Origin of the sequence: Sphingobium lactosutens DS20 (assembly GCF_000445105.1) — a bacterium.
GTDB lineage: Bacteria > Pseudomonadota > Alphaproteobacteria > Sphingomonadales > Sphingomonadaceae > Sphingobium > Sphingobium lactosutens.
Window position 1 is genome coordinate 57672 of sequence record NZ_ATDP01000109.1, and the last position, 200483, is coordinate 258154.

Consider the following 200483-nt stretch of genomic DNA (forward strand, 5'->3'; position numbering starts at 1 on the left):
GCCTTTAGCTTCGCAAAACCTGCCTCATCACGGAGAAACAGGGTTTGATTGTCATCGAAGACATCGACTGAAATTTCACTGCCGTCATCACAGCGGTATCGATTTGTTCTGGCGACCGAAGGCGGAATATAGTGAGACAGACTTTCATGATCGCTGCCTTCGTCCTGCCGTTCCCCTTCATCGATGTTATGACATGCAACAAGGGCGAAAGCCCCTAATGCCAGCGCGAAGGAAAGAAGCGGCTTCCCAAAAGGCAAGGGCTCGCCTTTTGACCAAGCGTCGTGCGTACATGCGGTCTCGCCATTGCCCTGAGGGAGGCGACCACATGAACGAGAGCCCGAAAGCGTGCCTCTCGCGACAATCGACCGTGATAAACCGTGCGGCGCGGCCTTAGTCCGTGCTATCCGGTCCAACGACCGGCCCGCCTTTCGTCTTCCCTGCCGGGACGACATATTCTCTGCCGCGGCACTCATAACGCAAACGATCCTGTCAGGTAAACTTGCTCTCGGCGGTCGTCCGAAGGAGTCTGCCAGCCGACATTATGGGGCGACCCGAAGGGCTCACGACGGGAGGGAGGAAAAACCCGTCAGGCGATGTCGACTGGCAGACTAAGCACGGTAACGCCGCGCATTCGTGCAATGCGAGAAGCTCCCGGCCATTCGTGAACGCTCGCCTGCTCAAAAAGCGTGCAATCGGATCTTGCGCCCGACCGACGGCGTTTTAAGTATGAGCGAGCGCTCACTCCCTGCTTATGATGCGGTGTACACGGATGGTCAAGAGGCAAATATGCAAGCGTGCACCTCCAGCCTCTGGGCGACCAATTGGGGATGGGAAAGATTGCACAGCCAGAGCTGCGCCTATAGGCAGGTTGATCAGACAGGACTACGGTATGAACCAGACTTCGAAGAAATATGCCACCGGCCAGTCGCCGCGGGAGAGAATCATCAACGCGGCGAGGGCCCTGTTCGGCGCAAAGGGCTTCCATGCGACGACCACGGCGGAGTTGGCGGCCGACGCATCCGTCAGCATGGGACAAATCTATCGCCACTTCACGGCCAAGGACGAGATTGTACTGGCGATCGTGGAGGAGAATGCACAGCATCGGGTGGCAGAGATGCATGCAATCTTCGACGCCGTCGAACGCGGTGAACAGACCATGTTCGACGCGATCAAAGCCATAACGGAAATCGCTCTGCACAATGAAGGGGGCGGGCTGCTTTTCGAAATTCTGGCCGAAGCGTGGCGCAACCCGTCGGTGGCCGAACGCCTCGACACGCTGACCGCATTTTACCGAACCGGTGTGCGCAGGCTCGCCGAGCTTGCGCGACCCGACCTGCCAGCCTCAGAACTGGACGGCTATGCCGATATAATGATGGCCTGCTTCATCGGCTTGGGGCATCGTCCCGCCATAGAACCTTGCGCGGACATCGAAAAAGCCAGTCGGACGACCGCCACATTGATGATGAGGTCACTTGGACTAACGGAGTCGCCACCCAACACCAGAAGATGACGTCACCGGCCACATTCATCTGACGGTGGAGTATCCGGAAACCATGTCACGGTTCCGCCGGATGATAGTTTGTCGAACAAACACAGACGTTGGTTCGCAAAAAGGCGGGCTATCTCCTTTTGTGGATGGATAGTCTGCTAAAATGCCCACGCAAGACATTCGGGAGCGCGAATTCGATTCATCAGCGATACCATCAATATGGTGATCCGAAACGTCACATCTCGGCTGGCGTTTTCGTTGATTCCTCAGCAGCAGAATTAGCAGTCACGGCTTTTTTTTCATTTCGTTCCAACCTTGGCTTTTGAAAATCTCTCATTGAAATCCGCCAAGTTCAGGGTGAAGTTTTCCTCGGTACGGAACGCGCCATCACTCTCGCTCGGCTTCTCATGCTGCTTGTAAAGAGTGGGGTAGTTTGTCATGCGATCCGACGAAGTATGGAAGTAGGTCGAGTAGGTCTGGACGCTGACCGTCGGATTGGAGGTCGAGAAATCGAACGTCATGAGACGCAGCCACCCGTCGCCCAAAGCCGCTTTCGGCGCTTCGGGCGCGATCATCGGCAAAAGCTGACCGCGATCCTGATAGTCGGCCAGTATCTGATGGACGTCGTGGCCAAATGCGTTCTTATCCGTCGCATGCGATTGACCGTGCTGATGTCCACTCAACACCATGAATATCTGATCGCTCCTCAAGATGAGCTTTTGCCAGAGTTCCTCTGGTGAATTGTGTTCACCATGGACAGCGTCGAAATCCACCGCCGCGATCGGCTTGCGCTCCCCTTCAGTGTTGAGGTGATCGTGGATCGAGATGATGGTCGGAATGCCTGGATATTTCTCTAAAAGGGCCTGCGCCCACTCGATGACATCATCTTCCGGCGCCATTTCCAGTCCGATATGAAGGAACCGGTAGCCTCCTGCCTCGAAGACCTGAGCGCTGTCGGCGCCGCCGTTGAAAGAAGCGACGTACCACGGCTTTCCTTTGAAAAACTGAGAGTTGCTGCCGAAAACCGCGCGGAAATTGTCCAATCCTCCGTAGTGCAGCATCCCATAACTGCGCGGATCGCCAGTTTTCATCGTTGCCGGCCAACGCGAGTCTGACCACACGGCGTCATAGTCGTGATTGCCGGGGACAACCGAGAAAGGCAATTTGCTGGCCAGGATTTCATAGCCGGCACGCGCGATAGGCATCTCCACGGTCAAGGTTCGCGGTTCAGGGCTCAGATAATTGCCGAACACCGGGTTCGGTATGGCCTTCAGTCCCTTCGCCACATGCTCAACGTCCATCGATCTGCTGCCGTGTTGCCAGATATCGCCCACGGACGTTGCAAATACGATGTCGCCCCCGGCGGATCGGGCGTTGCGGGCTATATATTCCATCTGATCGATGAAGATGTCCTTGGCGTCGATCGGAAATCCGGCCTCCCGCTGATGGCTGTAGTCCAGATAATTCTGCGTATCGGGTATGACCGCGATGGTGAAACGCTGTTCCGCACCCTGTGCCATGGAGGTCGAGGGCACTAGCGCCGCCCCAAGCAGTGAGGACACGAAGAAGCGAGATAGATGGTGCAATTTCATTAGCAAAGCCTCCGGCTTTTGGGATTGATTACCAGGCGAGCCGTGCACCCGCACCGAACGTTCGCGGCTGCCCGACAAGTCTCGACGGACCGGCAATATCAACAAAATAACGTTCGTCCGTGACGTTTCTGGCGTAGCCGTAGACCGAGATACCGCTGGCGATATTCTGCAGTTCCACGCGCAGATTCAGGAGCGCATAAGATTCCGTTTTGGAAGAGAGCGAATTGTCCAGGCGTTTATACTCGCTTCCCTTGTAGGTGACATCCGCGCTTGAACGCAGTCGCCACTCGGGCGTGAGAGTGATGCTGTGAACGAGACGGGCGTGGCCAGACGCGTTCGGCGCGGCAGGAAGATCATTGCCCAGATTGAGCGTCACGAGAACCGGGTTGCTCGATTCAAACTTTGTAATTTCGCTATCGAGGAAGGTGGCGCCCACATCGATGGAGAGTTGTTGCGCTTCGGTCCGCACTAGATTGAGCGTTGCGGTCACATCCACACCCTTCAGCTTGGCGGCGGCAATATTGGTCCTGACATTGCCGTTCGGCGTGGCCGTGCTCGATTGCAAATTCTTGAAAGAATAATGGAAGCCGTCAACCGCGAGGTTGAAGCGGTTCGATGCCGGAAACCATTTGATACCACCTTCGAACGAATCGACGGTTTCAGATTTGAATGAAAACGCTTCAGGCGCGGAGAAAATGCTCGTTCCATCGAACCCTCCGGCCTTGTAGCCTCGCCCGTAGGCGCCGTAGATCGATAGCGAGCCGGTCAAGTCGAACTTGGCGGATACGCGGCCCGAGAGATTGTCATCATCGAAGTCATTGTCAAAGGACACGGGCAATGGCAGGCCGATACCGGTGGTGATGCCGTAGGGGTTGGCGTCGATCGTCGATCCGAAATAATTGGACGATTCTGTGGTGTAGCGCAGCCCGCCCGTCAGCGTCAGGCGATCGACGGGCCGCCAGTCGATCTGGCCGAACACCGCGAAGCTCTCGCGCCTCTGATGGTAGTCGGTTTCGATCTGGGTGAAACGGCTGTCCTCATAGAAAAGCGTCGTGCCAAAGTCGGTCTTGTCCTTCAGATAATAGGCTCCGATCACCCAATCGAACGAACCTTTCCGGGCGTTGGAAAGACGCGCCTCGAATGAGGTCTGCTTGACTTGATCGGTGAAGATGAATTGATTGACGCGCAAAGGCGCTCCGGGGGCGCCGTCGAGCGTGCGATCCGATTCCTCGTGACCCGCGACCAGATCAAGATGGAGCGTATCGCCAAGGCTCTGGGTAAGCGTGCCGCTCACGCCGAAAAGATCCGTTTTTCGGCGGGGGTAGCGGTTGGAGTAGAAGGTGAACGGATCATTGTCGGGCTCGAGCCAGCCACCGTTGCTGACTCCGCGCACAGAGTCCTGCGGCTGGCTTTCCGAACGGTCGCGGCTGCCCCACAGCTTCAGGGTGAGGTCGCCGCCGCCCGTGTCCGCCCGCACGGTGGCGCGAGCGGCCCAGAGGTCGCGGTCGCCATAATCGCTGCGTGCGCCCGGATCGGGCAGCGCCGGCAGTTGCGGCCGCAATCGCGTGCCGGCGGCGGACCCCGCACCCTTGCCGTCCATGAAGCCTCCGCCTTGATCGGTCATGACGGCGAGGCGCAAGCCGATCCGGTCGTTCAAAGGTACGCCGATTGCTCCTTCGGCTCGGAAGCGGGCATAGCTCGCATAGTCCGCCTGAACATAGCCGCCGAACTTGTCATCCGGGCCGCGCGTGATGAGATTGACGACGCCGGCCGTGCTGTTGCGGCCGTAAAGCGTGCCCTGCGGTCCTTTCAGGACCTCGACCCGCTCGATGTCGAAGAACGGTACTGACAGAAAGACGTTCGAGCTTTGATAAATGTTGTCCACATGGAACGCGACCGAAGGGCTTCCATTGGGCCGATAGTCATCCTGTCCCCCTACACCTCGAATGCTGATGGTGGTGGACGCGACGCCGCCGAAGTTCGATGTGATGCTCATGCCCGCTACCTGGGATGTCAGGTCTTCGAAATTGGACACGCCATTGTCGGTGATCTGGGCGCCCGTCACGACATTGATTGCCGCGGGAATGTCGGCGAGACGGGTTTCGCGTTTTTGGGCAGTGACAATGATTTCGCCCCCGCCCAAATCCTGGACCTGTGCGGCAGCCGCCCCCGGCGCCAGAAGCGCGATTGCGCCCCCGACCTTGAATATGACCTTCATGAGTCTAGAATCCCTGCCCTGAGAAGAATTAGACTTGTGTCTATAAACGGGTTATTACGCCCGTGTAACAAGAGGAGAGCTAGTGCAGAAAATGGCGACAGCGGGTGGGAAGCGCGAGCGAACGCGGCGGCACATTTATGAATGCGCCCTCAGACTGTTCCGCGAAAAGGGTTACTCAGGGACAAGCGTCGGCGATATCTGCGCTGAAGCATCAATCTCGCGCGCCACGTTCTTCATCCATTTTTCGGAGAAGGCGGCTTTGGTCGGTGAGGCGAGCCGGTACTTGGGAGAGGCGTGGGCAAGCTTCGAGCGTGCGCTCGGCGTCCTTCCGGCAATAAGTCTGCTGCGGCATTACATCGAATTTCTCTTCGACAACATGGTCGCGCCGGAGATATCTGCGCCGATGCTTGACGACTTCCGCCAGACCTTCAGTGGCAATATGGCGCCGGGCACCGGCCCTGGGACGATGCATTATCATGCAACCGAAATCATCATACGCGCACAGGACGAAGGCGACGTGACGTCACTCACTTCTGCCGACATGCTGGCCCATCATGCGATCCGTCTCGTCATTCTTTATCGTACCTCACCCATCGGAACGCCTAACGAAACGAAGGCCTTGCTTTGGCGACTATTTTACTTGGGGGCACAGTCGACGGATTAGGGAAGAGTCCTGATCGGTCTCGACTTGACTGGCATGATCCAAGTCCCCGCCGAGGATGACGTCAAACCAATCGTACGAAACGATCTGGCACCTCAGCAACACGCGGTCGAGGCTGTGTGCCGATGATTCTGTAGGAACGCCAACTCCCTGACAGTATGATGTCGCTTTGGCGAATTGGATGATGTTCGTCCGTCGCGCGAGCATGCTGCTTTCATACAGCCAGCGCCTGGCTTTTGAGCCAAATCCATGCTTCTCCGTACGGCACCGACCGGAGAGCAGGCGCGTTACGTGATGAGCGTGTCGGTAGCCGCGACAGCCGCGCCCATGCACGGAAAAGAGCGTGATACAGGTCGTTGGGACGGTATCGATCATCGATCGATTTTGAACCGGCGCGGATCCGAGCCTCCGCACGGGCGCAACAAGCGCCGCCTGGCAACCCCTCCATGGGGGTTCTCCAGCATGCAGGCCAGGACTTCCTCGCGACAGTGGCAACCCGCCCTTTGGGCGATCGACGTTCACTGCAAGCGGATGGCGAAGCACGGCCATGCGAGCGACACCGCAGAAAGCAATGCAGGCATCCGGTTGCGATGCCAATCTTGTTTGCCGACGATCTACCGAGCTGTAGTCGATGAGCTACAGGTCAGCGGAACTGTTCGCCCCGATAGACGCAACAAGTCGCACTCTCAAAGCCGCGGCCGGCACCAGCCCGAAAAGTCAGACCAATGGATTTGCCCATTGCACTGCATCGAAAAACGGTTATTGCAGCGCACCATGAGAATGAGCGCTCACTCCTACATGTGCTGACAGGAAATCCGATGGTCCCTCACAAAAGAACCACCCTCCCCCTCCTTTCTTTCGTCATCCTGCTGGCAGGCTGCGGGGCGCAGGAGCCTGAGAAGACTACACCGCCTGAAGTCGGCGTGGTTACGCTCAAGAGCGAGCCGGCGGTCTTGATGAGTGAGTTGCCCGGCCGCGTCACGGCGGTGGAGACGTCCGAGGTGCGCCCTCAGATCAGCGGAGTGATTCGCAGGCGCCTCTTTGAGGAAGGTGCCATCGTCCATGCTGGACAAGTTCTCTATGCGATCGAAGATGCGCCCTACAGAGCCGCTTTAGGTGCGGCCCAGGGTAGCCTTGCTCGCGCGCAGGCCGCAATCGACGCGACCCGTCTTCAAGCCGAACGATATCGCGGATTGGTCAATATCAATGCTGTCAGTCGCCAGGAGGCCGATAATGCGGACGCTGCGGCGCGGCAGGCCCGAGCTGACGTTTCAGCGCAGCGGGCCGCTGTTGACGCAGCACAAGTCAATCTTGGTTTCACACAGATCCGGGCGCCTATCTCGGGACGGATCGGACGCTCGCGCTTCACCCCAGGCGCACTTGTCCAAGCGGGTCAGCCAGACCCTCTCGCGATAATTCAGCAAACCGATCGTGTTTATGTCGACGTCACCCAGTCTGCCGCCGAAATTCTCGAACTCAAGGAGGCGATGAAGGCTGGCGGGGTCGTGCGGGACGACGGCAGCGCCCGCGTCGCACTGGTGCTGCCTAACGGCAAGACCTACCCTGTCGAGGGACGACTGCAGTTTTCCGAAGTCACCGTCGATCAGACTACTGGCGCTGTGACGTTACGAGCCTCCTTCCCCAACGCCGACGGCATGCTGCTCCCCGGGATGTACGTGCGGGCACGCCTTATCGACGGTGTGCGCCAGAACGCGATCCTTGCGCCACAACGCGGCATTGCCCGCAACGAGCGCGGCGAGCCGACAGCGCTGATCGTAAACAGGGAAAACAAGGTCGAGCAGCGGATCGTCGCAACCGACCGTGCGCTTGGCGACCGGTGGGTGATCACGAGCGGACTTAAGCCGGGCGACCGGCTGATCGTCGATGGCCTCCTCAAGGCCAAACCGGGAAGCTCGGTCACGCCCCGGGCACCGGCACCTGGCACCTCCAAGTTTGCGGGGAAATAAGCGATGTCCCGCTTTTTCATCGACCGCCCCATCTTTGCATGGGTCATCGCCATCATCCTGATGCTAACCGGCGTGCTCGCAATCCGCACGCTCCCGATATCGCAATTTCCGGAGATCGCGCCGCCTGCCATCGCCATTCAAACCATTTATCCCGGCGCTGACGCCACCACGCTGGAGAAGACCACCACAACGGTCATCGAGCAGCAGCTCAAGGGCATCGACAATCTGCGCTACTTCTCGTCGAATAGCGATTCGGCAGGCAATCTCACCATCACCCTGACCTTCGAACAGGGCACCGACTCCGACATCGCCCAGGTACAGGTGCAGAACAAGCTCCAGCAGGCGATGCCGCTGCTGCCGCAGGAAGTGCAGCAACAGGGTGTTCGCGTTCAAAAATCCTCAGCGAACTTCCTGCTCATCGTCGGTCTATATTCGGAGGATGGAAGCCACAACCGCGAGGACATTGGCGATTATCTGGCGTCAGAACTCCAGGATCCACTGAGCCGGATCAGCGGCGTGGGCGACACGCTGCTGATGGGCGCGCAATATGCAATGCGCGTCTGGGTCGATCCGATCAAGCTCGCTAACCTCAATCTCACCTTCGCTGACGTCAAGACTGCAATCAGAGCGCAGAATGCCCAGATCTCGGCCGGCCAGATCGGCAATCTGCCGGCCAAGGCGGGACAGGCGCTCAACGTCACCGTTTCGGCACAATCGCGGCTCGAGACCCCGGATCAGTTTCGAAATATCCTGCTCCGGACAAATCCCGACGGCTCCACGATCACGCTGAAGGATGTCGCCCGGATCGAAGTCGGCACAGAAAATTATAGCTTTGAGACGCTTTACAACGACAAGCCTTCTGCCGGGCTCGCGATCAAGCTCGCCCCGGGCGCCAACGCGCTCGACACGGTCGAAGCCGTCAAGGCCGAGGTTGCCGAACTCTCCAAGCAGTTCCCGCCCGACATCAAGGTCGTCTATCCCTACGATACGACGCCGTTCGTCGAACTATCGATCGAGCAGGTCATCCACACTCTCGTCGAAGCGGTCGTCCTTGTCTTCTTTGTAATGCTGCTCTTCCTGCAGAATTGGCGGGCGACACTGATACCGACAATCGCTGTGCCGGTGGTTTTGCTGGGCACCTTTGCCGTGCTGCTGGCGTTGGGCTACTCGATCAACACGCTCACGCTGTTCGGCATGGTGCTCGCCATCGGCCTTCTCGTCGACGATGCGATCGTCGTCGTGGAGAATGTCGAGCGCCTCATCCAGGAAGAAGGACTTTCGCCTAGGGAAGCTGCCCGCAAATCGATGGACGAGCTCAGCGGCGCACTGGTCGGGATCGGCGTGGTGCTCTCGGCGGTGTTCCTGCCCATGGCCTTCTTCGGTGGATCGACCGGGATCATCTATCGGCAGTTCTCGATCACTATCGTCACGTCCATGGCCCTTTCGGTGATGGTCGCACTGATCCTGACGCCTGCCCTGTGTGCAACCATCCTCAAGCCCGCTGCCCATGGCCACCATGAGAAGAAAGGCTTCTTCGGCTGGTTCAATCGGACCTTCGATCGCGCCACCGCGCGCTACGGCGATGGCGTGCAGCGTATGAACCGAAGCTGGAAGCGCTCGCTTCTCCTCTATGGCTTGGTGGTGGTCGGCATGGGTGCAATCTTCGCGCAATTGCCGAGCGGCTTCCTGCCTGATGAGGACCAGGGCATCATGGCCGCGCAAGTCACATTACCGACTGGCGCGACGATGGAACAGACGCTCGCGACCATTGGGGAGGTCCGCAAACATTTCCAGACGAATGAAAAAGACAATGTGTCGATGGTCTTCAGTGTCGGTGGATTTAGCTTCAACGGCCAGGGCCAGAATGTCGGCCTCGTCTTCATTCGCCTGAAGGACTGGAAGGACCGGCCAGGCGCACAGAACAAGGCGATGGCTATTGCCGAACGCGCGAACAAGGCGCTCGCCGGGCTGCGGGCCGGCCAGGCGATCGCCTTCATTCCACCCGCCATCGTAGAGCTGGGCAACGCTACCGGCTTTGACATGCAGCTCGTCGATGTCGGACGCGTCGGCCACGATCGACTGATCGCCGCCCGTAACAAGCTTCTGGAACTGGCAACCAAGGACAAGATGCTCGTGCAAGTGCGACCCAACGGCCTAGACGACGTGCCGCTGCTCAAGGTGAACGTCGATCAGCCGCGCGCAGGCGCGCTCGGCCTCAATCTGGCCGATGTCAACGACACGCTCTCAACCGCGCTCGGTGGCGCCTATGTCAACGACTTCCTTGATCGCGGACGCATCAAGAAGGTATTTGTCCAGGCTGACGAAAGCGCACGCAGCAGTCCAGAAGACATCGGCAGGCTTTACGCCCGCAGCGCCAACGGCGCCATGGCCCCCTTCTCGGCCTTCTCCGATAGCAATTGGTCCTACGGCGCGGCGCGACTTGAACGCTATAATGGACGCAGCTCGGTCGAGATACTCGGCGCCCCGGCTCCGGGCTACAGCACCGGCGCGGCAATGGCGCGCATGGAGGAACTGGGCAAGCAGCTTCCCGAAGGTGTTGCGATCCAGTGGACCGGCATCTCCTACGAGGAGAAGCTTTCGGGCGGCCAGGCGCCAGCGCTCTATGCGCTTTCGATCCTCATCGTCTTCCTTTCGCTCGCCGCCTTGTATGAAAGCTGGTCGGTTCCGATCGCTGTGATCCTGGTCGTCCCGCTTGGCGTGGTCGGCGCGCTTATCGCTGCCTGGCTGACCGGTCTCAACAACGACATCTACCTTCAGGTCGGGCTGATCACGACCGTGGGCGTCGCTGCCAAGAACGCGATCCTCATCGTAGAGTTCGCGGAAGAGAAGATGCGCGAAGGGCTTGGCGCTGCGCAAGCGGCGTACGAGGCAGCAAAGCTGAGGTTGCGGCCTATTCTGATGACCTCGCTCGCCTTCACCTTCGGCGTGCTGCCGCTCGCCGTCTCTAATGGCGCGGGCGCCGGCGGGCAAAATGCGATCGGGCGAAGCGTGGTCGGCGGGATGATGACCGCGACATTCCTCGCCATCTTCTTCGTGCCGGTATTCTTCCTCGTGGTGAAGAAGCTCTTCCGGCAGGAAGGCGGATCGCAGGAAAATGCGCCGCCTTCCCTTCCCTCCAGCTTTGAGCCGCAGGAGGCCTAAAGATGACCAAGCTTCGCATCGCCGCCGCCTCGATCGCGGCCATGACCCTGGGCGCCTGCAGCATGGCGCCTGAGTACACCCGACCAAGCCTGCCGGTGCCGGCCGCATTGCCATCCGCCGCGCAAGACGACCCGTCTGCCTCTGCAATCCCGGCAGATCTGGCGTGGAAGGATTTCTTCACTGACACCAGACTGCACAGCGTCATCCAGGCGGCTCTTGAGAACAATCGTGACCTGCGGATCGCACTTGCCAACGTCGAACAGGCACGCGCACTCTATCGGGTGCAACGGGCAGATCTCCTGCCGACCATCGGCGCCAATGGCAGCGCCACCTATCAGGATATACCGGCGGGCACCGCCATCTTCGGCGGGCGCGTCGATATCTATTCCGCCAATATCGGCACGTCGGCTTGGGAAATAGACCTGTTCGGCCGGATCCGGGATATGAACAAGGCGGCTCTGGAGCAATATTTTGCAACCGTCGAGGCTCGTAATGCCGCGCAAACGAGCCTAATCGCCGAAACGGCATCAGCCTGGCTCACGCTTGCGGCGGACCGCGATCGCTTGAGGATAGCGCAGGAAACCGTTCAGGCGTTCGGGCAGACCCTCGAACTCACAAAAGCGCGGTTTGCCGGAGGCGTCGCTTCGGAACTCGAAGTCCGCCAAGCGCAAACCAGCTATGATCAGGCGCGCTCGGACATTGCGCAAAATACGAGTCTGATCGCACAGGACCGCAACGCTCTTGAACTGTTGGCTGGCACCAGCCTCAGTGAGGGTTTCCTGCCCGAAGGGCTCGGTTCGCAAAGCGCGACGATAGCAAACCTTCCGGAGGGCCTGTCGTCACAGTTGCTGCTGCGGCGACCCGACATTGCCGCGGCCGAGCACCAACTGCGCGCAGCCAATGCCAATATCGGTGCCGCCAGGGCCGCGTTCTTTCCTCGCATATCGCTGACCGCGGCTTTCGGCACGATCAGTGCCGGCCTCTCCAACCTGTTCGGCGACGGCAGCGACTACTGGTCTGTCGCTCCGTCCGCATCGCTGCCAATCTTCGACTATGGCCGAAATCAGGGCAACCTGCGCTATGCCAAGGCAACGCACGATGTCATGGTCTCGCAGTATGAACGGTCGATTCAGCGCGCTTTCAGGGAAGCCGCCGACGCGCTCGCCAGGAAAGATACGATTCAAGGCCAGGTCGAGGCGCAGACTTCGCTGCACAGTGCCGCAGCACGCGCTTACCAACTGGCCGAAGCGCGGTATCGGGCGGGAACCGATCCTTTCCTCGCAACGCTAGACGCTCAGCGTGCCCTATACGCGGCGGAGCAAAGTCTGCTTGCCACAAGGCTGGTTCGGGAGGCAAATTCGATAGAACTGTATCGCGCCTTTGGTGGAGGTCTCAAATGAGGCTGCTGTGCCCTCACTCATGCGATGGTCTGCCTCGCCCGGCTGTCGCTCAACGTCGGATAGCATTCTTAGCCTGAGGCGGACCGACCAGGGCTTACAGACACGAAGCCTCTGGGAGCGGCGTCGCCCTTCCCGCCCGCGCATTGCCAGGTCCGGAAGGCAGAATAAGCCGGACCGTTATTCGTCGGCTGCGACGGGTGGCAGGCTGGCGCTATTAAACGAAAGCAGACGGAGATGGGGATCAACAAATGCGCAGGGCAGCCGAGCCGAGCGGACTCCAATCGGAAGATCATCGAAGCCGCCCGCCATCTTTTCACCAACCGCGGCTTTCATCAGGCAGCGATGTCCGATCTAGCACAGCAGGCGGGCATAAGTGTCGGACAAATCTATCGCTCGTTCAGCGGCAAGGAGGAAATTATCGTCAAGCTGGTCGAGGATGAAATTGGGTCCTGGAAAAACGAGATTCGGTGCCTACGCCGACGTGAGGACTTCGGACAGCTGGCGGCCGCCGATCAACTGACGTCGCTCCTGCTCAGCTGCATCGCCGAAGACCGCGAGGCCATTTCAAGCGAAATCATGGCTGAAGCGTATCGCAATCCAGAGGTAGCCGCTGCGATACAAAGTTTTTGCCTTTTCCTTCAAAGGTATCTTGAAAACCTGATCCTCGCGGCAAGGCCTGGCGCCACGCCAGCGCAATTATCCTGCGCCAGGTTCCTCATACTCTATATATTTGCACTCAGACATAAGAGCATGGTCGCTCCTGGGCTGACGATCCAGAAGATCAGGACGCAGATCCGACATGCCGTGGCGGAAATTTTGGACGATCTGGCGGAGAGTGACCAAAGGTAGCGGGCCTTTCTCAATAATGGTCAGACGGGGCGTCGCGCCAGATCGCACGACGCCCTCGTTGCGTTTCTCAATTCAGAAATTGTAAGCGACGCCTACCAGGACCTTATGGCGATCAAAGGTCTCGCCACTGCCGCCCAGGTCAGCGTAGCGATATTCGAGCCGTGCCGACACCTTGTCGGTGAGGCTCCTTTCGACACCGCCGCCCACGCTCCAGCCATCGAAGTTGTCGCGGTCCCGAATTGTGCCGTCGATGCCCGATGTCCGGATCTTGGCCCGGCTGTTTTCATATCCACCGCGCACGTACAGAAGGGTCTGGTCGGTCACCAGATATCCAGCGCGCGCCGACACGTCGAAGGTGTAGCTGGGATCAATGCTGGACGGGCCGCGGCGCACGGCATCATCGGCGCCGATCGCAAAGCCGCCCTCGACGCCCAGCACGACCTTGGGCGCGACCTTGTGATTGTAACCGGCAAAGACACCGCCAACGAAGCTGTCCCGCGAGTCCCGGATCTCGACAGTGCCGATATCGGTATTGGCACGTCCGATCTTGTCGTGATTCCAGCCGACCTGGCCGCCAAGATAGGGACCATCGAAAACCTCGGCCGAAGCCGGGGCACATGCCAGCGCCGCTACAATGGCGAGGCTTCCTGCAAACAATGTCTTCATAAAAACGCTCCTGCAAAGGAAACTATGATAGGAGTGAGCGCTCGCTCCCATCGCGTAGATATGGATCGCATCTGGCTTGTCAAGTGATCGCAGGCATTTCGAAAGGCGTCGCGTCCGCTATGAGATCGTCCGGCACAATCCGAGGCGCGAAAGCGTAAGAAGGCGCCTTACCAGGCCGTGATGGAGCCCGCAGCGGCATCTCGCCACCAAAGGTCCTCGCTCCGCCTAGTCCGGGTTGGAAATCATTTATCGGAAAGGGATGCACGCAATATGCGCAATCTGTTGCAGAACTGCGCGCGTCTCACCACCCTTGGCCCGGATGGCTATTCCTGCCGATACCGACAGCAGATACCCAGCCGCCGCTTCGGGTAGCAAACTGCCCTTCAAGTCACCGGTGCGGCGTGCCTCTGCAAACCGGGTGGTCAATGCCTGCTCATGTCTTTCCCGCCATCCCGCGAGAATCTTCTCACAACCAGGCGCGCAAGCAATTCCGGCGTTGAGATCGAGCGCGCCGCGAGGCATTTCGCTCTGGGTCACAGTTTCAATCAATCCCTCAAGGAAGCGCCGTACGACTTCGCAAACTGTCGGCGCTGCCAGCGCATGGGCGACAAAGCGCAGATGGCATTCATCATATCGCTCGACCACGCGTCGAAACAAATCGTCTTTATTCCCGAAGAACCGATAAAGGCTCGGCCTTTCTATGCCCATGGCTGCGGTCAGATCGGAAAGGCTTGTTCCTTCATAGCCCTTTTCCCAAAACTCACGCATAGCGGCGTCAAGCGCCGCATCCATGTCAAACAGCCTTTTGCGACCCATCTTCCATCTCGCCAGTGATTGCCGAGCGATCACGGGAAAGGCAGCAGAGCGTACGCACCGCCCGCAATATCGCCTCCCTCAACATCGGCCGCCGGCTCTCCGCGTCGGGCGTGATGGATATTCCGAATGGATTGGCCGCTGTCCATGCCGAAGCGACGGTAATGATGAGCGTGAGCAGGAAGTCGGCCGGATAGTCGGAACCGACATGTCCGGCCGACTGCGCGGCCTGGATCCTTCGCACCTGAGCGGGAAGACTTAGAGTATCTTCCAACGGCCAGTTCCTTCTTTGTTCAAGTCCGTTCCACATGACGAGCCGCATAAGATGGGGATGGTCCATGGCGAAATCAAAGAGCATGCCAGCATAACCGGGAAGGTCATCAGGGTCGAACAGAACGGTCTGGTACACATCCCTCAAATGTCTTTCGAGAACGATCTCGAAGAGCTGCTCCTTATTGCCAAAATATTCATAAATCTGGCTTTTGTTTGCCTTCGCAGTCCGGGCGATGCGATCTACGCGCCCGCCTGCAATACCAAATGCAGCAAATTCTGCGGTCGCTGCGACCATGATACGTTCACGCGTCCGCTCGGACTTGCTCGGTTCGTTGACGGCCATGGTTCCTACATTTTCGTTGACAGATTCCTGCCGCGATGACATGCCACGCATAATAAACCAAATAGTTGGTTTTAACAATCTCGGCACGGAGGTGCAGCATGTTCACATCTCTCTATGCGCAGCCGTCAACCAGGTGGGCATGGTTGGCGTTTGCACTGATTGCGGGCTTCATGACCTGCACCATCTGGCCCGACATGGCATATGCGCAAAATGCGACCGCCCATGTCACGCTCGATCCGACTTTTCGTACCCCCGCCCCGCCCAATGATGCGTTCCCGCAAAATGCGGACCATGTTTTCTGGGGTACGCTCGCCATGTTGATCGCCGGGCTTGTGGCGACCGCGATTGCAGCGTTCGACTCATTCCGCCTGAAAACGACGGTTCCGATCGCCATCATCGTCGGAGCCGCCCTCTGCGTATATCCCGAGAGCGTCGACAACTATCTTGCAGGCTGCTTCTGGTCGACGTCGCACGATCCCGACAAGCTTCTCTATTTCCTCATGGGGCGGGAATTCGACTATTATGTCGCGATCATGTGGTGGACCTTCGGAGCGATCCTCGGGTACATCTTCTACAGCGCCCTGCAGCGCAATGTAACGACGGGCGGCCTTTGGATAGCCTTTGCCCTGTCCGGCATGGCTGACATCGTGATCGAGGAGCTGTTGCTGCGCTACGGCGGCATCTACACTTATTTCGGCCACCAGCCGCTGGTCCTTTTGGGCTACTTCCCGTGGTGGTGGCTGTTCGTGAACGTGTCGGCGCTTTATCTCAGCATAGCAGTCACCTATCGCTTCCGTGACTGGCTCAACGGCTGGAGGAGCATCTTCATCCTTCCGCTGATGCCGCTCTGCTACATCGGTGGCTTCTCCTTCGCCGCATTGCCGACCATCTATGTTATCCAGGGTGACTACTCGCCGATGGTGACCCAATTTGCCGGCATCCTCTCCTGCATTCTCGCTCTGATCCAGACTGGCGGCATCTTCTACTTCATTCTTGGTCGTAACCCGCTCGCCTTTGGCGAACGGGAGAAGCCGGCGGCTGATCGCGCTTCGAGACCGATAGCGGGCTTCGGCTCCGCGGTTGCGCAGCTCTGACCAGCACTCGCCAGACGAGCTCAATACCGGTGCCTCTGCCTCACGGCGGGGGCACCATTTCCAAAAAAACCAGGAGACGGCGATGACGAACGAGGCTCACGACGCGCAGATCATGCCCTTCAAAATCTCTATACCCGAAGATGAAATTCGCGACCTGCATGAACGGCTCGATCGCATCCGCTGGCCGGAACCCGAGACGGTAGCCGACTGGTCGCAAGGCGTGCCCATCGCCGATATGCGCGCCCTGGTGGATTACTGGCGCCATCACTATGACTGGCGCCGCTGCGAGAAGACGTTCAACGCCCTGCCCCAGTTCAAGACGACGCTTGACGGTCTCGATATATATTTCCTGCATATTCGCTCGTCGAACGCCGACGCTTTGCCTCTCATCCTCACCCATGGCTGGCCGGGATCGGTGCTCGAGTTTCTCAAGACGATCGGCCCCTTGAGCGAGCCGCAGGATTTCGGCGGCGATGCCGCGGACGCATTCCATCTCGTGATCCCGGCTTTGCCTGGTTATGGGTTCTCCGACAAACCAACAGGGACAGGTTGGGGACTCGAGCGGATCGCCTCAAACTGGCACCTGCTGATGCAGCGACTGGGCTATCATGAATATGTGGCGCAGGGCGGGGACTGGGGCTCGGCGGTCACACACACGCTGGCGCGGCAAAAACCGGACGGATTGAAGGCCATCCACACGAATTTGCCCGTCGTAATGCCCCCGCCGCCCTATGAAAATCTCAATGCCGAGGAAGCGGCGATGCTGGCAGCCATGGGGCACTATCAGCGCTGGGAAAGTGGCTATTCCACGCAGCAGATGAGCCGCCCCCAGACCCTGGGATATGGGCTGGCCGACTCGCCTGTCGGTCAGGCGGCGTGGATATTCGAGAAGCTCCAGAGCTGGGCCGATTGTGCAGGTAACCCGCTCAATATCTTTAGCTATGACGAAATTCTCGACAGCATCATGATGTACTGGTTGCCCAATTGCGGTGCCTCTTCTGCGCGGCTCTACTGGGAGAGTTTCGACGGCGCCTTCGTCGTAAACGAGCCTGTCGCCGTACCTTGCGGATATAGTGTTTTCCCCAAGGAGATATACAAGGCACCGCGTAGCTGGGCGGAACGGTGCACGCCTCAGCTCATCCATTGGAACGAGCTTGAGAAAGGTGGCCATTTCGCAGCGTTCGAACAACCTGAACTTTTCGTCGAGGAAGTGCGGATCTGCTTCCGCCAAATCCGTTAAAGGATGATCACTTTCGCTTTCCCGCCGCCGGGTCTGTGCCGTTCGGCGGCGGGAAGTAAACGGGCTTTACAAACGCTTAGCGCGAAGTCGTAGCGCATTGCCGATGACGCTCACGGACGACAACGCCATGGCCGCCGCTGCCACGATCGGTGAAAGGAGAACGCCGAGAACCGGGTAGAGCGCACCTGCGGCGATCGGCACACCGGCCACATTATAGGCAAAGGCGAACAGCAGATTCTGGCGGATGTTTCGCATGGTGGCTTGGGAGAGTCGTCGCGCCCGTACTATCCCCATGAGATCGCCTTTGAGCAAGGTTATGCCAGCGCTCTCGATCGCCACGTCAGTGCCGGTGCCCATGGCGATGCCGACATCCGCCGCCGCCAGCGCCGGCGCATCGTTGACGCCGTCTCCGGCCATCGCGACAACCCGCCCTTCCCCCTTGAGCCGCGCGACCACGGCGCTCTTCTGGTCGGGCAGGACATCGGCCTCCACCTCATCGATGCCGAGCGCGCGAGCCACGGCCTGGGCAGTAGTCTTGTTGTCGCCTGTCAGCATCACGACGCGAATGCCCTCGCCGCGAAGCGCCTCGAGCGCCTGGGCCGTGGTCGGCTTGACCGGATCGGCGATCGCGAAAATGCCGGCCACCCTATCGTCGATCCCCACATAGATGGCGGTGGCACCGTCTCGGCGCATCTCATCCGCCCGGGACGTGAGACTGGAGACATCGATGCCCAGCTCACCGAGGAACGCCGCATTGCCGAGCGCAACCTTCTTGCCATCCACGACACCGCGCGCACCCTTGCCCGTCGGTGAATCGAAGGCGGAAACGTCCGGCAGCGCCATACCGCGGACCTGGGCGTGCGCGACGATCGCCTGCGCCAGGGGGTGCTCCGAAGCGCGTTCGATGCCCGCAGACAGGCGCACTATCTCGTCCTCGGCATATCCTGGCGCGGCTACCACGGACGTGACCGCAGGCTTTCCCTGGGTCAGGGTGCCGGTCTTGTCGACGACCAGCGTATCGACTTTCTCCATGCGCTCGAGCGCTTCGGCATTCTTAATAAGGACGCCCAGACCCGCCCCCTTCCCTACCCCCACCATGATCGACATCGGGGTCGCCAGTCCCAGGGCGCAGGGACAGGCAATGATCAGCACCGACACCGCCGCGACGAGACCATAGGAAAAGCGGGGCTCCGGCCCGAACAGCACCCAGGCGGCGAACGCGAGCAAGGCGATGCCGATCACGCCGGGCACGAACCAGCCCGAAACAATGTCGGCCATGCGCTGGATCGGCGCCCGCGATCGCTGCGCGTCCGCCACCATCTGGACGATACGCGCGAGCATCGTATCCTCTCCGATCCGCTCGGCGCGGATCACCAGCGCGCCGCTCTGGTTGAGCGTGCCGCCGATCACCCGCTCGCCGATACTGCGCGTGACCGGCATGGACTCGCCGGTTATCATCGCTTCATCGAGCGAGGATCGACCGTCTTCGACGATTCCGTCGACCGGAACCGCTTCGCCCGGTCGCACTCGCAGCCGGTCTCCGGGAAGGACATCCTCGACGGCGACGTCCGCTTCAGTACCATCCGGGGCGATGCGCCGCGCGGTCTTGGGCGCGAGATCAAGGAGCGCCTTGATGGCGTCGGAGGTCTGCTCCCGCGCGCGCAGTTCAAGGACCTGTCCCAGGAGAACAAGCACCGTGATCACGGCCGCTGCCTCGAAATAGACCGCGACCGTTCGGTCTGCCCCGCGAAACGCCGCCGGAAAGATGCCGGGAACGAGTGTGGCAACGACACTGTAGGTCCAGGCGACCCCGGTCCCCATGCCGATCAACGTGAACATGTTGAGATGGCCGGTCCGCAGCGACACGCCTGCGCGCTCAAAGAATGGCCAACCGGCCCATAGCACCACGGGCGTAGCCAGCACGAACTGTACCCAGGTCGAGATATGAGGTGGCACCAGATGATGGATCGCCGGGACGAGATGTCCTCCCATTTCAAGCACGAACACCGGCAGAGCGAGAAGGAGCGCGATCCAGAAGCGCCGCGTCATATTCAGGAGTTCAGGATTGGGTGCCTGCGCAGCCGCCCGTTCCGGCTCGAGCGCCATGCCGCAGATCGGACAGGCGCCCGGCCCGTCACGCCGAACCTGGGGATGCATCGGGCAGGTGTAGACGCTCCCGGCCGGCGCCGGTGCCACTTCAGGCCGATTTCCCGCCGCAAGGCCACGACCATGCGCCGCACCGTGGTGCACATGGTCGTGGTTGCGGTCCTGATGCGGAGGATGATTCATGGGTTCATCGCCTTGCCTTCATGGGACGACGCATATCGGCAGTCGCCGAGCATGCCGGCGTGTCCAGGTGCCGCAACGCCCTAACCCTTGCCTGGCCGATAGTGGACGACGAGCAGATCACCCTCCAGGCTTTCGATCAGGCTCTGGGCGGTGCTGCCGATCAGCGCGTCGAACAGCACGCCGCGGCCGTGGCTACCAATCACGGTGAGGTCAGCATGCTCGTTCTCGACATAATCGGCGAGCAGTCGCCCGGGCGTACCATGCTCGATCACGACATCGGCGCCGGCCCTCACGCCTGCATCCACACGCTCGTCGCTCAGGAATTTTGTCCCAAGGTCCTTTTCCATCGTGCGCAGGTTGCGGACATAGTCTCTTTCATCGAGCATGCCCGAGAACGGCACGTCATAAGCATGGAACAGCGTCAGGTCGCGCGCGGGAAACAGCGCAGAGGTCGTCAGCAGCGCCTGCAGCGAGGCTTCGGAGAAATCCGTCGCCACGACGATGCTCCTGTAGGACCGAAGCGCGCGATCGTGAACGACGAGGACGGGCACCGGCGACCCGCGCACGAGCCGGTTGACGGTACTGCCCAGGATCATCCGACCCAGCGTCTCATCACGCGCGATCCCCGTCACGATTAGATCGCAGCCTTCGCGCGCGGCGATCGCGAGGAGCGTCTCGCCAGGCTCCCCCTCCTCGACGATGACCCGGATGAACTCGGCCGCGGCGCCAAGATCACGCTTAAGGCGCCAGCGCATCCTTTCGACCGGGCTCGGCAACCGCCGCCAGGACGCGGGCGTCCGATCGAATCGGTACTGGCGGTTTTGCGCAGGATCGACGACATAGGCCGCGATCAGCTCCGCCTGCCACTCCTGGGAGAGCTGGACCGCACGGTCGAGCGCCCGGTCACAGCGACAGCTGAGATCCGTGGCGAGCAGGATCTTTCGGGGCGGCGTCTGGCCAGGCTGGGTCATCGGATGTCCTTTCACATTTTCGGGGATCGGGTCGGCGCCGGTCACGCGAGTTCCTCGAACCAGCCCAGGCGCCGCATCAGCAGCTTTTCCGCTTCGAGGCACAGGAAGAGGAGGACGCCCAGGCCGACGATCAGCATGGCGTCCGCAGGGGTGAGCGGCCGGCTCTCGAAGATCACATGCATGACGGGCGCGTAGGTGTAGAAAAGCTGCGCACCGACGACGACCACGATGGCGGCTAGCACTGCCGGTGTCCCTAGCACGCCACGCCAAGTGAGCGAGCGCATGTGCAGATAGCGCACGTTGAAGAGATAGAAGATCTCGGCGACAACCAGCATGTTGACGACCAGGGTACGCGCTGTCTCCAGATCACGCCCCTGTCCGTTGGCGTGGAAGAATATCCCGAGCGCCAGCGCGGCCATGAGCCCGGACACCAGGAATACGCGCCACAGCAGGAACGGTGATAGCAGCGGCGCATCGGCATGCCGCGGCCGCCGCGCCATGGTTCCCGGTTCGCTTGGCTCGAAAGCCAGAACGAGACCCAGTGTGACGGCGAGGACGAGATTGATCCAGAGGATCTGCGTCGCCGTCATTGGCAGGGTGAAACCAACCAGGATTGCCAGAACGACCGCGACCGTCTCGCCACCATTGGTCGGCAGGGTCCAGGCGATCACCTTGCGGATATTATCGTAAACCGTGCGCCCTTCGCGCACCGCCGCCACGATCGACGCGAAATTGTCGTCCAGCAGCACCATCTCGGCGGCTTCCTTGGCCGCCTCGGTGCCCTTGTGTCCCATGGCTGTTCCGACGTCGGCCTGCTTGAGCGATGGGGCGTCATTGACCCCGTCACCGGTCATGGCGACGATCAGGCGATGGGCCTGCAGCGCGCGGACGATCCGAAGCTTGTGCTCCGGACTGGAGCGGGCAAACACATCGATCTCCAGCACCTTGTCGATCAGCGCTTCGTCAGAGAGGTTTTCGAGCTCGGCTCCCGTCATGCCACGAGGCGCCTCGCTCAGCCCGAGCTGGCGCGCGATGCTGAGCGCGGTGGCCAGATGGTCTCCCGTGATCATCTTGACCGAAATTCCGGCCGAGCGACATTCCGCGATCGCGGCCTTCGCCTCCTCGCGCGGCGGGTCGATGAACCCCATCAGTCCAAGAAACTCTATTCCGCTCTCCAGATCAGCGAAGGTCAGCCGATCGTCACGAGCCTGGAGCCGCTTGATGGCGAACCCCAGCAGCCGTTCGCCCTGATCGGCGGCACCCGCGAGGCGCGGCTCCCACATCCGGGGATCGGCGCCTGCCATTGCGATGACGGCCTCCGGCGCGCCCTTGATGAAGATCACCCCCTTCCCGCCCGGGCCATGGTGGAGGGTCGCCATGAAGCGATAGGCGGCATCGAACGGTATCTCGTCGATCCGCTTCCATTCGCCGCGCAGATGGTCGGGATTGAGGCCCGATTTCATTGCCAGCGCGACCAGCGCGCCTTCCATCGGGTCTCCGTCTACATGCCAACGGCCGGCATCGCCGCGCAGCGCCGCATCGTTGCAGAGCAATCCGCATCGGATGATCGCTGCCGACGCCGCGATAGCGGCCGCGTCGTCGTCCGCGCCCTCGCTGGTGAGCCCTCCCTCCGGCGCGTATCCCGATCCCCCGACCATCACTTCTTCGCTCGGCAGAAGTATCCTGCGCACCATCATCTCGTTGCGGGTAAGCGTGCCGGTCTTGTCCGAACAGATGACCGAGGTCACGCCGAGCGTCTCGACGGCCGGCAGGCGGCGGATGACGGCATTGCGCGCCGCCATGCGCTGGACGCCGATCGCCAGCGTGATCGTGATGACGGCGGGGAGCCCTTCGGGAATGATGCCCACAGCAAGCGCCACCACCGCGATCAACGCGTCGATCCAGTGGAATTCGCGCGCGACCACGGCAAAAGTGAAGAGCGCGATCGCGCCGACCAGCACAAAGCCGGTGAAGCGCGTGCCGAAGGCGTTGATCTGGCGCAGCAACGGCGTGCTGACCGTTTCCACAGCCTGCATGAGCTTGCTGATCCGGCCGATCTGGGTGCGGGTTCCGGTTTCCACGACTACGCCGCTGGCTTGACCCGACGCGACCAGCGTTCCGGAGAAGAGCATGCACTGGCGATCCGCGATGGCCGCGTCTTCACCGACCGCCGCTTCTTGCTTTTCCGCTGCGACAGATTCCCCGGTCAGCGCAGCCTCATCGACAAGCAGGCCGCGGGCGCGCAGGAGGCGCAGATCCGCGGGCACGCGGTCCCCCGCCTCGATCAGCACGATATCGCCGGGGACGATGTCCGCAACCGCGATGGTGCGCCGCGCTCCATCGCGTAGGACCGTTGCATGGGGCGCTATCATATCGCGAATGGCACCCAGCGCTCTCTCCGCCTTGCCCTCCTGGAGAAATCCTACGATGGCGTTGATGAGGACGACGACGACGATGACCGAGGCATCGACAAGATGCCCGAGCAGCGCGGCGGCGAAAGCAGCGGCAAGCAGGAAATAGATCAGCGCACTGTTGAACTGCCTCAGAAACCGGAGAACCGGATGGACTGTCTTGCCGACCGGCAGGGCATTGGCGCCATATGCAGCGAGACGATGCTCCGCTTCCACCTGGCTCAGGCCGGCACTGGAGCATTGAAGCGCCCGAAGCACTTCTTCGACAGGCATCGCGTGCCACTCGAGCACGACCGGTGTCTCCGCCATTACTACTCCTCATAGTTGCATCGCTCGAGCCTAGGTGGCGAGCGGCCGGACCTGTATAAGGGATGCTACTAGGTCGAGCGGTGGGTCATCGTGGCGGGCGGCCGGACTGATATCGCTTCGCGGTGCAGCCCGAACAAGGGTGCGAACATTTGAAGCCGCGGCGACGACTGCAGGAGCCAGACACCGCTACGGGACATCCCGTAGAGCAGTTCTCACCTACCAACGATATTTGCCCCCCAACCGTCGTGAAATACTGAGAGAGAGGACGCATGGCCCAGAAAATGAAGGCCGCAATTTTCATCGAGCCGGAGCGGATCATCCTGGGCGAAAAGCCGGTGCCCGAAATCGGCCCGCTCGATGCGCTGATCCGGGTGACCCTGACGACGATCTGCGGCACCGACGTCCATATTCTCAAGGGCGAATATCCCGTCGCGGCCGGGCTCACCATCGGTCATGAGCCGGTGGGAATCATCGAGAAGCTGGGTTCGGCCGTTCAGGGGTATCACGAAGGCCAGCGCGTCGTCGCGGGCGCGATCACGCCGTCGGGCACGTCCTATGCCTGCCTGGCCGGCCTGCATTCCCAATGCGGCGGCGCCCATGGCCATGGCTGGAAGCCGATGGGGGGATGGCGGTTCGGCAACACGATCGATGGCGCGCAGGCCGAATATCTGCTTGTGCCCGATGCGATGGCCAATCTCGCACCCGTCCCCGACGGCCTCACCGACGAGCAGGTTCTCATGTGCCCCGACATTCTTTCGACCGGGATCGGCGGCGCGGAAGCGGGCAAAGTGAAGATCGGCGATACCGTCGCCATCTTCGCGCAGGGGCCAATCGGCCTGTGCGCGACCATCGGCGCGCGAATGATGGGCGCAACCTCGATCATCGCGGTCGATGCCCTTCCTGAACGGCTCGAGATCGCGCAGCGCATGGGCGCCGATCATCTGGTCGATATCGGCAAGGTCGATCCGGTGGACGAGATCCGCCGAATCACGGGCGGTCGCGGCGTCGATGTCGCGATCGAGGCCCTGGGTCGACAGGCGACCTTCGAGGCGGCGCTTCGCGTGTTGCGCCCCGGCGGCACGCTATCGTCGCTTGGCGTCTATTCCGAAGACCTCAGGATCCCGCTGGACGCGTTCGCCGCCGGGCTCGGCGATCATCGTATCGTCACGACGCTGTGTCCCGGCGGCAAGGAGCGCATGCGGCGATTGATGGAGGTGATCGGGTCAGGACGCGCCGATACTACTTCGCTCGTCACGCAGAGGTTCGGTCTCGACGATATCGAGACCGCCTACGAGCTTTTCGCGCATCAGCGCGACGGCGTGCTCAAGGTCGCGATCCGGCCGTAAGGCGCACTCCGCTGAAAGCCGCCGCCCGCCATGCGCGCGCTGCGGATTTCAGTGCGCGAACAGGATCGGAACCGCCGCACCCTCGAGCAGGTCATGGGTAACGCCGCCCAGGAACAGCTCGCGCAATTTCGAATGCGCCGACGCACCCAGGACAAGAATGTCGGCCAGTTGCCGGCGCGCCATGCCCTCGAGCACTTCGGCCTCGCTGTTGCCATCGGAGGCCAGCGCGTGAACCGTCACGGCAAAGCCATGTCGAGACAGATTTCGCGCGATGTCCGCACCGGGATCAGAACCATGACCTTTGGTCGAGGGGTCGCCATCGACGATCATGATGTCTATCCGCGCACCGGGCGAGGTGAGCATTTGCGCCTCGCTCACCGCCCGGGTCGCTTCGCGGGTCGCGTTCCAGCCGACCACCAGATGCTTGAAGGTTCGCGGCTTCCAGGCCTGTGGCAGGATCAGCAGGGGCCGTCCCGAGGACAGCGCCACATTTTCAACAAGCCGGCGGCGAAGCCGCTGATTGGCGTAAGCAGCAGCCGGTCCAAACAGCACCAGATCGGCATATCGGGCCTGGACCGGTGCCTTATCGAGCAGGACCGCCGGATCGTCGCTCAATATACGGACTTCGACGCCCTCGCTCGCGACGAGCTTTTCCACGCGCGCCTGCTTCTCTTCCGACGCCTTCAGGAAATCGGCGAGAACGATATAGGGTGGCCCAAAGGCGACGGCGTAATCGGGCGTCGGGATAGCAGACAGAACCGCGATCGAAAGATGGGCTTCATGGAACCGCGCGAAGGCGAGCACATCCTTGAGAAACCGTTCGTCGGCTTCGCCTGTGTCTACGATCGCAAGAATATCCTTGAGCATGTCCAACGTCCTCCCAATAGCAGGAAGGTCGCTGAAAGTGCCGCACCAGGCATTTCGGGAATATACGTAGCTGTCGCCTCAGGCACGGCCAGTTGCCCGATCGACGGACGCGATCAGGCGTCGCTCGATCGCCGGCTTCTCGAGAATGTCGACGAATATCGCCTCGCCGTTCGCCGCGGCGAGATAGTCCGCGCGATAGGCCGTGACGAGGATCGCCGGGCGCGACCAGCCGGTCGCGCGCAGGCCGCGCACCAGCGCGATTCCGTCCATGCCCTGCATGAGAAATTCCGTGACCAGGCACAGGGCATCCCCGACGGCGGGATCCCTGAGCGCCTGGATAGGGCTCGAATGCGCACGCACCTCATAGCCGCATGCCTCGAGCGCCAGCAAGCTGGCGCGGCGCACCGCCGCATCGTCATCGACCACGCATATCCTGGGACGCACGGGCGGCGCCGGATCAACCATATCGTGCATCCTCGCACCGGCCGGATCATACCGACCTGTTTCCGCTATGTGTCTTTGTAAGGACGCGCGTCGCTACGTAAGTTCCCGCAGCCACGAGAAACCACGTTTGTCGGGGCGCCATCCCTTGCCATGGCGAGAGGCAGGACTCATGGAGGGTTCGCGACGTGGAAAAGTTCTTGCGCTTATCGCTGTCTAGCCGTCGCGCGATAGCTTTTCCCGTCTCTCGTGGCGCTCCTGCGCCTCGACGGTCATCGTGGCGACCGGCCGCGCCTCAAGGCGCCGCAACGAAATCTGTTCGCCGGTAATCTCGCAATAGCCGTACTCGCCGTCCTCGATCCTGCGAAGGGCGGCGTCGATCTTCGCGATGAGCTTGCGCTGGCGATCGCGCGTGCGCAGTTCGACCGACCAGTCCGCCTCATGCGACGCACGATCGTTGGGGTCAGGCTCGCGAAGTTGCTCCATTTGCAGCACGTTGAGGGTGGCCTCGGCCTCGCCGAGTATCTGCTTCTTCCAGGCCAGTAGCCGCGAGCGAAAATACTCCATCTGCAAGGGGTTCATGAACGCCTCGTCGTCAGACGGACGATAGTCGACCGGAAGTTCGACCGATGCGTTGGTCATGACAGCTCCCTTGCCCGCTTTTGCGCTTCGTTGATCGCGGTGCGCCGTTCGGTTTCTTCGGCCGCACGGGCCATCTCTTCCCAGCGCTCGGCTGACCGCTCGCGCTGCTGGCGGCGCTTTGGGAGGCTCTCCTGTCGCGCCGCGCTCCGTTCGGCGATGGCGTTCTGATTATAAAAGCTGGCGGCGCTCAATTCTCATCTCACACTGTACCGACCGGGCTGACGATCCTCGGACTCGTGTCGCCTCCTAGCATGAAATTGCTGAGATTGCGTCCCTTTGCTGCAACGGCCCTGCGATGTGCTGCCCAGCCTCGGATCGGTGCGCACCGAACATCCGTATATCGAGCCGTTTTCCGGCTCCACAGCGGCTGAGAAGCGTCGTTGCCATCGCGCTCATGGCAAATGAGCGCGTCTAAATGTCGCCCCCCTCAGGAAAAACTTGCCGCCTTCCAGCTCTCCGACAACGATAGCGACATGACCTATCTGGAGGAACATTGGGGCGCGTTTTATCTGGTGACCGAGTGGATCATTCGGCTGACGATGGTCGTGCTCGTTCCGCTCCGCCGGTCTCCCGAAGCGGCCCGAAGCTGGTTGCTGCTTCTCTTCTTCCTGCCCATCCCCGGCCTCATCCTCTATCTCGCTATCGGCCGCCCCCGATTTCCCAAATGGCGAAGGCAGCGGTTTGCCGGCAACCCAAGGTCCGGACAAACCGACGCTGCGCTCACCGCGGCTGGGGCGGATTTTCCCGCCGACATCGAAATGGCGCGTCAACCTGTCGCACGGCTCGTCGCGAACTTGGGCGGTATGACAGCGGTCGGCGGCAATGATCTTCGTCTGCTCTACGAATATGATGACACGGTCGAAAGCCTCTGCAGTGATATCGACGGCGCGCGCGATCATGTCCATCTGCTGGTCTATATCTTTGCCGACGACGATGTCGGAATGCAGGTCGTCGAAGCGCTGGGCCGGGCGGCCCGGCGCGGCGTGTCGTGCAGGGTGATGATCGATGCGCTGGGCTCGCGGCCCTGGCGGTCACGCGTGATCGCAGCCATGCAGGCACGGGGTGTCGATGCACGTGAGGTCCTGCCGGTCCGGCCATTGCGATGGCGGCCGGCGCGGGCCGACCTGCGCAATCACCGCAAGCTCACCATCATTGATGGTGAGATCGGTTACATCGGCTCCCAGAACATCGTCGCCGCCGATTTCCGGCCCGGTATCCGCAACCAGGAGTTGGTGGCGCGCACGACCGGCCCGATCGTGGCGCAATTGCAGTCCGTATTCCTGTCGGACTGGTACCTTGAAACAGAGCAGCAAGTGACAGCCGATGCGCTCTTCCCCGCTACTGAGCCGCGCGGATCCGTGTCCCTACAGTTGCTGCCCAGCGGACCGGATTATCCGGTGTCCGGAAGCGAACGCCTCACTGTCGAGTTGATCTATGCCGCGCGCGAGCGCGTCGTCATCACCACACCCTATTTCATTCCCGACGAGGGATTGATCGAGGCCATTCAGTCCGCCGTCCTGCGCGGCGTGGATGTCCGGCTCGTCGTCTCGCTCGTGCAGGACCAGCTACTGGTCGGCCTCGCCCAGCGCTCCTTCTACGCTGAAATGCTGCGCGCGGGTGTGCGCCTGTTTCTTTACGAGGACAGGCTGCTCCATGCCAAGCACATCACCGTCGATGACGACCTCGCCACTATCGGCTCGAGCAACGTCGACATTCGGTCGTTCACCCTCAATGCGGAGGCCAATCTCGTCATATACACGCCCGGCGAGGTTCGCCGCGTCCGCGCCGTGGAAGAGCGCTATTTCGAGGGCAGCCGGGAACTGACATACCAGGATTGGGCGCGCCGACCGTTCATGCGGAAGATCGCGGAGAATCTGGCTCGTCTCATCAGTCCCCTCCTCTGATGCGGCTGCGAAGGCATGCGAAGCATACAGATCAGGGCATTTGCGTAGTGCGCTCGGAACGCATTACCGTCACAGCACTTGCTTCATGGCTAATGGCTCTTGCCCCCTCATCGGAAGGTGGCGGCACAAGCGGCCGATACAACCGACTGGGACCTGTCATGACGTTCAATGCGAAGCCCGTTCAACTGACCACCCGCTCAGGCCTGGAACTTCAGGTCAGACTTGCAACGCCGGAAGACGCATCGACGCTGACGGACCTGTTCCGCTCAATCACACAGGAAGATCTCCGCTTCCGGTTCCTCACCGGGTTGAACGCGATCGGCGCCGATCAGATCAAGGCCATGACTTCGGGCGATGACAGCAATACCGAGAACTATCTGGTATTTCTGGCGAACGGGACGGTCGTCGCGACCGGCATGCTCGTCTGCGACGCGACGGGCAAGCGCGGAGAAGTCGCGATTTCGGTTCACGGCGAACATCATGATGAAGGGATCGGCTGGACCCTGCTTGCCTTCCTTGCCGATCGCGCGACGGCTCGGGGACTTTCGGTGATCGAATCCATTGAGAACCGTGGCAACCGCGCCGCGATCCAGGTCGAGCGGGATTCAGGATTCGTGGTGGAGCCACTCCCCGGTGATGCCACCTTGGTTCTGGTGCGCAAGACGCTCACGCCGGCTTAGGCGAGCGGCTTCACCGGGCTTGCATCCGCCATAATTGCGCTGCTCACTTGCAGTACGGATAGCAGCTTCACCAGCATTACGATCGGCTCGCGAAGTCAGATCCTATTCCCGCTGATTTGGCGATATTGATCGCTTTTTCCACTATCTGAGACGGATAATGATCGTTTCCTTCGCTTAACCGAAAACGTTAGCCACTGGCTCCCATTTGAACGGCTGTCGACGAGCGGACGTCGGCAAAAAACAGGAGCCTCACCATGCCGAACCCTTCGACTTCAGCTACGCGTTTTCGTAGCCTGAGCCTTGTCGCCGTCAGTTCATTTGCCCTTTGCGGCACGCAATTGCTCGCTCAAGGACACGACGCCCAGGTCGCGCCGCGCATGGTGAGCGTGACGCTTCCGACCGACGCCGGACAGACCATGGTCGTGCCGACTGAACCCGCCCCAGTCGTCGCGCCCAACATGACCCGCGACAACGGCGCGCCGATTGGCGCCAACCGCAACAGCAAGGCCGCGGGCGATTTTGGGCCAGTTCTGCTGGAAGACACGACGCTGATCGAGAAGCTGGCGCGCTTCGATCGCGAGCGGGTGCCCGAGCGCGTCGTGCATGCGCGCGGAACCGGCGCCCACGGCGTCTTTCGTGCGACAGCAGACATCAGCGACATCACCAAGGCCTCGTTATTCGCGGCAGGCAAGGAGACCCCGGTGTTCGTGCGCTTCTCAAGCGTCATCCACCCGTCGGGCAGCCCGGAGGGCCTGCGCGATCCGCGCGGCTTCGCGACCAAATTCTACACGGATCAGGGCAATTGGGATCTCGTCGGAAACAACCTCCCGATCTTCTTCATCCGCGACGCCATGCAGTTTCCCGACATGGTCCATTCGCTCAAGCCCTCGCCGGTGACCAACAAGCAAGATCCTAATCGCTTCTTCGAATTCTTCTCGGCTACGCCTGAATCCACCAACATGCTGACCCATCTGTTTTCCAATCTGGGCACGCCTTCTTCCTATCGGACGATGGACGGCAATGGCGTCCATGCCTTCAAACTGGTCAGCAAGGACGGCAAGGTCACCTTCGCCAAGTTCCGCTGGGTCAGCCGGCAGGGCGTGAAGAACCTCACCGCGAAGGATGCGGGTGCCGCGCAGTTCAATTTCATGACCGACGATCTTTATCGCGAGGTCGGCAAGGGCAATCACCCGACCTGGGACCTCATGATCCAGACGATGACGCCCGATCAATTCGGAGGTCTGAACTATAATCCGTTCGACGATACCAAGGAGTGGCTTGGCGTGCCGTTCCGCAAGATCGGCGAGATGACGCTCGACCGCATGCCCTCCAATTATTTCGAGTTCACCGAGCAATCGGCATTCGCTCCGGCGAACCTCGTGCCAGGTATCGAGGCGTCGCCCGACCGGATGCTGCAGGGACGGTTGTTCAGCTATTCCGACACGCAGCGCTACCGGGTGGGCGCCAATGTCATGCAGTTGCCCGTCAACAAGCCGCTGGCGCCAGTCGTGAACAACTATCAGGACGGCTTGCTCGACCAGTCGGGCAGCACGTCCAACGTCAACTACTTCCCCGCCGCATCGGCACCCAGGCAGGTCGCGCCGGAATTCGCACAATCCACCTATGAAGTGAATGCGACGGTGGACGCCAGGCCGATCGAGACGACCAACAATTTCGAGCAAGCTGGGATCTTCTATCGCTCACTGTCGGCCAGGGACAAGGCAGACCTCATCGCCAACCTGGCGATCGATCTCGGACAGGTTCGCTCGGACCGGGTCCGCACCATGATGGTCAGCTATTTCTACCAGGCCGACAAGGACTATGGCTCGCGTCTCGCGCGCGCCGTGAACGTGCCCATGGCCGAAGTGGCCAAGGCGGTCGCCGAGTATGATACGGCCTATCCGCAGCAGCGTCTGGCGGTCCGCTGAGATCGTGCCCTCCTCCCTTTTCACGGGATGCGAGGGCTTCAGGCCGTCGCGCCCTGTCTTTTTCAAGGATTATTTCGATGCTGACCCTTTTCGTCGCCTCGCTTCTGGCGGCAGCGACCGCCGCGCCCGCCTCTTCGCCTACCCCAGTCGAGCTGCCATCGCCCGCACGGCGGCAGGAACTGCTTTACGAGGCCGCCAGGCTGGGCCGTGCCGACATGATCGAGCCGCTGGCGAAGGCGGGCGTCAATCTCGACGGCTATGATGCTCGCGGTTTCACCGCTTTGATCCTGGCGGCGTATAATGGCCATGACGAGACTGTAGATGCACTGATCAAAGCTGGAGCAGACGCATGCAGACCCGACGAAACCAGAGGGAACACCGCGCAGATGGGCGTGGCCTTCAAAGGGGATGATGTTCTCGCGGCGCGCCTGCTAAGGACACCATGCGGTGTGGACGTAAGCAACAAGGCCGGTCAGACCGCATTGATGATGGCGGCGATGTTTGGGCGGGAAGCGCAAATCGACATGTTGCTCGCCGCAGGCGCAAGCCCGGACCTTACTGACCTGGAAGGACGAGGCGCCAAATCCATCGCCGCGATGCAAGGTCATACCGCCATTGTGAATAAACTCGCTCGCCGGTAGGTGGACCGACTGGCCATCGCGAAAATGAACCGGGTTGAACCAGCTAGTTTCACACTCCGGGCGCCGATTTGCAAGGTCACAGGGTTTCACCGCTGATCCGCCCGCATCAAATTCGAAATACTCGCCCATGACGATTAGGTTTTCCTTACGCTCTCGATCCGGGTGGGTCTTACGACGTCTATGATAATCCCAAATCCATCGATCAAATCGTTGGGCTGAAGAAGTTCTACCGCCGAAACCTCTCAATGCGGTTTCGGCTTGGACGGGACGTGCGGGAAGCTATTTGTTCCGCTCTGCGGCCATCTTGGGGGCCACCCTTGCTCGCGGTCCTGATCCGTCTCTTGACGCAGGGATGCAGATGCTTTGAGCTTAGCGACGCGAACTGCTGTGATGCGCCGCGCAGTGCGAGATCGAACCCGATTCGATGTCGATCAGGACCATCCGAATGATTGGGGGTTTCATGAATGATATAGCCGGACGAGTCATGAAGATCGTTGTCGAGCACATGGGCGTCTATGACGATAAGGTGACGCCGGAAGCGAGCTTTCTGGACGACCTGGGCGGCGACAGCCTTGATGTCGTGGAATTGGTAATGGCGCTTGAGGACGAATTCGGGATCACCATTCCCGACTCCGACGTCGAAGGCATCGCTACCGTGCAGGACGCGATCACCTATGTGGAAGCGGCCGGGAAGGCAGGGTGACCGCCCCCCTTACATATGCCGACCTCCCACTTGGGCTCCCGGCGGCCGTTTGACGGGCCGCCGGGAGTGGGGTGCCCTATGTGAGGGCGACCGCGCTCTAGCGGGGCGTGCAGCGGCCCGCACATGAAAGTAGTCGGATCGCACGCAGGGCGCGCCGAGTTGCATTCGTGACAGCTATGCAATGAATGCTCAGCCCCGGCTCGATATTGGAACCCGACCTCCCCTAGCCCAAGGCAATGTCATAGGTTAGAAATGCTCAACGAGATCCACTCTTACTTGCAGAGCACTCCGCTATGCTCATGTGGTGCGCAAGCGTTGGCTAGATACATGGGGCGCGCGCGCCTCTCATGGCAGAGGACGTGATAGTCGCTTTATTGCCATAGCATTTTATATCATTGCCAGTGGCTGCGAATATGGCGCCTCACTGCTCCACAAACTAGCGTGAATGCTGGGGGGACAATGAGAGACGTAGAAATTGACCGAAAGAACCCTGCGCAAGATCCTCCTCGCAACCGATCTGAACGCACGCTGCGACCGTGCACTGGATCGCGCCGTCCAGCTGGCCGACGAGTCCGGCGCGGAACTGCTAGCCGCCTACATCGCCGATCCAGCCGACACGCCGCGTCATTATCTCGACCGCGCCCGGCGCTCCTGGCGCAGATTGCCCGATCCCATCGAGCGCGTGAGATGGCGTCTGCGGCGCGATCTCTCCAGCCTCTCCGAACATATCCGCGTTATCGTCGAGGAAGGAAACCCAGCCGAGAAGCTCGTGGATATCGCGTCGCGCGAAGGGTGCGATCTTATCGTTACCGGGACAGCCAGCGCGGAATCGCTGGGCCGCATGATCCTTGGCAGCACCGTCAACCGGATCCTGCGAGGCTCTGAAGTTCCCGTGCTCATGGTCCACGACCGTTCGCGTGGGCCCTATCGCAATCTCGCGGTCGCAACCGACTTTTCCGCGGCTTCGGTGGCGGCGCTCGATGTCGTTACCACGCTCTTTCCCTCGGCTGATGTGACGCTTTTCCATGGCTATGACATGCCGTTTGGCGGAGTTGTCGCCGATCGCGATATGATGAGCGAACTCAGCGCGATTCAGAAGGACATGACCACCAAGTTTCGTAGCGACGAGCGCGTCGATTCAACACTTCGGCAAAGGGCGCGCGTGGTCGTCGAACATGGTGCGCCCGAAGCGCTGCTGAGCGACTTTATCGAGAATGAGGATATCGACCTGGCCGTGATCGGCAGTCATGGCCGCGGCGCGGTCTTCGACGCGCTGATCGGCAGCACCGCAAAGCGCCTCGTCGAAAGTCTGGAAAGCGACCTGCTGATAGTCCATCATCTCGGCGGCGATTGATATCTGAAAGCCGCTGCGTTTGAAGACGGTCGGCTGCAAGCATTTCGCAACGCGCCATCCTATCCGGGCCTTGCCCTTTCCCGCCCCTTTCACCCATTAAGGGAGAAACTGCTCAAGAGGCGATCAGCCAGCCAGGGAATATACGTTACGCATGACTGACGCGGGATCCTTGTTTTTCATTCTCGCGCTTCCCTATCTCGGCGCTCTCATCGCGGGCTTCCTGCCGCCCGGCGGGCGCAACTGGGCATCCGTCCTGACCGGCTTCGTGACGCTGCTGGCGCTGGGCCTTCTTGTGCGGCTCTATCCAACCGTCTCGCATGGCGTACCCCTCCGCGAAACCGTCCCATGGCTGCCCTCATTGGGCCTCGACCTGACGATGCGTCTCGACGGTTTCTCCTGGCTCTTTTCCATGCTCGTTCTCGGGATCGGCGCGCTCGTCATCCTCTATGCGCGATACTATATGTCGCCGGAGGACCCAGTTCCGCGCTTCTTCAGCTTCTTCCAGGCTTTCATGGGCTCGATGCTCGGCCTCGTCCTGTCCGGCAACCTTGTCCAGATCGTCTTTTTCTGGGAGCTGACGAGCCTCTTCTCCTTCCTGCTGATCGGCTACTGGCACCACAATCAAGCTGCCCGCGATGGCGCGCGGATGGCTTTGATCATGACGGCCACCGGAGGTGTTTGCCTATTGGTAGGCCTTCTTCTCCTCGGACAGATTGCGGGTAGTTACGACGTCGACATGGTGCTCGCGAGGGGCGCGTTGATCCGCGGCCATGAGCTCTACCTGCCGACCCTGGTCCTTATCCTGATCGGCGCCTTCACCAAGAGCGCGCAGTTCCCTTTCCACTTCTGGCTGCCGCACGCCATGGCGGCCCCTACCCCGGTTTCCGCCTATCTTCATTCGGCAACGATGGTGAAGGCCGGCATCTATCTGCTGATCCTGCTCTGGCCGGTACTGTCGGGCACGGAAGCCTGGTATCTGATCGTCGCCACCACCGGCCTCGCCACGCTGCTCGTGGGCGCATGGTCGGCCATTTTCCAGCACGACCTCAAAGGCTTGCTAGCCTATTCGACGATCAGCCATCTCGGCCTCATTACCCTGCTGCTGGGACTAGGCAGTCCGCTGGCGGCGGTCGCGGCGATCTTCCACACCGTCAATCACGCGACATTCAAGGCGTCCCTCTTCATGGCGGCCGGCATCATCGACCATGAGACGGGCACCCGCGATCTGCGCAAGCTCAGCGGCCTGATCCGCTTCATGCCGATCACTGCGACGCTGGCCATGGTCGCCGCCGCGGCGATGGCAGGCGTTCCGCTTCTCAACGGCTTCCTCTCGAAAGAGATGTTCCTCGCCGAGGCGCTGGAAGCGCACAGCGGTACAATCCTCGACCGTGTCCTTCCTGTGCTGGCGACGCTCGCCAGCATGTTCAGCGTCCTCTATTCGGTGCGCTTCATCCATCAGACCTTCTTCGGCCCGCCGCCCACTGATCTTCCCCATACCCCCCATGAGGCGCCGCATTGGATGCGCTTGCCGATCGAGATACTCGTTCTGCTCTGTTTGCTCGTCGGCATCATGCCCGCGTTGACCATCGCGCCTTTTCTGCACAGCGCCGTGCTCTCGGTCCTGGGTGAAAGGACACCCGTCTACAGCTTGGCGATCTGGCATGGTTTCAATACGCCGCTGCTTATGAGCATGATCGCGCTGATCGGTGGCGCGCTTCTATACCGCCTGTTCCGGCACCGGCTCAACGCCGCGGCGCAGTCGCCCGTCATCGGACGGCTCAAGGGAAGGCGCAGCTTCGAGGCCGTCCTTGCCGCCCTGATCGACGGCGCACGGGTCGCCTATCGTGCGCTGAGCACCGGGCGGCAACAGGTCATGCTACGGCTGATCATCGTGACGGCACTCATCGCCGGCGCTCTTCCTGTTGTGAGGCTCGGATACAGCGCAGGGAACCGCTCACAAATCCTCATCGATCCCGTGTTCGCTCTCCTATGGCTTTTGGGCGGCGTCGCGGCGGTCGGCGCGGCGATGCTCGCGAAATTCCACCGCTTGGCGGCATTGACGCTGGTCGGTGTCGCCGGCCTCTCGACCTGCATAAGCTTCGTCTGGCTGTCGGCGCCCGATCTCGGGCTCACCCAGCTGCTCGTCGAGATCGTGACGCTCGTGCTGCTGCTGCTCGGCCTGCGCTGGCTGCCCATGCGCATGCCTGATACCTGGTCAGGTGAGCGCACGCCTTTCGCCGTCCGCTTTAGGCGCGGCGGCGATCTCCTGCTCGCGAGCGTGGGGGGCACCGGCGCCGCAGCACTTGCCTATGCCGTCATGACGCGCCCAGCGCCGGTCGGAATATCGCGCTATTTCATGCAGCAGGCCTATCCGGGCGGCGGCGGCACCAACGTCGTCAATGTCATCCTCGTCGACTTCCGCGGCTTCGATACGCTGGGGGAGATCACTGTCCTCTCGATCGTTGCGCTCACGGTGTTCACCCTGTTGCGGCGGTTCCGCCCCGCGGCCGAAAGCGTGGTGCAGCCCGATCAGCAACAGGTCCAGAATGCGTCCGACGATGCGCGCGAAGGCCGGGAACGTGGTGATACAGCACTCCACTATCTGCTGGTCCCCAGGATCATCATGGAATGGCTGTTCCCGGTCATTCTGACCTGTGCTCTTTACCTCCTGGCGCGCGGTCACGACCTGCCCGGCGGCGGCTTTGCCGGCGGCGTCGCCGCCTCGATCGCCATCCTGCTCCTCTACATGGCGAGCGGCACGCGTTCGGTCGAGGCGCGGCTCAATATCCAGCCGGTGCGCTGGATCAGCGCAGGCCTGCTGCTGGCGGGCCTGACGGGCGCGGCGGCAACGCTGTTCGGCTTCCCTTTTCTCTCAACTCATTTTCAGTATGTCGATCTGCCGATCATAGGTCCGGTGCCGGTCGCCAGCGCCTTGCTGTTTGATATCGGCGTGTTCGCCGTGGTCGTCGGCACGACCGTGCTGATCCTGATTGCCCTCGCCCACCAGTCGATCAGGACGCCCCGCGCTCCTCGCGCGGCTGAGGAAGTCGGGGAGACCGGCTGATGGAAACGGCGCTCGCGATTGCGATCGGCATATTGACGGCGTCGGGGCTATGGTTGCTTTTCCGGCCGCGCACCTTTCAGGTTGTTCTGGGCCTCTCGCTGCTATCCTATGCCGTCAACCTGTTCATCCTCGCGGCAGGCAGACTGCGCACGGACGCGCCGCCGATCGTCGGCAAGGGCGACGTGGACCCGGCCCTCTATGTCGATCCGGTGCCGCAGGCGCTGGTGCTCACCGCGATCGTCATTTCTTTCGCCACGACGGCGCTGTTGCTGGTCGTTCTGCTGGCGTCTCGCGGCCTGACCGGGACCGATCATGTCGACGGCGAGGATGACGAACCATGACCGGTTGGCAACAGCATCTCATCATCGCCCCGGTCATCCTGCCTATCCTCGTGGGGGCCTTGCTGCTCGCGTTCGACGAGCGGCGTCGGTCGGTCAAGCGTGCGCTGAGCTTCGGCACGACCGCCGCCCTCATCGGGATCGCCGCCCTGCTGCTCGCGCAGGTGGATGGCCGCTTCGGCGCGGACGGCACTCCTCAGGCCTATCTGCTGGGCAACTGGCCGGCGCCGTTCGGCATCGTGCTCGTCGCTGACCGGCTGTCCGCGCTGATGTTGCTGCTCACGGCGGTGCTGGGCTTCACGGCGCTGTTCTATGCGATGGCACGCTGGGACCGCTCCGGCCCGCGGTTCCATGTGCGGTTCCTGCTGTTGCTCGCTGGCGTCAACGGTGCGTTCCTGACCGGCGACATCTTCAATCTCTTTGTTTTCTTCGAGGTGCTGCTGGCCGCCTCCTACGGTCTTATCCTGCACGGAGCGGGGGCGGAGCGAACCAAGGCCAGCCTCCACTACATCACGATCAATATTGCCACTTCGCTCCTGTTCCTAATCGGGATCGCGCTGATCTACGGAGTCACAGGCACGCTCAACATGGCGGACCTTGCCGCACGCGTTCCGCTTGTGCCTCCGCAGGACCTGGGCTTGCTCGAGGCAGGCACCGCGATCCTCGGCGTGGCTTTCCTGGTCAAATCAGGCATCTGGCCCTTGAGCTTCTGGCTGCCTCGCACCTATGCTGCGGCGGCGCCGCCGGTGGCGGCGATCTTCGCGATCATGACCAAGGTCGGCGTCTATATCATCCTGCGCCTTACATCGCTTCTGTTCGGTGAAGCATCCGGCATGGCCGCGGGCTTCGCCGGGGAGTGGCTCATATGGTCCGGTTTCGCGACGATGCTGTTCGGCACGCTCGGCATCCTGGCGACGCGCACGCTCACTCGAGTCGCGGGTCATTATGTGCTGGTGTCATCAGGGACTTTGCTCGCTGCGATCGGCATTGGCGGCGAGGCGCTGACGGCTGCCCTGCTCTTCTATCTCGTCAGCTCTACCCTCGCTGTCGGCGCGCTCTATCTCATCATCGAGCCGGTCGAACGCAATGCCGATGAGGAAGACATGATCATGGGCGTGGCCGAGCCCGTGTTCGACGACGAGTACACCGGCGCGGTTGTGGAGGAAGAGTCCGAGGCGGGCGTGGTCATTCCCGGCACCATCGCGATCCTGGGCGGCGGCTTCATTTTCTGCACGCTTCTGCTTGCGGGTCTGCCGCCGCTTTCCGGCTTCATCGCCAAGTTCGCCATCATCGATGCCCTGTTCGACGGGCGCATCACTGCCACGACCTGGATCCTGATCGCTCTCATCATCCTCTCGGGCCTGTCCACTCTGGTTGCGATGACCCGCGCCGGGATCGACCTGCTCTGGACACCTGGGGAGGATGCCCCGTCGCGCCTCAGCGTGGTCGAAGTCGTGCCGATCGGGTTCCTCCTTGCGGCCTGCCTCGCGCTGATGGTCGGAGCAGGCCCGCTTTTCCGCTACATGGAAGCTACTGCTGGAGGTCTTGCTCAACCCTCATCGTACATCGAGGCTGTCCGCTTTGCGCCGCGCGCCCGGGAGACGGAACCTTGAGGCGGTTGCTTCCCCATCCCCTCCTCTCACTGGCCCTATTCGGCATGTGGGCGCTTCTAACCGGCTTTTCGCCTGGTCATGCCGTCGTGGGCGCACTGGTTGCCTTCTTTGGCGGACAGGTCATGCGCAGGCTGTCTCCGGAACAGCCTCGCATCCGCTTCGGCCGGGCGATGGTCAAGCTGACCGCGCTCGTTGTCGCGGATATCATCCGCTCGAACATTGCCGTCGGCCGGATCGTCCTGTTCGGGCGCACCGACCGCCGGTCGGGCTTCATCGAGTTGCCGATCACGCTGCGCAGTCCCTACGCTCTTGCGGCGCTGGCGATCATCATCACTGCCACGCCGGGCACATTGTGGCTCCAGCACGACGCGCGGAACAATAGCGTCCTCATCCACGTGCTTGACCTCGTCGATGAGGACGAATGGAAGGCGCTCATCAAGACGCGCTACGAGGCCCTGTTGAGAGAGATTTTCGAATGAGCACGCTCATCCTCGCATTCGCAATAACGCTCGCGCAGATCCTGCTTGGGCTGGCCATGGCCTGCGCCACCTTTCGCGTGCTGCGGGGACCGCGCGCGCAGGATCGGGTGCTGGGTGTCGATGCGCTCTACCTCGCAGGCATGTTGCTGCTTTTGACCTATGGCATCCAGACCGGGCGGACGCTGTTCTTCGAAGAGGCGCTGGTCATCGCGCTGCTGGGTTTCGCCGGCACCGTCGCACTCGCCAAATTCCTGATGCGTGGCGAGGTGATCGAATGATCCAGGCCCCCGACCTTCCGCTATGGGCGGCGATCATCGTCGGTGTGTTCGTGCTGCTCGGCGCAACGATCACGCTGATCGGCGCGGTCGGTCTCTTGCGGCTGAAGAGCTTCTACGATCGGGTTCATGCGCCGACGCTGGGACCAACGCTCGGGACCGCTTCTATCCTGGTCGCATCGATCACCTGCTTTTCCGTGCTGCAATCGAGACCCGTGATTCACGAAATCCTGATTGCGATCTTTGTCACAGTGACGACACCGGCCACACTCATGCTGCTGGGTCGCGCCGCCCTGTATCGCGATCGACGTGCGGGCAGCGCCGATGTTCCGAAGGACTGATGTGAGCCGGTAGATCCTGTGCGCTCCGCACAGCTTCCGTTTCGAAAACGCAGATCATCAACCTCAATTCTTCCTCTCGAACGGCGTCGGCGATGTGATGACCGGACGCCGCGTGCGAGCCATTTAGCAAGATGGAGGATTCCAGGAGCAGGAAGTCACACGCACGATCAATCCGTCGTCGGGGTCGATTTCTCGAGTACAGAAGAAGTCAGTGCTTCCGACATGCGCCGGAGCGCCATCTCGCGACCATGCGCAGTCGGAATTTTCCGGAGTTCGGCCTGAAGATTAGCGAGGAGATCGGCGCAGCTGTTGCGCCAATCCGAGCCGGTCGCCGCACTCGCCTCAGGATTGGCAGCCCCCTCGAGGTTCGCCTTGACACCCGGAGCCAAGGCATAGCATTCGCCCATCTGCGGCACGATGATCGATTGCGCCAGGCTTCGCTCGGTAATCTCGGCGCTGAGCATATCGACCGCATCCGCTTCCCCATGGGTTAGGAACAGGCTTCCCTCAATCGGCGCCCGATCCGCGAGCCAGGCGATAAGCCCATCCCGATCCGCATGGGCAGCATAGCTTTCAAGCCGCCGGATCGAGGCCCGGACCGGTATCGTGCGCCCCCACATCCGCACGCGCCTGGCACCCTCCAGGATTGCGCGGCCGAGTGTGCCTGCAGACTGGAACCCCACGAACAGTATCGTAGAGTCCGGGCGGGGCAGATTATGCCGAAGATGATGACGAATGCGCCCGCCCTCGCACATTCCGGACGCAGCAAGGATGATCGCACCCGACACGTCGTTGAGCGCCATCGACTTATCGGCGGTCTCGACAAAATGAAAGGCGGGATGATCGAAAATCCTGCCCCGCCCCAGATCCTCCAGCGCATCGGCATGGCTAGCGAATATCCGTGTTGCCTGACCCGCCAGTGGTGAATCGATATAGACCGGTACTCTAGCGATCCGGCCGGCATTGATCAGGCTTGCGATGTCGAGCAACAGCTCCTGCGTGCGTTCGAGTGCGAACACCGGGACGACGAGATTGCCACCCCGTGCGAGCGCCAGTTTGATCTCCTGTTGAAGCAGCGTGCGGCGCTGCCGGATCGTGGGCTGGGCAAATGTCCGATCGCCATAAGTGCTTTCACACACCACATGGTCGAACCCGGCCGGCGCTTCGGGATCGGGATAGAAAGCCTTGTTCTCCGGTCCGAGGTCGCCGGAGAAGAGCAGCCGCAGATCGCCGATCGAGAGCTCGATCGAGGCGGATCCGAGAATATGCGCCGCGTTCCAGAGCCGTGCCTGGATGCCTGGCGCCGGTTCGAACCATTGCCGCAAGGCCATGCCGCGCGCCAGGCGTACTGCACGCTCACCGTCGTTACCGGTGTATATCGGCTGTAACGGCAGCTCGCTCGCCCGGTCGGCACGCCGATTGCGCCGCGCTGTATCGCTCTCCTGAAGCCGGCCCGCGTCAGGCAGCACGACATCGAGAAGGTCCCGGGTCTGCGGCGTACACCAGACCGGACCGTCATAGCCGGCTGCAACGAGCCGGGGCAGCAAGCCGCAGTGATCGATATGCGCATGGGTTAAAAGAACCGCATCAATCTTCTTCAGGTCGAAAGCAAAGGCGCGATAGTTCAATGCCTCCAGGCTTCGCGATCCCTGGAAGAGCCCGCAATCTATTAGGATGCGGCTTTCGCCGGCGGAGATTTCCATGCAGGAGCCGGTTACTGTGCGGCCGGCGCCGTGGAACGTTATCGTGACCGGCGGCTGTTCGTCCATACCTGTCCTTTTCGACTCCTCGCGAAGACCCTTCCCGACAGCGTAGCCATCATGGCATCGACATTGAAGGCCATGGCCGGACGAGTTCAAGTGATGCGGTCATCGACCGGCTTCACGGCAGGGGAACGGGACGTCTTCCACCGTTGCCGATGAGCCGTGAAACGGTCTCGCTGAGAAAGTGCTCTCGCAGCGGCTTTTCCATGACACTGGCAAATCCCTGCCGCTGCGCCCGCTCAAGGAGCCGCGGCGAACAATAGGCGGAGACCAGAATAGCAGGCCCCTTCCAGCCGCGTTCGCGCAGTGCATCCAGCACCGCGATCCCGTCGAGCTCGGGCATGAGATAATCGGTGACCAGACAGGCGGCATCGAGCACATGCGCATCGGCCAGCATGGCCGTGCTCGAGGCGTAGGAGCGGACGTCATAGCCACGGGAGCGGAGAAGGAGTTGAACCGAGCGTCGGACGCCCGGATCGTCGTCCACAAGGGTGATGACCGGGTGAGGCGCCGGGTCTGCTACAATGTGCGTGTTCATATCCATCCTGAAATACCAGCCAATGGGGCCGGGTCGGACAGATGACACGCACGCGAGACAATTGTCCTTACGTATTGGTCCGCGGTCGCGCGAGCCTGCGACGCGGTGGATATCCCATCATTGGGCGGCGGTTCGTTCAGTCGAGCGGAACTTGCAAGTCGGGGTCGGCTTTCGCCCTCGCGATTTGAAAAGCCGGGCGCTCCGCCACGCGCCGCAGATAAGCGCGGAGATTGGGGTAGGGAGACAAATCGAGCGTAATGAACGCCCTCATCGTGGTGAGCGGAAACATCGTCATGATGTCGGCGACGGTGAAATCTTCACCGGCCAGCCATTGGTGACCCTCAGCGAAATGCGCCTCCAAGGCCGCCAGGCTGCGTCCGGCGCGATCCTGCATGATTGCCGCCATGCCGCCCCCGTCCATAAGCATCATCATGCAGGGCATGAGCGAACCGTTGGCGAAATGATACCAATAGAGAAACCGCGCGAAATCGGGATGGTCGGCCTTGAGGGTCAGCCGCCCGTCGCCGTATCTGGCCACGATATAGTCGATGATCGCGCCGGATTCGGCGAGCGTCAGCGCGCCGTCGGTGATGACCGGAGCGGTGCCGGATGGATGCAGCGCCTTGTAAGCGGACGGCGCGAGCCGCGTGACGGGATCTCGATCGTAGCGCGCCAGTTCGAAGGGGATGGCCAGTTCCTCGCAGAGCCAGACAATCCGGTCCGACTGCGATATGCCAAGATGATGTACGGTCAGCATGAGGCTCTTCCGATCATTCAGGATTTCCGGGGGACGCTCTGCGAAGCACCGAGACGAGTCCCCGAACCTGTTCCCGCAGCGCCGCGATGGCCGCTTCGTCTATTGCCAAGCCCTCCGACAACATCGCCGGGATCTTCTCGGCATCCGAACGAAGGCCGCGGCCCTTGCCCGTCAGGCCGATCAGCACGCGCCGTTCATCTTCGGCGTCGCGGGTACGGCTGATCAGCCCGGCGAGTTCCATCCGCTTGAGGAGCGGCGTCAACGTTCCGCTATCCAGGTGAAGCATGTCCCCGAGGGATCCGACCGTCTGGGGCGTATGCTTCCAGAGCACCAGCATCACCAGATATTGTGGATAGGTGAGGCCGAGTTCGCCGAGGATGGGACGGTACAGCCGGCTGAGCAGGTTGGAGGCTGCATAGAGCGGAAAGCAGACCTGCCGATCGAGGTCCAACGGATCTTCATCATTCGGCAGGTCCACCATTCTCATCCTCAGTTGACCGACACCGCGATGGCGACGTCGATATTGCTCTTCACCGCGTTCGAATAAGGGCAGACTGCATGGGCCTTGGCAACGATCTCTTCCGCTGCGGCCTGATCGAGACCCGTGATCGTGACGTCGAGCGCCACCGTCAGCGCAAAACCGCCCGCGCCGTTCGGCAGCATCCCGACATCGGCCACGACGACGATATCGTCGTCCCTCACCTTCTCGGAAGCGGTCCTGGTCACATGGATAACGGCATTCTCGAAGCAGGCGGCATAGCCGGCGGCGAAAAGCTGCTCCGGATTGGTAGCGCCACCCTTTCCGCCGAGGGCCTTGGGAAGCGCCAGCGGCAGTTCGAGCAGACCGTCATCGCTCTTGACCGTTCCGGCGCGGCCGCCGACCGCTGTGACCTTCGTGCTGTATAGTGCGCTCATCGTTAGCTCCATTTAATAAATGTGACACAATTATATTGTGCGCAATCTTTCTTGTCAAGGCGTTCACTTTCGGATTGAGCGTGGGGCGAAAAATGAGCGCAATGTCGCCGGAACGAGCCCGCTTCGGCGCGACATCGCAATTGGTTAATCCGCCAGCAACGGCAAAGAACCGGCTCGAGACCGGCGATACCCGCCAGAAACCCAAGGCTCTGGAGAAGCCACAACCTGGAAAGAAGGAGCAGTAGAGGGACGACGAGCGCTCCGAGCCACTGGCAGATCCCGGCTTCCACCCAAACGTTCGTGCGCAACATGAGCATCACACTCAGCGGGGCGACGATTGCGATCGGGTACGTATCCCAAGATTTGGCTTCGCCCTGATTCTGAGCCGACGACCGCCTTGGGAGCGACAGCTCGCCATCGCACACCGGCGCGTCATACCGTGTCGCACAGTTTTGTTCGACGCTGATCAGCCAACCCGATATGAACCATCAGGGCAGACGCGCCTCATGCAGCGATTATCAGTATCAACAGCATTTAGATCGCTACCTTGCGCGGCGATGTTTGCCAGCGATGCTACCGAAATCACACAAGGTCCGTCATCCGGGAACGGGGATCGGTTAACTCGCCGACTGCAACTGCCTCCTCTGGCCCGGGTCGGACATGCGGCGCGACGCCCAGCATGTCTTGAATTTCTGCCATGCGGTCGATCGAGATATCGTCCCCGTGTTCCAGCCACCACGCCAGGATCTCTAGCGTTCCCGATACGCAGAACACGACCCTCAGATCGTTCGGAATCCGGCTATCCCGCTCTCCCGACCGTGCTGCAACTTCGCGCGCCTGCCGGATGAACTCTTTCTTCAGGACACTCGAAGCGCCTCCTGTCAGAAGCACCGTCCATATGGCTCGATGCTCCCGGACATAAGCGCACAACGCTCGTGAGGAGGCGCGACTATCGACACTGAAGAGAAGCGGCAGGGTCATCGCCAGCAATCGGCTGATCTCTTCGGCGGCGACGTCGTCCAGCAGCGCATCCTTGTCGGCATAGTGCCGGAAGAACGTAGCGTAGCTTACGTCCGCCTCAGCAGTAACATTGCGGATGGTCACTTCCTCCAGAGGTGCCATCTCGAGCAATTGGAGAAACGCACGTCTCAGCGCTTCGCGGGTCCGCGCCGAACGCGCGTTCCGTACGGGCGGACGCCCCGCATTCCGTTCCCGCTGAAGATCCATTCTCGCTTCATCTCCAAGATCAAAACGGCCCCCTTCCCTCCCTGCATAGAGCGACGAGGAAGCCCGCACTCCTTTTGCCACGGAAAAAATTGCCAAACCTTCCTCCCAAGGGCGCATTCGCGTCATGCGGGGAACGAATTGCCCCAACATATATCAAAACGTCGATCAATCGCCTCTAACATCGCCCCGGCGTTTTTCATGCCTAACTCGGACATAGCAGCGTTTGCCTCGATACTTCGGAAGCATATTGCGCCACTGTGTCTCAATAAGCGGATGCTATGGGGTCTATCATGCCGGAAGTTATCGTTACGACGCGGGAGGGGGAAACGCACACGGTAGGTGCGCCTATAGGGGTGAGCGTTATGGAAGCGATCCGGGACGGCGGCGTTGACGAGCTGCTGGCGCTTTGCGGCGGTGGCTGCGCGTGTGCGACCTGCCATGTCTATGTCGATCCGACGTCGGCCGAAACCATCCCGCCGATCAGCGAAGACGAGAACGATCTTCTCGACAGCTCGAGCCACCGCACTGACCGGTCTCGCCTCTCCTGCCAGATCCGCCTCGACGACAGCCTTTCAGGGCTGCGCGTGACGGTTGCGCCCGAGGACTGAACCCCTTCGATCGATAGACCCGCATCCAAATATACAGGAAGCCAACCATGCAGCGCCTCGAAGATCGCGATTACTTCACCGACTACCAGATCCTCAAGGATCCCTATGCCTTCCTGGAGTCGCTTAGGGTCCACGGTCCGATCTATCGTCAGCCCGGCACCGGCGTGGTGTTCGTCACCGGCTTCGACGAGGCGCTGGAGGTGCTCAAGAACACCGAAGACTTCTCCTCCGCCAACTGCGTACAAGGCGCCGGAGCGCCGTTGCCGTTCGAACCCCATGGTTCCGACATCGACGGGCAGATCGAGGAGAACCGCGGCAAGTTCCTCGGCAGCGACCTGCTCGTCACTTACGATGGTCGGCCGCACACCTTCTCGCGCGCGTTGCTAGGGCGTCTGTTCACGCCCTCGCGCCTAAAAGCCAACGAGCAATATATCATGGAGCTCTCCGAAGAGCTGGTGAAGACGGCCGTCGCGCGCGGCCGCTGCGAGCTTATCTGTGATGTCTCGGTGCCGTTTGTGACGCTCGTCATTGCCGACCTGCTCGGCGTGCCTGCCGACGACCGCCGGAGTTTTATGGAGACGATCGCGTCCGGACCGCCGCCCGGCGCGCTCGACGGATCCGACAAGCAGCAGATGCCGCTCGAGTTCATGGCGAGCTATTTCGCCGGCTATGTCGAGGACCGGCGGAAATTCCCTCGTCAGGACGTCATCTCGGAACTGGCCAACGCGCCCTATCCGGATGGCACGCTGCCCGACGCCAGGGAAATCGTCAGCCTTACCACATTTCTGTTCGGCGCGGGCCAGGATACCAGCGCCAAGCTCCTGGCCAACACGATGAAGTATCTCGTCGACGAGCCCGGCCTGCAGGACCGCGTGCGCGCCGACCTCTCGCTCGTCCCTGCACTTCTCGAGGAGGTGCTTCGGATCGAGGGCTCGACCAAGACGACCTTCCGTGTAGCTCGTCATGATACGCGAATCGGGGATTTCGAAGTTCCCGCCGGCACGCGTGTGATGGTGGCGCTCGCGGCCGCCAATCGTGATCCGAAGCGCTGGGACAATCCGGAAGCGTTCCTCCTCGATCGGCCCCGCGCCAAGGAGCATGTCGGCTTCGGTCGGGGTGCGCACGTCTGCGTGGGCGCGCCGCTCGCGCGCGCCGAGCTTCGTATCATCATCGAGGACCTGCTGAAGAACACGGCGTCGATCACGATGGCGGAGGACAGGCACGGTCCTGCCGGCGATCGCCGCATCGACTGGGAGCCGAGCTTCATCATCCGCGGGATTGAGAACATGCATCTGGAGCTGACCCCTTCGGCAGACTTCGTACCGCTCGACCGGCCTTTGCGCGCGGGCCTCGCCTTTGGCGATGCCGACGAGCTGTCGCACCCTGCGAAGGAAGTCTATTCGACTGCCGCGACCAAGATCGGAACCTTGTTCGGCGATCCCGCCGCCAAAGCGGTGCTCTCGAAGCACCTTCCGGGCTTCGACAGCGATCCGCAGGTCGGCATGGCGATGGGCTTCACGCTGCGCGCTATACAGGGCTTCGCGCCAGACCGGCTGACCGACGATGCGCTCAACGCGATCGACGCCGATCTCGCCGCTCTGACCGCAGCCTGAGCACGGCGCGGATGATAACGGATCGGGGGAGACCATGACGAACGAACGCGTAGCGGTGGTGACGGGCGGGGCCTCGGGCATCGGGCTCGGCATCAGCCAGATGTTTGCGAGGAACGGCCATCCCGTGGCGGTCCTCGACCTGAACGAGGAACTGCTTGAACGGGAGGGCGCCGCGCTTCGCGCGTGCGGCGCGAAAGTCCTCACCCGGCGCGTGGACGTCGCCAGCCGCGCAGAGATCGAATCCGCTTACCGCGACATCCGATCCGAGCTCGGCCCGATCAGCGTCGTGATCGCCAATGCCGGCTATTCCGAGCACGGCGACATCCAGACGATGCCGATCGAGGTCTGGCAGCGGATGATCGACGTCAACTTGAACGGCGTGTTCCACACCATCCAGCCGGCGCTCGCCGACATGGTAGCGGCCAAGTGGGGACGGATCGTGACGATCTCGTCCCAGGCCGCGCAGTCGGGCGCGCAGGACCGTGCGCATTACGCGGCGGCGAAGGGTGGCGTGATCGGCTTCACCCGCTCGCTCGCCCGCGAGCTCGCCCGCCACGGCATCACCGTGAACACCGTGCCGCCGTCGCTCGTCGAGACGCCGCTGATGGTCTCGGGACTGAAGGCGGTAGGCGTGCCGCTGGAGATGATCGTTCAGGGCATACCGATCGCGCGTCCTGGCACGCCCGAGGATATCGCCGGTGCCGTCGAATATCTCTGCTCCGACAAGGCGAGCTACGTGACCGGCCAGGAGATCAACGTGAACGGCGGAAGCTGGATGTAACGGTGCCGCGGCGCCATGGATGAGGAGGTCAGGATGACTGCTTCGACACTCTCGCGGTTCGAGGTCACCGATGTGTCCCCCCGGATCGGCTGCACGATCGAGGCCGACAAGGAGACGCTGCTGAGCGGCGCCAAAGTGCAGGAGATCCGCGAGATTCTCGAACGGCGCGGCGTGATCGTGTTCCCCGAGATCAACCTCAGCGACGAAGAGCAGATCGCTTTCACTCACACGCTTGGCATCTTCGCGCACGAGGAGGGCGAAGGCAACGGCGACAAGGATGTTGTCTATCCAATTACGATGGACGAGACGATCAATCCGATCGCCAGCTATCTCAAGGGCGCATTCTTCTGGCATCTGGACGGCACTATGTCGGACAAGCCCATCCTGGCTTCGATCATGAGTGCACATGCGCTCGCGTCCGAAGGCGGCGAGACCGAGTTCTGCAACACCTATGCCGCCTGGGATGACTTGCCCGACGGCGAGAAGGCCGACCTTGAGAAGCTCAAGGTGGTCCACAGCGTGTGGCGCTCCCAGCTCTACTGGAAGCCGGAGCCAAGCTACGCCGAGATCAAGCAGTGGCAGGGGCGCGGCAGCAACACGCTTCCGCTGGTGTGGAAGCACCGATCCGGCCGCCAATCGCTGGTCCTCGGCGCCACGGCTCAGCAGATCGAGGGCCTGTCCTTCGCCGAGAGCGAGGCCCTCCTGGTGCGGCTGCGCGATTGGGCGACCCAACCGCAGTTCGTCTACCGGCACGAGTGGAAGCTGGGCGACATGGTGATCTGGGACAATACCGGCACCATGCACCGCGCGATGCCCTATGCGATGGATAGCGGGCGCCTGATGCATCGCACCAAGCTCGAGGGCGAGGAGGCGTTCGCCTGATGGTCTTGATCGGTCAAGAGAGTGAGGCTTCCAAAGTCGCGATCGTGACGGGGGCGAGCCGCGGTGCCGGCCGCGGGATCGCCCGCGCGCTGGCTGCGCACGGCTGCACCGTCTACGTCACCGGCCGCTCCGAGCACGAAGGCGATGCCGAGATGCCCGGCACGATCCACGCGACAGCGGCCGAGGTGACGCAGGCCGGCGGTCTTGGAATCGCGACTCGCTGTGATCATTCGAAGGACGATCAGGTCAAGGCACTGATCGAGCGTGTGATCGACGAACAAGGCCGGATCGACATTCTCGTCAACAATGCCTGCGCTGTGTCGGATGCGCTGTCGGCCCCAGGACAGTTCTGGGAGAAGCCGCTGGCCATCGGCAACATGATCGATGTCGGCGTGCGCAGCGGCTTCGTGGCGAGCTGGTACGCCGCGCCACATATGGTCAAGCAGGACCGCGGCCTGATCGTCTTCACCTCTTCGCCAGGCGCGATGCACTATTGCTTCGGGCCGGCTTACGGCGCGCACAAGGCCGGCGTCGACAAGATGGCGTTCGACATGGGGGTGGATTTCGCCGACGCCGGAGCGGACATCGCCGCCGTCTCGGTCTGGATGGGCGCGCTCGCCACCGAACGCCTGCTGGCGATGATGGAAGCGATGCCCGAGCAGCTCGCTCATCTCGAGGGAACGCTCGAGTCGCCCGACTATACCGGCCATGTGGTCTGGGCGCTTTTCAATGATCCCGAGATGATGCGCTTCAACGGCAAGACCGTCATCGGCGCCGAGGTGGGCAAGGAGTATGGCATCACGGATACTGGCGGCGGCTTTCCGCCTTCGGTCCGCGAGGGCACTGGAGCCGCCCCGCCCGTCTACGCGTCTTGCAAGGTCAAGTGAGCGAGATGCTCCCTCCCGACCCTGCACCACGCATGGCTCCGCTCGCGCCGCAGGACTTCACTGATGAGACGCGCGCTTTCTTCGACCGCTGGACCGGCGGCTTCTTCAAGGATGCCGACAAGAATCCCGTACTGATGACATTTGCGCATCATCCACGGCTCGCCGACCTGTTCTCGCAGTTCAACGTCCATCTGCTCACAACGAACTCCCTGCCGGTCAAGCTGCGCCAGATCGCGATCATGCGGACAGCCTGGATCACCGGGGCCACCTACATGTGGTCGAGCCATCTCAACACCAGCCGGCTTTGCGGTCTCGAGGACGACATGTACGGGCCGATCCAGCGCGGCGCCGACGATCCATACTTCACTGCCTTCGAGAGCGCCGTGATCCGGGCGACGGACGAGCTCGTCCGCAATCACGAGGTCGGCGAGACAAGCTGGCGCGCACTGAAGAGCGAGTGGGACGACAAGCAGATGCTCGACTTCCTCTTTACGGTTGGCGCCTACGCGATGGTAGCAGGCGTGATGAAATCGACGAAGATTCAGCGGGCCGCAGATCTGCGCGAGCTCGCCGCGCAATTTGGTGCGCCGTGACAGGCCAGGGCCGGAACGGGAAACAGCGATGAAGACTGCGATCGTGACGGGCGCGGCTGCCGGCATCGGGGCTGCCTGCGCGAAGCGGCTGGCGGCCGACGGGTTGGCGGTGGGTGTCCTCGATCTCGATGAGGCGCGCTGCGCCGCTATTGTCGATGCGATCCGCGCGGACGGCGGAACGGCGGTGGCGCTCGGAGCCGATATATCGAAGCGTGCCCAGGTGCGGGAAGCCGTGGCCAACTGCCGGGAAGCGCTTGGGCCGGTCACCGTGCTCGTCAACAACGCGGCGGTGACCGACTTCACGCCGTTCGATGAGGTGACGGACGAACTGTGGGACCATGTCTATGCGGTCAACGTGCGGGGCACGTTCGTCGTTACCCAGGAGGTATTACCCGACATGAGGGCGGCCGGTTGGGGCCGTATCATCAACATCTCCTCGTCGGGCGCACAGACCGGCAATCCAGGCATGGCGGCCTACTCCTCGTCGAAGGGCGCGGTGATCACGTTGACCCGTTCGCTCGCCCAGGAGCTGGGGCCGTTCGGGATCACGGTCAACAACATCCCGCCGGGATCAATCATGGGCACGATCATGGCGGAGGAGAACCGGAGCCGCTTCGTTATTCCGGTCGACACGTTGATCGCCAATATGCCCGTACGCCGCCTTGGCGAACCCGACGACATCGCCGGCGCCTGCTCATGGCTCTGCCAGGAGGCGAGCAGCTATATCACTGGTCAGAGCATTGGCGTGAACGGCGGCCGGGTCGTCAGTTGAAGACAAGAGCACGATCATGGGAGGACGCGGCATGCCGGGACACGCAATCAATCAAGCGATCATTTTTCTTCCGGTTCTGGCAGTGGTCTTCATCACAATCATTGCTTTTGCCCGGCTGGCGGCAACGCGGGGCCGGGCAGCCAAAGCGCGCAATGATGTCGCCTACTACAGGGCCTTTATAGGGCCGTCCGAACCTGAATATGCCGTGGTGGCTGTTCGCCACTATGCGAACCTCTTCGAAGTTCCCGTTTTATTCTATGGCGGCTGCCTAAGCGCCTTTGTTCTTGGCGGCGTCTCGCAGTGGACGCTTGTCTGGGCATGGGCCTACGTCGTGGCACGCGCAATTCAGAGTTTCGTGCATTTGAGCTACAACAACCCGATGCACAGAGGAATGCCATTCGCTTTGGGATGGCTGTTCATCATTGCGCTCTGGATCGATGTCGCGATCATCGTTGCGATGCGCTTGGCATGATCACGGCGAGATTTCAGATCGCGAGCGTGGCACTTCGATGCTGGATATCGACCCTTCGCTGCCCAATCTCGCCGTGCGCTACGGCGCAAAATCTGTGCGCTCTCCTCGTTTTTGCGGCTTCAGCGGCGGGTGCACCGCAAGCGCCGGCTGCCGCAGCGTCCGCACCGGACAATGCTGCCGTGACGATCGTCGTGACAAACGTGGCCAGCGCGGAGGGAAAAATTCATGTCGCTCTTTGCAGGCAGGCGGAGTTCCTCAAGCCCTGCCGCTTGAGCGTCGAACTGCACGCAAAAGCGGGGACGACGACCGCCACCATCCTCGCTGTTCCTCCCGGGCAATATGCTGCCTATGCCTACCATGATCGGAACAGCAACGGCCGTGTCGATCGCAATCTCATCGGGTTGCCTACTGAAGATGTCGGTTTCTCAAATGGCGCGCTGAAGGGTCTCAGGAAGCCTGAATGGCGGGCGGCTGCGTTCGAGCATGGATTCCGCGCCCAGACGGTCACGTTCGCGCTTCGCCACTTCTAATTGGAGTAGCAAGCGATACATTTTTTTGACGTCGCTCTCTTAACTATATTTCTCACAAGAGTTGTGATCCAATTGTCGCGAAGATTTTCGTCTTTCCGACTGGGCAGCAGCGATCGACGATATCCGAACTACCGAACTACTCTTCAGTTGGCCAGAACTACCACAAACGGGGGGCCGTTTGCGCCCAAATTAGGATTCCGCGCTACCGAGATTGGCAGCAAATGCGATCCTCAAGGCGTCGGATAGGCTTCTAACGCCCAGCTTGGTCATGAGGTTCGCACGATGAACCTCGACGGTGCGCGGCGAAATCCCAAGATCAAAGGCAATTGTCTTGTTGGGCAGGCCGTCGGCCAGTCCCTTGAGAACATCCTGCTCGCGGCTTGTGAGGCCGGCGATAAGCACTGCGGCTTCCAAGGCCTTTTCAGAACGGCGTCCCAGCCCGTCGAGCCGGTCGAAACCGGCGGTTATCGCCGCGAGCAGCGTCGCCTTCTCGAACGGCTTCTCGATAAATTCGACAGCGCCCGCCTTCATCGCGCGCACGGCGATCGCAATATCGCCATGCCCGGTCAGGATGATGACCGGCATCGCTATTCCCCGATCGAGCAACGCCTGCTGAACTTCGAGGCCATCCATCTCGGGCATGCGCACGTCCAGCAGGATGCAGCCAGCCTCGACGTGGCGCACCTCCCGCAAAAACGCCCCACCCGAAGCATAGGTCGAGACGGCATATCCGGCAGTCTTGAGCATGAAACCCGCCGAGCGCCGGATCGCGTCCTCATCATCGACAATATGGATCATCCGCCTATCCGTCATCAATCGTCTCCGGGTCGGTTGCGACCACCGTGAAATGAAACTGCGATCCGCCCCCCTCGCGCGGCTCTAGATAAATGCGCCCGCCATTGGCCTCGACGATCGTCCGGCAGATCGAAAGCCCTAACCCCATGCCATCGCTTTTCGTCGTGACGAACGCCGTGAAAAGCTGGTCGGCGACATGCGCCGGGACGCCCGGCCCCGTGTCGGCAACCGTCACCCGGATCATCCCCTTGCCATCGCGGCACGTCGAGACCCAGACCCGGCGATCGACTTCACTTACCATCGCCTCGACGGCGTTGCGAATGAGATTGATCAGGACCTGCTGGATCTGGACTTTGTCGACGAGGACCTGGCTCGCGCCGGGGTCGAACTGGAAATGGGACTGGACTCCCCTTTCCCTTGCGCCGATGAGGCCTAAAGCAGCCGCCTCGGTGATCAGCTCGGGCAGATTCTCAACCGTCTTCTCGACTTCGCCCCGGGCCACGAAATCGCGCAATCGCCGCACGATCTGGCCGGCACGGATCGCTTCCCCAGCAGCATCATTGAGCGCCTCCGAGATCATCGGCATGTCGTCGCGATTTCCTTCGGCGAGCAGGTCCCTGACCGCTTCGACATAGTTCGCGACGGCCGTGATCGGCTGGTTCAACTCGTGCGCCAGTGTGGAGGCCATCGTCCCCATGGCGCTGACCCGGGCCACGTGAATGAGGTCGGATTGCAGCTCCTCCAGACGCTCCTGCGTCGCATGCTGCTCGGAGAGGTCACGAATGAATCCGGTGAAAACCCGTTGCTTGCCGCTGACTGCCTCGCCGACAGACAGTTCCATCGGAAAGGTCGAGCCGTCCCGGCGACAGGCGAGTACCATCCGGCCGATGCCGATGATCCGCCGCTCGCCGGTCTCAAGATAGCCCCTGAGATAGCCATCATGCCGGTCCTTGTCGGGGGACGGCATCAACCGGCTGACGTTGGAGCCCGTAATTTCGACTTCGGAATATCCGAACAGCTTCTCTGCAGCGGCGCTGAAAGAGATGATGCTGCCCTCCTCATCGATAACGATCATCGCGTCAGGCACGGTCGCCAATATCGAACGAAGATGCATGGCATTCGCCTTAAGCGCGGTTTCCGCCGCGCGCTCCTCGGTTGCGTCGCGCACGACCTTGCCGAACCCGCGGAGCGTTCCATCCTCGTTGCGCAGAGCTGTGATCGAGACATGGGCAAGGAACTCCGACCCGTCCTTGCGCACGCGCCAGTCGTCCTCCTCGAACTTGCCGAGATCCTGCGCCCGAGCCAGATCATGCGCCGGCTTGCCGGCATCAACAGCGTCCGCTGGATAAAAGATCGCGCAATGCTCGCCCACCACCTCGAGTTCGCTCCAGCCCTTCAGCCGCTCGGCTCCCTCGTTCCAGATCGTGACAACGCCCTCCGGATCGAGCATGTAGATCGCATAGCCCTGCGCCCCGTCAATCAGCAGCCCAAGCTCCTCGGCCGCCGCCGCCCCCGCCTGCAGGCGGACGGCAACACGCTCATTGTCCTTCCGGGACCTGCGTTGCCACGGAGCATTTCCCGCCGCGAACAGGATGATTCCTCCGGCGAGGACGAGCGCGGTCGCAACGCTGATGGGGTCGAAGATGGTCGAAGGTTCGGCGATTTCGAACCCGATGCCAGCGAGGATCGATAACAGCGCGGCGATCAGCGCCTGGCGTGGCCCGCCGGCGACCGCCGCGATCAGAACGGCAAGGCAGAACACGAAATAGGGCTCTCCCGCGACGAGCCAGGGCTTGAGCGTATAGCGGGCGACAATTGCCGCCAGAACGATCGCCACTGTGATCGAGGCGAGGAGCCAGACGCGCCGGGTTTGTCTCGGGACGCCGATGGTCATCCCCGCGAAAGGTCCCGAGGAATTATCCCGACGAATCGTGTCGCGTTGCGGAAACTGCATGGATGCAAGGCTTCATTGCCGTGTTGTCGGCACGTCATGACTTTTGCGGAACAATCCGCGGATAGCCTGTCCGGTCGCCAAGTCATGACGCACTCCGATGGCCCGCCCCGCCAGCCGGGACGGTTGATCGCGCGCAAACATAGGAAAACGCGCCCTGCGTATTTCCCGAAGGTATTGCATTTCGCAGGCCGCCCGACCGGAAGCCGAGAGCCTATGTTCAACGCGCCAATTGCGTGCCTTTCCTCACGATCAAGATCGGAAAATGCACGGCTTGGCTATGATATTTGGCGGCGCGTGTCCACAGGATACGACGAAACCAATCGAGATCAAATGAGCCCGGACACCTTGCCATAGGCGCAAGGGCCAGGAGCACGAACTACGTAACCTTACAGATATTCCGCTCCCAGGTGGCATGCGAGCTTCGCTCTTCCCAAAGGAGCGAAAGCATTGACAGAACCCCTTCTCGAAATCCGGGATCTCCATGCCGTGGCCGGGACCACTCCCGTGCTGCACGGCGTCAGTCTCGTGATCCCGGCGGGGGAGACCCATATATTGTTCGGGCCCAATGGATCGGGCAAATCCTCGCTGCTCGCCACCATCATGGGCCTCGCGCCCTATCGGGTCACCGGCGGCCATATCCGGTTCAAGGGCCGGCCGATCGAGGCCATGCCCGTCGATGACCGCGCACGGCTTGGTCTCGGCATGGCATTCCAGCGCCCGCCGGGGATCGACGGCGTCACCGTTGAGGCGTTCACCGCAGCGATCGGATCGGCCGATCTGCTGGAAAAGGAAGCGGCTGCGCTCGACTTCAGGGGTTTTGAGGAGCGTGACGTCAATGTCGGCTTCTCGGGCGGTGAGATCAAGCGCTGGGAAATCTTGAAGCTCTTCCTCAAGCGCCCGGATCTGTGCCTGTTCGATGAACCCGAAAGCGGTGTCGATCTCGAGCATATCGCGGCCGTCGGCCGGGCAATCGACCGCCTGTTGGGCGCGAACACGCCCAATGACCCCCAGCGCACGGCACTGGTGATCACCCACACCGGCTTCATTCTCGATTACATCCACGCCGACATGGGTCATCTTATGGTCGATGGCCGGATCCTTGGCTCCGCCGACCCCCTCGCCCTTTTCCGCCACATCAAGACACATGGCTATTCGCTGCCCGCGCTAACCGCCGCGGGCGATCCGTCCATCTAAGCAAGGAGCTTTACCATGGCCACGCTTCCAGACGCCGATATCACGCCCGAAGAACAGCAGCAGCTAGCGCCCGTCGGCTACAGCATCGAAGGCGAACATAGCGGCACCTGTGTGCTCGTGAACCAGGAGGTCCGCCACATTGCGGTCAACGATCCCGACGTGGAGATTCTGCCTCTCAAGGAAGCGCTCGATCGCTATGACTGGGTGCAGGATCTCATGTTCAACCTGATCGACCCGGCCGAAAACGAGCATGTCGCACAGGCTGCCGAAAGCCGCCACGCGCCCGTCGGACATTTCATTCGTGTCCGCAAGGGCGCGAAGGTGTCGCTTCCCATACAGGTCTTCACCTTGCTCGAAACACCCCAGGGCCGGCAGTTCCATCACAATATCACCGTGATCGAGGAAGGCGCGCAGGTCGATATGATCTCGGGCTCCGCGGTTCCGCCCGCAGTTCATGCCGGCCACCACGTCTCGATCTCCGAGTCATATTTGCGCGAGGGCGCGACCTGTCGCTCGGTCTCGATCGAGCGGTGGGGCCCTGCGATGGAGGTGCACAGCTACGCCCGCACGCATATCGGCAAGAACGCCCGGGTGATCGAAAGCAACATCCAGGTCTCGCCGCTCAAGCGACATTACTCCCAGAGCCGAACGATTGTCGAAGAGGGCGGCGTCTCCAACGATCAGTCGGTGATATTCGCGCCGAACGGCACCGAACGGATCATGGAAAGCGAAATCCGTCTTGCGGGAACAGGCGCTCGGTCCGACAGCATCACGCGTATGGTGACCGGCGGCGGGAGCATTTCCAATCGCACCACGCTTGTCGGCGAGGGCAAGGACACCCGCGGGTTCCTGGGATGCAATGGCCTCAAGCTCACCGACGAAGGCGAAATCCTGTCGGTTCCGGCGTTGCTGGCCCGGAGCGCCGAGGCACAGCTGTCCCATGAGGCATCGATCGGAATGATCGGGCAGGACAAGCTCTCCTATCTCATGGCGAGCGGGATGAGCGAAGACGCGGCGCGCGACCTCATCATCCAGGGCTTCTTCAATCTCGACGCCCAGCAGCTGCCCGAGGCGATTCGCGTCGAAGTCAGCCGCACCATCGCGGCCGCGAACTCCGGTGCGATGTAGACTGGAAGCGGCGACGGGGTGAGGAAAAGCCGGGAGATAGACATGGCACGGCGCAGGATTCTTATCGTCGACGGGCATCCGGACGCCGACCCCGTGCATTTCGTGCACGCTTTAGCCTCGGCCTATGCCGATGGCGCGACAGCCCACGACGTGAGAGCCCTGCGGATTGCAGATTTGGAGTTCCCCGTCCTGCGCAATCCCAAGGAGTGGATAGGGCAGCCGCCGCCACAGTCGATCCTGACCGCGCAAGACCAGATCAAATGGGCCGAGCATCTTGTGATCCTCTACCCGCTCTGGCTCGGAGATATGCCGGCTCTGGTGAAAGCCTTTCTGGAGCAGACCCTCAGACCGGAGTTCGCGTTCCGATACGGCAGCGCACGGATGCCTCAGAAACTGCTCACCGGCCGCTCGGCGCGTGTGATTGTGACCATGGGCATGCCGGGTTACTTCTATGAACTTTTCTATCGCGCGCACAGCGTGAAGAGTTTCGAACGCAATATCCTCAAATTCGTGGGTATTTCCCCCGTCAAGCGGACGATCGTTGGAGAGGTGGAAGCGGGCGACCGAAAACGCCAGCGCTGGCTCGACAAGATCGAAGCTTTGGGCGCGGCTGGCGTCTAGAACGATTGCGCACTGGATGATCAACCGTTCGATCTCAGGCGATCACTAGACGGTCTAAGGGTTGTCTAAACTAGCTGGATGTGGATGCTGGTCCTCCTTTCTTGCCCCCCGCATCGAGGTGAGCCTCCGGTGCCCGTCAGGCTTCTGTTTCCATTCGACCGACGATCACGAATACTCGGCCGTTGCTTCCGAAGCCGAACCCTGTCGGTGCGTGCGACGCATCAAAGGGTCGGTTCGGGCATGATTCAAACGGTACACACACACTTTCTCTCGGCTTCGCGCACCGGGCCTTGCAAAACGTCACGACGATCCGCTCCCTGCTCTGAGGCAGAGCAGTAGTGTTCCATCATCCGCGATCGTCGAACGCGCCTTAAGGATAACTCGGGACCGCGAAGCCATGGCCATGTTTTCGCGGTCCCAGCCACTACCCGGATGCACTTCCGGCCCCCGACGAGATCGAGCTCGTCGCCTTCCAGATTTAAAATCCCTGGAAGCCATTGGGCCCTGTCTTGGCACGGCAGGATTTCGCTATGCTGCCATCCTGCTACTCTATCCCGTCAAAGTCTTGCCAAGTGCTCGCAATCTTGAGCGTATTGGGCATGCTTGAGAACATCAGTCCAACCGGCTGGAAGAAAGATTGCGAATGGCCGACATAAATCGGGAAGAGGCGCTCGATCCTCAACAAGTACCCCGTGAAGTATTTGCTTTCGGCGGCGAACTCGTGACCCAGGGCCTGGAACAGCCGCCGCATCATCATCGCAAGGCGCAACTCATCATGGGCCTACGGGGCTTGGTGACCTGTGAGGTAGCAAAGGGCTTGTGGATGGTTCCGCCGCATTGCGCCCTGTGGATTCCGGGTGGCATGGAACACAGCGTCCGCGCCATCGGTGAAGTCTGCCTTTACGTCCTGTTCGTCGATCCCGACGCTGCAGACGATATGGCTGCCGAGTGCTGTACGGTATCGATCTCTCCGCTCCTGCGCGAGCTTGTCATCGGCGTGGCCGCATTGCCCGCATTGTATCACCGAGATGGCCCTGAGGGACGCCTCGTACGCACGATGCTCGATACGCTTGCCGCAGCACCTGTTGAGCGGCTTCATCTGCCGCTGCCGACCGATCCTCGTCTGCGAAAGATTGCCGAGGGCTTCATCGCGAATCCGGTCTCGCGCTTGACGATCGGGGAATGGGCGCGGCGTGTCGTCATGAGCGAGCGAAGCCTGTTCCGGCTCATCCATCGCGAAATCGGCATGACCTTCGGTCGATGGCGTCAGCAGGTTCAGATCATGTCGGCGTTGGAGCGCCTGACGGCCGGCGACGCTGTACAATCGGTCGCATTCGACCTCGGCTACGAAAGCGCAAGCGCCTTCATCACCATGTTCAGAAAAGCCATGGGCCAACCCCCCGCCAGATATCTTGCGGCGCAGCGCGATAAGCTGAGAGCCGGTGCAGACATCGGGCGGCCGGACTATCTCGCTTCCGAGAACTGGGGGCGATCGGCATAGGCAGGGAGCGCGAAATCATCCGTTATGCGTTTTGCGCGTCCGGCGTCGCTGGGTAACAGCAAGGCCTGCGCGATACCGCTGGCGAACAGCCTCTGTGCCGCATGCGTGAGCAATATGCCGATCCGGCTCTTCGGATGAAACAGGCGGATCACAGTCGGACTGAGCTGCTTCTGGGCAGCTTCGACATAAGGTCGGACAAGCGCATCGTAAGCTGCGAACGCATCTGCGTGGTCGTCATGCCGGTCGATCTCACCCGCCAGCACGTAAGCGCCGACCAGTGCCAGCGCGCATCCCGCGCCCGTGAAGGGCGTTGGGCAATATGCAGCATCGCCGAGCAACACGAAGCGCCCTTTCGCCCAACTGGATGCCTGCACCTGGCTCATCGGGCCGAAATAGATATCGCCCACGCCGTCCAGCTCCGATGCGACGCGCCGGGCAATGCTGCCACGGCCGCTCAGGGCTTCGCGCAGCAAGGCCTTGTTGTCGGCAACGTCGCCCGGAGGCGCATCGGGTTCGTCCCTGATGAAGGTTAGCAGCACCGTCGTCTCGCTGTCATGCCCCGGCCGCAAGGTGATGAAGGTTCCGCCGATGCCGTTGACCGTATGGGCCCAACCGTCGTCCTCCGGCCGGCGCGGGATGCGGAAGAACGCCATATAGGCGCCGAGATACCGGAAGCGGGTCTGCTCGCGCAGCACCATGGCCCGCGTCGCCGATCCGATCCCTTCCGCGCAGATTACCAGCTCGAACGTCTCGACGCTGCCGTCGGTGAAGGCGACGACCATGCCGTCCGCCATTTCCTCGAGGGCCGCGACCGCAGTTCCGAAGCGGTAATCGCATAGGCTTTTTGTTGCGTCGAACAGGATGGCGGCGAGATCGCCGCGCAGGATTTCGAAGTCGCTGGTGAGGCCGCCGAACGCGCCCCGGGGATAGACGGCGATCACCCTGCCCTTCGCATCGAGATACTTCTGGCCTCGTTCACGCGTGTTGCTGGCGTCGATCCGCTCTGCCAGCCCCATCCTGCCAATGACCGTCTGGCCGGCACCCTTGATGTCCACGTTCTGCCCGCCGTCCCGCAAGGTGGTCGCACGCTCTGCGATGACGACTTGATAACCGTAGCGCGTCAGCCACCAGGCGCATGCTGGTCCGGCAATGCCCGCACCGCATATGAGGATCTTGCGAGCTTCCATGATTTCTCCATGATATGGAATTTTGCCTCGCGGGTTTAGCCGCTTGTTGCGCTCAAGTCCTTGGGACGGACTGCCAATTCATCACCTGATCCTGCCATTTTCGGCGTCATACCGTGAGAGCTATTGAACCAAAGAAGTCGCTGTCTTTCGAATGTCGGAGTTCGCTGCTATCAGCCAAGCTGGCCGCGTCAGCGTTCCGCGATCCTGCGCAGCAGTTCATCGAGCAGGTGGCGCTCACCCGGCGACAGCGCGGTCACGTCGTCCAACTGACCTCGCAAGGTTGTTGCCGCGCCCGCTGCACCATTTCGAGGCATCGGCGAAGCATCGGTAAGGATCGCCGTCAGGATGGCCTCGCGTGCGGCATCCGACAGCCCCTCGCGCTCAACGGGCGCCTTGTCGATCAGGATCATGACGATCCCGCTTGCCGCAGCACGCATGAGGTCGACGGCACGTTCCTCGCTAACCCGAAGTCGGCCTTCGCGTGCGATTTTGCGCATCAGGTCGCGCAGAACGGCGTACCCGCCTTCGGCAATCACGGAGATGGCGCCGTGGCGATCAGCGTTCATAAGGCGGTAGATGGCGGGGTGGGCCAGGCCGAATGCTACATGCGCATCCCAACCGTCGCGCAGTGCGCTTACCCCGTCGGCCGGCGCCTCGCGCGCAGTCTTTTCGGTGACATAGGTTCGCAGGACATGCTCGGCGACCGCTTCGACCAGGCCCTTCTTGTCCCCGAACAGGCGGTAGATCGTCGGACCTTGCGTTCCCGCCCTGGCGGCCACGGCGCGGGTGGTAAGGGCATCGATCCCGCCCTCATCTAACAGGCTCGCGGCCGCTACAAGGATATTGGCACGGTGGTCTGTCGGGTTGTCGGTGCCGGTCGCTTCCATGACATTCGTTACCATTGAACACGCCGGACGGCTATCACTGCTTGCAGTTGATTGTTTCCATTGATAGCATGATTTATGTAATCACTGATACTAGGACTATGACATGTACGTGGTGACAGGTGCCAGCGGCCAACTCGGTGCGGCCATCGTTGAGCAACTCCTCAAGCTGCTGCCGGCAGAGAAGATCGGAGCAAGCGTCCGCAATCCGGATAAGGCCCTCGGGCTGGCGGAGCGTGGCGTCCGTGTCCGGGCAGGCGACTTCGCCGACCCGGCGAGCCTCGACCACGCGTTCGAGGGCGCATCCCGCATTCTCATCGTGTCGTCGAACACCGCCGCAACCGGCGGCGATCCGCTGATGCAGCATCGCAATGCGATCGAGGCGGCGCGCAAGGCTCGTGTCGAACGCCTGTTCTACACCAGCCAGATGGCCGCTGATCCGGCTTCGGCGTTCGCGCCGGCGCGCGATCACGCGGCAAGCGAAGCCATGTTGCAGGCATCCGGCATCCCCTGGACCGCGTTTCGGCACGGCTATTATGCCGAGAGCGCGCCGATGATCATGGGCGATTGGCGCAGAACGGGCGTCGTGGCTGCGCCTGCCGACGGCAAGGTCGCCTGGACAACGCACGAAGACCTTGCGACCGCCGACGCCCTGCTCTTCGCCCGCGATCACGCGCCCGATGGTCCCACCGCTCCGCTGACGGGATCCGAAGCGCTGGACTTCGCCGACCTCGCCGACCTAGCGACCATGATCGGTGGGACTGAGTACCGGCGCGACATTCTCGCCGATGCGATCGTCCGCGAGCGAATGGCTTCGCGCGGGATGCCGCCCGAGGCGATCGACATCAGTCTGGGCATGTTCATGGCGGCCCGCAGCGGCGAGTTCTCCAAGGTCGATCCAACAATGGAGAAACTGCTTGGGCGCAAACCACAATCGATGCGCGAAGTCCTGACCCGGGCGCTCGCCGTATGAGGCGAGTTCAGCGTGAGACTGTCGTGACGATCCCGTCCGGGTCCGGCCGCGCCAGCGGCAAGGCGCCGGGGCGGCTTAGCAAGACGCTCATTGCCCCGTTCATCAAGCGCGCGACTGTTATGGCGATCGACGACGTGACGGATGGCTTTCGCCTCGTCACCCTGGAGGGCGCCGCGCTGCGCGGCTTCGCCTGGATGCCGGGACAGAAAATCCAGATCGCCATGGGCTCGGCCTTTGTCGCCCGGACTTATACGCCGATCGAATGGGATATCGCGCTGGGGCGCACACGTTTCCTCGGCTATAGGCATGGCGAGGGGCCGGGGAGCATCTGGCTCGCCGGTGTCAGGGTTGGCGACGAGTGCGATTTGTTCGGGCCACGCAATTCCCTTGCCGTAAATGACATGATCGGCCGCGTCGCCGTGTTCGGCGATGAAACCTCGATTGGTCTTGGACATGCGCTTGCGCGCCATGACGCGGCTCGATCGGTTGCGTGCCATTTCGAGGTCGGAAATGCCGAGAGTGGCAAGCGGGTCGTGGACCGGCTCGGGATGGTCGACACGAGGCTGTTCGCAAGGCGCGATGACGACGCGCACCTCGGCGCGCTGGAAGCTACGCTTTCCTCGCTTGTCGCATCCGATGCCTCGTTCGTGGTGACTGGAAAAGCCGGCACGATTCAGCGGCTGCGCCACGAGTTGAAACGACTAGGCGTTTCTGCCAACCGGGTCGCCACCAAGGCATATTGGGCACCCGGAAAAACGGGTCTCGATTAAGTTGTCGTCCGATCCGGGACATGATCAGCGGCAGCGCGATGATTGGATCGGCATGGGCATCGGCATCGAAAGGCTGAGTGCGATCACGTCCTCGCGGAGCACCCGAGCCATCTGCTCGTCCGTCATCAATAAACGTCGTTTGTCTTGCTCTCTTTGACGAGATCGAATCAGATCGAGCCGCTAACGCCAAATATGTCCTGACGCTAGGTAGACTCCCCAATGGGGCGTCGTCAGGAAACCGCATAGCGTTGCAGCGGATTCGTCAACAGGAGCCCACCATGGCCGAGCATGGAGCCGCACTAAGGACTTTCGAACCATCGCTCGGGACGCAATGGTTGTCCGCCATGCACTCGCTGTGGGAGGCGCCGCTGACATACTATACGCTGTGGTGGAATGCCTGCGTAGATAACTTCTGGCCTCACATGCCGCAGTTGCACCACCGCGTTTATCATGAGGAACATGATCAGCTCGTCGTTCCCGACCCGATCGAAGAAACAGGTGAGCATGCCCTCTTCGCTTGAACGAGATCCAGCGCAAAAAGCGAACGCATCCCCCGTCGCAAGCTCGACCGAAGCGCAGGCCGAGATCCTCGCTTTCCTCGAAAGTGGTGACGCCTTCAGCACGCACGAAACGCCGCGGCGCATCGACACGCACTGTGCCAGTATTTTCCTGACGGGTGACCAGGCATGGAAACTCAAGCGCGCCGTCCGTTTCGGCTATCTCGACTTCTCCACGCCTGAACGCCGGCGCGAAGCACTTGAAGCCGAATTACGGCTCAATCGTCGTACAGCCCCAAGCCTATACCGGGCCGTGCGTCCCCTTATCCGGTCGGCTGAGGGCCAGCTCACGATCGGAGGGACGGGAACACCAATCGACTGGCTCCTCGAGATGCGCCGCTTCCCCGATGGGGCACTGCTCGACGAGCAAGCGGCGCGCGGACATCTCGACCAGTCCATGCTCATGGGTCTCGCGGACCATATAGCCGCCTTCCACGATGCGGCCGAACCTCTCGCCGCCGGCGACGGTGCCGCGCGTTTTCGTAGCGTCGTGGAAGGCAATATCGAGAGCATGGCGCGCTATCCCGATGTCCTCGATCCCGATCAGGCGGGGCTCCTGTCCAGGCGCCTGCTCGGTCTGACCAGCGAACTGACGCCGCTGCTGGATGCGCGCGGGGTGTCAGGCCGCATCCGGCACGCGCATGGCGATCTTCATTTGGCCAACATTGCGCTCATAGACGGCAAGCCGACCATGTTCGACTGCCTGGAGTTCAGCCCCGAACTCGCCACGATCGACACGCTTTATGATCTCGCTTTCCTGCTGATGGATCTCTGGCACCGCGATTTGCGCACGGAAGCCAACATCGTCTTCAACCGCTATCTCGACCTGTCGCCGCAGGACGAAGACGGCCTTGCCCTGACGCCCCTTTTTCTTTCGGTCCGCGCTACGATCCGGGCTCATGTGCTCGCAGCCCAGGCGACGCGCCCGGGCTGCGACCGATCGATGGCCGATCAGGCGCGCAGCTATCTGGATCTCGCGCTGGCTCTACTTCGGCCGGTGCAGCCACGATTGATCGCCATTGGCGGCCTTTCCGGCACCGGCAAATCCAGCCTTGCACGCGCACTTGGCGAAGGGGTCGGGCGGGCGCCGGGCGCCAGGGTTCTGCGCAACGATGTCCTGCGCAAACGCCTCGCCGGCGTTGCACCTGAAACGCGGCTTGCGCGGAGCAGCTACTCGGACGAGGCCGCCCGGCGCGTCTACGATGAAACCGACCGGCTGGCTCTGCTGGCGCTGCGCTCCGGTCAATCCGTTATCGCCGACGGCGTGTTCGCCCAGCAGGAAAACCGGTGCAGGATCGAGGGGGTCGCGTCAGAAGCGGGAGTCAGCTTCACCGGCCTATGGCTCGAGGCGCCGCCCCAGGCACGGCTTACCCGGGTTTCCGGGCGGGGCGCCGATGCATCCGATGCCGATATGGCCGTCGCACGCGCACAAACGGACCTCGAGATCGGAGATCTTGGATCCTGGAGGCGCATTCAGGTGGCCGGATCGATCGACGCCGTTGTTCTCGATGCACGCCGCGCCTTGAAGCTTGACCAGACCGATTTGTGAAGACCCCCGCCCGACTTGCGCCCCGCTCCCTCGCCAATATCCGTAGGCAGCCACGGCCTCAATGCACCATCAGGATCGCAACCTCCGCGCCTTCCAGTAGGTCCCTTGTGACGCCGCCGAACACCATTTCGCGAAGCCTGGAGTGGCCATAGGCGCCGATGGCCAGGAGGTCGGCGGAATGCGCGCGTGCGAATGCAACGAGCGCTTCCGAAACACTCTGCTCGCCGGCATCGACATGATGGGCTTGTGCAGTTCGACCCAGCGCTATCAGATGGAGGGCGACATCATGCGCCGAGGGCTGCAATTGCCTTTCCTCTTTGCCCCCATGACCGACCGTCACGATGTCAAAGCACGCCTGGGGCGGGGCAATCGAGACGGCGGCATGCAAGGCGCGCGCCGCTTCGCGTGTTCCGGTCCATCCGATGACAATCCGGGTCAAGGGCTCGACGGCGGCCTGCTCGCTCAGCACCACCACAGGCCGTCCCGATGAAAAGACCAGGAGTTGCGCCATTTCACGCCTAAATCTCGGACTGGCATAGGCGTCTGTCGGACCGAGCAGGACGAGATCCCAAAGTCGGCTTTCCGCACCTAGTTTCTGCAACAACAGCAATGGATCATCGAGAAAGAGCCGAACCGTGATTCCGGCCAGTTTCGCGCGCGACCGGACCCGGCTCTCCTTCGCCGCAAACGCCCGGTTGAACGCGTCCGCGTCCGCATAGGGCAGTCCGAATGCCGATGGCGCACCGGGTACCGGAATTGCGCCGGCAAGTCCGATCTCCAGACGCGCATTCCGGGCCGATGCAAGTGCGATCGCATAGTCGATGAACGGCGCATCCTGGTCGCCAGTGTCGACAATCGCGAGGATATCCCTGCCCATGTTCAGAGGTGCCTTTCCTCGTCCGACGATTTCGTCACAGCTTTTTCCTGAGCGTGAGAAAGAACGCCAGACATAGGATCGCCACGCCCACGACTGCGGCCACCAAATCCATCTCAAACCTGGCCATAGTGCATTCCCCGAGCGTGACCTGTCGAAACCCCGGCATAATCCATGAATAGATGATTCAAGCCTATGCGCGGACGGACATGCCCATAATCGGTAAGGTTACGTAGAAGCCGGATCATGGCGGCAAGGCGTTTCGCAGGCATGAGGGACAGGTCATCCGTTCGCGCCCACTTCGCTCGTGGCGCTTCGCTGCCTGCGACCGGCCTAAGTATATGACCCGATATTTCCTCTTTTGCGCTGACCTTAGACAAAAGAAGCATCCTTGGTGGATGCCGACACCGTAGACCAGTTGAGGAGACGAACCGATGACCTATGCGACGCTCATGGTCCACCTCGAGCTTGGCCGGTCGAACGCGGATCTGCTTTCCATCACCGCCGATCTCGCCGAGAGGTTCCAGGCCAGTGTGATCGGGATCGCCGCATGCCAGCCCATTCAATATGTCTATGGCGATGGCTTCATCTCGGGCCAGGTCATGGAAGAGAATCGCGCGGAAATCGAGAAGGAGGCAGACGCGGCGCAAGCCGAATTCAGGTCTGTGCTCGGCGGCCGGATCGCAGACCTCAGCTGGCGCTGCGCCATCACCCGCGGGTCGATCGCCGACTATATCGCGGAGGAGGCGCGCAATGCCGATCTCCTCATCACCGCGCCCGATCAAACGGGATCGCTCCTCGACAATACACGCCATGTCAGCATGGGCGACCTTGTCCTTCGCGCTGGCCGCCCCGTCCTCCTCGTTCCGACCGGCGCGAAAAGCCTGCAGCCCGAACATGTGCTTCTCGCCTGGAAGGATAGCCGCGAGGCGCGCCGCGCCGCGCTCGATGCGCTTCCCCTTCTCGAAATGGCCTCGGACGTCACCGTCCTGGAAGTCGCGCCGGAAGCAGAGATGCCCGAGGCAGCAAAGCGGCTCGACGACGTGGTGGCCTGGCTCAAACGTCACGGCATCCCCGCCGAACCGCTCGTGGAGCGCTCGGCCGGCAATGATGCAGGCACCATCGCGAAGGTTGCGCACGGGCGCGGGGTCGGCATCATCGTCGCCGGCGCCTATGGGCATAGCCGCCTGCGCGAATGGGTGCTGGGCGGCGTGACCGCCGATCTTCTTCTGGGCACCAACCGCTGCTCGCTGCTGTCACATTGACGGCACGCTGAGGCTGGATCGAGAGCGGCCCATGCAGGCGATGGTGCTCAACAAGCACGGGGAACCGTTGGTCTTCACGGAACTTCCCGATCGGGAGCCGGGACCGGGCGAGATCCGTATCGCCATCGCCGCCTGCGCCGTCTGCCGCACCGATCTCCATGTGGTCGACGGCGATTTGCCCAACCCTGTCCTGCCCATCATTCCCGGCCATGAGATCGTCGGCCGGATCGATGCGATCGGCTCGGGCGTCAAGGGCCTGCATCTCGGCGACCGGGTCGGCATCCCCTGGCTCGGGCACACCTGCGGCGTCTGTCCCTATTGCACCGGCGGCCAGGAGAATTTGTGCGATCACCCCCTTTTCACGGGCTACACGCGCGACGGCGGATTTGCGACATCGGCGGTCGCCGACGCGCGCTACGCCTTCCCCCTCGGCGAGACAGGCGACGACATATCGGTAGCGCCCCTGCTCTGCGCCGGCCTCATCGGCTGGCGCTCGCTGGTTATGGCCGGAGACGGCAAGCGGATCGGCCTCTATGGCTTTGGAGCGGCGGCCCATATCGTCGCGCAGGTCGCTAAGTGGCAGGGCCGCTCGGTCTATGCCTTCACCCGGCCTGGCGACACAATTGCCCAGACGTTCGCACGCAGCCTCGGCGCGATCTGGGCAGGCGGATCGGATGAGGCGCCGCCCGAGCCACTCGATGCGACGATCATCTATGCGACGGCGGGCGATCTAGTCCCGACCGCGCTCAAGGCCGTGCGCAAGGGTGGGCGCGTTGTGTGCGCAGGCATCCACATGACGGATATTCCGACCTTCCCCTATGACCTGCTCTGGGAAGAACGCCAGATCCTGTCGGTCGCGAACCTGACACGTCAGGACGGCCTCGACTTCCTCGCGCTGGTACCCAAGATCGGCATCGTCACGAGGACAACATCCTACCGCCTCGATGAGGCCAATCAGGCCCTGAGCGACCTGCGGACCGGCCGGTTCGAAGGCGCCGCGGTGCTCATACCGTAGCAGTCCTGGCCACTCTCAGCGCGCCCTTGACGCTTTCATTGACCATCCGACAAGCAGGAGCGCCACACCCTGGAACATGAGGTCGATCGACAGCACGAGCCCGAGGACCCAGATCGAATTGACGGGCCATCCAATCGCGATGATGAGAGCGGTAGCCATGCTGGCGACCGCCGAGGCAATCATCCACCCCCTGCCTTTGACCCCTGCACCAAATGCGATCCAGAGACGCGTCGCGCCGGACAGGCCGAGCGAGACGGCGAGCATCAGCGTCAGCATGGCGGCTGCGAACAGCGGGTTTAAGAACACAGCAAGGCCGGCGAGCAGGTAGAGTAGCCCACCAAGGAACCAGAATGCCGCCCTGCCCCATTTCGCGGCGCCCACGGCATGGGTGATCTGCAGAACGCCGCCGACCAGCATGAGCACGCCCACATAATAGGTGGTCGCGACCGTCGCCACCAACAGGTTCACCGATGCGAACAGGCCGAGCAGGAGGAGCGCGAACCCGATCCCGACGAACCAACCCCATGCGCGCCGCCGATCGGGCGAGTCGGCCCAGATGCCCGGCCATCTCTCAGTCGTGCGCGTCATCCTGCATCTCCTGATCCTGAATTTCGACGATCATCATGAGCCGCCCGCCTCAGGCGACGACGAGCTCGTTGCGGACATCGGTAACACCGGGCGCGGCCCATGCTGTCGCCGCGGCCACCTGCCGTTCGTGCGGCGACTTGACGGTTCCCGCCAGCACGACGGTCCCGTCCCTGGCAGTGACCGTGACCGTCTTGGGGTCGAAGAACCAGGAGCGGTGCAGGGCATGAACGATATCGTCGCTGATGTTCGACACATCGACCTTGCGCCTGATCGCGATCTGATTGGATATGCCGATCACGCCCGGCAACCGGCGCAGATCCTGTTCAGCGCTATCCTTCTGATAGTGCCAGTCCACCTCGCCGGTGAGCGTGAGCCAGCCCTTTTCGACCTGGATCTTGATGGCATCGCGCGGCACCGAAACGTCCCAGGCCAGACGATGGACCGCGGCGGCGGCGATCGCCTCGTCATCGCGTGTGCCGCTCGAGGAAAGCCGTACCTCGAGCTCTTCGGCCACGGCTTTGACGCCCCTCACCCTGCGCGCAGCGATCTCGGCCGCCCGCTTCTCGGCGAAGGTGGCGACATGGCCGCTCAGCGTCACCACGCCATCAGCGGCGGTGACGCCGATATGGGCTGCGGACACGCTGGGCTCCCAGTCCAGTTCGGCGAGAACGGATTCCTGAAGATGACGATCCTTCGACATGCTCTGTCTCCACGGCCATGCTGAAATATTCGAACGGCTCGAACCACTGTTCGCGCGCCATTCCTCACTTTCCTAGAGACTGTTATGAATCTGCGACGAGGTTTGCGACCTGCTTGATCATGAGGCAGGCGAAGGCCACGACGTGCAGTCCGGCGAGGGTTTGGGCATATCGTTCGTAGTCTTTGACGAGCCTGCGGAATTTGGCGGCCCATGCGAAGGACCGTTCGACCACCCATCGGCGTGGCAGGAGGACGAAGCCGCGCTTGGCTTCGGGCAGCTTGACGACTTCAAGCCGGATGCCGTGGCGGGCGGCGGCGTCTGCCGCTCTGGCACCGGTATAGCCCTGATCGACCCAGGCGATCTCGACGCTGTCGTCGGTCACCGCCTGGATCGTTCTGGCGAGCGTCTCGACCTCGCCCCGATCCTGCGCGCTGGCAGGGGTGACGTGAAGCGCGAGCAGATGGCCCAGCGTGTCGACCGCCAGATGCACCTTGGAGCCCTTCTTGCGCTTCGCCCCGTCATAGCCCGCCCGCTCGCCACTCTCTGACGAGGAACGCAGCGTCCGGCTGTCGATGATCGCCGCGCTCGGTTCGGCCGACCGTCCCGCCGCAAGCCGCAGGATCGCACGCAGATCGTCGACCAGCGCTTCGAAGCACCCTGCCGCGAGCCAGCGTTGCGTCTGCTGGTACACCGCTGCCCAGGGCGGAAGGTCGTTCGGCATCCAGCGCCAAGGCGCACCCGTCTTCACGATGTACCGCAAGCCGTTGAACACCTCCCGCAGGCAGTGCTCCCGCTGGCCCGCATCTTCCCGCTGCAACGTTAAATAACGCGCCACCAGTGACCACTCTTCATCAGAAACATCAGACGGATATGGCTTGCGCGTCGGATTCATCCCTAACCCGATGAATCCTACCGAATCTCAAGTCCATAACAATCTCTAGGCGCCGCTGCATCTTACGGCATTGCGTATGTTTACGGATCGGCCGGATCGAGCCTCCGTTTGGCTAGCCAGGGAAACCGGCTGCCGCGCCAATATTACGTAACATTGCGGATTCTCGGTCACGACCCGCCACGGGACAACAAATGCCTCAGCGAAGGAGCGATCCGATGCATGCTATTTCGAGTCGAGCAGAGACAGATGTCGCCCTTCGCGAGACCATGCACGACCTGCGCAATCTCTTCGGTGTCGTCGCGTCCGCCCGGCATATGCTGGATGACAAACCATCCGGAGAGCGGCGAGCCTTATTGCTCGATGCCATTGAGGACGCCGCCGTGCGCGGCGGGAAGCTGACGACCGCGATGCTCGCCCGCAGAGGCTCGGATCGCCATGCATCCTGTCTCGATCTCAACACGCATCTGCGTGACCTCGAACCTCTGATGAGCGCGCGCGCCGGGCGCGATGTCGCGATCCACTTCGAGTCCTGCCGCTCAGCCCTTCCCGTCAAATTGGATACCGCTGGTCTCGACGCCGCGGTGCTCGAACTCGTGGCCAATGCCTGCAGCGCATTGCCGACATCCGGAGATATCCTCGTAAGGACGAGACGTGTCGGCAGCCGGGTCTGGCTAATGGTCGCCGACAATGGAAACGGAATGAGCGGCGACGAGCTTCGGCGCGCGTTGGCGCCCACGGAGCATCCCTCGGCGCATGGCACGGGCCTTGGCCGTGTCCGGCATTTCGCCGGTAACGCCCATGGGAGTTTGCGCATGAGAAGCCGCAAGGCGCGTGGCACGCTTGCGGTCCTGAACTTGCCGCTGGTCCTCAAGCTGACCGGCGGTGAGGCCGCCGCTACGCCCCCCGCGCGGCGGCACAACATCGCCCAGGAGATCAGACATGAAAAGCGACAGTCAATTACAGCATGACGTCATCGCGGAGCTGGAATGGGAACCGAGCATCGATCACGCCGACATCGGCGTCGCGGTGACCGACGGCGTGGTCACGCTTTCCGGCTTCGTCAAAAGCTTTCCGGAGAAGATGGCGGCGGAGAAGGCCGTCCGCCGCGTTTCCGGTGTCAAGGCGATCGCCGAAGAGATCGCCGTGCGTCTCGCGTCCGATCCCAAGACGGCGGATCATGAAATCGCAAAGCGCATCGTCGATCTGTTTGCCTGGAACGTCTCCATACCGGACGACAAGATCGCGGTGAAAGTCGAGCATGGCAGGGTGACGCTCACCGGCGAGGTGGACTGGCACTATCAGAGCGACGAAGCCCGCAAGGCGGCCAGCAAGGTTCATGGCGTGACCAGCGTCTGTAACCTGATCGACCTGCGCAAGCTCCCGACTGCCGGCAACGTCAAGGAATTGATCGTGGCGGCGTTCAAGCGCAACGCCGATCTCGATGCTGCGTCCGTCACGGTCTTTGCCGATGGCGGCAAGGTGACGCTGGGCGGGAAAGTGCGCGCCTGGAACGAGCGACAGATCGCTGAGCGCGCGGCTTGGGCGGCCCCCGGTGTCACGATGGTGGAGGACTATATCACGGTCCTGTGAGAGACTTTCCCCTCTGTGGACCTCAGACGGCCGCCCACATATTCCGGCGACCGTCTTCGCTATGCAGCCTGCGTATAGTTACTGATTACCGCTAGACAGCGTGCTGCCTAGCCTTGGTTTCGAGCCGCGCGCGTGCGGAGGATGGAGGCAACGATGAAGAATATCTTGCTGCTCGTGCATGACGACGCTGGTCAGGAATCGCGGTTTCAGGCGGCGCTTGATGTCACCCGCGCGCTGGAGGGGCACCTCACCTGCCTTGATGTCGCGCAGGTTCAGGTCGTTGCGGGCGACTATTCCGGCGGCATGGCAAGCGCGATGCTGATGGCCGACGAACGCGAGCGCGAAGCGGATAATCGCGTGACGCTGGAGACAAGGCTGGCGCACGAAGACGTGCCATGGGACTGGATCGACAGCAGCGGCGGTCTGGCCGAATGCGTAACACGCGCTGCGGGACTCGCCGACCTCATCGTCGTAAACCGCAAGCTCGAGGCTTTTCCCGAACCTGACATGCGCGGCATCACCGCGGACATCGCCGTTCGATCGGGCAAGCCTGTCATTGCTGTGCCCGACGATGCGCGAAGCTTCGAGACCGGCGGACGCGCCCTCATCGCCTGGGACGGCTCGGAGCCGGTGATGGCGACGATGCGCGCGTGCGTGCCCCTGCTCCAACTGGCCGAGGCCGTCCACCTGTTCACGATCGACGAAGGGCATGATGGCGTCTCCGCCGAGGAAGCCGCGGCCTATCTGTCGCGCCACGGCATCCACGCGACGGTGCGCCGCATCGAGGGCGCGCATCGTCATGCCGACGAACTGATCGCCGATGAATGCGCGGTCTGGCGAGCCAGCTACTGCCTGATGGGCGCGTTCAGCCGTAGCCGGCTTGTGGAGGCCCTGTTCGGCGGGGTTACGCGCCGGATGCTTGGCAACAGCAAGCTGCCGCTGGTCCTGGGCCACTAGAAGACGCTGGGCCAAGGCCGGAAATCCAGTGCTCAATGGCGAACGGCTGCCCTGGCTGCCGACCAGTTTCGTCCAAGGGGAATGACCGAACATGCTGCTGTCAGTCCGCGCCGAATGTGTCCCGCTCCCTCGTAAGAGGGCAGCGCGGCGCGCGGTTCATGGCTAAGGCGCCTGCGTTCTGGCAAGCTTCGCTTGCCGATATACTGGCGCATGTTGGCTCGACCAGTGACGGCCTGTCCGCCGCCGATGCAGCCATTCGACTCGAACGCGACGGGCCGAACGAGATCGCACAGGCTCAGCGCCGCCATCTCGTCGCCGATCTGCTGCGCCGCCTTGCCAACCCGCTCGTCGCGATCCTGCTCGTGGCAGCGACGATCGCGGGTATCACCGGGGATCTTGCAAGCTTTACGATCATCGTCCTGGTCGTGCTCCTGTCGACGGTCCTCGACATGGTACAGGAGCACCGCGCGGAGGCGACCGCCGAGGCGCTCAAACGGTCGATCGCGCTGCGGGCCACGGTCTTGCGCGATGGCGACGCGGTCGATCTGCCGGTTCAGGAGATCGTGGCGGGTGATGTCGTCAGGCTGGTAGCAGGTGATCTCGTACCCGCCGATGGTGTCGTCCTGGCAGCGAACGCGGCGCAGGTGAATGAAGCGATGCTGACCGGAGAGCCATATCCGGTGGAGAAGCGGGCCGACCCGGCGGCGACAGCAACCGAAATAGCCGAAGCGCACAACGCCCTGTTCCACGGTACGTCGGTGATTGGCGGGACAGCGACGATGCTCGTTGTCGAGACCGGCCGCCATACCCGGTTCGGGGCAATTGCGGGCTCGCTTGCTTCCACCCAGTCCCCCACGGCATTCGAGCGCGGAATCCATAAGCTCGGCATCCTCATCCTGCGGATGACCTTGTTCCTCGTCCTGTTCGTGCTGCTGACCCATCTGGCGCTGGGCCGGCCCCCGCTCGAGACATTCCTGTTCGCGATGGCGCTTGCGGTTGGCCTAACGCCCGAGCTGCTCCCGATGATCATGACCGTCTCGCTCGCGCGCGGCGCGCAGCGAATGGCGAGCGCGAGGGTCGTGGTGAAGCGGCTTTCAGCGATCCATGATCTTGGCCAGATGGACATCTTGTGTACCGACAAGACGGGCACGCTCACCGAAGCGACGATCGCGCTCGTGGGACATCCCGGCATCGACGGAGAGGATGATGAGCGCGTCGCCGAACTGGCAGCGGTGAACGCGCGGTTCGAGACCGGCCTCAAGAGCCCGCTCGACGAGGCCCTGCTGCTCCACATGACCGGTCGATCGCTGGAGGGATGGCGCAAGCTCGACGAAAGGCCGTTCGATTTCGAGCGCCGCCGGGTTTCGGTCCTGGTCGAGGAAGACGGCAATCGGATCGAGGTCGTCAAGGGTGCGCCAGAAGCCCTGCTGGCACTCTGCACGCGGGCCCAGGACCGCGAAGGGACCATCGTCCCACTAGACGACACCTTACGCAGCCGTCTGACCGCGCTCCAGCTGGATCGGGCCGCGAATGGCCTGCGACTGCTCGCCGTCGCCTGGAAAGCGGCAGCAGGGCAGGAGCGCATCGAGTCGGACGGTGATGACGACCTTGTCTTCGTGGGCCACTGCGTCTTCGTTGATCCACCCAAACCGAGCGCAACCGCCGCTGTCGCCCGGCTTGAGGCCGCCGGTATTCGCATCAAAGTGATCTCGGGCGACGCGGCGCCGGTGGTCGAGCATCTGGTCGGCGCGCTCGAACTGCCGGTGGAAGGCGTGCTGACCGGTGAGGAGATTGCGGAACTCAGCGACCAGGCGCTCAGCGCGCGATGCGAGGATGTCGACCTCTTCGCGCGCGTCTCCCCCGATCAGAAGACGCGGATCGTGCATGCCTTGCAGGGGCGCGGGCACACCGTCGGGTTCATCGGCGACGGCATCAACGATGCACCGGCGATCCATGCGGCAGACGTCGGCCTGTCGGTCGAAGGGGCGACGGATGTGGCGCGCGAAGCCGCCGACATGATCCTGCTCGCGCCGGATCTCGGCGTGCTCGCCGACGGCGTCGCCGAAGGGCGTCGGACCTATGCGAACATCATGAAATATATCCGCATGGGCACCAGCTCCAATTTCGGCAACATGCTGACCATGGCGGTCGCTTCGCTGTGGCTGCCGTTCCTGCCGCTCACGGCCGTGCAGGTGCTGCTCAACAACCTCATCTACGACCTGTCGCAGATCGGCATTCCGTTCGACAATGCCGACAGCGGCGATCTCGCGCATCCTCATGGCTGGGATATGCCTGGACTCGTGCGCTTCACCGCGATCATGGGGCCCCTGTCGTCCCTGTTCGACATCGCCACTTTCCTGCTGCTGATGCAGCTCTTCCACGCTGGCGTGGCGGAGTTCCGCGCCGCCTGGTTCATCGAATCCATGGCCACGCAGATCCTTGTCGTGTTCGTGATCCGGACTGCCCGCCCCGCCTGGATCAGCCGACCCCACATCGTCATGACGATTACTGCCCTCACCGGGCTCGCTATAGCAACATCCCTGGTCCTGCTTCCATGGGCCGGCTTCTTCGGGTTCAGCATTCCCAGCGGCGGCGTGTTCGCTGTGATCGGCCTACTGGTGCTTGGCTATCTCGTCAGTTCGGAAATGCTCAAGCGTTTCGCCCTGCGGTCCGATCCGATAGATAGTCATCCCACTTTGGATAAGTTCAGGGTGTGAGGCGCTCATATCATGACCGCGCCAACTGAAGGGCCGGGCACAGGCCATAGCGGGCGCAGCTGGTTCATCAGCGTTCTGACTGTTGCTGCACTGGTTGGCGTAGTCCTGCATTTTGGCGAGGTCGAGACGTTCTTGCAGCTTCTCGCACGCGCGCATCCCCTGTGGCTTGCGGTAGCAATCCTTCTCCAGCTTTCGACCTATGTAAGTGTCGCTTCCGGATGGTCCGCCGTGCTGCGCCGCGCCGGTTCGCCGCAGCCATTCGGCAAGCTGCTCCGGATCGCCATTACCAAATTGTTCGCCGACCAGGCTGTCCCGAGCGCCGGGATGGGAGGCAATGTCCTTCTGGTGGATCAGTTGATGGCGCTGGGATCAGCGCGGGGCACAGCCGTCGCCGTCCTTCTCATCTCGATGATAGGCTATTATGCCGCCTACGCCGTGTTGGCGATAGCCATGCTATTCATCCTGTGGCTACACGACCGCGCGACAGTCTTTATGGCGGGGTTAGTGACCAGCTTCCTGTTGGTCGCATTGGCTATTCCATCGCTTGCGCTTTGGCTCAGGCAACGAGGCAGCCGCCCATTGCCACCGCGACTGGAGCATATAGGCGTCGTTCGCAGCCTTCTCGAAACCGTTGCGCAGGCGCCCTCCGCCCTTCTCCGCGATCGGCCGCTATTGTGTATGGTAGCTCTATATAATGGCCTGATCTTCCTCGCCGATGCAGCCTCGCTCTTCGCCTGCCTGCTGGCGCTTGATCAGCCTGTAGGATTTGGGACCGCGTTCATTGCGCTGATCATGGCTTCTATCGTCGTCACCCTGGGGCCGGTACCTCTTGGACTGGGCAGCTTTGAAGCAACATCCACTACCACCCTGCATCTCCTTGGCGTTCCCGTCGAGGCGGCGTTCGCAGCGACCATGCTTCTGCGAATTCTGACACTTTGGCTACCGCTTTTACCGGGGGTGGTCTTGCTGCAATGGACGCAAACCAAGACCAGGAACCATCGATCGGAGATGACCGCCTCCTCGAGCGAAACGGATCGACCGGGTTGAGGGAAAACAACCTTCAATCGATGCGGTGAACTCAAGCAACAACACGCGGTCATTGGTCGGCACAACGTCGAACTGCTACTCTGGAAGGGCAGAGACAGGAATCGGGACAGGGCATGCTACGCGGCTGGATACTCTTTCATCATGAGCTCGATCCGGCGATCCCGGAAGTTCCCGAAGTGCTGCGCTTCCAGGAAGCGGCGAGCGCCATGGCTATCGACCTCACCGTGTTCGATCCCCATCGCTTCGACCTGATCGTGGGCGAGGACGAGGATTGGGCAGTCACCTATAATGACAGTCCGATGAGGCGTCCCGACTTCATCATCTGCCGCACCGGCGCCGAAACGGACTACTACACCCTCGCACTTCTAAGGCATTTCGAGCGGCGCGGTGTCAGACTCATCAACGGTCCCGCGACGATCGAGCGCGTCGCCGACAAACTCCATACGCTCCAAAGCCTCAACCGCGCGGGACTGCCTATACCGCGCACAATTCTCGGCACCTTTCCGATGGATGTCGATCTGGTGGAGCGGGAGCTGGGTTTCCCGGTGATCGTCAAGACGCTCAAGGGCACGCGCGGCGCCGGCGTCCTCAAATGCGAGAACCGCAGCCAGTTCGAGGATCTCGCCGGCCTCCTCGAAAGTGCGGAAGCGAAGGCCGACTTCATCCTCCAGCACTATGTCCGCGCGAGCCACGGGCGAGACGTCCGCGTCCTCGTCGTCGGCGGACGAGTGGTGGCGGCGATGGAACGCCGTTCGCTCACCGGCGGCTTCAAGTCGAACGTGTCGCTGGGCGGCGTCGGTGTCGCCTATAACCCGCCGCCGGAGATGGCGGAGCTGGCGGTCAAGGCAGCCGATATCCTCGACCTCGACATCACCGGGATCGACATCCTGTTCGATGAGGAAGGCTACCGGATCTGCGAAGCCAACTCCGCGCCCGGCTTCCAGGGACTGGAGCGCGCCAGCGGACTCGACGTGCCCTCGACAATCCTCGAATGGATCGTTGCCACGCAGAACGCGCCCGCTCCGGTTCCCGCCGCGGCGGAGAGCAGTGTGCTGGCCGACATGATCTTCGGGGGACGCACGGGCCTGCGCGCGCTTACGGACCGTAACGAGCAATTCCGAAGCTTCGCGAGCGCGATGGGCGTGCGGCTCTTCGGCGCCAGCATGAGCTGTCTCGGCCAGGCGCTGGCCCCCGCGCTGCTTGTCGATGCCAGGAGCCGGACGGGTCTTGGCCTCAGGGCATTGTTCGAAGGCCGCTCGCGCACCGATCTCTCCGCGCTCGACGACAGCGAGCAGGAGCGGACGCTGATCATGGTGATGGCCCTCGCAATCTGGACAGCGATCCTGCCCTGGATCGCGGGCGCCGGCCCCATGGCCAGCGGCTTCCTGTCGCTGATGGCGCTGTGTTTTCCGCTGCTCTTCGCGCTCACCGCCCCGTCCGGTCGTGTCAGGCGATCGGTGTCCACCTTGAAGAGCGATCGCGGCTGATGGATTTGTCCGCGATTCCCTGGGTAGACTTGGCGCCCTTCATCCTCATCGGCCTGTTCGCTCAGACGATCGACAGCGCGCTGGGCCTGGGTTTTGGCGTGTTGTCCAACTCGCTCCTGGTTCTGACCGGCGCGCCTCCGATCACCGCCTCATCGGCGACTCGCACGGCCGAAAGCTTCACCAGCGGCGCGGCCGGCATGGCGCACATTCTGCAGCGCAATGTCGACTGGCCGCTCTTCGCGCGGCTCGCGGTGCCGGGGGTGATCGGGGGCGTTTCGGGGATATGGATGCTCTACTTCCTCAAGAGCGATATCTTGCGGCCGGTGCTGCTCGTTTATCTCATCGCGGTCGGGTCCTATCTGCTCTGGCGCGCGCCCCGCCGCCCGCTCGCCTTCCGCCGCATCAGGCTGGTCGCGCCGCTCGGCTTCCTCGGGGGCTTCCTCGACAGCTCCGGTGGTGGCGGATGGGGGCCGCTGGTAACCGGCAATCTGCTCGCACAGGGCATGACCCCGCGCATGGCCGTGGGCACCGCCAATGCCGCCGAGTTCTTCGTGACCGTGACGGTCCTCACCGCCTTTGTCGGTATTCACGGCCTGCATTTTAGCGATGCCGCGACGGGCATCCTCATCGGTGGTCTCGTGGCGGCGCCGCTCGGCGCCTGGCTGACTCGTCAGATAGCGCCCAAGCTGTTGCTTCAGCTGGTCGGTGCCCTCCTGGTGGGGACGAGCATGTGGAGCCTCGCTTCCTTGATGTTTGACCCCCTCCCCGTCTTTCCGCGAATTTAGTCCTCCCGCAAATGCCGCCGTCAGAGAAGAGAGCTCGGCCAGCTCGCCAATGCCAAACTGACCGCTAGTATCCCAAATAGCTTTCCGGGGCGGCTATGAACCTGCTACGACATTGCTCACTGCAGAAATGATAGTATCGGCCGGCATACCTAGTGTGATGCGGCGTAGCGGCAGGATCGACACGCATACCGCAGACGGGATCGATCGTAATACTCTCACCGTGGGACAAATGCGCGTGCAGTGCTGTATGGGCGCTCGCCCCTTGCAAATGCGTACCATCGTTCGATTCGGACATATGTCGGCCTCCTTCCCGTTCCAGATAGGGTCTGACATCATGTGAGAATCAGGTCTTGGCGACGCATGTCACGGGCGTTAGTGCCAATGCAAAGATATCGGCTCTCACGGCGGTGAACACGAAGAAAGAGAAAAGGATGCACCTCTTCTGGCCAATAGCCCCGCCTCCATAATTGAGCCGCCGCCTATTTCCCGCAAATTGCGGCAGCCGCCGTTCGGATAGGCAGGACACGCTTCTTCCCTACGAGACGAACCAAGGTTGACTGGATTTCTTACTCGTTCTGCGGAGCGTCATAATGCGACACACGCTGCGCGCGCGCCGTCGCTTCTAGCCGACGCGCCCTACCCGGTGACAATCAGCATTGGCTTGCTGCTGATCCGGCTGCACCGAAGCGGAATTGATGCGAACGGTCGATTCGCTTATGTATTGCTTCAAATCAGTCGGTAAGAACGCGATCGTCGTCATACGCGCCAGCGGCGCAGGGCTGACGACGGAAAACAACCGCTTCAATGAATACGCCAGCAGATCGCATGAACGGCTTAGCTCAGCGGCGGGGGCCAGTGAGAGGACCGATGATCAGTGGAGGAACAGGGACATAACCGGGCGAGCATCCTGGTCGTCGATGACGAGACTTTGGTGCGGATGATGACGGCGGAGGTCCTGCTGGATGCGGGCTTCATGGTGCTGGAAGCGTGCAGCGCGAACGAGGCAGTGACGGCACTCGAGGGCCGCGACGACATCGTCGCGGTGTTGAGCGACATCGAGATGCCGCCAGGGATAGACGGGATCGCGCTCGCCGGCGTCGTGCGGGAGCGCTGGCCTAGCGTGGCCATGATGCTCACCTCGGGACGCATCGCGCCCACCGACGCGGATGTTCTCTTCATCGCGAAGCCGTGGCGGGCTGCGGACCTTATTGCGCATGTCGCCTCGGTCGTAGGCCCCGCTGCCGTCCCACTGACCGATGACGAGATCCTTGACGCATGGCGGGACGCCGAGCTGGCGCTTGAAGCTGCTTCCGAGGCGGACAAGCCGGAGGCCGCGCACCACTCCATGCTCGCGGAGCAGGACGCCATCGAGCGCTTCGGCGCCGGGGCCCACGCTGCGGCCTATGACGAGCGGTTTCCCAGCGATCCGGCACGGGAATGAGGGAAGCCCGGTCGACAAATCTCGTTGCCGGATCCGAGCGGCAGCCACCACATCATCTGCCGGATGATTCTTCGAAACAACTGGCCAAGTTGTCGCTATATGGTTCCTGCAGCCGACATGGCTGTCGCGTTGTTGGCGATGCTTTCCGCGCTTGCCGCGCAGGCGTGGGATGGGGAGGCTTCGCTGGAAATCATCGTCACCGTAGAGCGCTAGCGCCCCACCCAGTGCTCCACGTCATCGAACGTGTCAGTGATGACCGGCGATACGATCGAGGCCCGCGCCGCCACAAATCGCGCGAATCAGCTCCTGGCATTCACTCCCCATTGTTGCCAGCTTTGCTCCAGCGGCCAAAAAAAATGGAGTTCATTTCCAGTCACCGTCTTGTTCGTCGCGAAATCCTGCGGACTTCGGCGATTGCCGGCTCTCGGGACAGTCATCGACTGTATTGAGGCAGGATTTCCGCGGCACGCGGCGTCTCACGTTCAACGCACCGGGCAATCAGGCCGCGACAAGAGTTCGGAGATGTCGCGATCGTTGAACGCCTGCCCGTTCTCGAGCACCATGCTGAAGCGCGATCGGACTTCCGGCGCCGCCGCGAGGAAGGTGCCGAGGATTTCGCGGAGAGGCCCCGTCTTGTCGTCAGGTTCATATGCTGGCGGAAGGGCGATCGCGCCTTGCTCGTCATGGTCGAGCGTCAGCGTGCCGATCTCATTCCAAATGTCCGGATCGCTCACCATTCAGCGTCCCCCTATGCGCGATCGCGCAGCTCGGTCCCGCCATCCTCGCCGGCGCAGTGCGCACAACAGTAGATGGCATCGCCTTCCTCGACGCCATGTCCGATGATCCGGCACTGACAATGCGCGCAGCGCGGCGCCAGCGCCTCGATCGCGCACTCGAAGCTGTCGAACGTCGACGTCTTCCCGCCCAGCTCGACGGTGAAGCTCTTGTCATAGTCGTTGCCGCACTGGTCGCAGACTGGCATGTCAACCTCCTTGGCGCTGCTCAGATATAGGGGACGCCGTAGAAGCCATAGACCTGCTCGCCATAGGCGCGGTCGTAGCGGGGCTCATCGCTGCCATAGTGGGGTGCTCGCTCCAAGCGCTCCTTGTCGATGTCGACCACATAGCCGCTCTGCTCTGTGTCATAGGTCAGCACCTTCCACGGGAGGGGATAATAGTCCGAGCCGATCCCGAGGATTCCACCGAACTGCAGAACTGCATATTCGACTTGGCCGGACCGCTTATCGACCATGAAATTGTAGATGCTGCCGAGCTTGTCGCCCGCCGGATTGTAAACCGTCGTTCCCTCGACCTTGTTCGAGGCGATCAGGCTCGTGGTCTCATCAGTCGATACGTCGCGATCCGTGTCCGTCATTGGAGCCTCCAATTCGTGTCTCCCCCCGCACGTCTACTCTGACAGAGGACGGCGTCCGCGCCATGACATAGGATAGCTTGGCAAGCCCCTGCGGTCCTGCCGTCGTAATCGCAGCCCGGCTGACCGCGATCGCCTCCTCGTATCTTACTTAGGTGATGGCATCCGGGGACGCGCACCACAGATTGAGCGCTTCAGCGACATTAGCGCGATCGCGAATCCGCCCGTGGCTTCTCGGCTGATGAGATACACGATGACCCAAATCACCGAGCGCAATGCCCAGGCCAATCCGGAGAGCCACGCGGCCGAGATCATCAAACCGCTTGTCGCCCTAGCGGAAAGCCGGACCGCAACGATGGCGGTCGGCGCGAAGGAAATGGCCGATCAGCTGTCGGCCATGTTCAAACGACCTTGGCCGAGCTGGACCAGTGGATTGAGGCGATCAAAGGCGAAGAGGACTCGCTTGGCGTCGCGCGCTGCTACGGTCACTTTATCAAGCTGGGATTCCGAAACGCAGAAGAGATCGCCGGCATGGGCGAGTTGGCGATGCGAACGAGCGCAGCGCTTCTCGTTCCCCAGGTCGACGGCAGTCGCGCCGAGATCATGCCTGAGCTTGTAGCGCCTTTCTCCCAGATTGGGAATTTCTTCCCGTGCCGTGTGCGCGCCTTTTCGATAGAATGGGCGTGAGGTGAAGGATGACCCATTTTGCCGAGCGCGTTCTTACTGGAGAATTGGCCGAGGCTAGGAAGCAACTCGAGCGCATCTTGGCCGTGCTCGATGAGCATGAGGAATCGGACGCGGCCTATTGTGTGTGCGAAGCCATCGAGCGCCTGATCGGCGCGCCGACGACCATTGAGCAATGGTATTTGATGACAGGTCGCGGTCCCGAAGGCGAACCGCTCGCCTGAATTGGACCTATATCGTCGGGCATAGCCGCCCCGCATGAGGACGTTGCAGGCCACAGAGAGCTGATTGACCTCTTCAGTATTCCACGGCCGATCCCTCCATGCCGCTGCATTCCAGCCCGTCCGAGAGCCTAAACCAATGGAGCTTCACCGTCGACGCGGCGCGCTCGATAGCCGCGGGCGATGGCTCGCTGGCCTAATGTCTGGAGCCCCTCAGCGCGCCAGAAGCGTCGGCGCTTCTTTCGGTTCCACCTTCACTTCAGCTTCCTGAATCTCACGCGGGATCGGCGCGCCGGTCAGCACGTCGAGCACCATTTGCAGATGGACCGCCGGCGTCGCGTCGTCCACTTCTTCAAGCAGCTCTGAAACCCGCTGCATCAGATCGTCAAAACGTCGAGCGGCCGACGCGGATCGCACAACCTGATTGACCAGCAGAGGATCATCCGCCGCGCCAAGCTGCGCGTCAGCATCCCTAAAGGCCCTTGCTTGTGGATTTCAGTCTACCCGCCGCCGAACGGTGAGCCCTGTTCCAAAACCGTTGGGGCTCGGCGGCGCGACTTCGGAATCGTCTCATTCGCCGAAAAATCGCAGAAGTGCGGCTAGCGTTTCGGAGGGAGCTTCCTCGCACTGGAAATGTCCGCCGGGCACCTCTTCGCCCGTCACCGATGTCGCCCAGCGCTGCCAAGTTTCGACCGGCTTCGCTTTCGCGACGCTATAGTCGCGTCCCCAGAGGACCAGCAGCGGCGCTGCGATCTTGCGCTTCCCCCGATCTGCCTCGTCATGCTCCCGGTCGCTAGTCCAACCGGCACGATAGTCCTCGCACGTCCCATGAATGCTCGCGGGATCGCGAAAGCATGACACATAATCGTCGACGTTCTCAGGATCGAACGCGAAACCGTCAGCGGCCCAATCCTTGAGCGTGTAGCGCACGAAAAATTCAGGATCGGCCGCCAATAGCGTCTCCGGCAAGGGAGCCGGCTGCGCAAGCATATACCAGTGATAGGCGCCCATTGCGGCTTCGGCGTCCGCGCTCGCCCACATTTCCGCTGTAGGCACGACGTCGAGCACCGCGATCCGGGTAATAGTTTCGGGATGGTCAAGCGCCAGGCGGTATGCCAATCGCGCTCCCCTATCGTGCCCCGCGACAGCGAACCGATCAAACCCAAGGCTGCGCATAGTCGCTATCTGATCGAGCGCCATAATTCGCTTCGAATAGCGTTCGTGCCTCTCGTCGCCTTTAGGTTTGTCCGATCGGCCATACCCGCGAAGGTCGGGAATGATCACCGTAAACCGCTCTGCAAGTTGCGGAGCGACGGGCTTCCAAGCCACTCTCGTCATCGGGTAGCCATGCAACAGCAGAAGAGGCGGCCCGCTACCGCCCACGAGGGCGTCCACCTCAATATTATGGCCGGGCAAACGACGCTGCTCGAATCCAGCTATGAGACCTTGCGACATGATCACATAACCGCCAGCGCCCCCTTAAGCTCCGCTGTTTATCCCCCCCGATAGGCTTGCGCGGTGCAGGCCCATGCCGTCGCTCACCCGCCTTAATTGAAGTGGGTCGCTGTGACGGCCTGCTATCACATGTTTGGCGCAATGGCTCGGACGTCGGACGATAGCCTGGATGAGGGTCTGGAAGGATGACATCGAGCGAGGCCGCGTCCGCAGACTTTGATCTACAGCGCAAGACCTATGATCCTGCTGGCGATCTGGTGTCGAAACTCAGCGAAATAGTTTGCTACTCGGCGAAGGAGTCGGCGCGACAATGGCGAAAGAAGGGACACTCTCGTCCGAAGGCGTCAAGCCGACGCCGATCAGGAATATCACCGAGAAACTGATCTTCAAATCGCCCCTGGCCACATTCGATGCGGCCCGGGGCCACGCCGTCATCGAGCGGGGCAAGGGCTTGGTGTATTGCAGCATCGAGGCGAGCATCGTGTTCAGCGTGCGCGATCGCTTCTATGCCGGGCTCCGTGATCGGCTGTGGGACCAGCTCGCCGATCGGCCGCAGGATAACCGCCGACTCATCAGCGCCTTTGACATGGTGGCAGCATGGGAAGCGCAGCTACTTTTCGCCGGCATCGGCATCGCGCGTGCCGCGCGTGCCGCGCGTGATCGGGTGCGCAGCGCCGAATATCGGAGCAAGCTGAAGGCGATCGACCGCTCGCAGATTTGCATCGAGTTCGATCTTTCGGGAACGATCCTCGACGCCAACGACAACTTCCTCGAGCTGACCGGCTACACGCTCCGCGAGACCCATGGAAAGCATCACAGCATATTCGTTCCCGCAGCCGAGCAGGAGACGCCGGAATATGCGGCCCTCTGCCAAAGCCTCAACTGCGGCGAGTTTCAGAGCGGCGAATATCGCCGCATCGCCAAGGACCGGACCGAACGCTGGTTGCAGGCGACCTACAACCCCATTCTCGACGCCGACGGTCGACTGACAAAGGTGTTGAAGATCGCCAGCGATGTCACCGAGACCGCTACCGCGAGCGCACCGAGGCCGAGCGGATGCAGCGGGTGCAGGCGCAATCGGAACAGCGCCGGCTCGCCTTGGAGGACACCGCGCGCGAGCTGGTGTCGATCGTCGCCGCGATCGACACTATCGACAAGCAGACCAACCTCCTCGCGCTCAACGCGACGATCGAGGCTGCGCGCGCCGGCGACACGGGCAAGGGCTTCGCCGTCGTCGCATCGGAGGTCAAGGCGCTATCATGACGACAAAGGAGGCGATCGATCGCGCGAGCGCGCTCCTGCGCGGCGCTGGCGGGCGCCCGAGACGACCGAACCCCGCCCTCCTAGCGATTTAGATCGGCGACGGGAAATTGTAGCCGGATTTCGAGGCCGCGATTCAGCCAGGTCCGTTCGATCGAACCGTGCAGGGTCGAGACGCTGGCTTTCTCGAGACGGCTCCCAAAGCCTTCCGATGCCGTCGATTCCGCGCGATCGGGCGCGCCGGTCTCGCGCCAGGTCATCGCCATGCGCTCGCCTGTCACCGCGATCGTTATCGCCAAGCGACCGTCGGCCGAAGCCAGCGCACCATATTTCGCCGCGTTCGTCGCCAACTCGTGCAGCAACAGCGCGATTGTCGGCAGCGCGCGCGCGCCGATCGCCGTGTCATCCCCGTCGATCGTGATGCGGGACGCTTCCCGCCCTTCATGGGCCGCCACGATTACCTTCAGGAGCGTCGCCAGCGTCGTCTTGGCGTTCTCAATCGTATCGGCGGCGAGGTCCGGCAAGGTCAGGGCATGGGCGTTTGCCAGCGCGCCGAAGCGCGCGGTCAGATCCTCCGCCAGCTCGTCGACGTCGTCCGTTTCGCGTGCGCTGATCGACACCAGCGCCGTCGTGAGAGCGAACAGGTTCTTGATGCGGTGATTCATCTCCCGGAGAATCAAATCCTGATGCTCGGCCGCGCGCCGATTGGGCGTGATGTCACGCGCGATCTTCGAGGCACCGAGGACATTGCCGGCGGCATCCTTCACCGGCGAGACCGTCAGGGCGATGTCGATGAAGCTGCCATCCTTGCGGCGGCGCACCGTTTCGAAATCGGCGACCCGTTCACCGCGCCGCAGCTTGGCGAGGATCGTATCTTCCTCATGCAGCCGGTCTTCGGGGATGATGATCGTAATCGGCTTACCTACCGCCTCCGCAGCGGTGTAGCCGAACAGCCTCTCCGCTCCGGCGTTCCAACTCATGACGATGCCGTCGAGTGATTTGGAGAGAATAGCGTCGTCGCTATTGTCGACGATCGCCGCGAGCCAAGCGCTCGCCTCGAACGCTTCGCGCCGACTATTTGCCTCGCGGGCTTCGCTCTCAGCAAGGCTCGCCCGTAATGTGGTTGCGGTAGGACTCCCCGACATATTCCTCGCGACGATCTGCATGACACGGCCGTATGCGGTCGACGCAGCTCCACACCGGGATCGCAGCGTTGCCGCTAAATAGTGAAAAATGCGAAATAGGACAAGGATATGCCTACTCCGCAAAGTTGCGGATGCGCCTTAAACTGCGTCAAGTCTAGTGTCTGACCTGCGCATTTTCGAGGCGCTGGATGACGGTCCAGGCTTCGTTGAGATGTCGCCAAAAGTCGACTTCTAGCCGCTCGCGCGCAGGCCCATCGGCCATTGGCTGCAAATCATCGAACAGGCTGCGAGCGCGACCCAGCAACAGGATCGCGTTGGCCTCTGTGACGACGCAAGCGGCAATGGCCGCAGAGTTGGTTAGGTTCGTCATACGAGCAAGATCTATCGCGGCAATACTTAAATATCCCCCCAACTTGGACTGCCTTTTCAGTGAAAACTTGCGACTTTGGTCTTAGTGCCACCTTCCGAGCGGGATTATTAATCGCCTCGCCTCAATCGTCCCGAAGCGATGGCGCGACGCAAGCCGTCACCCTGGGACAAACAGAATTGAGCGAACGCTAAAAGGATCCCGCATAAGCCGATCCGGTAGTTTGCCGTCGGGGAACTTGGCCCGTGAATGTTCGTAAACGACATCGGCGCTGAACGGCTTGCCCCTCAAGGCAGCTTTGTCGGGAATGTCTCCGGCCCCCCGGCTTCATCCGCCCACTCGCAACAACGATCTGAATCTCTGGCGAGTGATCCGCCACTTAGCGGGTATGTCCATAGCCATTCTTCGCGCCTAGCATTTCGACATTCGTGATCAGGAGTTTGATTCCGCCGCCGTTGTCGTCGATGATCGCCTTGGCATCGTCGGTGTTGGCAGCGGTCGAACGGGCGCAGCTCGACACAGCCGATGGGTAACGTGATGCCGATCCTTATGTCGCTGTGGCCTTTCATGGAAAGCGATCGTGTGGAGGCCGAGGCGCGGCAAGGATTTACCGCCGACGGCTGTCGGGCACGACAGATGGAGGAGATTGAGCGGAAGCCGAGGTTGGCAGCCGTCAGGGTTCAACCGAGGTAAATCTTCTGCCTCCTAGCCGGTCGCCTTGTAGCGTCCGTAGCTAACTTTCTCCAACAGCCCCTCCTCACACATGCGGGATAGGTAACAACGGGGAATGCCGATATCCGTGAGTTCTTTCGTCCGAACTTCCCCCCGCCAGCGAGCCAGAGCGACGGCGCGCTCCCTTAGAGACGGCTGGTTCCCGCCCTCGTACTTTCTACGCTCTGCCCGGTCTCGATCCCGTTTTCGAACACCGTGCGTTGGCTCACGATGGGTGGCCAGCTGGGCGTCTTGCGCAAACTCAGCTTCGTCGTGGTGTGCCTTGACGCCTCGGTTGGCTAGGCTTAACGCTCGGTATCGGGATATCGTTTTCCGAGCTTCATCGGTTGCGAATCGGAAAATTGTTTTAGACGTATCCTGAAATGGGAGCCATTCAGGATTGTCCGAGCCACGCGGCTTTGCCGAAGGCTCGGATCCTGAAGCTCCGAGCGATATCGTCTCTAGCATATTGAACGGTTCTCCGAAGGCGACGGACAGCTGTCCGTTTGGCCATGTGCTGTTCGAAACCAATGGGTCAAACCGGCATTTTTGGCGCTTTGCGAGTGTAGGCTGAAGGTCCATTACGCTTTCCCAACGAGATTAACAGAGCGATGCCACCATCGACAGTGGCGTCCTTCGAAATCGTCAAGATCCCGATCCTCCTGCGCGTTCCTCTCCCCAAACAGCTGCCATTCGATCGTGCATCTTAGCAGTGGCGCGGCCATCATTTGTGACCCATCCTTGCGATCCGGACGTGCAGCGCGATCCGGCTTGGACCGTCTTTCTTTGATCGTCATAGGTTTTGCTGAGGGCTGGAGCGGGTAGCGGGGGACTGACGTGCGGTTGTGGCGGGCCTTCGTGAACCAGCGTCCGGCCCGATCATTTCCTCGCCATCGTCGCCTTCGGTGCGGTCGATACCAGCCATGATGTCGGGGACGCTGCCTTCTCGATCATGTCCGGCAGCATTGGGTGTGGAAGGCGCGGTGCGTCGGGAACGTGTCATGCTGGGCCTCAATGATGGATGCGGAATGGGTTGACCTCGATTTGGCCTGTGCCGAAGATTGGCCTGTCGAGGGTAGGAGAACGCCGGGATGGCAATGCCGTGGGAGCATCATCATCAGATCGTGGTCGAGAGCTATTCGGCGCGTCGAGCGGGCAGTAAATCGGAAGTCAGGCTGCGGCCTGTGGCAGGCCAGATGTTCCCCACCGATATGAACGTCCAATGGTCTCGCAAGCTGCGGAACGCCCATGCTGTGGGGACGAAGTTCCGCATCTGGGTGAAGGAATCGGACATCAAAGGCGGGGAAGCTTTCCTCCAGTCGCCGTGGCAGTGGCCCTATGAAGTGGTTCAGGACTAGGCGGCGAGCGCGCGATAGACGCTGGCGCGGCCGATCCCCATCTGCTTTGCGATCGCGGCGGCCCCCATGCCACCGGCCTTGAGTTCCTTGATCTTGGTCGGATCGATCGATGCTGGACGTCCACGATATTTTCCTGCGGCCTGCGCCTTGCGCACGCCCTCCATCTGACGTTCCCGTCGGATATCGACCTCGAAGGCCGCCACTGCTCCGAGGACGCCGATCAACAGTCTGCTTTCTCGTGCAGCCGTCTTCCTGACACCTTCAATCCCGCAGATTTCCGCCATTTCCTCTCACCTGATCGCGCAACTTTATCCGCTACTTTAACAGCACGGGCCTTTCGTGCCGGATCGTGACGCCACTGATGATGAGAGGAGCACGATGCCGCGATGATGATTGCGGGGAACCTTGGATTTCCGTGCTCTGTGCCTGTGACGATCGATCGCCATGCCATGGTTGTCACGACATCAACGTCCCCAATCATGGGGATCGCAACATCAAGATCGGATGCATTTGTGTATCAGATATTTTTCACCGCGCTGTCGCCGCAGTCGATCATGATCGCGGCCACCTCGACGCGGTAGCGCTGGCCGAAGTGTCACCGTCTCGCTGATCGCGATCCGGCAAAATAGTGCCTCTACCTTATAATATATAGAAGCGGGGGCATTAATCGGACCGAAAGCGTAGCGTCCCCGGCGGCCCGCCCGCCCGGTGGTCATGTGGCACTTCGGCCATCGCAGTCAGGTCCACAATCAGCACGACCATACCAGATCATCTCTTCGACCATGGTTCCAGCAGGCAAGAAGATGCCATGGTGATGGTTGATCACTTTCCTGCCCCAATCTGCCATTCCATAAACCCGGCTGTCCAAGCCCCTTCCGAAGTCGGCCATTTCCGCCACTTCAATGATCGCCGTTTTGCCCTTCGTAAATCAGTGCCATTGGAATGGCCGTTTACGATCGCGGCACCATTTCCCGCTACGATTGCCGGATCGATAGTGGGGGTGACGATGCTGGGGCCGGACAATGCCATCTGGGATGATGGCGAGTGGATCAGTTGGGATGAGATCAACCAGCAGATCGAATATAAGGAATGGCGAGCCCGCTACCCCGACGCCGATCTATCCATGGTGGGCGTGTTTCAGAGTCTCATATCCACCGCCGAAGAATACCACGCCCTGACGGGACGCCATCTACAGGTCTATGGCGACATCGGTGAGCTATATGGCGTCATTACCCATGGCCTGAAGCTCCACCGAAATTACGCGCAGGGCTCCGACGGTCGGATTGGCAATGATTTCGTCGAGGTCAAAACGATCACGCCTTTCAAGACCAACGACATGGTTGTCCTGAACATGAAACGGAATTTCAGCAAGGTGTTGGTTGTGAAGATCAATGCCGAATTCGAGGTGCGCGGCAAGCTGATCGACCGCAAGGCATTGCCGAAGGTGAAAGGCGATAAGCTCATATTGGCGTGGGACCAGTTCGAGGCCGCCAACGCCTGATCACCGCAACCGCAGCCGGTCGATCTGATCGACCTCAGCGCGGCGCAACCGATAGTTTGGCTTCGACATCGGCCGAAATGGATGGAGCGATGCCGTGGTGACGTCCCACCATTCCCGCCAATCATAGCCCACGCCGATATACTGGATGCGTGCCCGGATCGAGAGAACCTCGCCGATATGCCGTTCAGTCTGGCCCCGACTGTCCATCTCGCGGATCACCAGATCGCCCATCCTCAGATCGTGCAGATCATGTCCCATACGCCCTCCCGTCAACGACATCGAATTATCATCGGTCAGGAGAAATATCGAAGTTTTTGAAGTGGTTGCTTGATCATAGACTTCATGAGAATCTGCGTCACATGGGTAAAATCTGACGGGATATCTCACCCCCTGATGATCCCCGCATCAATAGACCCGGATTTCATTTTGAGACCCCGCCGATGGTGAAGGTCTAGGATCAAACGAGACAGGAGGCCCCATGATCATCGGATATGCCCGTGTGAGTTCGACGTCCCAGTCGCTCGATATCCAGCATGAAGCGCTGACCGCCGCCGGGTGTGAGAAAATCTTCGCGGAGAAGGTGTCAGGCCGATCGACCTCCGATCGCGAGCAACTGGCGCTGGCTATGTCCTTCGCAAGGGAACATGACGTTTTCGCAGTGACGAGATTGGACCGTCTTGCGAGAAGCGTCGGTGATCTCCACCGGATCATCGAGACCCTGACCCAGAAGGGCGTGGGCTTCCGTTGTCTGAACCAACCCGGCGTCGATACCGATTCCAGCATGGGCAGACTGTTGATCGGCGTCCTCGGAGCAGTGGCGGCCTTCGAGGTCGATATCCGACGGGAACGTCAGATGGAGGGCGTGCGCAAGGCGCAGGCCGCAGGAAAATATCGTGGACGTCCAGCATCGATCGATCCGACCAAGATCAAGGAACTCAAGGCCGGTGGCATGGGGGCCGCCGCGATCGCAAAGCAGATGGGGATCGGCCGCGCCAGCGTCTATCGCGCGCTCGCCGCCTAGTCCTGAACCACTTCATAGGGCCACTGCCACGGCGACTGGAGGAAAGCTTCCCCGCCTTTGATGTCCGATTCCTTCACCCAGATGCGGAACTTCGTCCCCACAGCATGGGCGTTCCGCAGCTTGCGAGACCATTGGACGTTCATATCGGTGGGGAACATCTGGCCTGCCACAGGCCGCAGCCTGACTTCCGATTTACTGCCCGCTCGACGCGCCGAATAGCTCTCGACCACGATCTGATGATGATGCTCCCACGGCATTGCCATCCCGGCGTTCTCCTACCCTCGACAGGCCAATCTTCGGCACAGGCCAAATCGAGGTCAACCCATTCCGCATCCATCATTGAGGCCCAGCATGACACGTTCCCGACGCACCGCGCCTTCCACACCCAATGCTGCCGGACATGATCGAGAAGGCAGCGTCCCCGACATCATGGCTGGTATCGACCGCACCGAAGGCGACGATGGCGAGGAAATGATCGGGCCGGACGCTGGTTCACGAAGGCCCGCCACAACCGCACGTCAGTCCCCCGCTACCCGCTCCAGCCCGTCTCAAACCCCTGAAAATCAACGGAAACCTGCTCAAAAGCAGGTCACTTCGCGCGTTTGGGACACAAAGGTGGGTCACAATGACCCATCTAAAATCAACCTAACACCATCAAAACAAAAGAAATATTCCTCATCATCGTGGGTCACAACTGTGGGTCACAAACGATGGCCGCGCGGACTGTCGTTACGAGGCTCGATCTACCAATTCCGGGTGCGGGTCGAGATTCCGATCAGGCGTGGGATCAAACGTCCTGAACGCGATAGGGCGTCCATCTTCTAGCTTGATGTTTAAGGCCAATGGTGTCGCTTCAGTAGCGGGCTCATGCGACGCGCTACTGAGCCCGGCGAGAATATTAGCCTTACCCTGCATAGCGCGGCGCAGTAGCATATTCTCTTGACTGAGAAGCGTGCTTTTCATTTCGAGCGAGGAAACCGCTTGTAATTTCTCACGAAGATCATGGTCCAACGCGACGGTCGCGTCGCCAGAAGGTGAGAATGTGTCGAGAGCGTGTTTGATATCGTTCAGTCGCGATCGTTTACCTGCGTCGCGACCGGGAAATGCGCACAACAGCATGTATGCGCAGGCGCGAGCCCGGATACACAAAAACAGTTCGTCGTAAGCCTTGTCGATCGAAGCCAGTTGGTCTTGGATAGCCTTGCCAAATTTGCCGCTGCCCCACCCTTCCTTTTTCACCGTGCGAAGAGCGACGATCTGTTCACGAGTTTCCTCAATCAGGTGATCCTGCACGCGCATCAAATCAATTTCGTGCCGCTCAAGAGAATGAAGAACTTCTTCGGCCAACTCTCCTGTCAACACAGATTCGGCAATCTGCTGAAAATACCTGATCGAGCCGGTCAAAATGGAACGCCGCTCGCCTTTTTGGAATTTCGAAACATCGCTGAGAGACGCTTTGATTTCAGCCAAACTCTTTTCGATCTGTTCAAGCTTTTGCTGTTCTATCATCGCGCTCGCCAGCACCAGCACCGCTGTAGGTCCAACAAGACCGGCAACGGGCACTTGACCCAAGCTCTTGGTGATCCCCTGCTGCCCTGCCTTCACAATCGAAGCCGTGGCATTTTTTGCTCCTTCTTGCCACAAAGTGTCGCTACGCAGCATCTGCACGCCAGCCATCACGGGCTGGATGGCTTCCAACAATGGATACAAGAGGCCTGAAACTTTAGTGTTTTGGTTCACTTCGAGCCAACCCGAACCATCTGCCGGAAGGGTCGCAAGCGACAACACGGGGTCGCCGCCTTCCATGTAAATGGCCAACGCATTAGCGGGGTCATCAGCCGATACCAGATCACGATCTGTGCGAACTTCTTCATCTACCGGCAGCCGCCCCTCATCCATGAGCTTGTGACGGAGATAACCCAATTGCAGTAGCGCCGATGTAAATGGCTGCCATGCGTCGGAACTCAGTATGCCGCTCGCTGCACGAGAAGCTGCGGCTCCAGCCTCCTCAACTATCCGCTGACGTTCTTTGATCGGAGCGGTCAAAATATGCTGGCTGGCGAAGCAGTTGAGGAGGTTTGCCTCGCTTTTGGCGCTATCCCCAACGTCGATCGATAGCCCAACTTGCTTGCTGACCCCTTCCAACATCGCGGAATATGTGGGCCGTTCCCCATCGGTGCGAGCAAGCGCAGTCAGCGCAAGCCGATACACTTCGTCACCAATATGATCGGCATACTTCCCGTGGTCAGGAGCGTGGCGTTCAAACGCACGCGTCAACTTTAGAGCGCTTGCTGATGAGTTAACCAGCACATTTACGATCGGCGCGATCTCGTCGTTGGTGCAGCGCTCAAGGATATCATAGATATCACTACATAATTTAGCGTCACCCGATCCGCTCATCTGTATTTGCCCCCATTCTGAGATTCCGCAACGTGTTAGCTACATTGTTAAGTCAGGCATAGAGGCGCAATAGCTTAATTCACACCGGCAGAACCCGTCATTTTTGCTTCAGATGGGACAAGTCTAGGCCGGGAAATTCAATTTTCGATACGGCTTCAAACAGCACGGCGGGATGGTAGCCGGAACCATAGGCATCTGCGGCCTCACTTTGCCCTCCACCAGTGGTCCATCCTCCCAGCCTCAGCACGATATCCCGGTCGATGCGAGCATTCCTCGCTGCGTCGCGAAAACCATGCCTGAACGAATGAAAGCATGTCAGCGGAGCACTGGCTGATGCGCTGATGAGAAATCTGGAAAACCACCGAGAATATGCAACAGAGCGAAATCCTTTCGCTCCGAGAGGAAGATCATCGAACAGCTTTAACACGCCCATTCTACGTTTTTTCTCGACAAAATCCAAGAAGTTCAATTGAAGTAGGATCGGATGGATTGGCACAATCCGAGCGCTGGCTTTATTCTTCAGCGACTTGTCCCTTGTGCCGACAAGACTATCTTCGGTAATCGCGAAACACGCCACGCCCTCAATGTGCCTGATATCGGCAACGTCAAGCTGGCAAATTTCATTCAGGCGTGCGCCCGATAGAAGGCCTACAAGAGCGATCCAATATCGTGCGCCAGCGGCAATCGCTGGACCCGGCACAGCATATCCGCCCTGCTCATCTTTGCAGCCGGTATACACTGGAGCGGTGAAAATTCGTTGAAGCTGCTGGAGGGAAAGCGGTCGCCGCCGGTCTTGAGCATGAACCGTTTCGGCAAGCTGCAACCCCTTCGACGGATTGCGGCCGATGTATTCTTCCGCGACCGCCCAGTTCAGCAGGCTGCTGAACCGCGCCATATACGCGTTTAGATTTGTCGGGTTAATTGTCCGAATCTGCGGATCAGATTTCCCCATTGCTGCGGCGTCTCGCGCGCAGAGATCACTGTATATCTTACTGAAATTGACCGGTAGCCAGCGAAGGGTGTCGAACAAATCGCGGCACGCTTCTCGCGTGATGCCGGTAATCGGAGTCGAAGCGCCGAGGATATCCTCAACGACCCGGCGCGTTGTCTCGTGAGCCAGCATCGTTCGTGCGCACCTTCGACGGGTCGGATCGTCAAGGTATCGCTGGTAGACCGCTGAAAGCGTAGGCGTAGCGGGACCCTCTTCATACTCTCTTGGTGGCGACATCATGAGATCGCCGCCCCCGAATGCAGGAGGTGACGGCATCGCCTTTGCCACGAAGCCGGTATTGCCTTTCGCGGTAAGAAGGCTTTCTTCGTATCGCAGCCCAGCTTCGCGACGCTTCTCCTCGAACATAGCGTCGATCTCGGCCGTCATCCGCCACCCCAGCCTGACTGCCACTGACGGACTGTCTGTGCAAAGCGATCGCTTCAGGTGGCTGCAACCCATTACAACTCGTAGGTCAGAAGGGACCCGCACCCGGAATTGGTAGATCGAGCCTCGTAACGACAGTCCGCGCGGCCATCGTTTGTGACCCACAGTTGTGACCCACGATGATGAGGAATATTTCTTTTGTTTTGATGGTGTTAGGTTGATTTTAGATGGGTCATTGTGACCCACCTTTGTGTCCCAAACGCGCGAAGTGACCTGCTTTTGAGCAGGTTTCCGTTGATTTTCAGGGGTTTGAGACGGACTGGAGCGGGTAGCGGGGATCGAACCCGCATCACAAGCTTGGAAGGCTAGTGCTCTACCATTGAGCTATACCCGCCCGGCAGAGGAGCGCCCTGCCATCATCGCGGGGGATTCGTCAAGCCGGCTTCGCGCGATGGGCGCGAGAAGATGGCGCTTACGCGCCGACGCCATTTCCTCTATCACCGGCGCATGAGCAGCCCATCCCTGCGCCAACTCGACATTTTCGCGCAGATGGCGGCGGCGGGCAGCGTGGCGCGCTGTGCCGAGGATATGGGCCTGACGCCGGCGCAGGTGCTGGACGGGATCGCGGCGCTGGAGATGCGGCTGGGCTATCGGCTGTTCGACGATTCGGGCGGCGCGGCGCAGCTGACGCCGGCAGGCCGCAAGACCGCGCAGGCGATGATGCAACTGGGCGGCGACGACGCGCCGACCGTCGTCGATGCACCGGATGCCGATATGCCGCCAGCGCAGGCGGCGCCATCCGCGTCGCCGCGCGACGCGATCATGCTGGCCGCGCCGGCGCCGATCTTCGGCCATTTCCAGGATGCGCTCGCCGCGTTCGAGGCGGCCAATGACGATATCGCCATCAGCATCGACCTGCATGTCCATAGCGCGGACGATGCGGCGGCGGCGTTGGCGGTCGGACGCGCCGACATCGCCTATTTCTACGCGCTGGAGGCCCCTGCCTCACCCCCGTCGCGCTATGGCTGGTCCGAACCGCTGAACCTCTATGCCGGGAGCGGCCATCCGCTGGCGCGCGCGGACATGGTGGGTCGCAGCGACCTCGCCGCAACGCCGCTGCTGGCGATGGAGCGTCATAACGGGATGCGCATCATCGCCGAGGCGGCGCTTGCGCGCGGGCGCGCTTCTTTTCCGATGACGGCGTTGGAAAGCGACAATATGCTGGAGATCGTCGAGGCGCTGCGCGACGGGGTCGGCTGCTTTGCCGCCTTTGGTCCCTTGGCGCGCGACCTAGGCCGGATGAGCGGCATCCGGCGGCTGGCGCTGGACATGCCCCTGCCCGCCATCGAAATCCGTCAGGCGACCGCGCCGCATGTGGAGAATAAACCGGCGGCGCAGGCGCTGGCCGACTATCTGTTCCTGTAGCATCGATGCCTGATTTCGCCGCGCCGCAACATATTTGCGACAAATGCACTTGATACGATGTATCATCCCGGATAGAGGGTCGGCTTCAGACCATAATCAAAGGGTTGATCCTGCATGTCCCGCCTTTCGATGCTGCGCGCCGGTTGCGCTCTCCCGCTGCTGTGCCTTTCCGTCCCCGGCCTTGCGCAGACCGCGCCAGCGGCCGACGCGCCGCAGGATGGCAGCTATCATGACCAGCGCGTCGACATCGTCGTCACCGCCCTGATCCCGCGCCGGCAGGGCGACATATTGTCGGGCACAAGCGTGCTGACCGGCGAAAAGCTGACCCGCGAACTGCGCCCCAGCATCGGCGAAACGCTGGCGCGCCAGCCCGGCGTGTCCGCGACATCCTTTGGCCCCAGCGCGTCGCGCCCCATCCTGCGCGGTTTCCAGGGCGAGCGCGTGCGCATCCTGACCGACGGGATCGGCAGCTTCGACGTGTCGAACACATCGGTCGACCATGCCGTGGCAATCAATCCGCTGACCGCCGACCGCATCGAAATCCTGCGCGGGCCTTCCGCCCTGCTCTACGGGTCATCGGCGATCGGCGGCGTCGTCAATGTGATCGACAGCCGAATCCCGCGCCGCGTGCCCGACGAACCGGTGCATATCGACGCGATCGGCACCTATGGCAGCGCCGCCAATGAACGCACGGGCGCGGGCGAAATCGAAGTGCCGCTGGCCGACAAGTTCGTGGTCCATCTGGACGGCACCTATAGCAAGACCGGCGATCTCGACACCGGCAGCTATATCCTGACGCCCGCGCTGCGCGCGCAGGCGGCGGCGAGCGGCGACGCGGAGATTGCCGACCTTGCGAACCTCAAAGGCAAGCTGCCCAACAGCGCCGGGCGCGTCTGGGAAGTGGCGGGCGGCGCGGCCTATATCGACGATGGCGGCAATCTGGGCGTGTCCTTTGCCCACACCGACAATTTCTATGGCGTGCCGGTGCGCTATGCGCTCGACCCCGATGGCGAGGCGGAGCAGGTGCGGCTGCGCATGAAGCAGGACCGCGTCGACCTGCGCGGCGAAGTCGCGGTCAATGGCGGCTTCCTCGACAGCATCCGCCTGCGCGCGGGCTATGCCGATTATCAGCATCAGGAAATCGAGGACACGGGCGAGGTCGGCACGACCTTCTACAACCAATCGATGGAAAGCCGGCTGGAATTCGTGCAGTCCAAGCGCGGCGGATGGGACGGCGCGTTCGGCGCGCAATTCTTCACTCGGCGGTTCCAGGTCGAGGGCGAGGAGAAGTTCCTGCCCAAGAATGAAACCAACCAGATCGGCTTCTTCACGCTGCAATCGCTGGACCTGGGCGACACCCGGCTGGAAGGCGGCGCACGCTTCGAACATACCGATGTCAGCGCCGATGCCGACGATACGCTGTTCTTCGACGGCCGCCGCCGCAGCTTCGACGCGCTGTCCGGCTCGATCGGCATCAGCCAGGCGATCATGCCCGGCTGGCGCATCGGCCTTAACGCATCGCGCAGCGAACGCGCGCCGTCGGCCGAGGAATTGTTCGCGCGCGGCAATCATGCCGGCACGCAGGCATTTGAACTTGGCGATCCCGATTTCGGCAAGGAAAAAAGCTGGGGCCTGGAAGGCACGCTGCGCGGATCGGGCGAAGGCTACAGCTTCAGCCTGGCGGCCTATCATAACTGGTTCAGCGGCTATATCTATGAAAGCGTCGCCGCCGACAGCGTCTGCCAGGCGGTCAACGGCGGCGAGGATCTGGAATTTCCCTGCTACGCCTTCAGTCAGGCCGACGCCCGCTATTACGGGTTCGAGGCCGAAGCGTCGGTCAAGCTGGCGCAATTGGGCGGCTATGCGATCAATGTCGATGGCGTAGCCGACTATGTCCGCGCCACCATCAAGGGCAATGGCCCCGCGCCGCGCATCCCCCCGCTCCGTCTGCTGGGCGGCCTGGAAGCGCAGGGCGATCGGCTGTCCGCCCGCGCCGAAGTCGAGCATGTGTTCGATCAGGACCGGGTGACGGACTTCGAAACGCCGACCGACGGCTATACGATGGTCAACGCATCGCTGTCGTTCAAGCCGCTGCCGGGCAATGACCGCACCACGCTGATGCTGTCGGCCAACAATATCTTTGACGTGGAGGCCCGGCGCCACGCCAGCTTCCTCAAGGATTACGCGCCGCTCGCTGGCCGCGACATCCGCGTGACGGCGCGCTTCTCGCTTTAAGGCACTGACATAGGGAGCCGGGGCAGACGTCCCGGCTCCACCGGCCGATTGCGCATTATGACGTTTCTGTTACATGCGTTCGATGCGCCAGATCGCCGCCCTGCCCTATACGACCGCCGCCGACGGGTCGATGCAGATCCTGCTCATCACCTCGCGCGACACCGGCCGTTGGGTGATTCCCAAGGGCAACCGCATGAAGGGGCTGGCCGGCCATCGCGCCGCCGAACTGGAGGCTTTCGAGGAAGCGGGAATCCAGGGCATCGCCTGCCCCGCCCGCATCGGTCGCTACCGCTATGACAAGCGCCGCCGCAAGGGCGGATCGCGCGAGGCGATGGTCGATGTGTTTCCCCTCGCCGTCACCCGCCACCTGCCGCAATGGCCCGAACAGGGGCAGCGCGAACTGCGCTGGTTCCCGCTTGCCGAGGCGGCGAAAGCGGTGGACGAGCCGGATCTGCAATCGATCATCGCGCGCTTCCGCGAACCGCCAGCCGATCCGGGCTGGTTCTTTCGCATCCTGATCGCTATGCGCGACCGGCAGAATGAAAGGACAGGTCTATTGCGCTGGTTCCACGCGCTGATGCCCAAGCAGGGTCGCTTCTTCGAACAGTTTGAGGATCATGCCACGACATTGGTCGCGGGCGCGGACGCGCTCGCCCGGCTGATGCAGGGCGGGCCCGACATGGCGACCCATATCCGCACCATCTCCGATCAGGAGCATGTCGCCGACGACATCATCCGCGACGTGCTGAAAGATGTGCGCCGCATCTTCGTCACGCCCTTTGACCGGAGCGCGATCACCGACCTCATCGGCGTCATGGACGACGCGATCGACCAGATGAACCAGACGGCCAAGGCGGTCGCGCTGTATGAGGTCACGACATTTCCGCCGCAGATGCAGGATATGAGCGCGCTGATCGTCGAATGCGCGCGCATCACGGAAGAAGCGATCCCGCTGCTGCGATCGCTCAACCTCAATGCCGCGCGGCTGCATGACCTGACCGAACGACTGGTCAAGCTGGAAGGCCATGCCGACATATTGCACGAAGACGGCCTGAAGCTGCTTTATGCGCAGGCCCGCGAAGGCAATCCGATGGACTTCATCGTCGGCCGGGAAATCTACAGCCATCTGGAAAAAGTGACCGACCGGTTCGAGGATGTCGCCAACGAGATTTCCGGCCTGGTCATCGACCACGCCTGATCCTGCGCGCCCGTCATGGACCCTATCGCCCTTCCCCTGCTGATCGCGCTGGTCGGCGTCGCCCTGCTGTTCGATTTCCTGAACGGGCTGCACGACGCCGCCAATTCGATAGCGACCATCGTGTCGACCCGCGTGCTGAAACCGCAATATGCGGTCGCCTGGGCGGCCTTCTTCAACTTCATCGCCTTCCTCTTTTTCGGCCTGCATGTCGCGACCACGGTGGGCAAGGGCATTGTCGACGCCAGCATCATCGACCCGCAGGTGATTTTCGGCGCGCTGATGGGGGCGATCAGCTGGAACCTCATCACCTGGGGGCTGGGCATTCCGTCCTCGTCCAGCCATGCGCTGATCGGCGGATTGCTGGGCGCGGGTGTATCCAAGGCCGGCCTGCCCGCCGTGGTGTGGAGCGGCGTGTTCAAGACCAGCGTGGCCATCGTCCTGTCGCCGGCGGTCGGCCTGTTCCTGGCGCTGATGCTGGTGCTGGTGGTGAGTTGGATATTCCGCCGCTTCACGCCGCAGGGCGCGGACCGGGTGTTCCGCAAGCTGCAACTGGTGTCCGCCTCACTCTACTCGCTCGGCCATGGCGGCAATGACGCGCAGAAGACGATGGGGATCATCGCGGTGCTGCTCTATTCGCAGGGTATGCTGGGCGGCACTTTCTATGTGCCCTTCTGGGTGATCCTGTCGTGCCAGGCGGCGATGGGCCTGGGCACCTTGCTGGGCGGGTGGAAGATCGTCCACACCATGGGGTCGAAGATCACGCGGCTGACGCCGGCGCAGGGTTTCTGCGCGGAAACCGGCGGGGCGATCACCCTGTTCATGGCGACCCATCTGGGCGTTCCGGTGTCGACCACCCATACCATCACCGGCGCGATCGTCGGGGTGGGCGCGTCGCGCCGCCTGTCCGCCGTGCGCTGGAACATCGCATCGCGCATCGTCGTCGCCTGGGTCGTCACCCTGCCCGCCGCCGCGGCGATCGGCGCGCTTTTCTACGGCCTGACGCAGTTGTTCTGAACAGGATTGAGGGCGCGGTCGGTTGCCCGCCGCGCCCTTCCCTCTCCTAAGGCGATCCGTCAGGCCGCGCGGCCCAGGCGGTGATAGAGATTGGCATATTTGACCGATTCCGGCTGGTCCTGCACTTCGCGCAGATAATGGGCGATGGCGGTGCGGATGAGGCTGAAATCCTCCTGGCTGAACACCGCGCGCGAACGGGCGGGCTGGGGATGGCCGTGGGTCGGTTCGATCGTCTGCGCCTGCATGAGCCTGTTTCCTTGTGCGACACCCCGAAGCAGCGGGGCCATGGACAGCGATGTAGACAGGCCCGCCGCCGCGAAACAGACCGATGAGTGGCCACTAGTCACAATCCATATTGGTCGTATTGTAAAATCATGACATACTGACTACATGGCAGATATTGGCGATCGTAAACTGTACCTTGGCCCCAAGCTGCGGGTGTTGCGTCGCGAACTGGGCCTCAACCAGACGCAGATGGCCGAGGAACTGGGCGTGTCGCCAAGCTACCTCAACCATCTGGAGCGCAACCAGCGCCCGTTGACGGCGCAAATGATGCTGCGGCTGGCCAATACCTATGACATCGACATTCGCGATTTCGCCGCGCCCTCGACTGATGGCGGGCCGCGCGAACTGAGCGAGATATTGTCCGACGCGCTGGTGCGCGACATTGGCATATCGCGCGACGAGGTGCTGGAAGTCGCGGAAAATTATCCGGGCGTGACCGAGGCGGTGGCGCGATTCTATCGGGCGCTGACCGACCTGCGCCGAGTGCCGGGGGAGGCGTTTGCGGGCGCGGCGGAGCGGGTGCCGATGATCGCCCCGATCGACTGGCTGCGCGAGATGATCGCAAGGGCGGGCAATTATTTTGCCGAGATCGACGCCGGCGCGGAAGCGATCGCGGCGGACCTGCCCGAGGACCCGGCGTTGCTTCAGGCGACGTTGCGCGCGCGGCTCAGGGACCGGCACGGGATCAGCGTGCAGACGGTGCGGGCGGACCTGATCGCGGGTCGGCTGCGCCATTTCGACATGCACCGCCGTCGCCTGATGCTGAGCGAGCGATTGCCGCCATCGGGCCGCCTGTTTGGCGCAGCCTGGCATCTGGTGGCGCAGGAATTGGCCGACGCCATCGCGGCGCAAGTGGCGCGCGCCGCGCCGCCGGATGAGGACAGCCGCCGCATCGCGACGATCGCGCTCACCAACCATGCCGCCGCCGCGCTCATCATGCCCTATGAGCGGTTCCGCCAGGCGGCCGAGCAGAGCCGTCACGATCTGCCTTTGCTGTGCGACCGGTTTGGCGTGTCGCTGGAGCAGCTGGCGCATCGGCTGACCAGCCTCAATCGCACCGGCGCGCGCGGCATCCCCTTCTTCATGGCGAAGATCGATGGGGCCGGGCAGATCGCCAAGCGGTTCGATGGCGAGGCCTGGCCCTTCGCCCGCTATGGCGGCACCTGCCCGCGCTGGGACGCGCATGACGCGCCAGCATCCGGGGCAATCGCCGCGCAGCTGATCGAGACAATGGAGGGCAAAAGGTTCGTCACCCTATCGGCCAGCCTGCCGCGCGGTGCGGCGGGTGGACGCGCGCGAACCGTGATCGCGCTGGGCTGCGAAGCCAAACATGCCGCGCGCATCGTCCATGCCGATGGCCTGGACGCAGAGCGGGGCGACGCGACCGAGGTGGGGCCGGGCTGCCCGCTATGCGAACGCCGCGCCTGCCCCGACCGGGCCTTGCCGCCGGTCACGCGCGCGCTGGACCTGCACAGCTATGAACGAACGACCGCGCCTTACCCGTTCCGGCGGGTCTGATCAGGCGGCGGCTTCTTCCGCGTCCTCGGTATCCGCCTTCTTGCGGTCGGTGAACCAGATGGCGATGATCGTGACTTCGTAAAGCAGCAGCAGCGGGATGGCGAGCATCAGCTGCGACACGACATCGGGCGGGGTGAGTACGGCAGCCAGCACGAAGGCGGCGACGATCATATAGCGGCGCAGGCCGATCAGTTGTGCGCGCGTGACAAAACCCGCGCGATTGAGCAGCATCAGCAGCACCGGCATCAGGAAGCTGATGCCGAAGGCCAGAATGAACTGCATGACAAGTCCAAGATAGGCGTCGGCGCTGGGCAATGCCTCGACCGAAAGGCCGCTGCTGTCGCCCTGAAACTCCAGAAAGAAGTGGAAGGCAGTGGGCATCACCACGAAATAGGCAAGGCTGGCGCCCATGGCGAAGAGGAAGGGCGTCGCCAAAATGAAGGGCAGCAGCGCCTTTTTCTCGCGCGCGTACAGGCCGGGCGCGACAAAGGCCCAGAGCTGGTTGGCGATGATCGGGAAGGAAAGGCAGAAGGCGCCAAAGAAGGCGATCTTCACCTGCACGAAAAAGGCCTCATAGAGCTTGGTATAGACCAGACGCCCACCGCCATCGCCAAAGGCTTCCTTGAGCGGGTGGACGAGAATGGCGAACAATTGCTCGGAAAAATAGAAGCAGATCGCGCCGGTGATGGCGAGCGCATAGACGCATTTGAGCAGCCGGCCGCGCAGCTCGATCAAATGGTCGAGCAAGGGCGCCTTGCTGTCGTCAATATCGTTGATCATGCCGCCGCGTCGCCCTTGTGCGCGGGCATGGCATCGTCGTCCTTGGCAGGAGCTTGCGCCACATAGGGCGGGCGATCGCTCGCCGGTTCGGCCGCCGACGCGGGACGCGATTCGGCGACGAAGGGCGGCTTGGGCGCGGGTGGCGCGGGATCGGCCACATAGGGCGGCGCCTCGGCTGCCCCTGCCCCATCAGCGACTGACGCGGCCGCTTTCGTCCCGGCATCGGGCGCTGGCAGCGCATCCACAGCCGGCGCGGGCGGATGATCGTCCATGATCCGCTTGTTCTGCGCGGCCCATTTCTTTTCCAGCTCTTCCAGCTCGACTTCGCGCACCATCGCGTCGATTCCGGTGCGGAAGTGACGGGCCATGCCCTGCGCCTTGCCCACGATCTGCCCGACCTTATAGAGCGCGCGCGGCAGGTCCTTGGGACCGATCACGATCACCGCAATGATCACGATCACCAGAAATTCGGTCGAATCGATGCCAAACATGCGCGACTACCGGCCCGGAGGTTGAAGGATCAGGCCTTGGTCTTTTCTTCGGTGGTCGCGCTCGGCGCATCCTGTTCGGGCACGCGATGACCCTCGATCCGGGTCGCGGGCTTGGCGGGCGTCACGTCGTCATCGTCGTCGGCCATGCCCTTTTTGAAGCTCTTGATGCCCTTGGCAACGTCACCCATCAGGCCGGAAATACGGCCGCCGCCGAACAGCAGCATGACGACCAGGAGCACGATCACCCAGTGCATCAGCGAGAAGGAACCCATAATATCTACTCCTGTCAGAGGGCCTTACTAGGCCTCTTCCTCATCATTTTCCAGAACGGATTGGCCGCCCATAGCCTCCAGTGCCAGATCGACGGGATCCAGCAGCCCGGCGGCGCGCAGATCCTCCAGCCCCGGCAGGTCCCGGCGGCTGCTAAGCCCGAAATGTGACAGGAAGTCTACGCTGGTCGCATAGATGAGCGGTCGTCCCGGCACTTCGCGGCGACCGGCCGGCCGCACCCAGCCCGCTTCCATCAGCACGTCCAGCGTACCCTTGGCCACCTGAACTCCGCGGATAGCCTCGATCTCCGCGCGGCTGACCGGCTCATGATAGGCGATGATCGCCAGCGTCTCCATCGCCGCGCGCGACAATTTGCGCGGCTCGTCCTTTTCACGGCGCAGGATATGGGCAAGGTCGGGCGCGGTCTGGAAGTGCCATCGGCCGCCGCGCTCGACCAGATTAATGCCGCGCCCGGCATAGGCGTCGGCCAGGCCCGCAAGCGCCGCCGCCATATCGCCATCGCCGACATGAAGTTTGAGTTCAGCGGGCGTCATCGGCGCTTCGGCGACGAACAGAGCCGCTTCTATCGCGCGCATATAATCATCGGGTTCTGAATTCATGGCCCGGCATGCCCCGATGCGGCAGCGCGCAGATAGATGGGCTGAAAAATCCCGTCCTGCTGGATATCCAGCCGCCCCTGCCGCGCCAGTTCCAGCGCCGCGACAAAGCTGCTCGCGAGCGCCGACTTCGCCTTGGGCTGGTCCAGATCGGCCGGCAGGAATGCTTCCAGCCGGGTCCAGTCCAGCGCCGCGCCGACCAGCGCGCCGACCCGCTGGATCGCCTCGTCCAGCGTCATGACCGGGCGCACTTCGATGGTGTGCACCACCGGCTGCGTGCGCGCGCGAATCTGGCCATAGGCCTGGATCAGGTCATAGAGGCTGGCCTGCCACTGCGCCTTCTTGACGAGGCGCAGCCCTTCGGGCCGGCGGCGGCGGAACACGTCGCGGCCGATGCGATCACGCGCCATCAGCCGCGCCGACGCATCGCGCATCGCGTGCAGCCGCTGCAACCGCAATTGCAGCCGCAGCGCCAGTTCCTCCGGGCTGGGATCGGGCTGTTCCGCGCGGGGCAGCAACAGCGAGGATTTGAGATAGGCGAGCCAGGCGGCCATCACCAAATAATCGGCGGCCAGTTCGAGCTTAAGCTGCCGCGCCCCTTCGATGAAGGCGAGATATTGTTGCGTCAGCGCGAGGATCGAGATTTCGCGCAGGTCGACCTTCTGGTTGCGCGCCAGCGTCAGCAGCAGGTCAAGCGGCCCCTCCCAATGGTCGAAGCTGACGGTCAGCATCTCCGGCCGCGCCGCGCGGCTGTCGTCATCCTGTCCGAACAGGTCCGCGCTCACTCCACCGTCACCGACTTGGCGAGGTTGCGGGGCTGGTCGACATCCGTGCCCTTGGCGACGGCGACATGATAGGCGAGCAGTTGCACCGGCACGGCATAGACCAGCGGCGCGATCAGCGGATGAACCTGCGGCATTTCGATCGTCGCCATGCAGCCTTCGCCCGCGATGGCGATGCCGTCCGCGTCGGAAATCAGCACCACCTTGCCCCCGCGCGCCTGCACTTCGGCCATGTTGCTGACGGTCTTTTCAAACAATGGGCCGCTCGGCGCGATCACGATGACGGGCACGGCATCGTCGATCAGGGCGATCGGACCATGCTTCATTTCGCCCGCGGCATAGCCTTCGGCATGGATATAGCTGATTTCCTTGAGTTTCAGCGCGCCTTCCAGCGCCATCGGATAATCCGGCCCGCGCCCCAGATACAGGACGTCGCGCGCGGGCGCGATGAGGTGCGCCATCGACTCGATCTGGCCGTCGCGGGCCAGGGCCTGGTTGAGCGCGGCGGGCGCTTCGGACAGGTGCCAGACGATGTCGGCCTCCTCTTCCGGCGTCAGCTTGCCCTTGGCGCGCGCCAGATTGGCCGCCAGCGCCGCCAGCACGGCCAGCTGACAAGTAAAGGCCTTGGTCGATGCGACGCCGATTTCCGGCCCGGCATGGGTGGGCAACAGTAGGTCCGCCTCGCGCGCCATCGAACTGGTCGGCACGTTGACGACGACCGCGATGATCTGCCCTTCGGCGCGGGCATGGCGGAGCGCAGCCAGCGTATCCGCGGTTTCGCCCGACTGGCTGATGAACAGGGCCAGGCCACCCGATTCCAGCACCGGCTCGCGATAGCGAAACTCGCTCGCCACATCGATGTCGACGGGGACGCGGGCGAATTTCTCGATCCAATATTTGGCGACAAGGCCCGCATAGAAGCTGGTGCCGCAGGCGACGATGGTGATGCGCTTCACCTGGGCCAGGTCGAAATCCATGTCGGGCATGGCGATCTGGTTTTCCATGCGGCGCAGATAGGAACGCAGCGTCTGGGCGACGACGACCGGCTGCTCGTAAATTTCCTTCTGCATGAAGTGGCGATGATTGCCCTTGTCGATCATCGCGCCCGACACGCCGGAAATGGTGACGGGGCGATCGACGGGGTTGTTGTCGTGATCGAAAATCTCCGCGCCGTCGCGGGTGATGACGACCCAGTCGCCTTCCTCCAGATAGGCGATGCGCTGCGTCAAGGGCGCGAGCGCCAGCGCGTCCGACCCGAGATAGGTTTCCCCGTCGCCATAGCCCACCACCAGCGGCGACCCCAGCCGCGCGCCGATCAACAGATCGGGATGCTCGCGAAAGGCGATGGCGAGCGCGAAAGCGCCGTGCAGGCGCGGCAATATCGCCCGCACGGCGTCGGTCGGGGACGCGCCCTGCTCCACCTGCTCGCTCACCAGATGGGCGACGACTTCGGTGTCGGTCTGGCTGTCGAAATGACGGCCGCGCCCAACCAGTTCCTCGCGCAGCGACTTGAAATTTTCGATGATGCCATTGTGGACCAGCGCCACCTGCGCCGTCGCATGGGGATGCGCGTTGCTGGTGGTCGGCGCGCCATGGGTGGCCCAGCGGGTATGGGCGATGCCAGTGGTGCCGGGCAGCGGTTCGGCGACCAGTTCCTTCACCAGATTGTTGAGCTTGCCCTCCGCGCGGCGACGTTCGATCGCGCCGTCATGGATGGTGGCGACGCCCGTGCTGTCATAACCGCGATATTCCAGGCGCTTCAAACCATCGACCAGCCGTTCCGCCACGTCGTCCTTGCCGATGATCCCGATGATGCCGCACATGAAGGAAAAGCCCCGATCGACCCAGATTGAACCCGATGCCCCTTTTATAAGGGCAAGTCATGGTGAAGCCATTAAAGGCTCCGCGCCGCTGCGCCAACAGCGTGAGCCAACTATTTGCGCGCGGCGGGCCGGATGGTGAGGAACCAGATGTCGGGCGGGGCGAGCATGCGGAAAGGCAGGCCGCTGGTGCCCACGCCCGCCGCGACGATCATCTGGCGCTCACCCTCGCGGTAGCGGCCGCAGGCGTAGCGCGTGCCATATTTCGACGGCACATAGACGATGCCGGCGAAGGGAAAGGCGACCTGCCCGCAATGGGTGTGGCCCACCAGCGTCAGTGACGGCGTGTCGGGCAGGCGCGGAAAAACGTCGGGCCCGTGCGACAGGATGACGGGCGCGCCACCGATCCGCGCCATCGCCGCCAGCGTGCCGTCGATCGCGGGCTTGCGGGTGTAGATATCCTTCAGCCCGCCGATCGCCAGCGGCCCGCGCCGCACCGCGCCATCCTGCAACAGGGTGATGCCGACCGCGTGGAACGCCGCCTGCCAGTCGCTCGCGCTCAAGGCCCGGCGGTTCTTCTTGCTGCGGCTGTCATGATTGCCCAGCACCGCCACCACGCCCATCGGCGCGCGCAGGGCGGCAAAGGGCGCGATGCTGGCGCGCGCGTCATAAATGGCCGCGCCCTTGTCATCGCCGATATAATCGCCGCCCAGCAGGATGAGGTCAGGTTGAAGCGCGTTGATCTGCGCGACGATCCGCGCCATCCGCTGCGGACTGTTATCCGGCCCGGACAGATGCGTGTCGGTCAGCAGCGCGACGGTGACGGGCCGCTGCGCCGCGCCCGCCGGATAGGGCAATATCACCTCCGCCCGCCGCACCACCGGCATCGCGCGCGCATTGTGGATCAGCCACAGGGCAAAGCCGACGCCCAGCACCAGCAGCGCCGCCAGCCCCAGGAGCCATTTGCGGATCACGAGCGATGCGCGGTCATTTATGCGGCTTCCTGGCCTGCATCCTCTCGCGGAAGCGGGCCGCCCAGCCGGTCTTGCCGACCTGTTCGGGCCGGACGAGGCAGAGCGAATCCGGCTCGACCGGGCGGGTCACGACGCTGCCCGCCGCGACGATCGCGCCCGCGCCGATGCTGACCGGGGCGACCAGTGCGCTGTTGGAGCCGATGAACGCGCCCGCGCCGATGTCCGTCCGATATTTGAAATATCCGTCATAATTGCAGGTGATGGTCCCCGCACCGATATTGGCCCCCGCCCCCACGCTGGCGTCGCCGATATAGGACAGGTGATTGGCCTTGGCCCCTTCGCCCAGCGTCGCCTTCTTGATTTCCACGAAATTGCCGACTTTTGCCTTGGCGCCAATCTGCGCCCCCGGCCGCAGCCGCGCATAGGGGCCGATTTCCGCGCCGCTATCGACGCTGGCCCCTTCCAGATGGGAAAAGGCGTGGATGGTGACGTTGTCCGCGACGGTCACGCCGGGGCCGAAGACGACGTTGGGCTGGACCACCACATCGCGGCCGAGCTGCGTGTCGTGCGAGAAGAAGACCGTGTCGGGCGCGACCAGCGTCACACCGTCGCGCATCGCATCGGCCCGGCGGCGCGCCTGCCACAGCGCCTCCACCCCGGCCAGTTCGGCGCGGCTGTTGACGCCCGCCACTTCCCATGCGTCGGTTTCGATGACCGCACTCTGGCCGCCGGGCAGCATGACGATGTCGGGCAGATAATATTCGCCCGCCGCATTATTATTGCCGATCGCGTCGAGCAGGACGAACAGGTCGGTCGATCGCACCGCCATCAAGCCGCTGTTGCACAAGGTCACGGCGCGCTCGGGATCGTCCGCGTCCTTATATTCCACCATTTTTTCGATAATGCCCTGCCCGTCGGCGATGATGCGGCCATAGGCCGCCGCATCGTCGGGACGAAAGCCCAACACCACGGCGCGCGGTTCGTCGCCGCGATTGAGCCGGTCCAGCATCGCGCGCATCGTGTCGGCGCGCACCAGCGGCACGTCGCCATAGAGGATCAGCACGTCGCCCGCAAAACCGGCCAGCGCGTCATGCGCCTGCGCGACGGCATGGCCGGTGCCAAGCTGCTGCTCCTGCACCGCGATCACCGCGCCGGTGCCTTCGACCGCACGCTCCACCTGGTCCCGTCCTGCGCCCACGACCACCACCTGCCGCTGCGGCGACAGCTGCGCCGCGCTCGCCAGCAGATGCAGCAGCATCGGCCGCCCGGCGACCGGGTGCAGCACCTTGTGCAGCGATGATTTCATGCGCGTCCCCTGCCCGGCGGCAAGGATGATGACGGCAAGCGGGCGAGCGGCGGAACTGGTCACGATGATTTCCCGATGATTGGCCTGTGCTGGCCGCTCTGTGCCATGTTTGCCTTGCCTTTGCCACCGCGCACGCGGCATGGAACGCGGCCATGAACAGCATCCCCTTCGATATTGTCGGCTTCGACCTCGACGGCACGTTGATCGACACCAGCGGCGATCTCGCCGCCGCGGTCAATCATGCGATCGGCACCATCGGCCGCGATCCCTTCCCCGCCGCCGACATTCATCCCTTCGTCGGCAAGGGCGCGCGGGTGATGCTGCAACGCGCGCTTGACGCATCGGGCGGCTATGACGACGCGATGCTGAGCGCGCTGCTGCCGATCCTGCTGGATCATTATGCGCAAAATCTGGCGATCTATTCGACGCCCTATCCAGGTGCGGTGCAGGCGCTCGACGCGCTGGCGGCGCGGGGCGTGCGGATTGCCCTGTGCACCAACAAGGCGGAGCGGTTCACCATCCCCTTGATGCAGCAGATCGGCCTGCATGACCGGTTCGCTTCCATCGTCAGCGGCGACACCGTCGGCGTGTCCAAGCCCGACCCCGCGCCCATCCGGGCGATGATCGAGCGTGCGGGCGGCGGCCGCGCGATCTTCGTGGGCGACACGATCAACGACATCGCCGGCGCGCGCAATGCGGGCATCGCCAATATCGCGGTCGGCTTCGGTTTTCTGGACGGGCCGGTCGAACAATTGCAGGCGGACGCGGTGATCGCGCATTTCGACGAGCTGGTGCCGCTGCTGGAACGCTGGCCGGGATGAGGGCGCGCGCATGACGCTGCGGCTGGAGCGCGACGGGCCGATCGCCCGGCTGCTGATCGACCGGCCCGCGCGCCGCAACGCGATGACGCAGGCGATGTGGGAGGATGCGCCGCGCCTCATCGGCCAAGCGATGGCGGACGAGGCAGTGCGCGTGCTGATTCTCGCCTCCGCCACGCCCGGCCTGTTCTGCGCCGGGGCGGATATCGGCGAATTTGCCCGCTGCGCCGCCGACCCCGACTGGCGCATCGCCAATCAGGCCGCGATCCGATCCACCCAATATGCGCTGTCCCATGCCGACAAGCCGGTGATCGCCGCGATCGACGGGGATTGCGTGGGCGGCGGTTGCGGCATGGCGATCGCCTGCGACCTGCGCGTCGCCGCGCCCGCCGCGCGGCTGGGCATCACGCCGGCGAAGCTGGGCATCGTCTATTCGCTGTTCGACACGAAATTGCTGGTCGACCTGGTGGGCCCGGCGCGGGCCAAGCGCATCCTTTTCACCGGAGCGCTGCACGAGGCGCAGACGGCGCTGGCGATCGGCCTGATCGACGAGATCGCGCCCGATCCGCTTGCCGCAGCCGAAACGCTCGCCCGCGCCATCGCCGCCAACGCCCAGCACAGCGTCCGATCGGCCAAGGCGATCATCCGCCGCATCCTTGACGGCCAGGCCGACGACGACGATGCCACCCTGACGCTGTTCCGCGATGCCTTCACCCTGCCCGACTTCACCGAAGGCGCCGCCGCCTTCCGCGAAAAGCGCCGTCCGGATTTTTGAGTAACCAAGAAAAAGGGGCGGATAAACCGCCCCTTTCCTTCCTGTCACTACAGGGCCAGTCACATCACATCGTGATCTTGGCGCCTGCATACATATAGCGGCCGACATAGCTGATCGGATAGTTGCTCGACGCGATCGAAGGCTCCTGGTCGAACAAGTTGTTGGCGCCGACATAGAAGCGGAAGCGTTCGTCCACATCATAGGCGACATAGAGGTCGTGCTGCCACTTTTCCTTATACCAAAGATACTTGGATTCCGCGATGTCGGGGTTGGCGTTGGTCTGCTCGATTTCGTAGCGGCGCGTCTTGCTGAACCAGCTGATGCCATAGTTGACAGTCAGCTTGTCCAGTTTCCAGGTGATGTCGCCTGTTGCATTCCACTTGGGATAATAGGGTTCTTCACGATCTACATCGACTGTCGCACCCGGGGTCGGGATGAATTCCAGCTTGTTGAGGTAGCCGCCAACCAGCGACAGGGCGAAATTGCCGGCGCTGGCAGTCTCGAACTGATAGTTCAGCTTGAAATCCGCGCCGGAGGTACGGAAATTGGCCACATTCTGAGGCTGCACGAACCAGCCGTTGATATAGCCGGTCGTGGGATCGCGCGAGATGTTGCCGCAGAAGACATTATCCAGCGAAGGCTGGTCGACGCATAGTTCGGCGACTTCCTCGGCCGTGGCGGTGTTGATCGCATTTTTCAGCTTGATGTCATACCAGTCGAAGGATGCCACCAGCCCGCGAATGAAGCTGGGGCGCACCACGACGCCCGCCGTCCAGGTCCGTGCGGTTTCTTCACGCAGATTGCGATTGCCGCCGCTGTTTCCGGGCAGGCTGACCGTCGCCGTCGGATCATTTTCCGGGTTGAAGGCGGCAATCTGGTCGGGCGTCAAACCTAAGGCAGACAAGGCTGCCTGGCAATTGGCAGCGCGATACTGCGTGCCTTCGTTGATGTAGACCGGGTCACACGGATCACCAATGAACGAGAAGCCCCCGTTCAGCGGAGCGAACAGTTCCGTGATGTTGGGCGCGCGCACGGCTTCCGACCATGTCCCGCGGAAGGTGATATCCGGGATCGGCGCGTAGGTGCCGTCCACCTTCCACGTCGTCGTATTCCCAATGGTCGAGTAATCCGACAGGCGCAGCGCGGCCCCGAAGCTCAGATTATAAGCGAAGGGCACTTCCTTGAGTACCGGCACTGACAATTCGCCGAAGACTTCCTTGACGTCGAAGCTGCCGCTTTCGTCCTGCTGGGCCGAGAAGTCGGCCAGTGCGCCGTCCTTAAGCAACTGGTCGGTGCGGAACGCGCTCTTTTCCTTGCGATATTCCGCGCCCAGTGCGAAGCCGACCGGCCCGCCTGGCAGTTCGAAGAACTGACCGAAATCGCCCGAAACGGATCCGGACACGACATGCTGCTGCACCTTGGCACGGTTCAGCACGTCCGCATTGATCCAGTCGAGCGCCGCTTGGCTCGGCGCCCCGTTGCCCAGCAGGTTGAGCGGCTGGCAGCCACTGCCCGCGCCAGGAGTGAAGGTTGTGGCTGGCGCACCATAATTGTCGGGGTTGATGACACCTGTCGGATCAAGATCGGACCGGCAGACGATCTGCCCGCTGGCAGGATCGCGCACGGCATCGACCGCAGCCCAATAGCGATCGCCGATGCGATAGTCGGTCAGCAGCACGTCCGCCTTGGTCTGGCCGTAAGTGTAGGACAATTCATACCGCGCATGGTCCGAAATCGCGCCTTCGAACCCGCCGACGAAGCGCATCGTTTCGCGATCATTGCGTTCGCCGCGCACGCCCATGTCGAAATTATCGCGCGAGATCAGCGCGCCGTCCGGGGCCAGTCCGGCAAACTGATTTTGCAGATAGGCGTTGTCAGGCGACAGATAGGTGAAGAAATCGAAGGATGGCTGCGCCAGCGTCTTCGTCCGATTCTTCACATATTTTGCTTCGAAGAAAAATTTCACCGCGTCGCTGAAGTCATAATGCGACAGCAGATTAATATTATGGACACGGTTATAGGATTGCAAATCGCCCTGATAGCCGGCCAACGGCGTGCTGTCGCCACCCTGCGTCAGGCCGCCCGACGACGGCAGCAATGTGCCGCGATCATAGACTTTGCCTTCGCCGGTATAGTCGGGAATGCCATCGAAATCGACGTCGATCGCGCCGCCCAGCGAACTGTCCGCGTAGCGCAGATTATTGGTCGGCACACGATCGGGGATGTTCGGATCGTCAGGGAAGTCGAGGGGATTGCGCACGATACCATAGGTGTCGAGCGGATTGCCGGTGCGCGCCCGGTTGAAGCTGCTCAGACGATCCTGTTCGCGAAATTCGTAGGACAGCGCGATATTGCCGCGCCCGTCGCTGAAATTGCGGCCATAGGTCAGCGATCCATAACGCTGCCCGGCGTCGCCCCGGCTGGAAATCCCGGCCTGACCGCTTGCCTTGAACCCGTCAAAGTCGCGCTTCAGGCGAAAATTGACCACGCCCGACACGCCGTCCGCGCCATAAATGGCCGACGCGCCTCCGGTCAGGACGTCGACCGCCTCCACCAGATCATTGGGGATCGTGCTGATGTCCACGGCGGCCGATCCCGCCAAGCTTGACACATGACGGCGGCCATTGACCAGAACCAGCGTACGGTTTTCGCCCAGGCCGCGTAGATCGAGCAACTGAACCCCGACCGCACCGAAATCGGCGTTCGATCCCGACGTCCGCGCGCCGTTCAGCGAATTGATCAGCGCGGGGTTCTGCGCCAGCGTATCGACCAGTTGCACGTTACCGGCCTGCTCCAGCGCTTCGGCTGTGACCGTGACCAGCGGATTGGCGAGATTATAATCGTTGCGTTGAATACGGCTGCCGGTAACGACGATCGTGTCGCCGGCATCGGCAGGCGCGGCATCCTGCGCAAAGGCCGGCGCGACGATCAGGGTGGACAGGGCGCTGGCCGCTAGCAGCCGACGCGCCGCAACAGCGGTGCGATGCATATTATTTTCCCTCTGTTTTGTGAGAGTTCGGGGGCGAACTCAATCCGTTGGAAGACGCCAAAAGCGATCCGACGGATCAACCCCGGTGCGACGAACAGAGAGCAATTGTAACGTTTTTGTTGCGGCGTGTAGCATCATTGCAACACGGCGAAAAGCAGCCCGTCCTTCGTCCGAAAAGCATCGGTCGCATTCATTCCCCTACGGCTTCGGCGCGTGCGACGAGTGCCTTGGCCTGTTCGACGTGCATGGTTTCGATCATGCGGCCTTCGAAGCGTTCGGCGCCGCCGGTGGCGGCTTCGATCAGGCGGCGGGCGTCGGCCAGGGCCTGGGCGTCGGGACCAAACACCTGATTGGCGACAGGGACCTGCGCGGGGTGGATCAGCGTCTTGCCATCGAAACCCAGCGCATGACCCTCGGCGCATTCCGCCTCCAGCCCTGCTTCATCGTCCAGCCGGTTGAAGACGCCGTCAAATACCGCGATGCCCGACGCGCGGGCGGCCAGCACCACCGTCTGCATCGCTAGGCCCAGGCCCGCGCGCCCGGCATTGTCGGGAAGGCCAAGGTCGCGGCGCAGGTCGTTGTTGCCCATGAACAGCCCGGCGCAGCCTTCGCCCGCAGCGATCGCATTGGCGGCCAGCACGCCGCGCGCGCTTTCGATCATCGCGATCACCGGTTTCTGGCTGACGGAAAAGACGTCCTTGACCTGCTTGGGATGTTCAACCTTGGGCAGCACCACATAGTCGGCCGCTGTGCCCTTGAGTGCGATCATCTCGCGCCCATGGGTGGCCGCGCCCTCGACATTGATGCGCACAGCGGCAAGCCTTAAGCCAAAACCCTCGCCAAGGGCTTCGAGCGCGCGGTCCAGCGCCTCCGCCTTGCGGTCGTCGGCAACGGCGTCCTCCAGGTCCAGGATCACCATGTCGCACGGCAATGTCCGCGCCTTGGCAATGGCGCGCGGGTTGGAGGCGGGGAGGAACAGCAGCGAACGGGCGTGACGCAGCAACATGGGGCTTACTCTCCTTTGCGGTCGGTTTGACTTTCCTCGTTAACGAAACGGGCGCATGATCCAAGCCCGACATGCCCCTTCATGGAAAATGGAAACGCCATGCTGACCACCTTTGCCCTGACGCTGACCGGCCTCGTGCTCTTTTACCTCGCCGTCAGCGTGAAGGTGGTGCGGCAAGGCTATCAATATACGATCGAACGCTTCGGCCGGTTCACCGAAGTCGCCCGGCCCGGCCTCAATTTCTACCCCGCCTTCTTTTACGCGGTGGGCCGCAAGATCAACATGATGGAACAGGTAGTCGATATTCCGGGGCAGGAAATCATCACCAAGGACAATGCCATGGTGTCGGTCGACGGCGTGGTCTTCTTCCAGGTTCTGGACGCGGCGAAGGCGGCCTATGAAGTGAGCGAGCTTTATGTCGCGATCATGCAGCTGGCGACGACCAACCTGCGCACGGTGATGGGCTCCATGGACTTGGACGAAACCCTGTCCAAGCGCGACGAGATCAACGCGCGGCTGCTGTCGGTGGTCGATCATGCCACCAACAGCTGGGGCATCAAGATCACGCGCGTCGAACTGAAGGATATTCGCCCGCCCGCCGATATCGTCAACGCGATGGGCCGGCAGATGAAGGCGGAGCGGGAAAAGCGCGCGCTCATCCTGGAATCCGAAGGCCTGCGCGCGTCGGAAATCTTGAAGGCCGAGGGCGCGAAGCAAAGCCAGATCCTGGAAGCCGAGGGCCGGCGCGAGGCCGCCTTCCGCGACGCCGAGGCGCGCGAGCGCGAAGCCGAGGCTGAGGCCAAGGCGACGCAGATGGTGTCGGACGCGATTTCGTCGGGCAATCCGCAGGCGCTCAACTATTTCATCGCCCAGAAATATACCGAGGCGGTGCAGCAATTCGCGACGTCGCCCAATGCCAAGACCATCCTGTTCCCGGTGGAGGCGACGCAGCTGATCGGGACGCTGGGCGGCATCGGCCAGCTCGCCAAGGATGCGCTGGGCGTCGATGGCCAGCCCACCCCCACCCCGCCCGCGCCGCCACGCCGCGGCCCGTTCGGCCAGAGCCAGGGGTAAGGGCGATGGCGCGTGAAGGTGGCAGGAGGATGCGGGCATGACCGACTGGATCGCCCTGATGGAGGATCATTGGGCCTGGCTGGTATTCGCCGCGCTGTTGGGCATCGGCGAAGTGCTGATCCCAGGCGTGTTCTTGATCTGGATCGCGATCGCCGCCGCGATCACCGGGCTTGCCGCGCTGGCGCTGCCGATCGGCCTGCCGCTGCAATTGCTGCTGTTCGCCGCGCTCAGCATCGCCGCGGTCTATGCCGGACGGCGCTGGTATGTCGACCATCCCGTCGCCTCCACCGACCCCCTGCTCAATGACCGCGCCGCCCGGCTGATCGGCGAGACGGTCAGCGTGGTGGAACCGATCAGCGGCGGCGAGGGTCGGGTGCGCGTGGGGGACAGCGTCTGGACCGCGCGCGGCCCCGACACGCCCGCCGGCGCGCGCGTCCGCATCATCCGCGCGGAAGGCGCGACCTTGTGGGTGGAGGGGGCTTAGGGCAGGTTTCGTGCCCGGTCCTGCCGACCATGAAGGACCCGAATGATGGCGATCGCCTCATCCTCATCCCGATAGTAAATCGCATGGGACGCCACTAAGAGCTTGCGATAACCCTCCCGCGCATCGACGATCACGCCCTGTCGCAACCGGGTCGCGAGCGACGTACAGGCATCGCCGATCATGTCGACATAATGATCGGCCTGATCGACGCCCCACTGGTCGGCGCTATATTCCCAGATGCCCTCAACGTCGCGCTGCGCCGCCGGCGAAAAGAGCAAGCGCTTCATGTACGAGGCGCGCGTTCCGTCCGTTTGCGGGCCTTCATCGCGTCCAGGTCAAAACGTTCGGGCGGGCCGGATTGCTCCCCGGCGATCAGCGCCTCTTGAAGGCTGCGAAGCTGCGTGTCCTGCTCCTCCAGCAAGCGCAATCCCGCGCGCACCACGTCACTGGCTGAGCCATAGCGTCCAGTGCGCACTTGATCGCTGATGAAGGTCGCGAAATGATCGCTGATCGTGACGGATGTGTTCCGAGCCATGCGACTTCCCATAAAGCAGGCGCCCATGTTATACCAGAAATTGGTATCCGCCAAGGGCACCGTCCTTCATTCGATCGTCACGCCCACGACCTGCCAGCCAGCATCGCCCTGTTCCAGGGTCACGGTTTCGACGGCGTTCGGCTTGGCGGCGAAGTCGGTGCGGAATTTGATAACGGTGTAGCCGGCCGGCGGGGCGGGAAGCTCCTGTTGGCTGAGGAACTGGCGGGAGGAGACGGCCCCCAGCGGCACGCGCACCTTTTCCGACACCGACGCCCAGACCTGCGGCGTGTTGAGCTTGCGGAAGGCGGGGCCGAAGAGGCGATAGCTGTCGTCCCAGCGGCCGGCGTCGACCAGCGTCAGGAAGGCGCGCGCCTTTTGCACCAGCTCTGCGCCCTGCGGAACCTGCGCCTGGGTCGTGGCCGGCTGCGTGTTCGCGCCATCGGGGCTGAGCGTCGCCATGGCGAGCAGTCCAAGGATAAGGGTCATGAGCATCACTCCTGTCAGGATCAGGGGCCGGCGGCTGGCTTGCCCCGCGCCGTCCATCGGCGCTGTCCGCTCATCCCCCGGCGCGGCCGCCCTGTCCGCCCCGATTTCGCTGTCCCCCAGATTTTCGGGGGGTCGCGACGTTGCATCCGCCCCTTCCGCGTCCAGCAGCATCCGTGCCGCTTCCCGGCTGCTCGACCCCGCCAGCTTGCGCCGGGCGTCACGCAGCCGTTCGTTGATGGTGTGGACCGACAGGCCCAGGCTGCGCGCGATCGACTTGGCGTCATGCCCGCGCACCATCAGGCGCAACGTCTGCTTCTCCTTTTCAGTGAGCGCAAGAACGGCCTCTTCCACGGATATGCTCATGGGCATCATGCGTAAGCCCCCCACCCGATCGCAGCCACCCAAAAAAATTGGGGTCTGCTTGTCGCCCGCGCCAGGGACCGCCTCCATTCGCCTCGCCCTGCGCTCGCATGACCGGTAGAGAGATGCGCCTTGCGCCGGCCATTCATGTGCGCGCAATATTCGCCGGAACAGGCAGGACCGGCTTATTCAGAAGGATGGAGGATCACCCATGTCTAAACTGTCAAAGGGAGGTGCCGCGCTGCTGGCCTGCGCACTGCTCACCGGACCGATGGCGAGCCCGCTGGCCGCTCAGGACGCGCCGCCGGCGGACCTGTCGGCCACGATTACCGAACCCGAGCCGGCACCCGCCGAAGCGGTCAAGGGACCCACGATCGAAGGGTTCATCTCCGCACGCAGCGGCGACCAGATGCAGGTCACGGGTGAGGATGGCGCGAACAACGTCGTCGCCATCGGCGAGGCAACCGTGGTGCGCGCAAGCGGCGGTTTCCTGGGCCTTGGCCGCGAGACGCTGGGGCCGGAAGCGCTGCTGAACGGACTGCCCGTCAGCGTCGAGACGGTACAGGGCGCGCAGGGGCTGGTCGCGACGCGCATCGCGCTCAAGAACAAGGACCTCAAGACCGCGTCGATGATCCGCAACGGCACGGCGCAGGGCTTTGCCGAACAGAGCGCCGCGACCGAGGCGCTGCGCGGCCGGGTCGCCGACATCGACCAATATAATGTGAAGGCGACCACCAACGTCAATTTCGACACCGGCAAGGCCGTGCTGTCGCCCCAGGCCAAGAGCGACCTGTGCGCCACAGCGGCCAGCGCCGAACAGATGGACAATGCGCTGCTGCTGGTCGTGGGCTATACCGATTCGACCGGATCGGAAGAGTATAACCAGATGCTGAGCGAGAAGCGCGCGGGCCGCGTGGTCAATTATCTGCAACAACATTGCAACTGGAAACCCTATCGCATGCTGACCCCCACCGGCATGTCGGAAGCCCAGCCGATCGCCAGCAACGACACAGCGCAGGGCAAGGCCGAAAATCGCCGCGTTTCCGTCAACATCCTGGTCAGCAAGGGGCTGGACGGGATGTAAAGTCCCATCCGGCCTTGGGCGCTAAGGGGCGCGGGGCCGGTGTTCAGGCCCCGCCGCGCCCCTTCACCCAGGCGTCGACATTGGCGGCGAGCACGGTCATCGGCACGCCGCCCCCCTTCACCACCATGTCGTTGAACAGGCGAAAGTCGAACCGGTCGCCCAGCGCGCGTTGCGCGTCCCCGCGCAGCCGCACGATTTCGCCATGGCCGACCTTGTAGCCGCAGGCCTGTCCCGGCCAGGCGCAATAGCGATCGACTTCGCCCTGCACATCCTCCAGCGTCGATCCGTTGGTGCTGGCGAACCATTGGATCGCCTGATCGCGGGTCCAGCGCTTGGCGTGCAGGCCGGTGTCGACCACCAGCCGGCAGCAGCGATAGGCGATCGACTGGAGATAGCCCAGCCGCCCGGCGACGTCGCCATCATAGACGCCCAGCTCATCGCCCAGCTGCTCGGCATAGAGCGCCCAGCCCTCGCTATAGGCGTTGAACGCCAGCAACGACCGGATCAGCGGCAGTTTATAGGTATATTCGCCCTGCCAGATATGGCCCGGTATCCCTTCATGATAGCAGAGTGTCGGCAGGCTGTAGCGCGGCCAGATGCCGGTATCGCGCAGGTTGATATAATAGTTGCCCGGCACGCTGCCGTCGATGGAGCCGGCGCCGGCATAGGCGCCCGGCGCGCCCGCCTCGATCTCCACCGGCACGCGCTTCACGATCAGCTTGGCCGGCACCAGCGTCGCAAAGGCGCGCGGCAAGCGGGTGCGAATGTCGGCCAGCCGCCCGTCGATATAAGACAATATCTGCGCCCGGCCTGTATCGTCGTTGGGGAAAAGGTAGCGCGGGTCCTTCCCCATGGCGGTCATGCGCTGCCCGACCGAGCCCTTCGTCAGGCCCAGCCCCTTGAGCAGGCCGTCCATCTGCCCTTGCAGCGCGGCAAGCTGGTCAAGGCCCAGCTTATGCACCTCGTCCGGGGTCATGCCCGTCGTCGTGCCCGCGCGTAGCGCCCAGCGATAATAGTCCTCGCCCTGCGGCAGTTTCCATACCCCCGCGTCCATCGTCGCGCCCTGACGCTGGCGCTGAAGTTCAGCGCGCTGGCGGGCCAGCGCGGGCGCGACCTTGTCCCGCACGATCGCCTGCGCGCGCGCGGCATGATCGCCCGGCATGTCCTGCGTGCGCCGGGCCAGCGAGGCGACGGGCACCCATTGGTCGATCGGCTGCGCCTCCACCCGCGCCATCTGCCCCAGCGTCTTGTCGAGCAGGAAGGCCGGCGCGATGACGCCGATGCCCGCGTCATGGGCAAGCCGTTGCGTTTCGCCGTCCAGATTGGCGGCATAGGCCTCCAGCCGGGACAGATAGGCGTCCGCGTCGGCGGGATTGTCGATCTTGTGGTTGGAATCGAGGAAGTCGGGCGTTTCGACGAAGCTGCCGGTATTCTGCGCGACCGCATAGGGGCTGTTGCGGTAGGACCAGTTGCTGTTCATCATCGCCATGTCGCCGAACGGGAAGGCAAAACCGTCAGCCGCCAGTTCGTGTGACGTGCATACCACCTCCACGTCGGTACGGGTCGCGGGCGACAGCGCATCGAGGTCGATCGCGCGCAGCCGCGCCAGCCGGTGGCGCACATGGGCGGCGATGCGCGCTTGGCCTGCCGGGCTTTTGTCGCCCAGCTGCGATTTGAGCGCCGCGCGCGCGCCGGTGTCGATGCCAAGCCCGCTGGCGGTTTCGGGCGCGTCGACCAGCATTTCCTCGGCCATCTGCGCCAGCAGCGCCTCCGCCTGCGCATCCGCGGCGGTGGCGGCGCGCGCGCCGCGCGACAAAGCGGACAGGGTGAGCGCGCAAGCGCCGGAGGATAGCAGGTCGCGGCGGGTAATAGGCATGCGTTTGTCTCCGGCGGGGCTGGGCATTGCCCGCTTTGGCATGATTTCAACGGATTTCGATAGCGTAATTGACCGTCAGGATGAGCGCGCATCGTCGGGATCGCCCTGCCCCGTCAATTTCCAGCGGCGCAGCAGCGGTGGCATGGTCAGCCCCTGAAGGAAGATCGAAAAGGCGACGACGCCGAACGCCAGCACGATGATCTGTCCACGCTCCGGCACGCTAGCCGGCACCGCCAGCGCCAGCGCCAGCCCCACCGCGCCGCGCAGCCCGCCCCACAGCAGCACATGCTGATAGGGAGCGGGCAGGCGCAGGCGGGTTGGACGAAATAGCAGGGCAATGGGATAGACCGCCGCCGCCCGGCCGATCAGCGTCAGTGCGATGACCACGGCCAGCGCGCCCGACACCAGCGCGAGCGGCTGATGCGCCTCATGACTGCCGATCATCAGGAACAGCAGCGAATTGGCGAGAAAGGCAGCATATTCCCAAAAGCCCAGCACATGGCCGCGCCCGTTATCGGAAATGGCCCGCCGCCAGCCCAGATTGCCTACAATGACCCCGGCGACCAGCGCGGCGAACACGCCCGATGCGCCCAGATGTTCGGCGAGCAGGAAACTGCCCCAGGCAATGACGGTGGTCAGCGTGATTTCGACCAGATGATCCTCCGTTCGCCCGGCCAGTTTCAGCAGGACGAAGGCGACGACGCCACCCGACGCGATCCCGCCCAGCACCGTCCAGGCGAGCGCGCCCGCCGCCGCGACCGGGGTCAGCGCACCGCCGCCCGCCAGCCCCAGCAGGATCGAAAAGCCCACGGCGGCGACACCGTCATTGAGCAGGCTTTCCGATTCGACCACCATGCACAGGCGCGGCTCGGCCCGCATTTCCTTGAAGGCGGCAATGACGGACACCGGGTCGGTCGCCGCGATCAGCACGCCGAAAAAGGCCGCGCCCAGCCAGTTCCATCCGAGCAGCCAGTGAAGCCCGCCCGCCACGACCCCGGCGGAAATAGCGACGCCCAGAAAGGCGAGCGTGATCGTCAGCGGCAGTTGATCGCGCAGCCGCTTCCAGGGCATTTGCAACGCCGCCTCGAAGATCAGCGGCGGCAGGAAGATGTTGAAGATCAGTTCGCGCGACAGCGGCAGGTCGACGCCGATCGGCAGCAGCGCCAGCGCGATGCCCGCCGCGACCAGCCCCGCCGTATAGGGCAGGCCGATGCGCCGCGACACGATCGCCACCAGCGACGTGACGACCAGCAACATGCCAAAATCGATCAGTTGCAGTTCCGCCATGCCTGTCCCGCCCCCGCCTGCTGCGACCGGTCAGCGCGCGACCGACCGCAGCACCGTATAGGCACCGTCCGATCGTTCAAGCACACTCATGCTGCCATCGCTTTCCAGCACGACCGCGCCCACCTCCTCGATCCGGCCGATCCCGCTCTTGCGAATCGACGCTTCCACCTCCGCGCGGGTGACGCGTTCGTCGCGCATCGCCGAGTCGCGAAAATCGCCATCCTCAACGAGCAATCGCGGACGGGATCGGACCAGGTCGCTGAACCAGGACGACCGGATCGACGCTTGCGCCACGATCCATTGCAACAGCGCCAGCATACAGAAGGCCAGGGCGCCTTCGGCAAAGGCGACATCTTTGGTCAGCAGCACTGTCGCCAGTGTGGACCCGAGCGCCACCGTGACCACCAGATCGAACGCATTGAGCTTGGCGAGCGAGCGCTTGCCCGACAGGCGCAGGACAAAGACCAGCCAGGCATAAGCGAGCAGGGAAATGATGAGGACCCGCAAGAGGCCGTGCAAGCTATCGAAGAACATGAGCATGGAAGTGTCGGGAGTGCCGCGCGGTTCCGCGCCCGCCCAACCTGCATCAGCCAATGGCACCCCCTGCTGCTTCTCGCCTGCCTCCCGCTTGTCAGCGACGACCGCGACGGGCAAAGCCGTCGCACCTGTCCCCCGTCTGCGAGCATCCATGTTTCCTTCCTTCGACGCTGAAGCCTTCCTGCGCGATCATTGGCAAAAGCGGCCGCTCCTGATCCGCAATCCCTGGGGCCCGTGGGTGAATCCGCTGGAGCCGGACGAACTGGCGGGCCTCGCCTGCGAGGAGGGGATCGAATCGCGTATCGTGGTTCAGAGGGACGGTGACTGGGCGCTGGAACATGGCCCCTTTGGGGAAGATCGTTTCGCGACATTGGGCGGGTCGCCCTGGACCCTGCTGGTGCAGGCGGTCGATCATCACGCACCCGATGTCGCGGCGCTGATCGCGCCTTTCCGCTTCATCCCCGACTGGCGGATCGACGATGTGATGGTGAGCTATGCCAGCGACGGCGGCGGGGTCGGGCCGCATTTCGACCAATATGACGTGTTCCTGGTGCAGGGGCTGGGTCGGCGGCGCTGGCGCGTAGGGCCGCGATGCGACCGCGACACACTGCTGCGTCCGCATGGCGACCTGCGCCTGCTGCCCGATTTCACCGCGACGGACGAATGGGTGCTGGAACCGGGCGATATCCTGTATGTCCCGCCCGGTTTCGCGCATGACGGCGTGGCGGTGGGCGATGATTGCATGACCTATTCGATCGGCTTTCGCGCGCCATCACGGCCCGACATGCTGGTCGAATGGGCCGATCATCTGGCCGCCGCCATGCCCGACGATGATCTTTATGCCGATCCCGACCTCACGCCCGCCGCCAATCCCGGCGAAATCGCGCCTGAGGCGATCGCGCGTCTGCACGCCATGACGATCGCGGCGATGGCCGACCGGTCTGCCTTCGCCAATTGGTTCGGGCAGCATGTAACGACGCCCAAATATCCCGACGCGGACTGGCGGCCGGAGGAGCCGGTCACGGCCGAGGATATGCTGGCCCTGATCGACGCCGGCGCGGACCTGATGCGCAATCCGGCAAGCCGCTTCGCCTTCCTGCGGAGCGAGAATGGCGTGACGTTGTTCGTCGATGGCAGTGCCCATGCTTGCGCCGGCGATCTGGCGCTACTGGCGCAGCAACTGTGCGCGAATCCTGCCGTCACGCTCGACCGGTCGATGGCTGCGGGGATCGACCTGCTGGTGACGCTCGTCAATCAGGGCAGCCTGATGATCGACGACGGGCATGAGGACTGACCCGCCATGGCCCGGCTGATCCTGTTCAACAAACCCTTTGATGTGCTCTCCCAATTCACCGATTCCAGCATCGGCGCGGATCGGCGCACCTTGTCGGACTTTATCGACGTGCCGCGCGTCTACCCGGCCGGGCGGCTCGACCGCGACAGCGAGGGGCTGCTTTTGCTGACCGATGACGGCCGGTTGCAAGCGCGCATTTCCAATCCGCGCTTCAAGACGCCCAAAACCTATCTGGTGCAGGTGGAAGGCGATGTGACGCCCGATGCACTGGCCCGCTTACGCGCCGGCGTGATGCTGAAGGACGGGCCGACGCTGCCGGCGCAGGCGGAGCGGATCGAGCCGCCCGCGATTTGGCCGCGCGACCCGCCGGTGCGTTTTCGCAAGACCGTGCCCGATTGCTGGATCAGCCTCACCATCCACGAAGGGCGCAATCGGCAGGTGCGCCGGATGACTGCGGCGGTGGGGCACCCGACGCTGCGGCTGGTGCGCTGGCGGATCGGCGACTGGACGCTGGACGGGGTCGCGCCGGGAACATGGCGCGACATCTCGATCTGACGCGCGGTTGCGGTCAGGACCGGAACAGCACGCCGCCGGTCATCGGCGCGGGCGCGCCCGTGGTGCCGGGAAAGCTGATCGGCAGGCCTTTAAGGTGCCGCACCGCCATATAGGCAAAGCCCTGCGCCTCCAGCGCGTCGCCGTCCCAGCCCAGATGATCGACGCTGCGCACACTTGCCCCCGTCCGCTCGGCGATCATCGCCATCAGCGTGGCATTGTGCCGGCCGCCACCCGCGACATGGATTTCGGCCGGGCGCTGGGGCAGATGGTCGATCGCACGCGCCACCGCCGCGGCGGTGAAGGCCGTCAGTGTCGCCGCGCCATCCTCCAGAGATAGGCCGCGCACCGCCTCGATCGAAAAGGCTTCCCGGTCGATGCTCTTGGGCGGGGGCAGATCGAACCAGGGGTCGGCCAGCATCGTCGACAAGATTGCCGCATCCACCTGCCCGCGCCCCGCGCAGGCCCCGCCTTCGTCGTAAGGCGCGTTACCCTGCGTCTGCATCCAATTGTCAATGAGGCCGCTCGCCATGCCGGTGTCAAAGGCGATCAGCGCGCCGTCCGACCCGATGAAAGTGATGTTGGCGACCCCGCCCAGATTGAGGATCGCGGCGGGCTTGGCCAACGCGTCGGCCAGCGCGCGATGATAGACGGGCAGCAACGGCGCGCCCTGCCCGCCCGCCACGACGTCCGCCTGGCGCAGGTCGGCGACCACCGGGATGCCGAACGCGCCGGCCAGCCCCGCGCCATCGCCAATCTGCCAGGTCCAGCCGCGTTCCGGCCGATGGGCGAGCGTATGGCCATGAAAGCCGATCACGCCGATATCCTGCGCGATATGACCACTGCGCCCCAGCAGGTCGGCCACCGCCTGCACATGGCGTTCGGTCAATTCCGCCTCGACCGATGCGATCAGCGGCTCGAAGCCCGGCCGTTCCATCGCCATCGCACGCTGGCATGCTTCGGCGAGGCGCAGGCGAAAACCCTCGTCATAGGCCATGGCGTGAAATTCCAGCGCCGCGACCGCGCCCTCCCCATCCGTTTCGATGAGCGCGGCGTCGATGCCGTCGCGCGACGTGCCGGACATGAGGCCGATGGCCAGGGTCGATGGGGGCATAAGGGAAAAATCCGTTCGCGGCTGGACCTGTGCAAGCGCCATCCTTGAAACAAGTCGCGCCCTTCGACAAGCGCGGGGCGAACGGCATCTTTCCGTCGCCCGCCCGCGATGCTACAGGCGCGCGCCATGAGCCAATATCAGTCCGATCTCCTCCGCCTGCTCGACGAGCGGGGCTATATCCACCAACTGACCGATGCGCAGGGCCTTGATGCCCTGGCCGCGCGGGACGTGGTGCCGGGCTATATCGGCTTTGATCCCACCGCGCCTTCGCTCCATGTCGGCAGCCTGGTGCAGATCATGATGCTGCGCCGGATGCAGCAGGCCGGGCACAAGCCCATCGTCCTGATGGGCGGCGGCACCGGCAAGATCGGCGACCCATCCCTGCGCGACGAGGCGCGGTCGCTGCTGACGGTGGAGAAAATCAACGAGAATGTCGCCAGCATCAAGCGGGTGTTCGAACGCTTCCTGACATTCGGCGACGGGCCGAGCGACGCCGTCATGGTCGACAATGCCGACTGGCTCGATGCCCTTGAATATATCCCCTTCCTGCGCGACATCGGCCAGCATTTCTCGGTCAACCGGATGCTGAGCTTCGACAGCGTGAAGCTGCGTCTGGACCGCGAACAGTCGCTCAGCTTCCTTGAATTCAACTACATGATCCTGCAGGCCTATGACTTTCTGGAACTGTCGCGGCGGGCGGGCTGCCGGCTCCAGATGGGCGGGTCCGACCAGTGGGGCAATATCGTCAACGGCATCGAATTGTCGCGCCGGGTCGATGGCACGCAGGTGTTCGGCTTGACCTCCCCGCTCATCACCACGGCCGACGGCGGCAAGATGGGCAAGACCGCCAAGGGCGCGGTGTGGCTCAATGCCGATGCGCTCTCGCCCTATGACTATTGGCAATTCTGGCGCAACACGCAGGACGCCGATGTCGGGCGCTTCATGCGGCTGTTTACCGATCTGTCGCTGGACGAGATCGCCCGGCTGGAACGGCTGGACGGGGCGGAGATCAACGACGCCAAGAAGATATTGGCCGACGCCGCCACCGCCATGGCCCATGGCGCGGACGCCGCCGCCGCCGCCGCCGAAACCGCGCGCCGCACGTTCGAGGAAGGCGCGTCCGACGCCAATCTGCCGACCGTCAGCCTGGGCCAAGAAGGCCTGACCGTCGTTCAGGCGACAACGGCCCTTGGCTTCGCGACATCGAACAAGGAAGTGCGCCGGAAGCTGAGCGAAGGCGCGATCAGGGTGAATGGCACGGTCGTCACGGATCCTGCCGTCATGCTGAAAGCCGGCGACAAGCTGAGTTTCGGGGCCAAGAAGCACGGGCTGGTGATCGACTGACGCGGGACGCGGCGAAAAATCACGCTACCTCAAGGGGATCGGCGAGCCGGGATAAACAGGGTTAACGCCTTGCTAAGCCTGTTTTTGCACATCTGGTTCATGATCGGCTGCTTAGGCTCGCGGTCATGCCCAGCTCGGTTCTCGCCAGTCTCGACCATGTGATGCGATCGCGCGACCCTTCGGTCGAACAGCGTCGGGCGAAACGCGACCTAGTGGATCTGGTCAGCCATGTCACCGTGCGCGGCCGCACCCAGGGCGTGCGGATCATCAACATATCCCCCCTCGGCCTGATGTGCCGATCGGACGACAGGCTGCTGACGGGCGAGCGCATCACTGTGTGGCTGCCAGTCGTAAAGGATTATCCCGCCGAAATCCGCTGGGCAGAGGATGGGCGCGTCGGCATGGAATTTCTAACGCCCGTCAATCCGCGCCTCTATGACGCGATGATGGCGCTTATTCCGCCGCGTCAGACGATCTGGTAGGGGCCAGCCACTCAAACCCTTCGCCCGGCTCCAGCCGCTGACGGCTACGCACCAGCGCATCGGGCATCTCGGTGCGCAGAAAGTCCATCACCGCTTCCCGCACTTCGCAGCGTAGGTCGAAAGCGATGCCGGCATTGCGCGCCGACAGAAGACCGCGCAGTTCCAGCGCATCGGCGCGATGGTCGGTCACCTGCAATATCGCCACGCGCCCGTCCCACCGGCTGTTGGCTTTCACCGCATCGACGAAAGCATCGCGGATACGCGCCACGTCGGCGGCGGGATCGACATAGAAAAATACCGTGCCCAGCAGGTCCGACGTTTTCGTCGTCCAGTTCTGAAACGGCTTTTCCAGAAAATAGGACACCGGCACCACCATGCGCCGATCGTCCCAGATGCGCACCACGACGAAGGTCAGGGTGATATCTTCGATCCGGCCCCATTCCCCTTCCACGATCACCACATCGTCCAGGCGAATGGGCTCGGAAAAGGCCATCTGGACGCCGGCGATCAGATTCTTGAGCGCGGGCTGCGCCGCCGCGCCCACCGCCAGGCCGACCAAGCCGGCCGACGCCGCCAGCGTGACCCCGATAGACCGGACGCCGGGAATGGCGATCAGCACCATCGCGATCACCAGCACCGCGATCATGCTCTGGGCGATGCGGTAGAGGATGCGCACGCGCGTATGCCGCTGCCGCGCCTTCAGATTATCCTCGGCGCTGATGTCGCTATGGCTTTCGATCATCTGCCGCACCGCCCGCAGTACCCGAAGCAACAGCCAGCCAGCAAGCAGCGCGAAAAGCATCTTCGACCCGATCGACCAGAGCGACTCCACCCGTGGACCAAGCTCCAGTGGCTGGACGCCCGCGCCCAGCGCGAACAGCACGACCAGCCAGCGCGTCGGCTGGAAGATCGCAGGCAGCAGGATCGGCGTCATACGCGCGCGCACCACGCGCACGGCAATGGCGTAGAGCACCCAATGGATCAGGAAGGCCGCGACGACCGAAGACGCGATGGAAACCGCGGCCAGCGACGTGATGTTGAACAGGCTAATGTCCGGCATGATGGGAGCAACGCCATTGCGCGCGGATTGTTTCGCAGGCGCAGCATAGGATGGAGATTGGAGGTTGTGCTCGCGCTCAGCTGTCTCCGAAATCCTCCCCTATAAGGGGAGGTGGCAGGCACGCAGTGCTTGGCGGAGGGGTGTCCTGCTATCGACAGGGCGACACCCCTCCACCGGCTCCGCCGGTCCCCCTCCCCTTGCAGGGGAGGATTTCCTTTTGTCGCTCAGCCCCCGCGCAGCAGGCCCACGGCAGCGTCCTTTTCGAACAGATAGAGGCAGATGCGCGCCGCCTGGCCGCGCGCGCTAGCCAGCCCGCCGTCACGTTCGATCAACAGATGCGCGTCGTCCCGCGCCGCGTCCACCAGCGCCGCGACATGCTCCGGGCTGGCCAATTTCATCACCGCCTCGCCAGACTGGCGCGTGCCCAGCACCTCGCCCGCGCCGCGCAGCTTCAGATCCTCCTCGGCGATGCGAAAGCCGTCATTGGTTTCGCGCATCAGCGCCAGCCGCGCGCGCGACGTTTCGCCCAGCGCGTTGCCGCGCAGCAGCAGGCATGTGGACGGCTTGTCCCCGCGCCCCACCCGCCCGCGCAGCTGGTGCAGCTGCGCCAGGCCGAACCGGTCCGCGCCCTCTATGATGATAAGGCTGGAGTTTGGCACATCGACGCCGACCTCGATCACGGTCGTCGCCACCAGTATCTGCGTCCGGTTGCCGGCAAAGGCTTCCATCGCCGCGTCCTTTTCCGGCCCCTTCATCCGGCCATGGACCAGGCCGACGCGATCGCCGAACCGCAGCCGCAGCGATTCCGCCCGCGCCTCGGCCGCCGCCTGGTCGCTGGTTTCGCTTTCCTCCACCAGCGGGCACACCCAATAGGCCTGCCCGCCGCTTTCGACATGGCGGGCGAGCGCATCGACCACTTCGTCCAGCCGGCTCGCCGCCATCACCAATGTCTGGATCGGCTGGCGGCCAGGCGGCATTTCGTCGAGCCGCGACACATCCATTTCGCCATAATAGGTCAGCGTCAGCGTGCGCGGGATCGGCGTCGCGGTCATCACCAGCAAATGCGGCGCGCGTTCCGCCTTGTTCGCCAGCATCATCCGCTGCGCGACGCCGAAACGGTGCTGCTCGTCGATCACGGCAAGGCCCAGCGCCTTGTAACGCACCGCCTCCTGAAAGATGGCATGCGTGCCGACCAATATGTCGATGCTGCCATCGGCCAGCCCCATCAGCGTCGCTTCGCGCACCTTGCCCTTTTCGCGCCCGGTCAGGATCGCGATTTCGATGGGCAGGCCCGACGTCATCTTGCGCAGCGTTTCATGATGCTGCCGCGCCAATATCTCGGTCGGGGCCAGCATTGCCCCCTGCATCCCCGCCTCCACCGCGTTCAGCAGCGCCATCAGGGCGACCAGCGTCTTGCCCGACCCCACATCGCCTTGCAGCAGCCGCAGCATCGGCGTCGATTGCGCCATGTCGCCCTCAATCTCGCCGATCGCCCGGCGCTGCGCGCCCGTCGGCGCGAAGGGCAGTTTCAGCATCGCGCGCAGCCGCCCGTCGCCCTCTATCGACACGCCGCGTCGGCGGCGCGACGATTGCCGTACCAGCATCAGCGCCAGTTGCCCGGCGAAAATCTCGTCATAGGCCAGCCGCTCGCGCGCGGGGCCATCGCCCGGATCGGCATGCGCGCGGGCCAGCGCTTCTCGCCAGGCGGGCCATCCCTTGCGCGCCAGCAGGCTGGGTTCGATCCATTCCGGCAGGCCTGGCGCGCGGGCCAGCGCCTGCGCCGCCAGGTCGCGCATCCGGTTATTGGTCAGCCCTTCGGACAGGCCATAGACCGATTCGCGCGCCGGCACCGTGTCCGCTTCCTCGGGCGGCAGCACATGGTCGGGATGGACGATCTGGAGGTTTTCGCCATAGGCTTCCAGCTTGCCCGACACGAATTTGGGTTCATTGAGCGGCAACAGCTTGCGCGGCCAGCCGCTATTCTTCCCGAAATAGACGAGGGCGACGCCATTGCCATGCCCGTCCACCGCCAGCACGCGGAACGGCGCGCGCGCGCTGCCGCCGGCGCGATAGTCGATGGGCGTCAGCACCGTGCCGATGATCCGCCCGGCGTCGGCCATGTCCAGCCGGTCAGTCAGGTGGCGATCGACCCAGCTGACGGGCAGATGGAAGGCGACGTCGACCGCGCGCTCCAGGTCCAGTCGCTCCAGCGGACGGGCCAGCGCCGGTCCTACCCCTTTGAACAGGGAAATTTCGGCAAAGATCGGATTGAGAATATCGGGTCGCATGGCTATCTGCTGCCTCTCTATCCAAGCCGGACTGGTGCGCAAGCGGCGTATCGCCGGCCGGCTTACCCTTACCCGTTGGTGCTGAGTAGGGACTGAGCGAAGTCGAAGGCCCATATCGAAGCATCAGCGCTTCGCCCAGTCCTTCGATACGCCGTTTCGACAAGGCTCAACGGCTACTCAGGACGAACGGAAACGCTGATGAACGCCGACACTCCCCATCTGCGCCGCATGAAGTTTCGCGCCTGGCATCGCGGCACGCGCGAATCGGACTATACCGTTGGCGGCTTCTTCGACCGCTATCACGCGACCTGGAACGAAGAGGAAATCGCGTGGTTTGAACGCTTCATGGAAGAACAGGATGCCGACATCATGGGCTGGGCGATGGGGACGATCCCCGTGCCCGATGAATGGAAGGGTCCGATGATGGACCGGTTCCTGAAACTCGATTTCGTGAAAATCGTCTGAAATCATCCTCCCCTGCAAGGGGAGGTGGCAGGCCGAAGGCCTGACGGAGGGGTGTAACCCTCTCAATAATGTGACACCCCTCCACCGGCTTCGCCGGTCCCCCTCCCCCTAAGGGGGAGGATGAAAGAGCAGAATGACCGATCTTCAAAAAATCCTCAGCGCCAAGGCGCCGATCACCCTGGCGGGCGTGCCGGCCGGGTTCCTGCCCTGGCTGCTCGCGGATCTGGCGCGCGCGGGGGGCGGAGCGGCAGCGGGCCGCGCCGTCTTCATCGCCGCCGACGAACAGCAGGCGCGCGCCATCGCCGACACCGCGCCCACCTTCGCCCCGGAACTGGAGCTGATCGACATTCCCGCCTGGGACTGCCTGCCCTATGATCGCGCCAGTCCGTCGCTACGCGCGGCGTCGGCGCGTCTGGCGGGGCTTCACGCATTGCAGGTCAAGCCCAAGGGACCGCAGCTTGTCGTCACCACGCTGGCGGCGATGACGCAGCGCACGCTGACCCCCTTTCGCGTGCGGCAATTGGTGGCGAAGCTCGCGCCCAAGGAACGGATCGCGATCCAGCGGCTGGCCGAGATGTTGCAGGCCAATGGCTATGTCCGCACCGATACCGTTCATGACCGGGGCGAATTCGCCATCCGCGGCGGCATTGTCGACTTGTTCCCCGGCGGCGAGGAGCAACCGCTGCGGCTCGACTTTTTCGGTGACGAGATCGAGACGGTCCGCCGGTTCGACCCGTCCGACCAGCGCACCACGGGCAGCGTCGATGGCTTCACTCTGCTCCCGGCGTCCGAAGCATTGCTGGACGAGGACACGATCAAGCGGTTCCGGCTGCGCTATCGCGAGACATTTGGCGCAACCGCGACCGGCGACCCGCTCTATCAGGCGGTCAGTGACGGCCGCCGCCTGGCCGGCATGGAACATTGGCTGCCGCTGTTCGAAGAAAAGCTGGTGCCGCTGACCGATCATCTGGGCGATGCCGTGATCGTGCGCGATTCCGGGGTGGCCGGCGCGGCGGAAAACCGGTTCGAGGCGATCCGCGATTATCACGCCAACCGGGTGCAGGCGAAATCGTCCGATCCCGGCTCCTATCGTCCGCTCAAACCCGACGCCCTTTACCTGAACGCGGCCGAATGGGACGCGGCGGTGGCATCGCTGCCGATGCATGCGACCACGCCTTTCCACGAGCCGGAAAGCGCGACGGTGCTGGACTTCGCGGTCGACGGGCCGCGCGATTTCACCCCCGAACGCGCGCAGAACAGCAATATCTACGACGCGGTCAGCGCCCATATCGACGGCCTGCGCCGCAAGAAGAAGAAGGTGGTGATCGCCAGCTATTCGGCGGGCGCGCGCGAACGCCTGTCCGGACTGCTCGCCGATCATGGCGTGGCGCGGATCGCTGCGGCCGATGACTGGCAGGAGGCGCTGGGCCTTGCCGCCGATGGGCGCGTCGCGCTGATCGTCCTTGGCCTCGACCATGGCTTTACCGCGCCCGATGTCGCGGTGCTCACCGAACAGGATATGCTGGGCGACCGGCTGGTGCGCCGCGCCAAGCGCAAGAAGAATGCGGACGCCTTCCTGCAGGAACTCGCCACGCTGACGCCCGGCGACCTCGTCGTGCATCGCGACCATGGCATAGGCCGCTATGATGGGCTGACGCAAATTCCGGTGTCGAAGGCCGCGCATGATTGCGTCGCGCTGGAATATGCCGGCGGCGACAAGCTCTATGTGCCGGTCGAAAATCTCGAAGTCCTCTCGCGCTATGGCTCCGAAACCGATGGCGTAAGCCTCGACAAGCTGGGCGGCGAGGCCTGGCAGCGGCGCAAGGCGAAGATGAAGGAGCGCATCCGCGAGATTGCGGGCGAGCTGCTCAAGACCGCCGCCGCCCGCGCGCTGCGCCCCGCCACCGTCGCGGAACCCGATGTCGCGGGCTATCCCGCCTTTGTCGACCGCTTCCCCTATCAGGAAACCGACGATCAGGATCGCGCGATCAGCGACGTGATCGAGGACCTTGGCGCGGGCAAGCCAATGGATCGGCTGGTGTGCGGCGACGTGGGTTTCGGCAAGACAGAGGTCGCGTTGCGCGCCGCCTTCGTCGCGGCGATGGCCGGGATGCAGGTCGTCGTCATCTGCCCCACCACGCTTCTGGCACGCCAGCACCACATGAATTTCGTCGACCGCTTCCGTGGTTTCCCGATCGAGATCGGCCGGCTGTCGCGCCTGATCCCGGACAAGGAAGCAAAAGCGGTGAAGGCGGGCCTGGCCGATGGCAGCATCGACATCGTGGTTGGCACTCATGCCCTGCTCGCCAAGGGGATTGAGTTCAAACGGCTGGGCCTCGTCATCGTCGATGAGGAACAGAGGTTCGGCGTCACCCACAAGGAACGCTTGAAGGGCCTCAAGACCGACGTGCATGTGCTGACGCTGACGGCGACGCCGATTCCGCGCACGCTGCAAATGGCGATGTCGGGCCTGCGTGAATTGTCGGTCATCCAGACGCCGCCGGTCGATCGGCTCGCCGTGCGCACCTATGTCATGCCCTGGGACGGGGTGGTCATTCGCGAAGCGCTGCTGCGCGAACATTATCGCGGCGGGCAGAGCTTCTTCGTCGTGCCGCGCATCGCGGACCTTACGGAAGTCGAGGAGTTCCTGCGCAACGAAGTGCCCGAGGTCAAACCCATCGTCGCCCACGGCCAGATGTCGGCGACCGAGGTGGAGGAGCGCATGTCGGCCTTTTACGACAAACGCTATGACGTGCTGCTGTCGACCACCATCGTCGAATCCGGCCTCGACATCCCCAGCGCCAATACGCTCATCATCCATCGCGCCGACCGCTTCGGCCTTGCCCAGCTCTACCAGTTGCGCGGGCGCGTCGGCCGGTCCAAGACGCGCGCCTATGCCTATATGACGACGCCCGCCAACCGCATCATCACCGACACGGCGGAAAAGCGGTTGAAGGTGTTGTCGGACCTCGACACGCTGGGCGCGGGCTTCCAGCTTGCCTCCCACGACCTCGACATTCGCGGCGCGGGCAATCTGGTCGGCGATGAACAGTCGGGCCACATCAAGGAAGTGGGCTTCGAACTCTACCAGTCGATGCTGGAAGACGCGATCCTGGACGCCAAGGCCGGGGGCATCGCCGAAGAACGGCGCAGCGAGGAATTTTCGCCGCAGATCAGCGTCGACGCGCCGATCCTCATTCCAGAAGAATTCGTCCCCGACCTCGACCTGCGCATGGGGCTATATCGCCGCATCAACGAACTGGCGGATCGCCAGGGACTCGAATCCTTCGCCGCGGAACTGATCGACCGTTTCGGCAAGCTGCCGCTGCCGACGCAAAATCTGCTCAAGATCATCGAGATCAAGCAGAATTGCCTGGCCGCCAACATCGCCAAGATCGATGTCGGCCCCAAAGGCGCGCTCGTCACCTTCTTCGAGGATCGCTTCCCCAAGCCGGAAAATCTGGTCGCCTATGTCCAGCGATTGAATGGGGTCGCCCGGTTGCGCCCCGACAACAAAATCGTGCTGGATCGCGCCTGGGGCGACCCGCAGGCGCGCCTCAATGGCGTGCTGCAATTGTCCAAGGGGCTGGCGAAAGCCGCAGGGTGAGGTCATGGGCGGCGCGCGTCATGCGCGCCCGCCCATGGCTCCTATCGTCAGCCGACGAAGGCGCGCTCGATCACGAACTGGCCGGGCGCCGCGTTGGAGCCTTCGGTAAAGCCCGCGCCTTCGAAATAGGCGGCGAACTGCTTGATCATCTCCATGCTGCCGCACATCATGATCCGGTCGGTTTCCGGGTCGAACTTCGCCGCGCCGGGGATCCCGGCGAACAGCGCGCCGCTCTCGACCAGCGCGTCGATGCGCTGCGTGTTGCCCTCGAACGGCTCGCGCGTGACGGTCGGCACATAATGGAATTGCCCGGGCGCCTGTTCGGACACCAGCGGATCTTCGGCCCATTTGGCCTCCAGATCGTCACGGAAGGCAAGGTCGGACACGCGGCGCACCGAATGGACGATCACCACCTGCTCGTAAAATTCATAGACGTCCGGGTCGCGCGACAGGCTGAGGAAGGGGGCCAGGCCCGTGCCGGTCGACAGCATGAACAACCGCTTGCCCGGCAGCAAGGCGTCGGTGACGAGCGTGCCGGTGGGCTTGCGGCCCAGATAAATCTGGTCGCCCGGCTGGATCAGCTGAAGCTTCGACGTCAGCGGGCCATCCTGCACCTTGATCGACAGAAACTCGATTTCCTCGTCCCAGCTCGGGCTGGCGACCGAATAGGCGCGCAGCAACGGCTTGCCATTGTCGCCCTTGAGGCCGATCATCACGAACTCGCCCGAACGGAAGCGGAAGCTGGCGGGGCGCGTGATGCGGAAGCTGAACAGATGTTCGTTCCAATGCTTCACCGACAGCACGGTTTCCACGGAAAGCGCGCCGGTGGGTTCCAATGCCGGCTTTTCGGTCGTTACGTCGGTCAACTAACTTCGTCCTTGCTCGCGTTGGCGCGGCCCGCGCCGCCTCAATTGCGGATCGTTCGCAACAGTTCAGATGCGCGCGAATTGGCCCTTCCGCGTCGCGAAGGCAAGGCCAAAAAAACTTGGGGGTGCCAAAGCGGCGGCTCGCGCCGCGCAGCGCGTCGTCAGCCGAACAGGCCCTTGGCGATGCCGCTCAATTCATTGGCGGGGTTGCCGTCGCCGTCCCGGTCGAACAGGCTGCCTAGCTGGCCCATGATCGCTTCCGGCCCGCCAAAACTGCCGATCAATTGCTGCAACTTGTCGGCCGACACGCCATGTTCGGCCGCCGTTTCGGCAAGCGCCGCCACGCTGGTTTCGCCCGATCCGATCTTCGCCGCGATCTCGCGCATCAGCGCCTGCATCTGTTCAGGCGTGACGCCGATCTGCGCGGCGACCGCTTCCAGCCCGCCCAGTTTGCCGATGATGCTGTCGAACATGCGCTTGCGCTCCTTTTCACTATCCATGCAGATTAGCAGGAGCGCCGGGCCAACGCAAAAAGCCCCTTCGCTTAAGGCGAGAGAGTATCGGGGTCCATGAGAAAGGGGCGGGAAACCATGGTCCCCGCCCCTTTCGGTCATGCTGTCGCTCGCGTCAGGCGGCGGTCAGCGCCGCGCCGCGCACGCCATCGTCGACATGCTCTTCGAACTGCGCGAAATTGTCGACGAAGGCCTTGACCAGAGTTGCCGCCGTTTCGTCATAGGCCTCGCCATCCGCCCAGGACGCGCGCGGATCGAGGATGGTCGAATCCACGCCCTCGACCGCCACCGGCACCTGGAACCCGAAATTGGGATCGGTACGGAACTGCGCATTGTTGAGGCTACCGTCGAGCGCGGCGTTGAGCAGCGCGCGCGTGACCTTGATCGGCATGCGCTGGATGCCCGGCATCGTCGCCTTGCCGCCCGACCAGCCGGTGTTGACCAGCCAGCAGGTGACGCCGCCCTTGTTGATCCGTTCTTTGAGCAAATTGCCATAGACCGAGGGGTGGCGCGGCATGAAGGGCGCGCCAAAGCAGGTCGAGAAGGTCGCGGTCGGTTCGGTCACGCCGATTTCGGTGCCTGCGACGCGCGCGGTGTAGCCGGACAGGAAATGATACATTGCCTGTTCGGGCGTCAGCCGCGCGATCGGCGGCAGCACGCCATAGGCGTCGGCGGTCAGGAAGATGATATTCTTCGGGACCGGCCCCAGATTCTTCTCCGACGTATTGGGGATGAAGTCGATCGGGTAGGAGCCGCGGCTGTTTTCAGCGAGGCTGTTGTCATCCAGGTCGATGGCGCGGGTTTCCTCGTCCATCACGACATTTTCCAGCACCGTGCCGAACCGCTTGGTGGTGGCGAAGATTTCCGGTTCGGCCTCGGCCGACAGGTTGATCATCTTGGCGTAGCAGCCACCCTCGAAATTGAAGACCGCCGTGTCCGACCAGCCATGTTCGTCGTCACCGATCAGCGTGCGGCTGGCGTCGGCCGACAGCGTGGTCTTGCCGGTGCCGCTGAGGCCGAAGAAGACCGCCGTATCGCCGTTCGCGCCGATATTGGCCGAACAATGCATCGGCATCACGCCCTTGGCCGGCAGCAGATAGTTGAGGATGCCGAACACGCTCTTCTTCATCTCGCCGGCATAGGCGGTGCCGCCGATCAGGATCAGCTTTTCGGTCAGGTTGACCGCGATCACCGTTTCGCTGCGGCAGCCGTGGCGCGCGGGATCGGCGCGGAAGCTGGGCAGGTCGATGATGGTATATTCAGGCGCAAATCCGGCCAGTTCCTCGGCGGTGGGCCGCACCAGCAGCGTGCGGATGAACAGATTGTGCCAGGCAAATTCGTTGATGACGCGCACATTGACGCGGTGCTCAGGCTGCGATCCGCCGAACAGGTCGGCGACGTAGAGCGTGTCCTTTTCGCCCAGCGCCTTGAAGAAATCATCCTTCAATGCCGCGAAATGCTCCGGCGTCATCGCGACATTGGTGTTGCCCCACCAGACCGTGCTTTCGGTTTCGGCGTCGCGGACGATGAACTTGTCCTTGGCGCTGCGGCCGGTGTGCTTGCCGGTCTTGACGACCAGCGGGCCGTCCTTCGACAGCTTGCCCTCGCCATTGCGCACGGCCGCTTCGACCAGCGGCGCGGTGCCGAGATTCCAATGCTGGGTGGCATGGGTAGTGATGCTCTGGTCCGCCAGGGTGATAGAGGATTTGGCCTGCACGCCTTTGCTCCTGTCTATGTTGTCGCCCCGCGCATGCCATCATGGTCGGGGTCGATCCGCCTCCCCGTCGCCCTTTTCGTAAGGCGTCCGGCTTGCTGACATATTTCGCATAGGGCGTGACGCGGGCAGCGTCAAATTGAGTCGATGCTGCGCCGCAACCTACAGCATGGCGCGTCACGGCCCGGCATCGTCAGCCTTTCTTGCAGCCCCGCGTGCCATGGTCTAACGCTGCTGCGCTCTGCAACCTGATCAGCCGGGACGCCGCATGACCGCAACCATCGCATTGGTGGACGACGACAAGAATATCCTGACCTCCGTGTCGATCGCGCTACAGGCCGAAGGCTTCGTGACGCGCATCTATCCCGATCCCGAAGGCGCGCTGAAGGCGCTGCTCGACAATCCCGCCGACCTCGCCGTCTTCGACATCAAGATGCCGCGCATGGACGGGCTGGAACTGCTGCGGCGACTGCGCGAAAAAAGCGCGATGCCCGTCATCTTCCTCACCTCCAAGGCCGATGAGCTGGATGAGGCGCTGGGCTTGGCCATGGGCGCGGACGATTATATCTCCAAGCCTTTCTCGCAGCGGCTGCTGATCGCGCGCATCCGCGCCATATTGCGCCGGGCCGAAGCCAATCGCACGCCCGAAGCCAGCGATGAGCCGGTCGCCGAACCGATCGTGCGCGGGCGGCTGGAAATGGACCCGGCCCGGCACCGGGTCAAATGGGATGGCAAGGACGTGACGCTGACCGTCACCGAGTTCCTGATCCTGGAAACGCTTGCCCAGCGTCCCGGCGTGGTCAAGAACCGCAACCAGTTGATGGACGCCGCCTATCAGGACGACGTCTATGTCGATGACCGCACCATCGACAGCCATATCAAGCGCCTGCGCCGCAAATTCCGTGAGGTAGACAGCCAGTTCAATGCAATCGACACGCTCTATGGCGCCGGATACCGATTCTCCGAGGAATGACCGCCTGCCCGCACCGGTGCGCTGGTCGGGGCGGGTCAGCCTCACGCCGCGCATCCTGGCGGTCAATGTGTTCGCGCTGGCGCTGCTGGCGGGCGGGTTTTTCTATCTCGACAGCTATCGCACCCGCATCGTCGACGATCGGCTGGCCCAGTCCGCGCGGGAACTGAAGCTGCTCGCCATCGGGCTGGATACCGCCCCGGCCGATCGGCAGGACCGGCTGATCGCCGCCTACGCGCGCCAGACCGGCGACCGGGTGCGCCGCTATGGCGCCAATGGCGCGCTGATCGCCGACAGCTTCGCCATGGATGCGCCGCGCTATGAACTGCGCTCGCCCGAAGACGAAGCCTTGCGCCGTCATGTCGCGCGCTTCCTTGACAAGATGGTCGATCGCGTCGTGTCCGCCGATCGCCCGCCCGATTTTGAGGAGCCAGTGGTCGATCGCGCCAGCGCCTGGCCCGAACTGGTCGCCGCGCGCCGTTCCGGTCGGCCCGAAGCGATGAACCGCTACGCCCCCGACCGCACCTTCATGATCTCGGCTGCCGTGGCGATGAAGGACGGGACCAGCCTGCTCGCGACCGAAAATGCGCGCGACATCACCCGCACCGTGCGCGCCGAACGCTTCCGCCTGGGGCTGGTGCTGGGTGCGGCTGTGCTGGCGTCAGTGCTACTCTCGCTGTTCCTGGCCCGCACCATCGTCCAGCCGCTCCAGCGCCTCGCGCGCGCCGCCGTGCGCGTGCGACTGGGCCGCGCGCGCGAGGTGACGGTGCCACGCCTGCCCGAACGGCGCGACGAAATCGGCATGCTGGCCCGCGCCCTGTCCGACATGAGCCATGCGCTGCGCCAGCGGATCGACGCGACCGACGCCTTCGCGGCGGACGTGAGCCATGAGCTCAAGAACCCGATCGCCTCGCTGCGCTCCGCGCTCGATTCGCTCGAACGGGTGGACCGCCCGGATCTGCGCGCGCAATTGATGGCGATTGCGCAGGATGACGTGCGCCGGCTCGACCGGCTCGTCACCGACATTGCCGAAGCCTCGCGCGTCGACGCGGAACTGTCGCGCACCCGCTTTGAACCCATCGACCTGGGCCTGCTGATCGAGAAAATGGTGATCGCCCGCGAAGCGCGCGGCGTGCCGCGTGGCGTGCGGCTGGCCTTCGCCCGCCCGCGCAAGGATGTCGCCGTCGTGCTGGGCGAAGAAGGCCGGCTGGTGCGCGTGCTCGACAATCTCATCGACAATGCCGTGTCCTTTTCGCCCGACGGCGGCCTTGTCCGCATCATCGCCACGGTGGCGGACGACCAGGTGCTGGTCAGCGTCGAGGATGAAGGGCCGGGCGTCCCCGAATCCGAGCGCGAACATATTTTCCGCCGCTTCCACAGCGTCCGGCCCGAAGGCGAAAGTTTCGGCAAGCATTCGGGCCTGGGCCTCGCCATCGCCCGATCCATCGTCGAAGGGCATCAGGGCCGCATCAGCATCGGCGACCGCGAGGATGCGCAGCGCGGCGCCAGCTTCGTCGTGCGTCTGCCGATGGCGGTGGCGCGCGACCCCGGCATTGTTTCGGAATAAGACGCCAGCGCGACGCTCGCCCATTTTCATTGATGCCGACAGGCGTTAGAAGAGGCGGGATAATGGCGCGCGCCCTTTCCTCCGAAACGCTGCATGCGACCAGCGTGGCCATTGATGGCCGGGCTGTCCTGCTGTGCGGTCCGAGCGGCGTCGGCAAGTCCGACCTGGCGCTGCGCCTGATCGACCGTGGGGCAACGCTGGTCAGCGACGATTATACGCTGGTCCAGCGCATCGACGGCGCACTGCGCGCCACCGCGCCCGACACCATCGCGGGAAAGATGGAGGTGCGCGGCCTTGGCATCCTGCCCATGCCCCATGGCGACGCGCCCGTCGCGCTGCTGTGCGACCTGTTCGACCAGGTCGACCGGATGCCGCCCGAAGGCCTGTCCCGCGCCGTCGCCGGCCTACAGGTGCCCGTCGTCAAGATCGCCCCGTTCGAAGTCTCCGCCGCGATCAAGGTCGAACTGGCGCTCAGGGCGCTTACGCCGCGATGACCGCATCCCACCCCAAATCGATCCTGCTGCTGTCGGGCCTGTCGGGCGCGGGCAAGACCACCGCGCTCAAGACGCTGGAGGATATGGGCTGGGAAGTCGTCGACAATCTGCCGCTGATGCTGCTCGACCGGCTGCTCGACACGCCTTTGCCCGTCGGCCATGGCGCGGATGCCGACCGGCCGCTGGCGCTGGGCATCGACGCGCGCACGCGCGGCTTTGACGCCGGCGCCATCGTGCGCCGTATCAAGGGCCTGCGCGAACGCCACGGCCATGACATCGAAACCCTGTTCCTCGACTGTTCCGACGCCGAACTGGAACGGCGTTTCGCCGAAACCCGCCGCCGCCACCCGCTGGCGGCCGATCGCCCCGCCGCCGACGGCATCGCGCGCGAACGCGAACTTACAGAACCGCTGCGCCGCTGGGCCAGCCAGGTGATCGACACCACCAGTTTCACCAGCAATGCCCTGCAACAGGAAATGCGCGACCGCTTTTCGCGGCCCGGCCTGTCGGAACCGGTGCTGACCATCCTGTCCTTCGGCTTTTCGCGCGGGGTGCCGCGCAACGCCGACCTGATGTTCGACATGCGCTATCTGCGCAATCCGCACTGGGACGATGCGCTGCGCCCCAAAACCGGGCTGGAGGCCGACGTCGCCGCCTATATCGCGCAGGACCCCGCCTATGACGACAGCGTGCGCCGGATCGAGGATCTGCTTATCACGCTGCTGCCGCGCTATGCCGAAGGCGGCAAGACCTACATCACCGTAGCGTTCGGCTGCACCGGCGGGCGGCATCGGTCCGTCCATGTCGCCGATCGGGTCGCGAGGCACTTGCAAGCCGCCGGCTTTTCGCCCACGGTTCTGCACCGCAATATAGAATCAGCGCCCCAGGACAGCCTGGAGAAGCGCCGACCGGGAGGCCCGAAAGCAGAATCATGATACAGGTGGGCCGCACAAGCACATGATCGGACTCGTACTCGTCACCCATGGGTCGCTGGCGACCGAATTTGTCGTCGCCATGGAACATGTCGTTGGGCCGCAACAGCAGATCGCGACGATCTGCATCGGCCCGGAGGACGATATGGAATTGCGCCGCGCGGACATCGCTGCGGCGGTCGCGCGCGTCAATGATGGCGCGGGCGTCATCCTTCTCACCGACCTGTTCGGCGGCACGCCGTCAAACCTTGCCATCTCGCTGCTCAAGGCCGGCGAGATCGAGGTGATCGCCGGCATCAACCTGCCCATGCTCATCCGCCTGGAAAGCGCGCGCAAGGTGATGGACGTGCGCGCTGCCGTCGCCGCCGCGCGCGAGGCGGGCCAGAAATATATCAGCGTCGCATCGGAATTGTTGGGCAGCACTGCATGAACGAAATCAGCCAGGACGTCCGCATCACCAACAAGCGCGGCCTTCACGCCCGCGCCAGCGCCAAATTCGTGACCCTGGCCAGCGGCCTGCCCGCTGAAGTCACCGTCAGCAAGGACGGCCATCACGTCACTGGCACGTCGATCATGGGGCTGATGATGCTGGGCGCGGCGATGGGCGACCAGATCACGATCAAGGCGACCGGCCCGGACGCCGCGCAGGCGCTCAGCCAGCTCGTCACCCTGGTCGAGGACAAGTTCGGCGAAGAGTGACGCCCGCCGCCGACGGCGGAAAATGCGTGCCAAGTGTTGATCGTCATCCCCGCGAAGGCGGGGATCCATCCTGCCACGCTGCACTTGCGCTGATGTCGGGCATTGGGTTCCGCCATGGCCTATGGCCGCCCCTCGGGTTGCGGGAATGACGACTTTCGAAGGCGCATAATTGCAAAGCGACTGACATTTCTTCCGTCATGCCAGCGAAGGCTGGCATCTCAGGCGATGGTGCGCAACGATGAGACATGGCGCGCGGCGGCTAAACCTACATCATGACCAACAAGGCTCGTGGCGTCCTCTACATTGGCGTTACCGCCAATCTCGCCGCACGGGTGCTTCAGCATCGAAACGGCACCGGATCGACCTTCTGCAAGAAATATGGCCTCACCTGTCTCGTATTTGGTGGAGCCTCATGATGACATGACGCTCGCCATTGCTCGCGAAAAGGCGCTCAAGGCCTGGAAGCGCGAATGGAAAATTCGATTGATCGAGGGTAGCAATCCAGATTGGCGCGATCTGTCAGACCTCATTGCATGACCGCCCGAGATCCCAGCCTTCGCTGGGATGACGGCTGTGGGGGCGAGCCTGAGGCGCTATTGAATGACCGGGAATGGTCCCTTCCAAACAATCCTCCCCTGTAAGGGGAGGTGGCTGGCCGTAGGCCAGACGGAGGGGTGTCCCCCTCTCGACAGGGTGACACCCCTCCATCCCTTCGTGGTTCCCTTCCCCTTGAAGGGGAGGATTTTTACGGCCGCTCTTAATCGTTCTCAGCCGCGATCCTTCACCCCTCCGCCGCATCCCCCTCCCCCCGCATCCGGGTGAAGATATTCCATGTCGCGATGAACAGAGCCGCGATCACCGGGCCGATGACGATGCCGTTGAAGCCGAACAGCTCCAGCCCGCCCAGCGTGGAGATGAGCACCACATAATCGGGGATGCGGGTGTCGCGGCCGACCAGGATGGGGCGCAGCACATTGTCGACCGACCCGATCACCAGCGCGCCGCACACCACCAGCACCACGCCCTGCCATACCGCACCGGTGGCGAACAGATAGATGGCGACGGGCACCCACACGATCGCGGTGCCGATCGCGGGCAACAGCGAAAAGGCCCCCATAAGCACGCCCCAGAGCAAGGCGCCCTGAATGCCCAGCGCCCAGAAGACCAGCCCGCCGATCATCCCCTGCACGATGGCGACGACGATGCTGCCCTTGATCGTGGCGCGGGTGACGATGACGAACTGTTCGATGAGCGCCGTGCGCTGGCCCGCGCGCAGCGGCGCGGCCGCCGCGATCCTGCGCGCCAGCCAGTCGCCATCGCGCAGCAGGAAGAAGGCGAGATAGAGCATGACGCCCAGCGCCACGAAAAAGCTGAAGGCGCTCTGCCCGATCTGGAACGCCTGGCCTGCGAGCGTGCGGAAACTGCTGGTCAGGCCGCGCGTCACCATTTCCTGCGCCGCATAGAAATTGGTGATGCCCAGACGCTGGACATAGGGGCGCAACCAGTCGGGCAGCGCCGCGATCACATCGTAGAACAGGCGAACGAAATTAATCTCGCCCGACTGCACCTTGCCATAGAAATATGTCGCTTCCTGCAACAGCGCCGCCCCCAGGACGAAGGCGGGAACGATCACCAGCAACAGGATGAGCAGCAAGGTCAGCAGCGCCGCCGCATTGGTCCGGCCCGGCATCCGCGCGCGAATGCGATGGTGCACCGGCGCGAACACGATGGCGACGATCACGCCCCACAGGATCGCGGCGAAGAAGGGTTCGATCACCAGGGCGAAGGCGATCGACACCAGCAGGACGAAGCCAAGGAAGAAGCCATCCTCCAGCTTGGTCGAAAGGTGCATCGGGGGCGGATCGGAATCGGGCGTCATTGCGCATCCTTGGCAAAATCCTGTGCGCAAATCCATCGCCGCGCGCGGGCCAAGCCTGTCCTTTTGCGCCCGCCCCCGCTAAGGAAGCCGCCTGTTTATCTCCAGCATGGGCATATCGGCACAGTGGCACGCGAAATCACCGGTTTTTCCAACCCGCTGGTCAAGCGCGTCCGCAGCTTGCGGGAAAAGAAATATCGCAAGGCCGAAGGGCTGTTCCTGGCCGAAGGGCTGCGCATCCTGACCGAAGCGCGCGAGGAAGGCGTGCTGCCCGAAATGCTCTTCCATGCCGGCGCCACGCACCCGCTGGCGCTGGAGCTGATCGACGCGATCGAGGCGGCGGGCGGCGACGTCATCCTCACCACGCCCGACATCCTGTCCAAGATCAGCGGCAAGGATAATGCGCAGGCGCTCGTCGGCGTCTATCGCGACCGGCTGACGCCGCTCGCCGCGCTCGACAGGGACAGGGCGGACATCTGGATCGTCGCCCAGTCGCTGCGCGATCCCGGCAATCTGGGCACCATCCTGCGCACCGGCGATGCGGTCGGCGCGGGCGGCCTCATCCTGATCGACGATTGCGTCGATCCCTTCTCGGTCGAATCGGTGCGCGCCAGCATGGGCGCGCTCTTCACCCAGTCGATCACCCAGGCGCGGTGGGAGGAGTTCATCCCCTGGCTGCGCGGCGGCGCGGGGCAATTGATCGGCACCAGCCTTAAAGCCACGCAGGATTATCAGGAGCCGGCCTATCAAAGCCCCAGCTTCCTGCTGGTGGGCAATGAAGCGCAGGGCCTGCCCGCCGATTATGAGGCGCAATGCGACCTGCTGGTCAAAATGCCGATGCGCGGCAAGGCCGACAGCCTGAACGCCGCCGTCGCGACCGCAGTGATGGCCTATGAACTGCTGAACCAGAAGAGGCGAGACATCATGATCCGTTCGTCCTGAGGTGGGACTGAGCGGAGCCGAAGGCCCGTATCGAAGGAAACGCACCTGTCCTTCGATACGGGCCTTCGACTTCGCTCAGCTGTTACTCAGGACGAACGGGGCGCTAGATGAAATGAGGGGGCTAAACACCATGACACAGACCAGCGGCATCGGCGAAATGTGGCGGCACAAGCGGGTGCTGGCGGCCAGCCTGATCGGCACGGCGGTCGAATTTTACGACTTCTACATCTACGCCACCGCCGCCAGCCTGATCTTTCCCGCGCTCTTTTTCCCTGCCTCCTCCCCCACCGCGCAACTCATGGCCTCCTATGGCAGCCTGGCCCTTGCCTTCTTCGCGCGGCCGCTGGGCGCGGCGGTGTTCGGCCATTATGGCGACCGTGTGGGGCGCAAGGCCACGCTGGTGACGTCGCTGATGCTGATGGGTGGCTGCACGCTCGCAATCGGCTTCCTGCCGACCCATGCGCAGATCGGCTGGTGGGCGCCGCTGATCCTGTGCCTGCTGCGCTTTGGCCAGGGTCTTGGCCTGGGCGGCGAATGGGGCGGCGCGGCGCTGCTGGCGGTGGAAAATGCGCCGCCCGGCTGGCGCGCGCGGTTCGGCATGTTCCCGCAGCTGGGCGCGCCGGTCGGCTTCATCGCTGCCAACGGCCTGTTCCTGATTCTCGACACCACATTGTCCGAAGCGGATTTCCTCGCCTGGGGCTGGCGCCTGCCGTTCCTGGGCAGCGCGGTGCTGGTGTTCCTGGGCCTGTGGGTCCGCCTCAAACTCACCGAAACGCCCGAATTCGCCGCCGCGCAGGCGCAAGCGCCGCCACCCGCCGTCCCGCTCGCCACGCTGCTGCGCGATCATCTGGGCGCCGCCATCGCCGGCACCTTCGCGGTCGTCGCCTGCTTTGCTGTCTATTATATCGCCACCGCCTTCGCGCTGGGATACGGCACTACGACATTGGGCATCGACCGCAGCACCTTCCTGTCGCTGCAACTGGGCGCAATCCTTTTCATGGCGGTGGGCATCGTGCTGGCGGGCTGGTGGTCGGACAGGCGCACGCCGACGCGCGTGCTGGCCTGGGGCTGCGCGGGCACGACGCTGATGGGCCTTGCCTTCGGGCCGATGATCGGCACCGGCGCGCTGCTGCCCATCTTTGCAATCCTGGCGATCGCGCTGTTCCTGATGGGCTTTGTCTACGGCCCGCTGGGCGCCTATCTGCCCGCCCTGTTTCCGATCCAGCTGCGCTACACCGGCGCGTCCTTCGCCTTCAACCTTGGCGGCATCATCGGCGGCGCGCTCGCCCCGATCGTCGCCACCTGGCTGATCGCGGCGCAGGGGGTGGCGCTGGTCGGCCTCTACATGACGGCGGCGGCCGCCATCAGCCTGATGGGCCTGTGGTGGACCAGCCGCGCCGCCTGATCCTTCAACGCAGCACCCGCACCGCCACCCAGGCGCTTGGCAAGCCAACGATCAGGGCAACGCCCAGCGCATAAACCAGGAAAAATACCATGGCGAAGACGACCATCCCGGTCGTCCCGCCCGGCTCCTGCGGCTGCGGCCCTGCCAGCGTCACTACGACCATGACGGCAAAAGCGACCAACGCCAGCAAGGGGAAAGCGGACGCTGCAACCAGCATATGACGGCTCGCACTCCATTCCGGCCAGCGCCCCAGAGTGAATTTCGCAGCGCCAAAGCTCATCAGGATGGCGAGCAGCGCTGACCCGACAAGGAAACCCATCGCCCCTAAGCCGCGCAAGGCTGCTTGGGCAGCGTCGCTTGCGCCCCGTCCAGCGACAGCACCTCAAACCGCCCATCGGCGTAGCGGACGGTCACGATGTCGCGGGCGCGCAAATCCGCTCATAGCTGGCGAAAGGAGGGCGATCGCGCCGCGTCCGCAATGTGCACGTCACCTTGCGCATCCGTCATGAAGCGGGTTTCGCGCGATCCGGTGCGCGACGAGGCGATCAGCCGCACCATGCTGCGCGGCGGCGGCGCCTGCCCCTTGATCTGCGCCATGATCGTCACCGCCTTGCCCTTGCACGACAGGTTGAGCGCGCCGCCGGTGGACGAATCCCACTCACCGTTCAGATATTCGCCGATGCCGTTCTGATAGGCATAGTTCCACATGGATTTTCCGGCCGCCGGCAGTGCGGCCGGCAATGCCAACGCCGCAAGTCCCAGGATGATGCGCATCTCTCTCCTCCTCGTCGTCACGGAAAGAATAAGCGCGCCTGGCAGCCCTGTGGTTCCCAGAAAGGCAATAGGTGCCCCAAGGGCCGGAACGCAAAAAAGGCGGCGAGCCGAAGCCGCCGCCTTTTTCTCTACCTTCAGGCCTGATCGCGCGGCGATCAGCCTTCGCTGCGGACGTCGCGGCGCTCGGCGATGCGGGCGCGCTTGCCGGTGCGGCCACGCAGATAATAGAGCTTGGCGCGACGCACGACACCGCGGCGGACGACGGTGATGCTGTCAATGTTGGGCGAATAGAGCGGGAACACGCGCTCCACGCCTTCGCCGAACGAAATCTTGCGCACGGTGAAGTTGGAGCCCATGCCCTTGTTCGAGCGGGCGATGCACACGCCTTCATAATTCTGGACGCGGCTGCGGTCGCCTTCCTTGACCTTGACGCCCACGCGCAGCGTGTCGCCGGGGCGGAAGTCGGGAATATCCTTGGCGAGGGCGGCGATGTTTTCCGCCTCGATCTGCTGGATGATGTTCATGTCACTCAGTCCTTGGTCGTTCGTTGCGCACCAGAGGGCGGCTGGTCCCGAACGCCGATATGACGTTCCCAAAGGTCCGGCCGCCTTAGCCGTGTATCATCCTCCGCCCTTTGTTTCCGCCAGGCGGCGATCTTCGCATGATCCCCCGATCGCAACACTTGCGGGATCGTGCGCCCCTCCCATTCCACCGGGCGGGTATAATGCGGATATTCGAGCAACCCTGTTTCAAAGGATTCCTCGACTCCGCTGGAAGCCGCGCCCATTACACCGGGAAGCAACCGCACGCAAGCATCCAGCAGCAGCAAGGCCGCCATTTCGCCGCCCGACAAGATGATGTCGCCCATGCTGACCTGCTCGATCGGGCGGGCGTCGAAAATCCGTTCGTCAAACCCTTCGAACCGGCCGCACAAGATAGTCGCGCCCGGCCCCGCCGCCAGATCGCGCACGCGCGCCTGCGTGATGGGCTGACCACGCGGCGTCATTGCGAGCACAGGAAGGTCGGGCCGCTTTTCCAGCGCGTGATCCACCGCCTTGCCCAGCACATCGGCGCGCAGCACCATCCCCGCGCCACCGCCCGCCGGGGTATCGTCCACGGTGCGATGCTTGTCCGCCGCGAAGTCGCGGATCTGGATTGGGTCGCACGCCCACTTCCCCTCGCCCAGTGCCCGACCGGCGAGCGACAGCCCAAGCGGTCCGGGAAACATCTCCGGGTAGAGGGTCAGGATTTGCGCGGTGAAGCTCATCCGCGCCGCCGCGCCCGCAATCGGGCCGCGGAAAAGCCGCCGGCAAGGCACAGCATGCCGCAGATGAGCAATGTCAGGCCGAAGCGGATCAGTAGGTCCGACCAGCCATATTGGCGCATCAGGCCGGGCAGGATGAAGAGCAAGGGCATTGGCAGGACAAGTGCGAGCGCCACGGCGATCTTGACGCCAGCGCGCCAGCCAATCCCCCATAGCCGCCATCCGGCTGCGAGCAGGAACAGCAGATAGAGCGCCAGGACGATTTGCGGGACGACGGCCATGCGCCCGCGCTTAGGCGATGGCACGGGCAGCGTCCAGCATCCGCCGCATCATGGCTGGCGCGCGACCAGTTTCAATTCCTGAATCTGCGCGGTTGGGGTGGGCGCAAGCAGCAGCGTGCCGTCCACCCGCCCTCGGTCGCACGACCAGGTGAAGCTGCCCGACAGGTTGCCGCTGGCCGCGATCGGCGCATCCGTGCGGCAGGCCCCGACTTGCCCGCGCAATGCGTCGAGCCGGCGCCCCCAACCGTCGGCGTCATTGTCCAGCAGCATGTTCATCGCCAGACGGTCCCGCGCCGCCAGGATGTTGCCGGTGGCATAGATGCGGCCCGCAGCAGCATAGCCATCGGCCAGAAGCGGCGTCACCGGCAGATTGCGGGCAATCAGCGCCCCGGCCCGCTTCAACGCGACCGCCGCATCCCAGGCCGGACCCGCCCCGCGATTATAGGTGCGATTTGTGAAGACGAAGATGCCGACGCCATAGTCCGGCATCAGCATCACGTGGCTGCCATAGCCGGGATAGCCGCCGCCATGGGACAAGGTCAGCCCCAGGTCGCAATCCTGCGCGACCCGCATGCCAAAGCCATAGGCCGCCGCCTGTTTGCAGGCGTCCGGCCCGCTCTTGCCGTTGCGTTGCGCCGGCTTCACGAAATTGCTGCCCTGCGCCAGCATCCGCACCGACGCGCGCGCAACCGGCCCCTGATCGGCATCATTCCGCGCCGGCCAGGCCGACAGCAGGAAGGCGACCCAGCGCGCATAGTCGGTTGCGCTGGTCTGCAAGCCCCCCATCGCGCCAAATGCGCCGTCCGCCATGTCCGGCTCGCGCCGCCATCGCCCTTCTTCCCAGCGATAGCCCAGCGCGCGACGGTCCTGCGGCCATTCGCTTACCGCATAGCCGCTCGACGTCATGCCGAGCGGGGCGAGCAGGCGGGTTTCGACATAGCGGCGATAGGCCATGCCGCTGGCATTGGCGATTATTCGCCCGAGCAGCGCATAGCCCAGATTGCTATATACATAGCGGGTGCCCGGCGCGGTGCTGAACGGCACGCCCTGCGCCAACAGGCGCGTGAAATCCTGCTCCGGCATCGGGGTCTGCCGGTCACCCCATGGATTGTCGTCGACGAAGCCAGCGCTGTGCGTCAAAAGGTCGCGGATTCGGATGCGCGGACTGTCCCGTGTCGGATAGGTCCACTGGCGCAATTCAGGAACATGCCGCTCCGCCAGGTCATCCAGCAACAGCTTGCCCTCCTCCCGCAATTTCAAGATCGCAAGCGCAGTGAACGCCTTGGTCATCGACGCGATGCGGAACAGGCTGTCAGGCGTGACCGGGCGCTGCCGGTCCAGATCCTGCACGCCAAAAGCCTTTACATGCACCAGCCGCCCATTGGCGACGATGCCATAGACCAGGCCGGGGGCATGGCTGTCCTGCCGGAAGTCATGGAACAGGCGATCGATGTCGGCGGTGGCCGCAGCGATCGTCGCCTCGTCGGCCTGCGCGTGGGCAAGGGCGGGGAAGCACAGGAGCAGGAGCAGCAGCCAGACCTTCACAGGGTCCAGTCCTCCATTTTCAAGCCCTCGATATCCGCGAAATCCTTTTGATTACGCGTCACCAGAACCATCCCAAGCGCCAATGCCTGCGATCCGATCAAGCGATCGAAGCTGTTGCGGCGAATGCCGACCTGGGCCGCCACCTGCGTATAGGTCCGCGATGCTGCGTCATCAAATGGCGCGACATTCAGCAGAGAGAGGAAGGCATCCACCCGCCGCCCGTCCCCTGCCGCATCGCTGGACGTCCGATTGCCCACGCGCAATTCGGCAGCGGTTATCGCCGACACGCTCAATGCATCGAGGGCATCGCCCATGCGCCGCGCCAGCGGGGCGCTTCGTCCCAGCAGGAAATCGATGCAAACATTCGTGTCGAGCAGATAGAGCGACGTCGTCATGCGGCCTGGGTCGCGTCACGGCTCCAGTCACGCTCCCCTTGAGCCGTATCGTCCCGGCCATCCGCCATGAAGCCGGTAGACATGCTGCCGTAAAGTCCCATCAGGACCTCTCGCGCCCGATCCTGTCGCCAGAAGGAAAAGCTGCCATCGTCATGCGGGACAAGCGTCACTTCTTCGCCTTCCTCCAGCCCTAGCGCCTTGGGCAGGCGGAGCGCCAGGCTGTTGCCCGACTTGAAAATCTTGGCCTTATACTTTTCGCCCATGGGACAGCTCCGTATATACGGGTAGTATATACTATTCCACGAACGCTCCGTCAATCGTGGCGCCGCCGCCCTCCAGCGTCACCGCATGCATCGGCACCATGAAGCGTTTGCCATTGGCGCGCTCTATCTCAACAATGTCGCCCGCGCCGAAATTCTCGACGGCGACGATGGTGCCCAACACCTCGCCGGTGCTGGACGTGCAGGGCAGGTCGATGAGGTCGACATGATAATATTCGCCCTCGCCCAGCGGCGGCAGGGCCGATCGCGGCACCGTCAATTCCGTGCCGCGCAGCGCTTCGGCCGCACCGCGATCGCCGATTTCGGCAAAGCGGGCGACCGCGCCATTGGGGCCGGGGCGCAGCGACGTCAACGTCAGCATGCGCCCGGCGGCCATGAAGCCGCCATAGCCCTTGAGGCTGTCCGGCCCGTCGCCGAACAGCTTGAGACGGACCTCGCCCGTCACCCCATGCGCCCCTGTGACGACGGCCAGAGTGACAGGCTTGTCGGTCAAGTCGATCAGCCCTCGGCCTGCTCGGCAGTGGCTTCTTCAGCGGGCGCGGCGTCTTCAGCAGGAGTTTCGGCCGGCGCGTTGGCGGCTTCTTCCGCAGCCTTGCGGGCTTCTTCGGCCTCGGCAGCCTTGGTCGCGCGATCTTCCGCGCGATCCTTGGCCTTCTGGCCCGGCTCCGCCTTCTTGGGGTTGTTGCGGGCGGCGCGTTCCTTCACGCCGGCGGCGTCGAGGAAGCGGGCGACGCGGTCGGTCGGCTGCGCACCGGCGGCAACCCAGTGCTTCGCCCGCTCGACGTCCAGAACGACGCGCTTTTCATCGCCCTTGGGCAGGACGGGGTTGTAGCTGCCGATGCGCTCGATGAACTTGCCGTCACGCGGGGCGCGGCTGTCAGCGACGACGATACGGTAGTAGGGGCGCTTCTTGGAGCCGCCGCGCGACAGACGGATGGAGGTTGCCATGGATATTTGCCTTTCTGTTCAAACCAAATGGGATGTGATTGCTTATTTCTTCATGAAATTCTGAAAGCCGGGCGGCAGTTTCGGCATGTTGCCGCCAAGCCCGCCCAATCCGCCAAGACCCGACAGATCGGGCGGACCGCCCTGCCCTTCGGGACCGCCCGCGCCGCCGAGGCCGCCAAGACCACCGCCGCCGCCGAACATCTTGGCCAGCCCTTTAAGACCGCCCATCTTGCGAATCTTCTTCATCGCCGTTTCCATCTCCTGATGCATCTTCAGGAGCCGGTTGACCTCTTGCACCGTGGTGCCGGAGCCTTTGGCGATGCGAATCTTGCGCTTGGCGTTGATGAGCGCGGGCTTCTCGCGCTCCTTGGGCGTCATGGAGCCGATCATCGCGTCGAGATGGATCAGCGTCTTGTCATTGGCGCCGCTATTGGCCATCGCCGCCTGCGCTTTTTTCAGCCCCGGCAGCATGCCCGCCAGCGCGCCGAGGCCGCCCATGCGGCGCATCTGGTTGAGCTGCGCGCGCAGGTCGTTCATGTCGAACTGACCCTTGGCCATTTTCTTGGCGAGCTTGTCGGCTTCCTCGGCGTCGATCGTCTCGGCGGCCTTTTCCACCAGCGACACGACATCGCCCATGCCCAGGATGCGCTGCGCGACACGCTGCGGATGGAAAGGCTCGATCGCGTCGAGCTTTTCGCCCGTGCCCGCGAATTTGATCGGGCGGCCCGTCACCGCACGCATCGACAGCGCCGCACCGCCGCGCGCATCGCCGTCCATCCGCGTCAGCACCACGCCGGTCAGCGGCACCTGAGCGGTAAAGCTGGTCGCGACATTGACCGCGTCCTGACCGGTGAGAGAATCGACGACCAGCAGAATTTCGGCCGGCGTGGCGACATCGGCCACCGCCTTCATCTCGTCCATCAACGCCTGGTCGACATGCAGGCGCCCGGCGGTGTCGAGCATCACCACATCGAAGCCCTGGAGCTTCGCCGCCTGCAACGCGCGGCGGGCGATGTCGACCGGCTGCTGCCCCGCGATGATCGGCAGCGTCGCGACGTCCGTCTGCGTGCCCAGCACCGCCAGCTGTTCCTGCGCGGCCGGGCGCTGCACGTCGAGCGACGCCATCAGCACCTTCTTGCGCTCTTTTTCCTTCAGGCGCTTGGCGATCTTCGCGGTGGAGGTGGTCTTGCCCGATCCCTGAAGCCCCACCATCATGATGACGGCGGGCGGGGTCACGTCGATCATCAGGTCGGACGTGTCCGAACCCAGCGTTTCCGTGAGCGTGTCGGACACGATCTTGACGACCATTTGGCCCGGCGTGACCGAACGCAGCACATCGCTGCCCACCGCCCGCTCGGTCGCCTGATCGACGAATTGGCGCACCACCGGCAGCGCCACGTCGGCCTCCAGCAGCGCGATCCGCACTTCGCGCATCGCGGCGCGGACATCGTCCTCCGTCAGCGCACCGCGCCCACGCAGCTTGTCGAAGACCCCACCTAGGCGATCGCTGAGCGAATCGAACATCAACACCTCATCCGGGCCGAAGCCCTTAATAATCCGTAGCAGACCCCTCAAACGACAAAATCGCCGGCGGGCGAAACCTCGCCGGCCAGCGTCCATCCGATGCCCCCATTGGGCGTCCTGGAGTCGTCAGAGTCGAACGGCGAGCCGTCCTATGCTGGGCGTGCCCTTAGGGGAATGCGGGGGGAATGGCAAGCGGGGAGCGGTGGTAGCGGGCTGGGGTGGAGAGCTGACCATGTGTTTCATCTCGTCATCCCCGCGCAGGCGGGGATCCATCTTCCCAGCACGGCACGTGGGCGATAGTCGAGAGATGGGTTCCCGCCTTCGCGGGAATGACGAAGAAAGGTGGAAATTTCTTCCGTCATGCCAGCGAAGGCTGGCATCTCCGGCGATGGCGCGCAACGATAAGATATGGCGCGCGGCGACTACACATTGCCCGCGAAAAGGCGCTCAAGGCCTGGAAGCGCGAATGGAAAATCCGATTGATCGAGGCCAGCAATCCAGATTGGCGCGATCTGTCGGACCTCATTGCATGACCGCCCGAGATCCCAGCCTTCGCTGGGATGACGGCTATGGGGGCGAGCCTGAGGCGCTACTGAATGGCCATTAGTGGTCGCTCTTTGCCACTCCCTTCGTCATGCCGGGCTTGACCCGGCATCCCGCTTATCTGCCTTTGTGAAAAAGCGGGATCCCGGCTCAGGGCCGGGATGACGCTGCGGCCTCATGCTCACTGCGCCTCTTCCACATCGCCCTTCGTTGCTGAGGCTGTGATTCGCAACACTCCACCCGAACACCCGCTTTCCGATAGGATCGCCCCCGCGTAATTTTATGTCGCATTCTGCGGGAAATATGCGAAGCTAAGGGGAAAGCAGAGGGGAGCCTACACGCATGAGCTGGACACGCCGCAAGCCGATGGAGGCGATGGTGCCGCAGGTTAGCGGGCATCAACTCGCCCGCACCCTGTCCTGGCCGCACCTGCTGGCGCTGGGCGTCGGCGCGATCGTGGGGACGGGCATCCTGACGCTGATCGGCGTTGGCGCGGACCGGGCCGGCCCCGCCGTCCTCCTCTCCTTCGCCATTGCCGGCGCGATCTGCGCCTGCGCGGCGCTCGCTTATGCCGAACTGTCCACCATGATGCCGGCGGCGGGCAGCGCCTACAGCTACTCCTATGTCGTATTGGGCGAAGGCATCGCCTGGATCGTGGGCTGGTCGCTGATCCTGGAATATAGCCTCGTCGTGTCGACCGTGGCGGTCGGCTGGTCGGGCTATGCCGGCCCGCTGCTGACCCCGCTGGGTTTCCCGGAGGGGCTGACCAAGGGACCGGAGCTGGGCGGCATCATCAACCTGCCCGCCATCTTCATCATCGCCGTGGTCGCAGGGCTGCTGATGTTCGGCACGCGTGAGAGCGCGCGGCTCAACACCATCCTCGTCCTCATCAAGATCGTGACGTTGAGCCTGTTCGTCGCCTATGCCCTGCCCGCCTTCGACGCGGCGAACCTGGAGCCGTTCATGCCCTTCGGCTTTGCCAAGTCGATGAGCCCCGATGGCGTCGAGCGCGGGGTCATGGCCGCCGCCGCGATCATCTTCTTCGCCTTTTACGGCTTCGACGCGATTTCGACCGCGGCGGAGGAAGCGAAAAACCCCGACCGTGACCTTGCCATCGGCATCGTCGGGTCGCTGATCGTCTGCACGCTGATCTATGTCCTCGTCGCCGCCGCAGCGATCGGCGCGCTGCCCTTCACCCGTTTTGCCGACAGTCCGGAGCCGCTGGCGCTGATCCTGCGCGAAATGAACCAGGGCGGCGTGGCGCGCATCGTGGCCATCGCCGCGGTCATCGCGCTGCCGACGGTGCTGCTGGGCTTCCTCTATGGCCAGAGCCGCATCTTCCTGGTGATGGCGCGCGACGGCTTCCTGCCCCAAGGCCTCGCCCGCATATCGAAGCGCGGCACCCCGGCGCGGATCACGCTGGTGACGGCGGTGCTGGTCGCGATCATCGCGGGGCTGCTGCCGATCGACGAGATCGCGGCGCTGGCCAATGCCGGCACGCTGATCGCCTTCACTGCCGTTGGCCTCTGCCTCCTCGTCCTGCGCAAGCGCGCGCCCGACCTGCGCCGCCCGTTCCGCACGCCGGCGGCCTGGGTCGTGGGCATCGGCGCGGTCGCGGGCTGCGCCTATCTGTTCCTCAGCCTGCCGATGATGACGATCATGGCCTGCGCGGCCTGGAATGCGATCGGCCTGGCAGTGTATTTTCTCTATGGGCAGAAGCGAGCGGTCGCGACTTGAGGGCAGGCAACGCCAAACGGACATGGCTCGGTCAGTCGCCCACAGAACCAGTCCTCCGTTGGCAAAACTTGTCCCTCGACGGAGGACTAGGGCTGGCCTCTCCGTGCTTGTTGCTGACCCGGCATTGATGATGCCGTCATTTCCCCGCTTCCGTTCGGGCTGAGCTTGTCGAAGCCCTGCCCTTGCCTTTACCCCGCGCCAGCGAACTGATTCGATCCCAATCGCCACGCACTAATGCTAGCTTTTTCGCCCGGCTCCAGCCCTTGACCCGGCGCTCCATCTCCAGCGCTTCGATCCGCGTGGCAAAATATTCGGACCAGATCAGCTTCACTGACAGGCGGTTGGCTGTGAAACCCGGAACAGCGCCGTGTTCGTGGCTCGCGATCCTGCGTTCCAGATCGTCGGTATGGCCGACATACAGGGCGCCGCCGTTGCAATGAAGCATATAGGTCCAGAATGGCATGGCGGCAGAACACCAGAAAGACAGGGCTTCGACAAGCTCAGCCCGAACGGAGGTTGTGGCGTTTCGTGCCATGATATTCTACATGGCCGCGCATGGGACGCTTCTCGAAAATGCATGGTCTGGGCAATGACTTCGTGGTCATCGACGCGCGCGCCGCGCCGGTGGCCATGAACGAAGCGCGCGCCCGCGCCATTGCCGACCGTCATGCCGGCATCGGTTGCGACCAGTTGATCGTGATCGGCGATGCGCCCGATGCCGACGTGTCGATGCAAATCTTCAACGCCGACGGCAGCGAGGTGGAGGCGTGCGGCAACGCCACCCGCTGCGTGCCGCTGTTTATCGGGCGTGACGTCACCATCCGCACCAGGGCCGGCCTGCTCGACGCCCGGCTGATCGACGGCGGGGCCAGCGTCGACATGGGCGCGCCGCGGTTCGACTGGGACGCGATCCCGCTCGCCTACCCCATGGACACGCTGACGATGCCGGCGAGCTGGGAAGAGTTGCCCGCCCCCGCCGCAGTCAATGTCGGCAATCCGCATGTCATCTTCTTCGTCGATGATCTGGACGGCGTCGACACCGCACGGCTTGGCCCCATGATCGAGCAGGACCCGCTCTTCCCGCAGCGGGTGAACGTCAATTTCGCGCAGGTCGTGGGCGACGGCCACATCCGCCTGATCGTCTGGGAGCGCGGCGCGGGCCTGACGCGCGCCTGCGGCACCGGGGCCTGCGCCACCGCCGTCGCTGCGATCCGGCGCAAACTGGTGCACGGCCCTGTCACCGTGACGCTGCCGGGCGGCGATCTCATCATCGACTGGCGGCCGAGCGGCTCCATCCGGATGACCGGCCCCGCCACCCATGTCTTCGATGGCGAGGCGGACTGGTCGCGCTTCTGACATGAGCGGCCCCGACATCATCACCATGGGCTGCCGCCTCAACATCGCGGAGAGCGAGGCGATCCGGCAGATGGCGGCGGATCAGGACGACCTGATCGTCGTCAACAGCTGCGCCGTCACCGCCGAAGCGGTGCGCCAGACCCGCCAGGCGATTCGCCGCGCGCGACGCGAACGACCCGACGCGCGCATCCTCGTCACCGGCTGTGCCGCGCAGACGGAGCCGCAAACCTTCGCCGCCATGGCGGAGGTGGACGCTGTCATCGGCAACCGGGAAAAGATGGAGCCGTCGTCCTATATTTCTCCGTTCGGTTCGAGCGAAGTCGAGAAGCGGCAAGCGCATCCTGATCGTTTCTCGACTTCGCTCGAAACGAACGGCCTTTTTGAGCAGCCCTCAAAGGTCCGCGTCGCCGACATCATGACCGTGCGCGACACCGCGCCGCACATGGCCAGCGCCTTTGCCGACCATGCCCGCGCTTTCCTTGAGGTGCAGAATGGCTGCGACCATCGCTGCACCTTCTGCATCATTCCCTATGGCCGGGGGAACAGTCGCTCCGTCCCGGCGGGCGCGGTCGTGGACAAGGCGCGAGAGCTGGTGGACGCGGGCTATTGCGAAATCGTCCTCACCGGGGTCGACGTGACCAGCTATGGCCCCGACCTGCCCGGCGCGCCGACGCTGGGCCTGCTGGTCGAGCGCATCCTTAAAGGCGTACCTGACCTGCCGCGCCTGCGCCTCTCCTCGATCGACAGCGTGGAGATGGACGATCGCCTGTTCGACCTCGTCGCGCACGAACCGCGCATGATGCCGCATGTCCATTTGTCGCTTCAGGCGGGCGACGACATGATCCTCAAGCGCATGAAGCGCCGCCACAGCCGCGCCGACGCGGTGCGGATCGTCGAGCGGCTGAAGGCCGCACGGCCGGACATCAGCATCGGCGCGGACATCATCGCCGGTTTCCCGACCGAAGACGACGCGATGTTCGCACGCAGCCTGGCCCTGATCGACGATTGCGCCATCGTCCACGGCCATATCTTTCCCTATTCCCCCCGCGCAGGCACGCCCGCCGCGCGGATGCCGCAGGTCGACCGGGCGACGATCAAGGCCCGCGCCGCCCGGCTGCGCGCCGCCTGCGCGGACCGCCGCGACGCCTGGCTGCGCAGCCTGATCGGCACGCAACAATCCGTCCTGGTCGAACGCAGCGGCCTGAGCGGCCATGCGGAAAATTTTGCGTCGGTGCGTTTCACGACGGCGCAGACACCCTCCGCCATCCTGCGCGCGACCATCACAGGGCTTGAGAAGGGCGTCCTGATCGCGCAAGAGGCGGCATGACGGATATTCATCATGGCTGACACAAACTGGCGCGATCGACTGTTCGGCGGCCTCAAGCGCACGTCCGACCGGCTGGGCGACAATCTGACCGGCCTTTTCACCAAGGCCGCGCTCGACGACCAGACGCTCGACGAGATCGAGGAGGCGCTGATCGTCTCCGACCTTGGCCCGGCCATGGCGGCCCGGGTGCGCGACCGGCTGGCCGAAGGGCGATTCAACCGGGAACTGACCGAGGAATATCTGCGCGAGATCATTGCCGAGGAAATTGAAAAGACGCTCGCCCCGGTCGCGCGGCCGCTGGAGATCGAGGCGTTTCCCCGCCCGCAGGTCATCCTGGTCATCGGCGTCAACGGTTCGGGCAAGACGACGACTATCGCCAAGCTGGCGCATAATTTCCTGGAACAGGATTATGGCGTGATGCTGGCGGCGGGCGACACATTCCGCGCCGCCGCCATCGGCCAGCTCAAGGTCTGGGCCGAACGGCTGGGCGTCCCCATCGTCGCGGGCAAGGAAGGGGGCGATGCGGCAGGCATCGTGTTCGACGCCGTCAAGCAGGCGACCGCGACCGGCATCGACGTGCTGATCGTCGACACCGCCGGGCGGCTTCAGAACAAGACCGAACTGATGGACGAACTGGCCAAGGTGCGCCGGGTGCTGGGCCGATTGAACCCCGCTGCCCCGCATGACGTTGTGCTGGTGCTGGACGCCACGACGGGACAGAATGCGTTGAACCAGATCGAGGTCTTCAAGGAAACCGCGCAGGTGACGGGGCTGGTCATGACCAAGCTGGACGGCACGGCGCGTGGCGGCGTGCTGGTCGCGGCGGCGGAGAAGTTCCGCCTGCCCATCCATGCCATCGGCGTGGGTGAAAAGATCGAGGATCTGCGCCCCTTCGACCCCGGCGACATGGCGAAGGCGATCGCCGGCACGGCCTATGCGCGCTAAGCGATCATGATCCGTTCGGGCAGGGCCTGTCGAAGCCCAGCCCTCTCCTGGAATAAGTGCGGCCCTTCGACAGGCTCAAGGGCGAACGGAAGGTGCAATGACAGCGACAAAATCCCACAATAACGGCACCTTGTCCCTGGCGCTCGACTTCGGGCCGCTGCTCGTCTTCTTCCTGACCTACAAGGGGGCGGGCTGGATCTGGGGCGCGGGCAATCCGATCACGGCGATGACCTTTGGCACCGGGACCTTCATGGCCGCGATCGTCATTGCCGTCATCATTTCCAAGGTGAAGCTCGGCCGCGTGTCGCCGATGCTCTGGCTGTCGGCGTTGCTGATCCTGTTCTTTGGCGGCCTCACCATCTATTTTCGCGACCAGAGTTTCATTCAGGTCAAGCCGACCATCATCTACGCCTTTTTCGCGCTGATGCTGTTCGCAGGCCTGTTGCGCGGCCAGCCGCTGCTCAAATATCTCCTCCAGGCGGCCTATGACGGGCTGACGCACGAAGGCTGGATGAAATTGTCGCGCAACTGGGCGCTGTTCTTCGTCGCCATGGCGATCGCCAATGAAGCGATGCGCCGGACGATGAGCTTCGACGCCTGGCTGGCGGTCAAGGTCTGGGGCGTGACGATCGTGTCGGTGATTTTCGCGGGCGCCAACATCCCGATGTTGATGCGCCACGGCCTGACGCTGGGCGAGGAAAAGCCGAGCGAGGATATTGGCGAAACCACCCCGCCGCAGGGCTGATTTCTGCGATCGTTTCGCAATAGGCACAAGCCTCTTTTAATCCGCGCCGGCGAGCGCATATGGGATGCGCGGCGGGCTTGCAGCCTTGCTGCGACGATGAACCTTTCGGCCGCTCCGTCCGTTGAGCGGCCGTCCCCATAACGAATCCGAGGAGATCCGCCATGGCCTTTGTTCTGCCCGACCTTCCCTATGCCAAGGACGCCTTCGGCGACATCCTGTCGGCCGAAACCTTCGACTATCACCATGGCAAGCATCACAATGCCTATGTAACCAAGGCCAATGAACTGGTCGCCGCCGATGCGTCGCTCCAGGGCAAGTCGCTGGTCGAACTCATCAAGTCGTCCAAAGGCGGCCTGTTCAACCAGGTCGGCCAGATCTGGAACCACACATTCTACTGGCATTCGCTCAGCCCCGAAAAGAAGCAGCCGTCGGGCGAATTGCTGGACAAGATCAACGACGCCTTCGGTTCGGTCGACGCCCTGATCGACAAGATGAAGGCGGAGGCCGTTGGCCATTTCGCCAGCGGCTGGGCCGCGCTGATCCTCAAGGACGGCAAGCTGGAAGTGACCAGCTATCACGACGCAGACACGCCGGTGGCGCATGAAGGCCACACCCCGTTGCTGATCCTCGATGTATGGGAACATGCCTATTATATCGACTATCGCAACGCGCGCCCCAACTATGCCGAACGCGTGCTCAAGGAAGCGATCAACTGGGACTTTGCGGCCCAGAATCTGGATGGGCAGGGCGTCTCCCGCGCCGACCAGCCGGGCTGATGCGCCCTTGCCGCCCTGCCGCTACGGCAGGGCGGCATTTCCCTTCCCATTTGGGCAGGATGACAAGATATTCTTAAATATTCGCGGTGATGACTTCCCCTCCCGACGCAACGTCAGGAGGGATTGATGGATCTGGACGAATTGCGCCGCCAGCATGCCGAAATCGGCCTTACCGCACGCGCTCTCGAACGGGCCGTGGCGGAAGAATATCAGCCTGAAGGCGTGGCGCGGCTGCGCTGGCAACTCGCGCGGCAGCTTCTGACCCATGTCGCGCTGGAAGACCGCATCTTCTATCCCACGCTCAAACGATCGCCCGAAGCGTCGACCCGCGACCATGCGACGGCGTTGGAAAAGGAACTGGGCGCTCTGGGCGAACGGTTCAGGGCCTATATGACCGACTGGAGCGACATGCGTATCGGCCGTGAATGGCCGGCCTTTTGCGTGGAAACACGCCTGATCCTGGACATGCTGATGGAGCGGGTCGGCCGGGAAGACCGGCTGTTCGATACATTGTCGCAGCGCCGTGGCATTGACCGGAGCCCTGCCGCTCGGTCGGCGTAATAACTTAGGCCGCTTCCAGTTGCGCGACGAACTGGTCGGCCGCGCGTTGCAGGGCGCGCGCCGTGCGGGACAATCCCGATGCCGCGCTCGACACCCGATCGGACAGGCTTTCCGTGCTGCGCGCCATGTCGGCCGCCTGCTCCACCCGCTCGGCCATGCGCGTCACGCCTTCCGCCGTATCGCGCGCTGATTCGCCGATGGCGCTGGTCGCATTGCGCTGGCTGTCGACCGCGCGTTGAATCTCGCCCGCCGCTCCCGCCAGTTGCTCGACCACCCGCGCCACGTCGGACAGGGCACCTTGGGCGACGCCCGCGCCCTGATGCGCCGATGTCGCGAGCGACTGGATTTCGCCGGTCGCGCTCGCCGCCTGCCCCGCCAGCTGCTTCACTTCCTGCGCCACGACCGCGAAGCCGCGCCCAACCTCCCCCGCGCGCGCCGCTTCGATGGTCGCGTTGAGCGCCAGCAAATTGGTGCGCGCTGCGATCTGGGTGATCGAATCGGCAAAGCTGGTGATCGACGCGGTGCGGGTTTCCATGTCGCGCATCGCCTGATGCCCGGCGCTCGACACGCGCTGCGCGTCGCCGCCAAGGGATGCCTGCTGCGCCGCCGCCGACGCGATCGCCGTGATGGACTGGGACAATTGTTCGATCCGGCCGGCCAGTTCCGCCGCGCGATCGGACGAGCGTTCGGCCGCTGCCACGGTTTCGTCCGTCCCCGCGCTGGCACGCCGCGCCAGTTCGTTGAGCGCGCGCGCCGAATCGTCCAGTTCGCTGGTCGCGTCGCTGACAGCGCTCACGACATCGGCGATCGACTGGCGGAATGCCTGGACCAATGCCAGCGTTTCAGCGCGCCTTTCCGTCGTGAGCCGCGCCCGCTCCTGCTCGCGTTCAGCCCGCATCGCATCTTCGCGCAGAGCCGCCTCGCGACTTTGCGCCATGGCGCGTTCGGCGGCGCTTCGTCCTGCCTCCGCCGCCTCGGCCAGCTGCGCCGCCGCGTTCGCATGACTATCTAGCGCAAGCAATTGCGACCGCAAACGCACCGCCAGATAGCATAGCACTGCCGCCTGAAGGCTGACCGCCACGCCATGAACGGCGACCCGCTGCACATTGCCGCTGCCCAGAAACACCCAGTCGGGCGCGATGAAATTGAGCGCCAGATGGTGCAGCGCCGTCAGGCCCGCCGACAGGATGATCGGCCGCCAGTCGTAAAGCAGCGCCAGCCCCGCCAGCGCCACGAAGAAGAACATATGGGCGTCCATCTGCCACCGGTGGCCGGACAGCAGGAAGACGCCAAGCGCCGGCTGTACCGTCGCCAGCGTGCTCATCATCAGACGAACGGCGGCATCCTGCCGATGGCGCAGGACCATGATGGTGGGCATGATGTTGACCAGCGCCGATACCAGCAGCACCTGGGGTCCATCGGCGAGCCCCAGCCCCAGCGACAACAATCCCAGCGCGCCGCTCCAGATCCAGCTGCCAAGAAGCAGAATCTGCAATCCCTGAAGACGCAGGCGGCTCAGACTGTCGATCGCACGCATCAGGCAATTCCTCCACAACCACCCGCCCGCGCCGAGAGCACCAGCACGCCGGCAAGCATGAGCGGCTCCATCAGGCGGCTGCGTTCCCCCTCGACCAGCAGGCTCTGCCCCGGCCCCGCGCTCACCAGCCTTGCGCCATGCGCGATGGCGAGCGACGCCAGCATGGCGCGTCCGTGGGACGTGACCGGCACCAGCGCCATCCGGCCCGACGCGGGCGGCATGGCATACAGAAACAGGAGGCCGAAAAGGCCAAGGCCGCATTGGGTGATAATGGGTGCGTTGTGCCCCAATCGTGCGGGAATCATCATGCCGCCTCGATAGGGGGCGGATGGTAAGGATGTGATTAACGATCCTGCGCCGCGGCCAGCCCCAATTGCTGCGCCAGCATGTCCAAGTCGGCCTTCGGGCGAACCAACAGCCAGTCGCGACTGTCCGCGCCATTCACCACCGTGACCGCGCCCTTGGGACAGATACCAAGGCAATTCACCTCGACAATTCCCGCCGCGGCCTTGCGCCCTTTCTTGAGCGACAAATGCCGGCGCAGGGCTTTGGCCAGGCGTTCGTCACCGTCAGGGCCGAACCCACCGTCGACCTTCTTGGAACATTTGCGGCAGACCAGCACGGCCTGCAGCCAGTTCGATCGGACATGATCCTTCACGCGCCTGTCTTTCAGTCGGCCGCCGCGCGCGGCTTCCACGTCCGCCGCTCCTCGGCGGCGCGCAGCACTTCATAGGCGGCCTGGATCGCCTGAAACCGCACCGCAGCCTCGGCATCGCCCGGCTTTACGTCCGGGTGATTTTCCTTGGCCAGCCGCCGCCAGCTTTTCTTCACTGTCTCGAAACTGGCGTCGTCCTCCAGCTCCAGCGCCTTGAGCGCATGGAGTTCATCACGTGAGCGGCTGCCATCGCCCGGCCCGCCCCAGCCATGATAGGCGCTCGACTGGAAACCGCTGGCGTCGCGCCGCTCCGCCCGTTCGCGCTGTTCGCGCTCTTCCTGGTCCAGCCCCTGAAAATAATCCCAGTTCCGGTTATATTCCGCCGCATGGTCCGAACAGAAATACCAGCGTTCCGGACTGTTGGGGGATTTGGGCGCCGGACACTCCCCCGGCTTTTCACAACCATGGCGGTCACATAGCCGCACCTGCTGCGCCTCGCGCGCCGCGCCATAGCTGCGCCACCGGGGAAAGCCCCAGTCATTGGATCGACCCTGTCTTGCCATCATGGCAAATTAGGGAATGTGCGCGCTGAATACCAGTGCGGGCCGTCATCAAGGGTTGAAGAAGCGGATGGTGTTAACACTGCCGCCACAACCCATCCCGCCATCGGGGCGATAAGTCTGTTCGAACTTCGCCCGCGACATCAGCGCCACGCCATTGGAGCTGAACAAGATCGGCGGATAGGCGGCAATCACTCGCGCATTCACCACCTTGCCGTCAGCCGACACATCATGCTGAACCCGTGTCCACCCCTCGACGCCCAGACGCACCATGTCGGCGGGATAGTCGTTGCCGGATACATTGACCCCGCGCAGCATGGGCTGCGCATCGACGATGGAACATTGCTGTTCGGTCAGCCCGGTCGCCTGATAATCGGCCCGCGCGCCGGCAAAATCCTTCGCCGCCGCCCGAACCGACGCTCGCCGCATCAATGCCGCAACCCGCAGCGGATCATCTTGCGCCAGCCGCGAATCGGCGATGATGCGATCCAGTATCGCCGGGTCCCGTCGCCGGCGCCGCGATTGCGGCCGGTCATAGTTCAGCAATTGGGCGCGCGCAAAGGCGGCCGGATCGGCGGCATAGGCATTGGCGTCCAGTTCATCAGAGCCTTTTCTGCGCGACAGCCAATCCGCCCACAGCCGGACCGGCGCCGGTGCGGTCGCCGCGTCCAGCAGGGATCGCAATTGCGCTTTGTACGCCTCCGCCGTCGCGCCTGTGACCAGCGGATTTTCCAGCAGGTCCGATAGCAGCAGGGCCTGTGCCAACGGATTGGTCGCGCTCGTGCGTCGCCGTTCAAGTTCGGCCACCAGCATCGCGCGCCGCTGCGCTTCCGATCCGGCGTCGGCCAGATAGGGCTGGACGCCCCGGCCCTCGACCCAGTCACGAAACGCCGCGCGCGCGCCATCGGCCAGCGACGGTCCGCCTTCGCTGGCCGAACAGCGCAGCTCCAGGCGCGTCACCAACCGGAACAGCCAGGGAATTTGCGCCACCTCTTCGGGACGCCAGGTCCAGTTCTGCACCGCGCGCGCGAACGTCAGCGGCATGGCGCCAGGACGCGAGCCATATATCGGCCGGGCGTAGCTGACGGTCCCGTCATCGGCGATGCCGAATTCGACGACCGCCATATCGTCGGGCTTGATGCCGTCCTCGCCGCAAATGGGCAAAGCCATGTCCGCGCCAATCCCGAAATCCTGTTTCTCCATCCGACCCGCGCCGGTGTAGAGCAGATATTGTTGCGCCTTGTCCCGATGCCCGGCCAGCAGCGCGGCGATGGAGGCGTTGGATCGCGCGACCAGATCGTCATAATTGACCTTGCGCGACAAACCGCCTTCGGCAGCGACTGTCCTCGCGAACGCCTGCTCCGCCTCGAAAAAACGGCCCAGATTAAGCAGCGGCTGCCCGCGCATGGACGCGGCATAGCCGGCGACCGATTTGTCGCCCTTGGCGCTTTGCTCGATCAGCGCCGCTGCGGCATCGGCATCGGCCAGCGCGCGGTTCGCATCAATGAAGGTGCCGGCCTGCGCCTTGCCCAACAGGCTGGCGATGCGTTCGGACGGGTCGACCGCGACCGCCAGCGACCGATCATAATAGTCGAATGCCGCTTCGTAATCGAGGTCGTGCAACTCCAGCCGTCCCAGCGTGCGCAGGGCCTGTCCCCGGTCGATATCCAGGCTGCGGTCATCCATCGGCAGGGCCGCCAGCGCCTGTTCCAGCAGCGGCCGCGCTTCCTTCCAGCGGCGCATTTCCCCCAGCGCCATGCCCCGGCGCAGACGAACAATGGCCAGGCTGCGCGGATTCTTGACCCGCTGCTCCAGCGTCGCGAGCATCGCGGCGGCGGCGGCATGATCGCCCTTGCCCGTGGCCGCGGCGGCGGCATCGAAAATCTGCTGCACGCTTTGCGTCGGCTGTTCCTGCGCCTGCGCCGTCCCTGCCGCCAGCACGCACGCCAGCGCCCAACCCCATAGCTTCATCGCCACCCCCGCTTGGTTCATGGCCCATGCAGCATGAAAAGACAGGAAAATCAAATGCCAGAGGGCCTGTAAGCCGGGTTCTGTCCCCCTTCTTGCGAAGGATGGGCGACCATTCCTCTAGGGAACGGATTGCTCCGTTCCTCCAGCAACCAACCCGGGCGGTCTCGGCCGAAATCTGCCTAGCAGCATGACGCTGCGCGCCGCCCCTATTCGGTCTTGCTTCCGGTGGGGTTTACCGTGCCGTCTTGCGTTGCCGCAGACGCGGTGCGCTCTTACCGCACCCTTTCAATTTCGCTGGGCCTAGGCCTTAGCGACCTGCTTTCTGTTGCACTGTCCCTTGGATCGCTCCAGCCGGCCGTTAGCCGGCACCGTCATTTCGTGAAGCCCGGACTTTCCTCGCCGTGGAAGTTACCCGCCACGCCGCGGCCGCCCGGCCCTCTGGCGTCCAGCGCCCTAGCGCGCTTTTGCCGTCCAGTCACCTGACTATTCGTCGCCGCGCGGCTTGGGCAGCAGCAGCGCGAGCAATATCGCGCGGCATTCGCCGTCGATCACGCCATCGATCAGTTCCGGGCGGAACCGCCGCTGAAAGGCGATGACCGCAGCGTCCGGCTCGGCAATGTCATAGCCGAACCGCTCCAGCGCCAGCAGAAAGGCGCTGTCGGTCCACAGCGGGTCCATCAGGTTGCGGGTCGGCCGCGGCAGGGCCAGGCGCAACCGCGCCAATTGCCCCCAGGGAAACAGCTCGCCGGGGTCCTGCTTGCGCGCGGGCGCCACGTCACTATGCCCGACGATATTGCCCCGCGTGATGCCATGGCGCTGGACGATGTCGTGCATCAGCGGAATGAGCGCGCCGATCTGCGCCTGCGGAAAGGGTCGATAGCCCCATTCATGGCCCGGATTGACGATCTCTATGCCGATGCTGGCGGAATTGACGTCATTGATCCCGCGCCAGTGCGACCGGCCCGCATGCCAGGCGCGCTTGGCCTCATCGACCATGCGGATGATCTGCCCATCCTCGCACACGACATAATGGGCCGACACCTTGGATTCCGGGCTTGCGAGCCAGGCGATCGCGCTCTGGGCGTCGCGCATGCCGGTATAATGCAACACCAGCATCGACACCGGCGACTTGCGCTCGTCGAAATTGGGCGACGGCGTTTCGATCATCGGCACATCGCTCATCGGAAAACGCCAGTCTGCTTCACTCGTCGGTCATCGCGCCCTTCCGGCCGGTCGAACGACATGGGCCTGCGTCGACCATGACGCAGTCCCGCGTTGCAATCAAGTATGGGCACGTGCCCGCCTGCGCGGTCAGCCCGCGCGCCGCATTCCCGCGACATGCTGCGCCGTCACGGCCGCCTGTCGCGCATAGGCGCCCCGGAAATCCCCATGGGCGATGAAATCGTCGCCCTGGCCGATCACCGTTTCCCCCGCGCCCAGCAGCAATATCGATCCGGCATGGCTGTGACGCCCCAGCAACGTCAGCACCGCCTTGCGCCGTTCGGGCGTGAAATAGAGGAGGACGTTGCGGCACAGCAGCAGGTCATATTCGCCCGTCGGTTCACGCGCATCGAACAGATTATCCTGCCGGAAACGGATCATCCGCCGCAATTCGGGGCTGGCGCGCCAGTCATCGCCATGCGGTTCGAACCATTTGATAAGGTCGCCGATCGACAGGCCGCGCTGCACGTCCATCTGGGAATAGATACCCGATTGCGCCTGTTCGATCGCGCGGCCCGAAATGTCGGTCGCCAATATCTCGATCTGCCAGCCGTTCCAGCGCGACCAGGCGTTGCGCAATTGGATTGCCAGTGAATAGGCTTCCTGCCCCGTCGAACAGCCCGCGCTCCAGATCCGCAGCACCCGGTTGGATCGGCTTTCGTGCAGATGCGGCAGTATCTTGGTTTGCAGCATGTCGAACAGCTGAAGGTCGCGGAAAAAGCTGCTTTCATTATTGAGCAGCGCCTCCACCACGGCCTGTTCCAGCGCGCTATCGCCCTTGCGCAGCAGCCGCGCCGTCAACGCGTCGATATCGTCCAGACCATGATCGCGCAGCACCGGGCGCAGCGCCGTTTCCATCCGCCAGGCGCGCCCTTCGGACAAAGTCTGTCCCGTGCGCGCTTCCAGCAAGGCGGACAGGATGCGGGCAGCACCCTGCTGCGAATCGGACGCACCAACCGTCATCAAGCCACACCCTTTCCTCGGCGCGCGACAAACGCCATCATTTCTCTGGGCGCCATCACCGCGCAGCTCAGGCCCTCGCCAGCGACCGATCCCGGCATGCCCCACACAACGCTGCTCGCCTCATCCTGCGCGACGATCCATCCGCCGGCCGCGACGATGTCGCGGGCGCCCACCGTTCCGTCACGCCCCATCCCAGTCAGGACGATCCCCGCCGCGCCCGCGCCGAAGGCTTCAGCCATGCTAGCGAACATCGGGTCGACACCCGGCAGATTGCCCGCCGGCGTGCGTTCGGGGTTCAGCTGGATCGTGACGCGCCCGTGCAGCCCTTTGCGCACTTGCAGATTGGCGTCGCCGGGCGCGACGTAAATCACGTCCGGCGCCAGCAGGTCGCCGGTTTCCGCCACCTTGACGCGCAGGCTGGTCATCCGCGCCAGCTGTTGCGCAAAATAGACGGTGAAGCTCAGGGGCAGATGCTGCGTCAGCAGGATCGGCACGCCCAGCGGCGCGTCCAGTCCGTCAAGCAGTTGGCCCAGCGCATGGATGCCGCCGGTCGACGCGCCGATCCCCAGACAGGCGAGCGGCTTGTTTGCTTCATGCCGAACCGGGCGCGCCGGGGGCTGCGCTACGGGCGGCGACACGGGTTGCGCATCCGTGTCGAACAGGCGGTTCAGCCGCTCGACCAGCGCCTGGGGGAATTGTTCGCCAAAGCTGCCGCTGCCGGGCTTGGACAGAATATCGCTCGCGCCCAGAGCCAGCGCCTCGACTGCCGCGGCGCTGCCTTCCTCGCACTTGCCCGACAGGATCGCGACCTTGACGCCAGCGCCCGCCTGCATGATCGCCGGCAGCGCCGCCAGGCCGCTCTGGCCCGGCAATTCGATATCCAGCAATATCAGGTCGACATTGTTTTCCGACAGAAAGGCGAGCGCCTGCTCGGCGCTGCTGCTCTTGTTGACCACGACATAGCGGTCATTGCCGTTCAGGATGCGCTCGATCACCGTGCGCACCACGACCGAATCATCGACGACCAGCGTGCGGATCGGCCGCGACACGCGGCTGGGGCTGGTCATGATCGGCGCACTGGACATCGGAAAACTTCCTGGACGAAGGACGAAGGCGGGACAGGGCTCCTTTGAAACGGCACGAAGACCGGGCTGCTAGATGATCCCCACGATCGACAATTTGCTTTCCAGCGTTTCGCGGTCGAACGGCTTCATCACATATTCGTCGGCGCCGGCATCCACCGCCGCCTTGATATGGCTGATGCCATTTTCGGTAGTGCAGAATATGATCTTGGGCCGCGCCGTCATCTTGGCGCTCGACAGGGCCTGGAGAAATTCCATCCCGCTCATGATCGGCATGTTCCAGTCGAGCAGGACGACGTCTGGCGCCGCCGCTTCGCACTGGGTCAGCGCATCCTGGCCGTCCACGGCTTCGCTGACCGACAGGTCGAGCGATTCCAATATATGCCGGGCCACCTTGCGGATGACCTTCGAATCGTCGACGACGAGGCAGTTTTTCATCGTGTATCCCTTTGATACGAGCATCGCGTTGGCACGGATTTAGTCAGCAAAAGCGAGTATTTGGTAAACATATATTACAGCGCGTCTCGGACGCGGCTTCAGGCCGCCTGCGCGGCCGATGCGCCTTCGATGAACGCCGACAGCGACACCAGCAGCCAGGGATGCCCGTCATGCTCCACGATCGCGCTGGCATAGGGCGCCCAGGCGGAATCCAGTTGCCCGCGCAACGGCACCGCCCCTTCGGGCACGCGGCATATGTCCGATACGCTGTCCAGCATCAGCCCGTAGCTGTGGCCGCTGATATCGGCGATGATCGCCAATCCGCGCTGGTCGGACGGCGTTGGTCGCCCGTGCACGATGGCGGCGACGTCGACGATCGTGAGCACCCGGCTGCGCAACGCCGACAGGCCAGCGACATGCGCGCCCATGCCGGGCACCGGAGAAATATCGGTCAGCTTGACCACCGCCTCGACTTCGCTGGCGTCCACCGCGACGCGCGTGCCCGCCAGGATCGCGAACAGATAGAGATTGTCCATATCGCTTACCCCTGCCTGCTGCCGATGGCGGCCATCAGCGCATCCTGATCATAGCGATAGATGCTGCCGTCCTGCGGCCCCGCCGCGCGTGGCGACGCGCGCAACTGCACGACGCGGCAGCCCAGCATTTCGCCGGCCTGCGCCGTGTCGGGGCCGTTGCACAGGATGATGTCGCGCGGGTCGACCGATGTGTCGGCCGGCAGGCCCAGCGTCACGTCATGACCGGCCTGGCGCAGCAGGGGCGCCAGGATTTCGCGCGTCCATCCGTCCTCGCTTTCGACCAGGATGCAGCGTCCCCGACGCGCGGGGTCCGGCCGTTCCTGCGGCAGCGATGCGAACAGCGCAAAGGGGTTCAGCACTTCGAGATGTTCGCCATCGATCACGGACACGCCGCTCAGCAAACCGTGCAGGGCGACCATGTCGGGCACCAGCGGCATCTGGACGATATCGAGCACCGCAGCGACCGGATAGCAGGTTTCCTGCTCGCCATCGCGCAGGCGCAGCGCGCAAACCTTGTCCCCGGCAAAGCTGCTATGGCCGTTGACGACCGTCACCAGCCGCCCGTCGAGGCGGACGAAGGCCTGACCGGCGGATTTCCCGAACAGGCTGGTGTCGATATCCTCGACCCGTTCGATCAGCGACAATTTGAGCAGGCGGCGTTCGCCCGACAATTCCTCGAAACGCAGCGCGGCCACCATTTCGACGCCGGCGGCTTCGCTTTCCTGCTCCTGCCGGCGCGCGGCATCATCCTCGACGATGTTGGGCAGGCGGGCGACACTGGCCAGACCCGCCGCATCCAGCAACAGCATCGGCCGGCCATTGTCCGGCAGGGTCATGCCGGCATAGACGCCGCTCGCCATCACCAGGGGAGAGGCGGGGCGAATGACCAGTTCCTCATGATTGTCCACGGCGGCAACGCCCAGGGCAAAGGGCATGCCCGTGCTCGATCGCACCACCATGATCGCGCGGGGTCCGGGCTGCGACAGTTTCTCCATGCCCAGCACCGCTTCCAGATCCACCATCGAATGGCGCACGGCGCGGATCGTCGCAATCTTGGCGCCGCCCACTTCGCTGATCTGGAGCATGTCATTATTGTCGTGCAGGATTTCGACGACGGCGGCGCGCGGAATCGCGAAATGCTGGCCACCGGCGCGCACAATCAGGCCCGGAATGATGGTCAGCGTCAGCGGCACGCGCAGCGTGATGCACAAGCCCTGGCCCGGGTGATTGTCCAGCGCGATGACGCCGCCGATCCGCTCCACATTGGCGCGGACCACATCCATGCCCACCCCCCGGCCGGATATCGCCGTCACCTGCTGCGCGGTCGACAGCCCGGCCATGAAGATGAGGTCGAGCTTTTCCTGCTCGGTCAGGCGCGCGGCAGCGTCAGGCGTCAGGCGGCCAGCGGCGATCGCCTTGTCCACCAGCCTGCCGGTATCGATCCCCGCGCCATCGTCGCTGATCATGATGACGATCTGGTTGCCCGACTGGCGCGCCTCGACGCGCAGGCGCCCCGCCTCCGGCTTGCCAGCCGCGCGGCGGCGTTCAGGCGTTTCGATGCCATGGTCGATGCTGTTGCGCACGATATGGGTGAGCGGGTCGACGACCATCTCGACCATCTCGCGGTCCATCTCGACATCGCCGCCCTCCAGCGTCAGGTCGATCCGCTTACCCAGGTCGCGACCCAAATCCCGGACCATGCGCGGGATGGCGGCAAACAGGCGATCGACGCGCTGCATCCGCGTCTTGGAAATGACGTCGCGCATATCGGCGACACAGGTGGACAGGCGTTCGAACACGGTGTCGAGCTCCGCGTCGCTGCTGCGATCGCGCAGTTTGCGCGACATTTCATTGCGCGCCAGCACCATGTCCGACACGCCGTTCATCAATTGATCGATCAGGCTTAATGGCAGGCGGATCGTGCGCGGGGCGGCTTGCGGCGCTTGGGCGCGCGCGACGGATACCGGGGCGGCTTCGCCCTCGACTGGCTCGGCGGCAGCGGCCTGGGCTGCACCGGCGCCGGGCGGAGTATTGAGCGCCGCGATCAGATAATCGTCATTCTCATTGGGCAGCGCCGCCCCCATGGCGACGGCCTCCGTTAGCTCGCCGATCCGGTCCATCAGGCCCAGCACCGCGCTTACCGTCGCGGGATCGGCCTGCCGCTCGCCGGCGCGGATGTCGGCCAGCACATCCTCGGCCGCGTGGCTCAGCCGTTCGAACCGGGGCAGGTTCAAAAAGCCGCAACTGCCTTTGACCGTGTGGAAAAATCGGAAGATGGCGTCCAGCCGGTCGCGATCCGACGGATCCGCCTCCCAGGCCACGACCTCGCCCGCCAGAGCCTCCAGCGTTTCCTGCGTTTCTGAAATAAATTCCTGAAGTAGCTCGTCCATGCCCCTGGCCCTGATGGCTGCGCGCCAAGGCACCATGGCGGGGCGTGGTTAAGGCCGCGTTAAAAGCGCGGCGGCACGAAAAAGGGCGCCACGGCAAGCCGCAGCGCCCCTTCGAAACTGGAAGCGCGCAGAAGTTACTGCTGCTTTTCCACCGCGTCTTCGGCTTCATCGCCGGCTTCACGCGTGGCGTCGGCCTTGTTTTCCAGACGATCGGCTGCGTTTTCGGCCGCCATTTCGGCGTTGCCCGACAGGTTGTCGGCCATGGCTTCCATATTCTCAGTCTGGTTGTCGAGCGCATCCGCCTGATTTTCGTAAGCATTCTCGACCTGGTTTTCCTTGGCGGAATCGCAAGCAGCGAGCGCGACAAGGCTGGCAAGGCCAAGGACAGTGACGAAGGTTTTCACGGCGTTATTCTCCTGTTGTGCCCCCGGGGGCTGACGTCTCTGGGCAAGGCGTCAGGCTGCCATGGCAACCCCTCACCCTGACGGCGATCAACCGGTCGCATGCCGGATGGTTCCCGCCGCCAACTCGTTTCGTCGCATAAACGATTATTTTTTCAAGGAGTCGCGGATTTCGCGCAGCAGAATAATATCCTCCGGCGTGGGTGGCGGCGGCGCGGCCTCCTGCTTGGCCTCCTCCTTGTGGGTCAGGCGATTGACGGCCTTGACCATCAGGAAGATGATGAAGGCCAGGATCAGGAAATTGACGAGCACGGTCAGGAATTCGCCCCAGCCGAACATCGCGACGCCCGCCGCCTTCAAATCGGCATAGCTGGCCGGATTGCCCTTGAAGGTTTCGGGGATCGGGCCAAGCCGCACGAAATAGCGCGAAAAATCCGCCCCGCCAAAGACATAGCCGACGACCGGCATGATGAGGTCATCGGTCAGCGACTTGGTGATGGTGGCGAATGCGCCGCCGATGATGACGCCGACCGCCAAGTCCATGACATTGCCGCGATTGATGAAAGTCTTGAATTCGGACATCAGCCCCATGTGCATATCCCTTTGCCGTGCTGGTGATGAAGACAGGATGGCCCGTTGCGCCGCGCAGGACAACGCCCTATTTCCACGATCGAAACAAAGCCGAAGGATGTTCCATGTCGCTGCTGCGCCGCTTTTCTTCCGTTCTGCTGCCGATTTTCGGTGCGCTGGCCCTGTCTGCCTGCGGCATCAACAGCGTGCCCACGGCAGAGGAGGAGGCGAAGGCCAAATGGGCCGACGTCCAGGCGCAATATCAGCGCCGCGCCAATCTGGTCGGCAATCTGGTCGCCACGGTGAAGGCGGCGGGCAAGCAGGAACAGGATACGCTGGTCCGTGTGACGGAAGCCCGCGCCAAGGCAACCTCGGTGCAGGTCAATGCGGAAGATCTGTCCGATCCCGCCAAGGTCGCCCAGTTCCAGGCCGCGCAAGCGCAATTGAGCCAGGGGCTTGGCCGCTTGCTCGCGAGCGTCGAGGCCTATCCCGATCTCAAGACCAATGAGAATTTCCTGCAATTGCAATCGCAACTGGAAGGCACCGAAAACCGCATCGCCGTCGCCATCCGCGACTATAATGGCGCGGTCCAGGCCTATAATACCCGCATCCGCACCTTCCCCGACGCGATCGGTGCGAAGCTGATCCATGGCGCCAAGCCCATGACGCCGTTCGAAGCGACCACGCCGGGCGTGGAAGAAGCGCCCAAGGTCGATTTCGGCAGCTGACCGGGACGTGCATTTCGCTTCGCCCTGCCCCACGCCCCTGCATCCGTTCGGCCTGAGCCTGTCGAAGGCCCGTCCCTCCGCGCGGAGAGATCATGGCCGGACGCATGCGGTCGTCCTGCTCCTCGCTTTCCTTCTGCTTGCTCTGGCATCGGCGGCGCAGGCGCAGACCTTCCCCAAATTTGACGACGCGGGCGTGGTCGACGCCGCCAATATCCTGACGCCACAGCAGGAGCAGGCGCTGAGCGAGAAGCTGATCGCGCAGAAACAGGCCAGCGGCCGGTCGCTGGTGGTCGCCACCATTCCCGATCTTCAGGGCTATGACATTGCCGACTATGGCTATCGACTGGGCCGCGCATGGGGCATCGGCGACAAGGACAGCAATGGCGCGCTGCTGATCGTTGCGCCGTCCGAGCGGAAACTGCGGATCGAGGTCGGCTATGGGCTGGAAGGTATCCTGACCGACGCGCTGTCTTCGCAGATCATCCGCACCGTCGTCGCGCCGCGCTTCAAGGCCGGCGACATGGCGGGCGGCATCGATGCGGGTGTCGATGCCATCACCACCCTGCTTGCGCTTCCCCCCGACCAGGCGCGGGCGCAGGCGGCCAAGGCGGAAGCGGCCGCGCGCGACAGCAGGGATAGCGGCGGCGGCATCATCGCCTTCTGGATCATCCTGTTCGTCGTCTTCTTCATCCTGTTGCCGATGCTGTCGCGGGCGCGCGGCGGCCGGCGCTATCGGCGCGGCGGCAGCGCCCCCGTGGTCATCTGGGGTCCTGGCCCCGGGTCCGGCTGGGGTTCGGGCTCGGGCGGTTCGGGCTGGGGTGGCGGCGGTGGCAGCGGCTGGGGCGGCGGCGGCTTTTCGGGCGGCGGCAGCTTTGGCGGCGGCGGCGCTTCGGGGGACTGGTGATGCAGCTTCATCTGACGCAATCCGACCATGAACTCGTCTCCGCCGCCGTGGCGGAGGCGGAGGCGCGCACTTCCGGCGAGATCGTCACCATCGTCGCGCGCCGGTCCGACAGCTATCATGATGTGGGGCTAAGCTGGGCGGCGGCGGCGGTGTTCATTGCGCTCGCGCTGATGGCCGCCTTCCCCGCCCATCTGCGCGCCTTCCTGTCCATGTTGCTGCTCGACTGGGAGCATGAACTGGCGGACTGGAAACTGCTGACGGGGCTGCTCGGCATCCTCATCCTCAAATTCCTGATCGTCCGCTATTTGCTGGCGATCATGCCGCTGCGCATGCTGGTGACGCCCAAAGCGACCAAGGCCCGCCGCGCCCGCCGCCGCGCGATCCTGCTCTTTCGCACCGCCGCCGAAGCGCGCACGCGCGGCCGCACCGGCGTGCTCATCTATATCAGCCTGGACGAACATCGCGCCGAATTGGTGGCCGATCGGGCGATCAATGAAAAAGTGTCGCCCGACGCATGGGGTGACGCCATGGCGACGCTGGTCGACGCGCTGCGGCAGGATCGTGCCGGCGAAGGGCTGGCGGCGGCCGTCGCCCAGGTCGGCGCCGTGCTCGCCGCGCATTTCCCGCGCGCAGCCGATGACATCAACGAACTTCCCGACAGGCTGATCGAATTATGACCGACCCGGACCGCGACCTGCCCGAACAAATCATGTGGGCGGGCCGCTTCATCACCGCCAAGACGCGCGGGAAATGGGAATATGTCTCCCGCGCGCGCGGCATTCACGCCGCCGTCATCCTGGCGATCGACGAAGCGGCCGACGGCCGGCACGTCCTGCTGGTCGATCAATATCGCGTGCCGCTGGGCCGCCGCTGCATCGAATTGCCCGCGGGCCTTGTCGGCGATGAGCAGGCCGGCGAGGAGGCAAGCCTCGCCGCCGCGCGCGAGCTGGAGGAAGAAACCGGCTACCGCCCCGAGCGCCTGGAACGGCTGGGCGACTTCAGCGCCTCGCCGGGCATGGTGTCCGAAGGGTTCACCCTGTTCCGCGCCCATGGCCTCACCAGGACCGGCGCGGGCGGCGGTGTCGCCGAAGAGGATATTCTGGTCCATCGCGTGCCGCTCGACCGTATCGCCGATCATGTCGCCGACTGGCGCGCGCAGGGCTATGCGATGGACGTGAAGCTGCTGCTGCTGCTGGGCGCGGGCATGGTCGCCTGAGCGCGCGCTCACGGCACCCGATACCAGTCCGCCACCCGGTCGAGCGCCAGCGTCAGCACCAGCTTGCCTGCGCGGCTGGGCCAGCACAGCGCCTTTTCCGCCGCCGCCAGCCCTTCGCCAGCGCAGGCGACGCGCCAGAGAATGTCGGCCATCCCCGGCCCGGCTGCCCGGATCGCGCCGTTGAACCGCTCGCGCGCCGCCATTTGCGCCAGCGTGGGGTCGGCCGGACGCGCCGGCCCCCGCCGCCCGCCATCCCGCGCCGCCGCGTCCCAGCGCATCGTCACTCGCGCGCCCAGCCCCGCTCGCTCCCAGTCGTTCCGCAACATGTCGCCCGCAATGAAATGCCGCTCGCTCAGCCGCCCGCGCGCACGCAGCCAGGCGAGCGGCGATTCGCCCATATGCACCAGCACGGCCTGTCGGACGCCATCGGGATCCTCGATCATCTGTTGAACATGGCTGGCCATCGGCATCTCCCTCGCGGCGGATATCAAGGCGATTGGACTTGCCACGGGGGATAATCTGTAGGAAAGAGGAAACCAAATAGGTTATACGGAACAGAGCCATGATCACCCGCATCCGTGAGGTCCGCAAGGCGAAGGGGCTGACGCTCGAACAGGTCGGCGCGCTCTGCGATCCGCCGACCACGGCGCAGACCATCGGGCGGCTGGAAACCGGCACCCGCACGGTTTCGGTCAACTGGCTGAACCGCATCGCACTGGCTCTGGGCGTTACCAGCGCCGAGCTGGTCGCCCTGCCCGGCCATAGCGAGATCGCCGTGGCGGCATTGCTCGGCCCCGATGGCGTCCGCGCGCCCACCCGGCCGCTCGCTTTCCCCCCGCCCATCGCATCCGATGGCATGGTTGGCGTGCATGTCGGCGCCAGTATCGGCGATTATCGCGCCGGCGACGCCATCTGGTGCCGCCGCATCGGTCCGGCGGACTATGGCGCGGCGCTCAATCGCGACATATTGCTGCCGCGCCCGGCGGGCCGCTTCCTGTTCGGCCGCCTGATCGGGCGCGAAGGCGACCGGTTGCAGCTGCTCCCGCTTGGTTCGGGCACGCGCCAGCTGGTCGTCACCGATCCGCCCTGGGCGGCCGTTGCCGAACAGCTCGTCCGACGTCTCTAGCCAATTGGTCGCTCGGCGCTTAACCATGTGTCAAAGCTGTGCATCCAAAGAGGGGTCATGACACTCAACGTCCTTACGCTCTCGACCCTCTTTCCGGACATGAGCCGCCCCAATTTCGGCGTCTTCGTCGAACGCCAGGCGCGGGAGCTGGCCAGCCGCCCCCAGGCGGACGTGACCGTCATCGCGCCGGTCGGCATTCCCGTCTGGCCCTTTTCGCTCGCGCCCGGCTATGCCGCGTTGCGCGCGCTGCCGCGCAAGGAACGCTGGCGCGAACTTACCGTCTATCGCCCGATCTTCCGCACCATCCCGAAAATCGGCGGCCGCAGCAATGTCGGCGCGATGACCCGCGCCATCCTACCGCTCGTCCGCCGCCTGCATGCGCAGCGCCCGTTCGATGTCATCGACGCCAGCTTCTTCTTTCCCGACGGGCCGGTCGCCCGCCGCCTGTCGAAGGCGCTCGGCATCCCCTATTCGGTCAAGGCGCGCGGCGCGGACATCCACCATTGGGGGACGCAGCCGTCCACCCGCAAGCTCGTGCGCCAGGCGGCCGATGACGCCGCCGGCCTGCTCGCCGTATCCGAAGCAATGCGCCGATCGATGGCGCGCATGGGCATCGACGCCGACAAGATCCGCGTCCACTATACCGGGGTCGATCTCGACACGTTCGAACTCACCGATCGGCAGGCGGCGAAGGCCGCGCTGGATTTCAACGGTCCTGTGGTCCTGAGCGTCGGCGCGCTGATCCCGCGCAAGGGACAGGACCTGCTGGTGCGCGCGCTGCCGCATCTGCCCGACGTGACCCTGCTGCTCGCGGGCCAGGGCCAGTATCGCCGCACGCTCGAAACGCTGGCGCAGGAATTGGGTGTCGAGCGGCGGATCGGCTTCCTCGGCTCCGTCCCCCATCACAAGCTGCCGCGCATTTTCGCGGCGGCGGACGTGATGGCGCTGGTGTCCGAATCGGAAGGCCTGGCCAATGCCTGGGTCGAATCGCTCGCCTGCGGCACGCCCATCGTCATCAGCGATGTCGGCGGCGCACGCGAACTGCTCGACCGGCCGGAGGCGGGCCGGATCGTGGAGCGCGATCCCGAAGCGATCGCCGCCGCCATCCGCGCGATCCTCGACAATCCGCCGGCGCAGGCCGCCGTGCGCGAATCGGCGCTGCGCTTTACCTGGCAGGCCAATGGCGACGCGCTGCTCGCGCATCTTCAATCAATCGCCGCCTCGGGCGCTGCCTGAAGCGGCAATAGGCGTGCGCGCCCGTCCGGCGTCGGAAATCGCCCGTCGTCGAACGGCACCTCGCCCCAGCGCCAGGGGGTCAGCTCGGCATAGGCGGGGTTGGAAATGGGCGCGTGCCGCTTGAGGTTCAGCACCCGCTTGCCGCTATTGCCATAAGCGGTCAGCCGCACATGCTCACGATAAATATCCGCCGGCCGTTCGTAGTGAAAGGCGTCGCCCCACCCCATTGCCTGCGCGATCCGGGTCAGCATCCACCAGCCGGACCGCGCCTCGCCCGGCAGGTCGAACAGGCGACGCTGCCGGCTCACCAGCCGGTCGAGCGCCGTCATCGTCCCGTCCTGTTCGATGCCGACCGGCGCTGGAAGCACAGCGGTCCAGCCTTGCGCGGCGGCATCCGCATACGCGCTGGCACGAATCGACAGGGCGACGCCTGACCGCGCCTGCGCCAGCCAGTCCATCGCGCCCATATCGTCGCCTATGCTGATAAGGGCGCGCACCGCCCCGTCGCGGATCGCCTGCAGCAGCGCCGCTCCTTCCAGCCCCGGCGTCTCGGCCATCGTCCGCGCGCCCCAGAAACGCCGCGCGTCGGCGATGCTGTCGGGCGTGAAATCCCGGTGCGCCGCCAGAGTATCGGCCAGGCATCCGACCTCACGCGCGCCCATGCCGTTCGCCGCCCGCCCCAATGCGAACGGCCCCGCACCCGGCAGCGCGATCCGTCCGGTCGCCACGTGCAGGTTGATTGTCGCGGCGGCGACCGCCGCATCCTCCCCGCTGAACAGGGTCAGGGCGCGATCCTGCGATGCCCACAGATCATAGAAATCCCGCACGCCTTGCGGCGACAGTCCGCACGACCGCGCCGCCGACCAGATGTCATGGCCGGGTCGCAAGGCTTCCCAGAAATTCGCCGGCACCAGCGGCGCCGCGCGCCCCTCCGCCTGGACGAGCCCCGCATCATGGACATGCAGCAGCAGTCCGTTGAGCAACGGCGCGATCGCCTCTTGCGCCACCGGCAGGTGCAGATCGACCTCCAGCCCCGCAGCCGCCCCTTCCGGAGCGATCATCACCAGCTGCGCGCCGCTTTCCGCCCGCATCGCCTGCACCCGATCGAACAGAACAGGATGATCCGTCGCCACCGCGTCGCCGGTCAGCAGGATCAGGCCCGCGCGGCCGATATCCTCAAAGCTGGTCGGCATGACATCCTCGCCAAAGGCCGCGCGCTGCACGCGGTCGATCGCGCCGCGCCAGGGAGCATGGATGTGCGCAGACCCCAAAAAGCCCTTCATCAGCTTGTTGGCGACATAATAATCCTCGGTCGGCAATCCGCCCCCGACATGCAAGGCCACGCTGCCCGGACCATGGCGCGCCACCACCGCCGCCAGCCGCCGCGCCAGCTGCGCGATCGTCCGCTCCCATGACTGCCGGCGTCCTTCCACGATCGGATGCAGCAATCGTCCGTCGAGCGCGCAGGCGTCGCGCAGCCGCTTCGCCTTGGCGCATAGCAACCCGCCATTGGCCGGGTGCGCCGCATCTCCCTCCAGATGCAGGCTGCGATCCTCGTCGATCACGGCGCGGATGCCGCAACCCACCGCGCATTCCCCGCACAGGCTTCGCACAATGGCCATGGTCAGGCGGTATCGCTGCGGCGGAAGGTCATGACGCGCGTCCTAGCCGATGGCGCGCCCGGACAAAAGTGGAGCAGGCGACCTTGCTTTCGGCCCCGGCATCGACACAGTGCGCGCATGTCGATTCCCTTGCTCCGTATCCTCGCGCTTCTTGCGCTGCTGATCGCCCCCCTCTCGCCCGCCGCCGCGCAGGAGCGCGGGCCGCTGCTGCTGGCCGCCGCGAGCATGCAGGAGGCGATGACTGCCGCGGCTGATGCCTGGGCCGCGCGCGGCCATCCGCGCCCAGTCCTCTCATTTGCCGGGTCCTCCGCGCTCGCGCGGCAGATTCGCGCCGGTGCGCCAGCCGACCTGTTCCTGTCCGCCGACGAAGACTGGATGGACGATGTGGAAAAGGCGGGATTCGTGATGCGCGGCACGCGCGCCGACCTGGCCGGCAACAGGCTGGTGCTTGTCCGCCCGGCGAACAGGCGCGTGTCGCTCCGCATCGGGCGCAACATGCCGATTGCGCGCGCTTTGGGCCGTGGCCGCCTTGCCATGGCCAATCCCGACAGCGTGCCTGCGGGCAAATATGGCAAGGCGGCGCTGACCGCGCTCGGCGTCTGGCCCTCGGTCGCTGGCAAAATCGCGCGCGCCGACAATGTCCGCGCCGCGCTGGCGCTGGTCGAACGCGGGGCGACGCCGCTCGGCATCGTCTATGCCACCGACGCGCGCGCCGGTAATGGCGTGGCGATCGTCGGCGCCTTCCCACCGGGCAGCCATCCGCCGATCCGCTACCCGCTTGCCCGCCTGACCGGCAGCCGCCACCGCGATGCGGAGGGGTTCCGCCGCTTTCTCCTGTCTTCGGCCGGCCGCGCGATTCTGGCGCGTTACGGGTTCAGCGCGCCCTGAGCCTTATTTCTGGCAGGCGATGATGGCGGCGATCACCGCCAGCGTTTCCTGCGGGTCGCGCACGCGCACCGTGTCCAGCCCCATCTGCTTGGCCGGATAGTCATTGCCGCCCGGAAAGATGGCGTCGCCGATGAACATCATCGCATCCAGCGCGATCCCGCTGGCGTCGCGCAATTTGCGCAGACCATAGGCCTTGTCGACGCCTTCACGCGTGATGTCGATGGACGTCGCGCCGCCCATGTTGATCGACAGGCCGGGCAGGCGCTGGCGCAGATCGGCCTGAATGAGCTTCCGCTTGGCGAAGTCGGGGTCCCATGATTCCTTCGCATGGATCGGCGCCTGCTGGCCCAGCGCGGAAAAGGTAATCTGGCTGCCCCGGTCCTCGATCCGCTCGCCCCATGTCTGCTCGGGCACGAACCCGGTCGCAGCCAGCGCCGCGTCGAACGCCGCCAATATCTTGGCCTTCTGCGCGGCATCGAACAATTCGGCATAGACCGCCGACCAGCCGTCCGCGTTATGCGTATACAGCTTCGTGCCCGTCGTCGGCATCAGCCACAGGCGCGATCGATCCGCGCGCGCCGGCAGGCGGCTCGCCACCTGCTTGTCGAATTGCGGCCAGTCACCGCCTGAAATGACCGCGACATGCGCGACGGTCAGCAGGTCCGCCAGCGCATCGGCCATGTCCGCCTCCAGCGGCTGCTTGCTCAGCGCCAGGGTTCCGTCGAGGTCAAAGGCAATCAGTGATTTCATGGCGCTGTCCCATCCATGCGGGCTTGTCGTCGCCCGGCGCGCTACACCAGCGCGCCTGCCTTGCGCAACCGCGCTAACCATGGTCGCCCTTGCTTGACGCGCGGACCGCAATCGCCCAGGCACCGGCGATGGATTTCTCCCTGTCACCGCAGGACTGGACGGTCATCGGCCTGTCGTTAAAGGTCAGCCTGGTCGCGGTCGCAACCATGTTGCCCATCGCCTTTGCCTTGGCCTGGATTTTGGCGCGCTGGCGCTTTCCCGGCAAATTGCTGCTCGACGCGCTGGTGCATCTGCCGCTGGTCGTGCCGCCGGTCGTCACTGGCTGGCTGCTATTGCTCCTGTTCGGCATCAACGGCCCGATCGGCAGCCGGCTCGACCAGTGGTTCGGCGTCACCTTGCTGTTTCGCTGGACCGGTGCCGCGCTTGCCGCGGCGATCATGGCGATGCCGCTGATGGTGCGCGCGATGCGCCTGTCGATCGAATCGGTCGACCTCCGGCTGGAACAGGCGGCGCAGACGCTGGGCGCTTCGCCGCTGCGCCGCTTCCTGTCCATTTCGCTGCCGCTATCCTTGCCGGGCATCTTTGCCGGCGCGATGCTGGGCTTTGCTCGTTCGATCGGGGAATTCGGCGCGACCATCACCTTCGTGTCCGACATTCCCGGGGAAACCCGCACCTTGCCCATCGCCATCTATGCCGCGCTTCAGGTGCCGGGCGCCGAAGCCGCCGTCAGCCGCTTCGCCATCATTTCGGTACTGCTGTCTTTGGGCGCGCTGCTGATCTCCGAAATTCTCGCCCGCCGCGCGACGCGAGGGCGCATGTCCTATGTCCTTTGACCTGCGCCTGCGCCGGCGCCTGGGCGGCCGGACCATCGCGCTCGACTGTGTCGCAGACGCGCGACTCATTGCGCTGATCGGACCGTCGGGCGTTGGCAAGACCAGCATCCTCAACATGGTCGCTGGCCTGCTGCGCCCTGATGAAGGCCATGTCCGCATTGGCGGCGACACCCTGTTCGACAGCGCGAGCGGCATCGACCGACCGGCGGAGGATCGTCACGCCGGCTATCTGTTCCAGGACCTGCGCCTTTTTCCGCATATGCGCGTGGATCGTAACCTTCGCTATGGTCGCCGGCCAGACGGCGCACTGTCGGAGGATGACGTGCTGGCCTTTCTGGGCATCGGCCACCTTCTCCATCGCATGCCGTCCACCCTGTCGGGCGGTGAAGCGCAGCGCGTCGCCATCGGCCGCGCGCTGCTGTCCGCTCCCCGCTTCCTGCTGATGGACGAACCGCTTTCCGGCGTCGATCGCGCCCGGCGCGAGGAGATATTGCGGCTGATCGAGCGCGTGCGGGACGAACTGCGCCTGCCGATCCTCTACGTCACCCATGACCTCCACGAAGCCGAGCGGCTGGCCGATCGCATCGTCGAAATGCCCGACGGATAGGCTCGCTGGCGCAGAAACTCCGTGACAACGGCGCTTCGGGACGCCATCAGGATCGCGTTTTGACCGGATATATCCCCTCGTGACCGACACGGACGATAGCAACGCGGCTTCGACGCAAGCGGCGCTTGCCGCCCGTATGGACGCGATCGAGGCCCGAATGGCGGACACCAGCAGCCAGCTCGATCAGGTGCAGCATCTGGTGGAGCTGGTTCTTGCCGAAACGCTCGCCCGCCGGCTCGACAATGCGGCTGAGGCCGACCCGGCGCACATATGGTCGGCGGCCGGCTTTCCCGTGCTGCCGCGAAACACGCCGGTGCAGTTCCGCTCGGACACGCGCGAGGGGGAGCCGGATCCGGAAGTCTATCTCGCCAGCGGATGGCATAAGCGCGAGCCTTGGGGCGTATGGGGCAGCGACGCTGTCCACGCCCTGCGCTTCGCCCTTGATCGCTGGCAAGGCGGCTATGTCACGGTCAGCCTGTCCTTATTCTGCTTCCTTGCTGATGGCATGGAACGCCCGCATGTCGACATCAGCGCGAACGGATATTTTCTGGGATCGCATCGTCTGGATGCCAAGCCCCGCATCATCCGGCTGCGTCTTCCCCCCTCCTGCATCGGCGATGGCGATATACTATTGCAGTTCCAGCATGAGGCACCCGTCAGTCCGGTAACGCACGGTATTGCAGTCGATCCGCGCGTGCTGGGGGTCGGCCTTGTCATGCTGTCGGCTGGCTAGAACGCAAAAAGACTAGCCTGTTGCGCAGTATCGCGATTGCGAAAAGCGCGACTTTGCGGCAAGTGCGAAGTCCGGTCGACATATAAATGCCGCTTGGACGAAGCGGGTCTTCATATCCATCCGCCGCGCGCGGATCACCGAGGGAGCAAGAGAGTAGGCGCATGGCCAATCTGATCATCACCGGGGGCGCAGGCTTCATCGGCGCGAATTTCGTCCGTCACTGGCGCAAGGTATCGCCCAATGACGGCATCGTCGTGCTCGATGCCCTCACCTATGCGGGCAATCCCGCCAACATCGCCGACGTGCCGGACGTGTCGCTGGTCGAAGGGGATATTTGCGACACCGCGCTCGTTTCGCAACTGATCGCCGATCATGACGTCGACACCATCGTCCACTTCGCCGCCGAAAGCCATGTCGACCGCTCGATCACCGGTCCCGACGCTTTCGTCACCACAAATGTCATCGGCACTCACAGCCTGTTGAAAGCCGCCAAGGCGGCCTGGCTCGACAAGGGTACGGGCCGGCCGCACCGCTTCCACCATGTGTCGACCGACGAAGTCTATGGCACGCTGGAACTGGATGATCCCGCGTTCAGCGAAACCACGCCTTACGCCCCCAATTCGCCCTATTCCGCGTCGAAGGCAGGGTCGGACCATCTGGTGCGCGCCTATCACCACACCTATGGCCTGGAAACGACGACCAGCAATTGCTCGAACAATTATGGTCCCTACCAGTTTCCCGAAAAGCTGATCCCGCTGTTCACGCTCAACGCGCTGTCGGGCAAGAATCTGCCCATCTATGGCGATGGCATGAACATCCGCGACTGGCTGCATGTCGAGGATCATTGCATCGGCATCGAACTCATCCTGCGCAAGGGCCGGATCGGCGAAACCTATAATGTCGGCGGCGGGCAGGAACTGCCCAATATCGAGGTCATCAAGGAAATCTGCCGCGGCGTCGATGAAGCCTTTGCGCGCAATCCCGCGCTCGCGTCGGTATTCCCTGACGCGCCGGCCGCCCATGGTCGTCCGTCCGCCGAACTCATGACCTATGTGCAGGACCGCAAGGGCCATGACCGCCGCTATGCGATCGACGAGACCAAGATCCGCAGCGAACTGGGCTATGAACCCTCGCGCGACTTCCCGCAGGGCTTTGCCGATACGCTCAACTGGTTCCTCGACAATCAGGACTGGTGGCGTCCGCTGGTCGCGCGGGCCGCGCTGGCCGGCTGATCCTTCATCGCCAGGCAGGCCGCGCAGGACCATCGATGACGCTCGATATCATTCTTCCCATTTATCGAAACGTCGACATGGTCCGGGCCTGCCTGGACTCGCTCGTCCAGAACCTGGACGAGATACGCGATCACAATCCCCGCCTGATCGCGATCAACGATTCGCCCGATGACGAGGCGGTCGACGCCTATCTGCGCCAATGTCAGGCCGACGGCCTGATCGACGTCCATATCCGCAATCCCGAAAATCTCGGCTTCGTGCGCAGCGTCAATCAGGGGCTGGCGATGGCGCGGCGGGATGGGCATGCGGCCCTGCTCGTCAACAGCGACACGCTGACCTATCCGGGCACCCTGTCGGAAATGCTGGCCGTGCTGGAGGCCGATCCGCAAATCGGCTTCGTCTGCCCACGCTCGAACAATGCCGCGCTGGCGACCTTCCCGCCCGCGCCGCATAATCTTTCGGGCATCGCGACCACGCCGGAAATCTGCCACATCGCCTGGGAATCGGTGCATCGCCACCTCCCCCGCTACAGCTTCGCGGCGACCGCCGTCGGCTTCTATCTGCTCATTTCCGCGCAGGTCGTCGCCAATTTCGGCTATCTCGATGAAGATTTCGGCGTCGGCTACGAGGAGGAAAATGACCTCGTCATGCGCGCGGGCAAGGTGGGCTTTCGCGCCGTGCTCGCCAATCACGCCTTTGCCTATCATGCCGGTTCGGCGTCCTTCAAGCTGCACGACATCGACTATAAGGGCCAGCAGCAGGCCAATCTGCGTATGATCGACGCGCGCCATCCCGAATTTCTGCCCCTGGTCTGGGCGCATGAAGCATCGGCTGAATATCGCGCGATCGCGCAGATGGCGAACCTGGTGCCCACGGTCGACGGCCGGCTCAAGATCGCCCTCAACCTGCTGAGCGTCGGCCATCATCACAATGGCACCAACGAACTCATCATGAACTTCATCCGCTGGTTCGATCGCCAGCCGCCCGGCGGGTTCGAACTGCACATCATCTGCAAGCGGTCCGTCGCGGAATTTCACGGCATCGACCGGCTGGATCAGGTCCGGCTGCGCACCGATGTGACGCCGGGCTACGCCGTGTCGATCTTCTTCGGCCAGCCCTTCGACCTCGACCAGATCAGCGTCATGGAACATCTGGCCCCGGTCAATATCTATGGCATGCTCGACGTCATCGCGCTCGACTGCGGCAATCTGCGCGCGGACAATGACGTGCAGATGCTCTGGTCCTATGTCGCCCGCAACGCCAACGGGCTCTTCTTCATCAGCGATTTTTCCGAAGAGACATTCCGGCATCGCTTCCCCCGCCGGTTCGGCGCGCAGGTCCATACCCGCCTGCTGCCCACCCGCCCCTCGGCCTATGCCGCGCGCTATGACGGGCTGGAGCTGCGCCGCGACCATGTGCTGGTTCTGGGCAATCATTTCGCGCACAAGGCTTCAGGCGCATCCGCCCGCATCCTGGGCGAAGCCATCCCCAGCCTGTCTGTCCTCGTCATGGGCAAGGGCGGCGACGACATGCCGTCCAACGTGCGACAGCTTCACGCCGGCGTCATTCCCGACGTCGAAATGAACGAGATTTTCGCCTCCAGCAGCGTCATCATCCTCCCCTCTTATTGTGAGGGCTTTGGCCTGTCGGTAATGCACGCGCTGGCGCTCGGCAAGCCCGTGGTGGCCCGCGACATCCCCGCCACGCGCGAAATCCTTGCGACCTTCTGCGCGGTGGAGGGCGTCTTCCTCTATTTCAAGGACAGCGACCTGCCCGACGCGGTTCGCCAAGCCGTGCAATGCGGGCAATCGCGCGTGGTGGAAAAGGACGGGCAGGATTGGGACGACTGGTCGCGCGGCCTGTTCGATTTCGCCACCGGCCTGCTCGACCGGCCCGATATTTGCGACCAGCTGATCAGCCGAATCGAGGATGGCGACATGCTCCGCCGCCATGTCGCGAGCAAAAGCGAGACGGCGCAGTCAGGCGCAAGCGGCGGGCCGGTCGCCCTCAACCTGGCGCCGGCCGCGACGGTTGACCTGCCCGCCATCCTCGCGCTCGACGGCGACGCCTTTATCGAGGCCTTCTATATCCAGATCCTGGGCCGTCGCGCCGATCCGGCCGGACTGGATCATCATCGCGCCCTCATCGCCAACGGCATAACCAAGGAAGACATGCTGCGCGCCATCATGGACTCGCCCGAGTTCAAGGACCGCCGCGCGACCATCACCGTTCTCGGCGCCGACCGGCTCGACAAGAAGGCGAAAAAGCGTCGCAAGCTGCTCTCTCTGGGCTGACGTCGCCGCGATTCAACGCGCCTGCACCGCGTCAAACAAAGCACTTGACCACCCGCCTGCCGCCGCCTATCTGCGGCCTCCCGAGCGGGACACCGCTTACGATCGTTGCCCGATCGTCTAAAGGTAAGACTACGGACTCTGACTCCGTCAATCGAGGTTCGAATCCTCGTCGGGCATCCACCCCCCCTAGGCATTTTCCGATCAAACCGCAGGGTACTGCGTTGTCCGTGCCGTGCTGCAAATGTGATGCATGCCTCGCCAAAGCCATTGGCTATACCGAAACCAGGCTCCGCACCGCCAAATCAGCTTCATGTTCGCGCGCCTTGCCCAGATCATAACGGGCCTGCATCCGCATCAGCGTCTCGGCCTTCACGCCAAAGGCATGTTCAAAGCGGATAGCCATATCCGCGGACAGCGCCGCCCGCCCGTTCAACAGCGAACTGATCGACTGACGACTGACGCCAAATGCCTCGGCCAGATCGTTGATGGAAACGCCATGGGCCTGCACGATTTCCGTCTTCAGCCAATCACCGGGATGGATCGCAAACGAGGGATGAATCCTGATAGCCATCAGTGATAATCCTCCAAGTCTATGTTTATGAGGGCGCCCTGTTCATTCATTGAAAAAGTTAGCCGCCAGTTTCGGGTCACGGTCATTGCCCATGTTCCCGTGCGGTCGCCGGTCAGTGGGTGGAGGCCGTAATTTGGTGGAGTGGAAAGTTCATCCAGCGTGTCGGCATCAATGATGAAGGTCATCATCCTGAACAGCCGATCCACCACGTCACCGGGCAGCCCCTCGGCTCGACCGGTTTCGACAAACCGCCGCAAAGCCTTGTGGCGGATGCTCCCAATCTCCATCCATGGAAGGTATCACTTTACATAGTCATGTCAAGCGACGCTTTACATGTAGCGGTCATTAGCCCGTGCCTAGCCCCTACGCTGCGCTTCCATGCACGACATCCATGCCGCGCCGCCGGCGCCGCGCGGGGCGGGTCAGGGGCAGGACCTCAGACGGGTCCTTTTCCAGCCGCTCGACCGCATTGTCGACCAGCATCTGCAGGCCTTCCTCGCTCAGCAGCCCGCCCCGGATCAGGCAGCGATCCTCCAGCACGCGGCGGAACGCGGAATAGAGCGTCATGTCGGGCCGGCGCGGCGCACCCCAGAAACTGTCCAGGCTGGTATGATGCACGATGCCGGGCACCTTGTAGACCGCATGGCCCAGCACCACGACCGGCTTGGCGCCGTTGAGCGCCAGCGTGCCCACCGTGCTGTTCACCGTCACGACGCCCAGCGACGTTTGCACGACCTGCGCAATATCCCAGTCGGAAAGATAATGAACCCGATCGCCGACACCGTAATGGACCGCCAGCTTGCGCGTCAGCCGCTCCCAGCCCACCAGCCCCGGATCGAGCGGATGGCGTTTCACCAGCAACGCGACGCCTGATGGCGCATGTTGGGCAAAGCTCTTGATGACGAACCGCAAGGCTGCGCGCATGTCGCCAAAGGGCGAATGGACGCGGATCTGATAGTCGGAATTGAGCTGCAACGGCAGGGTGAAATAGGGTTGGTCCTTGATGGCTTCCCATGTCGCGGCGGATCGTTCGGCCTCCCGCTTGGCCATCAGCAGCTTCCAGCACCAGGCGACCGATTCCAGGATGAAACTGTGCGGCCGGTGCGTGCGATAATAAGGGAAATAGGGCCGCATCAGCGCCGACGACAGGCCATTGCGCATCGTGTTGCGCGCCCGCGCCTGGAATGTGGAGGGCACCGGCGGCAGCGGTTCGGCCCGTTCGGGCAGGCCGGCGGCCTGATCGAGATACCATTGCGGATCGAGCGGCAGCGTTGAATTGCCGTTCACGCCATCATCCTGCAAGGTCAGGAAGTCGGGCCGGATATAGCCTTCCTCCATGCAGTGCACCCGCAATCCGCGCAGCCGCGCCATGCCATGGGCCGACGTGTGATAAGGGCGGCAATCGCCGTAGAGGATAAGGTCGGTAACGCCGTGGTTAACGATAAAATCGTCGAAGAAGAGCGGCCAGTTGCGGAAGGTGCCGCGATAGTCCGCCGCTTCCCCCGGCCAGTCGACCTTGTCGCCACCATTGATATTGATGCGCAAGGCGCGATGTCCCCGCGCCCGCAAGGCGTCGGCCAGCATCGCGAAATAGGGTCCGTGCGGTCCCTGCAGGAAGAGAAAGGTCTTAACCTGCGGATCAGCCATGAAAACACTCTGCGGCCAAAGTCATAAATCTGCGCAACTTCCCCTGCATGGCCCGCACCCTGATAAGCCAAGTGACAGGCGGCGTCGACCCATTGGCTAAACGCTCCACCATCACTTCAGGCCCACAGGGCAATCCGGTCATCGGATCGAGATAGCGGGGATAGAGAATGAGAGCGGCAGCGACAAGCGCATCGACGGTGAGCTGTCGCCCGCGCCGGGGGCTTGGCTCTGCCAGATCGCGCGTCAGGCCCCAGCCGGCATAGAAGGGCATGCCGTGAACAGTCACCGCGCATCCCCGGATCAGCGCCTCGAACCCGGTGAGCGAGGAAAGCACATGCACCGCATCGACGGCCTGCACCAGGTCCATCAGCGACCCGCCGCTGTCGATCGCATCCGCATGGGCCAGCGCCACGGCATCGGTCAGATGCCCTTTGCGATGGCCCGCCTGCACATCGGGATGGGGGCGATAGAGGATGAAGGCATCGGGTTCGGCGCGCCGCACGCGCTTCAAAAAATCGAGATTGCCCGCCACCCCCGCGCCGCCCAGCCGCACCGACAGGTCATCGTCCACCTGGCCGACCGCCAGCACCGTGCGCCGCCCCTGTGGCAAGGCGGGAAAATCACCGCCCTGCGCCCCATATTTGGTGACGCCCGACGCGCAGATGCGCGCCCGCAGCCGCGCCGCACGCTCGACAAGCGCGAGCGGAAAGTCGTGGGTTGCGAGCAGTGTTTCCAAATCGTTGGCCTGGAGCGCATTATAATAAATGCCGCTGCGATCGACGACCACGGAGCCGGGTGGATAAAGCGCCGCCCCCAGGCCCCGCGAGCGCAGAAAACCATCCTCCACGCGCGCGATCGGCACGCCATCGGCCTCTGCCCGCGCGACGATGGCGGCGGGCACGCGCGAAGGCCAGACCGCCAGCGCGCCGCCCTCCCGCCGCGCCTTGCTCAGCCCCTTGCGGGCCGACAGGAAAGGCGGCGACCGCTTCCCGTCCCACAAAAAGGCCTGGATCGCCTCGCGCTTCCAGAAAGCCATGCCGCTCGCCGCCGACAGGCCGCGATTGCCGTCCAGATGCCGTCGCCAGTCGGCCAATTGGGCGATCGCCTGCGTGACATCGCTCGCAGCGCCGGAAAACGGGTCGCGATATTGCGCCGCGGTCAATCGGGCGCGCAGCAAAGCGCGCAGCCGCGCTGGCTCCACCGCCACCCCGTCCGCTCCGATCACCGGCACGCCCAGCAGCCCGGCGATCAGCGACCAGTCATCCTGCGCATCGGCATGGACCGCCTGCGCGCCTTCGATCAGATGCCATGGGTCGCAGTCGGCCGGGAGCATGCGTCCCGCCACCTGGGCCGCGCCCTTGCCGGGCAACAGGCCGATCTGATCCGGCTCCAGCTGAGCAAAAATCCGCGTGTCGATCGGCGTGCCTACCCGCACCAGCCGCCGCACCGGATCAGGCCGCGCCCCCCAGAAGCAACCGCCCACACGCGCGGCGCGAATCTGGTCCAGCGCCGTGTCGGCCAGGCTATGCGCGGCCCGTCCATCGGCAGGCGCGGCAACGGCGGCGACCGCCGGGTCGACACCGGGAAAGGGCGGGGATCGCAGAAACGGGGTCATGCGCGGTGACAGGCCGGGATCGGCCATCCGTCCCATATCAGTCCCACAGCGCCCCGCATCGTCATACTCCCCCTTGGGCAGCGCCAGCGCAAAGGTCAAGGAACAGAGGCTGTTACTTCTTCGATCAGGTCGGTCACTATGTCGAAATAGTCACGCCATGTCGGCGCGCGCCAGACGCTGATGCGCGCCTGCTGCGCCGCGCGCTCGGGCGAATCTGCCTGCGCATAAGCGCAGATCGCCCGCATCCAGCCCAGCCCGTCCAACGGATCGAGATAATCCGGCGCATCGCCACCCACTTCGCGATGAGCGATGATGTCGCTGCAAATGACCGGCACACCCGCCGCCAGAGCCTCGACCACGGGCATGCCGAAACCCTCGGCAAAGGATGGCATCAGCATCGCGCGGGCATTGGCGACCAGCGCCTGCATCCGGTTGTCGGACACTTCGCCCGCCTCGATCACATGGCCGCGCAAAATGTCGGCGCGTTCCAATATGTCGATGACATTCTCATTTTCCCAGCCGCGCCGGCCGACCAGCACCAGCACCGGCGCGGCGTCGCCCATGTCCTCCACCAGTCGCCGCCAGATGGTGAGCAGCAGCAGATGGTTCTTTCGCGGCTCGATCGTCGAAATATAGACGAAATAGGGTCGCTTGGGCAGCGACTCGTCGCGCGCGCCGAATATGTCCGGGGCGTCCGCGCCGAAATGCGCGACCCGCACCACCCGGCCGTCCAGCCCGGCGCCCAGATGCGGCGCCAGCGCGTCGATCGTCGCCTGGCTGTTGCCGATAATGCCGGTGGCATAGCGGTCGATCGTGCGCACGCGCCGACGATGCTCCTCGGCTCCCTGCGGCCGGGCATATTCAGGATGGCTCAAGGGGATGACGTCATGCACCAGCGTCACCAGCCGGGCGCCCTCCGCGCGCAAGATCGCACCCACCTGGCCCGCATCGTCCAGATGGTGCGGCGACACCTGCAAATAGAGGCGCGGCCCCTTCGCCTTGGGCACCGGGCGCGGCCGTGTCGCGAACATATGGCGGATAACCGCGGCCTTGCCCTCGCCGCCCGCGTCGCTGCGGGCATTGCGCCACTTGGCCGCGGTGAAGGCCAGGAACTGGCGCACCGCCGCATTGCTCAGCCGCCCATAATAGCCGCCGGCGGGATGCACCGCGGCAAAGGACAGGCGGTGGGGCATCCGCTCCAGCAATTCGCGGGCATAGACATATTCGACCCGGTCGATCCCGGTCGGCGCGGGATGGAAGGCGCGCGACAGCAATCGCGACACGTCCAGCACCACTTCGCTGTCGCCGCGCGCGCCATCGAAGCGCGGGCTGGCCCGCTTGGTGCGCAGCGCCAGCCGCGCGCCGGGGGCATTGAAGGGACGCAGCGCCATCAGCTCAGCGTCCGCCGTTCGGATCAGACAGGCAGGCGACCGGCATCAGAATTGCGCGCGTATCTCTTGCGCCAGCGCTTCGAGCGCTTCGGGATCGGCCTTGCCACCCGCGCCATGGGCGGCGAACCCCTTGGGGTCGCCCTCCCAGCGCGGCAGGATGTGGACATGCAGGTGAAAAATGGTCTGCCCGGCCGGCGCGCCGTTGAACTGGGCGATCTGGATGCCGTCGGGGTTCAGCGCCTTGCGAATGGCGGTAGCGACCTTCTTCGTCGTCGCCATCACCTCTGCCAGCGCCTCGTCCTCCATGTCCAGCAGGTTGCGCGCCTTCGACCATTTGGAAATGACCAGCGCATGGCCCCGCGTCTGCGGCATGATGTCCAGGAAAGACAGCGTGTCCGCATCCTCATACAGCGTGGTCGACGGTATCTTGCCCTGCAAAATCAGGGCAAAGATATTGGCGTCGTCATAGGTGCCGTCGAGGCTCATGGATTGCCCTTAGCTGATATAATGGGCGCTCGTCTTAGCAGCGACTTCCTCCGCCGTCACGCCCGGCGCCAGTTCAATGAGCTTGAACGGGCTGTCATGATCGGGCCGCTGGAACACCGCCAGGTCGGTGACGATCATGTCGACGACATTGGTGCCGGTCAGCGGCAGGGTGCAGGCCGGGATGAACTTGGGATCGCCATTCTTGGACGTGTGCTCCATCACGACGATGATCTTCTTGACGCCCGCGACCAGGTCCATCGCGCCGCCCATGCCCTTGATCATCTTGCCGGGGATCATCCAGTTGGCGATGTCGCCATTTTCCGCGACCTCCATCGCGCCCAGCACGGTAAGGTCGATATGCCCGCCCCGGATCATCGCGAAACTGTCGGCGCTGGAAAAATAGACCGACTGCGGCAGCTCGCTGATCGTCTGCTTGCCCGCATTGATCAGGTCCGCGTCCTCCTCGCCCTCGAACGGGAAGGGGCCGATGCCCAGCATCCCGTTTTCCGACTGGAGCGTCACTTCCACGCCCGCAGGGATATGATTCGCCACCAGCGTCGGAATACCGATGCCAAGGTTCACGTAGAAACCGTCCTTGAGTTCCTTCGCCGCGCGCGCGGCCATCTCGTCACGAGTCCAGGGCATCATTACTCTCCCTTGGCGGGCGGCGCCCACCTCTTGTCCATCGGAAATATGTCGTCGAACCCGCCTTTGAGGCCGCTGCCATAGACGGGATTGGGCATGACGAACCAGCCATTGCCCCACATGCCGGCGATCGGCAGAGTCATGGTCGCGGCACGGCGCGTGGGCACGGACTGCCCCGCATTGAACAGGTCGGAAAAATCGCCCAGCTGGTCGCCGCCCATGGCGATAACGCAATAGCTGGCGGCGATCGTCGCGCGGCGGCCATCCTTGCGCGATCCCATGGCGTCGTCACCGCTCAGATACAGCGTCTGGCCGTGCACCGCCTCGCCCAGGCCGGCCGCGCGGATCGCCCGCGCGGTGGCATCGGCATTGGCGGCCGACCGGTTGGTGTTGAAGATCACGGTCACGCCCATCTTGCGCAGCGCGGCCAGCACATGGTCCGCGCCCGGAACCGGCTCGACCGCGCCCTCCCCGGTCTTTTCCCACGCATCCCAGTCGGCGGCGTTGTAGCCCTTGCCGCTGGTCGCATCATGATATTCATAACCGATGTTGAGCATCACCGTTTCGTCGACGTCGAATACCGCCGCCAGTGGCTTGTCGCCGCAGGGCACGAATGTGGGCGCGTCCAGACTCGCGCCCTGCGACAGCACCACGCTGTCGGCCGGGCGCGCCTTCATCTTGCTCGCGACATAGCCCAGCAGCCCATGCCAGGCCTGCACCGACAGCGCCGCGCCCTCGCCCGACCCGTAGAGATATTGCATTCCCGCGGGCGGATTGGCGGCTGCTGCGGCAACGGGCGCGGGAGGCGCGCTGGTCGTGCTCGCGCAGGCCGCCAGCGGCGCCAGCAGCACTATCGTGCTCCTGCGAAGGCAGGAGCCCAGAGCGCCAAGGCGCGTCGCTGGACCCTGGGCTCCTGCCTTCGCAGCAGCACGGACAGCAGCCGTCTCGCGAAACATCACGCCGCTTCCCGCTGCCTCACGGTGCGGAACTCGATCTTCTTGTCATAGGGCGCGCCCACGATCATGCGCTTGACGTAGATGCCGGGCAGATGGATCGCGTCGGGGTCCAGGCTGCCGGTCGGCACCACTTCCTCGACCTCCGCGATGCAGATTTTCGCGGCCGTCGCCATGGGCTGGTTGAAGTTGCGCGCGGTCTTGCGGAACATGAGGTTGCCGCTCTCGTCGGCCTTCCACCCCTTGATGATCGCGATGTCGGCGAAGATGCCACGCTCCAATATATAGTCCTGGCCGTCGAAATTCTTGACTTCCTTGCCCTCGGCCACCTGCGTGCCGACGCCGGTCTTGGTGTAGAAGCCGGGAATCCCAGCGCCGCCGGCGCGGCAGCGTTCGGCCAGCGTCCCCTGCGGGCAGAATTCGACCTCCAACTCGCCGGCCAGAAACTGCCGCTCGAATTCCTTATTCTCCCCGACATAGGAGGAGATCATCTTCTTGACCTGACGCGTCCGCAGCAGCTTGCCCAGCCCTTCGCCGTCGATGCCGGCATTGTTGGACGCGATGGTCAGATCCTTGACCCCGGAATCGCGGATGGCGTCGATCAGCCGTTCGGGGATGCCACACAGGCCAAAACCGCCCGCGCAAATCTGCATCCCGTCGAACAGCAATCCGTCCAGCGCAGCCGCAGCATCGGGGTAGAGCTTCTTCACCATGGGCGCTTTCTCCTAAATTGTGACCCAGGGTCTAGGCGGCCGGAAGGATCAATACCAATGATTTGTTTTTTCCGATAAGCCAAAATAATGGCTATCAATCGCATCGCTTTCTATCATCTCGAAACGCTGTTGTGGATCGCGCGGCTGGGCACATTCGCGGCGGCTGCGGCGCGGCTCAACACGACGCAGCCCGCCATTTCCGCGCGCGTGCGCGAACTGGAAAGCCATCTGGGCACCGCCCTCTTCCGCCGCGAAGGGCGCGCCATGGCGCTGACGCCAGCGGGCCGCGAACTGGTGCGCGAAAGCGAACCGCTCTGGGCGCGGTTCCAGACCGTGCTCACCGGATGCAGCGACATTGGCGGCGCGCGCGGTGTCGTGCGGGTGGGATCGGGGGAGATCGCGGCGGCCATCTGCCTGCCCGACTTCGTCACCGCGCTGGGCCTCGACCTGCCCAATGTCACGCTGGAAATCGACATCGCGCTGACCGTCGACCTGATCCAGCAACTGGCGTCGGGGCAGGCCGACATGATCTTCGGCGCGGGTCCGGTCGCCCACCCCTTGTTACGCTCGACCCCGATCGGCGGCGTCGACCTGCTCTGGCTCGCCAGCCCCGCCATCGCCAGCGCGCCGCCGCCGCGCCCGCCGGTCTGGTCGCTCTCCAGCGCCTCACCGCTCTATCACATCGTCAAGGATGCGCTGGCCCGCTCCCCGCTGGCCGCCAGCCCGGTCAACCTGTGCAACAATGTGCGCACGATGATTGATATCGTCACGCGCGGCGGCGGCGTCGGCGCCTTTCCCGAAGCGATGGTGCGCGCCCATCTGGACAGTGGCCGGCTCGCCAGACTGCCCGACATGCCGCCCCTGCCGCAAATCGCCTTTCACGTCGCCGTGCGCGCGGCCGAAAGCGATCCGCTGGTCCTCGCCATCTTCGGCCGGGCGAGCGACCTGCGGCTCTAGATGAGGCCGGCGAGCGGGCTGGACGGGTCGGCATACATCCGCTTGCCCATACGCCCTGCGCGGTAGGCCATGCGCCCGGCCTCGACCCCCGCCTTCATCGCGGCGGCCATCAGCACCGGGTCCCTGGCCTCGGCAATGGCGGTGTTCATGAGGACGCCGGTGCAGCCCAGCTCCATCGCCTGCGCGGCTTCCGAAGCGGTGCCCACGCCCGCATCGACCAACACGGGCAGCTTGGTGCCCTCCACGATCAGCCGGATCGTCACCTTGTTCTGGATGCCAAGGCCGCTGCCGATCGGCGCGCCCAGCGGCATGATAGCGACCGCGCCCGCATCCTCCAGCCGCTTGGCCGCAATGGGATCATCGACGCAATAGACCATCGGCTTGAAGCCTTCCTTGGCCAGCACTTCGGTCGCGCGCAGCGTTTCGACCATGTCCGGGTAAAGCGTGCGTGCCTCGCCCAGCACCTCCAGCTTGACGAGGTCCCATCCCCCCGCCTCCCGCGCCAGGCGCAGGGTGCGGATCGCTTCCTCGCCGGTGAAGCAGCCCGCCGTATTGGGCAGATAGGTGATCTTCTTGGGGTCGATATAATCGGTCAGCATCGGCGCCTTGGGGTCGCTCACATTCACGCGCCGCACCGCCACCGTGACGATCTGCGCGCCCGACGCCGCGACCGCCGCCGCATTCTGTTCGAAATTCTTATATTTGCCCGTCCCCACGATCAGGCGCGAGGTGAAGGCCTTGCCCGCGACCGACCAGCCATCCTCGCCCGCGCCATCGCCGCCGCCGACAAAATGGACAATCTCCAATTCATCGCCATCCTCGACCGTCACGTCCTTCAGCGTCGATCGCGGCACCACCTCCAGATTGCGCTCCACCGCCACCTTTTCGGGCGTGAAGCCCAGTTCGCTCGCCAGTTCAGCCAGGGTCAGCCCCTCGCGAACGCGGCGATGTTCGCCATTGATGCGGATGGAAATGGTGCCGTCTATGCTCACTATGCTGTCCCGATTGGCAAAGTGTCTCGACGCGGCGAGACTGGAAGGGCTATGGATTGCCCCGCATATAGGGGCGGCCCTGCCTCCGCCGCAACATCTGAAACAGGGGACCGGACGTGGCCGACGCACGCAAAATCTATGTGCTCAATGGACCCAATCTCAACATGCTCGGCACGCGCGAGCCGGAAATCTACGGCTATGACACGCTCGACGACATTGCCGAGCGCATGGAGGACGCGGCCAATCGCGCCCATGTGGAAATCGACTTCCGCCAGTCCAATCATGAAGGCCATCTGGTCGACTGGTTGCAGGAAGCCCATGCGGAAGGGGCGCATGCCGTCATCATCAATCCCGGCGCCTATACCCACACGTCCATCGCCCTGCATGACGCGATCAAGGGCATCAGCGTGCCGGTCATCGAAATTCACCTGTCCAACCCCCATGCGCGCGAACCCTTCCGCCACAAAAGCTATGTCGGCATGGCGGCGAAGGGCACGATCGCGGGCTTTGGCCCCATGTCCTACATGCTGGCGCTGGAAGCCGCGCTGGAATTATGATCCGACGCACGAAAGTTGCGCTTTGCCGGAAATACGCATAGGCGCTGGCGCCAGAAACCATATCAACCTGCCAGGGATTTTACATGACCGATAAACAGGAAAAGGGCGCAATGCAGGTCGACGTTCAGCTGGTGCGGGACCTTGCCGCCCTGCTCGATGACACCAACCTCACCGAAATCGAGGTGGAGGATGGCGACCGCAAGATCCGCGT

General features: G+C 63.5%; 204 protein-coding genes, 2 tRNA genes, 1 other RNA gene and 4 pseudogenes (1 of these 211 only partly in view). 105 read left to right on the plus strand and 106 right to left on the minus strand.

Annotated elements, in window-relative coordinates:
* Positions 1–257, minus strand: partial view of a hypothetical protein gene (locus tag RLDS_RS52645; RefSeq protein ID WP_021228520.1) — the 5' portion only. The gene continues 109 nt to the left of window position 1, outside the view; only the first 257 of its 366 coding nucleotides appear in the window; it begins with the start codon at positions 255–257; its stop codon lies off the left edge, out of view.
* A 632-nt stretch (positions 258–889) separates the two neighbouring features.
* Here RLDS_RS52645 and RLDS_RS52650 point away from each other — a divergent pair.
* Positions 890–1510: a TetR/AcrR family transcriptional regulator gene (locus RLDS_RS52650; RefSeq protein ID WP_021228521.1), complete on the plus strand. Its 621-nt coding sequence runs from the start codon at positions 890–892 to the stop codon at positions 1508–1510.
* Positions 1511–1788: 278 nt separating this feature from the next.
* Here the strand turns inward: RLDS_RS52650 and RLDS_RS52655 are convergent, their stop codons facing one another.
* Positions 1789–3081 (minus strand): metallophosphoesterase, encoded by a 1293-nt coding sequence (locus RLDS_RS52655; protein ID WP_031299178.1) that lies wholly within the window; start codon positions 3079–3081, stop codon positions 1789–1791.
* A gap of 28 nt (positions 3082–3109) precedes the next feature.
* Positions 3110–5299: a TonB-dependent receptor gene (locus tag RLDS_RS52660; RefSeq protein ID WP_021228523.1), complete on the minus strand. Its 2190-nt coding sequence runs from the start codon at positions 5297–5299 to the stop codon at positions 3110–3112.
* A gap of 91 nt (positions 5300–5390) precedes the next feature.
* Here RLDS_RS52660 and RLDS_RS54810 point away from each other — a divergent pair, with 91 nt between their 5' ends.
* From RLDS_RS54810 to RLDS_RS52685, 5 genes are all read left to right on the plus strand, one after another.
* Positions 5391–5963, plus strand: coding sequence for a TetR/AcrR family transcriptional regulator (locus RLDS_RS54810; RefSeq protein WP_021228524.1), 573 nt, complete (start codon positions 5391–5393; stop codon positions 5961–5963).
* An 815-nt stretch (positions 5964–6778) separates the two neighbouring features.
* Complete coding sequence (locus RLDS_RS52670) at positions 6779–7927, plus strand: efflux RND transporter periplasmic adaptor subunit (protein WP_021228525.1); 1149 nt, start codon at positions 6779–6781, stop codon at positions 7925–7927.
* A 3-nt stretch (positions 7928–7930) separates the two neighbouring features.
* Positions 7931–11089, plus strand: coding sequence for an efflux RND transporter permease subunit (locus tag RLDS_RS52675; RefSeq protein ID WP_021228526.1), 3159 nt, complete (start codon positions 7931–7933; stop codon positions 11087–11089).
* A 2-nt stretch (positions 11090–11091) separates the two neighbouring features.
* Positions 11092–12489, plus strand: coding sequence for an efflux transporter outer membrane subunit (locus RLDS_RS52680; RefSeq protein WP_021228527.1), 1398 nt, complete (start codon positions 11092–11094; stop codon positions 12487–12489).
* 234 nt (positions 12490–12723) lie between these two features.
* On the plus strand, positions 12724–13338 hold the full coding sequence (locus RLDS_RS52685; RefSeq protein ID WP_021228528.1) for a TetR/AcrR family transcriptional regulator: 615 nt from the start codon (positions 12724–12726) through the stop codon (positions 13336–13338).
* A 72-nt stretch (positions 13339–13410) separates the two neighbouring features.
* Here the strand turns inward: RLDS_RS52685 and RLDS_RS52690 are convergent, their stop codons facing one another.
* The 3 genes from RLDS_RS52690 to RLDS_RS52700 all read right to left on the minus strand — a co-directional run bounded on the left by RLDS_RS52690 (position 13411) and on the right by RLDS_RS52700 (position 15433).
* The gene (locus RLDS_RS52690; RefSeq protein ID WP_021228529.1) at positions 13411–14004 is read right to left on the minus strand and encodes an outer membrane protein; all 594 of its coding nucleotides are present in this window, start codon (positions 14002–14004) and stop codon (positions 13411–13413) included.
* Between the two features lie 246 nt (positions 14005–14250).
* Positions 14251–14796 (minus strand): TetR/AcrR family transcriptional regulator, encoded by a 546-nt coding sequence (locus RLDS_RS52695; protein WP_021228530.1) that lies wholly within the window; start codon positions 14794–14796, stop codon positions 14251–14253.
* A gap of 1 nt (position 14797) precedes the next feature.
* Positions 14798–15433: a TetR family transcriptional regulator gene (locus tag RLDS_RS52700; protein WP_021228531.1), complete on the minus strand. Its 636-nt coding sequence runs from the start codon at positions 15431–15433 to the stop codon at positions 14798–14800.
* Positions 15434–15747: 314 nt separating this feature from the next.
* Between RLDS_RS52700 and RLDS_RS52705 the strand changes: the two genes are divergently transcribed.
* Together RLDS_RS52705 and RLDS_RS52710 are read left to right on the plus strand one after the other, a co-directional pair.
* Entirely contained in the window at positions 15748–16527 is a 780-nt protein-coding gene (locus RLDS_RS52705) for a hypothetical protein (protein ID WP_161626762.1), read from the plus strand.
* Positions 16528–16609: 82 nt separating this feature from the next.
* Complete coding sequence (locus tag RLDS_RS52710) at positions 16610–17767, plus strand: epoxide hydrolase family protein (RefSeq protein ID WP_021228533.1); 1158 nt, start codon at positions 16610–16612, stop codon at positions 17765–17767.
* 66 nt (positions 17768–17833) lie between these two features.
* Here RLDS_RS52710 and RLDS_RS52715 read toward each other — a convergent pair whose 3' ends face one another.
* The 3 genes from RLDS_RS52715 to RLDS_RS52725 all read right to left on the minus strand — a co-directional run bounded on the left by RLDS_RS52715 (position 17834) and on the right by RLDS_RS52725 (position 23747).
* Positions 17834–20056: a copper-transporting P-type ATPase gene (locus RLDS_RS52715; RefSeq protein WP_021228534.1), complete on the minus strand. Its 2223-nt coding sequence runs from the start codon at positions 20054–20056 to the stop codon at positions 17834–17836.
* 80 nt (positions 20057–20136) lie between these two features.
* Positions 20137–21072 carry a universal stress protein gene (locus tag RLDS_RS52720; protein ID WP_021228535.1) on the minus strand — a complete coding sequence of 312 codons (936 nt, stop codon included), beginning with the start codon at positions 21070–21072 and terminating at the stop codon, positions 20137–20139.
* The gene (locus tag RLDS_RS52725) at positions 21069–23747 is read right to left on the minus strand and encodes an HAD-IC family P-type ATPase (protein WP_021228536.1); all 2679 of its coding nucleotides are present in this window, start codon (positions 23745–23747) and stop codon (positions 21069–21071) included. Before RLDS_RS52725 ends, RLDS_RS52720 begins: the two co-directional genes overlap by 4 nt.
* Before the next feature lie 269 nt (positions 23748–24016).
* Here RLDS_RS52725 and RLDS_RS52730 point away from each other — a divergent pair, with 269 nt between their 5' ends.
* Entirely contained in the window at positions 24017–25093 is a 1077-nt protein-coding gene (locus RLDS_RS52730; RefSeq protein ID WP_021228537.1) for an NAD(P)-dependent alcohol dehydrogenase, read from the plus strand.
* 48 nt (positions 25094–25141) lie between these two features.
* Here RLDS_RS52730 and RLDS_RS52735 read toward each other — a convergent pair whose 3' ends face one another.
* From RLDS_RS52735 to RLDS_RS52750, 4 genes are all read right to left on the minus strand, one after another.
* Complete coding sequence (locus tag RLDS_RS52735) at positions 25142–25960, minus strand: universal stress protein (protein WP_021228538.1); 819 nt, start codon at positions 25958–25960, stop codon at positions 25142–25144.
* Between the two features lie 78 nt (positions 25961–26038).
* Complete coding sequence (locus tag RLDS_RS52740; RefSeq protein WP_021228539.1) at positions 26039–26425, minus strand: response regulator; 387 nt, start codon at positions 26423–26425, stop codon at positions 26039–26041.
* Positions 26426–26617: 192 nt separating this feature from the next.
* Positions 26618–27043, minus strand: coding sequence for an RNA polymerase-binding protein DksA (dksA, locus tag RLDS_RS52745; RefSeq protein ID WP_021228540.1), 426 nt, complete (start codon positions 27041–27043; stop codon positions 26618–26620).
* On the minus strand, positions 27040–27234 hold the full coding sequence (locus RLDS_RS52750) for a hypothetical protein (RefSeq protein ID WP_021228541.1): 195 nt from the start codon (positions 27232–27234) through the stop codon (positions 27040–27042). The genes dksA and RLDS_RS52750 overlap by 4 nt, the downstream gene beginning before the upstream one ends.
* Positions 27235–27516: 282 nt before the next feature.
* On the opposite strand from RLDS_RS52750, the gene cls reads away from it, so the two are divergent.
* From cls to mnhG, 12 genes are all read left to right on the plus strand, one after another.
* Positions 27517–28947 carry a cardiolipin synthase gene (gene cls, locus RLDS_RS52755; RefSeq protein WP_021228542.1) on the plus strand — a complete coding sequence of 477 codons (1431 nt, stop codon included), beginning with the start codon at positions 27517–27519 and terminating at the stop codon, positions 28945–28947.
* 47 nt (positions 28948–28994) lie between these two features.
* Positions 28995–29627 (plus strand): GNAT family N-acetyltransferase, encoded by a 633-nt coding sequence (locus tag RLDS_RS52760; RefSeq protein ID WP_236616943.1) that lies wholly within the window; start codon positions 28995–28997, stop codon positions 29625–29627.
* A 254-nt stretch (positions 29628–29881) separates the two neighbouring features.
* Positions 29882–31555, plus strand: a complete 1674-nt coding sequence (locus tag RLDS_RS52765; protein WP_040603992.1) for a catalase — start codon at positions 29882–29884, stop codon at positions 31553–31555.
* A 77-nt stretch (positions 31556–31632) separates the two neighbouring features.
* The gene (locus tag RLDS_RS52770) at positions 31633–32196 is read left to right on the plus strand and encodes an ankyrin repeat domain-containing protein (protein WP_021228545.1); all 564 of its coding nucleotides are present in this window, start codon (positions 31633–31635) and stop codon (positions 32194–32196) included.
* Positions 32197–32656: 460 nt separating this feature from the next.
* The gene (locus tag RLDS_RS52775; RefSeq protein ID WP_031299189.1) at positions 32657–32899 is read left to right on the plus strand and encodes an acyl carrier protein; all 243 of its coding nucleotides are present in this window, start codon (positions 32657–32659) and stop codon (positions 32897–32899) included.
* A 475-nt stretch (positions 32900–33374) separates the two neighbouring features.
* Entirely contained in the window at positions 33375–34253 is an 879-nt protein-coding gene (locus tag RLDS_RS52780; RefSeq protein WP_021228547.1) for a universal stress protein, read from the plus strand.
* A 151-nt stretch (positions 34254–34404) separates the two neighbouring features.
* Positions 34405–37317: a monovalent cation/H+ antiporter subunit A gene (locus tag RLDS_RS52785; protein WP_021228548.1), complete on the plus strand. Its 2913-nt coding sequence runs from the start codon at positions 34405–34407 to the stop codon at positions 37315–37317.
* Entirely contained in the window at positions 37317–37658 is a 342-nt protein-coding gene (locus RLDS_RS52790; protein WP_021228549.1) for a Na+/H+ antiporter subunit C, read from the plus strand. Before RLDS_RS52785 ends, RLDS_RS52790 begins: the two co-directional genes overlap by 1 nt.
* Positions 37655–39268: a monovalent cation/H+ antiporter subunit D gene (locus tag RLDS_RS52795; protein WP_021228550.1), complete on the plus strand. Its 1614-nt coding sequence runs from the start codon at positions 37655–37657 to the stop codon at positions 39266–39268. The genes RLDS_RS52790 and RLDS_RS52795 overlap by 4 nt, the downstream gene beginning before the upstream one ends.
* Positions 39265–39747, plus strand: coding sequence for a Na+/H+ antiporter subunit E (locus RLDS_RS52800; RefSeq protein WP_031299191.1), 483 nt, complete (start codon positions 39265–39267; stop codon positions 39745–39747). The genes RLDS_RS52795 and RLDS_RS52800 overlap by 4 nt, the downstream gene beginning before the upstream one ends.
* Entirely contained in the window at positions 39744–40025 is a 282-nt protein-coding gene (locus tag RLDS_RS52805) for a K+/H+ antiporter subunit F (RefSeq protein ID WP_021228552.1), read from the plus strand. Before RLDS_RS52800 ends, RLDS_RS52805 begins: the two co-directional genes overlap by 4 nt.
* Positions 40022–40363, plus strand: coding sequence for a monovalent cation/H(+) antiporter subunit G (gene mnhG, locus RLDS_RS52810; protein WP_021228553.1), 342 nt, complete (start codon positions 40022–40024; stop codon positions 40361–40363). Before RLDS_RS52805 ends, mnhG begins: the two co-directional genes overlap by 4 nt.
* 167 nt (positions 40364–40530) lie before the next feature.
* On the opposite strand, the gene RLDS_RS52815 is transcribed toward mnhG, so the two are convergent.
* From RLDS_RS52815 to RLDS_RS52835, 5 genes are all read right to left on the minus strand, one after another.
* Positions 40531–42132 (minus strand): MBL fold metallo-hydrolase, encoded by a 1602-nt coding sequence (locus tag RLDS_RS52815; protein ID WP_021228554.1) that lies wholly within the window; start codon positions 42130–42132, stop codon positions 40531–40533.
* Positions 42133–42244: 112 nt separating this feature from the next.
* The gene (locus tag RLDS_RS52820; protein ID WP_021228555.1) at positions 42245–42664 is read right to left on the minus strand and encodes a response regulator transcription factor; all 420 of its coding nucleotides are present in this window, start codon (positions 42662–42664) and stop codon (positions 42245–42247) included.
* A 136-nt stretch (positions 42665–42800) separates the two neighbouring features.
* The gene (locus tag RLDS_RS52825) at positions 42801–43421 is read right to left on the minus strand and encodes a glutathione S-transferase family protein (protein WP_021228556.1); all 621 of its coding nucleotides are present in this window, start codon (positions 43419–43421) and stop codon (positions 42801–42803) included.
* Positions 43422–43434: 13 nt separating this feature from the next.
* Positions 43435–43902: a MarR family winged helix-turn-helix transcriptional regulator gene (locus tag RLDS_RS52830; RefSeq protein ID WP_021228557.1), complete on the minus strand. Its 468-nt coding sequence runs from the start codon at positions 43900–43902 to the stop codon at positions 43435–43437.
* An 8-nt stretch (positions 43903–43910) separates the two neighbouring features.
* Entirely contained in the window at positions 43911–44336 is a 426-nt protein-coding gene (locus tag RLDS_RS52835) for an organic hydroperoxide resistance protein (protein WP_021228558.1), read from the minus strand.
* A gap of 92 nt (positions 44337–44428) precedes the next feature.
* Here RLDS_RS52835 and RLDS_RS56415 point away from each other — a divergent pair, with 92 nt between their 5' ends.
* Entirely contained in the window at positions 44429–44581 is a 153-nt protein-coding gene (locus RLDS_RS56415; protein WP_161626763.1) for a hypothetical protein, read from the plus strand.
* A gap of 337 nt (positions 44582–44918) precedes the next feature.
* On the opposite strand, the gene RLDS_RS0129120 is transcribed toward RLDS_RS56415, so the two are convergent.
* Positions 44919–45659, minus strand: a complete 741-nt coding sequence (locus RLDS_RS0129120; protein ID WP_236616944.1) for a TetR/AcrR family transcriptional regulator — start codon at positions 45657–45659, stop codon at positions 44919–44921.
* A 194-nt stretch (positions 45660–45853) separates the two neighbouring features.
* Between RLDS_RS0129120 and RLDS_RS0129125 the strand changes: the two genes are divergently transcribed.
* The 9 genes from RLDS_RS0129125 (at position 45854) to RLDS_RS52870 (ending at position 52701) form a co-directional block, all read left to right on the plus strand.
* Positions 45854–46171, plus strand: a complete 318-nt coding sequence (locus RLDS_RS0129125) for a 2Fe-2S iron-sulfur cluster-binding protein (protein ID WP_031299194.1) — start codon at positions 45854–45856, stop codon at positions 46169–46171.
* A 47-nt stretch (positions 46172–46218) separates the two neighbouring features.
* Positions 46219–47784 carry a cytochrome P450 gene (locus RLDS_RS52840; RefSeq protein WP_021228561.1) on the plus strand — a complete coding sequence of 522 codons (1566 nt, stop codon included), beginning with the start codon at positions 46219–46221 and terminating at the stop codon, positions 47782–47784.
* A 34-nt stretch (positions 47785–47818) separates the two neighbouring features.
* Positions 47819–48565, plus strand: coding sequence for an SDR family NAD(P)-dependent oxidoreductase (locus RLDS_RS52845; RefSeq protein ID WP_021228562.1), 747 nt, complete (start codon positions 47819–47821; stop codon positions 48563–48565).
* 15 nt (positions 48566–48580) lie between these two features.
* On the plus strand, positions 48581–49447 hold the full coding sequence (locus RLDS_RS52850) for a TauD/TfdA dioxygenase family protein (protein WP_021228563.1): 867 nt from the start codon (positions 48581–48583) through the stop codon (positions 49445–49447).
* Positions 49447–50334, plus strand: coding sequence for an SDR family NAD(P)-dependent oxidoreductase (locus tag RLDS_RS52855; RefSeq protein ID WP_021228564.1), 888 nt, complete (start codon positions 49447–49449; stop codon positions 50332–50334). Before RLDS_RS52850 ends, RLDS_RS52855 begins: the two co-directional genes overlap by 1 nt.
* Before the next feature lie 32 nt (positions 50335–50366).
* Entirely contained in the window at positions 50367–50927 is a 561-nt protein-coding gene (locus RLDS_RS0129130) for a carboxymuconolactone decarboxylase family protein (RefSeq protein WP_021228565.1), read from the plus strand.
* 28 nt (positions 50928–50955) lie between these two features.
* The gene (locus RLDS_RS52860) at positions 50956–51699 is read left to right on the plus strand and encodes an SDR family NAD(P)-dependent oxidoreductase (RefSeq protein ID WP_021228566.1); all 744 of its coding nucleotides are present in this window, start codon (positions 50956–50958) and stop codon (positions 51697–51699) included.
* Between the two features lie 16 nt (positions 51700–51715).
* Entirely contained in the window at positions 51716–52171 is a 456-nt protein-coding gene (locus tag RLDS_RS52865) for an MAPEG family protein (RefSeq protein WP_021228567.1), read from the plus strand.
* Between the two features lie 179 nt (positions 52172–52350).
* On the plus strand, positions 52351–52701 hold the full coding sequence (locus RLDS_RS52870) for a DUF2141 domain-containing protein (RefSeq protein ID WP_021228568.1): 351 nt from the start codon (positions 52351–52353) through the stop codon (positions 52699–52701).
* A gap of 189 nt (positions 52702–52890) precedes the next feature.
* Here the strand turns inward: RLDS_RS52870 and RLDS_RS52875 are convergent, their stop codons facing one another.
* Positions 52891–53514, minus strand: coding sequence for a response regulator transcription factor (locus RLDS_RS52875; RefSeq protein WP_031299204.1), 624 nt, complete (start codon positions 53512–53514; stop codon positions 52891–52893).
* The gene (locus tag RLDS_RS52880; protein ID WP_031299205.1) at positions 53504–55390 is read right to left on the minus strand and encodes a PAS domain S-box protein; all 1887 of its coding nucleotides are present in this window, start codon (positions 55388–55390) and stop codon (positions 53504–53506) included. The genes RLDS_RS52875 and RLDS_RS52880 overlap by 11 nt, the downstream gene beginning before the upstream one ends.
* 507 nt (positions 55391–55897) lie before the next feature.
* On the opposite strand from RLDS_RS52880, the gene RLDS_RS52885 reads away from it, so the two are divergent.
* From RLDS_RS52885 to RLDS_RS0129135, 4 genes are all read left to right on the plus strand, one after another.
* Positions 55898–56644, plus strand: coding sequence for an ABC transporter ATP-binding protein (locus RLDS_RS52885; protein ID WP_021228571.1), 747 nt, complete (start codon positions 55898–55900; stop codon positions 56642–56644).
* Between the two features lie 15 nt (positions 56645–56659).
* On the plus strand, positions 56660–57772 hold the full coding sequence (locus RLDS_RS52890; protein WP_021228572.1) for a SufD family Fe-S cluster assembly protein: 1113 nt from the start codon (positions 56660–56662) through the stop codon (positions 57770–57772).
* 42 nt (positions 57773–57814) lie between these two features.
* Positions 57815–58393, plus strand: coding sequence for an NAD(P)H-dependent oxidoreductase (locus tag RLDS_RS52895; protein WP_021228573.1), 579 nt, complete (start codon positions 57815–57817; stop codon positions 58391–58393).
* Between the two features lie 643 nt (positions 58394–59036).
* Positions 59037–59894 (plus strand): AraC family transcriptional regulator, encoded by an 858-nt coding sequence (locus tag RLDS_RS0129135; protein ID WP_052034226.1) that lies wholly within the window; start codon positions 59037–59039, stop codon positions 59892–59894.
* Here RLDS_RS0129135 and RLDS_RS52900 read toward each other — a convergent pair.
* A complete protein-coding gene (locus RLDS_RS52900) occupies positions 59858–61081 on the minus strand; it encodes an FAD-dependent monooxygenase (protein ID WP_021228576.1) in 1224 nt (407 codons plus the stop codon). The genes RLDS_RS0129135 and RLDS_RS52900 overlap by 37 nt on opposite strands.
* A gap of 188 nt (positions 61082–61269) precedes the next feature.
* Positions 61270–61983 (minus strand): TetR/AcrR family transcriptional regulator, encoded by a 714-nt coding sequence (locus RLDS_RS52905; RefSeq protein WP_052034227.1) that lies wholly within the window; start codon positions 61981–61983, stop codon positions 61270–61272.
* An 88-nt stretch (positions 61984–62071) separates the two neighbouring features.
* Between RLDS_RS52905 and RLDS_RS52910 the strand changes: the two genes are divergently transcribed.
* The 4 genes from RLDS_RS52910 (at position 62072) to RLDS_RS52920 (ending at position 65814) form a co-directional block, all read left to right on the plus strand.
* Positions 62072–62938: an NAD(P)H-binding protein gene (locus tag RLDS_RS52910; protein WP_021228578.1), complete on the plus strand. Its 867-nt coding sequence runs from the start codon at positions 62072–62074 to the stop codon at positions 62936–62938.
* A gap of 23 nt (positions 62939–62961) precedes the next feature.
* On the plus strand, positions 62962–63708 hold the full coding sequence (locus RLDS_RS52915) for a siderophore-interacting protein (protein WP_021228579.1): 747 nt from the start codon (positions 62962–62964) through the stop codon (positions 63706–63708).
* Between the two features lie 278 nt (positions 63709–63986).
* The gene (locus tag RLDS_RS56175) at positions 63987–64229 is read left to right on the plus strand and encodes a hypothetical protein (protein WP_021228581.1); all 243 of its coding nucleotides are present in this window, start codon (positions 63987–63989) and stop codon (positions 64227–64229) included.
* Complete coding sequence (locus RLDS_RS52920) at positions 64213–65814, plus strand: bifunctional aminoglycoside phosphotransferase/ATP-binding protein (protein ID WP_021228582.1); 1602 nt, start codon at positions 64213–64215, stop codon at positions 65812–65814. Before RLDS_RS56175 ends, RLDS_RS52920 begins: the two co-directional genes overlap by 17 nt.
* 58 nt (positions 65815–65872) lie before the next feature.
* Here the strand turns inward: RLDS_RS52920 and RLDS_RS52925 are convergent, their stop codons facing one another.
* The gene (locus RLDS_RS52925) at positions 65873–66691 is read right to left on the minus strand and encodes a universal stress protein (RefSeq protein WP_021228583.1); all 819 of its coding nucleotides are present in this window, start codon (positions 66689–66691) and stop codon (positions 65873–65875) included.
* Between the two features lie 431 nt (positions 66692–67122).
* On the opposite strand from RLDS_RS52925, the gene RLDS_RS52930 reads away from it, so the two are divergent.
* Entirely contained in the window at positions 67123–67953 is an 831-nt protein-coding gene (locus RLDS_RS52930; RefSeq protein ID WP_021228585.1) for a universal stress protein, read from the plus strand.
* A gap of 31 nt (positions 67954–67984) precedes the next feature.
* A complete protein-coding gene (locus tag RLDS_RS52935; protein ID WP_021228586.1) occupies positions 67985–68968 on the plus strand; it encodes a zinc-dependent alcohol dehydrogenase family protein in 984 nt (327 codons plus the stop codon).
* Positions 68969–68983: 15 nt separating this feature from the next.
* Here the strand turns inward: RLDS_RS52935 and RLDS_RS52940 are convergent, their stop codons facing one another.
* The 3 genes from RLDS_RS52940 to RLDS_RS52950 form a co-directional block, all read right to left on the minus strand.
* Complete coding sequence (locus tag RLDS_RS52940) at positions 68984–69556, minus strand: HdeD family acid-resistance protein (RefSeq protein ID WP_021228587.1); 573 nt, start codon at positions 69554–69556, stop codon at positions 68984–68986.
* Positions 69557–69605: 49 nt separating this feature from the next.
* Complete coding sequence (locus RLDS_RS52945) at positions 69606–70256, minus strand: BON domain-containing protein (RefSeq protein ID WP_021228588.1); 651 nt, start codon at positions 70254–70256, stop codon at positions 69606–69608.
* A gap of 82 nt (positions 70257–70338) precedes the next feature.
* On the minus strand, positions 70339–71148 hold the full coding sequence (locus RLDS_RS52950) for an IS5 family transposase (RefSeq protein WP_021228589.1): 810 nt from the start codon (positions 71146–71148) through the stop codon (positions 70339–70341).
* A gap of 266 nt (positions 71149–71414) precedes the next feature.
* Between RLDS_RS52950 and RLDS_RS52955 the strand changes: the two genes are divergently transcribed.
* From RLDS_RS52955 to RLDS_RS52985, 7 genes are all read left to right on the plus strand, one after another.
* Positions 71415–72116, plus strand: coding sequence for an ATP-binding protein (locus RLDS_RS52955; protein ID WP_031299212.1), 702 nt, complete (start codon positions 71415–71417; stop codon positions 72114–72116).
* Positions 72088–72738, plus strand: a complete 651-nt coding sequence (locus RLDS_RS52960) for a BON domain-containing protein (RefSeq protein ID WP_021228591.1) — start codon at positions 72088–72090, stop codon at positions 72736–72738. The genes RLDS_RS52955 and RLDS_RS52960 overlap by 29 nt, the downstream gene beginning before the upstream one ends.
* Before the next feature lie 153 nt (positions 72739–72891).
* A complete protein-coding gene (locus tag RLDS_RS52965; RefSeq protein ID WP_021228592.1) occupies positions 72892–73695 on the plus strand; it encodes a universal stress protein in 804 nt (267 codons plus the stop codon).
* Between the two features lie 158 nt (positions 73696–73853).
* Positions 73854–76412 carry a magnesium-translocating P-type ATPase gene (gene mgtA, locus RLDS_RS52970; protein WP_021228593.1) on the plus strand — a complete coding sequence of 853 codons (2559 nt, stop codon included), beginning with the start codon at positions 73854–73856 and terminating at the stop codon, positions 76410–76412.
* Between the two features lie 12 nt (positions 76413–76424).
* The gene (locus RLDS_RS52975; RefSeq protein ID WP_021228594.1) at positions 76425–77459 is read left to right on the plus strand and encodes a lysylphosphatidylglycerol synthase transmembrane domain-containing protein; all 1035 of its coding nucleotides are present in this window, start codon (positions 76425–76427) and stop codon (positions 77457–77459) included.
* A 113-nt stretch (positions 77460–77572) separates the two neighbouring features.
* Positions 77573–78946: an ATP-grasp domain-containing protein gene (locus RLDS_RS52980; protein WP_021228595.1), complete on the plus strand. Its 1374-nt coding sequence runs from the start codon at positions 77573–77575 to the stop codon at positions 78944–78946.
* Entirely contained in the window at positions 78946–79731 is a 786-nt protein-coding gene (locus RLDS_RS52985) for a sulfite exporter TauE/SafE family protein (protein ID WP_021228596.1), read from the plus strand. Before RLDS_RS52980 ends, RLDS_RS52985 begins: the two co-directional genes overlap by 1 nt.
* 64 nt (positions 79732–79795) lie before the next feature.
* Here the strand turns inward: RLDS_RS52985 and RLDS_RS57445 are convergent, their stop codons facing one another.
* The gene (locus tag RLDS_RS57445) at positions 79796–80026 is read right to left on the minus strand and encodes a YHS domain-containing protein (protein WP_084515059.1); all 231 of its coding nucleotides are present in this window, start codon (positions 80024–80026) and stop codon (positions 79796–79798) included.
* 327 nt (positions 80027–80353) lie between these two features.
* Positions 80354–80536 carry a hypothetical protein gene (locus tag RLDS_RS56180; RefSeq protein ID WP_140041690.1) on the minus strand — a complete coding sequence of 61 codons (183 nt, stop codon included), beginning with the start codon at positions 80534–80536 and terminating at the stop codon, positions 80354–80356.
* 69 nt (positions 80537–80605) lie between these two features.
* Between RLDS_RS56180 and RLDS_RS54815 the strand changes: the two genes are divergently transcribed.
* The gene (locus tag RLDS_RS54815) at positions 80606–81172 is read left to right on the plus strand and encodes a response regulator (protein ID WP_021228599.1); all 567 of its coding nucleotides are present in this window, start codon (positions 80606–80608) and stop codon (positions 81170–81172) included.
* 482 nt (positions 81173–81654) lie between these two features.
* On the opposite strand, the gene RLDS_RS52995 is transcribed toward RLDS_RS54815, so the two are convergent.
* From RLDS_RS52995 to RLDS_RS53005, 3 genes are read right to left on the minus strand one after another with little or no spacing between them, the layout of a single operon-like run.
* Positions 81655–81909, minus strand: a complete 255-nt coding sequence (locus tag RLDS_RS52995) for a hypothetical protein (RefSeq protein ID WP_021228601.1) — start codon at positions 81907–81909, stop codon at positions 81655–81657.
* Positions 81910–81920: 11 nt separating this feature from the next.
* A complete protein-coding gene (locus RLDS_RS53000) occupies positions 81921–82154 on the minus strand; it encodes a hypothetical protein (RefSeq protein WP_021228602.1) in 234 nt (77 codons plus the stop codon).
* A 20-nt stretch (positions 82155–82174) separates the two neighbouring features.
* Positions 82175–82546, minus strand: a complete 372-nt coding sequence (locus RLDS_RS53005; RefSeq protein WP_021228603.1) for a PRC-barrel domain-containing protein — start codon at positions 82544–82546, stop codon at positions 82175–82177.
* A gap of 408 nt (positions 82547–82954) precedes the next feature.
* On the opposite strand from RLDS_RS53005, the gene RLDS_RS53010 reads away from it, so the two are divergent.
* Together RLDS_RS53010 and RLDS_RS53015 are read left to right on the plus strand one after the other, a co-directional pair.
* Positions 82955–83230, plus strand: a complete 276-nt coding sequence (locus RLDS_RS53010) for a hypothetical protein (RefSeq protein WP_021228604.1) — start codon at positions 82955–82957, stop codon at positions 83228–83230.
* A gap of 8 nt (positions 83231–83238) precedes the next feature.
* Positions 83239–83451: a hypothetical protein gene (locus RLDS_RS53015; protein WP_031299220.1), complete on the plus strand. Its 213-nt coding sequence runs from the start codon at positions 83239–83241 to the stop codon at positions 83449–83451.
* A 210-nt stretch (positions 83452–83661) separates the two neighbouring features.
* On the opposite strand, the gene RLDS_RS56420 is transcribed toward RLDS_RS53015, so the two are convergent.
* The 3 genes from RLDS_RS56420 to RLDS_RS57120 all read right to left on the minus strand — a co-directional run bounded on the left by RLDS_RS56420 (position 83662) and on the right by RLDS_RS57120 (position 85720).
* Positions 83662–83826 carry a hypothetical protein gene (locus tag RLDS_RS56420; protein WP_021228606.1) on the minus strand — a complete coding sequence of 55 codons (165 nt, stop codon included), beginning with the start codon at positions 83824–83826 and terminating at the stop codon, positions 83662–83664.
* A 192-nt stretch (positions 83827–84018) separates the two neighbouring features.
* A complete protein-coding gene (locus tag RLDS_RS0129150; RefSeq protein ID WP_031299222.1) occupies positions 84019–84903 on the minus strand; it encodes an alpha/beta fold hydrolase in 885 nt (294 codons plus the stop codon).
* 610 nt (positions 84904–85513) lie between these two features.
* Positions 85514–85720, minus strand: coding sequence for a hypothetical protein (locus RLDS_RS57120; protein WP_236616945.1), 207 nt, complete (start codon positions 85718–85720; stop codon positions 85514–85516).
* Between RLDS_RS57120 and RLDS_RS57125 the strand changes: the two are divergent.
* Both RLDS_RS57125 and RLDS_RS54830 read left to right on the plus strand, forming a co-directional pair.
* Positions 85649–85879, plus strand: a pseudogene (locus RLDS_RS57125) (PAS domain-containing protein); the annotation flags it as partial. The gene RLDS_RS57120 and the pseudogene RLDS_RS57125 sit on opposite strands and share 72 nt — an antisense overlap.
* An 80-nt stretch (positions 85880–85959) precedes the next feature.
* Positions 85960–86163, plus strand: a pseudogene (locus RLDS_RS54830) (methyl-accepting chemotaxis protein); the annotation flags it as partial.
* 83 nt (positions 86164–86246) lie between these two features.
* Here the strand turns inward: RLDS_RS54830 and RLDS_RS53025 are convergent.
* Positions 86247–87308, minus strand: a complete 1062-nt coding sequence (locus tag RLDS_RS53025; protein WP_040603995.1) for a PAS domain S-box protein — start codon at positions 87306–87308, stop codon at positions 86247–86249.
* 154 nt (positions 87309–87462) lie between these two features.
* Entirely contained in the window at positions 87463–87678 is a 216-nt protein-coding gene (locus RLDS_RS53030) for a hypothetical protein (RefSeq protein WP_021228612.1), read from the minus strand.
* A gap of 1799 nt (positions 87679–89477) precedes the next feature.
* On the opposite strand from RLDS_RS53030, the gene RLDS_RS53035 reads away from it, so the two are divergent.
* Positions 89478–89744 carry a hypothetical protein gene (locus RLDS_RS53035; protein ID WP_021228616.1) on the plus strand — a complete coding sequence of 89 codons (267 nt, stop codon included), beginning with the start codon at positions 89478–89480 and terminating at the stop codon, positions 89742–89744.
* Here RLDS_RS53035 and RLDS_RS53040 read toward each other — a convergent pair.
* Entirely contained in the window at positions 89741–90028 is a 288-nt protein-coding gene (locus RLDS_RS53040; protein WP_269078230.1) for a helix-turn-helix domain-containing protein, read from the minus strand. The two genes, RLDS_RS53035 and RLDS_RS53040, sit on opposite strands and share 4 nt — an antisense overlap.
* 524 nt (positions 90029–90552) lie before the next feature.
* Between RLDS_RS53040 and RLDS_RS53045 the strand changes: the two genes are divergently transcribed.
* Positions 90553–91245: a hypothetical protein gene (locus RLDS_RS53045; RefSeq protein WP_236616946.1), complete on the plus strand. Its 693-nt coding sequence runs from the start codon at positions 90553–90555 to the stop codon at positions 91243–91245.
* Here the strand turns inward: RLDS_RS53045 and RLDS_RS53050 are convergent, their stop codons facing one another.
* Positions 91246–91503, minus strand: coding sequence for a hypothetical protein (locus tag RLDS_RS53050; RefSeq protein WP_021228621.1), 258 nt, complete (start codon positions 91501–91503; stop codon positions 91246–91248).
* 220 nt (positions 91504–91723) lie between these two features.
* Between RLDS_RS53050 and RLDS_RS53055 the strand changes: the two genes are divergently transcribed.
* Positions 91724–92266: a recombinase family protein gene (locus RLDS_RS53055; RefSeq protein WP_021228622.1), complete on the plus strand. Its 543-nt coding sequence runs from the start codon at positions 91724–91726 to the stop codon at positions 92264–92266.
* Here RLDS_RS53055 and RLDS_RS53060 read toward each other — a convergent pair.
* From RLDS_RS53060 to RLDS_RS53070, 4 genes are all read right to left on the minus strand, one after another.
* Positions 92263–92529: a hypothetical protein gene (locus RLDS_RS53060; protein ID WP_021228616.1), complete on the minus strand. Its 267-nt coding sequence runs from the start codon at positions 92527–92529 to the stop codon at positions 92263–92265. The genes RLDS_RS53055 and RLDS_RS53060 overlap by 4 nt on opposite strands.
* A gap of 466 nt (positions 92530–92995) precedes the next feature.
* Positions 92996–94666 (minus strand): hypothetical protein, encoded by a 1671-nt coding sequence (locus RLDS_RS53065; RefSeq protein WP_021228623.1) that lies wholly within the window; start codon positions 94664–94666, stop codon positions 92996–92998.
* A 97-nt stretch (positions 94667–94763) separates the two neighbouring features.
* Positions 94764–96287 carry a site-specific integrase gene (locus tag RLDS_RS54835; RefSeq protein ID WP_330217116.1) on the minus strand — a complete coding sequence of 508 codons (1524 nt, stop codon included), beginning with the start codon at positions 96285–96287 and terminating at the stop codon, positions 94764–94766.
* Between the two features lie 74 nt (positions 96288–96361).
* Positions 96362–96435: transfer RNA gene (locus RLDS_RS53070), tRNA-Gly, on the minus strand.
* 113 nt (positions 96436–96548) lie between these two features.
* Between RLDS_RS53070 and RLDS_RS0129170 the strand changes: the two genes are divergently transcribed.
* The 4 genes from RLDS_RS0129170 (at position 96549) to RLDS_RS53085 (ending at position 101913) form a co-directional block, all read left to right on the plus strand.
* Positions 96549–97466, plus strand: coding sequence for a LysR family transcriptional regulator (locus RLDS_RS0129170; RefSeq protein ID WP_031299229.1), 918 nt, complete (start codon positions 96549–96551; stop codon positions 97464–97466).
* A 114-nt stretch (positions 97467–97580) separates the two neighbouring features.
* Positions 97581–99701 carry a TonB-dependent receptor gene (locus tag RLDS_RS53075; protein WP_021228625.1) on the plus strand — a complete coding sequence of 707 codons (2121 nt, stop codon included), beginning with the start codon at positions 97581–97583 and terminating at the stop codon, positions 99699–99701.
* A gap of 82 nt (positions 99702–99783) precedes the next feature.
* Positions 99784–100899, plus strand: a complete 1116-nt coding sequence (locus tag RLDS_RS53080; protein ID WP_031299231.1) for a DUF47 family protein — start codon at positions 99784–99786, stop codon at positions 100897–100899.
* Positions 100900–100914: 15 nt separating this feature from the next.
* Positions 100915–101913: an inorganic phosphate transporter gene (locus RLDS_RS53085; protein ID WP_021228627.1), complete on the plus strand. Its 999-nt coding sequence runs from the start codon at positions 100915–100917 to the stop codon at positions 101911–101913.
* Positions 101914–101972: 59 nt separating this feature from the next.
* Here RLDS_RS53085 and RLDS_RS53090 read toward each other — a convergent pair whose 3' ends face one another.
* Positions 101973–102158: a hypothetical protein gene (locus tag RLDS_RS53090; protein WP_021228628.1), complete on the minus strand. Its 186-nt coding sequence runs from the start codon at positions 102156–102158 to the stop codon at positions 101973–101975.
* Positions 102159–102303: 145 nt separating this feature from the next.
* On the opposite strand from RLDS_RS53090, the gene RLDS_RS53095 reads away from it, so the two are divergent.
* Positions 102304–103716 (plus strand): helix-turn-helix domain-containing protein, encoded by a 1413-nt coding sequence (locus tag RLDS_RS53095; RefSeq protein ID WP_021228629.1) that lies wholly within the window; start codon positions 102304–102306, stop codon positions 103714–103716.
* Here RLDS_RS53095 and tatC read toward each other — a convergent pair whose 3' ends face one another.
* The 8 genes from tatC to glmU form a co-directional block, all read right to left on the minus strand.
* Complete coding sequence (gene tatC, locus RLDS_RS53100; RefSeq protein ID WP_021228630.1) at positions 103717–104496, minus strand: twin-arginine translocase subunit TatC; 780 nt, start codon at positions 104494–104496, stop codon at positions 103717–103719.
* Positions 104493–104987 (minus strand): Sec-independent protein translocase family protein, encoded by a 495-nt coding sequence (locus RLDS_RS53105; RefSeq protein ID WP_021228631.1) that lies wholly within the window; start codon positions 104985–104987, stop codon positions 104493–104495. The genes tatC and RLDS_RS53105 overlap by 4 nt, the downstream gene beginning before the upstream one ends.
* A gap of 29 nt (positions 104988–105016) precedes the next feature.
* A complete protein-coding gene (locus RLDS_RS53110) occupies positions 105017–105259 on the minus strand; it encodes a twin-arginine translocase TatA/TatE family subunit (RefSeq protein WP_021228632.1) in 243 nt (80 codons plus the stop codon).
* Between the two features lie 27 nt (positions 105260–105286).
* Positions 105287–105877, minus strand: a complete 591-nt coding sequence (scpB, locus tag RLDS_RS53115) for an SMC-Scp complex subunit ScpB (protein ID WP_021228633.1) — start codon at positions 105875–105877, stop codon at positions 105287–105289.
* Positions 105874–106605 carry a segregation and condensation protein A gene (locus tag RLDS_RS53120; RefSeq protein ID WP_040604035.1) on the minus strand — a complete coding sequence of 244 codons (732 nt, stop codon included), beginning with the start codon at positions 106603–106605 and terminating at the stop codon, positions 105874–105876. The genes scpB and RLDS_RS53120 overlap by 4 nt, the downstream gene beginning before the upstream one ends.
* A gap of 50 nt (positions 106606–106655) precedes the next feature.
* Entirely contained in the window at positions 106656–108479 is a 1824-nt protein-coding gene (glmS, locus tag RLDS_RS53125) for a glutamine--fructose-6-phosphate transaminase (isomerizing) (RefSeq protein ID WP_021228635.1), read from the minus strand.
* Between the two features lie 110 nt (positions 108480–108589).
* Positions 108590–109450 (minus strand): metallophosphoesterase, encoded by an 861-nt coding sequence (locus tag RLDS_RS53130; protein WP_021228636.1) that lies wholly within the window; start codon positions 109448–109450, stop codon positions 108590–108592.
* A 13-nt stretch (positions 109451–109463) separates the two neighbouring features.
* Complete coding sequence (glmU, locus tag RLDS_RS53135; RefSeq protein WP_052034235.1) at positions 109464–110756, minus strand: bifunctional UDP-N-acetylglucosamine diphosphorylase/glucosamine-1-phosphate N-acetyltransferase GlmU; 1293 nt, start codon at positions 110754–110756, stop codon at positions 109464–109466.
* Positions 110757–110908: 152 nt separating this feature from the next.
* On the opposite strand from glmU, the gene RLDS_RS53140 reads away from it, so the two are divergent.
* Both RLDS_RS53140 and RLDS_RS53145 read left to right on the plus strand, forming a co-directional pair.
* A complete protein-coding gene (locus tag RLDS_RS53140) occupies positions 110909–111577 on the plus strand; it encodes an HAD family hydrolase (RefSeq protein ID WP_021228638.1) in 669 nt (222 codons plus the stop codon).
* 10 nt (positions 111578–111587) lie between these two features.
* Positions 111588–112349 carry an enoyl-CoA hydratase/isomerase family protein gene (locus RLDS_RS53145; RefSeq protein ID WP_021228639.1) on the plus strand — a complete coding sequence of 254 codons (762 nt, stop codon included), beginning with the start codon at positions 111588–111590 and terminating at the stop codon, positions 112347–112349.
* Positions 112350–112413: 64 nt separating this feature from the next.
* Here RLDS_RS53145 and RLDS_RS53150 read toward each other — a convergent pair whose 3' ends face one another.
* A complete protein-coding gene (locus RLDS_RS53150) occupies positions 112414–115338 on the minus strand; it encodes a TonB-dependent receptor domain-containing protein (protein ID WP_021228640.1) in 2925 nt (974 codons plus the stop codon).
* A 190-nt stretch (positions 115339–115528) separates the two neighbouring features.
* Entirely contained in the window at positions 115529–116344 is an 816-nt protein-coding gene (locus RLDS_RS53155) for an HpcH/HpaI aldolase/citrate lyase family protein (protein WP_021228641.1), read from the minus strand.
* Positions 116345–116443: 99 nt separating this feature from the next.
* Between RLDS_RS53155 and RLDS_RS53160 the strand changes: the two genes are divergently transcribed.
* Complete coding sequence (locus RLDS_RS53160) at positions 116444–117418, plus strand: SPFH domain-containing protein (RefSeq protein ID WP_031299235.1); 975 nt, start codon at positions 116444–116446, stop codon at positions 117416–117418.
* A 37-nt stretch (positions 117419–117455) separates the two neighbouring features.
* Complete coding sequence (locus RLDS_RS53165) at positions 117456–117902, plus strand: NfeD family protein (RefSeq protein ID WP_021228643.1); 447 nt, start codon at positions 117456–117458, stop codon at positions 117900–117902.
* On the opposite strand, the gene RLDS_RS53170 is transcribed toward RLDS_RS53165, so the two are convergent.
* The 3 genes from RLDS_RS53170 to RLDS_RS53180 form a co-directional block, all read right to left on the minus strand.
* The gene (locus RLDS_RS53170; protein WP_021228644.1) at positions 117899–118189 is read right to left on the minus strand and encodes a type II toxin-antitoxin system RelE/ParE family toxin; all 291 of its coding nucleotides are present in this window, start codon (positions 118187–118189) and stop codon (positions 117899–117901) included. The two genes, RLDS_RS53165 and RLDS_RS53170, sit on opposite strands and share 4 nt — an antisense overlap.
* Positions 118186–118437, minus strand: coding sequence for a type II toxin-antitoxin system ParD family antitoxin (locus RLDS_RS53175; protein WP_031299237.1), 252 nt, complete (start codon positions 118435–118437; stop codon positions 118186–118188). Before RLDS_RS53175 ends, RLDS_RS53170 begins: the two co-directional genes overlap by 4 nt.
* A 66-nt stretch (positions 118438–118503) precedes the next feature.
* Complete coding sequence (locus tag RLDS_RS53180) at positions 118504–119286, minus strand: helix-turn-helix domain-containing protein (protein WP_031299240.1); 783 nt, start codon at positions 119284–119286, stop codon at positions 118504–118506.
* A gap of 208 nt (positions 119287–119494) precedes the next feature.
* Here RLDS_RS53180 and RLDS_RS53185 point away from each other — a divergent pair, with 208 nt between their 5' ends.
* Positions 119495–120367, plus strand: coding sequence for an OmpA family protein (locus tag RLDS_RS53185; RefSeq protein ID WP_021228647.1), 873 nt, complete (start codon positions 119495–119497; stop codon positions 120365–120367).
* A 43-nt stretch (positions 120368–120410) separates the two neighbouring features.
* On the opposite strand, the gene RLDS_RS53190 is transcribed toward RLDS_RS53185, so the two are convergent.
* The 3 genes from RLDS_RS53190 to RLDS_RS0129175 all read right to left on the minus strand — a co-directional run bounded on the left by RLDS_RS53190 (position 120411) and on the right by RLDS_RS0129175 (position 124220).
* On the minus strand, positions 120411–122243 hold the full coding sequence (locus RLDS_RS53190) for a DUF885 domain-containing protein (RefSeq protein ID WP_021228648.1): 1833 nt from the start codon (positions 122241–122243) through the stop codon (positions 120411–120413).
* Between the two features lie 75 nt (positions 122244–122318).
* Positions 122319–123530, minus strand: coding sequence for a cation:proton antiporter (locus RLDS_RS53195; RefSeq protein ID WP_021228649.1), 1212 nt, complete (start codon positions 123528–123530; stop codon positions 122319–122321).
* 30 nt (positions 123531–123560) lie between these two features.
* Positions 123561–124220: a DUF421 domain-containing protein gene (locus RLDS_RS0129175; protein WP_021228650.1), complete on the minus strand. Its 660-nt coding sequence runs from the start codon at positions 124218–124220 to the stop codon at positions 123561–123563.
* Here RLDS_RS0129175 and RLDS_RS53200 point away from each other — a divergent pair.
* A complete protein-coding gene (locus tag RLDS_RS53200; protein WP_021228651.1) occupies positions 124219–125361 on the plus strand; it encodes a JmjC domain-containing protein in 1143 nt (380 codons plus the stop codon). The genes RLDS_RS0129175 and RLDS_RS53200 overlap by 2 nt on opposite strands.
* 6 nt (positions 125362–125367) lie before the next feature.
* Positions 125368–125916 (plus strand): pseudouridine synthase, encoded by a 549-nt coding sequence (locus RLDS_RS53205; protein ID WP_021228652.1) that lies wholly within the window; start codon positions 125368–125370, stop codon positions 125914–125916.
* A 13-nt stretch (positions 125917–125929) separates the two neighbouring features.
* Here RLDS_RS53205 and RLDS_RS53210 read toward each other — a convergent pair whose 3' ends face one another.
* Positions 125930–127027 (minus strand): anhydro-N-acetylmuramic acid kinase, encoded by a 1098-nt coding sequence (locus RLDS_RS53210; protein ID WP_021228653.1) that lies wholly within the window; start codon positions 127025–127027, stop codon positions 125930–125932.
* A 126-nt stretch (positions 127028–127153) separates the two neighbouring features.
* Here RLDS_RS53210 and tyrS point away from each other — a divergent pair, with 126 nt between their 5' ends.
* A complete protein-coding gene (gene tyrS / locus RLDS_RS53215; RefSeq protein WP_021228654.1) occupies positions 127154–128371 on the plus strand; it encodes a tyrosine--tRNA ligase in 1218 nt (405 codons plus the stop codon).
* 125 nt (positions 128372–128496) lie between these two features.
* A complete protein-coding gene (locus tag RLDS_RS53220) occupies positions 128497–128853 on the plus strand; it encodes a PilZ domain-containing protein (protein ID WP_021228655.1) in 357 nt (118 codons plus the stop codon).
* On the opposite strand, the gene RLDS_RS53225 is transcribed toward RLDS_RS53220, so the two are convergent.
* Both RLDS_RS53225 and recG read right to left on the minus strand, forming a co-directional pair.
* Positions 128825–129913 carry a mechanosensitive ion channel family protein gene (locus tag RLDS_RS53225; protein ID WP_021228656.1) on the minus strand — a complete coding sequence of 363 codons (1089 nt, stop codon included), beginning with the start codon at positions 129911–129913 and terminating at the stop codon, positions 128825–128827. The genes RLDS_RS53220 and RLDS_RS53225 overlap by 29 nt on opposite strands.
* A 224-nt stretch (positions 129914–130137) precedes the next feature.
* The gene (gene recG, locus RLDS_RS53230) at positions 130138–132201 is read right to left on the minus strand and encodes an ATP-dependent DNA helicase RecG (protein ID WP_021228657.1); all 2064 of its coding nucleotides are present in this window, start codon (positions 132199–132201) and stop codon (positions 130138–130140) included.
* 198 nt (positions 132202–132399) lie between these two features.
* On the opposite strand from recG, the gene RLDS_RS53235 reads away from it, so the two are divergent.
* Together RLDS_RS53235 and mfd are read left to right on the plus strand one after the other, a co-directional pair.
* Positions 132400–132666 carry a succinate dehydrogenase assembly factor 2 gene (locus RLDS_RS53235; RefSeq protein ID WP_021228658.1) on the plus strand — a complete coding sequence of 89 codons (267 nt, stop codon included), beginning with the start codon at positions 132400–132402 and terminating at the stop codon, positions 132664–132666.
* A gap of 133 nt (positions 132667–132799) precedes the next feature.
* Positions 132800–136273, plus strand: coding sequence for a transcription-repair coupling factor (gene mfd / locus RLDS_RS53240; RefSeq protein ID WP_021228659.1), 3474 nt, complete (start codon positions 132800–132802; stop codon positions 136271–136273).
* 47 nt (positions 136274–136320) lie between these two features.
* Here mfd and RLDS_RS53245 read toward each other — a convergent pair whose 3' ends face one another.
* The 3 genes from RLDS_RS53245 to RLDS_RS53255 form a co-directional block, all read right to left on the minus strand.
* A complete protein-coding gene (locus RLDS_RS53245; RefSeq protein WP_021228660.1) occupies positions 136321–137139 on the minus strand; it encodes a ferredoxin--NADP reductase in 819 nt (272 codons plus the stop codon).
* A gap of 161 nt (positions 137140–137300) precedes the next feature.
* Positions 137301–137612: a hypothetical protein gene (locus RLDS_RS53250; protein ID WP_021228661.1), complete on the minus strand. Its 312-nt coding sequence runs from the start codon at positions 137610–137612 to the stop codon at positions 137301–137303.
* Positions 137613–137766: 154 nt separating this feature from the next.
* Positions 137767–139368 carry a phosphoenolpyruvate carboxykinase gene (locus tag RLDS_RS53255; protein ID WP_021228662.1) on the minus strand — a complete coding sequence of 534 codons (1602 nt, stop codon included), beginning with the start codon at positions 139366–139368 and terminating at the stop codon, positions 137767–137769.
* A 265-nt stretch (positions 139369–139633) separates the two neighbouring features.
* Between RLDS_RS53255 and RLDS_RS53260 the strand changes: the two genes are divergently transcribed.
* The 7 genes from RLDS_RS53260 to RLDS_RS57450 all read left to right on the plus strand — a co-directional run bounded on the left by RLDS_RS53260 (position 139634) and on the right by RLDS_RS57450 (position 144443).
* Positions 139634–140338 (plus strand): response regulator transcription factor, encoded by a 705-nt coding sequence (locus RLDS_RS53260; RefSeq protein ID WP_021228663.1) that lies wholly within the window; start codon positions 139634–139636, stop codon positions 140336–140338.
* Positions 140307–141902: a sensor histidine kinase gene (locus tag RLDS_RS53265; protein ID WP_021228664.1), complete on the plus strand. Its 1596-nt coding sequence runs from the start codon at positions 140307–140309 to the stop codon at positions 141900–141902. The genes RLDS_RS53260 and RLDS_RS53265 overlap by 32 nt, the downstream gene beginning before the upstream one ends.
* Positions 141903–141964: 62 nt before the next feature.
* Positions 141965–142396: an HPr kinase/phosphorylase gene (locus RLDS_RS53270; protein ID WP_021228665.1), complete on the plus strand. Its 432-nt coding sequence runs from the start codon at positions 141965–141967 to the stop codon at positions 142394–142396.
* Entirely contained in the window at positions 142393–143331 is a 939-nt protein-coding gene (rapZ, locus tag RLDS_RS53275) for an RNase adapter RapZ (RefSeq protein WP_021228666.1), read from the plus strand. The genes RLDS_RS53270 and rapZ overlap by 4 nt, the downstream gene beginning before the upstream one ends.
* 22 nt (positions 143332–143353) lie before the next feature.
* Positions 143354–143758: a PTS sugar transporter subunit IIA gene (locus tag RLDS_RS53280; RefSeq protein WP_009820945.1), complete on the plus strand. Its 405-nt coding sequence runs from the start codon at positions 143354–143356 to the stop codon at positions 143756–143758.
* A complete protein-coding gene (locus RLDS_RS53285) occupies positions 143755–144027 on the plus strand; it encodes an HPr family phosphocarrier protein (protein WP_021228667.1) in 273 nt (90 codons plus the stop codon). The genes RLDS_RS53280 and RLDS_RS53285 overlap by 4 nt, the downstream gene beginning before the upstream one ends.
* Positions 144028–144299: 272 nt before the next feature.
* The gene (locus RLDS_RS57450) at positions 144300–144443 is read left to right on the plus strand and encodes a GIY-YIG nuclease family protein (RefSeq protein ID WP_408021198.1); all 144 of its coding nucleotides are present in this window, start codon (positions 144300–144302) and stop codon (positions 144441–144443) included.
* Between the two features lie 365 nt (positions 144444–144808).
* On the opposite strand, the gene RLDS_RS53295 is transcribed toward RLDS_RS57450, so the two are convergent.
* Entirely contained in the window at positions 144809–145906 is a 1098-nt protein-coding gene (locus RLDS_RS53295; protein WP_021228669.1) for an AI-2E family transporter, read from the minus strand.
* A gap of 123 nt (positions 145907–146029) precedes the next feature.
* On the opposite strand from RLDS_RS53295, the gene RLDS_RS53300 reads away from it, so the two are divergent.
* On the plus strand, positions 146030–146845 hold the full coding sequence (locus RLDS_RS53300; RefSeq protein WP_031299243.1) for a TrmH family RNA methyltransferase: 816 nt from the start codon (positions 146030–146032) through the stop codon (positions 146843–146845).
* 130 nt (positions 146846–146975) lie between these two features.
* The gene (locus tag RLDS_RS53305; RefSeq protein ID WP_021228671.1) at positions 146976–148250 is read left to right on the plus strand and encodes an MFS transporter; all 1275 of its coding nucleotides are present in this window, start codon (positions 146976–146978) and stop codon (positions 148248–148250) included.
* Between the two features lie 4 nt (positions 148251–148254).
* Here RLDS_RS53305 and RLDS_RS53310 read toward each other — a convergent pair whose 3' ends face one another.
* The 11 genes from RLDS_RS53310 to ffh all read right to left on the minus strand — a co-directional run bounded on the left by RLDS_RS53310 (position 148255) and on the right by ffh (position 155262).
* Positions 148255–148569, minus strand: a complete 315-nt coding sequence (locus RLDS_RS53310) for a hypothetical protein (RefSeq protein WP_021228672.1) — start codon at positions 148567–148569, stop codon at positions 148255–148257.
* Between the two features lie 119 nt (positions 148570–148688).
* The gene (locus tag RLDS_RS53315) at positions 148689–149024 is read right to left on the minus strand and encodes a hypothetical protein (RefSeq protein WP_021228674.1); all 336 of its coding nucleotides are present in this window, start codon (positions 149022–149024) and stop codon (positions 148689–148691) included.
* Positions 149025–149179: 155 nt separating this feature from the next.
* Positions 149180–149548 carry a 50S ribosomal protein L19 gene (rplS, locus tag RLDS_RS53320; RefSeq protein WP_021228675.1) on the minus strand — a complete coding sequence of 123 codons (369 nt, stop codon included), beginning with the start codon at positions 149546–149548 and terminating at the stop codon, positions 149180–149182.
* Positions 149549–149553: 5 nt separating this feature from the next.
* Entirely contained in the window at positions 149554–150291 is a 738-nt protein-coding gene (trmD, locus tag RLDS_RS53325; protein WP_021228676.1) for a tRNA (guanosine(37)-N1)-methyltransferase TrmD, read from the minus strand.
* The gene (locus RLDS_RS53330) at positions 150288–150593 is read right to left on the minus strand and encodes a hypothetical protein (protein ID WP_236616947.1); all 306 of its coding nucleotides are present in this window, start codon (positions 150591–150593) and stop codon (positions 150288–150290) included. Before RLDS_RS53330 ends, trmD begins: the two co-directional genes overlap by 4 nt.
* A 24-nt stretch (positions 150594–150617) precedes the next feature.
* Positions 150618–152114 (minus strand): serine hydrolase domain-containing protein, encoded by a 1497-nt coding sequence (locus RLDS_RS53335; RefSeq protein WP_021228678.1) that lies wholly within the window; start codon positions 152112–152114, stop codon positions 150618–150620.
* On the minus strand, positions 152111–152509 hold the full coding sequence (locus RLDS_RS53340; protein WP_021228679.1) for a type II toxin-antitoxin system VapC family toxin: 399 nt from the start codon (positions 152507–152509) through the stop codon (positions 152111–152113). Before RLDS_RS53340 ends, RLDS_RS53335 begins: the two co-directional genes overlap by 4 nt.
* Positions 152506–152772: an AbrB/MazE/SpoVT family DNA-binding domain-containing protein gene (locus tag RLDS_RS53345; protein WP_021228680.1), complete on the minus strand. Its 267-nt coding sequence runs from the start codon at positions 152770–152772 to the stop codon at positions 152506–152508. Before RLDS_RS53345 ends, RLDS_RS53340 begins: the two co-directional genes overlap by 4 nt.
* Before the next feature lie 31 nt (positions 152773–152803).
* The gene (gene rimM, locus RLDS_RS53350; protein ID WP_021228681.1) at positions 152804–153283 is read right to left on the minus strand and encodes a ribosome maturation factor RimM; all 480 of its coding nucleotides are present in this window, start codon (positions 153281–153283) and stop codon (positions 152804–152806) included.
* 5 nt (positions 153284–153288) lie between these two features.
* Positions 153289–153738, minus strand: coding sequence for a 30S ribosomal protein S16 (gene rpsP / locus RLDS_RS53355; protein ID WP_021228682.1), 450 nt, complete (start codon positions 153736–153738; stop codon positions 153289–153291).
* A 42-nt stretch (positions 153739–153780) separates the two neighbouring features.
* Positions 153781–155262, minus strand: coding sequence for a signal recognition particle protein (gene ffh, locus RLDS_RS53360; protein WP_021228683.1), 1482 nt, complete (start codon positions 155260–155262; stop codon positions 153781–153783).
* Between the two features lie 428 nt (positions 155263–155690).
* On the opposite strand from ffh, the pseudogene RLDS_RS57130 reads away from it, so the two are divergent.
* Both RLDS_RS57130 and RLDS_RS53370 read left to right on the plus strand, forming a co-directional pair.
* A pseudogene (locus RLDS_RS57130) lies at positions 155691–155795 on the plus strand (GIY-YIG nuclease family protein); the annotation flags it as partial.
* A 352-nt stretch (positions 155796–156147) separates the two neighbouring features.
* Complete coding sequence (locus RLDS_RS53370) at positions 156148–157542, plus strand: amino acid permease (protein WP_021228685.1); 1395 nt, start codon at positions 156148–156150, stop codon at positions 157540–157542.
* Positions 157543–157678: 136 nt separating this feature from the next.
* On the opposite strand, the gene RLDS_RS53375 is transcribed toward RLDS_RS53370, so the two are convergent.
* A complete protein-coding gene (locus RLDS_RS53375) occupies positions 157679–158077 on the minus strand; it encodes a GIY-YIG nuclease family protein (protein WP_236616948.1) in 399 nt (132 codons plus the stop codon).
* Between the two features lie 20 nt (positions 158078–158097).
* Between RLDS_RS53375 and dapF the strand changes: the two genes are divergently transcribed.
* From dapF to RLDS_RS53405, 6 genes are all read left to right on the plus strand, one after another.
* The gene (dapF, locus tag RLDS_RS53380; RefSeq protein ID WP_021228687.1) at positions 158098–158898 is read left to right on the plus strand and encodes a diaminopimelate epimerase; all 801 of its coding nucleotides are present in this window, start codon (positions 158098–158100) and stop codon (positions 158896–158898) included.
* A 1-nt stretch (position 158899) separates the two neighbouring features.
* Positions 158900–160225, plus strand: a complete 1326-nt coding sequence (gene mtaB, locus RLDS_RS53385) for a tRNA (N(6)-L-threonylcarbamoyladenosine(37)-C(2))-methylthiotransferase MtaB (RefSeq protein ID WP_021228688.1) — start codon at positions 158900–158902, stop codon at positions 160223–160225.
* A gap of 12 nt (positions 160226–160237) precedes the next feature.
* Positions 160238–161170, plus strand: coding sequence for a signal recognition particle-docking protein FtsY (ftsY, locus tag RLDS_RS53390; RefSeq protein ID WP_021228689.1), 933 nt, complete (start codon positions 160238–160240; stop codon positions 161168–161170).
* Positions 161171–161267: 97 nt separating this feature from the next.
* Positions 161268–161915 (plus strand): septation protein IspZ, encoded by a 648-nt coding sequence (gene ispZ, locus RLDS_RS53395; protein WP_021228690.1) that lies wholly within the window; start codon positions 161268–161270, stop codon positions 161913–161915.
* A 161-nt stretch (positions 161916–162076) separates the two neighbouring features.
* Positions 162077–162691, plus strand: coding sequence for a superoxide dismutase (locus tag RLDS_RS53400; RefSeq protein WP_021228691.1), 615 nt, complete (start codon positions 162077–162079; stop codon positions 162689–162691).
* A 126-nt stretch (positions 162692–162817) separates the two neighbouring features.
* Positions 162818–163252 (plus strand): hemerythrin domain-containing protein, encoded by a 435-nt coding sequence (locus RLDS_RS53405; RefSeq protein WP_021228692.1) that lies wholly within the window; start codon positions 162818–162820, stop codon positions 163250–163252.
* Between the two features lie 4 nt (positions 163253–163256).
* Here the strand turns inward: RLDS_RS53405 and RLDS_RS53410 are convergent, their stop codons facing one another.
* The 14 genes from RLDS_RS53410 to mscL form a co-directional block, all read right to left on the minus strand.
* On the minus strand, positions 163257–164789 hold the full coding sequence (locus tag RLDS_RS53410) for a methyl-accepting chemotaxis protein (RefSeq protein WP_021228693.1): 1533 nt from the start codon (positions 164787–164789) through the stop codon (positions 163257–163259).
* The gene (locus tag RLDS_RS53415; RefSeq protein ID WP_021228694.1) at positions 164789–165097 is read right to left on the minus strand and encodes a hypothetical protein; all 309 of its coding nucleotides are present in this window, start codon (positions 165095–165097) and stop codon (positions 164789–164791) included. The genes RLDS_RS53410 and RLDS_RS53415 overlap by 1 nt, the downstream gene beginning before the upstream one ends.
* Positions 165098–165132: 35 nt before the next feature.
* On the minus strand, positions 165133–165486 hold the full coding sequence (locus RLDS_RS53420; RefSeq protein WP_021228695.1) for a hypothetical protein: 354 nt from the start codon (positions 165484–165486) through the stop codon (positions 165133–165135).
* Positions 165459–166007: a J domain-containing protein gene (locus RLDS_RS53425; protein ID WP_031299248.1), complete on the minus strand. Its 549-nt coding sequence runs from the start codon at positions 166005–166007 to the stop codon at positions 165459–165461. The genes RLDS_RS53420 and RLDS_RS53425 overlap by 28 nt, the downstream gene beginning before the upstream one ends.
* A gap of 48 nt (positions 166008–166055) precedes the next feature.
* Positions 166056–167996, minus strand: coding sequence for a hypothetical protein (locus tag RLDS_RS53430; protein ID WP_031299250.1), 1941 nt, complete (start codon positions 167994–167996; stop codon positions 166056–166058).
* Between the two features lie 32 nt (positions 167997–168028).
* An RNA gene (gene rnpB, locus RLDS_RS54840) (RNase P RNA component class A) lies at positions 168029–168417 on the minus strand.
* Positions 168418–168458: 41 nt separating this feature from the next.
* Entirely contained in the window at positions 168459–169157 is a 699-nt protein-coding gene (locus RLDS_RS53435) for an N-acetylmuramoyl-L-alanine amidase (RefSeq protein ID WP_021228698.1), read from the minus strand.
* Between the two features lie 129 nt (positions 169158–169286).
* The gene (locus RLDS_RS53440) at positions 169287–170159 is read right to left on the minus strand and encodes a CheR family methyltransferase (RefSeq protein WP_021228699.1); all 873 of its coding nucleotides are present in this window, start codon (positions 170157–170159) and stop codon (positions 169287–169289) included.
* The gene (locus RLDS_RS53445; RefSeq protein ID WP_021228700.1) at positions 170159–171244 is read right to left on the minus strand and encodes a chemotaxis protein CheB; all 1086 of its coding nucleotides are present in this window, start codon (positions 171242–171244) and stop codon (positions 170159–170161) included. The genes RLDS_RS53440 and RLDS_RS53445 overlap by 1 nt, the downstream gene beginning before the upstream one ends.
* Before the next feature lie 69 nt (positions 171245–171313).
* Complete coding sequence (locus RLDS_RS53450; protein WP_009820910.1) at positions 171314–171679, minus strand: response regulator; 366 nt, start codon at positions 171677–171679, stop codon at positions 171314–171316.
* A 98-nt stretch (positions 171680–171777) separates the two neighbouring features.
* Positions 171778–172215, minus strand: a complete 438-nt coding sequence (locus RLDS_RS53455) for a chemotaxis protein CheW (RefSeq protein ID WP_021228701.1) — start codon at positions 172213–172215, stop codon at positions 171778–171780.
* Between the two features lie 5 nt (positions 172216–172220).
* Positions 172221–174605: a chemotaxis protein CheA gene (locus RLDS_RS53460; RefSeq protein ID WP_021228702.1), complete on the minus strand. Its 2385-nt coding sequence runs from the start codon at positions 174603–174605 to the stop codon at positions 172221–172223.
* A gap of 134 nt (positions 174606–174739) precedes the next feature.
* A complete protein-coding gene (locus RLDS_RS53465) occupies positions 174740–175009 on the minus strand; it encodes a hypothetical protein (RefSeq protein ID WP_021228703.1) in 270 nt (89 codons plus the stop codon).
* A 144-nt stretch (positions 175010–175153) separates the two neighbouring features.
* Positions 175154–175597 carry a large conductance mechanosensitive channel protein MscL gene (mscL, locus tag RLDS_RS53470; protein WP_021228704.1) on the minus strand — a complete coding sequence of 148 codons (444 nt, stop codon included), beginning with the start codon at positions 175595–175597 and terminating at the stop codon, positions 175154–175156.
* Positions 175598–175701: 104 nt separating this feature from the next.
* Between mscL and RLDS_RS53475 the strand changes: the two genes are divergently transcribed.
* The 4 genes from RLDS_RS53475 to RLDS_RS53490 are packed head-to-tail and all read left to right on the plus strand — an operon-like array spanning position 175702 to position 178424.
* Entirely contained in the window at positions 175702–176304 is a 603-nt protein-coding gene (locus RLDS_RS53475) for a LemA family protein (protein ID WP_021228705.1), read from the plus strand.
* Between the two features lie 58 nt (positions 176305–176362).
* Complete coding sequence (locus RLDS_RS53480) at positions 176363–177208, plus strand: TPM domain-containing protein (RefSeq protein ID WP_408021199.1); 846 nt, start codon at positions 176363–176365, stop codon at positions 177206–177208.
* Positions 177208–177885: a TPM domain-containing protein gene (locus RLDS_RS53485; protein ID WP_021228707.1), complete on the plus strand. Its 678-nt coding sequence runs from the start codon at positions 177208–177210 to the stop codon at positions 177883–177885. Before RLDS_RS53480 ends, RLDS_RS53485 begins: the two co-directional genes overlap by 1 nt.
* Positions 177882–178424, plus strand: coding sequence for an NUDIX hydrolase (locus tag RLDS_RS53490; protein ID WP_021228708.1), 543 nt, complete (start codon positions 177882–177884; stop codon positions 178422–178424). Before RLDS_RS53485 ends, RLDS_RS53490 begins: the two co-directional genes overlap by 4 nt.
* 8 nt (positions 178425–178432) lie before the next feature.
* Here the strand turns inward: RLDS_RS53490 and RLDS_RS53495 are convergent, their stop codons facing one another.
* The gene (locus RLDS_RS53495; RefSeq protein WP_021228709.1) at positions 178433–178888 is read right to left on the minus strand and encodes a DUF6456 domain-containing protein; all 456 of its coding nucleotides are present in this window, start codon (positions 178886–178888) and stop codon (positions 178433–178435) included.
* A 98-nt stretch (positions 178889–178986) separates the two neighbouring features.
* On the opposite strand from RLDS_RS53495, the gene RLDS_RS53500 reads away from it, so the two are divergent.
* Positions 178987–179550 carry a helix-turn-helix domain-containing protein gene (locus RLDS_RS53500; RefSeq protein WP_021228710.1) on the plus strand — a complete coding sequence of 188 codons (564 nt, stop codon included), beginning with the start codon at positions 178987–178989 and terminating at the stop codon, positions 179548–179550.
* A 57-nt stretch (positions 179551–179607) separates the two neighbouring features.
* Complete coding sequence (locus tag RLDS_RS53505) at positions 179608–180786, plus strand: glycosyltransferase (RefSeq protein WP_021228711.1); 1179 nt, start codon at positions 179608–179610, stop codon at positions 180784–180786.
* Here the strand turns inward: RLDS_RS53505 and RLDS_RS53510 are convergent.
* Positions 180756–182408 carry a molybdopterin oxidoreductase family protein gene (locus tag RLDS_RS53510; RefSeq protein ID WP_021228712.1) on the minus strand — a complete coding sequence of 551 codons (1653 nt, stop codon included), beginning with the start codon at positions 182406–182408 and terminating at the stop codon, positions 180756–180758. The genes RLDS_RS53505 and RLDS_RS53510 overlap by 31 nt on opposite strands.
* A 117-nt stretch (positions 182409–182525) precedes the next feature.
* On the opposite strand from RLDS_RS53510, the gene modA reads away from it, so the two are divergent.
* Positions 182526–183296: a molybdate ABC transporter substrate-binding protein gene (modA, locus tag RLDS_RS53515; protein WP_021228713.1), complete on the plus strand. Its 771-nt coding sequence runs from the start codon at positions 182526–182528 to the stop codon at positions 183294–183296.
* Positions 183297–183299: 3 nt separating this feature from the next.
* Here modA and RLDS_RS53520 read toward each other — a convergent pair whose 3' ends face one another.
* On the minus strand, positions 183300–184046 hold the full coding sequence (locus tag RLDS_RS53520; RefSeq protein WP_021228714.1) for an HAD-IIB family hydrolase: 747 nt from the start codon (positions 184044–184046) through the stop codon (positions 183300–183302).
* Positions 184047–184174: 128 nt separating this feature from the next.
* Between RLDS_RS53520 and modB the strand changes: the two genes are divergently transcribed.
* From modB to RLDS_RS53545, 6 genes are all read left to right on the plus strand, one after another.
* The gene (modB, locus tag RLDS_RS53525) at positions 184175–184879 is read left to right on the plus strand and encodes a molybdate ABC transporter permease subunit (protein WP_021228715.1); all 705 of its coding nucleotides are present in this window, start codon (positions 184175–184177) and stop codon (positions 184877–184879) included.
* A complete protein-coding gene (locus RLDS_RS53530) occupies positions 184869–185486 on the plus strand; it encodes an ATP-binding cassette domain-containing protein (protein ID WP_021228716.1) in 618 nt (205 codons plus the stop codon). The genes modB and RLDS_RS53530 overlap by 11 nt, the downstream gene beginning before the upstream one ends.
* Before the next feature lie 79 nt (positions 185487–185565).
* Positions 185566–186219, plus strand: a complete 654-nt coding sequence (locus tag RLDS_RS53535) for a hypothetical protein (RefSeq protein ID WP_021228717.1) — start codon at positions 185566–185568, stop codon at positions 186217–186219.
* 161 nt (positions 186220–186380) lie between these two features.
* Complete coding sequence (gene rfbB / locus RLDS_RS53540; protein ID WP_021228718.1) at positions 186381–187451, plus strand: dTDP-glucose 4,6-dehydratase; 1071 nt, start codon at positions 186381–186383, stop codon at positions 187449–187451.
* A 35-nt stretch (positions 187452–187486) separates the two neighbouring features.
* Positions 187487–189745: a glycosyltransferase gene (locus tag RLDS_RS0129185; protein ID WP_152528147.1), complete on the plus strand. Its 2259-nt coding sequence runs from the start codon at positions 187487–187489 to the stop codon at positions 189743–189745.
* Between the two features lie 106 nt (positions 189746–189851).
* Positions 189852–189925, plus strand: a tRNA-Gln gene (locus tag RLDS_RS53545).
* Between the two features lie 91 nt (positions 189926–190016).
* Here RLDS_RS53545 and RLDS_RS53550 read toward each other — a convergent pair.
* From RLDS_RS53550 to RLDS_RS53590, 9 genes are all read right to left on the minus strand, one after another.
* Positions 190017–190316 (minus strand): HigA family addiction module antitoxin, encoded by a 300-nt coding sequence (locus tag RLDS_RS53550; RefSeq protein ID WP_021228719.1) that lies wholly within the window; start codon positions 190314–190316, stop codon positions 190017–190019.
* Positions 190316–190603, minus strand: a complete 288-nt coding sequence (locus RLDS_RS53555; RefSeq protein WP_021228720.1) for a type II toxin-antitoxin system RelE/ParE family toxin — start codon at positions 190601–190603, stop codon at positions 190316–190318. Before RLDS_RS53555 ends, RLDS_RS53550 begins: the two co-directional genes overlap by 1 nt.
* Before the next feature lie 76 nt (positions 190604–190679).
* Positions 190680–191963 carry a capsule biosynthesis protein gene (locus RLDS_RS53560; protein WP_021228721.1) on the minus strand — a complete coding sequence of 428 codons (1284 nt, stop codon included), beginning with the start codon at positions 191961–191963 and terminating at the stop codon, positions 190680–190682.
* A complete protein-coding gene (locus tag RLDS_RS53565) occupies positions 191956–193605 on the minus strand; it encodes a capsular polysaccharide export protein, LipB/KpsS family (RefSeq protein WP_021228722.1) in 1650 nt (549 codons plus the stop codon). Before RLDS_RS53565 ends, RLDS_RS53560 begins: the two co-directional genes overlap by 8 nt.
* A gap of 68 nt (positions 193606–193673) precedes the next feature.
* Positions 193674–194969 carry a glycosyltransferase family 4 protein gene (locus RLDS_RS53570; RefSeq protein WP_021228723.1) on the minus strand — a complete coding sequence of 432 codons (1296 nt, stop codon included), beginning with the start codon at positions 194967–194969 and terminating at the stop codon, positions 193674–193676.
* Between the two features lie 45 nt (positions 194970–195014).
* A complete protein-coding gene (locus RLDS_RS53575; RefSeq protein ID WP_021228724.1) occupies positions 195015–195455 on the minus strand; it encodes an HIT family protein in 441 nt (146 codons plus the stop codon).
* 9 nt (positions 195456–195464) lie between these two features.
* Entirely contained in the window at positions 195465–196100 is a 636-nt protein-coding gene (locus RLDS_RS53580) for a CoA transferase subunit B (protein ID WP_031299255.1), read from the minus strand.
* Positions 196101–196102: 2 nt separating this feature from the next.
* On the minus strand, positions 196103–196951 hold the full coding sequence (locus tag RLDS_RS53585) for an HAD family acid phosphatase (RefSeq protein WP_021228726.1): 849 nt from the start codon (positions 196949–196951) through the stop codon (positions 196103–196105).
* Positions 196952–197055: 104 nt separating this feature from the next.
* A complete protein-coding gene (locus tag RLDS_RS53590; RefSeq protein WP_021228727.1) occupies positions 197056–197766 on the minus strand; it encodes a CoA transferase subunit A in 711 nt (236 codons plus the stop codon).
* Positions 197767–197853: 87 nt separating this feature from the next.
* Here RLDS_RS53590 and RLDS_RS53595 point away from each other — a divergent pair, with 87 nt between their 5' ends.
* Positions 197854–198723 carry a LysR family transcriptional regulator gene (locus tag RLDS_RS53595; RefSeq protein ID WP_021228728.1) on the plus strand — a complete coding sequence of 290 codons (870 nt, stop codon included), beginning with the start codon at positions 197854–197856 and terminating at the stop codon, positions 198721–198723.
* Here the strand turns inward: RLDS_RS53595 and thiS are convergent.
* Entirely contained in the window at positions 198720–199715 is a 996-nt protein-coding gene (gene thiS, locus RLDS_RS53600; RefSeq protein ID WP_021228729.1) for a sulfur carrier protein ThiS, read from the minus strand. The genes RLDS_RS53595 and thiS overlap by 4 nt on opposite strands.
* Positions 199716–199831: 116 nt before the next feature.
* Between thiS and aroQ the strand changes: the two genes are divergently transcribed.
* Both aroQ and RLDS_RS0129190 read left to right on the plus strand, forming a co-directional pair.
* Entirely contained in the window at positions 199832–200272 is a 441-nt protein-coding gene (gene aroQ / locus RLDS_RS53605; RefSeq protein WP_021228730.1) for a type II 3-dehydroquinate dehydratase, read from the plus strand.
* Positions 200273–200355: 83 nt separating this feature from the next.
* Positions 200356–200483: pseudogene (locus RLDS_RS0129190) on the plus strand (acetyl-CoA carboxylase biotin carboxyl carrier protein); the annotation flags it as partial.

Coding starts and splice junctions, on each gene's coding strand:
- RLDS_RS52650 (WP_021228521.1), top strand. CDS start 890: ATGAACCAGACTTCGAAGAAATATGCCACCGGCCAGTCGCCGCGGGAG.
- RLDS_RS52655 (WP_031299178.1), bottom strand. CDS start 3,081: ATGAAATTGCACCATCTATCTCGCTTCTTCGTGTCCTCACTGCTTGGG.
- RLDS_RS52660 (WP_021228523.1), bottom strand. CDS start 5,299: ATGAAGGTCATATTCAAGGTCGGGGGCGCAATCGCGCTTCTGGCGCCG.
- RLDS_RS54810 (WP_021228524.1), top strand. CDS start 5,391: ATGGCGACAGCGGGTGGGAAGCGCGAGCGAACGCGGCGGCACATTTAT.
- RLDS_RS52670 (WP_021228525.1), top strand. CDS start 6,779: ATGGTCCCTCACAAAAGAACCACCCTCCCCCTCCTTTCTTTCGTCATC.
- RLDS_RS52675 (WP_021228526.1), top strand. CDS start 7,931: ATGTCCCGCTTTTTCATCGACCGCCCCATCTTTGCATGGGTCATCGCC.
- RLDS_RS52680 (WP_021228527.1), top strand. CDS start 11,092: ATGACCAAGCTTCGCATCGCCGCCGCCTCGATCGCGGCCATGACCCTG.
- RLDS_RS52685 (WP_021228528.1), top strand. CDS start 12,724: ATGGGGATCAACAAATGCGCAGGGCAGCCGAGCCGAGCGGACTCCAAT.
- RLDS_RS52690 (WP_021228529.1), bottom strand. CDS start 14,004: ATGAAGACATTGTTTGCAGGAAGCCTCGCCATTGTAGCGGCGCTGGCA.
- RLDS_RS52695 (WP_021228530.1), bottom strand. CDS start 14,796: ATGGATGCGGCGCTTGACGCCGCTATGCGTGAGTTTTGGGAAAAGGGC.
- RLDS_RS52700 (WP_021228531.1), bottom strand. CDS start 15,433: ATGGCCGTCAACGAACCGAGCAAGTCCGAGCGGACGCGTGAACGTATC.
- RLDS_RS52705 (WP_161626762.1), top strand. CDS start 15,748: ATGTTGATCGCCGGGCTTGTGGCGACCGCGATTGCAGCGTTCGACTCA.
- RLDS_RS52710 (WP_021228533.1), top strand. CDS start 16,610: ATGACGAACGAGGCTCACGACGCGCAGATCATGCCCTTCAAAATCTCT.
- RLDS_RS52715 (WP_021228534.1), bottom strand. CDS start 20,056: ATGAATCATCCTCCGCATCAGGACCGCAACCACGACCATGTGCACCAC.
- RLDS_RS52725 (WP_021228536.1), bottom strand. CDS start 23,747: ATGGCGGAGACACCGGTCGTGCTCGAGTGGCACGCGATGCCTGTCGAA.
- RLDS_RS52730 (WP_021228537.1), top strand. CDS start 24,017: ATGGCCCAGAAAATGAAGGCCGCAATTTTCATCGAGCCGGAGCGGATC.
- RLDS_RS52735 (WP_021228538.1), bottom strand. CDS start 25,960: ATGCTCAAGGATATTCTTGCGATCGTAGACACAGGCGAAGCCGACGAA.
- RLDS_RS52740 (WP_021228539.1), bottom strand. CDS start 26,425: ATGGTTGATCCGGCGCCGCCCGTGCGTCCCAGGATATGCGTGGTCGAT.
- dksA (WP_021228540.1), bottom strand. CDS start 27,043: ATGACCAACGCATCGGTCGAACTTCCGGTCGACTATCGTCCGTCTGAC.
- cls (WP_021228542.1), top strand. CDS start 27,517: ATGACCTATCTGGAGGAACATTGGGGCGCGTTTTATCTGGTGACCGAG.
- RLDS_RS52765 (WP_040603992.1), top strand. CDS start 29,882: ATGCCGAACCCTTCGACTTCAGCTACGCGTTTTCGTAGCCTGAGCCTT.
- RLDS_RS52770 (WP_021228545.1), top strand. CDS start 31,633: ATGCTGACCCTTTTCGTCGCCTCGCTTCTGGCGGCAGCGACCGCCGCG.
- RLDS_RS52775 (WP_031299189.1), top strand. CDS start 32,657: ATGAATGATATAGCCGGACGAGTCATGAAGATCGTTGTCGAGCACATG.
- RLDS_RS52785 (WP_021228548.1), top strand. CDS start 34,405: ATGACTGACGCGGGATCCTTGTTTTTCATTCTCGCGCTTCCCTATCTC.
- RLDS_RS52790 (WP_021228549.1), top strand. CDS start 37,317: ATGGAAACGGCGCTCGCGATTGCGATCGGCATATTGACGGCGTCGGGG.
- RLDS_RS52795 (WP_021228550.1), top strand. CDS start 37,655: ATGACCGGTTGGCAACAGCATCTCATCATCGCCCCGGTCATCCTGCCT.
- RLDS_RS52805 (WP_021228552.1), top strand. CDS start 39,744: ATGAGCACGCTCATCCTCGCATTCGCAATAACGCTCGCGCAGATCCTG.
- mnhG (WP_021228553.1), top strand. CDS start 40,022: ATGATCCAGGCCCCCGACCTTCCGCTATGGGCGGCGATCATCGTCGGT.
- RLDS_RS52815 (WP_021228554.1), bottom strand. CDS start 42,132: ATGGACGAACAGCCGCCGGTCACGATAACGTTCCACGGCGCCGGCCGC.
- RLDS_RS52820 (WP_021228555.1), bottom strand. CDS start 42,664: ATGAACACGCACATTGTAGCAGACCCGGCGCCTCACCCGGTCATCACC.
- RLDS_RS52825 (WP_021228556.1), bottom strand. CDS start 43,421: ATGCTGACCGTACATCATCTTGGCATATCGCAGTCGGACCGGATTGTC.
- RLDS_RS52830 (WP_021228557.1), bottom strand. CDS start 43,902: ATGGTGGACCTGCCGAATGATGAAGATCCGTTGGACCTCGATCGGCAG.
- RLDS_RS52835 (WP_021228558.1), bottom strand. CDS start 44,336: ATGAGCGCACTATACAGCACGAAGGTCACAGCGGTCGGCGGCCGCGCC.
- RLDS_RS56415 (WP_161626763.1), top strand. CDS start 44,429: ATGAGCGCAATGTCGCCGGAACGAGCCCGCTTCGGCGCGACATCGCAA.
- RLDS_RS0129125 (WP_031299194.1), top strand. CDS start 45,854: ATGCCGGAAGTTATCGTTACGACGCGGGAGGGGGAAACGCACACGGTA.
- RLDS_RS52840 (WP_021228561.1), top strand. CDS start 46,219: ATGCAGCGCCTCGAAGATCGCGATTACTTCACCGACTACCAGATCCTC.
- RLDS_RS52845 (WP_021228562.1), top strand. CDS start 47,819: ATGACGAACGAACGCGTAGCGGTGGTGACGGGCGGGGCCTCGGGCATC.
- RLDS_RS52850 (WP_021228563.1), top strand. CDS start 48,581: ATGGATGAGGAGGTCAGGATGACTGCTTCGACACTCTCGCGGTTCGAG.
- RLDS_RS52855 (WP_021228564.1), top strand. CDS start 49,447: ATGGTCTTGATCGGTCAAGAGAGTGAGGCTTCCAAAGTCGCGATCGTG.
- RLDS_RS0129130 (WP_021228565.1), top strand. CDS start 50,367: ATGGCTCCGCTCGCGCCGCAGGACTTCACTGATGAGACGCGCGCTTTC.
- RLDS_RS52860 (WP_021228566.1), top strand. CDS start 50,956: ATGAAGACTGCGATCGTGACGGGCGCGGCTGCCGGCATCGGGGCTGCC.
- RLDS_RS52865 (WP_021228567.1), top strand. CDS start 51,716: ATGGGAGGACGCGGCATGCCGGGACACGCAATCAATCAAGCGATCATT.
- RLDS_RS52875 (WP_031299204.1), bottom strand. CDS start 53,514: ATGACGGATAGGCGGATGATCCATATTGTCGATGATGAGGACGCGATC.
- RLDS_RS52880 (WP_031299205.1), bottom strand. CDS start 55,390: ATGACCATCGGCGTCCCGAGACAAACCCGGCGCGTCTGGCTCCTCGCC.
- RLDS_RS52890 (WP_021228572.1), top strand. CDS start 56,660: ATGGCCACGCTTCCAGACGCCGATATCACGCCCGAAGAACAGCAGCAG.
- RLDS_RS52895 (WP_021228573.1), top strand. CDS start 57,815: ATGGCACGGCGCAGGATTCTTATCGTCGACGGGCATCCGGACGCCGAC.
- RLDS_RS0129135 (WP_052034226.1), top strand. CDS start 59,037: ATGGCCGACATAAATCGGGAAGAGGCGCTCGATCCTCAACAAGTACCC.
- RLDS_RS52900 (WP_021228576.1), bottom strand. CDS start 61,081: ATGGAAGCTCGCAAGATCCTCATATGCGGTGCGGGCATTGCCGGACCA.
- RLDS_RS52905 (WP_052034227.1), bottom strand. CDS start 61,983: ATGGTAACGAATGTCATGGAAGCGACCGGCACCGACAACCCGACAGAC.
- RLDS_RS52910 (WP_021228578.1), top strand. CDS start 62,072: ATGTACGTGGTGACAGGTGCCAGCGGCCAACTCGGTGCGGCCATCGTT.
- RLDS_RS56175 (WP_021228581.1), top strand. CDS start 63,987: ATGGCCGAGCATGGAGCCGCACTAAGGACTTTCGAACCATCGCTCGGG.
- RLDS_RS52920 (WP_021228582.1), top strand. CDS start 64,213: ATGCCCTCTTCGCTTGAACGAGATCCAGCGCAAAAAGCGAACGCATCC.
- RLDS_RS52925 (WP_021228583.1), bottom strand. CDS start 66,691: ATGGGCAGGGATATCCTCGCGATTGTCGACACTGGCGACCAGGATGCG.
- RLDS_RS52930 (WP_021228585.1), top strand. CDS start 67,123: ATGACCTATGCGACGCTCATGGTCCACCTCGAGCTTGGCCGGTCGAAC.
- RLDS_RS52935 (WP_021228586.1), top strand. CDS start 67,985: ATGCAGGCGATGGTGCTCAACAAGCACGGGGAACCGTTGGTCTTCACG.
- RLDS_RS52940 (WP_021228587.1), bottom strand. CDS start 69,556: ATGACGCGCACGACTGAGAGATGGCCGGGCATCTGGGCCGACTCGCCC.
- RLDS_RS52945 (WP_021228588.1), bottom strand. CDS start 70,256: ATGTCGAAGGATCGTCATCTTCAGGAATCCGTTCTCGCCGAACTGGAC.
- RLDS_RS52950 (WP_021228589.1), bottom strand. CDS start 71,148: ATGAATCCGACGCGCAAGCCATATCCGTCTGATGTTTCTGATGAAGAG.
- RLDS_RS52955 (WP_031299212.1), top strand. CDS start 71,415: ATGCACGACCTGCGCAATCTCTTCGGTGTCGTCGCGTCCGCCCGGCAT.
- RLDS_RS52960 (WP_021228591.1), top strand. CDS start 72,088: ATGAAAAGCGACAGTCAATTACAGCATGACGTCATCGCGGAGCTGGAA.
- RLDS_RS52965 (WP_021228592.1), top strand. CDS start 72,892: ATGAAGAATATCTTGCTGCTCGTGCATGACGACGCTGGTCAGGAATCG.
- mgtA (WP_021228593.1), top strand. CDS start 73,854: ATGGCTAAGGCGCCTGCGTTCTGGCAAGCTTCGCTTGCCGATATACTG.
- RLDS_RS52975 (WP_021228594.1), top strand. CDS start 76,425: ATGACCGCGCCAACTGAAGGGCCGGGCACAGGCCATAGCGGGCGCAGC.
- RLDS_RS52980 (WP_021228595.1), top strand. CDS start 77,573: ATGCTACGCGGCTGGATACTCTTTCATCATGAGCTCGATCCGGCGATC.
- RLDS_RS52985 (WP_021228596.1), top strand. CDS start 78,946: ATGGATTTGTCCGCGATTCCCTGGGTAGACTTGGCGCCCTTCATCCTC.
- RLDS_RS57445 (WP_084515059.1), bottom strand. CDS start 80,026: ATGTCCGAATCGAACGATGGTACGCATTTGCAAGGGGCGAGCGCCCAT.
- RLDS_RS52995 (WP_021228601.1), bottom strand. CDS start 81,909: ATGGTGAGCGATCCGGACATTTGGAATGAGATCGGCACGCTGACGCTC.
- RLDS_RS53000 (WP_021228602.1), bottom strand. CDS start 82,154: ATGCCAGTCTGCGACCAGTGCGGCAACGACTATGACAAGAGCTTCACC.
- RLDS_RS53005 (WP_021228603.1), bottom strand. CDS start 82,546: ATGACGGACACGGATCGCGACGTATCGACTGATGAGACCACGAGCCTG.
- RLDS_RS53015 (WP_031299220.1), top strand. CDS start 83,239: ATGACCCATTTTGCCGAGCGCGTTCTTACTGGAGAATTGGCCGAGGCT.
- RLDS_RS56420 (WP_021228606.1), bottom strand. CDS start 83,826: ATGCAGCGGGTTTCAGAGCTGCTTGAAGAAGTGGACGACGCGACGCCG.
- RLDS_RS0129150 (WP_031299222.1), bottom strand. CDS start 84,903: ATGTCGCAAGGTCTCATAGCTGGATTCGAGCAGCGTCGTTTGCCCGGC.
- RLDS_RS53025 (WP_040603995.1), bottom strand. CDS start 87,308: ATGTCGGGGAGTCCTACCGCAACCACATTACGGGCGAGCCTTGCTGAG.
- RLDS_RS53030 (WP_021228612.1), bottom strand. CDS start 87,678: ATGACGAACCTAACCAACTCTGCGGCCATTGCCGCTTGCGTCGTCACA.
- RLDS_RS53035 (WP_021228616.1), top strand. CDS start 89,478: ATGGCAATGCCGTGGGAGCATCATCATCAGATCGTGGTCGAGAGCTAT.
- RLDS_RS53040 (WP_269078230.1), bottom strand. CDS start 90,028: ATGGCGGAAATCTGCGGGATTGAAGGTGTCAGGAAGACGGCTGCACGA.
- RLDS_RS53045 (WP_236616946.1), top strand. CDS start 90,553: ATGGTGATGGTTGATCACTTTCCTGCCCCAATCTGCCATTCCATAAAC.
- RLDS_RS53050 (WP_021228621.1), bottom strand. CDS start 91,503: ATGGGACATGATCTGCACGATCTGAGGATGGGCGATCTGGTGATCCGC.
- RLDS_RS53055 (WP_021228622.1), top strand. CDS start 91,724: ATGATCATCGGATATGCCCGTGTGAGTTCGACGTCCCAGTCGCTCGAT.
- RLDS_RS53060 (WP_021228616.1), bottom strand. CDS start 92,529: ATGGCAATGCCGTGGGAGCATCATCATCAGATCGTGGTCGAGAGCTAT.
- RLDS_RS53065 (WP_021228623.1), bottom strand. CDS start 94,666: ATGAGCGGATCGGGTGACGCTAAATTATGTAGTGATATCTATGATATC.
- RLDS_RS0129170 (WP_031299229.1), top strand. CDS start 96,549: ATGAGCAGCCCATCCCTGCGCCAACTCGACATTTTCGCGCAGATGGCG.
- RLDS_RS53075 (WP_021228625.1), top strand. CDS start 97,581: ATGTCCCGCCTTTCGATGCTGCGCGCCGGTTGCGCTCTCCCGCTGCTG.
- RLDS_RS53080 (WP_031299231.1), top strand. CDS start 99,784: ATGCGCCAGATCGCCGCCCTGCCCTATACGACCGCCGCCGACGGGTCG.
- RLDS_RS53085 (WP_021228627.1), top strand. CDS start 100,915: ATGGACCCTATCGCCCTTCCCCTGCTGATCGCGCTGGTCGGCGTCGCC.
- RLDS_RS53090 (WP_021228628.1), bottom strand. CDS start 102,158: ATGCAGGCGCAGACGATCGAACCGACCCACGGCCATCCCCAGCCCGCC.
- RLDS_RS53095 (WP_021228629.1), top strand. CDS start 102,304: ATGGCAGATATTGGCGATCGTAAACTGTACCTTGGCCCCAAGCTGCGG.
- tatC (WP_021228630.1), bottom strand. CDS start 104,496: ATGATCAACGATATTGACGACAGCAAGGCGCCCTTGCTCGACCATTTG.
- RLDS_RS53105 (WP_021228631.1), bottom strand. CDS start 104,987: ATGTTTGGCATCGATTCGACCGAATTTCTGGTGATCGTGATCATTGCG.
- RLDS_RS53110 (WP_021228632.1), bottom strand. CDS start 105,259: ATGGGTTCCTTCTCGCTGATGCACTGGGTGATCGTGCTCCTGGTCGTC.
- scpB (WP_021228633.1), bottom strand. CDS start 105,877: ATGAATTCAGAACCCGATGATTATATGCGCGCGATAGAAGCGGCTCTG.
- RLDS_RS53120 (WP_040604035.1), bottom strand. CDS start 106,605: ATGCTGACCGTCAGCTTCGACCATTGGGAGGGGCCGCTTGACCTGCTG.
- glmS (WP_021228635.1), bottom strand. CDS start 108,479: ATGTGCGGCATCATCGGGATCATCGGCAAGGACGACGTGGCGGAACGG.
- glmU (WP_052034235.1), bottom strand. CDS start 110,756: ATGAAATCATCGCTGCACAAGGTGCTGCACCCGGTCGCCGGGCGGCCG.
- RLDS_RS53140 (WP_021228638.1), top strand. CDS start 110,909: ATGAACAGCATCCCCTTCGATATTGTCGGCTTCGACCTCGACGGCACG.
- RLDS_RS53145 (WP_021228639.1), top strand. CDS start 111,588: ATGACGCTGCGGCTGGAGCGCGACGGGCCGATCGCCCGGCTGCTGATC.
- RLDS_RS53150 (WP_021228640.1), bottom strand. CDS start 115,338: ATGCATCGCACCGCTGTTGCGGCGCGTCGGCTGCTAGCGGCCAGCGCC.
- RLDS_RS53155 (WP_021228641.1), bottom strand. CDS start 116,344: ATGTTGCTGCGTCACGCCCGTTCGCTGCTGTTCCTCCCCGCCTCCAAC.
- RLDS_RS53160 (WP_031299235.1), top strand. CDS start 116,444: ATGCTGACCACCTTTGCCCTGACGCTGACCGGCCTCGTGCTCTTTTAC.
- RLDS_RS53165 (WP_021228643.1), top strand. CDS start 117,456: ATGACCGACTGGATCGCCCTGATGGAGGATCATTGGGCCTGGCTGGTA.
- RLDS_RS53170 (WP_021228644.1), bottom strand. CDS start 118,189: ATGAAGCGCTTGCTCTTTTCGCCGGCGGCGCAGCGCGACGTTGAGGGC.
- RLDS_RS53175 (WP_031299237.1), bottom strand. CDS start 118,437: ATGGCTCGGAACACATCCGTCACGATCAGCGATCATTTCGCGACCTTC.
- RLDS_RS53180 (WP_031299240.1), bottom strand. CDS start 119,286: ATGAGCATATCCGTGGAAGAGGCCGTTCTTGCGCTCACTGAAAAGGAG.
- RLDS_RS53185 (WP_021228647.1), top strand. CDS start 119,495: ATGTCTAAACTGTCAAAGGGAGGTGCCGCGCTGCTGGCCTGCGCACTG.
- RLDS_RS53190 (WP_021228648.1), bottom strand. CDS start 122,243: ATGCCTATTACCCGCCGCGACCTGCTATCCTCCGGCGCTTGCGCGCTC.
- RLDS_RS53195 (WP_021228649.1), bottom strand. CDS start 123,530: ATGGCGGAACTGCAACTGATCGATTTTGGCATGTTGCTGGTCGTCACG.
- RLDS_RS53200 (WP_021228651.1), top strand. CDS start 124,219: ATGTTTCCTTCCTTCGACGCTGAAGCCTTCCTGCGCGATCATTGGCAA.
- RLDS_RS0129175 (WP_021228650.1), bottom strand. CDS start 124,220: ATGGATGCTCGCAGACGGGGGACAGGTGCGACGGCTTTGCCCGTCGCG.
- RLDS_RS53205 (WP_021228652.1), top strand. CDS start 125,368: ATGGCCCGGCTGATCCTGTTCAACAAACCCTTTGATGTGCTCTCCCAA.
- RLDS_RS53210 (WP_021228653.1), bottom strand. CDS start 127,027: ATGCCCCCATCGACCCTGGCCATCGGCCTCATGTCCGGCACGTCGCGC.
- tyrS (WP_021228654.1), top strand. CDS start 127,154: ATGAGCCAATATCAGTCCGATCTCCTCCGCCTGCTCGACGAGCGGGGC.
- RLDS_RS53220 (WP_021228655.1), top strand. CDS start 128,497: ATGCCCAGCTCGGTTCTCGCCAGTCTCGACCATGTGATGCGATCGCGC.
- RLDS_RS53225 (WP_021228656.1), bottom strand. CDS start 129,913: ATGCCGGACATTAGCCTGTTCAACATCACGTCGCTGGCCGCGGTTTCC.
- recG (WP_021228657.1), bottom strand. CDS start 132,201: ATGCGACCCGATATTCTCAATCCGATCTTTGCCGAAATTTCCCTGTTC.
- RLDS_RS53235 (WP_021228658.1), top strand. CDS start 132,400: ATGAACGCCGACACTCCCCATCTGCGCCGCATGAAGTTTCGCGCCTGG.
- mfd (WP_021228659.1), top strand. CDS start 132,800: ATGACCGATCTTCAAAAAATCCTCAGCGCCAAGGCGCCGATCACCCTG.
- RLDS_RS53250 (WP_021228661.1), bottom strand. CDS start 137,612: ATGTTCGACAGCATCATCGGCAAACTGGGCGGGCTGGAAGCGGTCGCC.
- RLDS_RS53260 (WP_021228663.1), top strand. CDS start 139,634: ATGACCGCAACCATCGCATTGGTGGACGACGACAAGAATATCCTGACC.
- RLDS_RS53265 (WP_021228664.1), top strand. CDS start 140,307: ATGGCGCCGGATACCGATTCTCCGAGGAATGACCGCCTGCCCGCACCG.
- RLDS_RS53270 (WP_021228665.1), top strand. CDS start 141,965: ATGGCGCGCGCCCTTTCCTCCGAAACGCTGCATGCGACCAGCGTGGCC.
- rapZ (WP_021228666.1), top strand. CDS start 142,393: ATGACCGCATCCCACCCCAAATCGATCCTGCTGCTGTCGGGCCTGTCG.
- RLDS_RS53280 (WP_009820945.1), top strand. CDS start 143,354: ATGATCGGACTCGTACTCGTCACCCATGGGTCGCTGGCGACCGAATTT.
- RLDS_RS53285 (WP_021228667.1), top strand. CDS start 143,755: ATGAACGAAATCAGCCAGGACGTCCGCATCACCAACAAGCGCGGCCTT.
- RLDS_RS57450 (WP_408021198.1), top strand. CDS start 144,300: ATGACCAACAAGGCTCGTGGCGTCCTCTACATTGGCGTTACCGCCAAT.
- RLDS_RS53295 (WP_021228669.1), bottom strand. CDS start 145,906: ATGACGCCCGATTCCGATCCGCCCCCGATGCACCTTTCGACCAAGCTG.
- RLDS_RS53305 (WP_021228671.1), top strand. CDS start 146,976: ATGACACAGACCAGCGGCATCGGCGAAATGTGGCGGCACAAGCGGGTG.
- RLDS_RS53310 (WP_021228672.1), bottom strand. CDS start 148,569: ATGGGTTTCCTTGTCGGGTCAGCGCTGCTCGCCATCCTGATGAGCTTT.
- RLDS_RS53315 (WP_021228674.1), bottom strand. CDS start 149,024: ATGCGCATCATCCTGGGACTTGCGGCGTTGGCATTGCCGGCCGCACTG.
- rplS (WP_021228675.1), bottom strand. CDS start 149,548: ATGAACATCATCCAGCAGATCGAGGCGGAAAACATCGCCGCCCTCGCC.
- trmD (WP_021228676.1), bottom strand. CDS start 150,291: ATGAGCTTCACCGCGCAAATCCTGACCCTCTACCCGGAGATGTTTCCC.
- RLDS_RS53340 (WP_021228679.1), bottom strand. CDS start 152,509: ATGACGACGTCGCTCTATCTGCTCGACACGAATGTTTGCATCGATTTC.
- RLDS_RS53345 (WP_021228680.1), bottom strand. CDS start 152,772: ATGGGCGAAAAGTATAAGGCCAAGATTTTCAAGTCGGGCAACAGCCTG.
- rpsP (WP_021228682.1), bottom strand. CDS start 153,738: ATGGCAACCTCCATCCGTCTGTCGCGCGGCGGCTCCAAGAAGCGCCCC.
- ffh (WP_021228683.1), bottom strand. CDS start 155,262: ATGTTCGATTCGCTCAGCGATCGCCTAGGTGGGGTCTTCGACAAGCTG.
- RLDS_RS53370 (WP_021228685.1), top strand. CDS start 156,148: ATGAGCTGGACACGCCGCAAGCCGATGGAGGCGATGGTGCCGCAGGTT.
- RLDS_RS53375 (WP_236616948.1), bottom strand. CDS start 158,077: ATGGCACGAAACGCCACAACCTCCGTTCGGGCTGAGCTTGTCGAAGCC.
- dapF (WP_021228687.1), top strand. CDS start 158,098: ATGGGACGCTTCTCGAAAATGCATGGTCTGGGCAATGACTTCGTGGTC.
- mtaB (WP_021228688.1), top strand. CDS start 158,900: ATGAGCGGCCCCGACATCATCACCATGGGCTGCCGCCTCAACATCGCG.
- ftsY (WP_021228689.1), top strand. CDS start 160,238: ATGGCTGACACAAACTGGCGCGATCGACTGTTCGGCGGCCTCAAGCGC.
- ispZ (WP_021228690.1), top strand. CDS start 161,268: ATGACAGCGACAAAATCCCACAATAACGGCACCTTGTCCCTGGCGCTC.
- RLDS_RS53400 (WP_021228691.1), top strand. CDS start 162,077: ATGGCCTTTGTTCTGCCCGACCTTCCCTATGCCAAGGACGCCTTCGGC.
- RLDS_RS53405 (WP_021228692.1), top strand. CDS start 162,818: ATGGATCTGGACGAATTGCGCCGCCAGCATGCCGAAATCGGCCTTACC.
- RLDS_RS53410 (WP_021228693.1), bottom strand. CDS start 164,789: ATGCGTGCGATCGACAGTCTGAGCCGCCTGCGTCTTCAGGGATTGCAG.
- RLDS_RS53415 (WP_021228694.1), bottom strand. CDS start 165,097: ATGATGATTCCCGCACGATTGGGGCACAACGCACCCATTATCACCCAA.
- RLDS_RS53425 (WP_031299248.1), bottom strand. CDS start 166,007: ATGGCAAGACAGGGTCGATCCAATGACTGGGGCTTTCCCCGGTGGCGC.
- RLDS_RS53430 (WP_031299250.1), bottom strand. CDS start 167,996: ATGAACCAAGCGGGGGTGGCGATGAAGCTATGGGGTTGGGCGCTGGCG.
- RLDS_RS53435 (WP_021228698.1), bottom strand. CDS start 169,157: ATGAGCGATGTGCCGATGATCGAAACGCCGTCGCCCAATTTCGACGAG.
- RLDS_RS53440 (WP_021228699.1), bottom strand. CDS start 170,159: ATGACGGTTGGTGCGTCCGATTCGCAGCAGGGTGCTGCCCGCATCCTG.
- RLDS_RS53445 (WP_021228700.1), bottom strand. CDS start 171,244: ATGTCCAGTGCGCCGATCATGACCAGCCCCAGCCGCGTGTCGCGGCCG.
- RLDS_RS53450 (WP_009820910.1), bottom strand. CDS start 171,679: ATGAAAAACTGCCTCGTCGTCGACGATTCGAAGGTCATCCGCAAGGTG.
- RLDS_RS53455 (WP_021228701.1), bottom strand. CDS start 172,215: ATGGACAATCTCTATCTGTTCGCGATCCTGGCGGGCACGCGCGTCGCG.
- RLDS_RS53460 (WP_021228702.1), bottom strand. CDS start 174,605: ATGGACGAGCTACTTCAGGAATTTATTTCAGAAACGCAGGAAACGCTG.
- mscL (WP_021228704.1), bottom strand. CDS start 175,597: ATGGGGCTGATGTCCGAATTCAAGACTTTCATCAATCGCGGCAATGTC.
- RLDS_RS53475 (WP_021228705.1), top strand. CDS start 175,702: ATGTCGCTGCTGCGCCGCTTTTCTTCCGTTCTGCTGCCGATTTTCGGT.
- RLDS_RS53485 (WP_021228707.1), top strand. CDS start 177,208: ATGCAGCTTCATCTGACGCAATCCGACCATGAACTCGTCTCCGCCGCC.
- RLDS_RS53490 (WP_021228708.1), top strand. CDS start 177,882: ATGACCGACCCGGACCGCGACCTGCCCGAACAAATCATGTGGGCGGGC.
- RLDS_RS53495 (WP_021228709.1), bottom strand. CDS start 178,888: ATGGCCAGCCATGTTCAACAGATGATCGAGGATCCCGATGGCGTCCGA.
- RLDS_RS53500 (WP_021228710.1), top strand. CDS start 178,987: ATGATCACCCGCATCCGTGAGGTCCGCAAGGCGAAGGGGCTGACGCTC.
- RLDS_RS53505 (WP_021228711.1), top strand. CDS start 179,608: ATGACACTCAACGTCCTTACGCTCTCGACCCTCTTTCCGGACATGAGC.
- RLDS_RS53510 (WP_021228712.1), bottom strand. CDS start 182,408: ATGGCCATTGTGCGAAGCCTGTGCGGGGAATGCGCGGTGGGTTGCGGC.
- modA (WP_021228713.1), top strand. CDS start 182,526: ATGTCGATTCCCTTGCTCCGTATCCTCGCGCTTCTTGCGCTGCTGATC.
- RLDS_RS53520 (WP_021228714.1), bottom strand. CDS start 184,046: ATGAAATCACTGATTGCCTTTGACCTCGACGGAACCCTGGCGCTGAGC.
- modB (WP_021228715.1), top strand. CDS start 184,175: ATGGATTTCTCCCTGTCACCGCAGGACTGGACGGTCATCGGCCTGTCG.
- RLDS_RS53530 (WP_021228716.1), top strand. CDS start 184,869: ATGTCCTTTGACCTGCGCCTGCGCCGGCGCCTGGGCGGCCGGACCATC.
- rfbB (WP_021228718.1), top strand. CDS start 186,381: ATGGCCAATCTGATCATCACCGGGGGCGCAGGCTTCATCGGCGCGAAT.
- RLDS_RS0129185 (WP_152528147.1), top strand. CDS start 187,487: ATGACGCTCGATATCATTCTTCCCATTTATCGAAACGTCGACATGGTC.
- RLDS_RS53550 (WP_021228719.1), bottom strand. CDS start 190,316: ATGGCTATCAGGATTCATCCCTCGTTTGCGATCCATCCCGGTGATTGG.
- RLDS_RS53555 (WP_021228720.1), bottom strand. CDS start 190,603: ATGGAGATTGGGAGCATCCGCCACAAGGCTTTGCGGCGGTTTGTCGAA.
- RLDS_RS53560 (WP_021228721.1), bottom strand. CDS start 191,963: ATGGCTGATCCGCAGGTTAAGACCTTTCTCTTCCTGCAGGGACCGCAC.
- RLDS_RS53565 (WP_021228722.1), bottom strand. CDS start 193,605: ATGGCCGATCCCGGCCTGTCACCGCGCATGACCCCGTTTCTGCGATCC.
- RLDS_RS53570 (WP_021228723.1), bottom strand. CDS start 194,969: ATGGCGCTGCGTCCCTTCAATGCCCCCGGCGCGCGGCTGGCGCTGCGC.
- RLDS_RS53575 (WP_021228724.1), bottom strand. CDS start 195,455: ATGAGCCTCGACGGCACCTATGACGACGCCAATATCTTTGCCCTGATT.
- RLDS_RS53580 (WP_031299255.1), bottom strand. CDS start 196,100: ATGCCCTGGACTCGTGACGAGATGGCCGCGCGCGCGGCGAAGGAACTC.
- RLDS_RS53590 (WP_021228727.1), bottom strand. CDS start 197,766: ATGGTGAAGAAGCTCTACCCCGATGCTGCGGCTGCGCTGGACGGATTG.
- RLDS_RS53595 (WP_021228728.1), top strand. CDS start 197,854: ATGGCTATCAATCGCATCGCTTTCTATCATCTCGAAACGCTGTTGTGG.